Here is a 230,686-nt window from a genome sequence, read left to right as displayed (position 1 = left end):
CATCGATTGCGTAACGAACATCATGTCCTGGGCGGTCCGTTACAAACGTAATTAAATCACGATAGTGTTCAACGCCTTCCGGCGTCTGAGGCAAAAGCTCTTGCAACAGGTCGCAAATAGTTTCGACCACTGTTAGGTTGGCTTTTTCGTTATGACCACCAATATTATACGTTTCACCCGCTGCACCTTGCTGTGCCGCACATATTAGTGCGCGTGCGTGGTCCTCAACGAAGAGCCAGTCGCGTATTTGCTGCCCATCACCGTACACGGGTAGTGGTTTGCCTTTTAGCGCGTTTAAAATCATTAACGGAATCAGCTTTTCCGGAAAATGATAGGGACCGTAGTTATTTGAACAATTAGTGACGAGTGTCGGTAAACCAAATGTACGATACCAAGCGCGCACCAAATGATCTGAGCTCGCTTTACTCGCCGAGTAAGGTGAGCTAGGTTGGTAACGTGTGGTCTCTGTGAACAGATCGTCGGTGCCCTCTAAATCGCCATACACTTCATCGGTCGAGATATGATGGAATTTAAAATCCGATGCCTTCTCTGGCGCAACCGACTTGAGCTCACTCCAATAGGCTCGACAACACTCAAGCAGTGTATAGGTCCCCATAATATTGGTATTGATAAACTCTGCGGGACCATCAATCGAGCGATCGACATGGCTCTCGGCAGCCAGGTGCATAACATAATCGGGTTGGTATTTATTTAATACACGCTCTATTTCCACCGCATCGCAAATATCCACTTGCTCAAAGTAGTAACGCTCACTCGAAGAAACCTCTGCGAGCGACTCTAAGTTGCCCGCATAGGTGAGTTTGTCGACATTCACAACCGTGTGACTGGTGCACGAGATAAGTTCTCGTATAACGGCTGAACCTATAAAGCCGGCGCCGCCTGTTATTAAAAAAGTTTTATTATCCATCTTGGCTCACTCACTTATAGTTCGAGTACTTCGAGCATGCGCTCATTGACTTCAATTACATTAAATTTCTTTTCGGCTAGCTGCCGACTCGCTCGTCCCATACTGACAATCAACTCGGGATTACTTATTAACTTTTCCATCGCATCTATCAAGCTCTGCTTATCATGCGGCTTGACCAAATAACCATTGATCTCATGATCTACGGTTTCTCTACAACCCGGCGCATCGGTGGTAATAATTGGTCGACCGATTGCCAATGCCTCTTGGCTACTACGTGGTAACCCCTCTCGGTAGTAACTGGGAAGCACGAAGACACTGCTTTGATGCAAATAGTGGGTGACATTATCAACATGTCCAAAATATTTAACGACACCTTGATTTATAAATACACTCAATTCCTGTTCACTGATTCCATGAAGTGAGTCAGGTAGGCCAATCAACCAAAACTCCACTAGAGGATACCTGTGTTTTACTTCCTCAGCTGCCTGCAGGTAATAACGAATGCCTTTTTCGTTAAGCAACCGACCACTAAAAATAAACCGAATGGGCGATATAGGAGGTTCGGAAACAGCGAACTTATCCAAGCAAACACCTATTCCACCGAGTAACGTTGTCTTTGGTTGTTTAGCCCCACAAATTTGCGCAATCTCTCGTTCGTCGTCGTGGTTGAGCAGAACCAACATGGTCGCCTTAGGCAATATCCATTTAAACAATCGCTTCTGAAACCATTTTGCGAGTACCAGTCGGCGGCTTTTCTTACCCTCGGTTTCGGTAAACGGTCTGCCGAGCCCCTCGAGTTTTGCAACACGGTGAGGTACTTTGGCTAGCCACGCAGCATAAGTCCCGTAGAGCGCCGGCTTAGCAAAGTAGCAATAGCTCACTGTAATTTCGAGACGTTTAAATGCGCGGTACAACGCCCACACCACTTTTAATTCGTGCAGTGGATTCAACGTGTAGCCGTCTAGTTGATAACGCACCGGGATAAAACCTAAGCCACGCACGTAGGCTTCTGACTCTTCGGTATAGTCTATCGCAAATGCGTATACACGGTGACCGCGCGCCACCATTTGCTTCATCAGCTCCCCACGGAAACCCAGCATCACATGTACTTCTTTGCCCACGACAGCGATACGTTGCATGTTACTTCCTCCCGCTTATGCGGGTCTGTATTTTGCGTAATAACAATTTTAATTTTGCGCTAAGACGCGTTGGTTGAGTTCGACGCTCTGCAAGTAATTGAACCGTTTGTTCGGGGGTAACTTTTGATCCCGACTCTGGATCCACGTAACGCGCATATAAAACCAGTGTGCAGTAGATAAGCGTAGACAAATCCACTCGCTTTGTACGTCGTTCATTAGGACTCTTATCAGACGTTAAGCCCCAGCCGCTATAAAACGGCTGTCCATAGCAGGTCACGCGTTTGCCTCGCAGCAGCCCCTCGAACCCACACAATGACGTCATAGTGTGCACTTCATCTACACATTCCAGCACGGTTGATATATTGATATCGGTGATATAAGCATCGCAATATGCCAGTGCATCACTCGCTATGTTCTGACTCTTTCTCAAGCCTGCGACGACATCGGGGTGTGGCTTGTAGATAATATACGCATTAGGGTTGTTTGCTTTAACTTGCTTGAGCAAATCCAAATTGGTTTTTATATTCGGTGAGCCCTTTTTGATACTGGCATCGGTTTCTACTTGACCTGGCACTAAAATCGCTTTTTTATTCTCGGGTAACTCAATGGCTTTGTTACTGCCCGTATTGTACTTACTGATATTGTTTTCGATCAGCAACTGTTTTAAAGCCTCGGCGCGCGCGCGCTCGGTTTCGGTAAGTTCAGTCGTATTCAATAATACTTCGAGATCGGATGCCCGTGTGGCATCAAAATAGATGCCTCGGGTATCACAGACCCAAGAGCACGGTCGCTCCAATGCTGCACCTAAACCTATAGAGCGAATAAACCCGTCTTCGACGTGGACCACGTTAACGTCTTTATTAAACCGCGCTGAGTCGTAATCGATACCCCAAATATACGCGGTCTCGCCGCCTGGCACTTGTTCTGGCTGGTCAACAAAAACAGGCTCCAGTTCGTTAAAAAACTGAAGCCACGATTTGCGCCAATACGGGCGGGTGCCAACAATATAAACCATAGGATTAGTGCTTGTGATCGCGCACGATGGCTCTACCTAAGTGAACAATAGCCGCGATGAACAAGGTAAACACCAGCAACACCACAAAATTATAGAGTCTATCGGGTTTGGTTGAATATTCAGGTAACAACGGGAACTCCAGTATAGACACCTGCTTAAGTTTACGTGCGGCTTCAATTCGAGTACTTTCGAGCGCAATCATTGCGTTTGAATACAGCTCCAAAGCAAATTCAGCACGTAATTGAAGGGTTTGGAACTCCGCAGACGTTTTGTTCAACGCATCACCACTTTCACGGGTTAACTTGGCTTGCTCCTCAGTTATTTGCTCGTCTAATGAACGAATTTCACGAGTTATTTCCATCACTTGTGGTGACGTGCGACTTTGGTAGTCAAGCAGTGCCGTTTTACGTGCGGCGAGGGCTGCACGCTGTGCTTGTAGTTGCGATACCGTGGCAAAAATAGCTTGTACGGTTTGCGAGGGTGACACGAGGCCGTTCTCATTTTGAAACTGCAGTAAATTATCACGCGCTTTAAACAGGCGAGACTCAAGTTTTGCAACCTGCTTTTCGATAAACTTAACTTGCTCCTCGGCGAGTCGTTGCCCCATGCTATTCATGTGACTCTCACCCTCTTTTAGCAGGGTTTGAACGATAGCCTGCGCCATTTCTGGATCAAACGCTTCCACCTGAATCTGAAGTACCCCGGCATATTCATCGAATTCTATCGACATATGCTCAAGCATATATTGATGAAACACTTCGATAGGAGCATCTTTCTCTGACAGCGCTGACCATGAGTCGATAAAGTCTTGCGAATAGTGGCTTCTTAGGTCGAGATCTTTTTGTAGCGTCTTCAACATGGTCACCGACAGCAAATGCTGACGAAGCAAAAGTAAATCGCCAGAGCCTTGTGTCCCTGATAGTAACGAGCTGATGTTCATTGAGGACATACTGACCTCAGGGCTCTCGAGTACGATTTGCGCGCGCGATACATATCGGTCCGTTGCCATGACCCCCCAATAAATTGCGCCAACAATGATAATGATTGCTGCGATAGCCCAATGCGGTTGGTTTTTAAAAAAGTCTTTCATTTAGTTTGCTTCGCTTTTTTCTTTTTTGGTTTATGCCCTACGCTATCGTAATAAGCATCGATAGCATCTTTGAGGTCATCGAACCAAATGGCTTTACCTTCATGCAGCCAAATACCTGACTGGCACAAGTCTTCGAGAATTTTTGTCGAGTGAGAAACCATAATGAGACTTGATTGCCCGACTCGCTGCTTGAACGCCTTCTTAGCTTTTTGCTTAAAGGTCACATCACCCACGGCTGTCGCTTCATCGGATAGGTAAATATCGAAATTAAACGCTAAAGACAACCCAAACGCCAAACGCGAGCGCATACCGCTCGAATAGGTCCTTATGGGCTGGTCGAATGCCGGTCCGATTTCGGCAAATTCTTGAACCTCATCAATAATGCGATCAATGTCGGCATTACCACCGTGAATGCGAGCGACAAACTTTACGTTTTGACGCCCGGTCATGGAACCCTGAAAACCGCCACCTAAACCAATTGGCCAAGAAACGCGACAGCGCTCGATAATCTCACCTTTGTCGGGCGAGTCCATTCCACCAATAAGCCGTAACAGCGTTGACTTGCCCGCACCATTTTTACCGACTAAGCCGACGGATACACCGCGGGGAATTTTAAAGTCAACGCCCTTAAGTACCCAGCCACCACCAAACGGGCCGTGGTAACGCTTCCAGACGTCTTTGGCTTCGATCATGGCGGGTTCTTGCTGTTTATCCATATTAGCGCGCCACCATTCTTATCTTAAACTTCACATGCAGTGCCAAGCCAAACAATATCGTGCAAATGGCCCACTGATAGACGTACCAGAGACTCACGCCTCGCACCGGATGATACGTGCTAAAAAATTCTGCTCGGATAAGCTCAACCGCATGAAGTAGTGGGTTGTATAATAGAAATTCCTGAATACCGTGAGGCATAAATTGTATCGGTAAAATAACGCCTGATAAAAAGTACAACGGCAATGAGATCAAATTCACAATTTTCGCTGACTCAGGAAAAAAGGTCACCATGACCGATGTCATTAACCCCATTCCTAAGCCTAGTAGGGTCATCGCTAGTAGCACTTCGACCGCTTCTAGTGGCGCATCGGGTATCATCTCATGGCCCAGCCCAGTGAACATAAACACCATAATCATTAAAACAAAAGCTTGTAGCTTTGCTTCCATGGCGCAGCGCACCAACACGGTGTCGGCTGGGTGTACCTGACGATAAGCGAACAATGCCTTATTTGATTGGATCGCGTTCATACCCTGTATCCAGAGGGTTCGAAACATAATGTATGTCGTTATTCCAATAACCAACCAAGGAATAAATTCAGCGCCCGGTATCAGTCTGCCTCGGCCAATGAAGTCTCGCACTGCGACCAAAATAACGATATGCAAAATAGGCTGCAGAAACAACCACACCGGCGCAAAGCGGTCCGTCGTCATGCGCGAGACAAACTCACGCATAAACAACGCTGACCAAACGTGCCACGCCACTAAATAAGGGCTTCGCACCGTATTTGCTGGATTCTGGTCTTTCATTTAGAGATCCAACGCCACCTTGGTTGCCACGGCAATCTGGTAGATGATTTGTGTAATTGACTGCGCGACTTGTAAGTTCTTCGAGCTGACCGCAGGCAGCACCAGCACCTCATCCCCCGGACGCAAATCGGTGTTATCTGATTCAATCACTTCACCGTTTTGGCGGACGATCAATATGCGATCTTCGTTCGCACGCTGAGTAAATCCACCCGCTCCATTGATGTACTCCTCAACCGACTTGCCATCAACATACACGGCGGATTGTGGCACATAAACCTCGCCACTCACGAGTACTGAGTCGGTTTTAGCCGGCAGTGTCACGACATCGCCATGTTGCAGTCGAATATCGACGAGTTGGTTATCGTTACTGACGACCAAACGCCCACTCGGCTTCACATTTCTTGCCTTTTGCACAAACTCACTAATTAATTTAGCTTCTTGAGCGCGCACAGAGGCTTCCTCCGCCGTTGACGAAGGCGCACCTAAATAAGTTTGCTCTAAGCGGTTTAAACTTTCTTCTAACGCTTTCTTTTGTCGTTCGGCAACGCTTTGACGTCGAATCGAGATGTTTTTGTAGTCGGTTTCTTGTGGGTCCACGGCGACTGTATTTAAGAATTCCATCAATCGCGCGTTTTTAGGCAATACAAAATACGACTGACCTAAATATTTACCCTCGACTTGCACCACGATTTGATCGGCACGCTTATCGGCAAAGAATGCAATCTCATCGCCATCGGCTAGCGACTCATCGGCGAACTGATCAATGGTGACGTAGTCTGCTACAGGGTTACCCATGCGTGTGCCCACCACGAGTGCATGCGATACGCCTGGGTTTAAGCGGGCTAATGACTCTATTCTACGACCTTTAACACCTTCGGATTTTAACTCGTAATGGTAAGCACGCCCAACATCGCCATAAACGGTGACTTGTGGACCGCGCGATTTGACTAACAGAGTGTCACCCTCTTGCAGTTGTGGCTGATTAAGCTCGCCATCAATGAGGAAATCGTACAGGTCAAAGGTTTTGATAACTTCGCCATTGCGGATTAAATCGATGTTACGAAATGAACCTAGCTTGTTATCGATACCTGACGCTTGGTCTAAAAAGTAAAGAATTGAGTCACTGGGCACGCCTGCATATTTGCCGGGACGTTCGACAAAACCCGAGACCATCACACCAACAGGTTGCACACCTTGTACATTAGTATAGACGTTCACATTCTTAGGGTAGGTCGTTTTAATCGCGGATGTTATCACTGAATTAAGCTGAGCAGCCGTGACACCTTGAACTTGTACGGGCCCGACTGAAGGAATAAAAACAAAGCCTTGCGCATCGACAGAAAGCACCGAGTCGACTTCCGTAGCTCCCCATACACGCAAGGTAATTTGATCACCGGGCAAAATGCGGTACTGTGGATTAAGGCCATCTGAGCGTTTTACACGAAAGCCCCCGTCAAATACTTCGGCCCCGAACGGACGAATTTGGTTGCGTTCTTCGGGCGACAGCATTTCTTCCATCACCGGACCGTATGTGCCCGTGCTCCAGCTACTACGCACCTGCTGTTCGGCAAATTGGGTCGAAAGCGGCGAACGCGGATCGACATCACCAAACACTTGGCTCTGCGACATATCCGAGGTAGGCGTTTGGTTTGAATCTGAAGCAGTCACACCCATACGTTGTTCAAGCTGTTCGCGTTGCTCGGGTGTCAAGTCGGAGATACTTTGAGCCGAAGCGGTTACGCTCACTAACGACAAAAGCAGCGCTGCGATGCCTTGTTTTGTTCCTTTCATTTGCTGCCCCTGTTAACCATACTATCTATCGTTTTCATTACTCACTCGTTAAACTTTTTGTAGTTTACCACTCGCACCGTGCTTTAGAAACTAGTTAAAGCGCTGCTAAAACTGCTCAAAGGCACGACTCAACCCCCATTCAGTGCGGTAGTCACACAACACCACCGTATTGGTTTGCGTCTCGGCCTCGAGGCACTCGCGTCCGCTCGCTGCGAAATATCGTTTAACGATAGTTACGTTATAGTTGCGTTGGCTGCGCGTAGTTAAACTGAGTGACTGTCCTGGCACGGCGCTAGCGATGGCATCATAGTTAGGTGATAAAATATAATCGATACTTTGGTGAGTGCCCTGCCAATCACTGTTGTTATCTTTTTCGGGTTGGCTTGCACAGCCGCTCATACCTAATACGAGCACCCCTATTAGCGCTAACTTATTCATGTGCTACCTTATTTGTCCTTACCACTCATTATAAAACCGGCTACGCGCATCGGTAATACCATATAAATGCGCTGCGCGTTGCAACATTTGTCCACCATCACGGGTGAGCGGCGTCCATCCAATGGCGCCTCGACCGGTGCTGTGGTTAATTTGTAATAGATCAAACGGGATACTGATAAAGAAGCCTTTATTGAAGCTCCCCTCACCAAACTCTTCCGCTGATACGTTTGTCTTCGCCGCAAAAGCGCCGACGATAATACCTGAATCAAATTTCTTCTCAAATTTGACGTTCACACCCCAGTCTTTTGCAAGGAAACGCCCTGCCGACACGGTCAACAGTGTGTTGTCAAAGAAATAATCCGTGCGCAGATAACCCGTTAAATGCCCGGTTAGCACGTCGTAATCTCTAAATCCGAGATGATTTTCGAAGCTACGTTGGCGCGCATAATTGATATCGACACCCACCGCCCACGGTTTATCGAGCGGGCGATAGAGCCATTCGGTCCCGATACCGCCAAACATGCGCTCAAGATACCCACCGTAAAAGGAGCTGTAAAGATTGTCTTGCCACTCTTTGACATAGGTACCCTGTGCACGTGTGAGTACAATGTCCGATTGCGTTGAATATTCACGCACATAGGTTCGCACGCGCGGCAACGGTGCTTCGCCGTCCTCAACGAGATAATTAAATTTATCGTAATTATCGACGATGGTGCCACTGATTACACCATTGACTAAGAAGTTCTCGGTAGGCACCCAATTAAAATAGCCGTCCATGCGCAGCTTGTACATGTAGAACGCCTCGGGCCCACCAAAAGACTGCTCTAAGAAGGGACGGAAACCGATATCGGGTAGCCCCAGTTCACTGGCGCGCTCAAACAACAGTTGGTCGTCATCATCTTGATTAACGTTAACCAGTTGGTAGCTATCTTTGTAGCGCGTGGTAAAGTCGGCGCGGTAAAATGCTCGTTTAAAGGTGGGCGCATCGACATTCACTTGGGCGATAGGCATGCCGAGCACATCATCGACAAATTGATACTGGGTGACCGCAGCAGGTAAATAATTAGCCAGCACCGCTGCGGCTCTATCCAGGCTCATGGTTTCATAGCGATAGCGGCTTTGGTTACCCACTAACGTGACTTTTTTACCGTTATCGCTGAGGTAAAAGCGCTTCAGGTAAAAGCCACTGGCTTTACGCAACTTGCTGCGTAACTCATCGGTGTCCAGCTGATCCATTGAGGTGAGTTTTGGCTCGGTGGGTGCCGGTATCGGATCGGTGCGCTTGTATTGCGTCATATCGTCAAAGTTGGTACGGAAGCTAAACCCGAACATCCAGGTATTGCCCCGCTCGTAACTCAACTTGAGGTTGACGTTATCATTCACCCGATAATGTAAACCATAGTTCCAGTGGGAGTCCTGAATGATGGGCGTACGCGACGACTCACGCGAGAAGTCGTTGGCATCGTATTCGACTTTGACAATGAGCGGGTCCCAGGGCGTTTGGTACTCGATCCCACCAAATAAGCCTGCGTTACCGGTAAACCAGTCGCCAATTTCGAATTCACCGCCTTGCCCGCTAAGCTCGTTGGCACGATCACAAAAACGATCCGCTATATCGCACAACGGGTTATCGATATTGCCTGAGCGTCCTAAGTAGCCCCAACCGATACCTAAAGTGACATCGACAGGGCCAAAGCGCTTGCTTGCCGCAATGTACTCGGATGCAAATTGCCCGGTTCCGGCGATATCGCGTAAGCCTAAACTGGTTTCGGGTAGCCAACGGCTTTCTTCTAACAGTCTAAACTTTACATCAAGCCCCCGGTCTTTGTAGGTTTGGTCGCCACTAAAACCTTCTGAGTCGCTGTATAAGCGCGTTCTTACGTCGGTATAGCGAATGGTTGACTCCAGCCACGGGAACAACTGGAGACTCAACGCCATGCGACGGTATTCATCGTTATCGTAGTAAAGTACCGAGAACTCACCATCGCGGTTCATTCGTCCGGTCGGGGTTTGCATCAAACCCGCACCACCGATATCGGATTGCGTAGGCTGATAGATACGATCGGCACTGATATCTTGCGCAGACAAGTTGGGTAAATAACCTAACGCAGCCATGGTCAGTGTATAAACACTCAATTTTTTCATGACTGACCTCCGTTAGGCAGAATAAATTTTGCCAATAACATGAGTTCGAGATCCAACTGCTCGGTTTCGTCGGTAAGCCAATACTCTGAAAGTAAGCGCACGCTATGAATTAGGTTGCCCTTAATGGCGCATCGCTGAGCTTGGTCAGCGTTGACGCTTTGTATCGGGCTGCGTTCGTCGTGTTGATAACAAGCAGCGGGCAAACGCTTGTTGTAATAAGCAACGGGCTGTTTTGCCACGGTGCCATTGGGTAGCACACGCCATAAGAAATCATTATCGACACCCGCTAAATCCTCAGGTAAACCGAATGTCAGCGCTTTATGAGGAAAGCTGTAGAGATGCCAGTTAAACACACGACCATCAGCACGTGTTAACAGTGGGTTTTGCTGCAGAATTAGACGCGTTTGGTCCGGTGTTAAATTAAAGCTGTAGGTGGCTTGCAGTGGCCAACGGCTCACCTGCGCTGCCAGACGCTTAATGCTATCGGCAACCTGTTGTTCATCTTGGCGACTCCAGTGACGCGCCAGCTGATCGAGCTGTTCAACCATGCGCTCGCGGTGACGCTCCAGCCTAGCTTGTAAAAAGTCGCTGGATAGGCGGCTCGCTGACCAGTTAATTTGCGCGAGATCGTCGGCATTGAGATCGCTTAAAATACGCTCATAGACTTGCGAAATACGCTCGGGTTGGCTCAGTTCATAACTCTTTTGCCATGTGACATCGCCCGGCTGTTCGGCGCTCTGATGCAAGTAAACGTTTACTTTAACTTGCGCTGCAGCAGTCTGACTCACACTCATTAATACAACAAGAAGCAATCCAACGAATACGCGCATTAGTTGGCCCCTCTGTTCGAATTACTCGGTTTTTGTAAATCTTTTTTGTAGGGTTTGAGCTCTTCGGTCACCACTCGTGGTAATGCGTCGGTCAGTTGTTGCGACGACTTCACCACCCGCCCGGTTTCGGTGGATAACCAATAATCATTAGTCCACGTGGTACCGTTATCTTGGGTTATTTGTTCGCGCCAATGCACCGTATTAATTGAACGATTAATGGGGAGCTCTAGCGTTTCTGAGCCGATACGTGAAAATTGCGAGGTAATCGCTTGGATTGATGCCTCTTGTGCAACGCCTGACTGCACTTGAGCTTGCCATGTAAGTGAGCACTGACTATTTAGTTGCGTGAGACATTTAAGCGGATCATTGCTAAGATTGCTGACCCATGCCAGTTCATTTAAATTACCCGATACGCCCTGCGTTTGTATCACGCGACCATGGCGCGTGACGACCACTTCTTGATCGCCTGACAACCATTTGTATTGGTCGTTATCATCAAAGCCAAGCCCTAACGCAATGCGCCGCTGTTGATTAAAGCGTGCATACATCATAGGGTAATTAATTTCGTCCAATCGCTCTTGCGTGACCGTCACATCCTGATTGCCTGACCATGCAAACGCCAATGTCTCTTTCATCGACTCAACGCGGTTCATACATCCTGACAGCAGGACGACTGCTGCAAGACTGGGCAGAAATAAGCGGCTGTGGTGCATTGTTTTTGTTGTCATTCGACGCCGAGGAATTATCTATGGGTAAACAACTATAAACGAAAAAGCCGCCCGTGTTGAGGGCGGCTTTGTAAACACTTAGTTAAGTGTTAACCAATTACTGGCCAGTACCTGTCGTAGTACCAGTGCCAGTACCTGTACCAGTCGCGGTTTCAGTACCAGTGCCTGGAGGATTGGTTGTACCTGGATCTTCATCATCGCCACCGTCAGCAGCGACAGCAATTGCGATACCCGCTGCAACAGCGCCCACACCGATAGTGGTTGCGCTTACGCCACCAATACCTGATGACTCAGAGCCTGCTGGCTCTGCGTCTTGTGCAGAAGCCAAGCCTGGGGCCGCTGCTAAAGCAGCTGCAGCAAACAAAGCTGAAAGTTTTTTCATAATTACACCTCTGTGTACACGTTCTACAAAATTCAATCGATTGGCCAATCAATCTTGCGTTGTTAAAAAACGCATTCATGATTGGGTAATACGTTATCAGGTTTCTTATGGTTTGCAAATTATTTTACTGTTTTAACACGATTTTTTCACAACATTGATCATAAGCCTGAGTTAGGCGACACTAACATAATCTAAACGTTTAGAGTTGATTATATGAAAATACTATCTTTGACATCCGCTATTGTTGCGTCATTGGCGTTAAACAGTGCTCTGGCGCAAACCGTTGAACCTCAGCCTACACTACATAACCAACTACAAACACAGCAGTTTTCGCTGGGTCAATCGGTCGCTCTACCTTTTGGTAGTGGCTCAGATAACATATCGGCTGAATATGTTATTGCTGAAGGCAGTAAACCAACGCAAGGCTTTTACGTACTGGACAGGCCGCTCAGTAATGGCAAGGTACAGCGCTTTGCGGGCAGTATTTACCATACGCCTGAACACACTATCTATACTCTACAAAATGCCGAGGGTAACTGGGTTAAGGTGTATCAGACAGGCAATCGCACGAAAACTGTGTTAGTCAATAACAAGTACCCAGAACCATTACGTATGCCGGCGACTGCAAAGTCAGCCGATATGACGCAAGCGATTCAGTGGCGCGGCGCGCAGTCGACACCATCCATGCAAGCCGATGCGATTACTACTGATACCGCTTCCGATTCTAGTATTGATACGTTGATTCTGTTTGATCCTCGCTTGCCCGCGTATATGGCTGAGAACGATGCGGTATTTGATGAGGATATTGAGTACGCTGATGCCGTTACCAACTTTGTCTACGAGCAGTCAGAATTATCACTCGCCCATCGTATTGTCGGCGCTCACCCTATTGTATTGCCAAGCACTGAAAATGATTTTGTGGGTGCCCCTTCGACCGATATCTTAGATGAACTCGTTAATAGTGGTATGGCGAGTCGCTTACGCGATCAATATAACGCCGATGTGATTCACTACATTGGGGTGAGCGATGATGTCTGCGGACAAGCGTATGTTGCTTCGGATATCGCTGCCGATAACACCTTTTTTGGCATTTCGCCCGACTTCCACGTCGCGTTTACCACGTACCAATGTTTGGGGACCGGGACTTTCCCCCACGAGTTAGGTCATAACATTGGTTTGCTGCACGACCGCTATACGTTGGACAATAATGAGCAAGGTTCTGGCTCACAAATCGATAACCACATCCCTTACGGCTATGTTGACCCCGATGGTGAGTTTTACACCATTATGGCGTATGGCTCGAGCTGTCGCGAGGTGGCACCGAACGGTACCTGTAGTCGCGAGGCGCTCTATTCAAGTCCCGATTTAGATATTAATGGCACGCCTGCCGGTAAATCCGAAGCGGAGGTTGATGCGGCTAATGCGGCTAAAGCGACGACCTTAACCACCCCATGGACGCGCCGCTTCCAACGTTGGAATGATTATTTAAATGTCGGTGTTGCACTGGACGGCGGTAGCGTTCAATTGCAACTACCGGACGACTCTGTTAGTGAGTATCTTGTTGTTAATCGTAATTGTCATAGTAACCGCTATTTTACTCAGCAACAGATCGAGAACGGCGAGACCATCACCGGCTCGACACTCACGGGCGCTATTGAGCCGGGCAATTTGGGTATTTGTGTATTGGTCCCTTCAGACGATAACGGTTACCAGCTCATTGGTGAGTTTTCTGCTTCTGTCTCATCAAGCGGTGGCAACGACGCGTTTATCTTTACCGATAACAACGTGTTAACCGCAGGTGTGGGTGATGCACAGTCGTTCACCGTCTTGCTCAGCGACGATAGCATTCTTAATTCGAATATTGAGTTAGCGACGTACTTTGATGAATCGATGGGTCGCCCAAGCATCAGTGAGGGTATTGCTCAGGCGGGTGAATGGTTTGATGTCTCGGTATCGGGCAGTGGTGCTGAACGTACGCTGACTATTACGCCGAAGCGTTCTCAGGCGGCGATTGCGGCAGAATTGGCGGATACCGACCAACGCAATGTATTTCAGCTGCCACTGCGCGTAGTAAACACTAACTTCTCCGAATACAGCGTATCGAGCATGATTTGGTGGGAAGGTCCTGCGAATAATGATATCCCTGTCACAGGTTACCTCACGCAAGGCTATGAGATCGTATCGGACGAGGCGGTTAGTTTATCTGCTGAGTTAGTCAATGTACCTACGAATGTTACACCGACCTATTCGATTGGTGGTGATGTCAGCATTGATAACCTAGCGGTGACGCAAACCAACCGCACTACGACGCCGCAAGGTGACGTCATTACTCTCAGTGTTGAAGGTGATGCGACGAGTATCGCCGATACGGGTACAGTGGTTATTGTTGCTGACTTGGGTGTTCAAGGTGCACCGGATGTGACGATTCCGATTCGTGCGTACAGTAACAACCAGCCTGCAATTTTGAGTTTTACCGCAAGTAGCGACACCATTCTTGAGGATGAGCCGTTTACTTTGACCGTCACGCTGAATGAGCCGAGCGATACGTCGTTCTACGATACCCTGACCGTTGAGCAACGTTTACCGGGCCGTGACAACGCGGTGTTTGATCCGACTCGTAGCGATGGCAACGTGTTTGAGTTTGATATTCCGGGGCAAGCCTCGGGCGCTTATGACTTTGTTGCCAGTGTAAACGATGGCAACGGTAACTCGGTCATGGATACCATCAGCATTTCAGTTGAAGCGATTGAACCGGTTGCTGTTGATGCGATGAGTTTCTCGCCTTCAAGCGTGCGCGCAGGTGGTGCAACAACGGCCACGATTACGACATCGGGCAACTTGGATTTAGATACCACCGAATGGTCTGTTGATGACAGCTCCGTCACTATTAGTAACGAGGATCTGACCTCTGCGCGCTTAAGCTTTAGTGAGCAAGGCACTTATACCGTGTCGGTCACCGTCACTGATACTGCCGGTAATACGGATACCTTTGAGGAAACTATCGATGTTGCGGCGGCACCAACGACCACAACGGGTGGTAGTTCAGGTGGCGGCAGTAGTGGTGGTAGTACAGGTTGGTTGATGCTGCTGTTACTGGCAGGCTTGGGTGGAGTCAAGCAAGGTTGGATAAAAAAGCGGGGCCGTTAAGCCCCGCAAACCACCTTGCTCGGAGTGGAAACCTTAGAATTTGTAGGTGATACCCACGCGGAATTCGTTGTCGATATCGTCGAAATTGCCCCGGAAACCGATATCGGCAGCGAAACGCTGATCAAAGTTGTAACGCACTTTGGCGCCCACTGACGCATAACCGTCTAGTGCTGAGTCGTAGGTTGCATCAAACATGGCTGTTGCTTGCGTGCTTAAGCCGATTTCAGTACCGATACCCACGTAGCCACCCGTATCATCGGTATTACCAAAATCGTAATGGCTCATGCCGCCTTTCAAGAACAACGGGCTGTTGCTCAACAAATATTGGCCGCCTAAACGCGTACCAAAATCACCAATATCAAACGCCTCACCTTCAATCACCCAATGTGAATCGATTTGACGTGATGCTTTGATGTAAAAGTCTGAATCACCAAAATCGTTGTAACCACCGCTAACATAGTTACGATCTTCTGCGTGTGCAGTGAGCGCGACCGATGCGGCTAGGATACCTGTGAGTGCTATAATACGTTTCATCATACTGCCTCCTGTTGAGTCTTAATTCTATTATGCGGTTCCTCAGATATTTGGCTAGGCTCACCGGCGTAAAGGTTTTGAAAAGGCAAAAAAAAAGAGCAAGCTCAATGGCTTGCTCTTTTCTATCAACGCGCTCGTTAGAAGCGTGTGCGTGCGTTACGAAACATGCGCATCCATGGGCTATCCTCGCCCCACTCATCGGGATGCCAGCTGTTCGCAACAGTGCGGAATACACGCTCGGGGTGCGGCATCATTGCCGTCACGCGGCCATCGCGACTGCTGACCGCGGTAATACCACTCGGTGAGCCGTTCGGATTGGCAGGGTACTGCTCTGCCACGTCGCCCCAGTTGTCGATATAGCGCAATGCTACCTGACCCGCTTGCTCAAGTTGTGCTTGTTGGTCAGCTGCGGCAAATTCGGCACGCCCTTCTCCATGCGATACGGCAATCGGCATTTTCGAGCCTTGCATACCGTCAAAGAACGCCGAATTTGTCGCTTGTACTTCGACCAAACTAAAGCGCGCTTCAAAACGTTCGCTGCGGTTGGTGACAAAACGCGGCCAATGTTCAGTACCCGGAATCAGGCTTTTCAGTGTTGAAAGCATCTGGCAACCGTTACACACGCCTAACGCTAGCGTATTGTCGCGGTTAAAGAACGCTTCGAACTGATCACGTGCGCGTTGATTAAATAGGATGGATTTAGCCCAACCTTCACCGGCACCCAGTACATCGCCGTAGGAGAAGCCACCGCAGGCAGCCAGCGCTTGCATCTCATCAAGGGTGACACGCCCTGTTAAAATATCACTCATGTGCACGTCTACGGCTTCAAAACCAGCACGGTCAAAAGCCGCAGCCATTTCGTAATGCGAGTTCACACCTTGCTCACGCAAGATAGCCACTTTCGGGGCGCTGCCTTTAGCTATATAGGGTGCTGCGATATCTTCATGCACATCAAAGCTTAAATCGGCTTGCAAGCCTGGATCGTCAACCCGTTGTTTAAGCTGGAATTCCTCATCGGCACACACTGGGTTATCACGTAAACGCTGCATTTGATGCGTGGTCTCGGCCCACAACGTACGGTAATGCGTGCGCGATGAGTCAATAACGGTGTCACCGTTAAAGGTCAGTTTAATCTCATCTCGCTCGGTGGGCTGACCGATGACATGGATAGCGTTCTCGAGCCCTGCTTTGTGGAATGCTGAGAGTACGTGTTCACGCTGATCGGCCGTCACTTGTATGACGGCACCGAGTTCCTCGCTGAACAGTGCTGCTAAGGCTTCATCACCTAAATCGCTCAAATCGGCATGGACACCACAGTGACCGGCAAACGCCATCTCAGCCAAGGTCGTCATTAAACCACCGTCAGAGCGGTCGTGATACGCAAGAATACGCCCTTCAGCTATCAGCTGTTGCAAGGTTTCGAAAAATGCTTTGAACTGCGCTGCGTCGTCTAAGTCGGGGGTTTGTTCACCCAGTTGCTTGTACACTTGTGCCAACGCTGAACCGCCTAAACGGTTCTTACCTTGACCTAAGTCGATGGCAATAAGGTGGGTATCACCTTTATCCAGACGCAGTTGTGGCGTCAAGGTGTTGCGTACATCATTGACCCGCGCAAAGGCGGTAATCACCAGTGACAGTGGCGCGGTTACGGCTTTGTCTTCGCCCTCATCTTGCCACTGGGTTTTCATCGACATGGAATCTTTACCCACCGGAATGGTAATTTCCAATGCAGGGCAAAGTTCTTCACCGATGGCTTTTACCGCCTCGTATAAGCCAGCATCCTCACCGGGGTGACCAGCGGCGGCCATCCAGTTAGCTGACAATTTAACGCGTTTTAATTCACCGACATCGGCGGCTGCAAGGTTAGTCAGCGCCTCAGCAACTGCCATGCGCGCAGAAGCGCCATAGTTTAGCAAGGCTAATGGCGTACGTTCGCCCATCGCCATGGCCTCACCATGATAAGTATCGTAAGAAGCGGCAGTAACCGCCACATCGGCAACCGGTACCTGCCACGGACCAACCATTTGATCGCGTGCAACCAAGCCGGTGACCGAGCGATCACCAATAGTAATCAAGAAGGTTTTCTCGGCGATGCTTGGTAAGCGCATCAGGCGCTCGGCGGCTTCATTGGCATCGATGCTGTCGAGTTTGAGCGTTTCGCCAGCCGCTTGTTGACGTTTGACGTCACGGTGCATTTTCGGTGGTTTACCGAGTAGCACGTCAAGCGGTAGATCAATCGGCTGGTTATTGAATTTAGCATCATTCAACAAGATGGTGAGTTCTTCGGTCGCTTCACCAATTACAGCGTACTCGGCACGCTCGCGTTCACAGATTTGCTCGAAACGCGCCATGTTTTCTGGCGCGATGGCAATCACGTAGCGCTCTTGTGATTCGTTACACCAGATTTCAAGCGGTGTCATACCGGGTTCGTCGTTGGGTATGTCACGTAGTTCGAAGCGGCCGCCCCGACCACCGTCGCTGACGAGTTCTGGCATGGCATTGGATAAACCACCCGCGCCTACGTCGTGAATAAAGGCAATGGGGTTATCTGAACCGAGCTGCCAACAGCGATCGATGACCTCTTGGCAACGACGTTCCATTTCAGGGTTATCGCGCTGTACTGAAGCAAAATCAAGGTCTTCTGCTGACTCGCCCGATGCCATCGACGACGCAGCACCGCCCCCCAGACCGATGTTCATCGCAGGGCCGCCCAACACGACCAGTTTTGCGCCGACGGGGATATCATCTTTTTGCACGTGCGCTTCGCGGATATTACCTAAACCGCCGGCGATCATGATCGGTTTATGGTAACCACGTACTTCGCGACCGTTATGACTATTCACCGTTTGCTCATAAGTACGGAAGTAGCCGGTTAGCGCTGGGCGACCAAATTCATTATTAAATGCGGCACCACCGAGCGGCCCCTCGAGCATGATATCGAGTGCGCTCACGATGCGTGCAGGCTTACCGTAGTTTTCTTCCCACGGTTGTTTGAAGCCCGGAATGTTTAAGTTAGAGACGCTAAAGCCCACCAAACCTGCTTTGGGCTTTGAGCCGATACCGGTGGCGCCTTCATCACGAATTTCTCCACCCGAACCGGTCGCTGCGCCGGCATAAGGGGCAATCGCTGTCGGGTGATTGTGCGTCTCGACCTTCATCAAAATATGGATCGGTTCGTGGTTGTAGCTATACGTGGTCGATTCGGGCGCTGGATAAAAGCGCCCTGCTTCGTGCCCTTCCATCACCGCGGCGTTGTCTTTGTATGCCGACAACACATAGTCTGGCGTGACTTCGAAGGTATTTTTGATCATTTTAAATAGCGATTTAGGCTGTGCCTCGCCATCAATGGTCCAATCCGCGTTAAAAATTTTGTGACGACAGTGTTCAGAGTTTGCCTGCGCAAACATGTACAGCTCGATGTCGTTTGGATTGCGCCCCAACTTCTTGAAGTTTTCTAATAGATAGTCGATTTCGTCATCAGCGAGCGCCAGACCGAGCGATACGTTGGCGTCTTCTAAAGCTGAGCGGCCCTCGGCCAGAATATCGACGTTGGACAATGGTGCTGGCTCGGCTTGTTGAAACAGCTTTTCAGCATCACTCATGTGATACAACACGCTCTCGGTCATGCGATCATGCAAAAGCAGTGCAGCTTGTTTTTGCTCTTCGGCTGATAAGTCACCTTCGAGATAATACGCGACACCGCGTTCAATACGATGGACTTCTTTAATATCGCAGTTATGGGCAATGTTGGTTGCTTTTGATGCCCAAGGCGAAATAGTACCAAGACGTGGGACGACTAGAATAAGCGTGCTGGATTCGCTGGGTGATTGTTGTTGAGCGGTGGGGCCGTAGGTTAGCAGTTGCTTGAGAATGTCGTGATGCGCGTCGGAGAGTGTGTTGCGAAGGTGAATAAAGTGCTGATACTCCGCATATAAACTCTTTATGGGGATCCCCGCATGTTTGAGTTGTTCAAGCTTTTTTGTAATTTTGAACGCCGATAAGGCAGGTGAACCACGAAAGATTTCCACGACAACAGTCTCCAACGCTTGTGTAAAATTTGCGCGGCGATTATATCGAAAAATCCCTCTGCCTGCCATGTTTGACTTTGGCTTTTTAAGTGACAGCTTAGGAAGTGATCTGCTAGGATCAAGTTCCACCTGCAAAGGAGTCTTTTATGTCACAACGCCGAATTAATAAGACCGCCAATGATGCTCGTCGCCGCGCTGTTGTTCGTGCACGCCGTAAACGAATTATCGAGCGCCGAGAAAAATGGTTCCGCTTGGTGAAAAAGGAAGGCTCACCCAAGATAGAAAGCTAAGCTTCGGCTTAGCTTTTTACGTTTTTATATGCAGAAAGTTATAGCTTTTTAAGCTTTTCACGTCGTAAAGCGCCCTTACTAGAATTTATACTACATTCAAAATGTATTTTTTACGGTCTTTGACGTCAATTTCTCACGTTAAAGAATATTGACTCTAAATTTTTGTAAATCCGTTTGTTACAGCGATAAACTTCCTCTCGTCAGATTAAGCAACCGGGGCGTCTCGTATGGACACGCAGACATTCGGTGGTTGGTATGTGCTTAAAACGAAACCGCGTCAGGAAGACCGGGCACTGGAAAATCTCAACCGCCAAGGCTTTAAATGTTTCGGACCTAAGTTAAATGTCGAACGCATTGTTCGTGGTAAGCGCAGCTTGCGCACGGAGCCACTCTTCCCTGGATATGTTTTTGTGCAATCTGACGAGCTGGCTGAACAGTTTTATAAACTGCGCAGTACGTATGGGGTACATTCGCTCGTGCGGTTTGGCGACAGAATCCCAAAGCTTCCGCAGTCATGGATAGACACTTTTAAGGGCAAGGATGCCTTGGCGGAAACTCGAGCACCTAAAATCGGCGATCAGGTTGAGATCAACGAAGGTCCGTTTAAAGGTTTTATGGCGAAAGTCATTGGCCTCGATGGCGAATCACGCTGCTTTGTCTTACTCGAGTGGATGCAAAAGGAAGTGAAAGCCTCGTTATCCTACAATGAACTGCAACTGCATTAATGCCGTTATAAACGTCCTTGCTCGTCTAACCATTTCAATGTGTCGTAAAAACGGCGTATATTTCCCACGTATGTGACCGGTTCATCACCCCGTGCGAAGCCAAATTTGGTTTGGCGATAAAACTGCTTTTGTCGTAATAATGGCAAGCGCTGTTTCACATCCAACCATCGGTCGGGGTTACCGCCTTGTCGCTCTGTTAATACTCGCGCGTCCTCGAGATGACCAAAACCAATGTTATAAGCTGCTAAGGCAAACCAAGTTCTGTCGGGCTCTGGAATGCGTGCGGGAATACGTTGCAACATACGCTCGAAATAACGCGCTCCACCGCGGATGCTTTGTTCTGCATTGAGCCGACTCTTAACCCCCATGGCTTTAGCAGTTGGTAGTGTCAACATCATCATGCCGCGCACGCCGGTTGGCGATACCGCGCGAGGATTCCACAGTGACTCTTGATACGAAATCGCCGCTAACAAACGCCAGTCGAGCTCTCCCGAATGTTGTTTAAACAGATCGATGTATTTTGGAAGCTGCTGCTCGACCGCATCAATAAACAAGCTGGTAGTGACGTAATTAAACTGCTTTACATGACCAAAGTGTTTTTCTTTCAGGTACGCTAAGCGCCCGCTATCACGTACTTCACCGAAATACTCAATGACTGCGGCATACAGTGAATCGTCCGATGTACTTTTCAATGCCCAAGCAACTTGTAGCTCACGTTGGGTAGTGAATGCCACGCTCAGACCCGGATGCGCGCGTCGTTGCACCTCGAGTTGGTTGCTATCGGCGATGGTGTAGTCAATTTCCTCGCGATCGACCATGCGCATCAGTTCAACGGCATCATGGTCACTGGTTGAGCGCCATTTTAAATCCGGGAATTCGTCTTCAAGGGCGCGTAAAAACTCTTCATGGGAGCTGCCCTGTACCACCACAATCTCGCCATCATCGACTTGCGCCCAGTCGCGTGGACGTTGCCTTGAGCCTTGCTTAAATATGAGTTTATGACTAATTTCATCATAGGGCGGCCCGAATCTAAATAACTCGCGACGGTTAGCGGTTTCATCTAAGCCCGCGGCGACAATATCCACCTCTCCGCGTTGCAACAGCGCAAACAGATCAGCGACATCAAACCGAGGCACCATGCGCACTTCAACGCCCATGCGACGGGCAAAACGTTGTGCGAGTTCATACTCGAACCCCTGCTCGACTTCATGATCGTAATAGAAGCTGGTGGGATTCATTAGTGTCCCCACCCGCAACACTTGCCGTTCTTTAACGATTTGTAGTTGGTTGGGCGTGGGCTGCGGCGTACAGCCTTGCAACCCGAGTAAAAAGGTTACTAACAGCGCCGCTCCACACCACTTTACTACCACTGACTTCATCTACAGTGACTCAAGTGTCCAGTTAACGTATAGATTAACGCCAGTTTTTAGTGCATCTTCGTCGGCATAAAAGTACGGCGAGTGATTACTCGGCTCTGAGGCCATATCACGATCTTCGGGCGTTACGCCTAAGAATACGAACATCCCCGGTACTTCTAACGCATAGTATGAGAAATCCTCAGCACCTGTCACCAATGGCACTTCTTTCACGTTGTCTGCGCCAGCGATTTCACGGGTAATAGGCAGCATTTCCTCAACGAGGTCAGGGTTATTAACCGTGACAGGATAGCCTAAATCGATTTCAACATCGGCTTCTGCGCCATTGGCCTCGGCAATGGTTTCCGCTGTGTGCGTCAGACGTTTATGAATATCCGAACGAATATCCATATCGAAATTACGGATGGTACCTATTAAGGTGACATCATCAGGAATGATGTTGTTGCGCACGCCGCCTTCGACAATACCAAATGATACGACAGCAGGTGCTTTAGTGATATCCGTTTGGCGGCTGATAATCGTTTGCGCGCTATTAATAATCTGCGCTGATGTCACAATCGGATCAACGCCCGCCCAAGGACGTGAACCATGGGTCTGTTTACCTTTGACGGTAATCTCAAATTTATCCGATGACGCCATTAATGGGCCTTTACGATAACCAATATGCCCGGTCGGGAAGCCCGCCCAAACATGAATACCGAATACGCGCTCAGGTTTATAGTTCGGGAACACATCACTAAACAGGCCCTGTTTTAGCATCAACTCGGCTCCGCCTTCCTCACCTTCAGGCGCACCCTCTTCTGCAGGCTGGAAGATGAACAGTACGTTGCCGTTGAGTTCATCACGCATACTGGCGAGCTTTTCAGCTGCTCCCATCAACATAGCGACATGGGTATCGTGTCCACACGCGTGCATGACACCGACTTCCTTACCGCGATAGGTTGACTTCACAGTTGATTTAAATGGCACATCGGTTTTTTCAGTGACCGGTAAGGCATCCATATCGGCGCGTAGCGCCACCGTTGGGCCATCACCACGGCCTTTTAACAGTCCCACCACACCGGTGTGAGCGATATCCGTTTTTACTTCTAATCCAAGTTCGCGTAGATGGTTAGCCACCATCTTGGCCGTTTCGTATTCACGGTTACTCAGTTCAGGGTTCGCGTGAATATGACGACGCCAATCAATCACTTGTTGTTCCAGGTTACTATCAATCATCACCGGTGATTGCTGTTGTGCGTGCGTTGGTAGCGCCCAAGCGCTTATTACCGCTGCCGTTGTCAGTGCAAATGCCCAGTTCTTCATTGTTGTTCTCCCTGTGATGGGGGTTGGCCGCAAAATTTGGATGTCTTTAACCTTAGTCTGCGCTAAAATCGCTGCCATGACAACTGATGAAATCTACATGCAACGCGCCCTTGAATTGGCGCAAAAAGCCGCTGACGAGGATGAGGTGCCGGTCGGTGCCGTACTGGTGCTTGATGACACGATTATTGGCGAGGGCTACAACCAGGTCATCACGTTATCGGATCCCAGTGCCCATGCCGAGGCACAAGCGATTCGTGCGGCGGGTAAACAGGTGGACAACTACCGTCTGGTCGACTCGACGTTGTACGTCACTTTGGAGCCGTGCGCGATGTGTGCTGGGCTGATTACCCATGCGCGTGTCAAACGCTTGGTATTTGGTGCCCCCGATCCGCGAACCGGTGCGACAGGCACGGCGATTGAAGTCCTTAATCATGCCTCAATGAACCACCGCGTTGAAATAACGTCTGGCGTGTTAGCGGAGCCCTGCGGCGATATTCTGCGCCAATTTTTCAGGGCTCGCCGAAACAAGGCTTCAGCCGATAGCCGCACCGGTGATGGCAAAGGCAACGATTGACGCACCGCCCGCCAGCAACGCATAAGGTAGTTGCGTGCGTACGTGGTCGATGTGCTCGGTACCGGATGCCATGGATGCAATGATGGTGGTGTCAGAAATCGGCGACGCATGATCACCGAAGATACCGCCCGATATCGCTGCCGCGATAAACGGTGCCAACGGCAAATTGAGCGACATTGCGATAGGAATCGCCAGTGGTAGCATGATGGCGAAGGTACCCCAGCTTGAACCAATAGAAAAGCCCGTTAATGCTGCCAGCACGAATATCAGCGGTAACAACATCCAAACCTGTATGCTGCCATCCAGAATCGAGGCTAAAAACTCGCCCGTTCCCATATCACGCGTTAGACCACCTAAGGTAATGGACAGCCACAAAATAACGGCGAGTGGTAAAATGTTCCATGCCCCCTGCAAGGCTGCTTTGATAATGGTGAGTAGCGACGTTTTACGTACCCATTTTGTACCCACGATGGCAATCGCCAGCGCAGTATAGATAGCAGTAAATACGCTTAGGGTGCCATCGCCTTTAACCAGCACACCGTTGCCCGTAATTAATAACATCACCGGTACCATCACCACGAGGCTCAACAGCGACGTTAATACGACAGCCGTGCCCTTGCCATAACTCGGTTTACTTTTACCTTCTTCACCCCAATTATGTTTAGATACGCGATCGGGCTGTGCGTTACGCTCAAACGCTTTCATCGGACCGATGTTCCAGTCAAACCACGCCACTAAAAGCGCCAGCAGAACTGCAAAGATAGCGTAGAAGCTAAAGCCTAACGACTGAATAAAGACCCATAAGGGTTCTTCAACGCCTTGTTTAGCAATCAATGTGAGGTTAAACGCACCCCAGGCGTTGAGTGGAATTAAAATACAAATCGCAGCACAGGTGGAATCCACGATGTAGGCGAGTTTTTCGCGCGAAATGCCCAAGCGATCGTAGAGTGGACGCGAGGTTGTGCCGGCAATCATAATAGTGACATTGGATTCGATAAACACCACGACGCCCAGTACCCACGTCATCATCCGTGCGCGCCGTTTATTTTCGACCCACTGACGCTGTTCCAGTTTTTGCACGAACTGCTTAAAGGTCCCGCCCTTTTCTAGCACGCCAAATAAGGCGCCAATGCCCAATGTAAAGAACCATACTAGCATGTTGCTGCTATCAGTCAGCGTACTCCAACTCGACCACCAAGTACCTTGCGCCATACCTTGGATGGACGGCCAAAATAGAATGATATTAGCGAGTAAGATACCGCCAATCAGTGCCAGTAGAACGCGTCGCGTCACTATGGCAAAAATGATGGCAAGTAGTGAAGGTAGTAAACTGGTCCAGCTCAGTTCCATAGTGGCTTTTATCTAATAAGTGATTGAGCGAGGTTAGCGGAATTAGCGGTGGGCGGCAAGATATGAAAATAAAAAGGCCGCTCAAATGAGCGGCCCTTGTCGCTGTTTTATGACGTGTGCTTAGAATTTGTATTCGAAGCCTACACGTACTGACCACAATGAAGGCGCACCTGCACGTGATTGAACACGTGGGTCACGGAAGCTTTCAAATACGTACTGGCCTTGGTCGTTGATGCTCACATCAGCCACCGTCACAGCACGTGGGAAGCTCGCTTCATACAATACACCCCAGTCGTCGTTCAACAAGTTACCGAGGTTTTCAACAACGAAGAAGGCTGACGCTTCGTGGTCGCTGCTGAATGCAGGTAATTGTTGTTCCATACGGAAATCAACTTTGGTCCACCACTTCGAGTTGAACTCGTTACGCGGTGCGATACCGCCTGCGTACTCACCTAATCCTTGTGAATTGATGAAGTCAAAGAACGCTTGCGTATCAAACGGGTTACCGTCGTCATCCATACCTGCTACGAAGTTAGGATCATCAGCACCGGTTGGTACGTACAGTAACTGGCGACCTTGGTAAGCAACATCACCAAATGCGCCGTCAGACATCGTGAACGAGTATGGACGACCTTCGTTACGCGTAGCGAATAAGGTCATGGTGTTCTCGTAACCCATGATTTCTGATGTGTACGTTGCACGGAACGTGAAGCGGTGTGGGATCTCGTAGTTAGAGGTCGACACGCCTGGGTTCTGCGGGTTCGCGGTTGCTAAGTTAGTGTAGTTAGAGAACGCCACTGAGCTGGTCATTGGGTTCACATCTTCTGCACGGTTGTAAGCGTATGCGAAGCTCCAGTCTAAACCGAAGTCATATGACTTGTTCAATGCCAATGACACAGTCGTTTGTGAACCAGAATCGCCTTTAACATTGGTCAACAAGAAGTCATCGCCTTGGTCACGACCGTCAGTAGACAGTTCGCTGAAGATAGGACGACCATCTGGTGCTGTACCCGTTTGCTCTAAACCAAGGTTGTAGATAACCGCGGCGTCTTTCTTCTCAGTGTGTAAGAAGTCAACCAATAACACGTAGTCGTTATCGAACGTGTAAGTTGCACCCAACGCGTATTTCCACTCGTTTGGCAATTCGAAGTTTGGATCCATGGTGTTGATTGGACCTTCACCGTTCGCATTAGCGACTTCGTCAAACAGGTTTTGTGGAATGTCGTAGATTGGACGACCTTCACCTGTGTGAGGAATGTTGAATAAGGTGTTACCGCCTGCGAAGAAATCATCAAATAGGTTCGCTTCGTACTGAGTGACACCGTTGTTTGAGTAATTGTTAGAGATCCATACGTTCGGGTTGCCGCCTGAATACAAGCCAACGCCACCACGTACTTCTAACTGTGGGCTCACAAACCAGTTGAAGCCAAAACGTGGTTGCAGTAAGTCCTGGCCGTCCATGTTTTGCTGGTTAGAGAAACCATAAAGGTCTTCTACCAATGGGTTGTTTACTGGGTTATCGCTGCTGGTGTACCAGTCATAACGCAAACCGTAAGTAAAGGTGATGTCCATTGGTGCGTAGTAGTACTCATCCTGCACGTACGCCGTGTTTACAGCGTAAGAGAATTCTGCTGCCGCGTCCGTTGGGTTATTCGTACCTGCTGCGCTTTCATAGATTACGCGGCTTGGTGTGCCGGCTTCAAACGCATCGATAGAACCGAAGCGGTATTCACCTTGAGCTTCTTGTACGAACAAGTTGTAAACGTCGTATTTCTCTTGCTCAATACCAGCAGAGATGATGTGGTCGCCCGCAAGGTAAGTACCTTTTAATTTGAAGAACGTCGTGTCGTACTTCAATTTGTTTGCGTGACGCGAGTCATCTGCACCCAAGTATACGGTTGCATCGTTAACGCCGATTTGAACTTCACCAAACTCGGTGCCGCCTAATGGGTTAACACGTGCGTCTAACTCTGAGTAACCGACACGTACTTCGGTTGAGAAGTTATCCGTCCAGTCAGAGAAGAACTCACCAACATATGAAGTGAACTTAGAACCACGCTCATAGAAGTGGTTTGAGAACTCAAGCTCGTCTGCATCGCCGTCTGATTCGGCAATTGAGAAGCCGTCGTTGTAGTTGTACGTGAATGATGCACGGTGCGCGTCATTGATGTACCAATCTAACTTAGCAAGAAACTTCTCGTCTTCGACTGGCAAGCTCGCAGGGAACGTGCCTGGGTCGTAGTTGTAGTTGTTGATCGCGATTTGACGAATACGTTCTGCGTCTGCTGCAGACACACCCAATACAGGTGATGCTACGCCGGTGCCTTCTGGGCCGCGGTCAAAGGTGTCAGAACCTTCAAGTTTTTCGTATGAGGTAAAGAAGAACAATTTGTCTTCTAAGATAGCGCCGCCGACATTAAAGCCGTAACGTTTTTCGTTGAATGCGCCTACGTTAATAGTATCGCCTTCAAGCTCACTACCTTGTAATGAATCGTTGGTGTAATCAAAGAACACACCACCGAACATTTCGTTGTCACCTGATTTGGTAACAGCGTTGATGTTACATGCGGTGAAACCACCGTATTGCACATCAAACGGTGCGAATTCTACTGCAACCTGTTCGATCGCATCATAAGAGAAAGGCATACGCTCTGTTGGATAACCGCTTGAGTTCAAGCCGAAGTTATCGTTCATACGCACACCATCAACAGTCAAGCTGTTGAAACGCGGGTTTGCGCCACCACACTGGATGTCGCCTGCGTTGGTTTCGTTGATGTAGATGCGTGGGTCGATACGTACTACGTCTTTTAGGTCACGGTTAGCGGCCGGGGCGTCTTGCAAATCTTCGAGGTTGAAGTTTGCCGCAGGGCTGTTGCTACCGTACAACGCGTTAGTCGGTGCTGTACCAGTAACGCTGATTGTTTCGATATCTTGCGGTTCGAGTACCACATTTACGGTCTCTGAGTCACCCAACGTGAGGTAAACGTTTTCGATGACTTGGCTTTGGCCGTTAGGACCTTTAACCATCAAAGTGTATGGACCACCCACAGGCAAACCACGTGATGAGAACGTGCCTTGTGCGTTAGTCGTTAAGGTTTTGACTGAGCCAGTGCGTTCATCACGCAACTGAATAGTTGCACCGCTAATGATGGTACCTGATTCTGCAGTGACAACACCACGAATGCTCGATGAGGTGTCTTGTGCAAGCGCGGCACCTGATACAGTCATTGCAATGGCGGCTGCCAATGCGGTGCGCTTAAAAGTTGAATTAAACATGTGTGTTCATCCCCGTTTGTTCAACACTGTTGTTATGTGATTCAGTCCGTGAAGTGTAAATCTCGATCATGTCAGTTCTGTGACATGACTAAAAAAAAGCCCCTCAACAAAATTGAGGGGCTCTGAGCCTTAGAACTCGTAGCGTACGCCGAGTTTGACAGACCATGATGATGCACCAATATCGTACTCATCGTAGTTTTGTGGCGCGTAACCATTGTGCAAACGCTCAATCTGGTAACGACCATCATCCGATAGGCCGCCGAAGTCATACAGGTTGACCTGCGGATAACCTAAACGCTCTTCAACACCCCAATCGCTGTTAAGCAAGTTAGCGAAGTTGTCGATGGTGAAGTACAAGGTACCACGGTGACCTTCAGCAAAACCTGGGATCTGTTGCTTGATGCTCAAGTCGATATCAGTAATCCATGGCTGAGTACCGCTGTTACGGTCCATGATGTAACCGCCTGGTGCGATACCGGCACGTTCAAGTACTGCGCTCAACTCGTCCCAAGATACTGAGTTCGCCCAATCTACATTTGGATCGTTTGGACCTGATGGGATGTAAGCGAGGTAAGCTGACTGCGAGTAGAAGTCAACGGTATCGCCGAAGTCGCCATCTTGGTACATGCTCATAGTGTAGCTGAACGGACGACCTGAACGACGCTCATAGAATAAGTTGATGTTGGTTTTATAACCATCAAAGAATTCTTTCTCGTAACCTAAGGTAACTTTGAAGCTGTGCTCGATTTCGTAGTCACCACGTGCAGAGAACGGTTGATTACGTGTTTTAACTACGTAGTGCTTGTAGTTACTTTCTGCTTGTGAAGAAGAACCAGGTGATACTTCTTCAACGTCTTGGTGCGTGTAGCTCATGGTCAAGTTAAGACCGTTATCCCACTGCTTAGCCAAAGACTGAGTGAAGATATAGCTGCGACCATGCTCTTCTGCGTTGGTCATCATGATATCGAAGTTATCTGAGCGGTTGCCGCTGTAGATGCTTTCGTAGATAACACGCTCACCGTCTGCTGTTGTATCAACAGGCGTCAACGCAGTGTTCAACCATACCGACTCGTCTTGCTTACGCACGTACAAGAATGACGTTGTTGCGCGGAAGTCGTCACCCACCATTGGGATATCGAAGCTGTAATCAGCTGCTAACTGTGCACGCCAGTCGCTTGGCAATTCAAAGTTAGGGTCGATGTAGTTGGTGCTACCAGCGCCTTGCTGCAGTGAATCTTGGATCGCTTGTGGTACTTGTGTGAAGTCCGCAGGATCTGAGCTGTTAGCAAAGTAATCGTTGATGAAATCGCTGTTTGCAGCTACCAACGTGATACCGTCTTTAGTGAACGGGTTACTGTACCAAACGTTCGGTACACCGCCGTAGAAACGACCTAAACCACCACGTAACGTGACGTCGTCGTTCAAGTAATACTTGAAGCTCACGCGTGGCAATACGATGTCCATACCGTCAAGGTTTTCTTGGTTAGAGAAACCGTAGGTATCAACAAAGTTTTGGTTCAAGGTTGGCTTGTCATCTGATGACAAACGCTCGTAACGAACACCGGCTGTCAACTCGAAGTCAGTTGTTGGGTAGAAAGTATCTTCTACATACAGCGCTGTGGTGTAACGCACTGCATCATAAGCTGCGTCTTCTGGGTTACCTGTAAACGCGTTTTGGTACGAGAAGTCATACGTACCGTTGTAGTTACCCACTTCACGGTTTTCGAAACCTTCAAGGCTATCGAATTCCCATGCACCTAAGCTCTCTGGTACAAACTTATTATATAAGCGAAGACGCTCATACTCTGCACCAAACGCGAGCTCGTGTTCGCCGAACAAATACGTTGCATCAAAGTTGAAGGTTAAGTTCTGGTTCTCAACTTTATTAGCGTGGCGGTATTCGTCAGCACCAAATGCGTAAGACGGACCACGGAAGTATTCCTCTACTGTTACCGCACCAAAGTCAGCGTTGGTGATTGAATCACTAACAACATCTTTATAGGTAATACCCATCTCGGTGATAAAGTTTGCCGACCAGTCACTGTATAAGCGTGCACTGATGTTGCTCATGCGCGTGTGGTAGTCATATACACGAGAGTTTAATACAACTGTATTACCACCGCTTGAGTGACCGCGCATATCTGAGTTGTCTTGCCACTGGTAGGTTAAATCAAGACGATGATCTTGGTTTACGTTCCAGCTTAATTTTGTCAACCACTTACGGTCTTTATCTTCTGGCGCGCCAGGCAATGAATCTTGGATACCATAAGTGCTATCCAAAATGCGCAAGAATTCATCGAAGTTTTCACGTGAGGTGTAGAACTCGTTGCTTGCACCGCTACCTTGGAAACCGTATTGATAATCTAACTCACTGTTCCACTCTTCATAGTTAGTGAAGAAGAACAAGGTGTCTTCGATGATAGGACCACTGAGTGCCATACCAAAGGTTGAAGTTTTTTGAATCGGCTCAACGTCAACGGTTTCATACTCACGGAAACCTTGGTCGTTACCGTCTGATCCGGTAATACGGTTTAAGCGCTTAGAATCGCCTTTCATGTCAGGTGAAGAGTATTCGTAGAAGAACTCGCCTTCAAACTCGTTAGTACCTGATTTTGTTACCGCGTTGATGGTACCGCCAGAGAAGTCGCCTTTCTTACTTGAGAAAGGTGCAACGTCTACTGAGATTTGTTCAATTGAACTCAATGAAACGGGTGGTTGCTCCGTTGGGTAGCCGCCGTAGTTTAGACCGAAGTCATCGTTCTGGCCGATACCGTCAACAGTGATGCTGTTTGAGCGCGGGTTACCACCTGCAATCGACATTTCGCCATTACCACGGATAGATACCAATGGGTTGATGCGCGCGATGTCTTTAAGGTCACGGCTTAGGCTTGGCATGTTGTCGATGGTTTCTTCACCGAAGTTACTGCTCGCGCCGCCGCTCTCTGTCATGATGACTGAGCCAGATACTGAAATACGCTCCATGTCGTTGTTTTTCAGTTGGCTTGTCACACGTAATGTTTCACCCAAAGCAAGATACAGGTTATCGAGCTCTGCATCTTGGAATTTTTCTGAATCGATTACGACTGTGTAAGGGCCACCGACACGCAGACCTTTTGCAGTAAAGGTACCGTCAGCGCTTGTGACAAACTCGTTTACTGTCCCTGTCGGTTCGTGAGTAACGACAATTTTAGTGTTCGCTACTGGGTTTCCTTGTGGGCCTGTGATCATACCGCGCATTGACGATGAAGTCTCTTGGGCCATGACACTCGTCGACATTCCTACTGCTAACGCGATGGCAGCAGAAATACGACTCACCTTGGAGTTGAATTTCATTGAGTTATCCCTGAGGTTGTAATTAAACGTACTAATGGTTTTGGTAAAGCAAGCTCACTAGCAGATGAGCTAAATTTTGAGTGCGCATTTATAACGCTGGAATATGACAACTTGATGACACGAAGGGGCGTGCAGAAAAAACGAGGAGAGGATGCTGGATGTTCTACTTTACAGAAAAACGATTTAGCAACACTTAATGAACCACGATACAACCGTCGATTCAAAACGGGAAAGCTAACTGCGTGAAAAATTTCACGGCAGCGGCTCAACGTGGGCTGTTTGTGAAGAACATTTAAATTCATTAAGCTTCTGCGACATTTTCGTGTCAGATATGTGACATATTTTAATCAATTTTTATCCACTTGCCTAGTGTTTAGGGAACCTTTATTCTTTTGCATTGTCGTAGCGTCCCATTCTGTAGGCTTTCACATGAACTTTATGCGTAGTATCTTTGCATTTTCATTGCTTTTAATAATGACTTATTCAACATCATCCTTAGCTCAAGACACCGTGCGTATCGCCACTTTTAACGTCAGTATGGACTCGAGCAACCACTTGCCAAACGATGCTTTACCGAACACTTACGAATCGGTTTTGCCCAAGGTTTTACAAGAAAATAATCCACAAATTCGTGGTATTGCTGAAATCATTCAGCGTGTGCGCCCCGATATTATTTTGCTCAACGAGTTTGATTATGTCCCTCGTGAGCAAGGTATCGATGTCTTTTTAAACAACTATTTGGGCCAATCACAAGCTCATCTTGACCCAATCGCGTACCCTTATGTTTACACTGCCCCCGTCAATACAGGTTCGCCCTCTGCGTTTGACCTCAACCGTGATGGTAAAGCGACGGGTCGAGGCAACGATGCGTGGGGCTTTGGCTGGTATCCTGGCCAATATGGCATGGTGATTTTGTCCAAATATCCAATACTTGAAGATGACGTGCGTACGTTCCAACACTTCTTGTGGAAAGACATGCCAGGCCACCATGCGCCTTATGTACACGATGAAGACGGCAAACCAACAGATGAGCCGTGGTACAGCGATGAGGCCATGGCGCAATACCCGTTGAGCTCGAAATCACATTGGGATGTTCCCGTTCAAGTAGGGGGTAAAGTTATACATGTCTTAGCTCAGCACCCAACCCCGCCGGCTTTTGACGGCCCAGAGAACCGTAATGGTATGAAGAACTACGACGAAATTCGTTTCGTGCGTGATTACTTGACCCCTGGCGCTGATAACTACATTTATGATGACCAAGGTCAGCGTGGTGGTATCGCTGCCAACGGTTCTTTTGTGGTATTGGGCGATCTGAACGCACAAGCCGGTGCGAGCGGTGTTAAGGGTGCCATGACACAGTTGTTAGAACATCCACGTGTTAACGATGTGATGCCGATGAGCCAAGGCGGCGCGAATCATTCTCCAGATGTTGAGGGATCGCAATATCACACTGCGGCGTGGCGTAAACGGGTAGACTATGTGCTGCCTTCTGATGACTTAATTGTCAAAGACGCAGGCGTTTTTTGGCCGGTTCAGGGTGAACCCGGTTATGACTTGATGAAAAAACGCGATGCGTCTTCAGATCATCGTTTGGTATGGCTCGACATCGAGTTGCCGCAGTAGCTTAGTAAACGGCCAAGCCTTTTGGGGCTTGGCCTATAAGCGTTCATCCAAATCCCGCAGCATGCGCTCTATAATTTCATATCTGAACGGCTTACTGATAAAACCTTCCATGCCTGCTTCACGGGCTTTCACTCGCAACTCAGAGTCATCAATCGCACTCACCATAAACGTCGCAGGGATCGACGGCATGGATTGTTTTAGTTCAGCATACAAAGCTAAGCCCGACATCTGCGGCATATTCTGATCAATTAATACACAATCAACCGGCGTCTTCTTTAAAATATTCAGTGCATACACAGGGTTCGTTTCGGCAATCACCTGTGGCACACCAATCATCTCAATCAGCTCTTTGAGCACCATTAGGTTGGTTTTGTTGTCATCAACGATCAATGCGCGTTTAAGACGTTTCATTTATAATTACCTCACGGGAAACGATAAAATAAATAAACTTCCCTTTTCTTGAGGTTGATAGCTGACCTCGCCTCCCATCAGGTTCATCAACTCACGACATATTGCTAGTCCGATTCCGGTCCCCTCGACTGCGGTTTGTTCTCGCCCAAATCGATTGAACGATTCAAATAGGCGTTCGCGGTAGAGCGGCGGAATTCCCCATCCTTCGTCTTTAACAGTTATTGTGTACACCTGTTCTGTTTGTGCTTCAATCACTTTTACTTTCGAATTGTTAGGACTGTACTTAATTGCATTAGACAATAGATTAGTTAGTACTTGCTTAAACCGAATTGGATCTATATCAAGTTCTGGCGGATTATCTAATAATTCACATTGAATAACGGTTTCCGATGTTTCTAGTATTTCACTAAACCAATCGATAGTTTCAGCAATTAAGCGATGCGGAGTCACCCGTTCAGCGCTCACTTGGAGCGCTCGCGATTCAAGTTTAGACAATGTGAGAATATCATCCACTAAATGGTTGAGATGTTCGGCGGCGCTAATGAGTCGACGTAGCGATGTTCTATGCTCAACGTTAGCTAGCTTGTACCGTAGGATATCTGCAATCCCGAGTATGGTGGTCAGTGGGGTTTTGATCTCGTGAGTAATTGAGGACAGCAGTTTCGATTTGGCTCGATTCGCCTCGTTAGCGGCATCTTTAGCGGCTCGTAAGTTCTGCTCGATTGCTTTGCGCTCACTAATATCGGTTAATGTGCCGATGATCAGTTCTTGACCCGAGGCTTCATCATGCAATACTTGCCCGCGACTTTGCACCCACACAAAGGAGCCGTCTTTGCGTTGCAAGCGGTAGTCCGCACTTAACGGTTGTTTACTCTGTTGGGCGTGTAAACGCAATGCCTGTACTTTTTCGCGATCATCGGGATGAATCCAACTCGAGTATTCGTCCAGGTTGAATACCTTCTCTGCGCGCTGGGATATCACTCTAAAGTTATCGGTTACCTCAACGCGGTTATATTCCATCGATTGCGTGATTAGTGATTCACCGCTACTTTCTAATGCAAACCTTAGCCGTGCTTCGTTCTTTCGGAGGCTGAATAAGTTACTACGCAACTGCTCGGCGACTTGGGTAATTTGTAAGGCGAGTCTATTAAGCTCCGGCGCTTCGAGGTCAGGAATCGTGAGTTCGAATTCCTGGCGCCCCGTTTTTGCGAGTGCATCGGATAGTTTTTTGAGGTTGCGGTTTAATCGTTGACTGAAGCGCTGTGTGCGACTTTTGACAAACTGGAAATACAGCAGATAAAAAATCACCAAACCGGCAAGCAGAATCAAGCTAAGTAACTCGGTTTGTCGATAAATGTTATTGGTTCGTGCGAGTAGCTTTGCCTCTTCGACCAGCACCAATACCTGCCAGTCGGTTTCAGCGACAGGATGCCAAGCGGCAATATAAGACATCCCACCGAGCGCTATGGTTTGCAAACTATCGGGATTACTCTGCCAATGCGACAGAAGCGCTTGAGCTCCGTTTATATCGGCTAAATTGGTACTTTGATAGTCCGTTTCATCGCGCTTTGCATGTTTTACCGCATAGCTTTGGGGGACAGTAATGTCCAGACGCTGCTGAGCTCGCTCGGGTAGCGCAAGAATTTTTCCTGATTGGCTCGCGAGTACCACAAAGCCGTCCCACGGCACTTGAGTGTGAGTCAGGTAATTAATAAGTTTTTCAATGGTGACATCGGCGCCCGCGACCCCTACCAGGGAGTCATTTTTATATACCGGTGCAATCACTGATAGCATCCAGCCTTGTCCCGCTGGATCAAGATAAACAGGCGTCCAAACAGGGTTACGTGCTGGGTTATGTTGTTCATCGGCGAGGTAGAAAAAGTTAAACTTAGGAATATCAACATCGGCTGCGTATTGTGAACCGACATCAATAAACGGGTAAATAACATTAAGGCTGTCGTGTGTATTAAAGTACACCTGCTGTACCCAGCTATCGTCAGCAACCATTTGCCGCATCACTGGCGTGAGCATACGTAACTGCTCTATACGGTCTAGGTTTTGCTGAGGTGACGGTGTCAACGCAGAATAAAAAGCGGCGATACCGTCTTGACCCAGTGCTTTGCGGGTAAAGAACTGACCGCTCGCTCCCTGCGTCCACTGTTCGTGACCTTGCCAGGTAATGCGCGGATCATCGAGCACGGCGGCTACGGATTCACGATAAAGAGCCAGTTGTTTCTCGACTGAGACCAACTGAGCATCGACCACCGTTGCTTGACGTTTGGCAATTTGCGTTGATTCGGATAAGGCCGTTTCGACGAGTTCTTGTTTGGTTTGCTGTGTTACCCACTGGTTGGTCACTACATAAATAGTTATCAGCGCCAGCTCCACCATAATCATGGGTAGCAGTGCATAGCGCCTAAATGCCTGCCAAAGACTCTGACTTAACGAACGGTTTCGATCCATCTTATACCGCTTAACAAATGACTACGAATAAGCGCTACTATGCCGACTTTTCACCCGTTCGGCAATGGCATAAAAAAGCCCGCGAGTCGCGGGCTTCGGTGTTGGTGTTATTCCCACTCTATCGTGGCAGGCGGTTTGCCCGAAATATCGTAGGTGACTCGCGAAATACCGTCGACTTCGTTGATGATACGATTCGACACTTTTTCCAATAATTCGTAAGGTAAGTGCGCCCAACGTGCGGTCATGAAGTCGATGGTTTCGACTGCGCGCAGTGAAACCACCCAATCATACTTGCGTTGGTCGCCCATAACACCGACCGAGCGTACGGGTAAAAACACCGCAAATGCTTGGCTAACTTTGTGATACCAATCCGCTTTGTGCAGCTCATCAATAAAGATCGCATCGGCGCGACGCAATAAGTCACAGTACTCTTTCTTAATCTCGCCCAATACGCGCACACCCAGACCCGGCCCTGGGAACGGATGACGATAAAGCATGTTATAAGGCAGACCGAGTTCTAGACCAATTTTGCGTACTTCGTCTTTAAACAGCTCGCGCAATGGTTCAACTAAACCGAGTTTCATATCCTCGGGCAAGCCACCTACGTTGTGATGCGATTTAATGACGTGTGCTTTACCGGTTTTTGAGCCTGCTGACTCAATGACATCGGGGTAGATGGTACCTTGCGCCAGCCAGTCCACTTCGGTCAACTGAGACGCTTGCTCGTCGAAGATCTCAATAAAGGTATTACCGATAATTTTGCGTTTCTTCTCTGGATCCGCTTCGCCTTTCAGCGCGTCTAAGAAGCGTTGCTCCGCAGCGACGGGAATAATGTTTAAACCAAAGTGGTCACCAAACATTTCCATCACTTGCTCGGCTTCATTTAAACGCAATAAGCCATTATCAACAAACACGCAGGTGAGCTGGGAGCCAATTGCACGATGTAACAACATCGCTGTTACCGATGAATCGACGCCACCGCTTAAGCCCAAAATCACTTTATCGCTACCGACTTGCTCACGAATACGCTCGATCGCGTCTTCGATAATCTGTGCGGGCGTCCATTGTTTTTCACAACCACAAATCCCGCTGACGAAATGCTCTAGCATACGCATGCCTTGACGCGTATGGGTGACCTCTGGGTGGAACTGAACACCGTAAAAACGACGTGATTCATCCGCCATTGCCGCATATGGGCAGTACGAGGTGGTTGCAACGGTGTGGAAACCTTCTGGAATGGCTTCGACTTTATCACCGTGGCTCATCCACACGTCTAATAATGGCTTACCGTCTTCGCTGACCGCATCTTCGATGGCTTCAAATAACGGGCTTTCTGTTACGAGTTCGATTTGTGCATAACCAAATTCACGTTCGAGAGAGCCTTGCACTGAACCACCCAATTGATGCGCCATGGTTTGCATGCCATAGCACACGCCCAAGACAGGGACGCCCGCCTTAAATACATAGTCTGGCGCGCGCGGAGAACCGGCTTCGGTGACGCTTTCTGGCCCACCTGAAAGGATGATGCCTTTAGGATCGAAGTCTTTAATGTCTTGCTCGTCGACATCCCATGCCCACAGCTCACAGTAAACGCCAATTTCACGGATACGGCGCGCAATTAATTGGGTATATTGAGAACCGAAGTCTAAAATCAAAATTCGGTGGTCGTGGATATCTCTGCTCATTGTTGGGTCCCAGTAACAGATAAAACTAAAAGTAAAAGAGCCGCCTTAGCGGCGGCTCACAAATCGGCATTAAGAACTGCGGTAGTTTGGCGCTTCTTTGGTAATTTGCACATCGTGTACGTGTGACTCACCCATGCCTGCCGCAGTGACTTTGACAAACTGTGGCTTAGTGCGCATCTCTTCTAAGTTGGCGCAACCGGTCAAGCCCATCGCTGAGCGTACGCCGCCCATCTGCTGATGAATAATCGCCGAAATGGGGCCTTTATAGGCGATGCGGCCTTCGATACCTTCGGGTACGAGCTTCTCAGCCTCGTTACTATTTTGGAAATAGCGATCCGATGAGCCGTTACGCTGATTCATCGCGCCTAAGCTGCCCATGCCACGGTATGATTTGTAGTAACGACCTTGGTATAGCTCGACTTCGCCTGGCGACTCTTCGGTACCGGCTAACATGCTACCCACCATCACACAGTGTGCGCCAGCAACTAAGGCTTTCGCAATATCGCCAGAGAAACGAATGCCGCCGTCTGCAATCACAGGTACGCCGGTACCTTTCAGCGCATCTGCCGCATCGCTAATCGCAGTGATTTGTGGCACACCACAACCGGTGACGATGCGTGTCGTACAAATAGAACCTGGACCGATACCGACTTTAACAGCGTCTACGCCGGCATCCACCAAGGCTTTTGCACCTGCCGCTGTCGCTACGTTACCGGCAATGATTTGTAAGTTCGGATAGGCTTTACGCGTTTCCTGAACACGTTTTAACACACCTTCTGAATGGCCGTGCGAGGTATCAATCAGCAGTACGTCAACGCCCGCTTCAACTAGCAGTTTGATGCGCTCTTCGGTACCTGGACCTACGCCGACCGCTGCACCTACGCGCAACGAGCCGAGTTCATCTTTACAGGCATTCGGTTTGTTTTCGGCTTTTTCAAAGTCTTTGAGGGTGATCATGCCTTTTAATTTGTAGGCATCATCGACCACGAGAATTTTTTCGATGCGGTGCTTATGCATTAACTGCAAGATCTCATCGCTTTGCGCGGTTTCGTGTACAGTCACTAAGCGTGACTTGTCACTCATGACTTCTTTGATGGGTTTAGAGTCATCGTCTTCAAAGCGTGTATCACGGCCGGTCACGATACCCACTAAGTCACCGTTTTTCTCGATAACAGGGAAGCCTTGGAAGCCGTGTTCAGCGGTCAATGCCTTGATTTCACCAATGGTGGTATCAGGGTTTACTGTGACGGGGTCATTGACCATGCCACTCTCGTACTTTTTCACTTTACGTACGTGTGCCGCTTGCTCTTCAGGCGTCATATTCTTGTGAATAAAGCCAATGCCGCCTTCTTGCGCCAACGCGATAGCGAGTGGTGCTTCAGTAACGGTATCCATCGCTGCTGAAACCAACGGGATATTGAGCGTGATGCCACGCGTTAATTGGGTTTTGAGATCCGCTTGATGCGGTAAGACATTTGAGTGCCCCGGGACTAGTAGGACGTCGTCGAAAGTAAGGGCTTCTTGGGCGATTCGCAGCATTTGCAACACTCCGTGACTGGATTCATGTTGCGCGTGGATTTTACTCGATAATGGTTATTTTAGCAACTTATTCTGAGCACTTTCTAACGTTAAATTCGCCACCCGCGACTTTAACGTTGAGTTTTTGCTCAGCTTGGGTCTGCTCCGGCTGGGTGATCACGCGTCCCGCATCGTCTCGGACAATGGCGTATCCCCTATCAAGCGTATTCAGTGGACTCACCAAGTTTAATGCATGCAGCAATGCGCGTTGGCGTTGGTGCTGTTGTTTGAGCCATGCTTCAGCGACTAGCGGTATACGTTGCTGAATCTGCGAGAGTTTTTGTTGAGCGCGCGACAATTCACGTTGCGGGTGGACCTGCTGCAAGCGTTGGATAACATGCTGACGTCGTTGTTGCTGATTAACCAAGGTTCGCTGCTGGGCGCGATACACACGCGCTAATAATTCATCTAAACGCTGGCTTTGTTGTTGCAGCTGTCGTTGCGGATGCTGTTGATTCAGTCGAATTTGTAGTTGTTGTAGTAAACTGTGTTGACGCTCTATGCGGCGCTTTTGGCCGGTCGCCAAACGCTGTTGCAACTGCTGTAAACGGTTGATTTGAGCGCTACGATCTTGGGTCACCTGCTCGGCGGCTGCCGACGGTGTCGGCGCTCGCAAATCCGCGATAAAATCACAGATGGTAAAATCAACCTCGTGGCCAACCGCACTGATAACAGGCATCGGGGCGTCTAATAACAAACGACCGACCTGCTCATCATTAAAACACCACAAGTCTTCTAACGAGCCACCGCCTCGGGTCACTAGCAGCACATCGACTTCATTACGCTGAAACGCGGTACGTAATGCACTTTTAATTTGCGGTATAGCCGCATCGCCTTGCACTGCGGTCGGATAAATAATGACTTCGACGCTCGGGTCGCGGCGTTTCATCACCGCTAACACATCTTGAATAGCTGCACCTGTCGACGACGTGACAACACCAACACGGCGAATATGTTCGGGCAGTGGCCGCTTGCGCTCTTGCGCAAATAAGCCCTCGGCGGCAAGTTTTACTTTGAGCTGTTCAAACTGCTGCTGTAGCAAGCCGATACCGGCTTCTTCCATATGCTCAACAATGAGTTGGTAGTCGCCGCGCGGCTCGTACACGGTCACCCGGCCACGCACCAACACTTGTAAGCCATTTTGCGGGCGTACTTTGGCGCGCTGATTATTACCACGAAACATGGCACAACGTATCTGGGCGCGTTCATCCTTTAAGGTGAGGTACCAATGACCCGAGTTTGGTGCAGCAAAATTGGAGATTTCGCCCATCAACCATACGTGTCCAAAGCCCTGCTCTATTGCCTTGCGGATATCGCTGTTGAGTTGTGTGACGGTATATATCGACATGGGCAAATCATAGCACAACCGAAGTGCGTGCCACCATATCGCATTTAGACGTCTAAACATCTTGACGGTTAAACGTAAGTATTGCTAAATTAAACTCATCCATTAATCGGCGTTGAGGTCATCATGGTTTTTCCGGTAGGACGCTCCTTTTATACAGAAACACCTTATGGACGGGTGAAAGGCTTTCGTTTTGGCAATATTGACGCAAAGCCCGAACATACGATTATTGTGCAAGGCGGTATCAGCGCCAGCGGTCAACTCTGGCGTTTAGACGGTCATGGGTGGTGGCAATCGTTGCATCCGCTGTTTGCACCGCACCCTGAGCTGCAAGTGATCAGTTTAGATTACCTCGGTGGTGTGGGCGGCTCTGATACACCTGACGAACCTATTTCTCTGGGCCAGCACGCTGAGGCTTATGCCAGCGTATTGCGTTCACTCGGTTTAACACAACCAGGTGCCTGGTTGGGCGGCTCGTTTGGCGGCGTACTCGGTTTGCAGTTGGTTCAGGATGGGCTGATTAAACCCGATGCACTGGTCGTTATTGGCGCGGCTCATCAACCTTCGGTGCAGTCGGCGGCACTGCGCTTATTTCAGCAAGCGTTACTGCAACAAGCCGACTGTAGCCAGCAAGGCGTCGTGTTGGCGCGGGCACTTGCCATGTTGACTTACCGCAGTGCGGACGAATTTGAACAGCGTTTTAATGACGGCGACGAAGCCTTTAGCTATTTACTGGCGCAAGGTGAAAAGTTACTTAAGCGCCATGGTCAGCATGCGCAGAGCTTGTTTACCCATTTGACGCCTATTTTAAACGAGTACCGAATCGACCCATCACGCATCACCGTACCGGTACAACTGGTTGGCTTTGAATCCGATATTATTGCGCCGCCTCGCTTGATGCATCAGCTAGAAGAAGCATTACCTGATTGCCGTGGGCTCGCCCTGATTGATACACCTTTTGGTCACGACGGCTTTATTAAGAACGTAGCCGACTACGCCGCTGTTGTGCGCCATTTTTTGCCCCAACTTAAGACGACACGGGGTACTCAATCGCCCCTGACCGAGGATATTTTATGAAAGACGAAACGTTAGCAATTCATCACGGATATATCACCGATGCAACCACCAAGGCGGTTGCTACACCGATTTATCAGTCGGTCGCTTTTGAGTTTGATAACGCTCAACACGGTGCCGATTTATTTGATTTAACGGTACCGGGTAATATTTATTCACGTATTATGAACCCGACTCATGATGTGCTTGAACAGCGCGTTGCCGAACTCGAACACGGGATCGCGGCGCTGGCTGTTGCATCGGGGATGGCCGCGATTGAATACGCGCTGATCACGCTCGCCAGTCAGGGCGATAACATCGTCACTACGCCGCAGCTCTATGGGGGCACCTATACGTTGTTCCGCCATATGCTGCCCTCGTTTGGCATTGAAGTACGATTTGCTGAAAATGATACGGCAGAAGCGGTTGCTGCACTGATTGATGACAACACCAAAGCCGTTTATTGCGAAACCATTGGCAACCCGGCAGGTAATGTGGCGGATTTAGAAGGCCTCGCTGAAGTCGCTCATGCCCAAGGCGTGCCGTTAGTGGTTGATAACACAGTGGCTTCACCAGTGCTCTGTAAACCCATCGATTTTGGCGCCGACATTGTCGTGCACTCGTTAACCAAATATATCGGTGGCCATGGTACCTCGGTCGGTGGTTTGATTGTTGACTCGGGTCGTTTTAACTGGGTCAAACATAAGAACCGTTTCCCTCAGTTTAGTCAGCCGGAGCCGGCTTATCATGGCATTGTCTATACCGAGGCATTTGAAGCCGCTGCTTTTATTGCGCGTGTACGAACCGTCGCACTGCGCAATACCGGTGCGGCGATTTCACCGTTTAATGCGTTTTTAATCCTGCAAGGGCTCGAGACGTTACCGCTGCGGATCGAGCGTCATTGCGAAAACGCACTAAAAGTGGCTGAATATTTGCGTGAGCATCCACAGGTTGAGTGGGTTCGTTTTGCCGGCTTTGAAGATGACGCCTATTACCAACGGGTGCAGAAATACATTAATGGCGGTGTGCCTGCTTCGCTACTGACCTTTGGTATCAAAGGTGGCTTTGAGGCGGGCGTGCACTTTTACGACGCATTGGCGTTGTTCAAACGTTTGGTCAACATTGGTGATGCGAAAAGTTTAGCGTGCCATCCTGCCTCAACCACTCATCGTCAGCTCAATGAACAAGAACAAGCGGCGGTTGGTGTGACACCTGAGGCGATACGCCTTTGCGTGGGGATCGAACATATTGATGATATCCTTGCGGATATCGAGCAGGCCTTACAGCAAGCATAAAAAAACGGGGCTGACGCCCCGTTTAACCATCTTATTCTTTGTCTTCTTTTTTGATATGGACATCCATTTGTGGGAACGGAATACCAATACCTTCTTCATCTAACCGATCTTTAATCTTCTCGAGTAAGTCCCAACGCGTTGGCCAGTGATCTTCGGTTTTAGTCCACGGGCGCACATTAAAGTCCACTGAAGAACTATTGAGTGCTGTAACGGTCACGACCGGCTCTGGATCTTGCAAAATGCGCTCATCATTTTTCAGCACGTCCATTAATACCTTTTTGGTTTTTTGCAAGTTAGCGCTGTAACTGACACCAATCACCAAATCGATACGACGGATCGGTTCGCGGTTGTAGTTAGTAATGGCGCTACCAATCACTTGTGAGTTCGGCAGATAGACCACTTTACGATCCGGCGTTTTTAAGATGGTCTGGAAGATATTAATTTCTTCAACCGTACCCGCTGTCCCTGCGGCTTCCACGTACTCACCTGAACGAATGGGACGGAACATGATTAATAATACCCCCGACGCGATGTTCGAGAGTGAACCTTGCAATGCTAAACCGATGGCAAGACCCGCGGCACCTAATATGGCAATAAACGATGTGGTTTCAACACCGATTTGATTCAATGCGACCATCAATGCGGCGATGAAAATCAGTGATTTAACAATGGCTGTTAAAAAGCTGATAACAGCATTGTCGACCTGACGTTTTTGCATCCCTTTGCGCATGATTGAGGCGAGGATACGCGTCACTATTGAAGCGGCAAACAGAATAACAATCGCGACAATCACTTTGATCGAATATTCGATCAGCATGTCTTGGTTATTATTAATCCAATCAATTATAGCTTGCATCAAAATGTCCTTTTGTTGGCAACGATACGATTATATATAGCATCTGATTTCTTGAAGATGCGTTCAGATTAACGATTTATTTTGATCTCGGCAAGTTGGCGATCATTAAATTGAGAAACGATAACGCCCCTGATTATCCGGTCGTCCTAAATAACTCAGCATTTTTGCCAAGCCCTCGGGCGTTCTTGGATTGGGTTGCACCGTACCATTCACACGTATTGAACTGGGGCTCACCGTGCCCTCGAAATTAAGACCTAAGCTGTTCTCTCCCGCCATCGACAGCGCTACTGCCCCAGCTTGTGCACAGCCAAGGTTCAGCGGAAAATCACCCAGAGATTCCCAGCGATGGTTCACCAGTACCCGAATGTTTGAACCCGACGCATTTCCTTTTAATGCACTACAAAGCTTGGCGCCCGACAGATCATTCAGTGCATAATTTTCTAATGCGATGCGCCATTGTCCTTCTGTCTTTAATGGCATATTAAAATTAACCAGTTGCATCAGCGGTGCCAACTCGCCTGTCGCACGCAGTTGAGTCAATTCAATCGAATTCAATGATGCACTGCCTGATGCTTGCGCGGCCAGTGGATTATTTTTACTCGGTACCGTCACCGAAAAGCCGAGTTGACCGGTAATCAGCTGACTCGGTGCCAGTGACCAGCTGACGTTATGAAAGGCGGTATGATTAACCACCGCATAACCAATCCGGCCTTGCCATAACGTACCCGATACTTGCTCAACATAAATACCGGCTGGCATTGGCAACCAATACACCACCGCCGCCGGAATGTAGGCAATCAGTGCAATGAGATAGACTGGAATTAACCACAACCACTTCTTCATGATTTCTCCGTTACCAACACTTGTCGCACACGTACTTTGCCGGGTTCGTCTAATCGAGCTAAATCGAGTGTCGTCACTTGCAATTGATAGGTTTGTTCAAGCGCATATAACCAGCTCATGGCTTGTTGATACGAGGTTTCATCGACACTGACGATGAGGCCATTGTTCTGCGGCTGCATCCGTGCAATTTGGATCTTATTGCTGGCAGCCGCTTCGTTAACGCGCTGCGACAACGACCCACTGACCTCGGATTGTGCTTGGGTTGCAGACAATGACTGATAGCGTGCAACTTGTTCACGCAACCAGAATAACTGTTGCTGTTGCCCCTCTAAGCGCCGTTCAGCTAATTGCTGGGCGTTATAGGTGGGTTGCCAGATGGCAAAGTAGATTATGGCAACGATGATAACGGCACCGAGTCCTTTCACGAGGTTTTGCTCACGTACCGCAAGTTGCGCCCAGCGCTGTTGCGCACTTTGTACTAGGGGCGTTTGCGTGAGTTTTTGTAGTAATGGTGTAAGAAGACTCATGAACGACCTCCTTGATAGGCAATAGTCAAGGTGCCTGCGACACCATCACCACGATTATTCAGCGCGCCCTGTTGTACCTCAAAACCGAGTTGTTGAGCTTGGTTCTGGAAGGCCTCGAATTGTGAGAAGTTTTGTGCCACTGCTTGCATCCGCAGTGCGCCATCTTGATAGCGCAGCAACTCCAGGCTCAGTTGTGGTTGTTGTAAAAATGCCGGCGCCAATTGGTCGAGCATTGCTAACGCCGATGGCATGGCTTGATCATCGATACCTAAAGATTGTAATTGCTGACGCATTTGCGCGCGTAGGTTAACGATGCGTGTTTGATTCGGAAACGTCTCTTTGTATAGCGTTTCGGCTTGCTGCTGTAGCTGCTCTGCTTGGTGGTTTAAATAAGCCGTTTTGACCCAGCTACTCGCCAGTGTCACTGCGAGCGCAATACCCGCCGCCCACGCCAGCGGCTGCCAACGTATTTCAAGGGTTCGTTTGGCTCGCTTGGGAGCATACCGTTGACCACGAATATCAAGGCTCACCCGCTGTTTGGCAAACGCTACCATCGGCAGTTCACTGTTAGCAAATTCGAGCGCTAGCGCACTGCCGTTGAGCGCGATATCGGAATAAGCGACCACTTGGTTGGTTTGTGGGTATTCACTCTGTTTTAACCCGACCACGGCGTCCGCCAATGTTTGTTCAACGGCTAAACCATCCCAACGTCCCATACGAATGAGTACGTCATCAGCAATTTGCACACCTGTCCACTGTTGCTCACTCTCAGGCTCTGGAAGCATCAGGTAGTCAACCGCCCACTCATCGGCTTCAAGATGTGCTGCGGCCAGCCATTGCTGCCACTGCTGCATTTCACTATGACGGACAACCGCAACGGGGATCTGGCCTTCTTTAATGCCGTTTTCCGCCCAAGCAAAATGCAGGCTATCAATGTCATCCGCGAGTTCATCTTCCAACGCGTAAGGGATTAGCTTATCGAGGTGACGTTTACCACTGTTAGGAATGGTGACTTTACGCATCGAAATCGCTTGCCCCGGACACAACAGGGTCACCTGACAGCGCTTTGCCTGCTCGGTCAGCTGCGTCAGTTCAGCTGGATCATTGAGCTCACCACTAGCAATCACTTCGGCACCTGAGGGCTGCCAAATCAGCCAGCTTATTCTTGGCTCGGCATCGGAGGCCGGTAACCTGATGAGTAAGCGTTCTTGCATATCAATCTTCTCCCATGGCTCGGTACACAACACGCGCTTGACCTGATGTCACATGTAGCACTGAGCGAGCGGTGGTCTCTAACGACCCCCATTGTATATAAGCTTGTAGTAAAAAGTACTCACTGCTAACAGCGAGTTCATCGAGCGAGCCGGTTTCACCGTCCTGTGCCCCCGTTAATAAACTATCTTGCAGCAATTCTTCGCGGCTTTCATAGCCCTGTTCAGGGCGTGCTTGAACCAATTGTTTTGCACCATCCAAGGTTAGCTTACCTTGAGTCACCGCCACCAGCAAAACCGCGCGCTCCTCATCGAGCGTATTGACGTTAATGCGTAGCTCTGCGTTACCGGGAATGGCGCATACATAGGGCTTAATACGTTGCACAACTTCAGCCGTAAAGCCTTTAATCATACGCAACTCACTGACATCAAATAACAACCCATTGGCGGTTTGATAAGGGTGTGGTAACGCTTCGTAATCGGGGTCTTCAGCACCACTTTGCGACAGTTCACTGTCGCTGTCGAGCCAGTCGGTCAGTGCGCCTGCCAAACTCTCGGCTTGGAAGGCATCAAGCTCTAAGCTCACGAGTAGTTGTTGAAACTGCTTGCGGCGTTTTTCAAGGCTGAGGCCTTGCTGCTCAGTGCCAGCTAAACTATTGAGGTTGAAACAACTACGTAGATCCTTTACTTGCGCAGCTATCTGTCCGCCTTCCACCGGGAACGGCCCGGCGCGTTGTGCCCAGTTCTGATTGGCATGAACGATGCCGTCATCGCGTTCGATTTCCTGTTGCAGCACTTCCTTGAGAACGGCTTCGCCGCTTAGCCACATCCAATAGCTTTGTTCTGATTGCTCAAAGCTCGCTGTACGCGTCACTTGACGTTGTAATTGAGTACCCAAGTTCGTTGCAATGACAGCGATGATAGCCATCACCAACAACACGGTAATAAGAGCGACACCTTGCTGCTTACGCATTGTTGTCATCCTCTTTCTTAACCGTTTGTGCAGGCTCAACGCCGGTTAAAAAGCGCCGTCTAATTTCGCCGTAGTCTTCACTGTTAATCGTTAACTCGATGGCGGCCGGGAAGTCATCCGGTGTTTCCCAGCTAGTGCGCCAGCCGGCTTCAATGCCTTGATTCGATTGCGACTGTTGAGACGAACGATAAAAGCGTACTTGAAAGGACTTTACGCCCTCCAGCAGATCTTGCACCACAGGCTCACCACTGCGGTCGTTCACATACGGATAGGTCATACGCTGTAAAACATTATCTTGCACGCGGTAGACCACCGGCTGAAGTTCACTGCGTGACAACATTAAGCCAGGGTTATCGTAGCCGCTGCGCACAAACCCTAAGACGCCACTTTGTGATTCAATAATGCGTTCGTCGTTAGTAATCAGCTGTTGTGCGACTTCTAAACCATTGGGACGCGTCGGCTTAGGCACCGCTTGGCGCATGTCTTGTTGGATAAGCAGCCAAGTGAATTGCAGTTGTTCGATACGTTCGGAGGATTCTTCCGATAAGCTTTTGGTACGCGACATTTGGTCAAGCACGGTGTAACTTGCGAGCCCTATCAAGGTAAAAATAACCATGGTGACCATGATCTCAACTAAGGTGAAACCGCGTTCAGAGCGCATTATCGCCTCCGTCGGTATCGGCTAATTGAGGTTTACGAACATATTGGGTCAGTCGCGCCCATTGGTAATCCTGCTCCCCCTGTGTGACTTCAATAGTCACCGCCACCACATTGGGTGTGACCGTTTCAACCACTTGTTGCCGCCACTGCCACTCAACGCCGCCTTGGCGCTCACTGCCACGCTGATTATCTTTAATTGGCCAAGTGGTTGCTAGGTTCAATTCGGTCAGTCGGTTAGCCGCTACGTACTGGGCAAAGGTGCGCTGTTGGATGGTGCTTAAACTATTAAGGTGACCGCTTGCAGCCGACACAGCCGCCAATGCCGCCATCGCAAAGATGGCGATGGCAACCATGACCTCGATTAATGTAAAACCACGATTATTGCGTTTCATCACTATCTGCTATGCGAGTGGTCCAAGCGCTATCAGCAATTAACCAGTAGCTCGGTTCGGTATCAAAAGGCGCGGCAAACTGAATCGAAAATTGTGTCAACTCGCCTGTCGGCAGTATCAGCAACTGGGGCATCGGCTGATCTTCGTCGTCATTATCATCAGACGGCGAAAACAGGGTGTTTTCTAACTGCTTTTCTTGCGCAATAAAGGGCGGTTCATCGATGCGCCATTCGAGTGTAAGATTATCTTGGTAATCCTGAGCGGCTAAGCCCTTTTCATTCACCGCTTGCCAACGCCAGTCTTCTTCGGTTTGCTGCCACCTTAAAAACTCATACCCTTCGGTGTTAAGTAACAACCCGAGCGGACGTTGCTCTATCATGGCGCGTTCCCGCGCCCACTGGAGCTGTGCTTTCAGTGTGGCGGCGGCGGTTTGTGGCGTGGTTTCATCGCGGGTCATGCTCGGCACAGTAAATACCACCGATGCAGCAATCAAACCCACGATCGCCATGACCACTAGAATCTCAACAAGGGTAAACCCTGATGGCTTGCACGCCGATGAGCGCATTACTTAGTTGGATTCGTTGTCTTGTCCGATCATCCAGTTACCAAAATCATCATCAGTGCCTGGCTGTTGATCGGGACCGGGTGAGAAAATATCGATATCGTCGTACTCACCGGGGTTAAGTAACATATAGTCGTTACCATACGGGTCTTGCGGCAGACGTTGAATATAGCCGCCATTGCGGTAGTTGCGTGGCTGTGGATCAACATTAGGCCGCTCCACCAAGGCTTCTAGACCTTGCTCTGTGGTTGGAAACATGCCGTTATCTAAGTGATATTGCGCTAACGCGTTCTCAAGCGAGACTAAGTCTGCTGTCACTTTCTGTTTATTCGCCTGCTCTTGGCTGCCCAACACATTGGGTAGAATCATGGTAGCTAGAATACCGATGATGGCGATAACCACCATAATTTCGACCAATGAAAAACCTTGATTTTTACGCATCATATTTAAAACCCTATACTCTGGTTCAACTGCAAAATTGGCTGAATAATTGACAATACAATAAAGAATACAATCCCGGCCATCGAAACGATAAGCACCGGCTCAAAGACTTTGAGTGATATTTGCACCAATGATTCAAATTCTCTGTCTTGGTTATCTGCGGTGCGTCGCAACATTTGCTGTAACTCACCGGATTTCTCACCTGCGGCGATCATATGAAGCATCATTGGTGGAAACAAACCGGTTTCTTGCAATGCCGCACGCAGTGATGCACCCTCACGTACCCGCGTTGCCGCTTCGTCCACGGCTTCTCTGATCGCACGGTTACCAATCACCGTGGCGGTAATTTTAAGCCCATCGAGTAACGGCACTGCCGATGATGTGAGGATACTCAGGGTACGCGCGAAGCGCGCCGTACTGACGCCGCGAATCACTCGACCCAGCAACGGCAGCTTCAACAGCCGTTTGTGATATTTAAGTTCGTGTTCGGGTTTCTTTAACCATTGTTTAAACGCAAACACCAACACCACAATTCCGGCTAAGATAAACAAGCCCCAGTTCTGCAAAAACTCCGATAAACCAATCATAAATTGAGTGGTGGGTGGTAACGTCTGTCCGAGGGTAGAAAAGTTGTGCACGATTTGCGGCACAATAGACACCAGCAGAAAGATCACAATACTGATCGCTACCAATGTCAGCATGACCGGATACACCAAGGCTTGCGTCAACTGGCTCTTCATATGCTGGCGTTGTTCGGTGTAATCGGCTAACTCATCCAGGACTTGGTCCAAGTGGCCTGACTTTTCACCGGCAGCGACCATCGCTGTGTAGAGCGAATCGAACACCCCCGGATATTCCGCCATCGCCTCTGCTAGACCATAGCCTTCTACCACTTTACTGCGCACCGCCATGAGTAGTTGTTTCATGCGTGGCTTTTCACTTTGATCAGCCACGGCGAGCAAACACTGTTCGATCGGTAAAGCCGAGTTGACCAAGGTCGATAACTGACGGGTAATCAGCGCTAGATCTTGCGCTTTGACGCGGCGTACACGACGCCAGCGGTTTTGCTGTTGCCCTTTTTTCTGCTCTTGTTCTGCAGCGGGCATAACATCCATAGGGATGAGCCCTTGGTCGCGTAATTGCTGACGCACCTGGCGAATGGTGTCCGCTTCAATGATACCTTTCTTCTTACGCCCATCTGCCGCCAGCGCATGATACTCAAAAGCCGCCACAGATTACTCCTCGCGCGTCACGCGCAAAACTTCCTCAAGGGTGGTTACGCCATTGCGTACTTTCGCCAAACCATCGCTGCGAATGCTCGGGGTATTCTTACGCACATAGCGTTCAATGGATTGCTCGCCGTGGCCGTTATGAATTAGCTCACGTACGTGCTCATCCACTTCGATGAGTTCGTGTATGCCCGTACGTCCGCGATAACCGGTCTGGTTGCACTTTTCGCAACCTTGCGCTCGGTAAATTGTCAACGCTGAGTCGGTCACACCGAGTAACGCCCGTTCCTTTTCATCTGCCTGATGCGGCTGCTTACAGTCTGGGCACAAGGTGCGTACCAAACGCTGTGACAACACGGCGAGTAGGCTTGACGACAACAAGAATGGCTCTACGCCCATGTCTTCTAAGCGTGTTATCGCACCCGCTGCGGTATTGGTATGCAACGTCGACAAAACCAAGTGACCGGTTAACGACGCCTGTACAGCAATTTGTGCGGTTTCGATATCGCGGATCTCACCGACCATGACAACATCCGGATCCTGACGCAAAATCGCGCGTAAGCCTCGTGCAAAGGTCATATCAACACGCGGATTAACTTGCGTCTGCCCGATACCATCAATTGCGTATTCTATCGGGTCTTCGACTGTCAAAATGTTGCGGTCTTTCGAGTTAATTTCGGTCAGTCCGGCATAGAGCGTGGTCGATTTACCCGAGCCGGTAGGACCGGTAACCAAGATAATACCGTGAGGTTTATGGATCAGCTCGGCGAATACTTCGCGGTTGGCTTCTGTCATACCGAGTTGCTCGAGATTAAGACGGGCATTGTTTTTATCTAACAAGCGCAGCACCACGCGCTCACCGTGATTCGATGGCATAGTCGAAACCCGCACATCGACAGCGCGTCCGGCAATCAGTAAAGAGATACGTCCGTCTTGTGGCACTCGCTTTTCGGCAATATCCAGCTGCGCCATAACTTTAATACGCGAAACCAACAATGAAGACAGCTTGCGATTAGGTGTCAGCACCTCACGCAGAACACCATCGATACGAAAGCGAATGGTTAACTGCTTCTCGTAAGTTTCGATGTGAATATCTGACGCACCTTCTTTAATCGCCTCGCTCAACATCGCGTTGATCAGTTTGATAATAGGCGCGTCGTCTTCACTTTCTAATAAGTCTTCGGTTTGCGGCAGCTCATCGGCTAATGAGAATAAATCGGACTCATTGCCGATATCTTCCATCAGTTGTTTCGCCTCGGATGAGTCGCGCTGATAGGCTTGGGTCAACAAACGCTCAAATGCTTCGGTATCGTGCCGTTGCAAGGTAAATACCTCGCCTAAACGACGCCGTACCTCAAGTAGTGTTTCCGCTGACGTGCCGTCGCGATGATGCACGACGGGCGGCTCGCCATCTTCAACCACAACGCCAAAACGCTTAGCAAAGCTAAAAGGTAAGCGCTTTGTGGCAATATTGCTGGCATCAGTCATCTTGCTGCTCTTTTAACTCTTCTTTAATCGCGCCCTTTTCGTTGAGGTACTCCTCAAAGCTCGGCGGCAAGGTTAAATCGCTGTTCCAGTCGTTCATCACTGGTGTTTCTTTATCCGGCATCAGCGCAACGCCCCGTGAACGGCGATCCAGCTGCAGTGCACGCATGTAATTGTATTTTTGCTTACTGATATCAGAGAGCTTGCTACCGTCGCGTACGATGGTGGGACGAATAAACACCATCAAATTACGTTTTTGTGTTGAGGTCGAGGTCGAGCTAAACAAGCGACCTAAAAACGGAATATCGCCGAGCAAAGGAATTTTAGAGACCGACTCTTGCACATCCTCATCAATAAGACCACCCAGTACGATAGTCTCGCCGTCTTCTGCCATCACGGTGGTTTTGAGTTCGCGTTTGTTCACGATCACGTCGACCGAAGTCGCACCACTCAGACTCGATACTTCCTGTTCAATAACCATTTGTACCGCGTTGCCTTCGTTAATTTGCGGGGTAACCTTGAGCTTAATACCTATCTCTTGGCGGTCGACGGTTTGGAATGGACTGTCGTTATCATTACCTAAGGTCGACCCGGTAATGGTCGGCACTTCCTGACCCACTAAGAAGCTTGCTTCTTCATTGTCGACGGTGACAATGCTCGGTGTTGCCAAGATGTTTGAGTTGGTATCTTGCGAGATAGCTTGAACAACCGCGGCCCAATCATCTTTGATGGTGCCGAACATCATGCCGTTAACACTCCCCAATAGATTAGCAAGTAAATCTAGGTTACCGCGCTCTTCTGGGTTGGTGGTTGTCACGGTTTGACCGTTATCATTGACTGTGGTGACTGATGTGCCTTCACGTGGGCGTGCTTGGTATGCCGCTGCGGCTAAACTACCGATAGGCACTTGGTTACCCGTATTGTATTGAACTAAACCACCGTCTTCACTAATCCACTGAATACCAAAATCGACGTTATCGCCTTCGAGTACTTCGACGATGATAGCTTCGACTTGTACTTGCGCACGACGAATATCGAGGTCGCGGATGACATTCTCAAGTGCCGACAACATATCGGGTTCAGCTGTGATAACGACAGTATTCGTCGACTCGTGCGCGCTAATACTAATGCTGTTATCCGAGCGGTTACGAATCGAGTTTTGACCCGTTTGTTTCGCTTCTTCCGCTTTGATCGACTGACTGACGTTTTGTAACACCTCAACCATCTCTTCAGCGCGAGCATACTTGAGGTAGTACACGCGGGTATTGCCCTCAGTTTTAAGATCTTGGTCGAGTTGTTTTATCAATTTCACAACTCGCGAACGCGCGCGTGGTTCACCACTGACAATCACGCTATTACTGCGCTCGTCAGCGACAATTTTCGGGATCAATAATGCGGGTGTGCCATCCGCGTTGGCTTTTTCGAACAGGTTTTGAGCAATGCCAACGAGTTCACGTGCCGAAGCATACTGCAGTTCGACGATGTCGACATCTTGGTCACCGGCTTTATCAACACGTTCAATAATTTGTACTAAACGTGAGATCGTTTCGGCACGGCCTGTCATCATAATGACGTTAGACGGGTCATAGCTCACCACCATGCCGCCGCCCGTTTGGTCGTTTAACTGACGTAATAACGGAGCCAACTCGCGCACTGAGACGTTTTCTACCGGCACCACGCGAGTGATCATGGTGTCACCCTGTTCCTTTTGGTCACCTGCGACGACCGGTAAAGGCGCGTGTTGAGCGTCTTTATCACGGATGACTTTAATCACGCCGGAATCCATTTGCACGGCGGCAAAGCCGTAGACTTCTAAGACGTTCAAAAAGAATTGGTAGTACTGCTCTTGATTCATCACGTCGTAGCTACGCACATCAATGGTGCCACGTACATTGGGATCGATGATGATAGTTTTGCCCAAGTTACGCCCGACAACTTGGATAAACTCGGTGATATCCGTATTTTTAAAACTAGCGGCGTACTCTTGCGCAATTGACGGCGCGGGCATTGTCATTGATACCGAACCAATAGCGATAGCCAGCGCGCTCAACCATGTTTTTGGACCAAAACGAGTAACTGTCATAATTATTATTCCTGCTGGTTAGGAAGCTGCAAACTCAGCTCAATACGCTCGCCGTTACGTAGCACCGTCACTGTCGCTTCGGTCGCACCCTGTAACTGGCTGCTCAGCTCTGAGGCTTGTTGCATATCGGTCAAGTCGTAGCCGTTAATCGCGACGGCTAGGTCACCTTCCTGAAAGCCTGCTTGGTAAAAAATATCGGCCTGATTCCCAGGCGAGAGACGGTAGCCTTGCAGACTACCTTGTTCTAAAACGGGTGCGATAGACACATAATCGAGTAACTGATCGGGGTCACGTTTGACCCGCTGTAACGCATCCGAGGTGTTATTTGCTTTATTCGCTTCGGCTTCACTGCTCTCTACCACCAATGACAGGGCGGGACGATCTTCGCCAATGTCTTCTAATTGCAGTGTCTCTAAGCGTCCACCGTTATCTAAAATGACACGGTCAGCGAGAATTTGCTCCACCGTGACACGACTGCGACCAATAGCGTCGCCAACTATATAAGTCGACTGCTTGCCTGCTTGTTCGATTATAGCGGCTGAGCGCTCCGGGCGTGAACTTGCGGAAACGCCTACGAGACGGACATTTAAAGACGTTTTAGGGGCGTTGGCGTAATCATTACCGCGCGACTGCGTACCCGCCTGCTGACGACCAAAAATCGGTAATTGCTGTAGTTTAGCGAGGTCGACACTTTGGTTATCGCGGTTTTGCGCACGCACATCAACGTTAGGGCGCTGTTGTGTTTCAGGTGAGGGCGTCATAAACCACCAAGTCGCTTGCGCCGCAACAATGACGACCCATATCCACAAAAGCACCGTAACTACAGTTACGGAACGGGATATCCACTGATTCGCGTTCTGGGTTGATGGCATTAGGCTTATCAATTTAATTCACTTTTATCGTTGTTGTTTTACCGAAGCAATGCGCTACATCCGTATAGGAATTTGATACAATATACGCAACTTGGTGGCTAGCGCTAGTGTCGCATCGTCGAATTATACAATTTTGATGTTTTGGCATTGTAGCGTAGGCACGAGTAGTCAACAATCGATTAACACTAATTTTATAATATTTTCGTGACGATTTTATGACACAAGACAGCGGTGTAAGGCTCGACAAATGGCTCTGGGCAGCTCGATTTTATAAGACTCGGGCGCTTGCGCGTCAGATGGTGCAGTCGGGCAAGGTCCATGTTGCGGGTAAACGCAGTAAGCCCTCTAAACTCGTGCAGGTAGGTGATCGAATTACCTTACGACAAGGCTTTGATAGCAAAGAAGTCGAAGTGTTGGCGCTGAGCGAGCAACGACGGGGAGCGCCCGAGGCACAATTACTGTACCAAGAATCTGAAGCGAGTATAGAAAAACGCGAGCAGAATGCTGAGGCGCGTAAACTGAATGCGCTTTACAATCCACACCCCGACAAGCGGCCGGACAAAAAACAACGTCGGCAACTGATTAAAATGAAAGATGGTGGTAATACATGACAACCCAGCTTGACTATCCAACCGATCAACTCGCGCGCTACAGCTTTGCTGAGCAAGATGTGCGCGGTGAGATGGTGCAACTAACCAGTAGTTACCAAAGCCTAATTAAAGGACACCAGTATCATCCCGCGGTACAACAGCTGCTCGGTGAAATGATGGCGGCCGTTTCGTTGCTGACTGCGACACTCAAATTTGAAGGTCATATTGCGGTGCAACTGCAAGGTGATGGGCCGGTCAACTTTGTTGCCGTTAATGGTAACCATGCGTTAGAACTACGCGGTATTGCCCGGGTACGCGCTGATATTGGTGAAACGGACTTACGCAGCCTGATAGGTAAAGGGCAACTGATTATTACCTTGACCCCGCAGGATGGCGAGCGCTATCAGGGCGTTGTCAGTGCTGATGCAGATTCATTGGCCGAAGTGATTCAAGACTACTTCGAACAGTCTGAACAGTTGTCGACGCGCGTTTGGTTATTTGCCGATGGTGAGCATGCTGCGGGTATGTTTTTGCAGCGCATGCCGGCCTCTGGTAAAGACATGGTAGGCTTTGAGCACCTGGCCACCTTGACGGATACCGTGACCGCACAAGAGTTGTTTACGCTTCCGGCTGAACAACTGCTGCACCGACTGTATCACGAAGAAACCGTACATATGTATCCATCGCAACCGGTCCGTTTTGTTTGCGGCTGTTCAAAAGAGCGTACTCTAGAGGCTTTGGCTTCGGTACCTGTCGACGAGCTTAAACAGATCCTTGAGCAGGATGGCGAGATTGTCATGACGTGTGACTATTGTCTGACGGAATATGTCTTTAAAGACGAAGATTTCGCGTAACCGTTCGCTAGGTGTTGATAAAAAAAGAGGTCTTGAGGACCTCTTTTTTTGTGCTATTTGCTCTTTTTAACAAACTTCATCAAGCGACGACGTTTGCGTTGCTGCGATAGCGTCAGGTTGTTCTTCTTACCTGCATACGGGTTTTTAGGTTCACGGAACTCGACTTTGATGGGTGTTCCCATGACGCCGAGCGCCTTACGAAAATAGTTCGTTAAATAACGCTGATAAGAACCCGGCAAGCGAGTGACCTGATTACCGTGGATCACGATACGCGGTGGGTTATAGCCCCCTGCGTGCGCATATTTCAATTTCACTCGGCGACCGCCCACTAACGGTGGTTGGTGCTCTTCTTGCGCCATCTCCATGATCTTGGTCAACTTAGAAGTCGACACACGTTGGGTCGCACTCTTATAGGCTTCCTCAACGGACTCAAATAAGTGACCCACGCCGGTGCCATGCAACGCTGAGATGAAATGCAAACGGGCAAAGTCGACAAAGCCCAAGCGACGATCGAGTTCTCGTTTGATCTCATCTTTATGGTCTTGCTGCAAACCGTCCCACTTGTTTACCGCAATCACGATAGAACGACCTGCATTTAGTGCAAAACCTATCAAGTTCAGATCTTGATCGCTGATGGTTTCGCGCGCATCAATGACAGCTAACACTACGTTAGCATCTTCGATTGCCTGCAAGGTTTTTACCACTGAGTATTTTTCTATCGCTTCATCGATACGCCCGCGGCGTCTCACACCTGCGGTATCGATCAAGACATACTCACGTCCATCTCGCTCCATGGGGATGTACACGGAGTCGCGCGTGGTACCCGGCATGTCGAACACGACCACCCGGTCTTCACCGAGAATACGGTTGGTCAACGTTGACTTACCGACGTTCGGACGACCGACTATAGCCAGCTTTAGCGGCAATGCTTCATAATCAATTTCATCGTGCTCAAGATCTTCGCTGTCAGGCGCATCTGGAACGATAACGTCTGGGTAATCATCGGCTAGCGGCTTGAAACACGAATCTAATAAATACTCGACACCGCGACCATGCGCTGCAGCGATACCATAGAGATTACCTAGCGCAAGCGAATAAAAGTCAGCCATCGCTGAGTCAGCGTCGATGCCATCGATTTTGTTGGCAACCAGATAGACTTTTTTCTTTTGTTTGCGTAGATGGGTTGCGATCGCTTGGTCACCCACGGTGACGCCATCACGCGCATCCACTAAGAACAAGACAACATCAGCCTCTTCAATCGCTTGCAGCGACTGTTTGGCCATCACCTCGTCGATGCCCTCTTCGTCACCGTGAATACCGCCGGTATCGACAACTATAAACTGATAACCGTCATAATTGGCTTGGCCATACTTACGATCACGGGTCAAACCCGGGAAGTCTGCTACGAGCGCATCCCGAGTTCGAGTTAAACGATTAAATAATGTAGATTTGCCTACATTGGGTCGGCCTACTAAGGCCACGACAGGTAACATGTATGAGTACTTCCTAATTAACCTCGATGGCGTATAAGTCACCATCGCGGGTTTGTACGTAAATCGTATTGCCGTCAACGACTGGTTGAGCGTAGATCCCGTCTCCACCTAAGTCCATACGGCCGATAATTTCGCCTGAACTCGGCGATAACCAGTGCAGGTAACCTTCAAAATCACCGAGTGCTAAATGATTGTTAACGATCGTTGGTCCTGTTAATGCACGACCGAACAATTCGTTGTTGCTCCATTGCTCGATACCGCCGCGCAAATCCAGACCAAACACATGGCTATTTGAATCGGTTAGATAGATATTTCCGCCATTGATGTGCAGGTTTTCATAGGCGCTGTAGTCACGCTTCCAGCGAACTTCGCCCGAACGTAGCTCAAGTGCGGCAAGTTCACCGTTGTAGGCAATCATGTAAATAACGCCACCGACAACAACAGGGTTTGAGTCGATATCTGCAAGGGCTTCTAACTCGGTTGCGCCGGTTGGGTCACCAACCGCTTGGGTCCACGCTTGCTGGCCATTGGTACCAATCAATACGGATGCACGACCAGAAGAATCTCCCAGAATCACGCCACCACTGACAATGCTGGGCGCTGATGCACCGCGCAATGTTAGCGTGGGTGTTTGATATTCGTGAACCCAGTTTTGCTCACCGGTATCTGCCGATAAGCTAATCACTTTACCACCGGTGGTGTGAACTACGACCATACCTTCACCGACAGCTGGGTCAGACGTCACTTCATTACCCACTTCAGCGTGCCATGCGAGCTCACCTGTTTCGGTGTCGATCGCGACAACATCGCCGTTTTCGGTGCCTAAAAACAGCTTATTGTACTGGGCAACGAGGCCACCTGAGATGCGCGCAGGAAATGGTGATGAGAACAAGCCGCTAAACCATCCGTCATCAACACCTTCGTTGATCTCGATAAGATCATGTAACTCAACTTCCCATAGCGTTTTACCGGTTTCTTTATCAAACGCTTTCACCACACCTTGCCGGTCTGCGGCAAACACCTTACCGTAGGCGACGGTCGGATTCAGGCGAGAAAAGTATTCACCAACACCGTCACCAACTGAACGCTCCCATTTGATACGCGTATCCACCTGCTGACTCACGGGTTGTAACGGAGCCACAGTGATTTTTTCGTCGTCATCACCGAAAAGAGAACACGCCGACAGTGAAAGCCCTGCTAAGGCAATCAGACTGGTACGAAATAGAGATTTCATCGCTGTTTTAGACTGCATTATGACTTCGCCAAGCTGTTGAGTTTAAGTTCTACTGCCGGAGACAGTGTTGAACCATCGCTGTTCAGTGCGCTTTCATAGGCTTCACGCGCTTTAGCTATATCGCCTTGAGCGGCATAAACATCGCCTTTAATTTCGTTAGCGAATGCTAAATAAGCTTTGGGTAACTCTGCGTTGAGTACATCCAATGCTGGTTGAAACTGCTCTTGTGCGGTTAATACACGAGCAAGACGCACACGGGCAATCGCAGATAAGTTATCATCTGCACCACCATCAATCACCGATTGGAATGACGTAACCGCGGTTGCGAGGTCGCCCTCTTGTGCCGCAAAGCGACCCAATTGCAACGCAGCTAAATACCCGTACTGTGAATCCTGATGCGATTTAATAAAGCTCTGTGCGTTAGTGATTGCACCTTCTTCGCCGGCATTGAGCTGGCTCACCACGGCTTCATAGCCACGTGACGCTGTGTTCTGCGCCTCGATGGTCGCTTTATCGTAATAGCGCCAACCAAAGAACAGACCTAAGCCAATAATCGCGCCTGCGATGATGCCTTTACCGTGTTCGGCCCAAAACTCTTTAATTCGTTCTACTTGTTGTTCTTCTGTTTGATCCACAGGACACCCCTATTCTTGTGTCAATGGCTTGAGCGCGACAATCAACTCGCTCCAACCGAATGTTTGTTGGTCATCAGTCGTCCGCAAGGGTTTGACAGTCAACTGATTATTTTCTAATTCATTCTCGCCTAAAATCAGCGCCACTTCAGCACCGGATTTATCGGCTTTCTTAATTTGCTTTTTCATTGCGCCACCACCGCTATGCACGACGATGCGCAGGTCCGGCAGTTCATTTCTCAGCTTTTCGGCAACAGCTTGGGCGTTAAGTTCCGCAGCTTCACCTAAAGGCATTAGGTAGGCATCGACAGCGCGGCGCGGCGCAAGCTTTTCTTGCTCTTGTAACAGCAATACTAAACGTTCCATGCCCATCGCGAAGCCAACAGCCGGTGTTGCCTTGCCACCCAGTTGCTCAACCAAACCATCGTAACGGCCACCGGCACAAACGGTACCTTGAGCACCTAACGCGGTAGTGACCCATTCGAACACGGTGCGGTTATAGTAATCAAGACCACGCACGAGGCGCTCGTTGAGTACATATTCAATGCCTGCGGCATCAAGGCGGGCCTTTAACTCATCGAAGTGCTGTTTAGACTCTTCATCCCAATAGTCCGATAGCTTCGGGGCGTGTTCTAACAATTGCTGCGTATTGGCGTCTTTCGAATCCAAAATACGCAAAGGATTAGAGTCTAGTCGGCGTTGACTATCTTCGTCTAACTCGCTCTTGTACTGTTCTAAATAGTCCCGTAATGCATCACGATAGCGTGCACGCGCTTCATTTGAGCCAAGCGAGTTAAGCTGTAACTCAACTTGGTCGGCCATACCCAGCGCCTTCCAGAGTCGGGCTGACAATAAAATGACTTCAGCGTCCGCATCCGCGCCCGCGAGGCCAAAAGTCTCGATACCAAATTGATGGAATTGACGATAGCGACCTTTTTGCGGGCGCTCGTAGCGGAACATGGGACCCATGTACCACAAACGCTGAATCTGATTATACAGCAAGCCATGTTGATTACCGGCACGCACGCAACTGGCGGTGCCCTCTGGGCGCAAGGTCACACTCTCGCCGTTACGATCGTCAAAGGTGTACATTTCCTTTTCGACGATATCGGTCACTTCACCAATAGAACGTTTAAACAATGCCGTGCTCTCGAGCACGGGCATGCGTATTTCCTGGTAGCCATAGCTTGCGGCAACTTGACGGATAATTGCCTCGACCTGTTGCCAAGCAGCTGTTTGCTCAGGTAACAGGTCGTTCATTCCTCGAATTGCTTGGATGGTCTTTGCCACGGTCACTCTTCCGTTTAGCCTACAAAATAAGCGCGTATTATAGAGTCTTTACGACGGCGGGTAAAATCAGTTGTCGATTTCTTTTACGTCAATGCGATGCTTTTTGACATATTCAACGCGTTCACGGATCTGAGCTTCTAATTGATCCACCAGATCATTGTTATCAAGTCGCAGTTTTTGGCGCTCACCGCCAATATACAGGCCACTCTTGCTTTTTGCACCAGCAAGACCGACTTCTGAAATCAATGCTTCACCGGGACCATTGACCACACAGCCAATAACAGAAACATCCATTGGCTCGGTGATGTCCTCAAGTCGTTGCTCCAACGCATTCACCGTAGAAATCACGTCGAATTCTTGTCGCGAACAGCTGGGGCAAGCAATAAAGTTAATACCGCGCGAGCGAATACGCAGCGATTTAAGCATATCAAAGCCCACTTTGATCTCTTCAACAGGATCCGCGGCAAGTGACACACGTAATGTATCACCGATGCCTTCTGCTAATAACATGCCTAAGCCAATGGACGATTTAACCGAACCACTGCGAAGGCCACCGGCTTCGGTAATACCTAAGTGCAACGGCTGTTCGATTTGCTTAGCTAAAAGACGGTACGATTCTACCGCTAAGAACACGTCGGATGCTTTAACGCTGACTTTAAAATCTTGAAAGTCTAAACGGTCCAAGATATCGACGTGTCGCAAGGCAGATTCAACGAGCGCTTCCGGCGTCGGTTCACCATACTTCTCTTGCAATTCACGCTCTAACGAACCGCCGTTCACACCAATGCGAATTGGAATATTCTTATCTCGTGCCGCATCGACTACGGCGCGAATGCGGTCTTCGCGACCGATATTACCTGGGTTAATTCGCAAACAATCGACACCGTATTCAGCCACTTTGAGTGCAATACGATAATCGAAGTGAATATCTGCGACTAAAGGAACAGGGCTTTGTTGCTTAATCAGCTTAAACGCTTCTGCCGCATCCATGGTCGGCACCGAGACGCGAACAATATCGGCCCCCGCTGCTGCAATACGGTTAATTTGCTCAACAGTGGCTTGTACGTCGGTTGTTTCAGTGTTGGTCATCGACTGAACGGCAATGGGCGCATTGTCTCCAATCGGCACATTACCTACATAAATCCGACGGGAAGGTCTGCGCTTAATTGGATTTTCGTGCATCATAACGGCTTACACTCAGTCTCTTAATTGCTTGAAGGAATCGTTAATCGTGCCACACGATCTTGGCGATATTGTGACAAGTCTAGCGTATTACCCGCGTAGGTTATAGTTACCGCGGCAGGCTTACAGATGGTTGCCGAAAACGGTGCTGAGCCTGGTACCGGCATACGATAGCCCTGTGCCTTGGTACCAATCGCCTGTACTTCGCCATCGGCGTCTTCAACTTTTACCCAGCATTCTTCACTAAATTCCATCACCAAAGTAGCGGTTGGTGCGGTATCTGCGGTATTTTCTGTATTCTCTGTATTCTCTGTATTCTCTGTATTCTCTGCATTCTCTGTATTATCTGCATTCTCTGACACAGCTGGATCGGTTTCGACCACTGGCTCTTGAGCGCCTGTGTCACCCGAATCGTTGACGACGTTATCGCCCGACTCTTGCTCTGTCACTTCTGGACTTGCTTGCTGGCTCGAGGACGTTTCTGGCACCTCTGAAACGGGCTGCTCGATAGCGTCTGGATTCAGCTCATCCTGTTGGGCAGGGTCATTGATACTTAATGAGGTACTTGCATCCGCCGCGCTGACTTCAGATTCAAGCACAGGCTGCTCACCCGATGTGGGCGCTTGAGATTCGTTTGATTGACGTAAGGTCGGCGTATCGTCGATGTTTTCTGGTTGCGTTGATTCGCTTTGCTCAGTGACTGCTTGTTCAACGTCATTGCTCAGCTTCGAGAAGCTCAAATCGCTGTCTTGCCACCACCAAATCACTAACGCGATAACGACTACAACCACCAACCAAGTAATCATCATCAATCGGTTATCGCTTTCTTGATGTTTAACACGACGCGAAAAGCTTTGCATCGGCGTGCTTTCAGGTTCTTGGATATTGAGTGACTTATACGCCTCATCGATATGGCTTTGGTCAACACCCAGTAGTTTGGCATAGGCGCGCAAATAGCCTTTGACAAAGGTCGTGGTTGAGAAAGTGGTATAATCATCTGCTTCGATGAGTTCAATCACTTGCAGTCGCAAGCGTAAGCGATCGGCAGCCTCACGCGGCGTCATCGATTTTGCTTCGCGCGCCTGTTTGAGTATATGCCCTGGGCCTGCTGTTGGGCGACTCGGTTGCTCTGGCGACGACATGAGTTGTTCGTTATTTTGGTCCGCGCTTGAGCTGTTATTTGCAGATGAGTTATCGGCAGTCATGATCTTTGGGTCGTTCCCTAGTTTAACTAAAGTTAAGCGAATTGCATTCTAGCGACGTTGTGCACAGTTATTTTGCTGACCTGATTGCGCGCCTAAGCGTTTGGCTTGGGCAAATGCGCGCTCAGCCGCTTGGTGCTGACCTGATAAACACAGCGCTACCGCATAATTGTTGTGCAGAACTCCGCTCATAGGTTGCCATGATAATGCTTCTTGGTAAAGTAGCAACGCGGAATTGACACGTTCTTTACTTAAATACCAGTGACCGAGCGCTAACACGGTGTCGATGCGTCGTGGAGCGGTGAGAAATGCTTGCTTTAAATGACGTTCAGCATGATCCAATTGATTTTGCTTCAGATACGCCATCCCTGCGCGTAAATGAGCATCGGCGGCCGCGCTACGTCCTGTCGCAGCACACGCGCTTAACCCCCAACTCATCAAGATAATTAGCAACCAACGCACTGAGACACTCCTTCATTAGTGACTCGAGTGCGCCGCTTCTGATTAGCTCGACTTCACCTCAATCGAGCTGCCGCCACGCTGTGCTTGTTGGCGCTTTAGAATACGTTTAGTTCTATCAATGACATCACCGACCAACTGACCGCATGCGGCATCGATATCGTCGCCTCGAGTTTTACGAACCATGACGGTAAAACCATAGTCCATTAATACTTTAGCGAAACGGTCAATACGCGAATTACTCGAACGACCATAGTCAGAACCTGGGAATGGATTAAACGGAATCAGGTTGATTTTGCTCGGTGTATCTTTAAGCGTACGAGCGAGCTCATGCGCTTGATCCATCGAGTCGTTTACGTGATCAAGCATGACATACTCAACTGTCACTTTATGCTGAGCTTTTGACTGCTCCACGTATTTACGACTCGACTCTAAAAACTGTTCGATGTTGTACTTTTTATTAATCGGTACGATTTCATTGCGCAGTTCGTCGTTAGGCGCATGCAACGAAATAGCGAGCATTACATCGATTTGCTCGCGTAGCTTGTCCAATGCCGGTACCACACCTGAGGTACTCAAGGTGACTCGACGTTTCGACAAACCAAAACCGTAATCATCCATCATGAGGTCCATCGCTGGCACCACATTGTTGAGGTTGAGCAGCGGTTCGCCCATCCCCATCATAACTACGTTAGTCACAGGTTTGATACCTGTTTTACCATAGGCTCCGAGTAGCTGATTCACACGCCACACTTGGCCAATGATTTCCGCTACGTTGAGGTTACGGTTGAAACCTTGTTGACCGGTTGAGCAGAAAGTGCACTCAAGGGCACAGCCTACCTGTGACGAGACGCACAATGTGGCGCGGTCACGCTCTGGGATCCAAACAGTTTCAACGTCTTGACCATCAAACAATGTCATCACGAATTTAATGGTGCCATCGCTCGATTGCTGTTGTTCACGAATTTCTGGTGCGCGAATTTCAGCACATTGTTTGAGCTTCTCGCGTAGTCCTTTGTTGAGATTGGTCATCTCATCAAAGTCGTCGACACAAAAGTGATAGAGCCATTTCATGACCTGATCGGCACGGAATGGTTTTTCGCCCATATCTTTGAAAAAGGCTTTCATCCCATCGCGGTTCAGGTTTAGAAGATTCACTTTTTTATCGATAGCGTTGGTCATAAATTTCCTGTATCTAAAAAGTACCGTGCGCCAGAGGGCGCACGATTTCATTCGTTAAACGATCAGTCTTGCTCATGAAGCGAGACTTATCGAGTACGTGGGCAGATCTCTTCATCGCTGAAGAAGTACGCGATTTCACGTGCTGCTGTTTCAGCTGCGTCAGAACCGTGTACTGCATTCTCGTCGATAGTTTCAGCATAGTCTGCGCGAAGCGTACCCGCCAATGCGTCGGCAGGGTTGGTTGCACCCATGATTTCACGGTTTTTCAGGATAGCTTCTTCGCCTTCCAATACTTGTACTACGATTGGACCTGAAGTCATGAATTCAACCAATGCGCCAAAGAAAGGACGCTCGCTGTGCTCGGCATAGAAGCCTTCAGCTTGCTCTTTGCTCAAGTGCATCATTTTTGACGCTACGATACGCAGACCTGCGCTTTCGAAACGATTGTAGATTGCGCCGATTAAGTTTTTCGCAACCGCGTCGGGCTTAATAATTGATAAAGTGCGCTCTAAAGCCATCTTTTTTACTCCAAAATGGGTATTTAACCAGAGGTGAAAATTTCCGCGCGAATTATACGTTAGATCTCGGAAAAAATCGAATATCTATTGATTGTTTTTTAACTCGTTCTCAGCTAGTATCGAAAAACGTTTAGCCTTGTAGACGTCCAAAAGGAGTCCGTCATATGTCGAATACGACCCAGTTCCAAAAAGCTACCTTAGGCGGTGGATGTTTTTGGTGTATTGAATCAGCATTTAACCAACTTAAAGGCATTGAATCGGCGCAGTCAGGTTACACTGGCGGCACAACCGAGAATCCAACGTACAAACAGGTCTGCAATGGCGATACCGGTCATGCAGAGGTTGTACAGTTAACGTTTGATCCGTCGATTATCAGTTATCGTCAAATTTTAGAAATCTTTTTTACCTTACACGATCCCACCCAAGTGAATCGTCAAGGTAACGATGTGGGTACACAATATCGCACTTCTATCTTTTATCATGATGACGAGCAGCAACAGATCGCGCTTGAACTCATTGATGAACTCGAAAACGATGCAGTGTTTGAAGATCCGATTGTGACTGAAGTCGCACCGCTCGACACCTTTTACAGTGCCGAGGATTACCATGATGATTACTTTAATCGCAACCCGGAGAACCCGTATTGCCAAGCGGTTATTTCACCTAAGCTGGCAAAATTCCGTAAAACCTTCGCTGAATTACTGCGCAGCTAACACGCGGTAAGTATTCAACACATGATCCGCGGCATATTCCATCTCTTCCATGGTGGTGTCGCGGCCTACGCTAAAGCGTAATGATGCATGCGCCAATTCATCCGCTAAGCCAATCGCGCGCAACACATAAGACGGTTCAACACTCGCCGAAGTGCAGGCTGATCCCGATGAGATCGCTAAGTCTTTCAGCGACATTAACAGCAGTTCACCCTCGACGTTGGCGAAGCTGATATTCATGATGTTGGGAACGCGCTGGGACGGATGACCATTGAGTTTGATGCCTGGTTCAGCTAGTAACTTTTCGAGAAACCGCTGACTTAACGCGCTGTAATGTTCACGATCATCGTCTAAGCGTTGACGGGCAAGCTGCGCCGCTTCGCCTAAACCAACAATCTGATGGGTCGCCAAGGTACCCGAACGCATACCGCGTTCATGCCCGCCCCCGTGCATTTCAGCCTCAAGTTGTACTTTAGGTTTACGACGCACATAGAGCGCACCTATTCCTTTTGGCCCATACATTTTGTGTGCCGATATAGAAAGCAAGTCTACACCGAGTTGTTCTACATCAAGTGGCAGCTTGCCTGCACTTTGCGCGGCATCGACATGCAGCAGTACGTTGTTTTCCCGACAGCATGCACTGATGGCTGGGATATCTTGAATAACACCCAGCTCATTGTTTACGTGCATCACACTGACTAACACGGTGTCCTCGCGGAACGCTTGTTGCAATGCTTGGCTATCTATCAAGCCGTCTTTATCGACTGATAAAAACGTCACATCAAAACCTTCACGCTCAAGCTGCAATGCCGGATCAATAACAGCTTTGTGCTCTGTCGCTACAGTAATAAGGTGTTTTCCCTTATTACGCGCCTGATGCATGACACCCTTGAGTGCTAAATTATCCGATTCTGTCGCACCTGAGGTGAAAACGATTTCACGCGGATCCGCGTTGATTAAATCCGCGACTTGATTGCGTGCAATGTCCACCGCCTCTTCCGCCTGCCAACCGAGACGGTGTGAGCGCGATGCTGGATTAGCAAAAATGCCATCCGCTGTTAAGTACTTCATCATGGCATCTGCGACGGATTTATCCACGGGCGTGGTTGCCGCGTAATCTAAGTAGATCGGCTGTTTCAAAACAACTCTCCGATATTACAGCACATTAAGCTCTATTTTCTGACTATGCTCGCCTGCTTGACGGTTACCAATTTGCGCCACTTCCTTGGTCGCCATTAATTCCGCGAGGGTAATTCCATCCAGAAACTGTGCGATACGATCACTGAGGCCCTCCCAGAGCGAATGGGTCAAGCACTGTTCACCATTGTGACAGTTGCCTTTGCCTTGGCATTTGGTCGCGTCTATTGACTCGTCTACAGCATCAATGACTGCACCTACAGAAATTGAATCGGCATCGCGACCCAAGCGGTAGCCACCGCCCGGCCCCCGCACGCTCAGTACCAGCCCGCGTTTACGCAAACGAGCAAAGAGTTGCTCGAGATAAGACAAAGAAATACCTTGGCGCTCTGAGATATCAGCCAGGGGTACAGGTGCTTGCTTTGCAAACATCGCAACGTCGAGCATCGCTGTCACAGCATAGCGACCTTTTGAAGTCAGACGCATCAATCTCCCCCTTTAATAGCTCAGTATGATCTTTCTCCTAATTAGTGTACTTTTCCGACTAAATTAGTCAAGTATTCTACGAGTCCGAATTTTTCGTCTGTTTATCCACTGAAGCAAGAATGCCGCGTAAAATATTAAGCTCATTTTCTTCTGGTCGCGCGCGATTAAATAAGCGTCGCAACTTGGTCATCACCTGCCCTGGATGTTGGCGAATAATGAAGCCCGTATCTGTCAACGTCGACTCTAAATGTTGGTAAAACTGCTCTAGTGCCTCAACGCGAGGGTACGCTTGAGTGACTTCGGGCGTTTCGTCCTGTTCAAGGAACTGCATGCGCACTTCGTAGCAGACGGTTTGAACGGCCATCGCCAAGTTCAGCGAACCATAGTCAGGGTTGGTCGGAATATGTAAATGAAAATGACTCTGCTGTAACTCTTCGTTCGTTAGACCACTGTTTTCGCGACCAAATACAATGGCAACAGGATATTTTGGCGCTTCACTTAACACTTGCCCTGCCGCTTGACGTGGGCCAAGCAAAGGCCAGTCGAGCGTGCGATTACGTGCGCTTGTCGCAAGCACTAATCCACAGTCATCTATCGCTTGGTCAAGTCGTTCAACAATACGTGCGTTAGCTAGAATATCGGTGGCGCCAGCAGCGAGCGCCGATGCATGGCTGTCCGGCTCCGAAACCGGGTCGACTAATACTAGATCGCTAAAACCCATGGTTTTCATCGCCCGCGCGACGGAACCAATGTTGCCGGTATGTGAGGTATTCACCAGTACAATTCGAACGTTATCGAGCATGACAGTGCCTTTATCTAAGTTTACCCAGTGTAGAAAAGTTGCGCATTCTACCTCAACACTGGTAATATGCGCGACCTTAAAATTCGTTCTTTCACAGCACAGGTAATTTGAAAATGCATCCGATGTTAAACATTGCGGTGCGCGCAGCGCGTGCAGCCGGTAAAATTTTGCTTAAAGAGTTCGATCAGGGTCAACCTATCGATGCTACCGCCAAAGGCCCTAATGATTGGGTATCTGAAATGGATCAGGCGGCAGAGCAAGCGATCATCAATACCATTAAAAAAGCGTATCCTGAACACGGTATTATCGCTGAAGAAAGCGGCACGCAAACAGGAAAAGATAACGACTTTCAGTGGGTTATCGATCCGTTGGATGGCACAACAAATTACTTGCGCGGTGTTCCACACTTCTGTATCTCTATTGCTGTTGTTCACAAAGGCACGGTGCAACAAGGCGTCGTTTACGACCCTGTACGCGAAGAACTATTCACCGCATCACGTGGCGCGGGCGCTCAGCTCAACGGACGTCGTCTCCGTCTGTCGCCATTGACCGAACTCAATGGTGCGTTACTCGCAACTGGTTTCCCTTTTAAAGCGAAACACCGCTACGATGAATATCAAGCGATGTTTGGTCGCTTATTCGAGCGTTGTGCAGATATGCGTCGCGCCGGTGCAGCAGCCCTTGACCTCGCCTATGTTGCAGCGGGTCGTTACGATGGCTTCTTCGAGTTGGGCTTGAAGCCTTGGGATTTGATGGCCGGCGATCTTCTTGTGCGAGAAGCAGGCGGCATCGTGACCGATTTTGACGGCGGTCACAATTATGTTCAAAGCGGCCATATCGTGGCCGGCGCGCCTAAGGTGCTCAAGCAGATGCTCGCACAATTGCGTAAGAAGCCAGAAAGCAACGACTAAACGCGATGATAAGAACGACAAAGGCCGGCAAATTTGCCGGCCTTTTTGTTTTAGCGGAGCTCGATTTCTTCTAAGTCGATATCGAATGAAGAATCGATATCAGTCAGCTCTTCGCGTAGACGATACTTTTCTTTGAGTTGTTCTATCTCACGCCATTTACGCTTCGTTGTGCGTCCTTTCGATGATTTCTCACTTACTTTTTGAAGCTCTTCTGAATGGTCCATGACTACCTCTCAGTATCATTATAATTATGGATTAGCGCACAAAACAAACTGTTCAACAATTTGTTCACATATGATTAATTACCACACTCCGAGCGAGAATAAAAGGAATTTGTTTCAAAAATGTTAACCGGTGATGAAGCTTGCGTGACATGGATCATGATATAGCCATTTGTAATCAAGGAGTTATGCAAAGTTGCTTGAGCTTAAGCTAAATTTAAGCTTTTCCGCATAGGCTTTAGTAAACAAATGAAAGAGTCTGAGATTATGAATACTTCCACACACTATTCTGCACTTGCTCAACTGATGCATTGGCTGACCGTGATTGCCTTGTCGATTATGTTAACGCTTGGATTTATGATGCTATTTGCCGACGAGCGCGCTTTTAAACACGCAGTTGAGGGCATTCATGTCACCACAGGTTTCTACTTAGGTCTATTTTTGTTGATACGAATCGGTTTTAGAACGATTGCGGGATTCCGTCAGCCCGACGCTGATGAGCAGGCCACCTTTAAGTTTGCCAAGTGGCTACAAAGTTTAATGTTACTGACTTTGTTGGTGGTATTAATCACCGGTCCGCTTTATCTATTTACCGAGGGTGAATCTATCGCACTGACATCGCAGACGACTTGGCTTATCGACCTGTCGAGTTGGTCAGTGCTTCACGAACCGGCCGAAGAGATACATAAGTTACTCGCCACTTATGTCCTACCTGGCTTAATTACGCTTCATATGTTGGCAGCCATCAAGCAGTTCCACCGTCAGGCTAAGCACCGTTAACACCTGGCGCCCATTGAATCGGTGCGCGCCCATGAGCCGTTAAATAGTCATTGGCTTGTACGAAGTGGCGCGCCTCGAAAAAACCGCGATGTGCGGATAACGGTGATGGGTGAGGCGCTTTTAAAATGCAATGCTTATCGTTTGGAATAAGCGCTGCTTTTTTCTGTGCATGAGCCCCCCACAACATAAAGACAATGTTTTCGTACTCGTTAGCTAAGCGCTCGATCACCGTGTCTGTGAAGGTTTCCCAACCCCAGTTGGCATGACTATGTGCCTGACCCTGTGCCACGGTAAGTACCGTGTTAAGTAGCAGCACACCTTGTTGCGCCCAAGCCGTTAAATCACCATGAGTCGGTGCTTGTGCTTCGGGGTAATCTTGCATAATTGCCTTGAGAATATTCCGCAATGAGGGTGGCAATTTAACGCCCTCAGGTACCGAAAAGCTCAAGCCATGCGCTTGTCCCGGCCCATGGTAAGGGTCTTGCCCCAAAATAACGACTTTAACCTGCTCAGGCGCAGTCAGTTTAAGCGCGTTAAACACCTCCGATTCGGGTGGAAAGATGACCTCGGTTTCTCGCGCTTGTTCGACCCGTTGCATGAGTTGTACGAAGTAGTCCTTTTGCTTTTCCTCGGCGAGCAGTGGCTGCCATGCTTTTGCCATGATACGACCTTACTTGATGATTAACTTTGCCCTATAATGCCACTCAATAGCTGGGTTTTAAAAGGTACATCGTTTTTGCGAGTCATTCATTTTGTTACGGGTGGTTTTTCCGGCGGCGCTACACAGGTCGCTCTATCCTTGGTGCGTGCGACGCAACACGAGCCCGACGTAGAGAGCATTTTAGTGCTTCGAAAGAAAAGTCACATGCCGAAACAGCGGGTCGAAGCACTCAGGCAGGAAGGCATACGCGTGTATGTCGTTAATAACTGGCTACACCTCACAACCGTCGTTGCGCTCGTACGCCTGTGTCACCAGTTAAAACCTGATGTTTTTGTTGCCCATGGTTTTAGCGAACATTTATGGGGCCGTCTGGCCGCTTACTTGGCGGGTGTGCCACATATTATTCAAGTGGAACACAACACTCGAGAGCGTTACACCCGATTTCGCTATTGGCTGTCGCGCAAATTGAATACTGTCACGGATGCCATTGTTGGCTGTTCGGAAGGTGTCCGCCAAGTACTCCTTAAGCGAGGTTATGACGCTGACAAATGCACAGCGATTAGCAATGGCATTAAGCCCGATGCATTTTCAGAGTTACCCAAACCTGCCTCGGAACGCGCGGGTGACGTTATCATGGTGGCGCGCATCGCCAAACAGAAGGATCACCGCACGCTAATCGCCTCAATCGGTATTTTGCAACAGCGCGGGGTCAGGGTTAAGCTACAACTGATTGGTAAGGGTAAAGCGCGTGTTGTTGAGCCATTAAAGCAACAGGTGCAAGCGTTAGGGCTGGACGCTCAGATCGAGTTTGCGGGCTATCGTTCGGATGTACCTGAATTGCTTAAAAACACGCGTATTTTTGTCCAGTGTACCCATTATGAAGGTATGCCGTTGACCTTGATAGAGGCTATGGCAGCGGGTTGCGCGGTGATAGGCAGTCAAGTACCTGGCGTACAAGAAGTCATCGCTGAGGAGTGCAATGGCCTGACTCATCGTCACCAAGACGCCGAGCACTTGGCGGATCAAATTGAACGACTACTAAGCGATGATGCGTTCTGTAACCAACTCGGTGCAAAGGCACGTCAAGATGCATTATCACAGTATACCCAAGCACATATGAGCCAGCATTATCTGGCGCTGTTTAAGCGTTTACAGCAAGGATCGAGCCGCTGATGAATTACAAAGTTTTCCTCATTAACTTAGATCGCTCCACTGAGCGTTTAGAAAAAGCGGCGCAGCAATTGAATCGGCTGAATGTGCCTTTTGAGCGTATTGCCGCGGTTGATGGCTCTCAACTCACTAAGGCAGAGATTGATACAGCCTTTGACATTGAGCAAGCCGAGCGCCGTACGGCTTATAATCTGACCATTGGTGAAATGGGTTGTTATCTCAGTCATGTTAATTGTTGGCGACGCATCATCGCTGAAGCGCTTGATTTCGCCATTGTGTTAGAGGACGACTTGGTACTCGACGACGACTTTCCCAAGGCGATCGCTGAGATCGAACAGTTAACCCAAACACAGGCTTGGGATTACATTAAATTAGCTAATCCGTTTAAAAAGCGCCCGTATCAAACACGTCTCTTGATTAACAACTTTACGCTGGTGGACTACCCTAAAGCACCTACAGGTACAGTCGCACAGGCTGTCAGTTTAAAAGGGGCACATGCCTTACTGGCTCATCGCCCACCGTTTTTCCGTGCTATCGATGTGGATCTGCAGTGGGAATGGGAGCTTGGTATCCAAGTGCAGGGATTGGTACCCTACGTTGCCAATGTCAGTGATGCGGAAAGCGAAATTCAGCAAATGGCACAACGCAAAGACCTGAAGCAGCGCCGTTGGACAAAGCTAAAGGAATCTATCAAATTTAAATTAAAAAAAGCGAGCCACCGATGACAACGATAGTTACCGTGATACCGACCTTAACAGGCGGTGGCGCCGAAAAAGTCTGTCTACGCTTACATGAACAGTTTCTCAAGCGTGGAATCGATCACCATATTGTTGTGTTGTGCACTAAGGGCGTTTACGACATCGAAAAGCTCAACAACATTCATATGCTGCCATTTGAGAACACCAAGAATATCGATTTACTGGGTAAATCAAAGCAAATGGTTGCGTCCCTTGAGCGCTGCTTAAAAACAATCGAGGGAGACAGCGACACCCGCATTGACGCGTTGTTTGCCCATTTAGATGAAGCGCATTGGGTGGTGCGTCGCTTACCGCGTGATATTCCCAAGCGCTATGTGGTGCATACCTCGCTCGAGGGTGAGATGACTACCGCACGCCGTATGAGTTGGTTAAAACACTGGCGACTAAAGCGCAAAAAGTTGTCACTCAAAGATCAACACGTTATCGCGGTATCTGATGAATTGGCACGGGAATATTCGGCTGCTCATGATTGGTTACCACTCGGTACAGTCGAATCGATCCACAATCCGATTGACTGGGAAGATATCCAGCAACAAGCTGCGCAGAGTAATGATGCGATTCCTGATACGCCCTATGTTATTCATATCGGTCGTTGCGCAAAGGCAAAACGCCATGATGTACTATTAGCTGCGTTTAAGCAGGTTCGCCAACACCGTCCCGACGTTAAATTAGTGCTGTTAACTCGCAAAGATAAAAAGCTTAAGCGCTTACTCGATCGGTTTGATGCACACGACGATGTGATTGTGCCCGGATTTCAAAACAATCCGTTCCCATGGATTAAACAAGCGCAATGTTTGGCGTTAAGCTCAGATTTTGAGGGTCTACCTAACGTACTTGTCGAGTCTGTTGTATGTGGCACACCGTTTGTTTCGACACGGTGTCAGTGTGGTCCGACAGAAATCGCTGAGGGTATTTTGGAAGATTGGCTGGTACCGATGAATGACCCGAATGCGTTGGCTGAACGTTTGGTGGCTATGCTAAACGAACCAGTGACCATTGACTATGATCAGTGGGCATTGCGCGATAAAGTGACGCCAGAGTACGCGGTAAACCGGTACTTAGAGAGTATCCAATAAGGCACGTTGAAGTATGAAAAAGCCGGCGCTGAGGCCGGCTCCGATGTGATCAGATAGCTTTAATCGGCTGACTTGTGTTTTTCAAACCAATATAAGATATAAGCAACTTTGCTCATCAAGTTACTGGGGCGTGCATAAATGCTGTGACCCGAGTTTTGAATCCGCACCATCGCTGTTTCTACACCCGCTAATTTCAACGCTTGATAGTACTGCTCTGTTTCAGACATCGGTGTGCGATAGTCTTGCTCACCGGTCAATAACATAGTGGGCGTTGTGACGTTACCGACGTAGCTGATAGGCGAATGTTTCATATAATGTTCGAGGTTTTCCCACGGTAAACCTGGGAACCAATACTGATAGAAGTAATTATACATGTCGGCCGTTAATACGAAGCTGTACCAGTTAATAACCGGCTTCGCGACTACTGCCGCACGGAAGCGATCGGTATGACCAACAATCCAAGCGGTCAATACGCCGCCGCCACTGCCGCCGGTGACATACAACTGGTCTTCATCGATAAAGCCTTTATCGATAACGGCATCCACACCATCCATCAAGTCATCATAGTCATGGCTTGGATAATTCTGGTGAATTTCATTGGCAAAATCATCACCGTAACTCGTTGAACCCCGAGGGTTGGTGTAGAGCACCACATAGCCTGCCGCTGCGTACAGCTGTACTTCAGCCGAAAAGCGTGGACCGTAGTTAGTGTGAGGGCCGCCATGTATTTCTAGAATTAACGGATAGTCTTTATCTTTATCAAAGTTGGGTGGGTAGGCGATCCAGCCTTGCAAATCTCGGTCATCCACTGACGACTTATAAGTGATCTCCTCAACCTGAGCGAGCTGCTTATGACCGAGCGCATCTTCGTTAAGTTGCGTGACCTGTTGGCTATCGCCGTCATCCCACCATGCTAGATCAGCAGGGCGCAGTGGGTTTGATAAGGTATATAGCACTTGATCATCGCCGGCCACTGAAAAGTCACCGCCACCGTATGGACGACCATAGGATAAACCGCCGACGCGATCGGTTAACTGCTCGTAATCACCGTCAAGATCGGTACGAGCTAATTGGCCAACGCCCTTATCATCGTATGTAAAGTAGATACCCTCGCCGTCGGTATCCCATGCAAAGCCTTTCACACTGCGATCTAAGTTCGAGGTCAATACACGTGATTGGGTACCGTCCACGGACATCACGTAAAGGCGTGAGATCTGTGAGCTCATACCGTTGTCGTCATTCCCGGTAAACGCGAGCCAGTCGCCGTTAGGCGAGCGTTTAGGCGCACCGTCAGGGCCGTTGCGGTCAGTCAAAGTACGCACTTCGCCCGTGTCGACTTGAACCGCATAAATTTCACTGTTCATCGGTTGGCGGAACGCATCACTACGACGGTTTGCCGAGAAGTAAATTTGTTTTCCGTCCGCAGACCACTCAAGCGCACCACCGTTATTGTATTCGTCGTCGGTGATTTGACGCGCTGTGCCACCTTCGGCACTGAGTACGTAAATTTGTTGATAACCATCGCTAACGTAACCGCCGCCATCATAGCGGTAGTTGTCTTTGTCAACGAACTGAGGTGGCGCAGTCCAGTCAGCGCCTTCCGGCTTACCTGGCAACGACACAGGGGCTGCCGATTTAACCGGCGTAAACTGGCTAAACGCAATATATTCACCGTTGGGCGACCAACTCAACGAGCTCGGTGTTTGGGTCAATTCACTAATAACCGCATGCTTGCCGGTATCGGTCCAATAAACTGCAATTTGTGGGCTACCCGAAGCATCCGAGATAAAAGCGAGCCGTTTACCGTCGGGTGACCAGACAGGACTCCACTCATGAGCCGAATCACCGGTAAGCGGTCGAATATCACCGTTCGGTTTGACCGTCCATAAACGCCCTGTCTTTTGGTCGTGTTTAATGTCCATCGATTGACGTACAAATACGCCGTAATCACCGCTTGGATGCAAGGTAGGTGACGCGGCATATTCTAGGTCAAATACATTCTCTAACTGCAACGTGCGGTCCGTCTGAGCGACGGCACTGGTCGATAACGTCACCGCTATCGCACCCATTAGCCACTTTTTCATTCTCGTTCTCTCCGTGTTGCCTGCAAATAAAAAAACCGCCTCATAAGAGACGGTTTTATCGTTAGCGACTCAAACATGCAAGCTAAATAAGCATGTTTATTGTACGGTCTGTCGCAGTCATTAGAATGCGTATGAGAAACTTACTGACGCATAATCGCGGTCAGTCGTTGCATCAAAGTCACCGCCTGAGTATTGGGTATAGCCTAACGTCACTTTGTAGGTAGACAGGTAATCAGCCGTTAAGTTAACGCCCACTGATTTACGGTCTTCGATAAAGTTGCTGTTAGGTGAGTAGCCATCGACGTCGTGGTTAAACTGCAACACCGGTGTTAAGCTCCAGCCATTCCAAACGCTGAGGTATTCCCATTGTAGACGCGTCCGGTAACCCCAAGAGTTCTCAGTGACGAAACCTTCACAGTTACCTGCAGCCGCTGGACCTACTTCGCTCGGTAATAAACACTTCCCGAACAGCGGTAAACGACCGTAGCGTTGCTCTTCTAGGCCAGGCAAATCGTGTACTTTGTTCATCGCCACTTCGCCCACGAAGGTCATACGGTCAGCGCCCATGAAGCGGTCGAAGAAACGAACGAAACTCGCTTGCGCCTGACTCACGTCTAAACGGTCATAACCGTGAGCTAAACCACCCAGCTCGGTGCTTTGTACACGGTCACCGAAGGTGCTCGGTACATTAGGACGCAATCCTGCCGTTAAGATTTCTGTGGTGTTAATTTGTACAGGCATGTCTTTACGATAGCTATACTCACCACCGATTGACCAAAGACCGAGGTTGGTGCTGAAGCTTGCGCCATACAATTCTGTGTCTTCAGGATATTCGATAACTAAACGAGGACCGTCGATAGGATAACCGTTCGGTGTTGCATAGGTGTAGTTCGGATTCTGGCGATCCGCGGCATCCATAAATTGCTCAGGATCAACAGTCCAGTTATACGCTGAAATAATTGGCGTATTATTATGCAAGTTCATGAAATACAAACCGAACTCGGTATCGAGGTCGATTGAGTAGTAACGCAGGTTCATACCCCACTGACCACTGTCAGACGCTTCAAGACGCGGATTGCTACCAATGTACGCACCCGCTTCTACCGATTCGCGGTCACTTAAGTAACTGTCTGGGTCACCCGGGACTAATTGTGGGTTAAGCGTCACCTTACCGCAGCCTGGGCCGCCGATAATATCTACGCTTGAGAAGAATGTGCCACAACCATCAAGTTTGGTGTTGTCCCACTCGTATTGATAGAACGCTGCGAGACTCAAACTGTCGGTGAGGCCTACGTTAAGACTGACCATACCCACAGGTAATAGCGCTTCTTTAATTTCGGCACCCGGACGGCGTGCTGCGTTAACGTCAAGCGGGTTGATATCGTTGATACCGTTAAAGACAAAAGTACTTTCACCCCAGCTCAATACTTGGCGACCCACGCGTAAACTGGTTGGCATATCGCCAATATCAAAGTTTGCGAAAACGAACGCATCGAGTAACTCAATACCACTCCCTTGCGAGTAGTCATCAAACACATCATCGTTCAGTTTGGTGTTGGGATAGTAATTATTGCCTGGGTGACCATGCGGCATGTTTTCGTCAGAAATCACGAAATCATACCAATAGTTAAAACGAATAAACGCACCGTAGTCGCCGCCGTCGATACTTAAATCGTGTACGCCTTTGAATACAGAACTAACCAAGTCACCTTTATCGAAGTTAAGGTTACCGTCATCGCCTACACTTGACCCGGCCATGCCGCCTTCGCGGTTACCTGGGTGGATCAAACGCAGCGATGGATCTTCCATGCGCCATGCAGCACCGTAAGAAAGAATCGAGGTAAAGCTAACGTCGAAATCGCCAACTTCAAAGTCCGCGGCTTGCGCAGGCAAAGCAAATGCCAGCGCGATGGCTGACGCGAGAGGTAATTTTTTTAACATAGTTGTTCTTCTTTTCATTGTGATCCACCTAATGTTTTTGACTTTTACGGCGGTGATGATTGAATCATGTCCGATGAGTTAAAAATATGCAAGTACATCAGGTCGAAAAGTATCGAAATTGACACGGTCGATTGTTAAAAAGCGGTAATCGACCGTGTCATTAGAGGCGAGAATAGCTACAGTTTTTCGTTTAACTCAGGTAAGACTTCAAATAAATCAGCGACCAAACCGTAATCTGCCACTTGGAAGATAGGCGCTTCTTCATCTTTGTTGATAGCTACAATCACTTTTGAGTCTTTCATACCTGCTAAGTGCTGGATTGCACCACTAATACCGACAGCGATATACAATTGTGGCGCGACGATTTTACCGGTCTGACCCACCTGCATATCGTTCGGGACGAAGCCAGCGTCTACAGCGGCGCGCGATGCACCGACAGCTGCACCTAGTTTGTCAGCGATATCTTCGATTAACTTAAAGTTTTCGCCATTTTGCATACCACGACCACCCGAAATAACGATTTCGGCAGCGGTTAACTCGGGGCGCTCTGATTCGGCTAACTGTTCGCCGACAAATTCAGACTTGTCATTATCAAATACCGCATCAATCGCTTCAACTGAACCAGAACCGCCCTCACTTGCCACCGCATCAAACGCAGTCGCACGCACAGTGATGACCTTAATGGCATCTTCGGCTTGCACGGTCGCAATCGCGTTACCTGCATAGATCGGACGCTTAAAGGTGTCGGCTGACTCAACCGCAATAATGTCAGAGATTTGTGCGACGTCGAGTAATGCGGCAACACGCGGCATAAAGTTCTTGCCCGTTGTCGTTGCCGGTGCAAGCACGTGACTGTAGTCTTTACCCAAATCGGCGACTAACTTGCTTACATTTTCTGCGAGCTGATGTTCATACACGGCATTGTCGGCCAACACTACTTTGTTGACGCCTTCAGCTTTTGCGAGCTCATCAGCGACCGTTGCGCAGTCTTTACCTGCGACTAATACATCAATATCACCGCCAATGGCTTTCGCCGCCGCCAAGGTTTTCAGCGTGGCAGGATTTACGGCGTTATTGTCGTGTTCTGCAACCACTAAAATGCTCATAGGACTTTGGCCTCATTCTTCAGTTTATCGACAAGCTCATCTACGTCTGCCACTTTAACGCCCGCACTGCGTTCTGCTGGCGATTCAACCTTGAGTAGCTTCACAGTACGTTTCACCGAAACGCCCAAGTCGTCGGTTGAAACAGTTTCAAGCGGCTTACGCTTTGCCTTCATGATGTTAGGTAACGAGGCGTAGCGCGGTTCGTTCAAGCGTAAGTCCGTCGTTACGACCGCAGGCAACGCGAGTTTTACGGTTTGCAAACCGCCATCCACTTCACGCGTTACTGAGACATGACCGTCGGCCACTTCTACTTTCGATGCGAAGGTCCCTTGAGGCATATCGGTTAGTGCCGCTAACATTTGTCCGGTTTGGTTATTGTCTGAGTCAATCGACTGCTTACCTAAAATAACCATGTCCGGCTCTTCACGCTCAACAACACCTTTGAGGATTTTAGCGGCTGAAAGCGAATCCGGCATATCGTCGGTTTCAACTTGAATAGCGCGGTCAGCACCTAACGCCAGCGCGGTACGCAATTGCTCTTGCACTGCTTTAGGCCCAATAGATACCACCACAACCTCATCCGCCGTGCCTGCTTCTTTTAAGCGAACAGCTTCTTCGACTGCGATCTCACAGAACGGGTTAAGCGCCATTTTGACGTTAGCCAAATCGACGTCTGACTGATCTGGCTTCACGCGTACTTTGACGTTGTAGTCAATGACGCGCTTCACCGCGACAAGTATTTTCATGTCACTTTCCTTTTGTTGGAACTGATCTAAGTTACCTGGATTTAAAATTTGTTAACTTCGCTATTATCCTAGACTGGAGGCTATCTCACAAGTTATGAGACAATAACAGAAATTTGTTGTAATCAGGAGTTTACACAGTGATACAGCCTTCACGCAAACCTGTAGGTTGGGAAAGACGCTATCGTGAGCTTATCGAACTTGCCAAAACGATGCCAGCCTTACCTGAACACTATCGGGACAAAGCCCATGAAGTTGCGGGCTGTGAAGCAACAGTCTGGCTCTATTTGGATTGCCAAGACAAGCAGCGTATTACCGTGCGCTTTGATAGTGTCTCACGCATTGTTAAGGGGTTATTAGCATTGATTCAAGCGGAGCTCGACGGCCGTAGCGCAGCGGATATTGCACAATTCGATATTGATGAATTATTCGCCAGCTACGGCCTTACGCAACAACTGACGCCGTCTCGGACCAATGGTTTATACAACGTGAGTAAAGTACTTAAACAGCGCGTCGCTCAATGCGCTTGAGCAAGGTCGATACAGCAAACATTGCGAAGCTGCAGGTCACTACCATGGCTGCGCCAAAGCCAGAACTGCAGTTCATTTGCATAGTGCCACTGCCGGGCTTCTGTAACGTCACTTCACCCTCATGCTCGCCCGCGACCCACGGATAACGCAGCTGTTCCTCGGAATAAATGCAGTCGACGCCCCATTTGCGCTTGGGGTTTTTAGAGAAGTTATAGTCACGGCGCAATTTCGATCGTACTTTAGCCAATAGAGGGTCTTGTTTTGCTTTTGCCAGATCCGCCACCCGAATTTGGGTTGGATCTATTTGTCCTCCCGCACCGCCACAGACCACCAATGGCAATTTATTACGCTTGCAGTGCGCCACTAACGCCGCCTTGGTGTTAACGCTATCAATAGCATCCAATACCGCGGTGACGCCGCTTAAGTGAGTCGCAAAATTTTCTTCTAATAAAAAATCGTCAACAATATTGACCTTGCATGCAGGGTTTATCGCGCGTATCCGTGCGGCCAATACTTCGGTCTTAAGTTGTCCTATCGTGTTGAAATCGGCGGGAAGTTGACGGTTAATATTGGTCACACAAACATCATCAAGATCGATCAATGTCAGCTCACCGATACCGCTGCGTGCGAGCGCTTCAACAGCCCACGAGCCGACGCCACCGAGTCCGGCAATAGCAATGTGTTGGTTACGAAATGTCTTCAGTGCTTTGCGTCCGTAGACGCGTTCAACGCCACCTTGGGCTTGGTCATTCGGTGCGGGTTGCTTGCTCGCTGACGTCATAAAGTATCAGTCCTACCTGAAATATCTCGCCACGCGTATCATGCAGTGGCATAAGGGTAATATTCTGTTGCATCCACTGCTGCTGACCGCTCAGCGGGCGACTGTGTCGGAACCGAAACACATAGGGACGCTGTTCCCAAGTAATGAACACCCGGGCATCGAGGTTCCAAACGCGCTCTACTTTCTGGCGAAACCAATGCTCATCGATCTCAGGGCAACATTCAAATAGGATTTTATCACGAACTTGACTGGGGCGCAGACCGCTGTGGTTGGTCATAAACTCATTCCACATTTGTACGCGATAATCACGATCAAGCACTACGATACCGATATCAATAGCACCTAGCAGGCTTAGTTTAGCGTGTAACTCATCCATTTCACTCATGGCTGCCTCCTTATTCCGCGTACCAGTGGGCGACCTGTTGGTCTAAACGTTGCACCGCATCTTCCGGTAGCAAAATAAGTAAATCGAAACCAATGCGATGTTTGGGGAGCTGATAACCAATTTCTATCGCCAACACCTTTTGCCAACGCTGTTGTGGCTGACTCAGCAAATCCGCTAGGGATTTATGCTGTCCTAGCAACACCGGTTGCGACGCGGTAAATTCGACATGCAGCTGATGACCTAAGCCGTTGAGACACGCAGAGGTAATAATCGACGCAATATCCATCAGTGCTTCAATGCGTTGCTGCTGTTCAGTACCCGAAAGCTGTTCGCCCAGTAACTGGCGCACGTCCTCAACTGAGGTGTCGGTTAGTAGCGTGAGCGCCTCACCTAGAATACCCGAGCCGGCAAATCCTTGGCTGACCGCGGATACACGTTCCGCTTGGTCTATGGATTGCAACGCCATATGCAATTCAGATGGCGCTATCCAATTAACATTGGGCACCGGCAGTTCAATAAATTGATTTAATACGCGAGCAATATGGTCACCTGCCTGACCCATGGCGACATTCGCTACTTCGCGATATACGTCCAGTGCGCTGGCTGCCACTTCGACTTCGCTGGCCTCTTGTAAGTGGCCGCTGCCGGGCTGATAAAGTCCAAACTGCTGAAGATGCTGAGCTATCTCAGCCTGTTTGAATGGCTTTTTTACGAACGCGAGTGCGCCGAGTTTTATCACGCGTTGATAGGCTTCGGGTTGAATATCGCCTGAAATCACGATGACAACGCAGTCGCGTTCATGTTGGGCTAGATGCTCGAGCACCTCATAGCCGTCCATCACCGGCATATTAAGATCGAGCAGTAGCAATTGCGCTTCACCATTCTCGATCCGCTGCAGTGCTTGTTCGCCATGTTCTGCTTGATATACCGTTGCATCCCAATCCTTGGGCAAACTTTTTATCAGCTGTTTGCGCGCCATCCGTGAGTCATCACACAGAGTCACCTTCAACGTCATTTGTTTAGCCTTTGGTTATTAGACTGCAAATGGATATTTTATCGGCGGGTGATGCTGATACCCCTCAATCGAGAAGTCATCTTTGGTCACCCAAGTTTCAACATCCTGCAGCGTTTTAATATCGGGGTTTATGTGCAATTGTGGCGATGGATACGGTTCCCGCTTTAGTTGCACATCGCGCATCAGCTCAAGTTGATTTTCATAAATGTGCGCGTTGACGATTTTGTGAAACACTTTACCGGGTTTATGCCCCGTAATGCGCGCCATCAGCGCCAGCAAAACAAAGCATTGAATCTGATTAAAATTAAGTCCCAAAGGAACGTCGCAACTGCGTTGATAAGAGGTTAAGTAAAGCTTACCCCCGAGCAGCGAAAAGGTATGCGTATGCATGCACGGTCGCAAGCAACCCATCTCCAATTCACCAGGGTTATAGAAAGTGACAATCTCACCCCTATCATCAACGCCTTGTGTTAAATCATCGACTACCTTTTGCAATTGGTCAAACTGGCTACCGTCGGGACGCTGCCAAGCGCGTCCTTGCACACCATAGACTCGTCCCATATGGTCTGTGCCTTGGCGATGCGGGTTAGCAAGCCAGCTCGGGTTTTCATTGGCGTTAGCATTCCATGTATTACAGCCGATATCACGAAATTGTGCGGCGCTGTCATAGCCGCGCAAATACCCTAATAGCTCAGCGATAGCCGCTTTATAGTAGCTTTTACGTGTTGTGATAATGGGGAATTGATTATGTTCAACATCGTACTCTAGATCAGCATTAATGACGGTCAAACAGTTGATACCTGTGCGCTCATTATGAACCCACTCACCCTCATCGATGATGCGTTGGCACAGTTGAAGATATTGTTTCATTATCGGCCTATGTTTTGCTGCTATTTTTGTGCGCGTAAATAAGTAACCCCACACCCAAGACGATCATCGGAATCGTAAGCCATTGTCCCATGGACATACCGAGCGAGAGCAAGCCTAGGTGCGCATCGGGTTCGCGGAAAAACTCAACGGTGAAGCGCGCCACGCCATACCCTAGTAAGAATAAGCCACTGACAGCGCCGGTTCCACGCGGCTTGCGCTGAAACCACCACAATAATGCGAACAATAATAATCCTTCTAAAACCGCTTCGTAAAGCTGTGATGGATGCCGCGGCACGGGCCCACCCGATGGAAAAATCATTGCCCAGGGTACGTCAGTCGCACGCCCCCACAACTCGCCATTAATAAAGTTACCCATACGCCCGAAAAACAAGCCCATGGGTACGAGCGGCGCAATCATATCGCCCACCGCTAAAAACTGACGATGCGTAATACGGGCGTACAAGTACATCGCCGCAATCACCCCGAGCAATCCGCCATGGAACGACATACCGCCTTCCCAAACTCGGAATAAATACAATGGATCCGCGACAAACAGATCGAAGTGATAGAAGATCACATAACCAATACGACCGCCTATCAATACGCCTAGAAAACACCAAAAGATAAGGTCAGAAAACTTATCGCGGGTCCAGTCAGGTGAACGTTCTGCTTGCCGACCGCCCCACCATAACGCAAAAACAAAGCCGAGAAGGTACATTACGCCATACCAATGTATAGCTAGTGGACCAATACTAAATAACACAGGATCGATATTGGGAAACTGCATGTATTCGTTCAGTGGCACTGCCAACTCCTTAGAAAAATATCAGTTTTATAGCCACCACAATCAAGAAGATTGCAAATATACGGCGTAATAATTTAACTGGCAGACTGTGTGCTAACTTGGCGCCTACCGGTGCACAGAGTACCGACGCAATAGAAATTGTGAGCCAAGCGGGTACATGAATAATACCTAAAGCGCCGTGCGCCACGCCGGAAATATAGCCTTTGATAACAAAGATAAACACGGCGCTACAGCCGATAATAAAGCTTCCTAGCGATGATATGGCGATAGCTTGCCGAACCGAAAGCCCGCAACGCTGTAAAAAAGGTACTGTCAGCGCGCCGCCGCCAATCCCCACTAAGCCTGAAATAACGCCAATGATCGTTGAGCCTAAGCTAAGCCAGCGCTGCTTGATTCGCCCGACCTGTGCTTTTTGAGCGGCGGGCGGCATTGCCATTCGGATAGCCAGTACGACCAGTACCGTCGAAAAGAATACTTTTAACCAATGAGGATCGATAGCTGTGACTAAGAACGCGCCGACCATGGCGCCAATCGACAGCCCGGGCAATACTCTGACAACCCAGAAGCGCTCTTGTAATCCTGAGCGATAATGACTGTACGCGGCGCTAGCAGTGGTCATACAAATAGTCGCCAGACTTGTCGCAATCGCCGTTGGCATCACTAACGCGGGATCGATTCCCAGTTTAGGTGCTAAGTAAACGATCAGCGGAACAATCACCAAACCGCCACCGATACCGAGTAAACCCGCGAGTGTTCCTGCGAACACACCGCCGACTAAACACCATAAAATGACTGTTAGATCCATCGACTACTTCCCTGCACGCACGAAGCCACCTAGGCCCATGCTTTCCATTTTCTCGGAGATCATGCTTCTTACTTGTTCGGGCCGGCGCGCTTGGAGCGCTTTAGCCAGCATGACCTGTAATGTGCTCGAACGCACATTGCGTAAAATCCAGCGTACGCGATCAATGTTGTAGCTGTTCATACTCAATTGGCGATAGCCCATCGCAACGAGCAGCAACGCCCCCCCGGGATCGCCGGCAAGCTCGCCGCAAACACTGACTGGTTTACCAAGCTCTTCACAACGTCTTGCAATTTCATCCAAGCTAGCAAGCACCGCTGGGTGGTAGGCATCATAGAGGCTAGCCACACGACGATTATTACGGTCGACAGCCAATAAATATTGCGTTAAATCGTTACTACCCACCGAAAAGAAGTCCACTTTACTGGCCAGCATTGGGAGTTGATAGATCGCAGCGGGCACTTCAATCATGACGCCCAATTGTGGCTGAAATAGATTGACTCCCACTGCGCAGCCTTGCTCTTCGGCCACCTCAAAATAGGCCTGCTTGAGGAGACGCGACGCCTCTTCAACCTCACTCACACTCGTTATCATTGGTAGCAAAATACGTAAGTTACTGCGTCCAATACTGGCGCGCAGCATAGCGCGCACTTGCACGAGAAATATCTCAGGATGGTCTAATGTGAGCCGAATACCGCGCCAGCCGAGAAACGGGTTATCCTCTTGTAACTGCAAGTAGGGTAAAGGCTTATCGCCACCTACATCTAAGGTGCGCATGATCACCGGCTGATCGGGGAAGTAATCTAATACCTCCTTGTACATCTCGACTTGTTCATCTTCCGTCGGCAACTGGTCGCGCATCATGAAGGGGATTTCAGAACGGTATAAACCCACCCCATCAATATTCAAGTGACGCAGGTACTCCTGGTGGATATCGAGTCCTAAATTGAGATGCAGACTCACCCGCTGCCCATCTTGGGTCTGTGCTGGCAGATGGGCGTGTTCGGCAACAATCGACTTGAGTTCTTCTTCCTCATCAGCGAGATGTTGATATTGCTCGCGTACTTGTGGAGGCGGGTTGATATACACTTCACCCGTGTACCCATCCACGATGAGTACTTTCTCAGAAAAATAATGCAGCTCAATATCATCGACGCCTAAGACAGCGGGAATACCCATACTGCGCGCCATAATGGCGGCATGCGAGTTACTTGAGCCACGTAACGAAATGATGCCTGCAATCTTAGCTCGGGGAAGTTCCGCCAACATCGAGGCCGTCACCTCATCGGCAACCAGTATGCCTTGCTCGGGAAATTCACGCCGCTTACGTTGACGCTGCTGCAGATGCATCAAAACGCGTTGACCGATATCGCGAACGTCTGTCGCTCGTTCGCGCAGATACGAGTCCTCCAGCGCTTCGAACTGATCAACGAACTCTTCGACCACGTGTTTTAAAGCTGTTTGTGCGCGCCAGCCTTGACCAATCATCTCCTCCACCGCGCTACCCAAACTCGCTGCGTCGAGCATACCTTGGTACACATCGAATATTGCCAAAGTATCGTCCGGCACTTGACCATACATGCGCTCAGCCAGCTGCTTTAGTTCTGCGCGCGTGCGCGCCACCGCTTGTCGGAACTTACGCACTTCATGTCGCGGACGATCGGTTTTCTGCGGGGATACTTCTTTTAGGCTGACCTCTGGGCGCGCGACAAACGCATCACCGATCGCCACACCGGGTGAGCCGGGCAATGCTTGAATACTATGCACCCAAGGCGAGTGATCGTGGGTCAATAACCCCTTGGTATTCGCGTGCGCAATGACCACCGACAACTGCGCAGCCAGTGTGACAACAAATGCTTCTTCCTCACGCGTAAAGTGCCGTGCTTGGCTTTGGTGCACGACAATAATACCTAACACCTTACGGCGATGAATGATCGGCGCAGCTAACAGTGCGCGGTACTGAGATTCGTTGCTGTCTAACAGTTCTTTGTTAGCTGGGTGGTTTCTGATATCAGCAATATTCAGTGGCTCTTCACGCTGCGCGGCGAGCGAGATAATACCATCACCAAAATCAACCCGAATCGGATCGCCTGAGGCATCAGCAAGACCATCACTGGCTGCCATCACATACTGATGAGCCTGCGCATCCGCTAAAAACACACTGCAACTATCGGTCCCGAGTGCGGCACGCACTTGAGACACCATGGTGCGAAGCGCTAGCTGAAAATCAGCCGCTTTATTCACACTTTCGACGATTCGCTGCAGAGTGACCAGCATCATTAACGCTTCCGTCTATTAGAACGGCCATGGCGACCATGGCGGCTCGAGGTCTTGGTGTTGTTCAAGCTGGGCATAGCATACGCAGCGAACTCTCTCATTACGCGACGGTAAACGTCACGCTTAAACGATACGACCTGACGCACGGGATACCAAAAACTGACCCATCGCCAACCATCAAATTCCGGGTGTCCGGACTGTAGAACGTCGACATCTTCTTCGCGACACTTAAGCTTCAACAGAAACCACTTTTGTTTCTGTCCAACACACATGGGCCGTTGTTCCCGCCTAATCAACCGTTTGGGTAAACGGTAGCGGAACCAGTGACGGCTGGTGTACAGAATTTCTACCTGCTCTGGCTTAAGACCGACTTCTTCCCAAAGTTCTCGGTACATTGCCTGTTCAGGGGTCTCACCATCATCAATACCGCCCTGCGGAAATTGCCAGCTATGCTGATTAATGCGGCGAGCCCAAAATACCTGCCCATGCCCGTTACAGATGACGATTCCTACGTTTGCCCGGAATCCTTCAGCATCTATCACGCGAGCATCCTCAATTATTCTTTGATAAAGTGATTCTTCCATAAAGGGCGACTTGGAGCAAATCAAATGCGTTTCCCTGTATCGGCACCGCAGTCGATTGAAGAGCTATTACAGCGCGCACATCAGCTTACCGGGCAATCATTCGCTCAATTAGCGGATGATGCGGGTTTAGCGATGCCGAATGACCTCAAACGAGACAAGGGTTGGGTCGGCATGATGTTGGAGCAACATTTAGGAGCAAGTGCCGGTTCGAAACCTTTACAAGACTTTCCAGAGCTTGGCGTAGAACTCAAAACACTGCCCGTGGACGCGTACGGTCAGCCGTTAGAAACTACCTTTGTCTGTGTCGCCCCGTTGGTTAATACCTCTGGGTTGAACTGGTTGAATAGCAATGTACGTAATAAGTTAAGCTGTGTGTTGTGGTTACCCATAGATGGGCGTCGCGCGGTACCGCTCGCTCAGCGTGTGGTCGGCCAGCCGTTCTTGTGGCGCCCCACCGCAGAACAGGAGCTTGCCTTACAACGTGACTGGGAAGAACATATGGATCGTATTGCACTCGGCGAAGTGGAAGCTATCACCGCACGCCAAGGCGAGTTTTTACAGATCCGACCGAAAGCAGCGGATGGGCGCGCACTAACCGACGCGGTGGGCCCTGATGGACAAATAATCCAAGTGCGTCCGCGTGGTTTTTATCTCAAGAAAACATTCACGCGAACCATACTAGAGCAGGTGTTTAATGCAGTTTAATGTCACTCCACAAGCAAAACGAAATGCCATCAGTTTTTGTGCCATAGCCGTTGGTCTTATCGCACTGTTGGTGTTTATGCATCTAATTCGCGATGATATCCCTGTTGGTATTTCCGTGGTTCTCGGCGCCGCGGCGGGGATCCTGTTGTTGCTGGGTATTGGGAAGCTCATTGAGCCCCCTGTTTCACTAGTGATTACGCCCGATACGATTCGCTACATTCATCGCAAGGGCGAATGGCAGTTGGACTGGGATAACGTGGTACGATTTGATATTCCGCGAGTACATCGACTGATGGACTTAGAGGACGCGCCTTTCCTCGGCTTTCGGGTATATAACAATGACGCCATATTACAGTCGATTTCACCCCGTTTGGCCTCTGCCATCTTATTCGAACAGCGCCAATTAATGACGATGGCGCTGCGCCATGAACGGCCCGATCAAGCCGATTACAGTGAATACTTTGATATCCCTGAACGGTTTGTCAGTTCGGAAGGTCGGGTTTACAAAGGTCTTATCGCTGTTTTTGGCCGACGTATGGAGCAAATGCGCGAATTACTTGGCTATGATCTCTACGTTAGCGCAAACGCACTCGATAGAGACATCTACGAATTCAAAGGCCATTTACAGCGGCTACAAGCGTCGCGCCAAGAAGCCAAGCAAAGTGATGATAGTTAGCGCTTCAAACGTTCGAAATCGGGGATTGTGTAAGCTTCCACTTCGGGTTTTTGAAACAAATAACCTTGCATCAATTCAACACCGTTGTATTTCAGGTAGTAGTATTCATCGATGGTCTCAATACCTTCTGCTACTAGCGTAATACCGAGCTCTTCGGCGGCACGCTGAACGGCAGCGAATAACGCTTTTTTAATTCGATCTTCGTGGATATTGCGGATCAGCTTCATATCGATTTTCAACAAATCCGGCTGAAAGTCAGCCAACAAGTTGAGTCCCGCATATCCTTCGCCAAAATCATCAATCGCGGTTAAAAAGCCGTGCTCGCGGTAGGTCTTAAATACATCGACCAACAAACTGTGATTTTCGACTTTCTCGTGCTCAGTCACTTCGAAAATAATATTCTCGCGTGGCAGGCCTGTCTTTCGCGCTGTTTTAAGCGTTTGTGCTAAGCAAGTTTCTGGCTCGTAAATGGCGTTCGGCATGAAGTTGATACTGACCTTTGACGGCAGTTGTATACGCGCTGCAGTTTCGATTGCCGTCATGCGGCAGGTTTGATCAAACGTATATTTATTTGAATCGTTCACACGCGACAGTACTTCACCCGCGCCTTCGCCGTTCGCGCCGCGCACCAGCGCTTCGAAAGCAAAGACGTCGCTGTTATGCACGTTAACGATTGGCTGAAAAGCCATTTTGATGTCAAAGCCTAATTCAGACTGACAATCACATGATGGGCAAGCCGCCATGATTATATTCCTCGTATCAATTGTTTGTCGCGTGATCTAAGGTAACGCAAATGAAGCTAATTTTGATCAACTTGTAAATGATGATTTAGAAACAAAATTTTCTTGCCTTTATTTATATTTAGTGTAATTAAGCGCTGCGAATATCGAATGGAGAAATGAATGGAAATTTTAGGTTGGAAGGAATGGGGTCGGTTACCTGATATTGGTATTGATGCGATTCATATGAAAGTCGATACAGGTGCCAAAACATCGTGCCTACATGCGTTTAAATTAGAGCCGTTTGAAAAGGATGGTAAACCATGGCTACGTGTGTTTGTGCATCCCCATCAAGACAGTCTAGAAGAACATATTTTTGAAGCCCCTATTCATGACCAGCGCGAAGTCACTGACTCTGGCGGTCACACAGAGGTGCGTTATGTTATTCGCACTCGACTCTGTTTGGGCGAGTTTGAGGGCCCGATTGAACTGACCCTGACTAATCGTGACACAATGAAGTTTCGTATGTTACTTGGTCGACAAGCCATGCGTAAGCGTTTTATGGTAAACCCTGAACTAGCTCATCAACTAGGAGAGCGCACATGAGAATCGCCATTCTATCCCGTAATTCAAAACTCTACTCTACACGCCGTTTAGTCGAAGCCGCAAAAGCACGGGGTCATGAGGTCGATGTGCTAAATCCATTGAGCTGTTACATGAACATTAATGCGCGTGAGTCATCGATCCATAAACACGGTGTTGAGCTGCCCTACTACGATTGTGTGATTCCGCGAATCGGTGCTTCTGTTACCTTTTATGGGACCGCCGTATTGCGTCAGTTTGAGATGATGGGCACCTATCCTCTGAATGAGTCTGTTGCCATTTCTCGTAGTCGCGACAAACTGCGTTCGTTGCAATTGCTATCACGCAAGGGGATCGGTCTACCCACGACCGGTTTCGCAAGTCAGCCGCAGGATATTCCAGATCTCATCGATATGGTCGGTGGTGCACCTTTGGTGATCAAATTACTCGAGGGTACGCAAGGTATCGGTGTCGTATTAGCAGAAACCCGCCAAGCCGCTGAAAGTGTTATTGAAGCATTCATGGGTTTGCAGTCCAATATCATGGTGCAGGAATACATTCGTGAAGCAGGTGGTGCGGATATTCGCTGCTTTGTTATTGGCGATAAAGTGATCGCGGCAATGAAGCGCCAAGCCAAGGAAGGTGAATTTCGTTCGAACTTACACCGTGGTGGCAGCGCATCACTGATTAAACTCACTCCGGCCGAACGCGCTACCGCTGTAAAGGCAGCGAAGACCATGGGGCTCAATGTGGCGGGCGTCGACCTGTTACGTTCGAACCATGGGCCCTTGGTGATGGAAGTTAACTCGTCACCCGGTTTAGAAGGTATTGAGGCAGCAACCGAAAAGGATGTTGCGAGTCAGATCATTGCCTTTATGGAGAAGAATGCTAAAGCTCATAAAACACGCACGAAGGGTCGCGGCTAATGGCAGCAAGAAAGCCGCGTATGGCGGTATTTGAATTAGCAGGTTGCCGCGTTGAGCCAGGCAGTCACCAACATGTGCGGCTACCCGCTGCACGGCTATATAATGACGCACCTCTTGACCTGCGAGTCGACGTATTCCATGGCGTAAAGCCGGGTCCGGTGCTATTACTGAGTGCTGCTATCCACGGTGATGAACTTAATGGCATCGAAATTTGCCGACAGATCATACAACGTATAAATCCACTCGAGCTTGCGGGCACCCTGATCGTCGTGCCCATCGTCAACCTGTTTGGCTTTATTCAGCAATCGCGCTACCTGCCCGACCGCCGTGATTTAAACCGTTGCTTCCCGGGCTCCGAGCGAGGCGCTCTGGGTTCGCGTATTGCCCACCTGTTTAATGAAGAATTAGTGCAGAAGGCCTCGCATATTGTCGATCTGCACACCGGTGCCATCCATCGTAGCAACTTGCCACAAATTCGAGTGGATATCGATAACGCGCAAGCGCTCGCCATGGCAAAAGCCTTTGGCTCACCGGTAATTCTTAACTCAAAAGAACGCGATGGGTCATTGCGTGCGCTGGCAAATAGTTTAGATATTCCGCTTATTTTATATGAAGCCGGTGAGGCATTGCGGTTTGATGATGCCTCAATTAATTCAGGTGTGGTTGGCGTGATTAACGTCCTTAAACATCTCAAAATGCTTAGAGGACGCCGCCAGGGTCGCCGTATATCGCCGGTCATTTCGAGCCGCTCGACTTGGGTTCGTGCCGAGAAAGATGGTTTAGTGCTTAGGAAAGTTGAGCTGGGGCAAACCGTACAACCTGACCAAGTGTTGGCGCACATTGCCAGCCCTCATGGTGACGATGTGGACGTGATCACTTCACCAGTTCCGGGCATTATCATTGGCTGTACCAACATCCCAGTGGCAAATGAAGGGGAAGCTTTATTCAATATCGCACAATTTGAGTCAGATAGTTTAGAAGAGGCGACCGATATCATCGATTCGTTCACTGAAACGTATGAGTAATAGCAACACGACTTTAATCGACTTTGCACAGGGTTTGCGTCACTGCGATCAGCAAACGGCTACCTACCGCGCCGTTTTACAGGCGTTCTGTGAGCAATACGCGCAGGCTGCAGTGTTTGATGCAACGGCCTCTGACGAGTTGATATATCACGAACTACACTCATTAAAAGGGTTGAGCGCCACGATTGGTGCTCAACCCCTCAGCGACTCTGCAGCCGACCTATTTAAAAACTGGACAACTATTGAAAAATCGAAAAAAAATAATGGATTAGCCGATTTACAAGTGCAGTTGGACGCAGTGCTTGTAGCCATTAACCAACACTTAAAGCAAAATATCTGATCAAATTTCGGGCAATCTTTCTTATTTTTCGTTATTATCTGCCGATATAACAATAACAATAGACATTCGAATAAAGTGTTATGGCAGAGTCCGACAAAGCGATACAGTTCGAACGCTCCGGCGACGATGTTTACGTCAGTATTTTAAAATCGACTGACGGTATCGACGCGGGCAAGATTAAGACGGCCTTTGAGATGAGTCGTTTTGCTGATGCTTTGCTGGTAAATGACAACGCCTTTAACCAAGTCACCAATAATTTCTTACAATGGCAAGGCAAAGAACATTCCTCCTCCAGTCATTACAATGAACGCGTAGCCACGCTCGAAGATGCCCAGTTGTATGTTGTTATCAGTGATGACCACATGACAGCAACTATTAGTTGCGACGCAGCCCGAGGTGGCGAGCCCATCAAACGACAAGATATTTTAGAGGCATTAAAAGCCGCAGGTGTTGTCGCGGGTATTAAACGTAAAATGGTCGATAAGGTCATTAGTCACTCACTCAAAGTTGAGCCAGGAAGTAACTTCGAAGCCACCATTGCACGCGGTGTAACCGCTAAAAATGGCGAGAATGCTTGGTTTGAACGGCTTGTTGATGATGCTCGGCAACGTGTTTTACAGCCTCAAGAACGTGAAGATGGCACGGTCGATATGCGTGATTTGGGCGAACAAATTACCGTTCTTGAAGGTGACCCTCTACTTAGAAAACATCCACCGACCCGAGGCCGTCAAGGCACGACTGTAAAGGGCGATGTGATTGAGGCCATCGACGGTGAAGATGCTGAAATGGTGCCCGGCGAAGGCGCTCGCATCGCCGATAATGACCCGATGCTAATTGTAGCTGATCGAACAGGCATGCCCTGGTTTACTCATAATTCGGCCAATGTTGACGATGTGCTAACGTTGAAAACCGTGGATGTCTCGACGGGTCACGTAAAGTTTAAAGGCAGCGTGATCGTGACAGGTAATGTCACTGAAGGTATGCGTGTCGAATGCACCGGCGATATCACGGTCGCAGGCTACGTTGATTCTGCACAACTTTATGCAGGTGGAAGTATCACTGTGCGTAAGGGCTGTATTGGTCATATATCCTCTGAAGATGAAGAGCGCCTGCAAGCCGACGAAGCCTACATCCCGCACTTATCTTCAAAAATGGATGCGGGTGCTTCGATTTGGTGCGCCTATGCTCAATATGCTTTTTTAGAATGTAAGCAATCACTAACCATCGATCGCCAACTCACGCACTGTCACGTTAAATGTGCGGGAGAAGCCTTCATTGGCGGTCAAGATACCAGTGCCCGCGGTAAAGTGATTGGAGGTACCTTTGAAACCTGTGCTAATGTCTCGGCGGGTCAACTGGGTGCTCGTGCGGGTACACTTACACGGTTCTTGCTTTCGGTGCCGCCGCCAACGCCCAGTGATGTGCAAGCCTTAACAGATTTATACCGTCAGTTACGCGTGACCACCCACAGTTTGAAGCGCATTAAATTGGGCTTACAGCGCTGCAATTCACTGGCCAATAATGAACAGCAAAAGTCACTCAAACAATCCTTACGCACGGCGGCGCACAATGAGCTCAATCGCATGCGTGGCGTACAAAATGATCTTAAAGTGATGCGCGCTTCATTAAAGAACCACCCTACGTTGAGAATTGTCGCCGCAAAAGAGGTGTTTCCCGGTGTTCAATTAGAGCATGAGCGCAAAAAACTCCGCATGAAAGAGCATCGGGGTGGTACACTGTTACTATTGAAAGATCACGAACTAAGAATGGATATCCTACGATAGCTTATGGCCGTTCAATCGACCTCTGATGCTGTTGCGCGCTTACTCAGTCGACATAGTGATGCCAGTTGGCTCGCTACGCCGCGCAACAAACGCCTTGTAATACATCCCGATGGTAGTCAGCTCGCGCCCTTTTTCGAACATGCGTGGTGTCTGCATGTTGGACACGTGCAACACTATAGTCACGGACTCTGCCAAGCCAAAGCGCCGGTGCTTGCGCACTACGAACTCATTTTGTTAGTCGTTGCGAAAGAGCAAGCACTTAATCAGTGGTTGCTACAACAAATCGCTCAACAAGCCCCCCATGCCGCTATTCTTATCGTTGGCGAGAAGCGCGGTGGTGTGACGAGCTTGGTAAAGAAATTACCTGTCGGCTACGTAAAAGCGAAAAAACTAGCATCAGGTAACCACTGCCAATTATTCGAAACACGGGTACTGGAATCACAAGCGGCGCAAGACTATCCCATGGTAGCTCCCTCGTTTGAAGTTAACTGGCGTGGTGTCCAAGCGCATTTCAACACACTGCCCGGGGTATTCAGTCAAGGTCGACTAGACCCAGGCACCGCATTATTGCTTGAACACATACCCGACGAGTGTCAAGGCAAGGTGCTCGACTTTGCCTGCGGCAGTGGTGTGATCGGTGGTCTAGTGAAACTTAAGTATGATGTCGAGATCATTGCTTCGGATGTTAACCCAATGGCCATTGCCAGTACCCAGATGAACTGGCAAGCGCTCGGTATTGAAGGTCAGGTGATGCTAGCAGACGGTCTACCGCAACTAGACGCTGGCGGACTCGACTGGATTCTCAGCAATCCCCCCTTTCATACTGGCTTACGCACTGATTACGACATTGGCGAGCACTTTATCCGACATGCGTATCAACAATTGCGTCAAGGCGGTCAGTTAATGATTGTTGCTAACCGCTTTTTACCCTGGCCTGAGCATATCCAACGCGTTTTTGGTCATTGCCTCGAGGTCGCCGACGATGGAAAATTTAAAGTCTTAAGAAGCAAGCGTTTAAGTTGAATATACAATTCTTCACGTTGAATTTGCATAGATTTGGATGCACACTCATTAACCATTTGATAACATAGACTAAACAAGATAACAAAGTCGTCCACGCGTCATAATAATGCAGACCATTTCGCTCAAAAGAGGCCTCATTTACATTGTACTGTTGATCACCGTTGTCGCCTTGGCAATCGGTTTCAGTATCAATCTATTTAGTCAGGTCAGTCAGTACCGCCAAGCACTTTTAGACCGCAGTGAATCAGATGCCCGTATGATAGCGGTGCACGCGGTTCAAAACTTGGCGTTTAGCGACAATACAGCCGAACAGCGGCGACTGGCGACACTGAGTAACAATCAATTTATTCAACATGTCCATATTTATAAAATCGACACCGTCAGTGGTGATCTAAGCTTTTTCTCAAGTTATAACAAAGAAGGGCTAGCACCTATTCCAGCCAAGTTTGCGCAAATAGAGCGTCTTTCTGAACCTCGTTTACAAGCTGATTACATTGAGGTTGCGCAGGCTATTCAACTCGATGGTCAGGTTGTCGGCTATGTTTATTTACGCGCCAGCAGCGACGAGTTGCGGTTGTTTAAGCTTCGTTCGTTGGCCGTCGCCTGCACTGTGTTCGTGCTCACCTTGTTAATATGCGCGCTACTGACTTTGCGCCTACGCCGTATACTGAGTCAGCCGCTGGATCGCATTGTTGATATCGTTTCACAGATTTCGCGCAATAAGGACTATGGCCTGCGGCTACCCGAGTCTCGCGTGAACGAATTTAATGAGCTCGGCAATGCACTCAACATCATGCTTGAGCGTGTACAGCATCATATTCTGCGTCAACAAAAGGCAGAGCGCGAAGCCAGCCAACTGAATGCGGAACTCGAACAGCAAGTGACGCAACGGACTAAGGCGTTGCGCGAATCGAACCAAGAGCTACTCACCACCCTTGAACAGCTACATAAATATCAAGGCCAGTTAGTTGAGTCAGAAAAAATGGCTTCACTCGGCGATATGGTTGCTGGCGTTGCGCATGAGGTAAATACTCCCATCGGACTTTCAGTAACTGCATCAACACTGCTACAAGATAAACTAGCGGTGATGCGTGAGAAATTCGATGAGAAGCGCATTTCTACAAATGAATTTGCACGCTTTTTAGAGGATTGTGATGAGAACTTATCGATTATCTATCGCAACTTAAATCGTGCTGCGGACTTGGTAACCAGCTTTAAGCAAGTCGCGGTTGACCAGTCTTCTGAGGTTGATCGAGCCATTGATATTGAGCAATTCACGCGTGACATGCTGATTTCCGTGAAGCCACGGCGTCTAAATGCCGAGCAGTTCCCAATTAACATTGAGTATGCACCCGGGCTTTGTGTAGTGACTAAACCGGGCCCCCTCAATCAGATCTTGATTAACTTGGTGACTAACTCAATGATGCATGGCTTTGATAATCGCGATGCAGGTCAAGTGGATATTTTATTTGAGCGTCGCGAAGATGAACTAGAAATAACCTACCGAGACGATGGTCGAGGTGTTCCTCATGATATTGGTAAGAAAATTTTTGACCCCTTTGTTACCACAAAGCGAGGTTCGGGTGGCAGTGGCTTAGGCTTGCATCTGGTCTATAACTTGGTTACTCAAGTATTAGGGGGACAAATACACTTTTTCAGCGAGCTTAATCACGGAGTCGAATTTATTGTTCGTTTTCCTGTTAAATCGTGCGAAAATCAAACTTAATCTGGGTTTTTGTTGAAAATTTTTGAACAAAAGTCATAATGTGGCATCAATAGGACTGTATTCAGTACTTTTCAATTCGTCACTCGAACTAATTGCTAGGAACGCACTGCTTTATGAACGCCAGACTTTTAATTGTTGAAGATGAGGTGGTTACTCGCCAAACATTAACGCGACTCTTTCAGCAAGAAGGCTATGAAGTATTTGACGCTGCTGACGGCTTGCAGATGGAAAATATCATGCGCCAAGAGCGTATTGACGTCGTTATTATGGACGTTAACTTACCGGGTAAAAACGGTTTAGAGCTCGCAGAGTCTTTACGCGAACGAGATAATATTGGCCTTATCTTCTTAACCGGAAGAGACAGTGAAGATGATCGTTTACTTGCCCTAGAACTCGGCGCAGATGATTATCTGATCAAACCTTACAATCCGAAAGAGCTTACAATTCGTGTGCGCAACTTATGCCGCCGCATTGAGTCCTCACGTTCGAGCAGCCCCGTGGATAACGACAGTGTTCAGTTCAACTTTCACGGTTGGCGTCTAAACAGTGATAGCCGGTGTCTCTACTCACCTGATAATCAGATGTTCAGATTACCTAAGAGCGAATATCGCGCATTGGAACTGTTTCTGACGAACCCAGGTCGCATTCTTGACCGCGAAACTTTAGTAAAGCGTATGTTGGATCGTGAGTTACGTCCAAATGACCGTACGGTTGACGTTGCGATTCGTCGTATTCGTCGTCACTTTGAATCGCACCCTGAAACGCCTAATCTAATCACGACTATTCACGGTGAAGGCTACCGCTTTATTGGTGAGGTTGAGCAAGAGTCTCAGTGAGACTGTTGCTCTAGCCAAGCTTGAATTTGCTGGCGGTGTGGGATCACGCTGTCAGCCCAATTTACCAACCACTGTTCGGCTTTAGGCCAGTCCCATTGCTTTTTCTCTAAATCTTCCATGTAAACCGCAAGTGACTTGAGTCCCACAGAACGGCAGGCACCCTTCACCTTGTGCGCTTGCGAACGCAAAGCGGCCTCGTCTTTATTCTTAGCAGCCTCATGGAGTAAACTCGCATACCCTTGAATAACCTTGTCAAAGGTTTGCAGGCTTAGCTCTAAGCCCTCTTTGCCCAGCGACTGATAATATTGCTGCAGCAATTCGGTATCGAGTACATCAGAATTTGTCATATCTTATCCATTCTAAATCTAAAACCTTATCCTGTGCGTAATCGTACATTGAGTCAACCGATACCTTTAATCGGTTTTATTTGATTAATTTTTAGCTTCGGGAATGAAATGATCCCCCTATCTAAGATATACTACTGGACTTGAAGTTTATGCTTGATAAATTGAAGAAAGAGCGGAGTTCCAAACGAATGCCGAACAGTATGCCCGATGTAGCTAACCAAACGCAGGCCCAGACTGAAGGGACCTTGGATTGGGTTGGCATGAGCAATATCGAAGTACCTATTATGGTTGCAGCGTCTGATGCTTCCGAGCGTCCTGTTGCAGCTCACGTTGAAGCTTTTGTTAACCTAAAAGATCCAAAAGCTAAAGGCATTCACATGTCTCGCCTTTATCTTCTTTTAGATCAGCTATCGACTGAGGGTGAATTAAGTCATGCGTCCCTGAAGCAATTGTTGCGCGACTTTATTGAGAGCCATCAAGACATCAGCGACCGTGCATTTATAAAATTCGATTTTGACTATCATTTACGCCGTGAGTCATTGATTAGTCGCAAAAAAGGTTGGAAGGCTTATCCAGTCAGTTTAACCGGCCGTTACGACGAAGGTCATTTAAACCTAGAGCTAGCCGTCGATGTACCTTATTCATCAACCTGCCCTTGTTCAGCCGCTTTGGCTCGTCAGCTTATTCAGGAAGCGTTTGACGAAAAGTTTGCTGGTCAGGATAGCGTTGATAAAGCGACCATTCATCAATGGTTAGGTAGTACAGAGGGTATCGTTGCAACGCCGCATAGCCAGCGCTCAACAGCGCAAGTTAAGGTTGCTCTAAGCGATAGCGTCGAAGAGTTCCCCATTGTGGCGCTCGTGGATGCCATCGAAGATGCGCTTAAAACACCGGTTCAAGCCGCGGTTAAACGCGAAGATGAACAAGAGTTTGCTCGCCTTAATGGACAAAACTTGATGTTCTGTGAGGACGCATCTCGCCGTCTACAACACAAGCTCAACCAGATGCCTATTTTTGAAGACTTCTGGGTTCGCGTAAATCATTACGAGTCGCTGCATGCGCACGACGCTGTCAGTGTCACCACGAAAGGCATTAAAGGTGGTTACAGCTCGTAATTTCAGTACCAACTGAGATGTTTTAGAAAGCTTGGCAAATCGCCAAGCTTTTTTATTTTTGGCACACTAGTTGCAACACATACCTCAACAAATCATCCGTCAAACTTTTGTTGAGGTGTCACGATGGAAATTATTCTTTTATTGTTCGTTGGTGTATTAATCGCTGTGGCTGTTATTGCTAGCCGTATGTCGGAAAGCTACGTGCCTTATCCATATAAGATGAAAGATGTCACGTTTTGTTCGGCTCAAGAAGCACAGTTCCTTACCTTACTTGATAAAGCCGTCAGTGACGATTTTAGAATCTTCACCAAAGTGCGTCTAAGCGATATCGTAGCGGTCAAAAGCGGCCTATCTCGCGCCGCTCAAAAGGATGCGCAAACTAAAGCGAGCCATCGTATTCTTGACTATGTACTGTGTGACATTGAGACGATGGAAATTAAGGCGGTTATTGAACTTGAACCTGCATCGCCACAACTGAACCAACAAAAGCGTAACCTGTTTTTAAAGAATGCGTTAGCGGCCGCGGGCCTTCCATTTCTGCGCTTTAAAGCGCAGCCAGGTTACCGAGTTGCTGAGCTAAATCAGTACATTCACGCCAAGATCCAGCAAGCAGAGCATATTAAGGCGGCCGTCCCGGGCGGCAACAAAGCGCAGCCGCAAACGGCCACTCACAACGGAAAACAAAGCGAAGAATCGCCTATTGCAGCTTAAGGTAGACTCTGTAAAACTGCGGTAATGGACACTCAATACCTGCAGTGGTTTTACCACCCCATCGTACTTGCAACATTAGCGCTCATTCTCGAGCGCTTTTTTTCGTTACCGGAACACTGGCACCCGTTAGCCGTATTTCGTCTATTTGCCAAATTTCTGACAGACAAAGTATGCCATCCAGAGCACGGCGCGACACAGCAAACAATTGCCGGCACCTTATTATTGGGCTTATTGTTAGTCATCTGTCTGACACCTGTAATCGTTATTCAAATGAGCGCCGAGTTACATCAACTCACTGCGGCGATATGGCTATGGTTTGCGTTAAAATATAAACGGACCTTTGACCTTACAAAGCTCGCCGCTCGCGCACTCAACAAGGGGCAAAAACGTGCCGCACGCGCTATTGTCAGTCGCTTTGTTGCCTATGATTGCGAGCAGTTAAGTCCACTTGGTTTAGCTAAGGCGATTTTAGAAGTTCGACTACGCATACTTCTGGTTAACGTGCTGGCACCGCTTATCACTTGGTATGTAGCCGGTTCAGCCGCCGCGCTGGGCGTTCGCTTAATTATTGAGTGTTATCATTTATGGCCACAAACGGCGCCTCGGTATCGCTTCTTTGGTGTGTCTTCACAGTGGTTGTATAGCACTATCGAGACCCTCACTTTGTTTGTTCCAGCGCTCCTATTAATGCCTCTGGCGTGGTTTGCAAGATCGCGCCCAGCAACGCCGGTCCGCCAAGGTCATGGTATGTCGATCGGGGCGTTTCTCTGGCTCGATGTGCTGAGTCGACTGCATCGTGTTAGTTTAGGGGGCCCGCAGAAATACCAACAAAAGCGCATAGCTCGGACCCGCTTTGATGGCCCCTCCGCCACCCAAAAACTACTGCAAAAACGCGATTTAACAGGGATTTGGCTCGACATCGTGGTTATCGTGCAGGTTTTTCTGTGTTTGCTATTGTTCATTTATCGACCCTGAGGTCGAGTTCGTATATACTGTGCGCCCTAATAAGCAACCGAAAGTAATTATGAAAACCATTGATGTAATTGGCATCGGCAACGCACTCGTCGATCAGGAATTTGAAGTCAGTGAAGACTTCCTAGCCAAACACCATTTGGAAAAAGGCATGATGGCACTCATTGAGGAAGACGATCAGAACAAACTGATCGCCGAACTCAGCACAATGGGTGAACTTAAAAAGCAATGTGGCGGTGGTTCTGCGGCTAACTCACTGGTCGCCTTCGCACAGTTTGGTGGCTCTGCTTTTTATTGCTGTAAAGTCGCTAACGACGAAGCGGGCGATTTTTACCAGCGTGACCTTGAGCATGTCGGCATTCAGACTAACCTCACCAGCCAAGATAATGATGGCACTACAGGTCGGTGTTTGGTGATGGTAACTCCCGATGCAGAACGCACCATGCGCACACACCTGGGTATTACAGCTGATTTATCTACCAATGAGCTCCATCCGGACGCAATTGCGGCAGCGAAATACCTCTACATCGAAGGTTACTTAATTACTTCTGAAATCGCACGTAAGGCTATCGCTGAAGCAAAACGCATTGCGCGCGAAAATGACACAAAGATTGTCATGACCTGTTCCGATCCCGCGATGGTTAAATACTTCCGCGATGGTATTGATGAAATCCTTGATGGCGGTGTCGACTTGATGTTCTGTAACAAAGAAGAAGCAGAACTTTTAACCGGTGAAACGGATCCACACGCCGCTGCACAACGTTTATTAAACTGCGCATCGACCGTTGCTATCACACTCGGTAAAGAAGGTGCGTTAATTGCTGATGCTGAACGTCAGATCCACATTCCAGGCGTTCCTGTTCAAGCGGTCGACACTAACGGCGCAGGCGATATGTTCGCAGGTGCGATGCTGTACGGTATTACTCAAGATATGCAGCTTGAGCAAGCCGGTCGACTCGCCAGTTTGGCTGCGGCGGAGCTTGTGACTGAATTCGGCGCGCGCTTGAGCAAAGAGCGTCAACAGCAACTTTTGGAAAAGCTGCTAAGCTACGCTTAACACCCATTTTTTATGCAAAGGATAACGGTAGCATTATGAGTTTAAACGATCCTAAGTTCACCGACTTTAAAGTGGCAGATATTAGCCTCGCCGACTGGGGCCGCAAGGAAATTGCGATTGCCGAATCTGAAATGCCTGCATTGATGACTATTCGTCGTAAATATGCGGATGAGAAGCCGCTTAAAGGCGCCCGTATTATTGGTTGTATCCACATGACCATTCAGACGGCTGTACTTATCGAAACTTTGGTTGAACTCGGTGCGGACGTGCGCTGGTCTTCTTGCAATATCTTCTCAACTCAAGACCACGCAGCCGCGGCCATTGCTGCAGCCGGCGTTCCAGTCTTTGCTTGGAAAGGCGAGACAGAAGAAGAATACGAGTGGTGCCTAGAACAAACCTGCAAGAAAGATGGCGAGCTTTGGGATGCAAATATGATTTTGGATGATGGCGGCGACTTGACGCTGATGATCCACGAGCAATTCCCAGAAATGTTGGAGAAGATCCACGGTATTACCGAGGAAACCACAACGGGCGTTCACCGCTTACTCGATATGCTCAAGCAAGGCACTCTGCGTGTACCCGCTATTAATGTTAACGACTCAGTAACTAAGTCGAAAAACGACAACAAATACGGCTGCCGTCATTCATTGAATGATGCCATTAAGCGTTCTACCGACCACTTAATGTCGGGCAAAAAAGCCTTGGTCATTGGCTATGGTGACGTGGGTAAAGGTTCGGCCGCGAGCTTACGCCAAGAAGGCATGATTGTTAAAGTCACAGAAATTGATCCAATTTGTGCGATGCAGGCGTGTATGGACGGTTATGAAGTTGTCTCGCCATACATTGACGGCGTCAATAGTGACGACGGTAGCACCATCAATAAAGCGTTGTTGGGTAACATCGACTTATTGGTTACCACGACAGGTAACGTGAACGTTTGTGACCGCCACATGTTAGCAGCGATTAAGTCAACCGCCGTGGTATGTAACATTGGCCACTTCGATAACGAAATCGATACCGCGTTCATGCGGAAAAACTGGCGCTGGGAAGAAATTAAGCCACAGGTTCACAAGATCTATCGCTCTGACGATGACAATGATTACTTATTGTTGCTGGCTGAAGGTCGCTTAGTGAACTTGGGTAATGCAACGGGCCACCCTAGCCGTATTATGGATGGCTCTTTTGCCAACCAGGTGCTCGCACAAATGCACTTGTTCCAGCAGAAATTTGCCGACATGTCGATTGAGCAGCAAAAAGAATACTTGCGTGTTGAAGTCTTGCCTAAACAGCTTGACGAAGAGGTTGCACGCTACATGGTGCAAGGCTTCGGTGGTGTGATCACGCGCTTGACTCAACAGCAAGCTGATTACATCCACGTTGAGGTCGAAGGTCCATTCAAAACTGATGAGTATCGTTACTAATGATGCAAGACGAATTAACTATTCGCCCGATAACGGCCGCTGATTCAGCGGCCGTTATTAGTTTGGCAAACGAAGTTCACGGCGATAACTATCTGAATGAGGAATCTCTCGCGGCGCTACTCAATGCCGGCATAGCGGATGATATCAACCTTTCGTTTTTGGCCGAAAAGGCGGGCGAAGTGCTCGGCGTTCGGCTTACGGTAGCGCCGGGACAGTGGCCTATCGATGATGCATGCACGCCAGCCGCATGGCAGGTATCACCAGAGCATATTTGCTATTTCAAATGTGCTGCTGTTGCCGAGAGTGCCCGTGGCTTGGGCGTCGGTAAAAAGCTGCTGTCAGCCAGTATTGAAGCTGCCAAAAAGCTAGGTTGTGAAGCGGGGCTCGCACATATATGGATGCAAAGCCCGAACAACAGCGCTTATGGCTACTTCAGTGCGTGTGGTGGTGAACTAATAACCACGCATGCTAAACGTTGGTATCAAGCCTCTATTGAGGATGGCTATTATTGCCCCGTATGCGATGGTACTTGCTACTGTAAAGCAGGTGAAATGATACTCTATTTTTCATCTGAGCGGCTGTAGTCCATGTACGATCCGCTTAATGACACCGAACTACCCAAGGCAGCACCACGTGCAGGTTACTGGGCAGGTCATTCAGTCGAGTGGCCAGCGAGTTTAAATCAGCTGCCTAAAACGACTGATGCACTCGTCATTGGTGGCGGCTATACAGGGTTAAATGCAGCGATTGAACTTCGTGCACAGGGACGTGATGTCACTGTCATCGATGCTGAGCAATTAGCTTGGGGGTGTTCAAGCCGTAATGCTGGCTTTGTCATGAAAAGTACCGGTCGGCTCGGCTTGAAGCACTGGCACGATAGTTTAGGTAAGGATGTCGGCTACGCAGTGGCGAACGAACATCAACTCGCTCTGGAGCGGATCAGAGCGCATGTCCAGCACTGCCCCGATCAATGTGACCTGCGCGAAGGTGGCTACGTCAAGTTGGCACATAATAAAGGGGCGGTTAAAGCCCTGAGCGCGCAGTACCAATTCCTGCGTTCGATTCAACAGCCGGTGACGTGGCTCGATAGACAGCAGGTTGCCGATACCATCAAGACACAACATGGCTTTGCGGGTCTGAAGTTCGATGATTGCTTTGCTATCAATCCAGTAAAGCTAGCCGCTAGCGTCGCTCGCCAAGCTCATCAAGCAGGCGCACAGCTAGTAGAGCACTGTGCGGCGATCGCTATGCAGCGTTCGGATGAGGGCTGGCGGGTACACACAGCACGAGGCGAAATCGTCGCGCGTGATGTACTCTTTGCCACTAATGCCTACACTACACAAAAGCTGTTCCCTGGACTTGCACGACGTAATCTGCCCGTCGTTTCTAGCGTCATTGTTACGCCACCACTCAGTCGCGCTCAACTCGCTGCGACGGGGCTCAAAGACGACTACGCTTACATGGACACGCGCGTACTTAAATATTACTTTCGCTTACTGCCAGACGGTCGACTATTATTCGGTGGTCGTGGTGCGATTCGAGGCGCCCATGCCGAGAGTCCTCGCTACGCTAAACGTCTACTCGCCGCCCTTCACGCCAGTTTCCCGGCATTAAAGGACATCACCCATTGGGATGACTTTTGGAGCGGTTGGGTCAGTGTGTCTTTGGATGATTATCCGCGCGTCATGCAACTCGACAACAATGTTTTTGCCAGCATGGGATACTGTGGCGCGGGCGTTAGTTTTAGCGCTTTAGCGGGTAAAAGGCTAGCGGAAAAGGCCTGCGGTGTGCCGTTACCAGCACTGCCGTATTATCAGTCGAACCTTAAACCGTTTCCCTTTGCCGGCTTTCGTCGTATTGGACAGTGGGCGTTTTATCATTACGGACGGCTACGCGATATGTGGGGCTAACACCCCACAATGCTTATAGTCCAAACACGGTTTTTTCGCTCTTTAGCATACGTCCGATTAAATAGGTTAATAGTACTGCAACTAGCAATGTGAATACCGCACTCACTCCTGTACCCAACCAATTCACTGCCTCACCACGGATTAATGATAAGAAAGTTTGGTGCTGCCCCGTTAACGGCAAATAGTAAAGCAATGGCGTTTTTAGACGAGCAAACTCGACACCGAACGACGCCGCCATCGGGATTATCAGCAGAAAACTAATATACGTTTGCGCTTCTTTAAAGCTCTTCGCTCGAAAAGACACAAATAGTTGCAGACTCGTTGCTAGCAATGCCAATGGCACTAATGCCAAAAACATGATTAACAACATCTCTAAACTGAAATCAACACTCATGCCAATTTGATGGAGCGGCACAAAACTAAATATCACAGGAATAAGGATCAGCGACAGCATGGCTCCAAATAACGCGAAGCAGGAGGCGGCAAGCACCTTACCAATGACGATCGCCTGCGAACTCACTGGCTGGGATAATAAAAACTCAAGCGAATTACGTTCGCGCTCTCCAGCACTAATATCGATCGCCACATTCATACCCGACCAGAATACCGAAAGTAAGATAAACACCAGCACACTGCCCATAATGATTGCAGCTTTAGAGCCCCGCGTCGCCATGTCTTGCTTTGCTACTTGAACAGGTTGTATAACGCGCGGGTCAATGCCCCTTAAAATTAGTCGGTAATTAGCTATCTGAGCGGAGTACGCTTGCAGTGCCTGCTCGACACGCTTAACATCGGTTTGCTGTTTCTGTGCCGACCAGTCAGCGCGCAATGTCACCGCTATGGGCGTGGCGGAGGCAATGGCTTCAGCCCAATTTTCTGGAATCGAGAGTTCGATGGGTGTCACTTCAGCCGGCCAATCGGTTTCGCGTTCCACGATACCGTTCTCACGCAGGTGTTCGACGAGCTCAGGTGCGTACTGCTTACCCTCAATGCTTATTTTGACGTCGCTCGGATCGGTCAATTGGCTAATCAAAAAGAAAAATGCAACAGCCATCAGCATCGGGCCAAAGAAAGCATACGACATTGCCGCAAGTACTGAACGCTTATCGCGGAGCGCATCCTTGAACTCTTTTTTCCATATCGTTTTGTAAGCGCTCATTAGGCTGCTATCCCCTCGTCACTGCCAATAATCTTAACGAACGCATCTTCAAGGGCGGTTTCACCGGTTAACTGGCACAATTCATCCGGCGTCCCCTCAGCTGCAACTTTTCCACCGGCCATAACCACCACTCGGTCGCACAATGCAGCCACCTCTTGCATGACGTGACTCGAGAATAAAATGCAGGTGCCTGCTGCCCGTTGCTCTCGTAAAATATCACGTAGAATCCGCGTACTCATGACATCAAGACCGCGACTGGGCTCATCTAAAATCAGATGTTTAGGGTCATGCACCAACGCTTGAGCCAAGGCAACCTTCATGCGTTGCCCCTGAGAAAAGCCCGCTGATTTTCGGTCGGCAAGTGTAGCAATGTCGAGCCGCTCGATGACCGATTGCACGTTCTTCTCCAGCGTACCGCCTTTCAACCCATGCAGCTCACCAAAATAACGTATTTGTTCGCGGACCGTTAAACGTTCATAAAGACCGAATTTATCAGGAAAGATCCCTAAGTTGCTGCGTGCCTTTAAAGGATATTTATTAGCATCAACGCGTTCGATCAATGCTTCACCCGAATCGGCACGAAGGAGTCCATAAATAATACGGAGGCAGGTCGTCTTGCCGGCGCCATTGGGTCCTAACAATCCCGTTATCTCGCCATCGCGCGCAGCAAACGTCAGCTCGCTCAGCGCGTTCACTGTCTTAAAAGACTTACTTATCGACTTTACTTCAATCATGTCAAAGGCCCTCTCCGTTGGCATTCAGCACAAAAGGTGCCAGCTTCCTTTGCTTTACACATTGAGTATCTAATGCTTCGACACTCCCCTTGCGGACAAATTGTGCAACGATTTTGTTGGCACAAGTGTGTCCCGCAATGGTATGCCCTGCGTATGGTGCCACCACGTGTACGCTATTCGGCAAGGTCCGTGCAGCGATATCCGCCCAGCGTGGTGGTGTGACCGGATCTTGCGTGCCGGATAGGAGTAAGACGGGCTTTTCGCTTTCAACCGGTTGCGCAAAAGCGCTCGGCGCCGGGGTTGTTTGCCAGCCCTGGCATAAGTCGACGAAAGCTTGGCCTGTTTTACCACCAATAAACTCGTTGTTGGCGTCCTGCTGTAACAAGCTCTCAGTCGCGCGTGGTAAGTCTTCACGACATACCACCGACAGCATCAGCCCTAAGTAAATAGAATTTTGTACTGCTGTAGTGGTGCCGCCCATCAACCCTAAAATAGGTTTATAGTTGGTAGCGCGTGCCTCACTAATGGCATACGGTAATAGCTGACGTGTGGCGGGGTTATAGAGCGCAAGACGGACCACGGAACTAAACCTTCCTGGTGTCAGACGAATTTGAATCGCTTCTGCTGATAGCGGATCCTGTGTGTCGAGCAGTACGCTTTGCTGCCCAAGCGATTGCATTACCTGCTCATAATCCTGTTTAAGGTTGGGAAACCGTTGTGCGCACGATTGCTGTTGTTGGCAGTCTTGTAGCATATTCTCAAATGCTAAACTGCCATTAAACCCAAATGGGCCGATGACCACTTGCGGTGGAGCAACCGCGTCAAGGGTTGCCGTACGAACCGCGTTAGGCGCTTGCTGCAAATACTTGAGGCCAACTCGGCTGCCATACGACCCACCATAAAGGTTCCATTGCTCGACATTTAATGCTTCACGAACACGTTCAAAATCGCGAATTGCATTTGGCGTATTGTACTGTGCAACATCAACATCGGGATACTGTGCAAGACACTCTGCTGCAACTTCATCAAGTGCCTGCTCATCGTCTGAGCGAACTAATTCATCGGGGCGATTAACGTCGCAAGATAGCGGGTTACTTTTACCTGTACCGCGTTGGTCAATTAACACGATGTCGCGCTGCTTTCTAACATCGGCAAATATGCGGGCAATCATCGGCGCAAGCTCGGTAGCGGCCTGACCTGGTCCGCCTGCTAAAATCAATAGCGGATCGGGTTGTGCGTTCTCTTGAATCGAAGGAATGATTGCGTAATGAATACTGATTTGCTTCGCATCGGGTCGCTCATAGTTTTCGGGGACCGCAATAAAGCCGCACGCTAAGCGTTCAGAGAACCCTTTAATGAAACAGCCTTGGTCTTTATCAGCCGGCTCTGCTTTATCCTGTGCGTTGGTCATTGCGCTGAATACGCTCAAACCAGCAGCCAAAAGCACCCCTACTAAACGCGACCCCAATTGAGTACTCGGCCGACTTTCATTACCTAAGTTCATGAAAATGTCCTAAAAAAAGCGATAAGCAGTTATTTTCGTCCCATCACCATGTTTTAGCAACAGAAGAATGGAAACAGTTTGTTAACAAAAACAAAAAAGGCCCCCAATGTGGAGGCCCTTTGCAATCTATTTACAGCTGCGTTTATAAACCGGCACGCTCTTTAATCGCAGCGGCGATAGGCGAACCGCCGTGACCATTTTGCTGTGCCCACTGGTAATCTCCAGAGCTTGCTAAATCGTCAACAGAAAGACGACCAACCATGAAGGTACCAATTTCGTTTGAGCCATTTGTCATTGCAAATTGCAGAAGCGACTGACCGTTACACTGGATGCCCGAGTATACGTCACGCATGCGAACACGTGAATCACGTAATTTCTTGCGTAGGCGCATGGTGTCATCGCCTTGTACGTATGTGCATAGGCTCAACGCGAGTTCGTTTTGTGCTTTAGCTGGCTGACTGAAAGATACGCCAGCAACTGCTGTTGCCGCGATCAAAGAACCTAAGATAAATGATTTCATTGTGTGACCCCCATCACTTACAACTGTTCAATTTTTCGCCGCGAATAATACTATGAAATTAACGTTCATTCAATCACGCATGTTAAGGTAATTTATTGATTGAACAACAGTTTATTAACTTTTACGGTCGAGAATACGGGTAGTATATGCAGGTGTTTTGGCATTGGGCGCGGCAACATATTGCCGCTCAAGTTCTTGCCAGTTCTGATTTTTTTGATAATCAGGAAAGTGGGTATCGCCCTCAACATCAAGTTCGATATCGGTAACATATAGCCGATCACTGTAAGGAAAAAAAAGTTTATAAATTTTTCCACCACCAATGACCATGAGCTCTTCAACATCACCGGCAGCGGCGATTGCTTGCTCGACATTACTCACCCAAACCACGCCATCATCGGGGCTTTGATGCTGACGAGGTTGGGTAGAAAGTACAATATTTTTGCGTCCCGGCAAGGGCCGTCCCAAGGACTCAAAAGTTCTGCGACCCATAACAATTGGCTTACCCAATGTAATCTTTTTGAAATATTTCAGCTCGCTCGGAATATGCCAAGGCATCGCATTATCTTTTCCAATCACACGATTATTTGCCATGGCCGCTACCAGTGAAATTTTCATTGCGTCGCCCTTGTACACGGTTTTATTTTTGGTAAACGACTTCGACACCGTGGTCGTCGTCATCATCATCATCGAGATCGTCGTCTTGATACTCTTCAAGGACTTCATCGTGGTATGTGTCCCACTTAAAGTCGACGGTTTCTTCCTCTTGCGCTTTTTGGGCCTCCTCATGAGGCGACGGCAAGGTGTCGATATACTCAACCACATCATGACATAACTGCTGCGTGTTGCGGCCTTCTAATGCAGCTATTTGATACACCGGACCTTCCCATCCGAGTCGCTCAACTAAATCATCGACTAATTCTTGACGCTCTTCTTCAAGCACTAAATCAACTTTATTGATAACCAACCAACGTGGTTTATCGGCTAATTTGGGACTGTATTTTTCGAGCTCCTCAATGATGATGCGTGCTTGTTCAACAGGATCGCTTTCATCAAACGGTGCCAAGTCGACAAGGTGCAATAGTAGACGGCAACGTTCTAGGTGCTTCAAGAACTGAATACCTAAGCCAGCACCTTCAGCCGCTCCTTCAATCAAGCCAGGAATGTCAGCAATGACAAAGCTGTGATGGGCGGCTGGTCGCACCACACCTAAATTAGGTACTAATGTGGTGAATGGGTAGTCGGCAACTTTAGGTTTTGCGGCAGATACCGAACGGATAAAGGTCGATTTACCTGCATTAGGCATGCCTAATAGACCTACATCAGCCAACAACATCAGTTCCAGTTGTAGTTGTCTCACTTCACCCGGGGTGCCATTGGTCTTTTGTCGTGGCGCACGGTTAACACTGCTTTTAAAACGCGTGTTACCTAGCCCATGAAAGCCACCTTTCGCCACGATGATGCGCTGACCGTGGCGTGTTAAATCCCCGATCACCTCACCCGTATCAATATCTTTCGCACGCGTACCAGGGGGCACTTTTAAGGTAATATCTTCACCCCGCTTACCCGTACAATTTTTACTCATTCCGTTTTGACCACGTTCAGCACGGTGAAAGCGCTCAAAACGATAATCAATAAGGGTGTTGAGGTTTTCGTCGGCTTCTAAATAGACATCGCCGCCATCTCCGCCGTCGCCACCATCGGGGCCACCTTTGGGAATGTATTTTTCACGGCGAAAGCTGATACAGCCATTACCACCATCACCGGCTTCCACACGGATTTCTACTTCATCTACGAATTTCATGAGCGACTTCTTTTAGAACAATTCTTGAGGATACTAAGGTTAGCACATATGAAAAAGCCCTGCCGTAAAGGCAGGGCTTTTCAAATCTTTTAGGACAGCTGTAATTAGTCAGTGATTACACTGATAAATTTACGGTTTTTGCTGCCTTTAGTTTCGAAAGAAACTTTACCTTCCGCGGTCGCGAATAAGGTGTGATCTTTACCCATGCCTACGTTGCTACCAGCGTGGAATTTAGTACCACGTTGACGAACTAGGATGTTGCCTGCCAATACAGACTCACCACCGAAACGCTTAACACCCAGACGTTTACTCTCTGAGTCACGACCGTTTTTAGTAGAACCACCAGCCTTTTTGTGTGCCATGTGTCGTTACTCCTTAAATTAGCTGTTGATACCAGTGATTTTCACTTCTGTGAACCACTGACGGTGACCTTGTTGCTTACGTGAATGCTTACGACGACGGAATTTAACGATCTTCACTTTGTCGCCACGACCGTGATCAACGATCTCAGCTGTCACTTTGCCACCTGATACTAACGGCGCACCGATTTTTACATCGTTACCGTCAGAAACCATAAGAACCTGGTCGAACTCAACTACGTCTCCGGTAGCTGCTTCCAGTTTTTCCAGGCGGACGATTTGGCCTTCAGTCACACGGTGCTGCTTACCGCCACTTTGGAATACTGCGTACATAGTAATCTCCACTGCCCATTAGGCACTCGAATTTAAAATAGGTCGCGAATTCTACTGAATAAACAAAAGGATCGCAAGTCATTTCTGGCTTTCTTTATCAACTTCGCATGACCTTTGTTTAGCTTGTCCATCTCCACCGCCAATGGCTAGTAACACGCGCTCATATATTGTAACATCCAATCTCCGTTAAATTTACGTAAAGCATTTCATATTATGATGGATCTGAAGTCCATTAACGATCTCGCACATAACGACATGCAAGGCGTTAACGCGCTCATTGGCGAACAGTTGAGCTCTGATGTCGCGCTGATTAACCAACTCGGCATGTATATCGTGAATAGTGGCGGCAAGCGTTTACGTCCCCTACTTGCTGTTCTTTCGTGTCGTGCACTCGGCTATGAAGGCCGCGCTCACCTCTCGCTTGCGACTATTATCGAATTCATTCACACCGCAACATTGTTGCATGACGATGTCGTTGATGAGTCGGAATTGCGGCGTGGTCGCAAGACCGCTAACGCGGTATTTGGTAATGAAGCCTCGGTACTCGTCGGTGATTTTCTATATACCCGTGCGTTCCAAATGATGGTTCAGCTCGACTCGATGACGATTTTAAGCATTTTGGCGGATGCCACGAACGTGATCGCAGAGGGTGAGGTTTTGCAGTTAATGAACTGTAATGACCCGGATACCACCGAGGCACGCTATTTTGACGTTATTTATGGGAAAACTGCGAAGTTGTTCGAGGCAGCGACACAACTGGCCGGCATACTCACGGAACAAGACAGCACAGTGACCGAACAATTGGCTGACTATGGTCGCTATTTAGGCACCGCGTTCCAATTGGTCGACGATCTGATGGATTATACGTCTGATAGCGAAACAATGGGCAAAAACGCGGGCGATGATCTCGCGGAGGGTAAACCAACACTGCCACTGTTATACGCTATGTGGCATGGTGATGAAGCTGCTCGCAAGTTGATTCGAGAAGCCATCGAACAAGGTGATGGGCGCGAACACTTAGAAACCGTGCTTGCGGCTATGCACGCCACGGGCGCACTCGAATACACTCGTCAAAAAGCGCTTGAGGCGGCGCAACAGGCGCGCGAGAGTTTAGTCTTTTTGCCTGAATCAGAATACAAGCAAGCGTTGATCGCGCTGACTCATCTCGCGGTTGATCGCGTCGCATAAATAGGCTTAGCACGTAAGCCAGACATAAAAAAACCGCATGCCAGCATGCGGTTTTTTTGTTCGCCTCCGCGTTTACGATGCGAAGTCGATACCTTTCTGGATGTCGCCTTTCAAACCGTCGAGCATGTCGTCCATGCACTTCTGTTCGAATGCGCTTAACTTACCATAAGATAAGATTTCTTCTGCACCGTTCTTGCCTAAGCGAACTGGCTGTGCGAAGAATTTCGCGTTATCACCTGGACCTTCAACGTAAGTGCACTCGATAGTGTCTTGACCTTGCAAGCCGTTAACCAGTGATAGACAGAAACGAGCGGCTGCTTGACCCATAGACAACGTTGCAGACCCGCCGCCCGCTTTTGCTTCAACCACTTCGGTACCCGCGTTCTGGATACGGTGAGTCAAATCTTTGATCTCTTGTTCGGTAAACTCAACACCCTCAACTTGTGACAACAGTGGCAGAATCGTCGTACCGCTGTGACCGCCAATCACTGGAACAGTAACATTGGCAGGGTTCAAACCGCGCAGTTCAGCAACAAATGCTTCAGAGCGGATTACGTCGAGTGTGGTTACACCGAAAAGCTTCTGTTTATTGTAGACGCCCTTTTGCTTCAACACTTCAGCAGCAATCGGAACGGTGGTGTTCACTGGGTTAGTGATGATACCTACGCACGCGTCTGGACAGTTATCTGCTACACCTTCGACAAGATTCTTAACGATGCCTGCGTTCATATTGAACAGGTCAGAGCGATCCATACCTGGCTTACGAGGAACACCTGCTGGAATCAAAACGATATCGCTACCGACAAGTGCTGACGCTAAATCATCTTTACCATAACCGGTAACTTTTACGTCAGTTGGGATATGGCTCAGATCAACGGCTACACCTGGAACAACTGGGGCAACGTCATATAAAGACAGCTCAGAACCCGCAGGTAGTTGAGTTTTTAACAACAAAGATAACGCCTGGCCGATACCACCGGCCGCCCCTAATACGGCTACTTTCATCTCAGACTCCGTTTTTATGTTGGATTAGTGACTGCATAAGCATAGAATAGTTATGCGGATATGGCGCAAAACTGTACTCCAATAGGGCTTAAAATACAAATAAACTGATCTAGGCGAAGGGCATGACACAAGCAAAATTACTGGCAGCATTTAAAGCATTATTGAAAGAAGAACGCTACGGTTCACAAGGTGAAATCGTTGAGGCACTTAAGCAGCAAGGCTTTAGTAATGTCAGTCAATCCAAGGTCTCGCGCATGCTCAGTAAACATGGAGCGGTACGCACTCGTAATGCCAAACAAGAGATGGTTTATTGTTTGCCGGCCGAAATCTCAGTGCCCTCGGCCAAAGCACCATTAAACCAGCTTGTTTTGGATATTCAGCACAATGATGTCATGGTCATCATCCGCACTAGTCCCGGTGCAGCACAACTGATAGCACGGCTGCTCGACTCGGTCGGTAAAAAGGAAGGCGTACTCGGTACCATTGCCGGTGATGACACCATTTTTATCGCACCGTTAAAGGTCTCTGAGATTGATTTTACCTTAGAAAAAGTAAAATCATTATTCGAAGCACACTCGGTTGTCCCCGATAACGCAGAGTAAAAGCTAAGCTGTCTGTGGTTGCACAGAGGTCTTTAAAAAAGCACGGCTCGGTACAAAAAATGCCGAATTAACAATGGCTTGTGTGTAATCGAGTAAAGGATCGTATTGGCTTGAGTCGTCTTCGTGATAGCGTTGCTTGAGCCAATTCACTACCGCCTTCGGCTGGCACGTAAAATACATCGCTAACATACCTTGCTCTCGCGTATCACCCCACGCCATATTTTGCCGTAGCAATGGAATGGGTTGTTCATTTTTATCCAACAAACGCGCCTTGCTGGCATGGGTGACGCCGACAATATCGGCTTCAGGCAACTTTTCAGCCGTGACTTTGTCACGCCCGACGATTTGCTCTTGCCGCTGTGCGCCTAAGTAATCCCAACGCTTAAGGTCGTGCTTAAATTTTTGCACGAATAGATAGCTACTATGTTCGAATTGCTCGCTTTGTTGTTTTTCGACCAGTGCTACGCTGCGACGGCGCAAGCCACGAGGATTATCGGGCGCATCGATAAATCCCATCAGATCACGACCATCTAGATAACGAAAGCTATGAACATGTTCGGCTATTTCAATATCGTAACCGAGCCATTCGTTAAGCGTACGAGCCGCCAAATAATTAGCGTCGTAGCGATCAGAACGGATGCTGATAAGTAAATCATACACTTGTTCGGGCGCTTCACGGTGGCCCTCACGTAAATCGGGAAAACCATTAAAGCCCTCAGGTCGTCGGTCGGGATACAGAATATCCCAATACTCACTCCCTACCGCGATAAAGCCATTGAGCATCGCCTCAGAGAAACGGTCACTGAGTTCATCGATAATCGATGGAATACGAGCAATTTTGCGACGCATGACATCCACATCATCGGTCATAACATGGCAAAACAGACTCAGCCCATGTAGATTAGGCTCGTCACAAATTCCGGATTGCGCTTTTAACAAAGTGTATCTCCGTTCCAGTTAAACGTTATTTTAGTTATTTTTACATTCATCGGAACTGCAGGCATTATAGAATGCCTGTAAATTACACAGAATCGCAAGGACAAAATCATGCGCCAGTTGATTTTAGCCGCCAGCATCATGTCGCTGGTATCATGTGCAACTCAACCGCACACGTCACCTAATGCCGAAACGAATGCGGTCAGTCAGCAAACTTCGGTTACACAATCATTTCATTCGCTCGCTAATACGATATGGGACGATTTGTCCGCCAGTCATAAAACAGCACTACCCGACATGTCGCCGGATGCGTTGCAAGCGCGTTACAAAAAGCACGCCGACTGGTTAGCACAGTTGAACGCTATTGATGTAAGCCAACTCAGTACACAAGACCGCATTAACCACGCCATGATCAAGTACTCGTTAAAGAATAGCGTAGACGAGTATCGCTTTAATGCCCACTATATGCCACTCACAGCAGAGGGCTCGTTTCATTCGTCACTCGCATTTATGCCGGGCTATACGCGCTTTGAATCGACTCAGGACTACCGCGACTATCTCAGTAAGTTGGCTACTGTCCAGCGTTATATGACGCAGCAAACTGACTGGCTACGTAAGGCAATAGAGGAAGGCTACACGCAACCTAAAGCCGCGATGGAAGGATTTGAAGAAAGTATCCTTGCTTATATTGTGCAAGATCCTGAGCAAAGCGTTTATTTTGACCCGTTCAAACAACAACCGCGCTTTATCGATGATGCCACTTGGACTGAGTTGCAACAACAAGCGCGTACCGTCATCGATAACCAGATTATGCCCGCTTACGATGACTACTTTACTTTTATGGTCACCGAGTACTTGCCGAACTCACGTGATTCTATCGGCGCATACGACTTACCTAACGGCAAGGCGTTTTATAAGAATCGCATCGAGCATTACACCACAACCGATATGAGCGCCGAAGAAATCCACCAAATTGGGTTGAGCGAAGTTAAGCGTATTCGTGCGGAAATGGACGAAGTGATCGCTGAATCAGGCTTTGACGGTGATTTCGATGAGTTCGTTGAATTCTTGCGTACCGATGACCAGTTTTATGCGGACACACCGGAAGAGCTGCTGCAAACGGCTGCGTTAGTTGCGAAGCAGATGGATGGAAAGTTACCTGGCTTATTCAAAACGTTACCGCGTAAACCTTATGGTATTGCACCGGTACCGGACGAGATCGCTCCGAAATACACAACCGGTCGTTATAAAGGCTCAAACCGGGCTGACCAAGCGGGCTATTATTGGGTTAATACTTATGCACTGGACCGTCGTCCCTTGTACCAAATTCCCGCATTGACCTTACATGAGGCCGTGCCAGGTCACCATTTGCAGAATGCTATCGCCGGCGAGATGGAAAATGTACCGGAGTATCGTCAGCAAACCTATATTTCCGCCTTTGGTGAAGGCTGGGGCTTGTACTCTGAATATTTAGGTTTAGAAGCTGGTTTTTATCAAGACCCATACAGCAACTTTGGTCGCTTAAGCTATGAAATGTGGCGTGCAGCTCGTTTAGTAGTGGATACGGGTATGCATGCCATGGGCTGGAGCCGTGAGCGTGCGATTGACTTTATGGCGAGCAACACAGCGCTATCGTTACATAACGTGAAAACTGAAATTGATCGCTATATCACTTGGCCCGCTCAGGCACTGTCTTATAAGCTAGGCGAATTAAAAATTAAAGCACTGCGCAAACAAGCAGAAGACGAGCTTGGTAGTGACTTTGATCTACGCGAGTTCCACGATGCGATACTCGAGAACGGCAGTGTGCCACTGGATGTATTAGAACAGCATATTAATCAATGGATTGCAGAACAAAAGTCGGCATAACCAAGACGACTGGTAGATAAAAAAGGCTTGCCGTATTGGCAAGCCTTTTTTTATGAACCGATGTTATCGACTACGACGACTTAGGCGTTTTGACTCGCTGCACAACCGCGTACATCACCGGGACAACAAACAATGTCAGTACCGTGGCAAAGCCTAAACCAAACATGATGACCGTCGCCATACTCGCAAAGAAGTCATCCAATAATAGCGGTAACATGCCTAATATCGTGGTTGCAGCCGCCATAAATACCGGTCTTACACGACTGACCGAAGCATCCACTAAAGCTTGATACGCAGGCTTACCTTCTTCGAGCTCAACGTTCACTTGTTCGAGTAATACGACACCGTTTTTGATTAACATGCCTGAAAGACTGAGAAAGCCCAGTAATGCCATAAAGCCGAAAGGCATATTCAGCACTAACAAGCCTAAGGTGACCCCCACAATCGATAACGGTACTGTGGTCCACAATACGGTCGCTAAACGGATTGAGTTAAACAGCAATACGGTAATAATAAACATCGCCAGAAAGCCCAGTGGTAGAGACCCAAATAGTGCTTTCTGTGCTTTATTCGACGCTTCGTGCTCTCCACCCCACTCGATAGAGTAACCAAGCGGTAGCTTCATTTGTTCAACTTTGGGTTTTACCCGTGCAAATACCGCCGCCGCGGTTTCATCGCCTAAGACATCGTGATCGGCCATCACTGTCAGCGTGCGTTTTCTATCACGACGCATAATTAGGGCGTTTTCCCAGACCACATTAATATCTTGAACCACCTGTCCTAGCGGCAAGTAGCGATCGAGTACGGGGCTGTATATTTGCAGTTCACGCCAGTTATCTAAATCAACTCGCTCTTGAGCCGGCGCGCGAGAAACGATAGGCAGCAAATCGGTTCCGTCACGATAAATGCCAACGGTTCGGCCCTCAAAGTTGGTTTTGAGTAAATGGTCGACATCCTGTTTAGTAATGCCGAGTCGGCGCGCCGCCGCTTCGTCAAATTGCGGTCGAAGTAATTTGGTCTTTTGGCGCCAATCGTGGCGAATATTCATTGCCCCTGGATCGTTGCGTAAAATTGATTCGGCTTGCTGAGCCAGTTGACGTAAGACTTCTGGATCCGGACCACTGATGCGCGCTTCTATCTTCGCGGGCGTTGCTGGGCCGATATTGACACGTATAAGTTTATCTTCGACTTGAGGGTGGTGCTGTCTTATATACTGACGCGTGTCTGCCATCACCTTCAACATGGTGTCTTTATCAGCAACCCGCACTATCAATTGCGCGTAACTTTCGTAAGACTTCTCTACTAAGTAGGTCAAGGTAAAACGGGGGGCGCCCTGACCAATGGTGGTGGCAACCGACGCAACCTCAGGTTGTGCCAACAAGTATTGCTCGGCGCGTCTTGCATCCTGAGCGGTAAAACGAATGTCCGTACCCTCCGGATACCAGAGATCAACGTAAAACATCGGCGTCGTGGACGGCGGAAAAAATGCCTGCTTTACTTGTTTGAAGCCCACAGCCGAAGTCACCAATAGCGCTAGCATGGCTAACATAGTGAGTAAACGATGCTGCAAGCACCATGATAAAACACGTTGATACCCTTTAAATACGGGGTGACCATATACGTCATCGCCATCTGCCGCCGATTTATCCCCCTCTTTATACATTCGGTCTGCTAAAAAGGGGATGAGTGTTAGCGCGGTTACCCAACTGAGTAGTAGCGAAATCAACAACACCCAAAACAGGCTTCCTGCAAATTCCCCCGTCGCATCAGAAGATAACCCGATAGGCGCAAAGGCGATTATGCCAATCACGGTAGCACCGAGTAGTGGCCATTGATTCTGACGCACTACCGTCACCGCGGCTTTAAGTTTGGTTTGTCCGCGTTGCATGCCGACAATCATTCCATCGGCAATAACAATCGCGTTATCCACCAGCATGCCTAGCGCAATAATGAGCGCCCCTAGCGACACGCGCTGGAGGTTGATATCAAAAATATTCATGAAGATGAACGTGCCCAATACGGTCAGTAGCAGCACACCACCAATCAGAACCCCGCTGCGAAAACCCATACTCAGCAACAGTGCAATAATAACGATGACGACTGCCTCGACTAAGTTCATCAAGAAATTATCGACGGAGTTTTCAACCTCATGCGGTTGGTCGTAAATGCGCTCGACACTCATACCGACCGGCTGCGCGTAACTGAGTTCATCGAGACGCTGATTAATGCGCTTACCGACATCGACGACATTAACGTTGTCAGCAAACGATACGCCCAACCAAATAGAAGGCTGCCCATTAAAACGCACGATATGACTCGGGATTTCTTTGGTATCACGGTAAATCTGTGCAACGTCACGTAAATAAATGCGTTGTTGGGCTCCCGGATTACTAATGACCAAATTGGCGAGCTCCTCGACGGATTCAAACTCGCCCGTTGTGGCAATCCGAAAGCGTTCCTCATCTACGGTGACTCGCCCGGCATCAGCCACGGTATTTTGCGTAGTCAACAGATTGGCAATCCGGCTGGTTGGAATACCCATATTAGAGAGCTTAGAGCGGGATACTTCAACGATCACCTCTTCCTGTTGCTCGCCACTGGCAATCACCTTACCAACGCCTTCGACCAAAACCAGTTCACGACGCAAGAAATCCGCGTAGTACTCAATATCTTGATAATCATAACCTTCACCAGTAATAGCGAGCAGCACACCATAAACATCAGCGAAGTCGTCACGAATGATCGGTTGCTGTGTACCCGGTGGTAAATTTCGTGCACTGTCATTGATTTTACGGCGCAATTCATCCCAAATTTGCTCGAGGTCATCGGCACGATAAGTAGACTTCATCTCAACCGTTATTTGCGACAGACCGGGCTTCGAAATCGAGCGGATATTGTCGACATAACTGAGTGACTGAATGGCATTCTCAAGTGGATAGGTGACCTCTTCTTCGACTTGTTGTGCTGAAGAGCCCGGATAAGCGGTAATCACCATCGCCTGCTTAATGGTAAACTTTGGGTCTTCAAGTCGCCCAAGCTGCAACAAGCTCACGATGCCGCCGACCAGCAGAACAATAAGTAATAGCCAACTGCTGGTTTTTCGTTCCATACTGTATTGAGCAATATTCATTACAGCCCCCGCTCACGGTGCCATTCACGCACTTGCTGTTGCGGCTGTAACTGATAAACACCCGCGCTGACAATACGCTCACCGGCTTCGAGCCCGTCGGTGACGAGTAGACCCTCATTGGTCATGTTTCCCACTTCGACGCTTCGCTTTTCGACTTGCATTTGCGCATTGACTACCCAGACATAGTGTTGGTTATCTTGCTCATCAAACACGGCCGTTGAGGGCACCAAAACGCCTTCAAGAGTGCCACGCATAACTTGTCGTAAATCAACAATAACCGTTGCTGTCATGCCCGGCAGAATATTTAACTGATCCGGTCGTGGTAAGGTAAACACCACCTCATAGGTGTTGGTAGCGGGGTCTGCCTGCGAATCCCACTCTTTCAAGTGACCGACAAAACGTTTCTGCGGTGCGGCATCAAATACCACCGTCGGCTCATAGTTGAGGTTTTTGTTCACTTGTGCAAAAAGGTTTTCTGGTACTTGAATTGAAACATCCACTGCGTTGGCTATTTGCAACGTCGCAATCGGTTGCTTTGCTTGAACGTTTTCGTAGCGTTCAACGGGGCGCTGAGCTATTACACCATCGAAAGGTGCGCGTAGTTCGGTATAGCCTAAGTTGGCCTTGGTGGTTTCATAATTTGCGCGGGCCACAGCAAGTTCTGATTCGATTTGATCGAACTGTGCCTCAGACATCAGCCCCTGTTCAACCAGTTGCTTATTACGTTGATACTGTGACGACGCCAAGTCGAATTGCGCTTTTGCTTGTTCCATCGCCAGACGGTAGTCGGTCGGGTCAAGGCGAGCAATGAGGTCGCCCTTTTGCACTTCGGCGCCTGAGCGCACCGGGAGCTCGGTGATTTCACCCGCAACGCGAAACGTTAGCTGTGCCACCTCGGCTGCCTCAACAACGGCTGGAAATTGGCGTAGTTGCTCACCTCCTGCATCCTGCACTGTGACGATCCGCACTGGACGGGGTGGTTTCTCTGTCGAGGCGTTACTGGACGCCGGCTCGGAGCATGCTGTTAACAAAAACACCGTGCATAGTGTGATGCAGCCAATCATTCGATTCATTTTGGAACTCCCATTGAGCGCAAATTAATAGGAAAAGCTTTGCTTATTGAATAGTTTAGCGCTAAGTTAAATTTAGTTATATTGAAAAAATCTTTTCAACTACTTCAGTTTTTATGAATATATTACATCTCAAAATGATGGCCAGCGTCGCCGCTTCCGGCTCGCTTCAAAAGAGTGCTCAGCAACTACACCGTAGCCAGTCAGCTATTAGTATGGCACTCAAGAAACTCGAACAAGATGCTGGCTTTGCGCTGTTTAATCGCGACGGCTATCGCCTGCAATTAACAGCGCACGGTCAACAGTTTTTACGGCAAGCTGAAGAAGTACTGCGTCAGCATGAACGCCTGGATACGTTGTCCGGTCGTTTGCGCACCGGTGCTGAACCTCATTTGACGCTGTGTTTTGACCACACCTGTGATGCGCGTTATTGGTTCGATGCCATAACCTTAGTACAAAGCGAATTTCCCGCCACCGAATTACGCTTTGAGGGCGAATCCCAGCTACGCGCCCTACGACGCATTAATCAGGGGGAAGCGGATCTCGCGATTTGTCCCTGGCTGCCGTTGTTTCGGCAGTACGGCGAGTTTGAGACACTCAAAGTGAGTCCCTTTCAACTTGTCGTTGTGATGCATAGTCAACTTGCCAAAGAAAATGGCGGTGTGCCTGATAATCGACAACAACTGCTGGGGTTGCCGATGTTAGTGCCGCAAGTACTCGAAGTTGGCATCAATGTCGACGCTATCCTAAAACTCCCGAGTCAGCGACGTATTCAAACCAGTGACGTGGCGACACAACGAGATATGCTCGTTGCTGGCCTAGGTTGGGGGGCGATTCCAATGCACATGGCCGCACCTTATTTGGCCAGTGGCGAGTTGGTACAAATCGAAATTCCGGGGTTCGTGCAACGGGTCAATTTAGAAGTACACATTATACGTTCGGCAATACGGAGTCCGGGCCCTGCGGCTGAGGCCATTTGGCAAGCATTTGCCGAATAGGCCGCCGATATTTCAAGCCTCCTGTTATTCATAGTATTTATACCCTACATTGTCTGATTTATAGCCGCCTGCCGTGTGAATTTGCAGGAAAATGCGTATAATGCCCGCCACTAGTGAAGTCATTATTTCTCATGCAAACACACAAGAGGTAACTGGAGTGCTAAAAGAATATCGTCAGCACGTTGAAGAGCGTGCCGCTGAGGGCATCCCTCCGAAGCCATTAACGGCTGAACAAGTTGCAGATTTAGTTGAGCTGCTAAAAAACCCACCCGCTGGTGAAGAAGCATTTTTAGTCGAGCTCCTTTCAGAGCGCGTACCTCCAGGCGTCGATGAAGCAGCTTATGTGAAAGCAGGCTTCTTGAGCGCAGTTGTTAAAGGCGACGTCGAAAGCCCTGTTATTAGTAAAGAACAAGCCGTTAAGTTGCTAGGTAACATGCACGGTGGCTATAACATCGAAACCTTAGTTGCCTTGTTAGATGACGCTGAATTAGGTCGTCTTGCGGCTGAAGAGCTTAAGCACACCATTTTGATGTTCGACGCCTTCCACGACGTTGAAGAAAAAATGAAAGCGGGCAACGCGCTTGCAAAAGAAGTCGTTGAATCATGGGCTGAAGGTGAGTGGTTCACTAGCCGTGACAAGATGGCGGACGAAATTAAAGCGACTGTATTCAAAGTGACCGGTGAGACCAACACCGATGACTTGTCACCTGCGCCGGATGCATGGTCACGCCCTGATATTCCTTTGCACGCTAAGGCGATGTACAAAATGCCGCGTGAAGGCATCACCAATGCTGGCGAGCAAATTGAAGAACTTAAAAAGAAAGGTCATCCCGTTGCATTCGTAGGCGATGTTGTGGGTACTGGCTCTTCACGTAAGTCAGCGACTAACTCTGTACTTTGGAACATCGGTGAAGATATGCCAGGTACGCCAAACAAGCGTGCAGGCGGTATCTGTATCGGTGGTAAAGTCGCTCCTATCTTCTTCAACACGATGAAGGACGCGGGCGCATTAGTATTTGAAGCCGACGTTGAGAAAATGAACATGGGCGATGTGATCAGCATCTTCCCATACGAAGGCAAAATCAAAAACGAAGCGGGCGAAGTCATCGCTGAATATGATTACGCATCGCGCGTCATCCTAGACGAAGTGCGTGCAGGTGGCCGTATCAACTTGATCATCGGCCGTGGTTTGACTGCAAAAGCGCGTGAATCATTGGGCTTAGGCGCAAGCGATTTATTCTTAACGCCTGAGCAACCACAAGACAGTGGTAAGGGCTACAGCCTTGCTCAGAAACTGGTCGGTAAAGCATGCGGTATGGAGGGCGTACGCCCAGGTACTTATTGTGAGCCGCAAATGGCAACCGTAGGTTCACAGGACACCACCGGTCCAATGACCCGTGACGAACTCAAAGACTTAGCGTGCCTTGGCTTTAACTCTGACTTGGTCATGCAGTCATTCTGTCACACCTCTGCGTATCCAAAACCAGTTGATGTTGAGACTCAGCACACGTTGCCAGACTTCATCATGAACCGTGGCGGTGTATCACTGCGCCCAGGCGACGGTATCATCCACAGCTGGTTAAACCGTATGTTGTTACCAGACACGGTAGGTACTGGCGGTGACTCTCATACTCGTTTCCCACTGGGGATTTCTTTCCCTGCGGGTTCTGGTTTGGTCGCTTTTGCTGCAGCAACAGGCGTTATGCCGCTGGATATGCCTGAGTCGGTATTGGTGCGTTTTAAAGGTAAGATGCAGCCAGGTATCACATTACGTGACCTTGTTCATGCCATCCCAGCGTTTGCGATTAAAGACGGTTTGTTAACAGTCGAGAAACGCGGTAAGAAAAACGCATTCTCGGGTCGTATCTTAGAAATTGAAGGCCTCGAGCATCTAACTGTTGAGCAAGCGTTCGAATTGTCAGACGCTTCTGCAGAGCGTTCAGCGGCAGGTTGTACTATCAACCTTTCAGAAGAGTCAGTGGGTGAGTACTTACGCTCAAACATCACTATGTTGCGTTGGATGATCAACGAAGGCTATGGTGATGCACGTACACTTGAACGCCGTGCGCGTAAGATGGAAGAATGGCTTGAGAACCCGTCATTGATGCGTGCAGATAAAGACGCTGAATACGCAGAAGTGATTGAAATCGACCTTGATGAAATCAAAGAGCCTATCGTTTGTTGTCCGAACGACCCTGACGACGCTAAATTCTTGAGTGAAGTCGCTGGCGATAAAGTTGACGAAGTCTTCATCGGTTCTTGTATGACCAATATCGGTCACTTCCGTGCAGCCGGTAAGTTGCTTGAGAAGAACTCTGATCCGTTGAACACTCGCTTATGGATTGCGCCGCCAACGAAAATGGATAAGGCTCAGCTTGAGACTGAAGGTTACTACGACATCTACGAACGTAATGGCGTTCGGACTGAGATGCCGGGTTGTTCACTGTGCATGGGTAACCAAGCACGTGTGGAGCCAAACTCAACGGTGTTATCGACCTCAACGCGTAACTTCCCTAACCGTTTAGGTGATGGCGCAAACGTTTACCTTACTTCTGCAGAACTTGCAGCAGTCGGTGCTATCGTTGGTCGTTTACCGACACCAGAAGAGTACCTTGAGTACGCGCAGGACATTAATGCGATGGCTGGCGAAGTTTATAAGTATCTAAACTTTGACCAAATGGATGCGTTCCGTGACGCTGAAAAAGCAGCGAAAGAGAACATTATTCCGACTATCAACGTTGCTTAATCGCAGCGCCTGATTAAGTCAAAGTAAAAAGCCCTGCAGTTTTGCTGCGGGGCTTTTTTAATGGTTGATTAACAGCCGTCAGTTCTGTGTGCGACAAACGTGCCGCGTGAATTAATCGGTTGGGTAAAATAAACGCGACAATTGTCATCGGCTATCTCACCGTCATCATCACGATCAAAACCAATATAGGTTTGATGACGCTCACCGACTTCAATAATGACATCCTCTGAGAAACTTACCATTTTTGCCACTTCGAAGTTATCAGGCCCCAATTGACCCAGGTCATTCTTTATTAGCTTGATGTCACGGCTGACATTGTTACGCGGATTCTCTTGGTCTGAGATGGTATCGGCTTCGATAATGCCGTCACCATTGACGTCTAACCAAAGGCTTCCATTCACGTCAATAACTCGGTTAGGTAGCTGCAATGCAGCATCAATATGCTTGGAGGCTTCCGTCAAGGTACCCGACATCGACTTAACCGCATTGGTCCGTGCTGCGGTACCAAAGTCAAAAAACTTAGGCGCCGCCGTCACCGCTAAGACACCAATGACCACAATAACAATAATCAACTCAATCAGGGTAAAACCTGCATTTAACTTCTGTTTACTCAAAACAACTCCTATCTTGCTGTCACTGTCACGTAAACGGTGTCTTGGTAACGACCCGCACGTTGATACTTCACGTCATCCACGATGACACCCATATCAAAACGTCGCTTGCCTGAGTAACTTTGCTGGTAGCTGCGTTGGTAGGTAGTGGTCGCGGGAAAACGGTTGCCATCAAAAAGGATCTCATACGCAATACGACTGCTACTGTCTTGCTGATGTACTAACGCACGGTCCTCCGAATAAATCGATACGTCGTAAAGACTGTTACTAAATACTTTTAATCGCCAATCGGCACGCGCTCCGTCATTAAGGCTGCCTAAATCTACTTGGTAGTGGCCGCCATGACCGCGCACCGAATCACTGTGTGAGCGAGCGACTTCAATACTGACAACGGCAGGCATGTAAAACCCAAGATCGACCACTTTATCCACCAATGTATTGCGACCATCCTTAGATTGAATAACTAGAGCAGCCGAGTACGCGCCAGCCGTAATCACTCGATGTGCGTCAATACGTAACCATAGATTAAGATGCTGATGACCGTTGTAATCAACGACCCAAGAGCGACGTCCATCGACCGTGCGCACCGGCAAAGGCTTGCGATTGGTATTAAGTAAAGTCGCATCGAGTTGGGCGCCGCCGTCACCGATGAGTTTGAAAGGTCCGTTATCCACAGCACTAAAAATCAAACTATCGATGCAAGGACGTCCCTCTCGAAATGCCTGCACTTTTATCGGCAATAAAATTTCATCGTCAAACCGCACCGAATTGTATTGGTTGACTTGCACATCAAAGTCACCCGTGCACTGGTGTGGGTAACGACCATCAGCTTGTGCCACAGCTGACACCAGAAAAATAAACACGATTATGAACCTTTTCATGGTTGCACCTCGCTTACGGTAATAATCCCCGCATCAATTAAATTTTCTTCCGCTGCTTTAAAGTTCACTTTTGCTTGATACTTACCTATCACTAACTTGTAAGTACCTGGCGCAATGCCCTCGACCGCAAAACGGCCCCTGCGATTGGTAAATACATCTAACACCAATCCATTTCCAACCAGTTCGCCACGCTCTAAGCTCAACGGCTGACCTGATTCGTCTTGGATATAGCCCAAGACTAAATAAGCGGCATCAGAACCCACGGTAATGACGCGTCCAGTCACACTGCCACCGCTCGAATCATATAAACCTGGACCCCAGTTATAACCGAGCGGCGCATCAGGCACATTGACAATAACGCTGGTTTCACTAAAGGGTGCTCCGAGGGCGACAAGTCCTGCTAGGGTGTCGCCTGCCCGCGCTTCGATCTCACCCAAATAGTCGGGGTTAACCTCAACGTGGCTATCTGCTAGCGTTTCATGCTTATTAATCAATGCGAACGGTGCATCAACAATACTCGACATGCCAAGGCTTCCGTCTGCAAAACCGAGCGTCGTACTCAGCGATGTGCGATAGATGTCAAAACTAGCGCCCGACTCGAGTTCAAGTTTTGATGCCGTCAGTTCGCCGCGCATACGGTTACCGGTGTAACTGCCGCTGGCACGAATATCCCGAAGTTGTGGGTTATCGATACCATAGATTTCGTAGCCATAGTTGCCTACACGGTTGCGGTTAATACGACCAAAGCTCGCTTGCGCCTGTTCCCTGCGGTCATCGTATTCAACCCTTGTACGCAACTGGCTACGTGAATCATAGCTGTTCCACGAAACACTCAAAAACACGCCGTCTTGTTGCTGAGTTAACGGATCGACAAAGTTACTGCGATAATATTCGGCACTTAACAGCCAACCGCGACTGCGCCAGCTGAGTCGTAACGAATCGGTATTGATGGTTGTGCCATCCACCGCTTCGTAACGCGACACACTGGCTGTTAAATCCAACTCGTCATTGAAAAAGTAGGTGTAGTCTGCCGTCACCCGTCGATCATCAAACAGTGCAAGAGGTTGGGTGGCTACTGTGGGGGCAAACTCAACTCTTTTCTCAAAACTAAAGCGCAAGTTAGGCGAGCTGTTGTAGCCACTTCCCCAAACCGAGAACCCCATATCGATAGATGCTGCATAGCCGTTAAATTCATCTAATTTAGATTGGGAGCCTCGCAATGTAATGACACCAATGTCAAAACCATAGGATACCGTAGTGCCGACAATATGGCCCAAACTACTGAGCTCGAGGTTCATGCCGGCAGTGAAACTATCTGAGAAACCGTAATCGTAATAGCCAGAAAATGTCAGCTCATCCGCGTAGTTATAAGAAAACTCTTCAAATTCCGATGCATAACCTAGCTGAAAAGAGAAATCCGAAAGACCTTTACGCAACAATGCGCCGCTATAGAAATTATCAAAGCGAAATGTCTGAGTTGTGCCATCTTCGAACGTGGCGACGACCAACACCTCATTGGCGCCAGCAGTGAACGGTAAATCATTTAACTCATAACGACCCGGGTTAAATTGCTGACGTAAGACCGTAAAACCGTTCACTTGGATCTCAACATCTGCGCTCGAAGGGAGATAGAATTGCTGACTGTTACCTGGACTAATTTCACGACGCGGTTGCAACTCTCGATAAGCCCGCGAAATACCAATGCCACCCATATTGAGTCCACTCACATGCCCACTCGTAAAGGTAGTTAAATCGCCTAACTCATAGCGCAATGGCAATTGAGGGTTATCGTGAAATAGTGTGACCTCGCCGCGGTAAAACTCGTTATTGCCCTCATCATCGCGATCGGCAAAGGCAGACCAGCGCGCATTCACACCATCATATCCTCCGACGTTGGCTGATCCGAGCCACTCTAATGCAAAGCGCGTGTCCGATTCGACGGTCTCCGTCAACAGGTTAAAACGATTTAGGCTTGCAATCGTTGCCGTACTATCAGGAATCACCACGTAATCGGCAGCGCCATAATTCAACTCGGTCGGACGCAGAGCACTACCGGCTAGCTTTGCCGTTAGACTCATATTTTGCGGTGAAAAATCGATGAAAATACCGCGATCTTGTAATGCAGTAATGGGTATTAAGCTGTCAGAATAAGCCTCTAACCATTGAATAGTGTCATCATTCAGCATACGGCCCATTGAGCTCAGTAATGACTGTTTCACGACAGCAACGACTTGACCCGCTTGAATGGTCGCTGCAATATCCTTGATATCACGTTCGTTGTAACTGACCGGCAGGTCAATGGCATACTGTTGAGATTGAGCAGGTAATGCGTAAGCCGAAGCAGACGCACTAACGATCATCAGCCAATTCAATGCGCGCATCTTGGACTCGTCCTTGCTCATTTAGAGACGCCAAAGCTAATCGGATGGTATGCGATGGCATCAAATAGGAAACCGGCAATAATTCGCGGTACATGGTCCAATCAACAGCACGCTCACCATCAGAATTTATGATCAGTTGACTGCCATTGAGATTAACGACTTGGTTTCCGTTGTTAGTGAGTACCAACTCACATTCTTTATTCGTATTGTCGCAATCCAGTTGCTGTTGCAAATCTTCGATACCTTGTTGTGGGTTAACAAACAACAAAGTGGCAAAATTAAATACCATATTGATCTCTGGCTCACCGTTCGGCTCACTCTTCAGTGGCAATTGTTTGAATACAATCCGATAGGACTGCGTTTCAGCTAGGCGGGGGTCACCAATAAATTGCGCACGAAACACTTGATACGATTGAGCCGCCACCTCGATTTGCGGTGGCAAGACAATGATGTCATCAGTTTCTACAAGCTGTTCGACTTGGTTGTCATCGAAGCTTCGTTTATACACTTCCACTTCGAGTGGCAGGGTGGTTTCGCTCGGGTTTGCGACACGATACGTCACACGGTTATTACCGCTGGTCGCCTGGATTTCAGCGATCATCGGCTCCACTTCGTAGGCATCTACCAGCACAGCAACGAGTACTAGCAGCCACAACATCGTTTTCTTTAACATGGCTGAACTCTTGAGATTATTCGGGAAAGTTAAGCCATCGCCCAAGGGCGATGGCTTAGAATGAAAAACTCAATTAGTTAGGTGTAACAGTGACAGTGATTGTGTCGCTGTAGTCACCTGCACGCTCATAACCCGTTGGTGCTGGAGATACTTTCAATGTACGGCGGTGGAGGTCACCATTGGTATTGTTACCCACCATGTTACCGTTACCAGTCATTGAATAAGGAGAGGTTAGAGATACGCCCACTGCGGCGCCGTGATCCATGGTATATGGAATGAAGCCTGCTTGTGGATCGTTATTAAGTGCCAATACACCACCGTTTTGTGAGCTATAAGTGATGGTTGGCATTGCGGCTGTATTACACCAAAAACCAACACCAAAGCCTGCTGTTGCAACGCCGTCTAACGCGATGGTTTTTGAAGGACCACTGCTGTTATCGACTTTACACACTTTCTCAACGGTACCGTTAACAGTGAATGAAGTAGTATCGGTATTGCTTAAGTCCATTTGCTCAGCAACTGCTGCGGTGGTGGTGAATAAACTAGCAACTAAGAGGGTTTTTACTGAAGTTTTCATTTTGCGAAATCCTAATTTTCGCAACCCGGCTATCTGAGATACATCTCAACAAACTCTGAGACCCGTGGCTTTCCGTCCTCATTTCACAATGAGTTTGGCAGTTAAACAAAGTTAATTATTTAGCTGCAACCCGGCTATCTTCGTTTTTATTTTTAGAAGACCCGAAGCTTTCCGTCCCCACCTCGCGATGGGTTTGGCCGACTTGATTTCACCGTAGTGTTGTCAAGTTGAGATGTATTCTAGAAGAGCCGTTATGTATTCGCCAGATCGATTAATCAATTTTTTTTCAATCGTCTAGTAAATTATTGAATCATAAATAAATATTATGTAAGTTTTTTGTTAAGACGGCGACCCGAATGGGTCGCAGCCTCATGTCAGACATCATTTTTGACGTCGATTTAGCAACATAAATACCACAGGTATCAGCACCATTGAAACTAAGGGGGCCAACACCATTCCGCCCACCATAGGAGCCGCGATGCGTTGCATTACATCGTTACCAATACCCGAACCCAACATAATTGGCAGCAACCCGACAATAATGGTAGCGACAGTCATTGCTTTGGGTCGAACCCGCTTTAACGCCCCCTCCTCTATCGCAGACATTAATTGAGCTACGTCTGTGTCGCGTGCTTTCCATGCCTGATTAAGGTAGAGCAGCATAACGACCCCAAATTCAGCAGCCACGCCAGCCAACGCGATCATGCCAACGATAACCGCAAGCGACAGTTGGTAATCCAATAGATAAATGAACCATAGGCTACCGGCCAAAGCTAATGGCAGCGTCGCAATCACTAAAAGTGACTGGGAAATCGAGTTAAATGCGGCATACAGCAAGCACAGGATAACCACCAATGTGATAGGAATAATCAGCTGAAGATCGCGCTCCACTTGTTGCATGGCCTCAAACTGCCCAGTCCAGCTCCAGTTGTAGCCTTCGGGTAAATCAAGAGCCTGTAACTGTGGCGTCAGTTCGGCAATAAATTCTGAACTCGTGACACCTGCAGCAGGTTCAATAAATATCCAACTACTGAGCCGCGCATCTTCACTTTTAAGTACTGCTGGGCCTTCTGTCAGACGGATATCGGCAATATCACTGAGCACTAACCAACGACCCGATTCACTGTAGATCTTGAGCTCCCTCAGCTTATCAACATGATCACGCAATGCACGTGGATAGCGCACGTTGATAGGAAAACGTTGTTCCCCTTGAATCGACGTGGCGACCTGTTGTCCACCTACCGCATGGGTAATGAGCTGTTGCAGTTCAGCCTGCGAAACACCGTATCGGGCCGCTTCGTCGAGCTTAGGCGCGATCTCAATATAGCGACCCGATTGTGCACGCTCAGCTATAGCAGATGCTGTTGCAGAACTTGCTTTGACTTGCTTTTCGATTTGCATAGCCATGGTTTGTAGCTGCTCAGGTTCAGAGCCACTGACTTTTATTGCTAACGGCGTTTTTACCCCTGTTGCAAGCATTTCAATACGCGTTCGTATGGGCATGACCCACGCATTAGTCAAGCCAGGCACTTGCACATATCGGTCTAACTCGGATTTAATGTCGTTAATCGTTTTGCCCTCAGGCCAGCTCGACTCAGGCGTCAATGTGATGCTGGTTTCGATCATGGTGAGGGGCGCTGGGTCGGTTGCCGTATCAGCGCGACCCACTTTACCAAACACTCGCGCTACTTGTGGATGTTGGGCGATTAACTGATCGGTTTGCTGTAGCAGCTGAGAAGCTTCCTCAACGCTAATGCCTGGCAGCGTTGTTGGCATATACATCAGATCGCCCTCGTACAACGGCGGCATCAATTCATAACCAAGCTTTTGCCACGGGTAGGCGGCACTGGCTGTAATTACGATAGCCAGCACGATAGTGAGCTTTGGCCATTGCAGCGCACTGTCGAGCAGTGGCCGATATAACCACACAAGTAGGCGCGTGATAGGGTTTGTTTCCTCTTTGGGGATTTTGCCACGGATAAAAAACCCAATAAGCACTGGAATCAGCGTGATAGCGAGCAGCGCAGCACACGCCATGGCGAGCGTCTTTGTATACGCTAAAGGTTCAAACAAGCGCCCTTGTTGACCTTGTAAAGCAAAGATAGGCAAAAAACTAACAGTAATAATTAGCAGCGAAAAGAATAACGAGCCTCCGACTTCAGTGCAGGCAGCTAAAAGCACCCGCTGCCTTTCGGCCCCCTGAGGTTGTCGTTGATGGGCATGCTCGTATGACTGCAAATGCTTATGGGCATTTTCGATCATCACAATAGCCGCATCCACCAATGCGCCGATGGCAATGGCAATCCCCCCGAGGCTCATGATATTTGCCGTGATGCCCATCAGGTTCATGATCCATAACGCAATCAAAACAGACAGGGGCAAGCTAATCACTGCCACTAATGTTGAGCGAGCGTGTAGCAAAAAGATGAAACAAATCACCGCTACAAACACCATTTCTTCAACCAGTTTACTGCTGAGGTTATCGACCGAGGCATTAATCAACTCGGAGCGATCGTAAGTCGAAACGATTTCGATCCCCTCGGGTAAGCCCTGAGCAAGCTCTGCTAATTTAGCTTTAACGCCGTTGATCGTCTTGAGTGCATTACTATCGTAACGCATGACAATAATCCCACCGACCACTTCACCTTGCCCATTAAGGTCCGCAACCCCTCGGCGCAACTCAGGACCTATCCGTATGTGAGCCACATCACCTAAGGTGATAATACCGTCGTGAGCAGATGGCTTACCGATAGGTAGACTTCGAAAGTCATCTATCGATTGTAGATAACCCAAACCGCGCACCATGTACTCGGCCTCGGCCATTTCAACGACGGAACCACCGACTTCAGCATTGGCATTTTGAATCGCCGAAGTCACGTCACTTAAACTTAATTGGTAGCGTCGCAGCTGACTCGGCTCAACCACGACCTGATAAGTCTCTACCATGCCACCTACGCGTGCTACTTCGGCGACACCTTTAACGCTCTGCAATCCTTGCTTTAAGTACCAGTTCTGAATACGCGTTAACTCGCCTAAGTTATGCTTTCCTGTACGATCCACCAGCGCGTACTGATAAATCCAACCGACACCGGACGCATCCGGACCCAACCTTGGTTGTACGCCGTCTGGGATTTGTCCTTGGGCTTGATTCAGATATTCAAGCACTCGGCTGCGAGCCCAGTAAGGATCCGTACCTTCCTCAAAAACAATGTAAATATACGAATCGCCAAAAAACGAGAAACCGCGAACCGATTTTGTCTTAGGTACCGAAAGTAACGTACTCGATAGTGGATAAGTCACTTGTTCTTCGACTACTGCCGGTGCTTGACCTGGATAGCTGGTTTTAACCACCACTTGCACGTCGGATAAGTCGGGGATCGCATCGAGTTGCGTGTCTTTCAATGAGTGAAGGCACACTAAGGTCACGGCTATCGATAGCAACAAGACCAACCAACGGTGCTTTAAACTCAGTTCAATAAGACGATTAATCATGCATCCCCCCGTGTGAGTGCTGCATCATTGGCATCGTTGCATCTTGCGCTGGCAGTAAGCCCTGCATTGAGGCTTCCGAATCAAGCATAAATTGACCATTAGTGACCACTTTTTCACCGGCGGCTAAGCCGCTCAAAATTTGCACTTGGTCGCCCACTCGCATGCCGACTTTTACTGACTTGACAGTAAACTCGTTATCGCTCGCCTTCACCACAACACGATTTTGCTGTCCCACTTGGATTAGACTTGATACGGGTATGACCACGGCAGGTTCCAGCGTTGCTACTTCAACCTGCGCGTTGAGCCAGCTCCCCACCGCTAATGTCGCGCTCCCTACTTGCAAAGGAACGCGAGCACGTAACGTTTGTGTGGCATTGTCGATATCAGGGTATATGTAGTCGATCATACCCATCCAGTGCCCCTGCACCGAATTCGATGCAATATGAACTGTCTGTCCGGCTTCAACCTGGTTCCGATATCGTTGTGGTATATCAAGCATGAGCCAGAGTGCCTGCTGCCCGCTAATCGTCATCACCGACTGTTCTGGCATGATATACATACCCTCTTGAATGTTGAGCGCGGTGACATAACCTGACTGTGGCGCAAAATAGTCGACCGTATAACGGGTTTCTTTGGTGCGTTCCAAACGCGCTATTTGTTCATCGGACATGCCTAAAAGCTTTAGCCGAGTGCGGCCGCGTTGCTTGAAACTGGCTTGCTTTTCGGCACTTCCGACTTGTTGCAGTGAATTCAGCAGCTGTAAGTAATCGTCTTGTGCGACCACCAATTCAGGCGCGTAGACCTGATACAACGGTTCACCTTTTGTTACTTGTGCACCTTCGACATCTACGTAAAGTTTCTCAGTCCATCCTTTAGCGCGAGGGTGGACATGGATTTGCTCGTTTTCAGCCCACTGCACTTCGCCTTGAACCATTAACTTAGGTTTGAGCGCTTGCCGTGTTGCCGTTGTGGTCGACAGCTTAATCGCCTGTTGTTGTTGCTGACTCACTTCAAACAATGGCGTCATCGCAGAACTGTGCTGCGCATGCTCCATCGTCATTTTTTGTGATGACTTTAAAACCAAATCCATGCCACAAATAGGACACTGACCTGGCTCGTGCTGAGTGACTTCACTGTGCATTGGGCACACATATACAGGCTCTTGTGCAGAGACAAACGGAATAACTAGGATCATTAAGATCCAAAAAATACGACTTTTCATGACGTTCACCTAAATTGAAAAAAACCAACGCTATTTTGTTTGTGTTGGTTAAGCCTTAGGTGGGCGCAGAATACCTTCGGAGGCATCAAGTAACTGGGCGATGGGTGCTGCAAAAACACCTTGATAAGCGCTTACTTGAATATTGGGAGAGATAGAAATAAGTCCCGCATGCGCGAAACAATGCTGTGTGCAATTATCGCAGGCGTGTGTGTCCTGCTCACAGTTGGAAGAAGATGCGTGACGCTCAGCGCTAGGCTGAGCGTCACCAGAGTCGCAGCAATCATGATGCGTCATCGTTGTTGTCATCGGCATGGCTTGAGCGTGAGTAGCGGGTAATACCCCACTCACGATTGTCAGCGCCATACATAGCAACAATACGATAGTTCTCATAAATGTATACGACTACCTATCCTCAAGTTATTACCAAATGGTAACACGGTTCTCTGGTGCCACGTAAAGCTCATCACCGGGCTTCACATCAAAGGCTTCATAGAACGCAGGTACGTTGACGACCGTTCCGTTTACACGGTATTCGGCTGGCGAATGCGGGTCGCTCAACACCTGTTGACGAATCGCATCTTCACGATACTTGCCACGCCATACTTGTGCCCAGCCGATGAATACACGCTGAGGACCTGTAAAGCCATCCATCACAGGCGCTTGTTCGCCGTCGAGTGATTTCATGTAAGCTTCATACGCGATAGTTAAACCTGCAAGGTCACCAATGTTCTCACCCAGCGTCAGATCACCGTTAATGTTCACACCTTCGATAGGCTCGTAAGCGCTGTACTGCGCTGACAATGCTTTACCCCGTTTATCAAAGGCTTCACGGTCGGCATCAGTCCACCAGCTGTTCAGGTTACCCTCACCATCATATTTAGAACCTTGGTCATCAAAACCGTGGCCCATCTCATGACCGATAACAGCACCGATGCCGCCATAGTTAACAGCCATCTCAGCATTCATATCAAAGAATGGAGGCTGCAAGATACCTGCTGGGAAAACGATCTCGTTACGCACAGGGCTGTAATAAGCGTTGACCGTTTGTGGTGTCATGCCCCAGTCTTCTTCATCGACTGGACCGCCGATCTTCTCGATTTCTTCGTTGTAATTGAACTCAGCGTACGCTTTGTAGTTACCAACGAGGTCAGTCGAAGAAATATCTAAATCTGAGTAGTCACGCCACTCGTTTGGATAGCCTACTTTTGGATCGAACTTGGCGAGCTTTTGCAACGCTTTTTCTTTAGTTTCGTCGGTCATCCAATCTAAGCCTTGGATTGAATCTGCGTAAGCAGCACGCAAGTTTTCAATCAAGCCTTCCATCTTCTCTTTAGCTTCTGGTGGGAAGTATTCTTTGACGTATACCTGCCCTAACACTTCGCCTAACACGCTGTTAGTCGCATCTACGCCACGCTTCCAGCGCGGCTCTTGCTCTGGAATGCCACGAAGCGTAGTGCCGTAGAATGCAAAACGGCGGTCAGAGAAGTCTTCACTTAAGATTGAAGCGGCGTCGTTGATCACTTTAAACGATAAATAGTCTTTCCACGTCTGTAGGTCGACATCCGTGAACATCTCACCGAGTTTTTCGAAGTAAGACGGTTGACGGATAACCATGTTGTCAACGTCGCTCAAGTTTGCCGCACTCAAGTAACGCGTAAAATCAAAGCTACCAAACAGTTCATCAACTTCGCTTGCTGTCATTTTGTTGTAGGTTTTGTCCGCGTTACGGCTTTCAACACGTGTCCACTGCGCCTCAGCTAATTTTGTCTCAAGCTCTAACACACGCTCCGCTGCAGCTTCTGCATTGTCGACGCCGGCCATTTCCATTACATCGCTGATGTACTCAACATACGCGGTGCGGAATTCTTTAAATTTGTCTTCATCGCTTAAATAGTACTCGCGATCCGGCAAGCCAAGACCACTTTGCGATACATACATCGCGTTGGTTTGTGGGTCTTTTGCATCAGGATAAACGTAGAAGCCGAACGGAATTGACGTGCTCATGCGGCTCATGTGTGCGAAGTATTCAGCAACGGACTCGTAGCTATCAAGCGCGTTGATCGACTCAAGATCCGACTGGATTGGCTTGGCACCGAGTTCATTTAACGTCTCAACGTCCATATACGCATTGAAGAAATCACCTACTTTACGTTCGTTGGTGCCAGCAGCTGCTTGCATATTCGCTGACTTTTCGATGATTTTATGTAAACGCTCTTGATTACGCTCACGCAAATCAAAGAATGAGCCGACCGAAGAACGATCATCTGGAATCTCAGTTTTTTCCATCCACGCGCCATTCACGTACTGATTTAGGTCATCTTGAGGACGCGCACTTTTATCAAAGTTTTCCAGCACGATGCCCGAGGTAAGCTGTTTTTCTTGTTGTTTCTCGGCTGCGGGCTTCTGTTGGCTAGACTGTTCCGATTGCGCTTCTTGTTGCGGCGAACATGCGCCTAAAGCAAGTGCCATAGAGACACTCAGAGCAACGGTAGTTAATTTATTCATTGGTTGTCACCTGTTATTTAGTTTTTGTCGACTCATATCTACAAGTTCGAACAAATTAGCGCAAAATTAGGCGACAAGTAAAGAAAAACGGCAACATTCGCGATGAATGTTGCCGTTTTGCTGATAATTTACCGTAAACGAAAAGTTACTTTTTCTTTTTCGCTTTCGGGTTAGGCATATCAGTGATTGAACCTTCTTGAATTTCAGCAGCTAAGCCAACTGATTCATGTAATGTTGGGTGAGCATGAACGGTTAATGCGATATCTTCTGCATCACAACCCATCTCGATCGCTAAGCAAACTTCACCTAACAACTCACCGGCGTTCGAACCACACATTGCACCACCGATGATACGGTTGTTCTTATCAAAGATAAGCTTAGTCATGCCTTGCTGTGCGTTCGATGCGATAGCACGACCTGATGCAGACCATGGGAAAGTCACTGCTTCGTACTCGATTCCTTTTTCTTTTGCTTCTTTCTCGGTCACGCCGGCCCATGCTACTTCTGGATCGGTATACATGATCGAAGGAATTACTTTCGGCTCGAAGAAGTGTTTCTTGCCTGCAATCACTTCGGCCGCTACGTGCGACTCGTGAACGGCTTTGTGGGCTAACATCGGCTGACCAACGATATCGCCGATCGCGAAGATGTTGTCCACGTTAGTACGCATTTGGCTGTCCACTTCGATGAAGCCTTGCTCGGTGACTTTAACGCCCGCTTTATCAGCGTCGATCTTCTTACCATTTGGCGCACGGCCGACTGCGGTCAATACCACGTCATATTTAACTGGTTTCTCTGGTGCACCTTTGCCCTCAAAGGTCACGTAGATACCGTCTTTCTTCGCTTCAACTTTAGTCGCTTTAGTGCTTAGCATGACGTTTTCAAAACGTCCTTTCACTTGCTTGTTGAAGCTCTTCATGATGTCTGCATCAGCAGGCGGTACCAATTGGTCCGTCATTTCAACAACATCAACTTTAGAACCCAGCGAGCTGTATACCTGGCCCATTTCTAGAGCGATGATACCACCACCTAGAAGAAGCATTTTTTCAGGGATTTCTTTCAGCTCAAGTGCGTCGGTAGAGTCCCAAATACGCTCATCATCATGTGGGATGAAAGGCAATTTGATAGGTTGTGAACCGGCTGCGATGATTGCGTTTTCAAACTCAATCTCGGTGTTGCCGTCTTCACCTTCTACGTTCAACGTGTTGCTGCTCGTGAATTTGCCGTAACCGTTGACGACTTTCACTTTACGCATTTTAGACATTTGACCTAAACCGCCAGTCAATTGACCCACGACTTTTTCTTTGTGCTTACGGATCTTGTCTAAATCAATTTTAGGCTCGCCAAATTCGACGCCTTCGTTCGCCAATACTTTGGCATCTTCAATGTGCTTTGCTAAATGCAACAAAGCTTTTGAAGGGATACAGCCTACGTTCAAACAAACACCACCTAAGGTGCTGTAACGTTCAACTAGAACCGTTTCTAAACCAAGGTCAGCTGCACGGAATGCTGCTGAATAGCCACCTGGGCCAGAACCTAACACTACTACCTGTGCTTTAATTTTGTCGCTCATGATAACCCCTTGTTATTCACGGCGGGTTGAGCTACCCACCGAGGTCCGTCAACGCTAAATGTGCGGTTATTGTAACGCCATTTAGATCGTATTTCTCGGTAAAATTGGTGCTTAAAGCACCAATTTACGAATATCACCTAAAACTTGGCTCAAATACGCTGTGAAACGCGCCGCATCTGCACCATCGATCACGCGGTGATCGTAAGACAGACACAATGGCAACATGAGTTTAGGTTCAAACTCTTTACCGTTCCACTTCGGCTTCATCTCATTACGGGATACGCCTAAGATAGCCACTTCTGGTGCATTAACGATCGGTGTAAATGCTGTGCCACCAATACCGCCCAAGCTTGAGATTGAGAAACATCCGCCTTGCATATCGGCTGCCTTCAACTTGCCGTCACGTGCACGCGCACTGACATCAACAAGCTCTTCTGACAGCTCATAAATGCCTTTCTTATCGACATCACGGATGACCGGTACAACGAGACCGTTCGGCGTATCCACCGCAATACCAATGTGCACATACTTCTTCATGATTAAGGCTTCACCCGACTCTGACAACGATGAGTTGAAATTCGGGAATTCACGCAATGCTTTCGCACACGCTTTCATGATGAACACCAATGGTGTGATCTTGAAGCCAAGGTCTTGTTTCTTAGCGACTTCGTTTTCCGATTTACGGAACCGCTCAAGTTCGGTGATGTCCGCTTCATCAAACTGCGTGACGTGTGGGATAGTCACCCAGTTACGATGCAGGTTGGGACCTGACTTCCGCTGAATGCGCGATAACTGAACTTCTTCCACTTCACCGAATTTGCTGAAGTCGACTTTAGGTCCATCAATTACTTGCAGACCACCACCGCCTTGGGACGTTTGTCCAGCGACTGCTTTCGGACGTGACAACTCGTACTTGACGTACTCTTGCACGTCTTCTTTGAGGATACGGTTCTTAGGCCCAGTCCCTTTGACTTGTGATAGGTCGACGCCGAATTCACGTGCCACACGACGAACGGCCGGTGATGCATGAATCGGTGAACCATCTTTACGCTCGGTCGGATGATCCGGCACAGGCGGCTGACGTTCGCTGGTCGGCGTCGAGTTCGACTTAGCGGACGCTTTGTCGTCGCTCTCAGACTTCGAAGGTGCTTGCTCAGCCTTATCTTCGGATTTCGATGCTGATTTAGACTCGTCGTTGGTTGAGCTCGAACTACCGCCACTGCGCGTGACTTTCAACTTCGCGATTTTAGAGCCTTGCGATACTTTATCGCCAACTTTGACCAGCATTTCTTCCACTTCACCATCTTCAGGGCATGGCACATCCATGGTGGCTTTGTCAGTTTCTAAGGTAATCAAGCCATCTTCTTTTTCGACCGAATCACCTTTGTTGACCAAGATCTCGATAATTTCGACATCTTCTTCATCGCCAATATCAGGGACTTCTACGTCAATCACTTCGCTCTCACCACCACTTGCTGCTTCCTGCTGCTGGTCATCCTGTGCATCGTCATCGTCTTCCGATGCGTCTGATGATTCGTCAGGCGAGGATTCTTCCGTAGTGTCTTCGGCTTTGTCATCATCGCTGTCGTCGTCATCATCGGTGCTGTCATCACTCGCTGCTTCGATAATAGCGAGTACGTCACCTTCTTTAATGGTATCGCCTTCTTTTACTTTCAACTCGACGATTTTCCCGCCCTCAGAGGCAGGAATATCCATAGAAGCTTTGTCACTCTCGACTGTGACAACACCATCTTCTTTTTCGATGGTGTCGCCTGCACTGACGAGGATCTCAATGACTTCGACTTCTTCTCCGCCCACGTCGGGGACTTTGAGTTCAATCTTATCCGCCATATCAATACTCCTTATGCGTTACGTGGGTTAAGTTTGTCGACGTCAATACCGTAGTCTTTGATCGCTTTGCTCAACACTTTCGCGTCAATGTCGCCGGCATCAACAAGCTCTTTAAGTGCAGCAACCACCACGTGGTTAGCGTCCACTTCAAAGTGCTTACGCAGATTTGCACGGCTGTCCGAACGACCAAATCCATCGGTACCCAAGACACGATACGAAGTCGGCACCCACTGACGCACTTGGTCAGCGTATAACTTCATGTAATCCGTCGCTGCAACCGCTGGACCTTTCGCATCTTTCATTGCCTTAGTGATAAAGGCTTCTTTCGGCTCTTTATCAGCATTGAGCATATTGTGACGCTCAACATCCAGACCATCACGCGCCAGCTCGTTAAATGAGGTTACGCTGTAAACAGTCGAGTTGATATCGAAGTCCTCTGCCAAGATGTCAGCGGCTTTGCGCACCTGCTCTAAGATCGTACCGCTACCTAACAGCTGAACATCGGCTTTAGCTTTCTTCTTAGCTTTCACCTCGTCGAGCTTATAAATACCACCTAAGATACCCTCTTCGACACCTTCTGGCATTTCTGGCTGATGATAGTTTTCGTTCATTACAGTCAAGTAATAGAACACGTTCTCTTGGTCTTCATACATGCGCTTCAGACCGTCATGTACGATCACTGCAATCTCATAACCGTAGGTTGGGTCATAAGTAATACAGTTAGGCACCGTACCGAACAAGATATGGCTGTGTCCGTCTTGGTGCTGCAACCCTTCGCCGTTGAGCGTTGTACGACCGGCTGTACCGCCAATCAAGAAACCGCGTGTTTGGCTGTCGCCAGCGGCCCACACTAAGTCGCCCACACGTTGGAAACCAAACATCGAGTAATAGATGTAGAACGGAATCATCGGCTCATTGTTAAGTGAGTAGCTTGTACCTGCCGCTACCCAAGACGCCATTGCGCCTAGCTCGTTGATACCTTCTTGAATAACCTGACCTTTCTTATCTTCACGATAGTAGGCCACTTGATCGGCATCTTGCGGGGTATATTTCTGGCCATGGTGCGCATAAATACCCACTTGACGGAACAAGCCTTCCATACCGAAAGTACGTGCTTCGTCCGGAATGATAGGTACGACACGCTTACCGATTTTCTTATCTTTCAATAATGCCGTCAGTACGCGGACGAACGCCATCGTTGATGAAATTTCGCGGTCGCCTGAACCTTTCAGCACCGCATCAAACGCTTTCAACGACGGTAGTTCAAGCTCAACATCGCTCTCGGCACGGCGAGTCGGCATGTAACCGCCCAATGCCTCGCGACGCTCGTTCATGTACTTCAGCTCTTCACTGTCTTCCTCAAACTTGTAGTAAGGCAGATCTTGCAGCTCTTCATCTTTGAACGGGATGTTAAAACGATCACGTAGATGCTTGATGGCATCCATGTCCATTTTCTTAACTTGGTGGGCGATGTTTTTACCTTCGCCTGCCGCTCCCATGCCGTAACCTTTCACGGTCTTCGCTAAGATAACTTGCGGACGCCCTTTGGTGTTCACCGCTTTGTGATAGGCCGAGTAAACCTTAACTGGATCGTGACCGCCGCGGTTTAGGCGCCAAATATCTTCATCCGATAAGTTAGCAACCATTTCTTCGGTTTCTGGATATTTACCGAAGAAGTGTTCACGCGTATATGCGCCACCTTTTGCTTTAAAGTTCTGGTAGTCACCATCCACGGTTTCTTCCATCAACTCACGCAACTTACCTTCGGTATCGCGATACAATAACGGATCCCAGTAGCGACCCCAGATCACCTTGATAACTTCCCAACCAGCACCGCGGAAGGTGCCTTCCAACTCTTGGATAATTTTACCGTTACCACGCACCGGACCATCTAAGCGTTGCAAGTTACAGTTGATAACAAAGGTCAAGTTATCGAGGCCTTCGCGTGATGCCAAGCTAATCGCACCCAAGCTTTCTGGCTCGTCGGTCTCACCGTCACCCATGAAGCAGTATACGCGTTGATTTGAGCAGTCTTTGATGCCACGGTCAGTCAAATACTTCAAGAAACGGGCGAGGTAGATCGCCTGAATTGGACCCAAGCCCATTGATACCGTTGGGAATTGCCAGAAATCAGGCATCAAGTTCGGGTGCGGATACGAAGGCAAGCCTTTACCGTCGACTTCTTGGCGGAAGTTATCCAGTTGCTCTTGGGTTAAGCGGCCTTCAATAAACGCGCGGCCATAAATACCCGGCGATGCGTGACCTTGAATAAATAAGAAGTCACCACCATCACCGTCACTCGGTGCGCGGAAGAAGTGGTTAAAGCCCACATCATACAGCATCGCTGAAGACGCAAAACTCGCAATGTGACCACCGAGTTCTTCACCTTTCTGTGACGCACGCAAAACCATCATCGCCGCGTTCCAACGAATGGCTGAACGAATGCGTGCTTCCATGGTTTGATTGCCCGGCATGGTCGGTTCCTGACTCGCCGGAATAGTATTTAAGTAGGAAGTGGTTGGGCGATAAGGCAAATACGCACCGTTACGACGCGCTTTGTCAATCAGTTGCTCCAACAAGAAATGCGCACGGTCGGGACCTTCGGCATCTAAAACGCCTTCAAGCGCGTCGAGCCACTCCTGCGTTTCTTGCTGGTCAACATCTTGTTTGTTTTCTTCACTCATAGCTATTCCTTTCATTCAATGTTTCAATCAGGAACGACGAAGCGAGCGCCGAATGCGAGATTGTTCTTTCGTCATCTCCATCAATGCCTGTTCAATATAGGACAAATGTTGATGACACGCATCTCGTGCCTGCTCCGGTTGACCGTTGATAATTGCTTTGGCAATTTGAAAACGGTGTTGGTTTAATTGCTCCACTACTGAGGGATTGTTAGCTAACACCTCTAAGTTTTGCTTTATGTTTTCTGCAAGGAGCTCGCGCATGCCCTGCACCACATGCAAAAGCACCACGTTATGTGATGCTTCGGCAATGCGTAAATAGAAATTAACGAGCGACTGCACTTGCTCGTCGATAGCCCGCGTTTGTGAATCCATTATGCTATTGATACTGAATTCAATACGATCTAGATCGGCTTTTGTACCTCGTAAAGCGGCATAAAACGATGAAATGCCCTCTAACGCGTGACGAAATTCAAGTAGGTCAAATTGTGACTCAGGGTGCTTTGCCAGCAATTCAAACAGCGGCGTCGTTACCGATTCATTCACGCTGTCGGTGACAAAGGTGCCACCACCGTGGCGACGTTCTAGCAGTCCTTTCGCTTCGAGCTTTTGAATCGCTTCCCGCAGCGATTGCCGCGAAACGCTAAACTGTTGCGCAAGCTCTCGCTCGGCGGGCAACTTTTGACCGGCTTCAAAACGGCCATCAACGATCATCGCCTCGATTTGTGAAACGATTTGATCGGAAATTTTTGCCACTTTTATACGTTCAAAAGGCAATGTGCTGTCCACCCTCGGTAAATTGGTCTGACCAACGTTGCCCGATATTCTAAATCATTCAGCGGTAAACCCCAAATTAATTTAGCTGGTCAGACCTTTACTTACTGGCATTAAAGCTAAACGATGGTCCCTGTAAGGGTTAATACTGCGATGACGACAAACCAAAATAAGTGCTGTCGCTTCATAAGATTAAGCTGATGAGTAACGGCATCGGATCGGTCATCCGGGTGATGTGATCGCCCTTCTGCTTTCTCCACCACATGATGTAATAGTTCAGGGTTGTCATCTTGCGTGTTGGTAGCCATCGCCATGACGGCGGGTAATGCATGACTGAAGTGGCCCACCAAGGCGGCGCCAAGCGCCGCAAAGCGAGCCGGAATGAAGTTGAGCGCCCACAGTGTCCGTTCGACCTGAGCACGTGCAGCTTGTTCGAAACCCTGTTGGGCTGTACCGCGGTAGACACTTAGCAAACAACCGTAAGCTAAAACCCCCGCAACCCCGAAGGTGACAAAGAAAAATATCGGTGCCAAAAAGTGAACAAAGTTAAGCCATACCACGGCGCGCTCGACCGAGCTATCCTCGGGTAAATGGGCATAGTGACGCAATTGCTCGGCAGCCTCTTGATAACCGGCGCGATCCGCGCGCATCGCCGTTTTCAGTAGCTGTTTGTAAGCAAGTCGCTCTGGTCCCGCATTCATCACCAATAACAACACAATAATACCGCCAATAAACTGGACTAAACCACTATCCAGCCAATTGAATAATAACCAAGCTAAAACAGCGGGTAATAAAATTTGAAGCAGTAACGCCCAAGCCGACGGTTCCCGGAAGTAACGGACTTTAGTTTGGCTCCAATTCATCCAGCGCTGCATGTAAAAGTCGATCGACCATACCGCAGGTAATGGGTAAAGCCTTTCGATACTAAGTGCTATGAGCAAAGCAATGAGTGTCATAGAGAGTCCTTGCGCGACAATGCGTTCAAATAATACGACCAGTCAAAACAGCGTCCGGGATCCGTCTTTCGACCGGGCGCAATATGTTGATGGCCTGTGATTCTGTCTAATGTCAGTTTAGGGTAATAGTCTAATATTGTCTGGCTAACATCAACCAAGCTCTGATACTGGCGTTTGCTATAGGGGGAATGATCGGTGCCTTCAAGCTCAATACCGATGCTAAAGTCATTACACCGTTCACGCCCGTCGTAACTGGACACGCCGGCATGCCAAGCGCGCTTGTCAAAAGGCACGTATTGCTCGATAGTACCATCACGCCTAATCAACAAATGGCTTGATACGCGTAAGCCCGTCAAAGGCGCGAAATAATCACCCTCTTGCTGGCTCACACCCTGGGTAAATAGTTTCTCAATATAGGGCGTCCCATAACAACCTTCGGGTAAGCTGATACAATGGATAACCAAAAGCGAAATGTCCTGTTCATCGGGGCGCTCATCATAGTGCGGTGAAGCACAGTGCTTTACGTCTCGAATCCAGTGATTTTTTATTGTGTGTCTTTTCACGGGCTCAGCAAAACGGTAAAGTTTGTGCCCTAGTATCGTCATTGTCAGTCAAAAGGTAAAGTATCCCATGCAGCTCACCGAAGCCGAACGCCATGCTATTGCGTCGCAAGTCACTCATAGCCTAGAGGAAGATTTGTCAGCGGCGGATCCCACACTGGATATTACGGCACAGTTGATTCCGGCTCATCATGTGAGCGAAGCGACTATTATTACCCGTGAAGATATGGTGGTTTGCGGCACAGCTTGGGTCGAAGAGGTGTTTCGTCAGGTGGATGCCGATGTGGCTATTGAGTGGTGTGTCACCGACGGCGACAAGGTGCAAGCTAACACTACCTTGTGCCGCTTATCAGGCAACAGCCGCAGCTTACTAACAGGCGAACGTTGTGCACTTAACTTTTTGCAAACACTGTCAGCGACAGCCTCACAAACGGCTTTTTATGTCAGTAAATTGGCAGGGTTCAATACGCGTCTATTAGACACGCGCAAAACAATTCCAGGTCTTCGTATGGCGCAAAAGTATGCGGTTCGCTGTGGCGGCGGTACTAACCACCGCATCGGTTTATTTGATGCCTACCTGATAAAGGAAAATCATATCGCCGCCTGTGGTGGCATTGTGCCTGCCGTCAAAACGGCGCGTGAATTAAATCCAGGCAAGCCCGTCGAAGTCGAAGTCGAATCTCTGGCGGAGTTTAAACAAGCACTGGATGCCGGTGCCGATATTGTCATGTTAGATAATTTTACTATCAGTGATATCGAAGCGGCTGTGACACAAAACAAAGCCGCAGGTTCACCGCTCAAGTTAGAAGTGTCGGGTAATATTACTGATGAAGCATTGCAAGCACTCGGCGCAACAGGCGTCGATTTTATCTCCAGCGGTGCCCTGACTAAACACGTCACAGCTATCGACTTGTCGATGCGAATAGGGCAACCTCGCACAAACTAATCCGTTTGCCAAACTGCGCGGGCGATACCATAGTTTTGGCTTTACGCGAAAGCCACTATGAAAAAGTACTCGTCCGCCTTTAGTCTTATAGAGTTAATGGTCGTTGTTGCCATTATTGCTATTCTCTCATCGCTCGCGGTACCCGCTTATCAACGGTATGTGCAGCAAGCGCGTGTCACTGAAGCGTTAAACCACACGCAAAGTTTGCAGCTTGCCATGGCTTTGTGCTGGCAAACCGAGGGCGATATGCGCCGCTGTTCACAACCCGGTCAACGTGGTATTCCAGCTATCCCCGACCCTCTGCCAAACGCCCTGCGCGCCCTTGAAGTCAGCTCGGCCGGCGTGATCCAACTTACATTAGCAGACGTCTTAGTTGACCAAAGTCCTTTACGTCTCAGTCTGTCTCCCGATATCACGGGCCTAGTCTTTAACTGGCGTTTAGGCTGTGCTGACTTTTCCTCGGGCGAGCCCTTAGCGACGCGCTGCGTGGAGGAGGTAGCCCAATGAAGGACGTACACCACCTCCAGCAATATTGGCACACGCAACTCCCGTCTCCATCGACCACTTGCGCACACTTAACGCAACAATTAGATCTACCACGAGATTCAGTAGTGGAGCTACTTAATGCTGAGCAAGGTCGTATCCTTATCATCACTGAACCCGCTTGGTCACAGCGCGACGCTATCCTGTTTCAGCTACAAGCGTTAGACGCGAAGCCCGTTCACTTGGTCTATGCAGCTAAACGCCCACTGACACGTTCGGCAGTACCGCACGCGCAAGCGCTACTCGCTAACGCCTATCAACTCAACGCATCCGACATTCACATCGAATCGGTCCGCAGTGGCGGTCGTATTCGAGTGCGTATTCAGGGCCGGCTGATCGAACAGCAGCGCTTGTCGCAGTCGGACTTAGAGACCTTGATAGCGCAACTGAAAGTGTTAGCAGAGGTCGATGTAACAGAAACTAAGCAGCCGCAGGATGGGCGCATCGATCTCACTGTCGCGGATCGAGTGGCTCGCTTTCGCCTCAATGCATGTCCTGGGAGTCGCGGTGAAAGTGTCGTCGTGCGTTGTCTACATGGTGCGGATCAGCTGCCCTCTATACATCAGTTGGGTCTGACACCACGGCAATTTTATTACCTCGCGATGCAACTTGCCTCGGGCGTGGGTTTGATACTGGTTTCTGGACCTACGGGTAGCGGTAAGAGCACCACCATTTACAGCATTATTAAACAGCTAAGCGAGTTGGGTCTACGCGTGTGTAGTGTTGAGGACCCCGTGGAGGTAGAGCTTGATGGCGTGCTACAGACGCCCGTTCGACCTCAACTTGACTTAACCTTTGCCAGAGTGCTTCGGGCGTTTCTACGTCAGGATCCTGATGTCATTATGATCGGAGAAATCCGCGATGCAGAAACCGCCAAAATTGCGGTGCAGGCCGCGCTAACTGGTCACTTAGTTATTGCTTCGATCCATGCCGAAACAGCGATTGATGTGATTCGACGGTTAGTGCAACTCGGTGCTCAGCAAGCCGATGTCACCGCCGCGCTTAAGTTAGTAATCAGCCAGCGTTTATTGGCACGACAGTTCGGCGGCGTACGTATCGTGTTCGAACTGCTACCGTGGCCAGAGCGGCTGCGCGGCTACACGTCCGCGTTGGCACATGAACTGCTGGATAACATCTTGGCGCAATATCAGCTACCCAGTTTGCAATCACGTATCCAACTCACTTATCAAGACCGCGACCATGAATCCGTTTCGAGTCCGTAGACGTTACTCCCCTGCCCAATGGTATATTGCGCTAGCACGGCTTGAGCAATTGCTATCGGGAGGCTTACCACTTGCATTAGCCCTCAGTGTCGTGGCTCAGCAGATTAGACAGCCGGCGCTTAAAGCGCATTTTCAATATTTGCATGGTCAGGTAAATGCGGGAGTCAGCCTTTCTAAAGCGCTGAGCGTGGAAAGAAACAGAACGCTATTAACCGCGCAAGCGGGGATCGCTGTCGCCGAGCAAACAGGTCAACTCACCCGTGTCATGCGCAGTTTGGTGGTCAGTTGGCAACGACAACGGCAGATTCAATCGCTCATTAAAGACGCGACTCGATATCCGCTTGCACTATTGTGCATGGGCATACTCATTGTTGCCATCTTTCTCATTTGGGTGCTCCCCACCATCCAACAACTCTTTGCTGACCAATCATTGCCCTCATTGACACAGTACTTGGTTGATAGCGTGGCGTGGTTCACTCACCATGCGTACCGCTTAGTCATGTTCGTATGCATCATCGTGGTGTTGGGCATGTTATTCTACCGACTACAGAAGCGACGTTGTCAGGCGCTGATGCAGCGTTTACCTATTTGGGGTACACTGCAACGACTTAGAATATATCAGTCAACTTTTGAGTATCTCGCACTGGGTTTGCGCAGTGGTATGTCTGCTGTTAGTGCAACGCGCATGGTCGCCGAACATTCAACATGGCTTCCCATGCAACACAAATTAACGCTGATAGCCCATGCATTGAACGACGGTAATAGCTGGTCACACGCGTTCGCCCAAGTCGCGTTAACCGATCCAACCATTCAGGCATATTTACACACGGCGGAGCATGTAGGTCGTATCGATGAGGCGGTGGCACGGTTAAGTGAAGATTTTCGACAACGGGTCGAGAGTTACTGTGAACAATTAGGAATTTGGTTAAATCCTTTACTGATGGTTATTCTAACGGGCATCATAGGATTCATGTTGTTAGCGATGTACCTTCCTATTTTCTCGCTGACACAACAATTGGCTTAGGACGTAAAAAATGGATGCATTACTTGTCGCCGCCTCTTGGCAAGCACTTTTAATCGCAGGACTGCTCGGTGCTTCTGTCGGCAGCTTTCTCAATGTTGTGATTGTGCGCCTCCCCAAACAACTGCAGTTACAATGGAAGTATGAATGCGCGGAGCTCGCCGGTGAGCCGATACGCGAGAAAACCCAATTTAATATTGCGGTACCCGGATCGCACTGTCCTAAATGCCAAAGCGCGGTAGCTTGGTATGACAATATTCCTATCTTGAGCTATTTGATATTGCGGGCTCAATGTCGTCACTGCAAGGCGCCGATTCCTATTTATTACTGGCTTGTTGAGATAGCCACAACAGCCATTTTTATAGCGCTCGCTTGGCAGTTTGGCCTAACGCTCAGCTTTTGGGTATTCGGTACCGCTTTAAGCTTACTGATTGCTATGACACTGATTGATTACCAACATCAATTGCTGCCTGATAACCTCACTTACCCATTGCTATGGCTTGCTTTGCTTTGGTCAATCAGCCCACTCAGTACCGTCACACCGAGTCAGGCTATCATCGGTGCTGTGGTCGGCTACTTGAGTCTTTGGAGCCTCTACTGGCTATTCAAACTACTCACTGGCAAAGAAGGTATGGGTTATGGCGACTTTAAATTATTAGCCGGCCTGAGTGCTTTCACAGGGGTGACGCTATTGCCTGTCACTGTTATCTTCAGCGCGGTTGCAGGCATTGTCATCGGTCTTGCGGTTGCGGTTAAACGTAAACAATCGGTACCTATTCCGTTTGGTCCGTTTTTAGCGATAGGCGGTGTTATCAGTTACCTATGGGGTGAGACGCTGCTACAATCGTATTGGCAGTGGCTTGGAGTGATGTAATGAGTCGTTTCGTTTTAGGGCTTACGGGCGGTATTGGTAGCGGCAAAAGCGCAGCTTCAGACTATATCGCAGAACAAGGTATTGCGATTGTCGATGCAGATGTTATTGCACGCGAAGTCGTCGCTCCCGGCACTGAAGGTCTGGAGAAAATTAAGGCTCACTTCGGCACCGAGGTGATTGATGACTCGGGAGCACTCATCCGTGCTCAATTGCGTCAGCGCGTATTCGAAAACCCAGAAGAGAAGGCGTGGATTAACCAGTTATTGCACCCGTTGATTCGTCAACAAATTCTCATTCAGCTGGAACAGGCGCAGTCTGCTTACGTGGTGTTAGTTGCACCATTATTGCTAGAAAACGGATTAGATGCGCTCTGTGATCGAGTACTTGTGATTGATGTTGATGAGCAGACTCAATTAGCTCGTACACAGAAACGCGATCAAGCCTCTGAGGAACAAGTCGCCGCTATCATTGCCTCGCAAATTGATCGTGAGACTCGACTTAGCAAAGCGGACGATATTGTCAGTAATCAAGGCGACCTACGCGCCCTTTATAAGCAGTTAGACGCTTTGCACGCGCACTATCTAGAATTAGCGGCACAAAAGTGAATCTGTTTGCACCCAGCGTTTAAATCATTATCATGGGCAATCAGATTAATAAGACGAGAGACCCATGTCGGAACCAGTGCCTTACGTGATTTTCGAATACCCGTTGCAAGAACGGTTTCGCACTTACTTGCGACTTGAGCAAGGGTTTCAGCAAATTCAAACGCCACTTGATGGTACCGACCAACAAGCTTTGCCGTTTTTTAATGCACTGTTTGGTTTACTGGAATTGTTTGAGCGCTTTGACCTCAAAACTGAACTGAACCGTGATCTCGATGCGCAAAAACAGTTTGTGCAACAGTGGGCACGCCACCCTCAGGTTGATAAAGATATGGTGGCGCTGTTATTGGAGCGCTTAGCACAGGCGCAAGATCAATTAACTGAAGGCGCGATTTCGATTCGAACATTAAAAGATGAGCCCTTTCTTGCAGGTATGAAGCAACGTTTTTCGCAGCCTGGTTGCCAAGCCTTGTTCGACTTGCCGCAGCTGCAGACTTGGTTGAGTCAGTCGTCCGCAAGCCAACTAGCGCATCAACAACAATGGCTTGCGCAAGTTTCTAGTTACCAGCAAGCGCTGTCACAATTACTCAGTTTATTAAGGGAACGGGCTCCGTTTGAAACCGTGCAAACCAAAAAAGGCTTTTGGCAAGAAAGTACTGACCCTCTGGCTATATTGCGGATGAGAATACCTACGTCGGACTCGGTTTATCCTGTTGTTTCAGGCCATCGCCAACGGTTTACGATACGCTTAATGAGCCTGACTCAGGGTCAGAGTAACGCTTATTCTCACGATTTAGAATTTCAACTGGCTCGTTGTTATGAGCAGTAAAGGAGAGCACCACATGCCAACGCAAGTCGACTGCCCAACCTGTGGAAGCAAAGTCGAATGGTCGCCTAGAGCCACCTACCGCCCATTTTGCAGCGAGCGCTGCAAGTTGATAGACCTTGGCGAATGGGCGAATGAAGAGAAAGCAATTCCGGGTGAGCCCGCTCAGATTCCTGAGCAGTCTGCTAATGACGACTTTTAGTTGGACTGCGCGTCCATAAGACAGTCAACGATGGGCTGATTAGCATCCGGAAACTGATAGGCGTCTAGCTGAGCAATATCAGCCCAAACAAATTCTTGACCTTCCATTTGACGTGCTGTGCCTGTATATGACAATACCCACCACACATCGAGTAGAACGCGCTTATCGCTGTATTGGTGTTCGACCACTGTCAGTGGTGCGCAGTCCGTCACAGCGATATTGCACTCCTCTTTTAACTCGCGAATAAGGGCTTCAGTCACTGATTCACCCTGTTCGACTTTGCCACCTGGGAATTCCCATTTACCGCCTTGGTGCTGATGATTCAGGCGCTTAGCGATAAAAATTTCACCTTGCTCGTTTTTGATTACGCCCACGGCAACATGCACCGTGGGCGTCGTACTATCAGCCTTCATTATAATTTACCGTGGCAGTGTTTATACTTCTTACCCGAACCACATGGACACGGTTCATTTCGTCCGACCTTAGCACCGCGTTGTGCAGGCTGTTGTTGTTCATCAGACTGTCCATTGGATTCGGCATTAGCTGTTGCACTTGCTTGTTCATGTTTAAACTCACGCGGCGCGCTATCGGCCGCCTTACGCTGTTGGTCAACTGCATCAACATCTTCTGGCGCGCGAACGCGAACTCGACTCAATAGCGTGACTACATCAAGTTTCAAGTTTTCTAGCATCTCGCTAAACAGCTCAAACGCCTCACGCTTATATTCTTGTTTTGGATTTTTCTGTGCATAACCACGTAGGTGGATACCCTGTCGCAGATGATCCATCGCTGCCAAGTGCTCTTTCCAATGTTGATCAAGGCTTTGTAGCATCACCGATTTTTCGAAGCGACGCAGCACCTCAGGGCCAACCAGATCTTCTTTCTCTTTATAGGCATCGACTAATGCCTGCAACACGCGCTCACGAAGTACTTCTTCGTGGAAGTGCTCATCTTCATCCAACGCCTTTTGCAGCTCTAATTCAATATCAAAGTCTGCGCGCAAACGCTCTTCGAGACTTGGCAAATCCCATAATTCCGCGAGTGATTGAGGCGGCACATATTCACTGATGACCGCATTAATGACATCTTCACGAATCACACCGATTGTTTCTGAAATATCACCTTCATCCAGCAACTCATTACGCTGTTCATAGACGACGCGACGCTGATCATTAGCAACGTCATCGTATTCGAGCAGTTGCTTACGTACGTCAAAGTTACGACCTTCGACTTTACGCTGGGCGTTCTCAATCGCTCGGGTGACCCATGGATGTTCAATCGCTTCACCCTCTTTCATGCCCAAACGCTTCATCATTGTTGCCATGCGTTCAGAAGCAAAAATGCGCATTAACGGATCTTCTAAGGACAAGTAAAAGCGCGATGAGCCTGGGTCACCTTGGCGACCTGAACGACCACGTAGCTGGTTATCAATACGGCGTGATTCATGACGTTCAGTACCGATAATATGTAAGCCACCTGACTCGATAACCTTATCGTGCAGTACTTGCCACTCTTGTTTGATTTTCTCGATCTTGTCGTTATCTGGCTCTTCGAGCTTCTCAACATCTGATTTCCAGTTTCCGCCTAACACGATGTCTGTACCACGTCCCGCCATGTTGGTCGCGATGGTGACTGCACCCGGACGACCTGCCTGCGCAACGATGTCAGCTTCTTGTTGGTGGAACTTCGCGTTAAGTACCGCGTGAGGAATCTTTTTCTTCTTCAGCAAACTTGAAAGCAGCTCTGAGTTTTCGATAGACACGGTACCGACCAACACGGGACGGCCTTGTTTACGACACTCTTCAATATCCTCAGCGATGGCTTCGTATTTCTCACGGGTGGTCAGGTATATCAAATCAGCGCGATCATCACGTACCATTGGACGGTTGGTTGGGATAACCACGGTCTCAAGACCATAAATAGATTGAAACTCGAAGGCTTCGGTATCTGCCGTACCGGTCATACCGGCAAGCTTGTCATACAATCGGAAATAGTTCTGGAAGGTAATCGATGCCAACGTTTGGTTTTCGTTTTGGATTTCGACGCCTTCTTTGGCTTCCATCGCTTGGTGCAAGCCTTCAGACCAACGACGGCCTTCCATCGTACGACCGGTGTGTTCATCAACGATGATGATTTTTCCATCTTTGACGATGTAATCGACATCGCGGCTGAATAAGTGATGCGCTCGCAAGGCAGCGTTAATATGGTGCAGTAAAGTAATATTAGCGGCTGAATACAGCGAGTCGTCCTCACCCAACATGCCACGCTCTTTCAGTAATGACTCAATATGCTCTTGGCCATTCTCAGTGAGATGCAGCTGCTTTGCCTTTTCATCGATAGTAAAGTCACCGTCGCCACGTTCTTCTTCGGTGTCTTCCTTTTCTTGGCGCACCAATAATGGCACCAGTTCATTCATTTTCTTGTACATTTCAGAGCTGTCTTCGGCAGGCCCTGAAATGATCAGTGGTGTACGCGCCTCATCAATAAGGATCGAGTCAACCTCATCCACCAACGCATAATGCAACTCACGCTGCACGCGTTCTTCTGGCGAAAACGCCATATTGTCACGCAGGTAATCAAAACCGAATTCATTGTTGGTACCGTAGGTAATATCGGCTTGATAGGCTGCCTTTTTATCTTGTGGCTGCATACCCGGAATATTAAAAGCAACTGACATACCGAGGAATTCAAATAACGGACGATTAAACTCCGCGTCACGCTTAGCTAGGTAGTCGTTGACGGTGATGATATGCACGCCTTTACCTGTCAACCCATTAAGATAGGCTGGCAAAGTCGCCGTTAGGGTCTTACCTTCACCCGTCTTCATCTCTGCGATACGGTTCTCATCAAGTACCATACCACCGACCATTTGCACGTCGAAGTGGCGCATTTTAAACACACGCTTACTGGCTTCGCGTACCGTTGCGAACGCTTCCTCTAAAAGACTATCTAGCTTCTCACCTTCATTAAGACGCTTTCTAAACTCTGTCGTTTTTTCTTTTAGTTGTTCGTCTGATAACGCCTCAAACTCAGGTTCGAGTTGATTGATTCGGTTCACGCGCTTCTGAAGCGTTTTTAAAATACGGTCGTTACGACTCCCAAATACTTTTCTGAACAAACTGCCTAGCATGAGAACGAGTTATCCTGTTTTATTCAAAATTAAAAAATTCGGTGACCCTTGGTCACCGCATCTAATGATCCGAGCTGAACCGTTATTCCGCTGAGCGATAAACGAAACGGTTCGGGTCTATCTGTTTGCCATTACGCAATACTTCGTAATGAACATGAGGCCCTGTGGAGCGACCTGTATTGCCCATTTCAGCAATGACCTGTCCTCGAGTGACGACATCGCCTACTTGCACATTGATTTTTTCATTATGGCCGTAACGGGTCTTTAAGCCACCACCGTGGTCAATTTCGACAAGATTACCGTAGCCCCAACGCTCCCCTGCCCAAGTAACAACACCTGCACCTGTCGCTACGACTTTCACTTCCTCGTCGTAGCTCGCAAAGTCCAGCCCTTTATGCATGGCTGGTTTGCCGGAGAATGGATCTTTACGCACACCATACTGTGATGATAGCCAACCGCTGGTGATTGGACTGCCGGCGATGAAGCTTTCATTGTTAACATTGTGATTCATCATGACAGATTCAAGTAGCGACAGTTGTTTTTGCTTGTCAGCAATTTTTGACAGCATCTGTTCAATATCAGACAGAACTTCTGTGCTTGTCGACTTGGGTAATGCAACGGCTTCAGTTTCTGGGCCGCCTAGTGGTATTTCGGAATTAAAACTAAACTCTCCATTACTGAGGTTGGCTTTATCCGCTAACCGCTCACCTAATGCATCGAGTCGACGCATATGGGCACGTAACTCGCCTAAATAGACTGTCATCGCCCCAAGACGTTTCTCGGTTTCGTTATACAGCTCAGCAACTGCCTTTGACTGTAATGCCAAGTTTTTTTGCTCTTCGCTAATTTTGGTTTGCGCCAATGCGGGATCAACACCTTGATAACTCCAAGGCTTGAAATAAGCAATACTCAGTAGCGCGACTAATCCTAAATAGGAAAATAGTCGGCGCCGCGTCAAACGAAAACTAAAACGAATTTTGGAGCCTTTATAAAAGACTGATAAACTCATTATTACTCTCTTATTATGGGTTTACAGCAACGACCTAGCGCACATGAACTCTAAACCTAAAACCACTAAACAATGGCTGAAAAACCAGCGTGATCATAACACGTTGAGCCAGTACGCACAGTTTGCCGCTCAACTACGCGATTGGCAACTACTCTTTGCACGAAGCCTGCCCGCCAACCTCGCTGCTCAGTGTGAATTGCTGAATGTGCGCGATGGCCAACTCATTGTTCGCGCACGTTCTGCTTCAGCGGCGAGTCAATTACGCTCGCTGACGGCACCATTGATCAACGCATTTGACCATGCGGGTATCAAGCTCAACCAAGTGACAATCGACATAGACCCCGCACAAAAAGCATCAACTGACGCATCACAGCCGTCGGCGGTTAGCCGCCGGCAACGTCTGTTAAATCTTGCCGAACAAAGCAGCGAACCACTTAAAACACAATTATTAAAGCTTGCTGATCAGGTGGCTAACAGCACTAAGTTAACCCCCGACGAATAAAAAAAGGTGCATAGTTTTCACTAAGCACCTTTTATTTCATTCGTCGTTTATGTCATCACATTACGCCAGCGAAGGTGACCAATATTTAATAGGCGCCTCTGCGGCTTTGTCCTCAAATGTGACAAATTCCCAAGCCGACTGCTGCTCCAACAATGCTTGTAGCAACTGATTATTAAGTGCGTGACCTGATTTATATGCACGCAAATGGCCCAGAATACTGTGTCCGCCCATGTACAAGTCACCAATCGCGTCGAGCATTTTGTGTTTCACGAACTCATCGTCATACCGCAAACCGTCGGTGTTCAGCACCCGGAATTCATCTAGCACGACGGCGTTATCAAAGCTGCCGCCTAACGCCAAATTGTTTGCGCGCAAATATTCAATGTCTTTCATGAAGCCAAAGGTGCGCGCGCGGCTGATTTCTTTGATGAAAGCCGAACTACTGAAATCCATGCTCACCGTTTGTCCCGTATCAGAGATCGCCGGGTGGTCGAAGTCGATAGCAAAGTCGATGCGGAATCCGTCATGGGGTAGCAGCTCCGCCCACTTTCCATCGTCTTCGACACGGATAGGTTGTTTTATTCGAATAAATTTCTTCGCACTGGACTGTTCCTCAATGCCCGCACTTTGTAGCAGGTAAACAAAGGGGTGAGAACTTCCGTCCATAATAGGGATTTCGTGCGAGTCGACTTCGATAATCAAGTTGTCGATGCCCACGCCCGCGAGTGCCGCGAGTAAGTGCTCGACCGTTGATACTCGAACGTCGTCTTCATTAATCAAACACGTACACAGCTGCGTGTCCCGCACCCAATCGGCGCGTGCAGGGATATCCACCACCGGGTCCAAATCGACGCGGCGAAACACCAACCCTGTGTTGGCCGGCGCCGGGCGCAAAGTTAAGTTAACCTTGTTGCCGCGGTGTAAGCCCACACCTGTGGTTGAAATCGCTTTTTTAAGTGTACGTTGTGTAATCATTAATCGAATTCACCTATCCAATCAAATCTGCTCCGCGAAAATGCGGCCTGACATTATACGACAAATGTCATGGTTGACGCAAATTTTGCTTAATTTTTACGCATCAATCCACTTGTTTGCGTAAAAATGCTGGAATATCTAAATAATCCAATTCCTTGTCAGCACTTTGCTTCGGTGCAGGCTTACGCGCTGGCTCCGCTTTTTGCTCAGTAGCTGGCTCTGGCTCCTCATCATATTGAGGCGCTGCAGAACTGCGGTCCAAGTCGCGGCGATACTGCGGCGCTTGCTCACGCTTAGGTGCTTGACCTGCGTTGTTAACCAACGAGATATCAGGCTTGCGCTCTGCACCAATACCGGTCGCAACAACAGTGACACGTAATTCATCAGACATCTCAGTATCGATAACGGTTCCCACAATGACGGTTGCATTATCAGAAGCAAACGCCTTGACGGTATTACCAACCGTTTCAAACTCATCGATACTCATATCCATGCCTGCAGTCACGTTGACGAGAACGCCACGTGCACCTGAAAGATCGATGTCTTCCAGTAGCGGACTATTGATGGCCATCTCAGCCGCCTCTTGAGCACGGTCTTCGCCACTCGCCACGCCAGTGCCCATCATTGCGGTGCCCATTTCTTTCATGACCGCACGTACGTCGGCAAAGTCGACGTTAATCAGGCCTGGACGAGTAATCAGTTCAGCAATGCCTTGCACCGCGCCAAGCAACACATTGTTAGCCGCGCTAAACGCATCAAGCAAGGTGGTACCGCGTCCCATCACTTTTAACAGCTTCTCGTTAGGGATGGTAATCAGTGAGTCGACACTCTGTGCCAACGCATTGATACCTTCTTCAGCTACCGCCATACGTTTTTTACCCTCGAACGGGAACGGCTTAGTGACGACAGCAACGGTTAAGATGCCGAGCTCTTTTGCTACTTCAGCAACCACCGGTGCAGCACCCGTGCCTGTACCGCCGCCCATGCCCGCAGCAATGAAGACCATATCAGCGCCTTCAAGCTGAGCGCGAATATTGTCACGATCTTCTTCCGCCGATTGGCGACCGACTTCTGGATTCGCGCCAGCACCCAGACCCTTAGTAATATCCGAGCCTAGCTGAATCGTAACATCGGCACTATGGTTACGGAGTGCTTGCGCATCGGTGTTTGCAGCGATGAACTGGACACCTTCGATTGACTCTTTAACCATGTGTTGGACAGCGTTACCGCCGCCACCACCGACACCAATCACTTTGATGACGGCTTCACTTTCGTAATTATCCATCAGTTCAAACATTTTTCTTCTCCCTACCTGCTTTTACTTGCTACCCCAGCGATTAAAACTCACCTTTAAACCAGTTCTGTAGCTTTTGCCACATACCGATTACGTCAGTTTTACTGCTTTCTTGTTGCGATGCCGTCGAGTTTTCCTGACCGTACTTTAACAGTCCAACCGCGGTCGCATAAACCGGATCTTCTACGTAATCCTTTAAACCTTTCACATGCAAGGGCTTACCAATGCGCACTGGCATTTGAAATATCTCTTCGGCAAACTCGAGACAGCCTTGCATTTTTGCGCTGCCACCGGTCAACACGACACCGGCAGCGATTTGTTCATCTAAACCACTTTGTACGATCTCATCGCGTACTAATTCAAACAGTTCTTGATAACGTGGCTCAACGACTTCGGCCAAAGTATGGCGCGACATCATACGGGCAGGACGACCGCCCACTGAGGGCACTTCAATAGTGTCTTCCATGCTAACCAAACCGCGCAGTGCACACGCATGCTCGGTTTTAATCTGCTCCGCATGATTGGTTGGCGTGCGGAATATCTTAGCGATATCACTGGTCACTTGGTTACCGGCTGCGGGAATCACAGCTGTATGGCGCAATACACCACCTGCGTATATACAAATATCAATGGTGCCGCCGCCCATATCGACTAATGCAACACCTAAATCCTTTTCATCATCCGTGAGTACCGAGATACTTGATGCCAACGCCGAAAAAATTAATTTGTCGACTTGCAGGGCACACCGCTCAACCGCTTTAGTGATGTTTTTTGCCATATCATTGGCGCAGGTGATGATATGGACTTTTGATTCCATACGAACGCCTGACATGCCAATCGGGCTGCGAATACTCTCTTGTGAGTCAATCACATACTCCTGTGGAAGCACATGCAAAATGCGACGTTCTTTTGCGATAGGCACCGACTGCGCAGCATGAATGACATTGTCGACGTCATCTTGAGTCACTTCGGCCTCATTAATTGGTACCATGCCACTCTCGTTTTGGCATGAGATATGGCGGCCCGAAATATTCAAATACACAGAAGCAATGCGGCAGTCAGCCATTAATTCAGCCTCGTCGACTGCGCGCTGAATTGATTGCACCACCAAATTAAGATCGTTAACGCCGCCTTTATCCATACCGCGCGCTGTTGTTACGCCTACGCCGATGACGCTAATATCATCATCAGGTAACAGCTCACCCACCAAGGCGGTGACCTTGCTGGTTCCGATATCTAATCCAACGACCATTTGTCGTTCTGTGGTCTTCGACATACTCGTTTAACTCTCTTTGGCTTCTTTTGGCTGCCAACTCACGGCAACCCCCGTATCATACCGCAAATCAACGACTTCGATGCGCTGCTTTTCGTTATTTGGGTGCGATTTAATTTTTGGTAATAAATCGATAAATCGTTTCACCCGTTCAGCGGTCGCTTCGCGTCCTAGTTTTAGTTCAATACCCGACTTCAATACCAAGCTCACCGAGAATCTATCAGTCAGTCGTAGCGCCGAAATACCGAGATCGTTTAACGCTAGTAACCCCTGTAAATCACGATACGCTGTCAACGTCTGTTCAACTTCTCGCTCAGGACCAAATAGCTGAGGCAACGGCTGCTTTAGCTTGCTTTCATTGAGATCAGCGCTAAACACCTCTCCCTCTGCATTCAGCAATCGATCGCCATTCCAGCGTGCCAACGGCTTTTGCTCGGTAACGTGAACCGAGAGCCTGTCGGGCCATACTTTGCGCAGTGAAGCCTGCTTAACCCAAGGCAACGCCTCAATACGTGCTCTAATTTTATCGACATCCGCGGTAAAAAAGCTGCCTAACGGCTCCGCCAGAATCGCTTGTCTTATCGCTGTAACGTCAGTCTGCAACAGTTCACCTTGCACATTGAACCGTGCTAACGGTACTTGTTGCTCATCTTCAAGCACGTCCATTAAATACCACGTGCCAAATACAAAGCCGCCCACGGTGATGATGCAAACCACCACCCCTAACCAAAAGTTCCACTGCGCTATGGGCGGTAACTTGGACTTTCGGCTCATTTACTGCTCCAGCGTCTGTGCCAGAATATTCCAAACCAATTGTTCAAATGACAGTCCACGTTGCTTAGCTGCCATCGGGACTAAACTCTTCTCAGTCATTCCGGGTACAGCGTTCGCCTCTAACAAAAACCATTGACCTTGTTCATCCCGCATCGCATCAATGCGCCCCCAACCCTTGCCATCGACTGCTGCAAACGCAGCAAGTGCCAGCTGGCGTAGGCTCTGTTCATCGTCATCCGATAACCCGGCCGGACAATGATACTGCGTATCGTTGGCTTGATACTTAGCGGAGAAATCATAAAACTGGTGCGGCGTTTGTAAGCGAATGACAGGCAATGCTTCGCCGTTTAATAATGCCACCGTATATTCATTACCGTTAATCCAGCGCTCCACCAACACATCACTGTTGTACTGCAATGCTTCACGAATCGCCGTATCTAACTCGCTGGCTTCGGCTGCCACGCTCATGCCAATTGATGAGCCTTCTAACGCAGGCTTCACAATCACTTTGCCGCCAAGCTGCTTCAGTATTTGCGCAGCATCCCACTGCGCATGACCCACGCGAATGACAATTGAGGGCGCAACAGGTAGTTGCATACTCTGCCAAATCTGTTTAGTGCGCACTTTATCCATCGATAACGCACAACCCAACACTGAACTGCCGGTGTAAGGCACACCCAGGGTCTGCAATGCGCCCTGCATTGCACCATCCTCACCACCGCGACCATGTAACACGACAAAGGCGCGATCGACGCCGAGGTCAAGCAGGTCAGTCAATGGCCGTTCAGCAGGATCAAACGAAAATGCATCGATTTGTTGTGCACATAGCGCATTCAATACCGCTTGCCCCGATTTAAGTGAGACCTCGCGTTCCGCTGAAGAGCCGCCCATCATGACAGCCACTTTTCCAAAGGCAGATGACTTCACACTGCCTCCTTATTGCAATCAAAGACATCCTGGGTCAGTCGTTTAGCTAACTGACCTACGTTGCCGGCACCTTGAGTCAGTAGTAAGTCGCCGGGCTGTAATACATCGCCAATGATATCCACCAAAGCATCTGCATCGGCAACATAAATCGGGTCGATTTGTCCTCGTTGGCGAATAGAGCGACACAGAGAACGACTGTCGGCACCTGCAATAGGGGCTTCTCCAGCACCATACACTTCTAACAACAAGAGCGTATCGACTTGCGATAACACGTTAACAAAGTCTTCGTAAAGATCGCGTGTACGTGAGTACCGATGGGGCTGAAACGCCATCACCAAGCGTTTATCCGGCCAACCTTGTCGTGCCGCTTTTATCGTGGCATCGACTTCCGATGGGTGGTGCCCGTAGTCGTCGACCACCATCACGCCCTCAGAAGTGTGTGCCGGCCATTCGGCTACGCGACATTCACCATGATACTCAAAGCGTCGGCCGATACCTTCAAACCTGTTTAACGCAGTTTGGATAGCGTCGTCTTCGATGCCCTCGTCGGATGCCACAGCGACCGCAGCCAATGCATTAAGCACGTTGTGGCGACCAGGCAGATTAAGCGAGACGCTTAATGGTTCGCGCCCTTCTCGCAACACTTTAAAATGGCTTTGCCCCATATGCTGATGGTAATCCACCGCGCGTACGTCGGCATCTTCGCTAAAGCCATACGTTACGGCTTGACGACCGACACGCGGAATCAGGTCACGCACCGCTTGGTCATCAATACACATCACCGCAAGACCATAAAACGGTAAGTTGTGGAGGAAGTCGACATAGGTATCAAGGAGGCGATTGAAATCACCACCGTAGGTATCCATGTGGTCTGCCTCGATATTAGTCACCACAGCGACCATCGGCTGTAAGTGTAAAAACGACGCATCACTTTCATCGGCTTCGGCAATCAGGTATTTGCTGGAGCCAAGCCGCGCATTACTGCCTGCTGAATTGAGCAGACCGCCAATGACAAAGGTTGGGTCACGCTCCGCTTGTGCGAAGATGCTCGCAACCAATGAGGTGGTGGTTGTTTTACCATGCGTGCCCGCTACTGCGATACCATGTCTAAAACGCATTAATTCCGCGAGCATTTCGGCGCGCCGTACGATTGGAATTCGATGCTGTTGCGCCGCTTCGAGCTCAACGTTATCCGCTTTTATCGCGCTGCTGACGACCACTACATCAGCACCATCAACATTGCCAGCTTGATGACCGATAAAAAGTTCAGCGCCAATGGCTTGTAGCCGTCGTGTGTTGGCATTATCTGCAACATCTGAACCGACAACACAATAGCCCTGATTTAATAAAACTTCGGCAATACCCGCCATCCCTGCGCCACCGATACCTATAAAATGGATACGCTTGACACGACGCATTTCGGGGACATTCACAATGGTAAAGGGTTGTTGTGTCGTTTGGCTCATAACGTTCTCTCTACTGCGGGTTGCGGGTGGGATTCGCCCGCCAGAATCTGGCGACATAGCTGGACAATATGGTCTGTTGCTTGCAATTCACCAACCGAGCGTGAAAAGCTCGCCATTTTCCACAGTTGCGAAGGCGCTTGCAATAAACTTTGCAAGGACTTTGCAAGGCCATCAGCGGTAAAGTCACTTTGCGCTATCACTACTGCGCCACCCGCCTCAGCCACCGCTCGCGCATTCGCGGTCTGATGGTCATCAACAGCATGAGGCAGAGGAACAAACACAGCAGCGCGCCCAACGCCGCAAATTTCTGACACCGACAATGCGCCAGCACGACTAATAATAATGTCAGCGGCGGCATAAGCACTCGCCATGTCATCAATAAACTCGACCACTTGAACCTGTTTGTCTTTCAACGTGACCGCTTGATAACTTTGCTCTGCGGCAACCTTGTTGCCAGCGCCTACTTGATGGGTCACGTTCACAGTTCCATTTATCCGCGCCAGCGCTTCGGGCAGCGTTTGATTAAATACGCGTGCACCTAGGCTCCCCCCTACGATCAGTAGGTTGATTGAATCGTGGTGTGACTCCGCAGGACGGGCGTCTGCCGCTGCAATAATTTCTTGACGCAATGGATTACCAACACGGTATACGTTGCTTTGTCGCATAAGACGCTGGCTCTTAGGTCGTGACTTATCCAGTGGTAAACCGAGCAACACTAATTGGGCCCATCGCGCCAACAACAAAGTTGTCATACCGGGAACAGCATTCTGTTCATGAGTTAACAAAGGAACACCGCGTTGATGCGCTACCCAGCCGACAGGTGCACACACGTAACCACCGAACGTTAGCACTAAGTCCGGCTGAAATGTCTGAAATAGTTTACGAACCTGGCGCCATGCAGAGAGTAACGTTTTCGGCATGGTTAGCAGCCGTTTTACACCATGACCGCGCAGCCCAGTCATGGCAATACGGTGTAAAGGAATGTCGTGTTGCGGTACGACTTTCGCCTCGATACGTTGCTCTTGCGTGCCCACCCACTCAACTTGGTGGCCTTCTGCGCGCAATTCCTGGGCGACTGCCAATGCTGGAAACACGTGCCCACCGGTACCTGCCGCTGCGATTAGGATGCGACTCATTCGGCACCTCCGCGCGGCGTTACTTTCCGGCCAGTCATACGTCGTTCATGATCGATTCGAAGTAATAGCCCGACGGCTAAACTCGAAACTAACAAACTAGTGCCGCCGTAACTCACCAGCGGTAAGGTCAAGCCTTTGGTCGGCAGCGCGCCGGAAGCCACACCGATATTCACAAACGCTTGAATACTGAACCACACGCCAATACCGTAAGCGAGGTAGCCACCGTAACGTTTTTGCACCATTAAACAGCGACGACCAATAATCAGCGCCCGCACGACCATCATCAATACCAGCGCAATCACCGCCATTACACCTAAGAAGCCGAGTTCCTCTGCAACAACCGACATAATAAAGTCAGTATGCGCCTCAGGTAAGTATTGTAATTTTTGAATACTATTACCTAAACCAACACCGGACAGGTGACCCTGACCAAATGCGATCAGTGATTGCATTAGTTGATAGCCGGCCCCAAAGGGATCTTTCTCAGGCTCCAAAAAAGTCAACAGACGTTGCATCCGGTAGGGCTCGATAACAATGAGGAGAATCAGCGCCAATACACAGGTGATAAAGACACTGAAGAACTGCCATAATTTAGCGCCAGCCAAAAACAGCATGGCAATTGTCGTCGCTGACAGGACAGCGACAGTACCAAAGTCCGGCTGCATGAGTAGCAAAACAGACGCTAAAAACAGCAAAGCCATTGGCTTAATAAACCCTTTGGTCGCTTCACGCAATTCGACCTCACGACGATCAAGATAACTCGCCATGTAGATATAAAAGAATAATTTCGCTAATTCCGCCACTTGTATAGTGATGGGTCCTACTTTAATCCAACGTTGTGCCCCGTTCACCGAGTGACCGACCACCAATACAACTAACAGCAGCGCCAAGCCGATTAGCAACAGCTTACCGCTGTGCTTTTGCCAAAGTTGGGTGGGTACTGCAAGGCTGACTAGCAAAACAACCAGTCCCGCACAGACATAGATGGTGTGACGAATGGCAAAATAGAACGGCTGCCCGGTGAGCTTATCCGCGGTTGGTAAGGAAGCCGATGTGACCATCACAAAACCGAACACCAGCAGCGTGATGGCGAGCGTAAACAAGGTGCGATCATAAAGGCACTGCGATGCTGCAGGTCGCAACCACGCCCACAGCGCAACACCCAAGTGCTTCCCGCGCTCGGTCATATTGAGTTGCAACTGTTGCTCACGCGCTGCGCTCATATAACCTCGCTATATGCTGTTGGAACGCCTTACCGCGCTCTACAAAATTGCTAAATTGATCAAGGCTAGCGCACGCTGGGGATAAAACCACCCAGTCTTCAGGCTCAGCGATTTGCTGCGCTGTTCTCACCGCCTCAGATAGCTGTTCACAGTAACGCGCCCCTTTACGTAACTCACCGATTTTTTTGCCATCGCGACCGATGGTCAGCAAGACATCGACACGACTCAATACCGGCAGTAACTGAGAAAACTGAGCGCCTTTACCATCGCCACCCGCGATCAGGATCAGGCGTCCTTTAATCATCGGGCGTAAGCCATTGATTGCCGCTTCTGTGGCGCCGATATTGGTTGCTTTTGAGTCATCAACCCAGCGTATACCATTGGCTTCATAAACAACCTGACATCGGTGCGGTAAACCACTGAACTGCTCGATAGCTTGCACACCCTGCTTGGGTGTCAGCCCGAGGGTTTCGGCTAACGCAAGTGCGGCTTGGATGTTAACTAGGTTGTGAGTTCCCGCTAGCGAAAACTGATGAGCACTTGCTAACGGTTTTCCGTGCCGAGTGATGGCGATACCTTCAGGATTTTTGATAAGCCCGTAACCATTAGCGCTTTCATCGGTGCCAACGGTAACTAATGACTGAGGCACTTTACTGGGCCAATGCTGCGAATCCTGACGGTTTAGGACGCTCACTGCCGCATGGTTAAAGATATTTAATTTAGCCTCAAAATAGGCTTGTTCAGAATCATAACGATCAAGGTGGTCAGCGCTGACATTTAATAACGCAGCACCCGCAAGCTTGAGACTGCGCGTAGTCTCAAGTTGAAAGCTCGAAAGCTCTAACACATAGGCATCGGCGTCCTGTTGCAGTGCATCCAACACGGCGACACCAATATTACCTGCCGCAACCCAGCGATGGCCGTGATATTGGCCCATTTGTTCTACTAACGTAGTCACGGTCGATTTGCCGTTTGATCCCGTTACTGCCACAACGGGTCGTTGATTAAGTTGTGCAAAAATCTCAACGTCCCCGATAATCGGAACGCCGGCATCACGCGCCATCTGAATCTTCGCGTCGCGCGTGTCTAAGCCTGGGCTTACAACAATAAGATCGGCCGCAAGTAAATCTTCAAGCTGCCAGCCACCCGTAGTCACTCGTTCTTCGCCAAGCAACTGCTTCACCTCGTCAAGGCCCGGCGGCTGTTCGCGGCTATCACACGTGTGGATCTCACAATCAGCATGTAACGGGCTGTTTTCACCGACCAAAAAGCGCACTACCGAGCGGCCCGACTGCCCAAGGCCGAGTATCACAACAGTGTCTAGTTTTTGCCAATGAATTCGCTGTTCCATAACCCGTTAGTTACCTTAACTTCAGTGTTGCTAGACCAATAAGTACAAACATCAAAGAGAGAATCCAGAAACGCACAATAACGCGTGGCTCAGGCCATCCTTTTAACTCATAATGGTGATGAATAGGTGCCATGCGGAAGACACGTTTGCCACGTAGCTTATATGAACCGACCTGTAGCATGACCGATAAGGTTTCCATGACAAACACGCCGCCCATTATAAATAGTACCAGTTCTTGTCTGACTAAAATGGCGATAACTCCGAGCGTTGCGCCGAGCGCCAATGAGCCGACATCGCCCATAAATACCATGGCGGGGTAGGTGTTAAACCATAAAAAGCCGAGTCCAGCGCCAACGATGGCAGCGCATACCACGAGTAATTCGCCCGATAACGGTAAATAAGGGATTTGCAGGTATTCGGCAAAATTGACGTTACCTGACACGTAGGCAAATACACCCAAGGCGCCAGCAACCATAACCGTGGGCATGATGGCCAAACCATCAAGGCCATCGGTAAGATTCACAGCATTACTAGTGCCGACAATGACGAAGTAGCCTAAAAATAGATATAGCAGCCCCAGTTGAGGCATGACTTCTTTGAAGAACGGAACCAACAATGCCGTCTCGGCCGACAGTTGGCTGCTCCAATAAAGAAACCCAATGGCACAACTGGCAATTACCGATTGCCAAAAGTACTTCCACTTGGCGATCAATCCTTTCGGATCTTTGCGGATGACTTTGCGATAGTCATCAACAAACCCAATAATACCGAAACCAACAACGACAAATAGCGTTACGAGCACGTATTTATTTTCAAGGTTGGCCCACAGTAACGACGACGCCACAATCGCGGCCAAAATCAGTACACCGCCCATGGTCGGCGTCCCTGATTTACTGAGGTGACTTTCTGGTCCGTCATCGCGCACTGTTTGGCCGATTTGTAAACGTTGTAGGCGACGTATCAGCCACGGCCCTAACCAAACCGAGAGCATGAGCGCGCTCAGTACGCTGAGAATAGCCCTCAGAGTAAGGTAAGAAAAAACGTTAAACCCGCTTTCAAACTGAGTCAGATACTCAGCCAACCAAACTAACATGCGTGTTGATCTCCCTGTAATTCTGCGTTTTTGTAGTGTTCTTGTAACGCGTTAACGACACGCTCCATATGCGACGAGCGTGATCCTTTGACCAACACTGTGACGCGATCATTTATCGATTGTTGTGTAATGGTTTGTAAAACTTCATTCACAAGTCCATCAATGGATGAGAAGTGTTTACCCCCCCGTCCATTGAATACTTCACTGGCACTTTGGCTCAACACACCTAAAGTAAAGAACTTACCGATACCTGCATGAATCGCGTGTTCACCTATTTCTTCGTGATAAGCACGCGCCTCCGCACCTAGCTCGGCCATATCACCCAGTACCATGATGGTTGTGCCTTGATAACTGCCCAACAGATCGAGTGCCGCCTTGGTTGAGGCTACACTCGCATTGTAAGTATCGTCGATGACAGTTAAGTTGTTGGATAATTGAATTGGCGTGAGTCGCCCTTTAACAGGTGATAATGCTGCCAACCCAGCGATAATTTCATCAGCGGACATGCCTATTTCAAGCGCAGCAGCACTGGCTGCTAGCGCGTTCTTCACGTTATGTAATCCACTCAGCTGCAAAGCAACGGTCCAACTTTGGTCATTAATGCTCAACTTAAATGTGGGTTGCCCCAAGCTATTCAGCTCGATCTCACTCGCTCTAACATCAGCTTGCTCGCTCAAGCCGAACGTTTGCAGACGCTTGCCAGAACGGACTTTCTGCCAACAGGGTAAGTACTCACTCTCATACGGTGTGATAGCAAGCCCACTGTCTGGTAAACCTTGGAAAATTTCAGTTTTTGCTTTGGCGACACCCTGTACCGAACCAAAACCCTCGACGTGTGCCGCACTCACATTGTTTAAAATAGCAACGTCAGGGCGCGTTAATGAGGTGGTATAGGCTATCTCGCCGGTGTGATTAGCGCCGAGTTCAATAACTGCATATTGGTGCTGAGCCTCTAACCGCAACAGAGTTAAGGGCACGCCAATATCGTTGTTAAAATTACCAGCGGTAGCTAGCACCTTATGGTGTTGTCCAATAATTGCTGCCAGCATCTCTTTAACCGTGGTTTTTCCGTTACTTCCAGTGATTGCTATGGTTTTTGGTGCCACTTCAGCTTTTACCGCAGCGCCTAATTGGCCTAACGCATAACGCGTGTCCTCAACTAAGATATGAGGAATATCGTCAGCAAGCGGCTGTTGGGTGACGATAGCCGCGGCACCTTTTTCCAGCGCTTGTGGAATAAAATCGTGCGCATCAAACTGGTCTCCTTTGAGGGCAATAAACAATGCCGACTCTAGCGGTGCACGCGTATCTGTGCTCACCTGTTTGATCACCCGTTGCTTGTCCTTGACACCGTGAAGCTCACCATGCACGGCGCTAGCGACCCATTCTAAAGATACATCAATCATGGCTCACCCCGCTTATCCAGTCCTGCACGATCTGACGCTCGTTATAATCAATACGCTCTCGACCAATGACTTGGTAGTCCTCGTGACCTTTGCCTGCGAGCAATACCACGTCATCTTTGGCTGCACGCTCGATAGTATCGAGTACCGCTTGGCGACGACCTTCCATACTATGCACCTTACGTTTATCAGCAATACCTGCCATGATGTCAGCAATAATTTGTTGCGGCGCCTCAGTACGCGGATTGTCATCGGTCACTACGACACGATCAGCATATTCTGCCGCTACTTGACCCATTTGCGGTCGTTTACCGCGATCGCGATCGCCCCCACAACCAAATACACACCACAACTTACCCTTGCAATGTAAACGCAAAGCTTGCAAAACTTGCTGCAACGCATCAGGTGTATGCGCGTAATCGACGACAACTAAAGGAGAGTCGCCTGCTTGAAACGCTTCCATACGACCAGGCACCGGCACTAAGGCCCGGCAATGCTCGGCGATAGCCGCTAATGACTGCTGTTGTGCTAGCATAATTGCGACCGCGCTGACCACGTTATAGACATTGAAGCGACCCAGCAGCGGTGTGGTAAATTGAGCGGAACGTCCCTGGTAACTGAGCGTAAAAGTCGTGCCATGCTCTGCAAAGGCTAACTCACTGACTTGGATTTGCGCTCGCTCGTTGCCTAGCAGTGAGATTGACAGCACGTCTGCTGTACCATCGAGCCAACCTGCTAAATAGCTGTCATCGATATTGATAATGCGATGGTTCAGTTCAAAGTCTTCAAATAAGCGACGTTTAGCATCCACGTAATGGGTCATGCTGCCGTGGTAATCCAAATGATCACGACTGATATTCGTTGCTACTGCCGCTTCAAAATGCAAAGCCTCGACACGACGCTGGACCAATGCATGCGATGAGACTTCCATGGCGATAAAATCAGCACCCTCGGCGACTAACGTCGACAAACGCTGTTGCACGGTAACCGCATCCGGTGTCGTATGCTTCTCGGGCAATAGTTGCCCAATCAGACCGCTTCCCGTAGTACCAATAACGGCTGCCCTGTAACCCAGCTTTTCTGCTAACTGAGCCGCAAGGTGTGTTACCGACGTTTTGCCATTGGTCCCAGTAACACCTACCACTGTTGCCTTTTTCGATGGGTGATTAAAAAAGCGCCCGGCAATTTCCGATAGCTGCTCTTTAACACCCGGCATATAGAGGCATACCACGCCATTTGTAGTTTCACTTCGTAAACTAGGCCCCTCAGCCAAAATTGCACGAGCGCCTGCGGTGACGGCCTTGCCAATGTAATCGCGACCATCGGTGACATACCCAGGCACAGCGACAAATAAGTCGCCGTTGGCGACTTGTCGGCTATCCAATTTAATGCCACTGACCTCAACACGGGGAACAGGAATCGGCAATGGCGGGAGTAAATCACGGAGTTGCATCTGCACCTCCTACAAAACCTGCGGCTTTCATTGGCTGCGCCGTCATGTCATCGGGTGGAACATTAAGTAGTCGCATGGTCTGCGACACAATGCTCGAGAATACCGGTGCCGCTGCAGTACCGCCGTAATAGTCGTCGGTTCCGGGCTCATTAATGGTGACAACGACCACAATTTCAGGATTGGACGCCGGTGCGATTCCGGCAAATAACGCAACATATTCGTCACCATAGCCACCGGTGGCACGGGCTTTGCGGCTGGTACCTGTTTTGCCGGCAATACGATAGCCTGGTACTTGCGCTGCGGTGGCTGTGCCGTCAGAAACGACGCGTTCCATCATGTGCATAACAGCGCGAGTATTATCAGGATTGAATACTTGTTCAGATTCAGGTTTAGATTCGCGACGAAATACCGTTAATGGCATGTCGCGCCCGCCGTTAGCAATCATCGTATACGCTTTTGCTAGCTGGAGTGTGGTCGCGGACAAGCCGTAACCATAAGACAATGTTGCCAATTCAAAATCTGACCACCGACGACGCGTCGTTAGTAGTCCATAGCTCTCACCTAACAGTGACACGCCGGTATCGGAACCAAACCCAGCATCAAAGTAGGTTTCGAGCAGTCTATCAACACCCAGCTCAAGCGCCATAGTGGTAACACCCACGTTAGACGAGTGCTCCAGTACCTCCGTCAGAGACAATTTGCCTAGGTTACGGTGATCACTCACGCGACGACCACCGATACGCAACCAACCTGGGTTGGTATCAATAATATCGCCGACTTTATGCGTGCCGTGTTCCAACGCGCTCAATACCACTAAAGGCTTGACAGTAGAACCGGGTTCGTAGGCATCGGTAATCGTCCGGTTACGCATCTTAAAGCTTTGTAAGTCCGCACGATTATTAGGGTTGTAGGACGGGCTATTGACCATAGCCAACAGTTCACCTGTTTTGACATTGACCACAACAGCCGAACCCGACGTTGCCTGATTGTAGCGCACGGCCTTTTTCAGCTCGGTATAGGCAGTCGCTTGGATCCGCTGGTCAATGCTGAGTGTTAATTGTTTAGGTGGTTGCGCATCTGTTTGGCTAATTTCCTCAATAACCCGCCCTTGCGCGTCCTTGCGATAAACTCGCTTACCGGGAGTACCGGTTAAGTGGTCATCATATAATAGTTCAAGGCCTTCCTGACCTTGACCATCGATATTGGTAATACCCACGACATGTGCACTAATTTCACCGGTTGGATAATACCTACGCGATTCTGTTTTTAGGTAAACGCCCGGAATACCAAGTTGGCGCACGTAGTCCGCTTCACTGGGTGATACTTTACGCTGTAAGTAGACGAAACGACGTTCGGGGTCATCGACTTTGGCCATTAATTCATCTCGATTCATCCGAAACGTTTCCGCAAGCGCTTGCCAGCGGCGCTGATCAGCGAGCGCGCCGCTTTCTGCAATACGCTTCGGATCGGCCCAAACCGTTTCTACCGGAACACTCACCGCGAGCTCGCGCCCATTGCGGTCGACGATCATGCCCCGTTGCACGCCTAAACTATCGGAACGCAGACTACGCAGGTCACCTTGTAAGGAGTACTGCTCTGGATTGATCACCTGAATATAGGCGGCTCGAGCGACCAAGATGCTGAACACGAAAAACAGCACGCCCAACGCGGTGACAAAGCGCCAGCGCGTACCCGCTGGATTCAGCTTCTTAGCATTACGTTGGTTTTTCTTAGGTGCGCGCTTTATTGCCATGGCACTAGCACCTCGTGTTTAGCATCAACATCGATCATGCCGAGTTGTTCTTGAGCAATCCGTTCGACACGACTATGTTCAGTCAGTGCGGTTTGTTCGAGCACCAAGTGGCGCCACTCACGATCGATTCTGTCTTGTGTCGACAACAACTCATCTCGCTCACTGGTCAGCAAGCGATTCTGATGGGCGGTGTATATCACGGTTAATGCTGACCCAATCACCGCGATCGCGAGTGCAATCACCCATTTGAAGCGCGTTAAGTCTTGTAGCAGCATGACCGGCAACGAAGGATAGCGTGTCTTAACCATGTGCTAGCCTCCGTGCGATACGTAACACCGAGCTACGTGCGCGTGGATTCAATTCAAGTTCTGCCGCACTGGGTTTAATCGCTTTACTTTCCAGTGCTAAACGACGATCTTTATTCAGTTCGGCCTCAGTAATCGGCAATCCAGCTGGAACCTGTTTGGGTTGGCTGTGAGTACGCATAAAGCGCTTCACGATGCGATCTTCCAAACTATGAAAACTGATGACGACTAAGCGACCGTCCTCTTTTAACGCAGTCAAAGAAGCTTCTAGTGCGTCCTCGATTTGCTCCAACTCACGGTTCACATGTATACGAATCGCTTGAAAGCTGCGTGTCGCGGGATGCTTATGCTTTTCTTTCGATGGCACTAAACGACCAATCAGCTCAGCCAACTGGCGAGTTCGAGTAAACGGCTTTTGCTCCCGATCATGAACAATTGCTCGAGCAATTTTGCGCGCAAAACGTTCTTCGCCGTAGGTTTTCAATACATAGGTAATATCATCTTCTTCGGCATAACTAAGCCAGTCTGCGGCGGTTTCGCCACGACTGCTATCCATACGCATATCTAATGGTCCGTCGCGCATGAAACTAAAGCCACGCTCAGCATCATCAAGTTGTGGGGATGAGACGCCAAGATCGAATAAAATACCTGTGACTTGGTGAGCAAGCTGCTGTTGTTCAATGATGTGCGCGAGATCGCTAAAGGGAGTGTGGATAATACTGAAGCGCTCATCATCTGCCAGCGCTTGGGCTGACGCTATTGCCTGTGGGTCTTGGTCGAGGGCAATGACGCGCCCTTTGGGGGATAGTTTGTTCAGTAACGCACGCGTATGCCCGCCACGACCGAAGGTGGCGTCTATGTAGATCCCATCAGGGTCCGTCACGAGTGCGCGAATGGACTCCTCGAGGAGAACTGAAATATGCGGTGCGTTTTGTTCAGTCATTAAAGTGAAAAATCTTCTAGTCGTTCATTTAACTCAAAGTCACCTTCTTGCTCGACCTTGAGATCCTCTGCAATCTGTTGCTGCCAAGCCTCTTCTGACCAAATTTCAAATTTATTCAGTTGCCCAACTAGCATCAGTTTTTTCTCTAACCCTGCATGCAAACGCAGCGGCGAGGAAATCAGCAAGCGACCATTTTTATCCATGTCACAATCATCAGCGTGGCCCAGTAAAAGCCGCTGCAAGCGTCGCTCGGTGGGGTTCATGCTGGATAACTGTGTCAATTTTTTCTCGATGACTTGCCATTCTGGCAATGGATACAACAACAGGCACGGCTGTTTGATATCAATGGTGCAGACCATCTTACCGTCACAGTCGATCGACAGCGCATGACGATACTTGGCGGGTATAGCCAAGCGTCCTTTACTGTCCAAGTTTATTGTTGTTGCACCACGAAACATGATGTCACCTGATCGTTGCGATCCACAATTATCCACAAATCCCCACAATGTTACAGTCTAGGTAGATAAGATTCCCACTGTCAAGTTTTATCACGCGCCTAAACACGCTTTTACAAAGGCTTTGTTAGTATCGAAGAGTCGCTTGAGTGCTAGTAGGAAAAGCAGCGATCTTGAGAAGCACAATAATGGGATCAGTTAAGTGAATGATAATTATAAATTAATTAGACGTTATGACGGGACGGTCAATAAAGAAAGGACGTGAAGAAGCCCGCCGATAAGCCGGGTTTTGTCGTGGACAATCATTCATCTAGTAATACGGTTGCCCGTATTCTCAAGCAGTCTACCCGGGTTCAACGCGGGCCGCGCCAACGAACCCCTATTTGACCTTGCTCCGAGTGGAGTTTACCGTGCCACGTACTGTTACCAGACGCGCGGTGCGCTCTTACCGCACCCTTTCACCCTTACCTGAGCCGCGAGCGGCCATCGGCGGTTTGCTCTCTGTTGCACTAGTCGTCAGCTTTCACTGCCCAGGCGTTACCTGGCACTCTGCCCTATGGAGCCCGGACTTTCCTCCCCTTACCGAAAACGATAAGCAGCGATTGTCTGGCAGGCTTCTTCAGGCGGCGATTCTACGCATTTAGGCAACGCTATACAAATGTTTTAGTCGTCTGACTGAGCAATCGCCCATTGGTAAAGTGCATTTTTGCGGCCGCCATAAAGCTCAGCTGTCACCGCGGCTGCTTTTTTCAGTGGCAGGTGCTGCATTAATAAGGTAACCGCGCGTTGCTGCTCAGCGTTGGGTTGATCTTCCTGCGCGGTTTCCTTCTCGACACCACCGATCATCAACACCATCTCACCGCGCTTTTGGTTGCTATCTTCATGCATTTGGACAAGCAATTCAGCCGCGGTTCCGCTCAAATAGGTTTCATATTGCTTTGATAATTCGCGGGCTAATACCACATCACGTGTTGGCAAGATCTCGGCGATATCTTCAAGGCATGATTCAATCCGGTGTGGACTTTCATAAAACACAACAGAACGGGTTTGCTCGGCTAGGTTTGCAAACGCCTTTTTACGCGCCGCAGATTTGGCGGGCAGGAAGCCCTCAAACATAAATTTATCCGTTGCCAGGCCAGAACCAGCGAGTGCCGTTACAAAAGCACAGGCACCTGGTAACGCAACCACGGGTATCTGCTTTGCGCGACATTCGCGCACAATCACATAGCCGGGGTCACTGATGAGCGGCATGCCAGCGTCACTGATCAATGCGATATTTAGGCCCTGCTTCAGCTTTTCAATCAGTTGTCCCGCTCGACTACTCTCGTTGTGCTCGTGCACTGACAACACCTGCGTACTGACATTATATTGTTGTAATAACGGTCTACTATGACGTGTGTCTTCCGCAGCAATAAGATCAACCTGCTGTAAAGTAGTCACCGCTCGCTCCGTCATATCCGCCAAGTTACCGATTGGGGTTGGCACAATGTATAGCGTTCCTAAGCTTTGCGATGACTTTTCACTTTGTTGCTGTGACATGGTGATTCCGTTGTGTTGTAATTCGAGTAGCGACTTATAGTATCATTTAACTTTAAACACGTGATAATTTTGCTAGGCGGTGAGTGTGAACGTATTGATTCAATCTAAAGGTTTATCATTAGCGACCTACGCTAAACTGAGTATCATTTGTTTGGGGACCGCCTTGCTTATCAGCTGTGCGCAATCACCTCAGCGCAATACTCAACCAAGCACCTCACCGGTCGATGAAAATGTTGTTACACCTGCAAATAAAGGCGATACGTTGACCGCCGAGCAGTGGGTCGAAAGAGCGCGTAATGAAGGCAACGCAGCGAGCCAGCAAATGGCGTTAGTCGAGGCCTCTTTCGCTTTTCAGAATCAAGGCGATTATCAACGCAGCGCAGCTATCCTGTCGCAGCTTGATCCAACGACAATGCGACCGTCAGATAAGCGGTTGTACGCGCTGTCGTTGGCGCGCTGGCATCATCATAGTGGTGAGTGGCAACGAGTGATTGAACAGCTTGCACCGACTATGAATCAATTCACCGATCGCCAATTAAAACGTACCTCCCTGCTGTTAGTCGCCGACGCTTATCAGCAGCAAAAACACTATTGGCAAGCCTTGAGTTACTTAGATGAGGCTTATCAAACCGATAATGATATGAGCCTCGATACGCTGTGGTCGGTCGCGCGCCAAGTGAGCAGCGAGCAACTACCTTCGCAACGCCCTAACCGCACGAGCTTGGCGGGTTGGTGGCGGCTTATTGAGTCCACTCACCGGGCGCAATCCGCCGATAATCTAAAACAGGCGTTGGAGCAATGGCTAACCGCCTACAATCAACACTACGCCCGTTCAATCGTTGAGCGTTTCATAACTCATAACGACTTTCAGGTTATTAAAGAAGTTTCAGTACTGCTGCCATTGTCGGGAAGTTATCGACTACAAGGCGAAGCCGTGCGCGATGGTATTATCGCTTCAGCGGCGCAACTCGCTGATGTGCACGTGCGCTTTTATGATACTGAAGCAGAAGACTTAGCCACACTGCAAGCCCGTCTACTTGAACAAGATCAGCAATTCGTCATCGGGCCGCTATTGAAAAAACATGTCAATGCTTGGGTTCAACAACCGATGCTCGGCGTTACACAAGTTTACTTAAACCAACCTGAGTTATCCGATGATGTCATCATACCGAGTGGTCATGTGACCTTTGCATTAGATAGTGAAACAGAAGCGGCACAAGCAGCTGACTACATCGCGGGAACAGCGAAACTAAGTAGTATCATTTTTGCGGCCAAAAGCGGTGCCGGGACTAAAATGGTCAATGCCTATAAACGCAGTTGGCCGACAAATAGTGAACGGACGGTTGAAAGTAGTTGGTATAGTAGCACCGAAGAAATGCAATCCGCCGTTGAACATGCGTTAGGCGTCGCAGCGAGCGCGGACCGTATTAGAAATGTAAAAATTGCGGCGGGTAAGATTATCGTTGATGCGCAAGAGCGCAGTCGTAGCGACGTCGATGCAATATACATTGCAGGTAACCTAGAGCAAGCCCGACTGCTTAAGCCCTTTATTGACGTGAACCTGTCGCCTTTTGCGCCGCCGGCCGATGTGTTTGCCAGTTCGGCGATTCACCGTGTGACCAATCAAAAAGGAGACAACGACTTACGGGGTATTGTATTCACCGAAGCGCCTATTTTACTGCCAAACCAGCAGCCATTTGCCATCAATACGTGGTTGCAGCTGCACACGAATGCGGATTTAAACGATGCACGGTTAGTGGCTATGGGACACGATAGTCTCACGGTATTGGAGCAAATCGACTCGTTACGTTGGATGCGAGGAAAATCTATCAGTGGCATGACAGGCCGACTTTCCATACACTTAAATAATATTCATCGGCAGATGAGTTGGGCTAAATTAACGCCATCAGAGGTCAACGTTATCAAGCCCTAATGTCTACCAGAAAACGTGGAATTGAAGGTGAGTCGCAAGCGAGTCGGTTCTTGCGCAACCATGGACTCACGATTGTGCAACACAATTACCGTGTACCCTGCGGTGAAATCGATATCATTTGTCGCGAGCACGACACCTGGATATTTGTCGAAGTTAAGCGACGCAAAAATAGCGAGTTTGCCTCAATTTTAGAGCAAATTACGACGCGTCAGTGTCAACGCATCAGACGCGCGGCGCAGTACTTTTTAGTCGAACAACAAGTAAATGAGTACCTCGCAAAGGTGCGCTTTGATATTATTACAATAAACGATAGCCAGGTTACGATTGAATGGTACAAGGACGCTTTTTAGTATGAACGAAGAACGTATTAAGGCGCTATTTACTGAAAGTATTCAAACGCAGATTTCTGCAATTGAAAGCCTTTCAGAACATATTGAAGATTGTGTCGATCTGTTGGTCAACAGTTTGCTCGCCGGACAACGTTTGTTCGTTTGTGGCAGCGGTGCCAGCCATATGCTGGCTGAACACTTCGCACGTGTGATGAATATCGGCTATAAGATTGAACGCCCCGCGTTTCCCGTCATCGCACTAAATCAGTATGCCCAAGCGCAGGTTGCCTCTCTTGCTCAAGCGGGCGACTTGCTATTAGTGTTTGCGACACGTGAGAGTGATGACTCAGCGCTTATCGAAACCATGGAAACTGCGCTCAGTCGCAACATGATTATGGTAGCGATTACGGGTCAACAGAATGATATGGTTTCAGGATTACTCGGTGCCAATGATTTAGAGTTGCAGATTCCGTCATTAAACGAATCCCGCGTACTCGAGCAACAACTGTTAATCAGTCAATGTATAAGTGAATTGGTTGAGAATACAATTTTCCCTCAGGAGCACGATTGATATGAGTCGTCATACACATACTATTCGTTGGTTACTCATTGCCGGGCTTTCAGTCCCGTTGCTACAAGGGTGTGCAGCTGTAGCCGTCGGCGCGGCCGCGGTCGGTGTATCATCCGCAACAGACCCGCGCACGTTAGGTACGCAACTGGATGACCAAGCAATAGAGATGAAAGCGAACGCCAAACTAGGTAATGATAAGCAATTGGAAGATTATCGCATCCGAGTGGTGAGCTACGGTAAGCAGGTACTGCTGGTGGGCCAAGTCGACACCGATGCACAACGGGCTCGTGCAGAGGAAGTGATTTCGGATACCAATGGTATTGAGCGTATTTTCAATCAGATCCGTTTGGCAAGCAAAGCAGGCATAGCCACTCAGGCGAGTGATACATGGATATCAAGCCGTGTCCGCATGAAACTCATTGCCGACGATCAAGTAGACGCGACCGACGTAAAAGTAGTTACCGAGAATGGTGAAGTATTCTTACTCGGTATCGTTAATGATTCTGCAGCTGACAGAGCGGTTGAAATTGCGCGGAATATTGATGGTGTGCAAAAAGTGGTGAAAGCATTTAGTAGAGCGCGTTAGGCGCTCTACTACTGACAATAGCTATTTGATAACTTTTAAATTCGGCTTCTTCTTGCTCGAACTCTTACTCGAAGGTTGCTCAGATTTATTGCCTTCCACTGTATCCAAGGACACCGAAGGTGTCTCCTCAGACTCTTCAGCTTGTGGCATTTTATCCAACTGAGGTTCGGCTTCAAACATTGCCCCTGCGCCGTTTTCACGAGCATATATCGCTAATGCAGCGGTCATTGGCACGACAACTTCCATTGGTTGACCACCAAAACGTGCATTGAAGCGTACTTCCGTATCCATGAGTTGCAGACCGACCACTGCAGTCGGTGAAATATTCAACACGATTTGTCCATCTTGAACAAACTGCTGCGGTACTTTGGTGCCAACGATAGTCGCATCAACCACCAAATGAGGCGTCAGTTGGTTGTCGACGATCCAGTCGTAAAGCGCCCTCATTAGGTAGGGACGCTTTGCTGTCATATCACTTAATTCCATAACCGCTCCAATCGAAGGTTAAAAGAATTACAGACGCGCGATTTCTCGCTCAACATCGGTCAGTGATTCTTGAAACGTCTTGCGTTCAAAAACTCGGACCATGTAAGCTTTTACATCTTTTGCGCCTTGCCCTGTCAGTTCAATACCGTAGCTTGGTAGGCGCCATAATAGCGGTGCTAAATAACAATCGACTAAACTGAACTCTTCACTCATGAAGTAAGGGGTATCAGCAAAGATCGGTGCTAAAGATAAAATCCCTTCACGCAGTTCTTGGCGTGCTTGGTTATCTCCTGCCATAATCTTATCCGCTAAAGTGTACCAATCACGTTCGATGCGGTGCATCATTAAGCGGCTTGTACCGCGTGCTACGGGGTAAACAGGCATCAATGGCGGATGCGGAAAACGCTCATCGAGATATTCCATAATGATGTGAGCGTTATAAAGAACAAGCTCACGATCCACCAAAGTGGGTGTCGCATCAGGATAAGGATTTAACTGCATTAAATCTTCAGGGCGCTCATCGCCACTGACAAAACTAATTTCTACCCCGACACCTTTCTCTGCTAGTACCAAGCGAACTTGGTGGCTCTTCAGATCGTTCTTGCTGGAATATAACGTCATCACTGAACGCTTATTTGCTGCAACCGCCATGTATTTCTCCAGATAATTTCAACAGCAAAAGGGTGGCAAGCCACCCTTTTCTACTGAGCTCGAATACTGCTTACTTAAGATCTTTCCAGAACTCTTTCTTCAGCAACCAAGCTAAAATGGTGAACACCAATAAGAAACCAAATACGAACCAACCCATACGGCGTTGTTCAAGTTTCATTGGTTCACCCATATAGACCAAGAACGAAGTCAGGTCGAGCATCGCTTGATCATATTCACTTTCAGTTAAACGGCCTTTGCCATCGGTTTTCAGTCCGACATAAACCTTTTGCATTTCGCCATCAATGCGGCGCTCTTCATAGGTTTTTTCTGGCAAGCCTTGTAACTCTTGCAGTACATGTGGCATGCCCACATTCGGAAAGACCGAGTTATTGACACCAAACGGACGACTATCATCGCGATAGAACGAACGTAAGTACGTGTAAATCCAGTCAGGACCGCGCACACGCGCTACGTTGGTTAAGTCAGGTGGTGGATTACCAAACCATGCACCGGCTTTTTCAGGAGACATGTTATTGGTGATGAGATCACCGGCTTTGTCACCTGTAAACTGCAAATTTTTCTGACCAACTTCCTCAGGAATACCCAAGTCTTCGAACATGCGGTTGTAACGCGCGTACTCGAGTGAGTGACAGCCTAAGCAGTAGTTCATGAACAACTGTGCACCACGCTGCAACGACGCTTTGTCATGCAAATCAACTTTTGCCTCGTCAAGCGGCACAGTTGGTCCCGCCGCAAATACGAGCGACGGGATAAGTGTAGCAAGAGCGATTAGTAATTTTTTCATTATGACGTCACCCTTTCTGGTACCGGCTTGGTCTTCTCACGCTTACTGTAGAAGAACAGCAATACGAAGAAGGCGAAGTATAAGAACGTAAATATCTGTGCAAACACTGTTGCTGTTGGCGTAGCCGGTTGCGTGCCCAAGTAGCCCAGTACTAAGAAGCTGACCGAGAATACCGCCAAGTTTAACTTATGCAGCACCGAGCGATAGCGAATCGAACGTACGCGACCACGGTCTAGCCAAGGCAACAATGCCAATAGCACAATCGATGCGAACATCAGAATTACGCCGAATAGCTTGTCAGGAACCGCCCGCAAAATAGCGTAGAACGGTGTGAAATACCAAACCGGTGCAATGTGTTCTGGTGTCTTCAGTGGGTTTGCCGGCTCAAAGTTCGGTGGCTCAAGGAAGAAGCCGCCCATCTCAGGCATAAAGAAGATCACATAACAGAACAAGAATAAGAAAATACCGATACCGACTAAATCTTTAACGATGTAGTACGGGTAGAACGGAATCGCATCCACAATGTCGTATTTCTTAGTGAAACGCTCGTGGAACTTGAATTTCGGTTTTTCTTCATCAGGCACTGAGCCTTTCGGCTTTTTAATCGGCACACCGTCTGGGTTATTAGAGCCCACTTCGTGCAATGCGATGATGTGCAAGAACACGAGGATTACAAGCACTAACGGCAACGCGATAACATGAAGCGCGAAGAAACGGTTCAGGGTTGCGCCCGAAATCACGTAGTCACCGCGGATCCACAGTGTTAAATCATCACCGATGACTGGAATCGCACCAAACAAGGAGATGATTACCTGAGCACCCCAGTACGACATCTGACCCCAAGGTAGCAAGTAGCCCATGAAGGCTTCAGCCATTAGTACTAGGAAGATAAACATACCGAACAACCACAGTAATTCACGTGGTTTTTGGTAGGAGCCGTAAAGCATGCCGCGGAACATGTGCAGATAAACTACGATGAAAAACGCGGACGCTCCGGTCGAATGCATGTATCGGAGCAGCCAGCCGTATTCGACATCACGCATGATGTATTCGACTGATGCGAACGCACCCTCAGCACTCGGCACGTAGTTCATGGTTAACCAAACGCCCGTTAGGATTTGGTTGACCAATACCAACATCGCTAGAACGCCGAATAGGTACCAGAAGTTAAAGTTTTTCGGAGCAGGATACTGTGCAAGGTGGATATTCCAAGTTTTGGTCATTGGAATACGTGCATCGATCCACTCAACGAATTTATTAGCCATTATGCTTGCCCCTTATCTTCGCCGACCAAGATCGTGTTGTCGTCAACGTAATAATGTGGCGGCACAACCAAGTTTAATGGTGCCGGAACACCCTGGAAAACACGTCCAGCGATATCATAGGTCGAACCGTGACACGGACAGAAGAATCCTGACTCAACACCTTCTACGTGCTCTTCCATTTCTTTAGGTAAGTAGCTCGGAGAACAACCTAGGTGGGTACAGATACCTACAGCAACGAAAAATTCTTTTTTAATTGAACGATATTCGTTCGCTGCATATGAAGGTTGTTGTGGCTCTTCAGAATTAGGGTCGCGCAGACGATCTTCATGAGTCTTAAGACCATCGAGCATCTCAGTTGAACGGCGAACAACCCAGACGGGCTTACCTCGCCATTTAACACGAATCATTTGACCCGGTTCTGCTTTCGCGATGTTAACTTCGACCGGTGCCCCGGCGTTCTTTGCCCTCGCGCTCGGATTCCATGATGCGATAAAAGGAACGGCGACACCCACCGCTCCGGCACCACCAACGACTCCGGTCGCGACCGTCAAAAAACGACGGCGGCCTTTATCTACAGGCGCATTGCTCATCCATTTACTCTCCAGTTGGACGCTCCGCGATCCATGGCCGCGAAGTCGGGAATTAGCTGCTGCGTTATCCGCCTATACGGATTACAAAAAATGCTCAGAAATGATAAAGAAAACCCACATGTTTTACAAGTGATTCGCGGTGTATGGCGCGCGTTGCTCTCATAACAGGCGTTTACATTCGTAAACAGAGGCTCACTGGCAAGTAAAAATAAAAAAGCCCAGCGAATGCTGGGCTTTTCGTAAAAACGTAAAATTAACGTTTTGAGAACTGTGGACGCTTACGTGCTTTGTGTAAGCCCACTTTCTTACGTTCAACTTGACGAGCGTCACGCGTAACGTAGCCTTCTTTACGCAAGGTAGAGCGTAGGCCTTCGTCATATTGCATCAGTGCACGGGTAATACCGTGACGGATTGCGCCCGCTTGACCCGTTGTACCACCACCGCTCACGGTGATGTAAAGGTCGAATTTCTCAGTCATTTCTACTGCTTCAAGCGGTTGACGAACAACCATTTGTGCAGTTTTACGACCAAAGTAATCTTCCAACGCACGTTGGTTGATTTGGATGTTGCCGCTGCCCGGACGCAAGAATACGCGAGCAGTTGAGTTTTTGCGGCGACCTGTACCGTAGTATTGATTATCTGCCATAGTATGCTTGCTCCGTTATAGATCCAGTTGTTTAGGTTGTTGAGCAACGTGGTTGTGCTCAGCACCTGCGTACACTTTCAGTTTACGGAACATGGCACGGCCTAGAGGTCCACGAGGCAACATACCTTTTACCGCTTTCTGAATTACCATTTCAGGTTTCTTAGCAATCAGTTTTTCAAAGCTGATTGATTTGATACCACCCGGGAATCCAGTGTGCGAGTAGTACATTTTGTCCTGAGCTTTGTTACCAGTTACAGCAACTTTCTCAGCGTTTACGATGACGATGTAGTCACCTGTATCAACGTGAGGCGTATACTCAGGCTTATGCTTACCACGCAAACGGCGTGCTACTTCAGTAGCCAAACGACCTAACGTTTTACCTTCTGCGTCAATTACATACCAGTCGCGTTTTACCGTTTCTGGCTTTGCTACAAATGTTTTCATTTTGAAAAAACCTAATTTTAAATGTTCACGGACAGTAATTCCGGGCTTCCCCGCGAATCACAACAATAAAAAAATGATAAAAATCATTAGTTTATTTGCTGCAACCATGGGCTAACGAGATGTTAACGCCATGGACTGTAACGTGGGCTGCGCGGATTATAGGAAAAATGCGCTCAAAGATCACGCATTTTTTGAAATTTCTTATAGGTTTCGAGCGCCATTTATGCGCGGTGCGCCAGTGCTAAATATTCTTCACTTTGCATTTCCTGCAAACGACTCACGCATCGACGAAACTCAAAACTTAATTGCCCCTCGCTATACAATGAGTCAATGGGCTGTTGTGCGGATAAAATCAATTTAACTCGGCGCTCATAAAATTCGTCAACCAACGCAATAAAGCGACGCGCAACATCATCATTATGGCGTCCCATTTGTTCAACATTTGAGATAATCACGGCATGATAGAGTTGAGCAATCTCCATGTAGTCCGTCTGACTGCGTGCTGTTTTACAGATATCGGCAAAATCGAAGAAAACCACATCGTCACACTCCCCCCTGACCTGAATCGCCCGACCTTCAATCTCGACAGAGTGAGATTCAAACGCGCACCCTTTTTCTGGCGCTAAGTTATGAAACGATTCGACCAATAATTGGTCAGCTTGGTCATCATTGGGCACATGAAATAGCTTTGCTTGCGTCAACGTGCGTAAGCGATAGTCGATACCGCTATCAACATTAACCACAGCACAGTGCTGCTTAATTAATTTTATTGCCGGAATAAATCGTGCGCGCTGTAACCCGTTTTTATACAGGTCGTCGGGTACGATGTTGGATGTTGCAACGAGCACTACTTGGCGTTCAAACAAGTACTCAAACAATTTACCGAGTAACATCGCGTCAGTAATATCTTGTACAAAAAACTCATCAAAACAAATCACATCCGTTTCAGCCGCAATGCGATCGGCTACCGTAATCAAGGGATCCGATTTCTGCTGTAACTGTTTAAGTTCACTATGTACACGCTGCATGAATCGGTGAAAATGCAGACGCCACTTGTTTTTGATAGGCAGGGTTTCATAAAAGGTATCCACCAGATACGTTTTACCCCGGCCTACGCCGCCCCAAAAATATAAACCTTTCGGTGGCGTCGGAGGCTTGCTAAACAAACGCTTTAAGACAGAACGTTGTTTATTTTCTTGCCACTTAAGTAAATCATCGTAGAGGCGCTGTAACTGCTTGACCGCGTGCTCTTGCGCTTCGTCATAGCTGAAGTCCTCGCGTTCTAAATCATTTTTATAACGCTCAATTGGCGTAAAGCACGGGTTCGACACTACCACTTCACCTCAGTTACTATTATCCTATAGGGCATCTATTTTATCACGATGCCCTGAATCAGCAATGAGTAGGGTCAGCCTAGGAGTTCGGCATGGATTGGTTAATTGGCATTTTATTGGTCGCAGTGGGCGCGGTTATTGGTTTTTTTGTAGCGCGCTACTGGTTTGGCTTACGTAGTGGCGGCGATCTCGAAGAGCAAGTAGAGAAGAGTCAAAAGCAATTGGCAGACTATCAACGCGAAGTAGCCGAGCATTTTGCTACGGCCAATGCACTGGTTGAGCAACTCGAGGAAACACAAGATAAACTCAAAAACTATCTTGCCCACAGTGCTGATTTATTGCAAAAGAACGACGCACAAAGCGACTTACCGTTCTTTTCAGAAGATACCATGCGACAGTTACGGGTCGCGAGTAGCATGAATAAAGATTATCGTTCGACGCACGGTGCCGAAGAAACCGAACAAGTGCCTAAAGATTATACCGATCAGCGTAGCGGATTATTTACTGAAACCGAGTCGGCAAAACGCGATTAAATATCTTGAAACATTTTTGTTTTGAACTCATTTAGTAGCATAGCGGTCATATTGGCTGCACACGGTTGTAAAGTTACTACTAGGAGTTCGTAACACGATGAATAAATTAATTGTAGGTCTCACTTTAGCCGCTTTAACCGTTGGCGGCTTTTCTCAGCCTGCACAAGCAGGTATACCTTTCTTTGGTGCCGACGATGAAAAACCAACCTTGGCACCGATGCTTGAAGAAGTCACGCCAGCAGTTGTTAATATTGCGGTGAAAGGAAAACGCGAAGTACGACAGCGGGTTCCCGATGCATTGCGCTTTTTCTTTGGGCCTAATGCGCCGAGTGAACGTGTTCAAGAACGTCCATTCCGTGGATTAGGTTCGGGCGTCATTATTGATGCTGAAAAGGGCTACGTAGTTACTAATAACCACGTTATCGACGATGCTTCAGAAATCGTTGTGACGCTGAAGAATGGTCGTGAGTACGATGCTAAACTCGTCGGTCGTGATGAACAAAGCGACATCGCTTTACTTCAGATTGAAGACGCCGAGAACCTGACTGACATCGAGATAGGGAAATCATCAGATTTACGTGTTGGTGACTTCGTGGTTGCTATTGGTAATCCCTTTGGCCTCGGACAAACGGTTACATCGGGTATTGTCAGCGCGCTCAGTCGAGCCAACCTCGGTATTGAGGAGCTAGAAAACTTTATCCAGACCGACGCGGCCATCAATAGTGGTAACAGCGGTGGCGCACTGGTGACACTGGATGGCAAATTGATCGGTATCAATACGGCTATTCTTGGTCCGAACGGCGGTAATATTGGCATCGGTTTTGCCATTCCGTCTGATATGATGCGTAACCTTGTACAACAATTAATCGAGTTCGGTGAAGTTCGCCGCGGTGTGCTCGGTGTGCGGGGTAACGATCTCAACTCGGATATTGCTGATGCGCTCGATATTAGTGTGTCAGAGGGGGCCTTTGTCGCCGAGGTTGTACCGGACAGTGCAGCCGATCAAGCGGGCATTCAGTCCGGTGATGTCATCGTTGCCGTCAATGGCGATGATATCGCGAGTTTCCAAGAGTTGGGGGCTTTAATCAGCACCTTAGGTTCGGGAACCGAAGTTGACCTGGAGTTGATCCGTGACGGTGAACGCCAAGACGTGAAGGTTACGCTTGATGCGCAAGATACCGAAACGTCAGCTCAATCTATCCACCCGGCACTAGCGGGTGCAACGCTTGAAGCGGATGGTTCGCAGGATGGTATCCGTATCACTGAAGTTGAGCCCGGCTCTCCCGCTGCGCGAATTGGGCTTGAAAAGGACGACGTCATTAAGGGCGCGAACCGTCAGCCTATCGGTACTTTGGGCGATTTACGCGAAGCGATCGATAACGCAGGCGATGTCGTAGCACTCAGCATTCAACGCGGAAATAGCGTACGTTACTTGATGCTGCGCAACCCTGCCTCTTAGTCACGCGTTTTAGTTTCAAGAACTTACATCAAAGTGACTTCAGTGGTAAGCTGAAGTCACTTTTTTAATTAGCGGACCGTTTAGTTTATGAGCACCATCAAGTCACTCGTTCGATTCCTTTATCAATCGGTAGGTTTAGGCTTGGTTGTTGCTGCCATCATTTTTCTCATCCAACCCTATCTGCAAAGCGGTGGTCCAAGTCAGTTTAATTTAAGCAAAAGCGATGAAGTAGCTAGCTTTAATCAGGCGATAAGCCGCGCCGCACCCGCGGTCGTTAATATATACAGTTTAGGCGAAAGTGAGCGCTCACGTTATTCTTCCCAAGCCAACTCACGTTTGTGGCGCTTAGGCTCTGGCGTCATCATGAGTGAACGCGGCTATATCATCACCGCTAATCATGTCGTTGAAAATTACGATGAAATTCAAGTGGCTCTGCAAGATGGTCGTCGCTACGAAGCGCAACTGATCGGTAACGATACCTATACCGATTTGGCAGTGCTGAAGGTTGAAGCCGATAACCTACCGGTGATCCCGACGATGGGTGAACGACCTATTAAAGTCGGTGATATCGTCTTTGCGATTGGCAATCCTTACAATATTGGACAAACCATTACCCAAGGCATCATTAGCGCCACAGGCGGCCGGGTGGGGATTACAGGTTCAGCCTATTCTGACTTGATTCAAATGGATGCGGTAATTAATCAAGGCGCATCAGGCGGTGCACTCATTAACAGTAAAGGCGAGTTGATAGGTATTAACAATGCGCGTTTTAATTCAGCCTTTGGCGATACGGTCGAGGGAATTTATTTTGCGACGCCTTACAATACGGTTAACGAAATTATGCAAACACTGATCGCTGAGGGCCGCGTGGTACGAGGGTATATTGGGATTCAGGTTAATCCAAACTTTAATCTACAAAACGCTGCAAACGGCATTTTGGTGACGTTGGTAGAGCCTAATAGCCCGGCTGACCGTGCCGGTTTACAGGTCAATGACCTAATCACGCAAATTGGTGGCGCCCCGATCTATTCAGCTACCGAAGGAATGGAGCGAGTAGTTAAGAGTCGTCCAGGTACACAGCTCGAAATTGAGTACATGCGAGGCGATGAAACGCGAACCACAACCTTAACGGTTGGATCCGCGCGTCAGCTTCAATGAATGCGTTGAATGTCGGCACCTAAGCCTTGCAACTTAAGCTCGATTCCTTCATAGCCTCGATCAATATGATAAATGCGTTCAACAAGGGTTTCACCCTTAGCTACTAATCCCGCAATAACCAACGACGCCGATGCGCGCAAATCGGTGCACATGACTTCAGCACCCGTCAGCGTTTCAACACCATTGCAAATGGCGGTGTTGCCTTCAAGCTCTACGTGAGCCCCCATACGACGCAGTTCTGGAATATGCATAAAACGGTTTTCGAAAATCGTTTCGCGCACCCAGCCACTACCCGAAGCAATAGCATTGAGCGCACAAAATTGTGCCTGCATATCGGTTGGGAAAGCCGGATGCGGTGCAGTAATGATAGTCACCGGTTTTGGACGACCTTGGCTACGGATTCGGATCCAATCACTGCCTTTCTCCACTAAGCCCCCCGCCTCTGAGAGCTTTTTAAGTACGGCATCTAAAGCGCTAGGATCCGTATTACGGCACGTCACATCACCACCCGTGGCGAGTCCTGCGACCAAAAAAGTGCCGGTTTCAATACGATCAGGCATCACTGAATACTGGCCACCACCTAAACGCTCGACACCTTCTATGGTGAGCGTATCCGTGCCTTCACCGGTCACTTTAGCACCTAGATGATTCAAGAAATGAGCAAGGTCGATAATCTCAGGTTCGCGCGCGGCATTTTCAATACGCGTTGTGCCTTCTGCCAATGCAGCAGCCATCATGAGGTTTTCAGTTCCCGTCACACTTACAGTATCCATTAAGATATCAGCGCCTTTTAAGCGTCCATCAACGGATGCTTTAATGTAGCCATTTTCGACCACAATTTGTGCGCCCATTTGTCGCAAACCTTCGATGTGAAGATTGACAGGACGCGCGCCAATGGCGCAGCCGCCCGGCAATGAGACCTCGGCTTTACCGACTTTCGCCAACAACGGACCCAACACGAGAATCGAGGCACGCATGGTTTTGACTAACTCATACGGAGCAACATGCTGCGACATTTGTGCGGGTTCAATCACGACCTTTCCATCAACCAATTCGGAGTGGCCTAAGCCGAGCTTTGAGAGCAGTTTTAATGACGTTTTAACGTCTTGCAGCAAGGGTACATTAGCAATAGTAATGGGTTCGCTGCCGAGCACGGTTGCAAGTAGAATCGGTAACGCCGCATTTTTAGCGCCCGAGATGGTGACTTCACCGTTAAGCGGGCGGCCGCCCTTGATTAGAAATTTATCCATGATGCCTCCTGATGACATTAAGGCATCATTAATTTTTTATCACGTTCCCAGGCTTCAGGCGTATACGTTTTAATTGAAACAGCATGAAGCGTACCATCGGCGATTAACGGCTTGAGTGGTTGATACACCATTTGTTGGCTTTTAACACGGCTGAGCGATGCAAACACTTCGCCCACAGCAATGATGTTAACATTGGCGCCATCGAGCTTTACATGCGCCTCGTCGAGTTCAAGTTCATCTTTTAATAACGCGGTCAATTGTTCGGCGTTCATATTTTATCCACACCAGTTAGCTGAAAAATGAAAGTCGTTAGCTTAACGAAAGTAGATGGTCTACGCCACTCACAGTGACGATTTGCCGCAATTGTTCTGACGCGCCTTCACATGGCAAGGGAACTGCATCCCGATTGTGTTTTATGACTTCGAGGAGTACAGCAACACCTGCGGTATCAATTAACTTTACCTTTGCAACATCCACCTGCTTAACGGACTTTTCCTTCAGCAACTGATTTAATGAATTCCATTGCGCAGGAATTGCACTTCGCGTTAGCGAACCTGCTAATGACAGCGTACCGTCATCAGCGAGCTTAAAGTTCATCTGAGCCTGACTCATGCGGCATCCTTAAGACGGAACGTCGACTTTATCGTCCAATTTAATGGGTTGGTTGGCTTTATCTTCGAGTAACGCAATGGTTCCTTCGATGCCGCGTGAACGAATTACGGCAGCGATCTCGCTTTGCTTACTATTCAACAAGCTCACACCTTCAACGACGAGGTCGTAGGCTTTCCAAACATCGGCATTACTGTCGTAACGCACTTTAAAATCGAGACGAATCGGCGGGCGACCTGCTTCTTTAACGCGCGTTTCGACCACCACTACTTTGTCTTCAGGACCTACTTTAGGATGCTGTAGAAATTCTACTTCGTGCTTTGACTCATCATATTGTGTAAAAGCACGGGCATAGGTTGCAACGATGTAATCTGTAAATGCTTTGTAAAATGCCTGACGTTGCTTTTCATCGGTATCTTTAAAATAGCGACCTAAGACCTTTTTGCTGGCGTAAATATTATCAACGTAAGGCATCAACTCATCTTTAACGATGGTTTTTAGATAGTTCGGGTCTTCGCTAATTTTATTACGATCTTCTCCAATACGATCAAACGTCTGGTCCGCTACTTTCTTCAACAGCGTGTATGGGTTCTCTTCCTTGATAATTTCCGCCGAGGCACTACTAACGGCCAGAAAAGCGCTCATTACAAGCGTTAAAAAAACTTTCATAATACCACTCCTAGGTTAATTTTCGCCTTGGCTAAACAAGAATTGACCAATCAACTGTTCCAACACCAACGCCGACTTAGTATCCGAAATCGTGTCGCCATCTTCTAAAGTGCCCACTGTATCGTCGATAAAGCCCGGTTGCAGACCCAGGTATTGTTCGCCGAGAAGCCCCGCCGTCAACACCGACAAACTACTGGTCTCAGAGAACTTATCGTAATCTTTACTGATCTCCATCTCGACTAACGGCTCATAATATTCACCTGCGAGCGAGATTTCAGTAACACGACCAACAACAACCCCGCCGACCTTCACTGGTGAACGCACTTTGAGACTGCCGATATTGTCGAATTTGGCATACAGTGTATATGTCTCGCCTGCGGTCACAGTGCTGCCGCTTGCTGCGCGTAACGCAATAAACAACAGTGCTAAAACCCCTACAACAACAAACAAGCCAACAAAAATATGTGATTTCCGTGATTCCATGGTTTTTACCCGCCAAACATCAATGCTGTAAGAATAAAATCGAGTCCTAAAATAGCGAGCGAAGCGGTGACCACGGTCGACGTGGTTGCTTTGCTAATACCCGCTGAAGTCGGTTCACACCGATAACCTTTGTAGAGCGCGATCCACGTCACCACAAAAGCAAATACGAGTGATTTAATGATCCCGTTCATTAAATCGTCGCGCCAATCAACCGCTGATTGCATCACCGACCAAAATGCGCCTTCATCAACACCTAACCAACCCGAGCCAACTAAGTAACCACCGTAAATACCTACAGCAGAAAAAATCAGTGCTAACAATGGCATACTGACAAAACCTGCCCAAAAACGCGGGGCCACAACGCGGCGTAACGGATCAACCGCCATCATTTCGAGACTCGATAACTGCTCAGTTGCTTTCATTAAGCCAATTTCCGCAGTTAATGCCGAACCCGCACGACCTGCGAATAGTAATGCGGTTACCACGGGCCCTAACTCGCGCAACAACGACAGCGCCACCATCGGTCCCAAGCTCTGTTCTGCACCGTAGTCAACCAATATGGTGTAACCCTGCAAGCCCAGCACCATACCGATAAACAAGCCACTAACAACGATAATTATGAGTGATAAGACACCGACCACATACATCTGCTGCACAAACAGTGGCCATGACTTACGCGGTGTCGGCTTGCCTATAATCGCGCCGAGTAACATAGCAAGCGCCCGCCCAATACCGGCAACCGCATCCGTTACTGTCGCACCTAAGCGCGCTAAACTATCCATGCGCTTCTCCCATCAAATCCATAGCGAAGTCGTCCTCGGTGTAATGGAATTTAACTGGACCATCGGCTTCGCCTTGTAAGAACTGACGTACAATGGCTTTGTCGTTATTCTCAAGTTCAGCCGGTGTACCTTCAGCAACCACTTTCTTATCGGCAATAATATAAGCGTAGTCGGCAATAGAGAGCACTTCACCCACGTCGTGCGAGACAACGATAGACGTCAGCCCTAGCGATTCATTGAGCGAGCGAATTAACTTAACAATAACGCCCATTGAAATCGGATCTTGGCCGGCGAACGGTTCGTCGTACATAATCAAGTCGGGATCAAGCGCGATTGCCCGTGCGAGTGCCGCACGTCGCGCCATGCCACCCGATAATTCCGCTGGCATTAAGTCACGCGCACCACGCAAGCCCACGGCTTCGAGTTTCATCAATACGATACTGCGAATCACTTCTTCGGTGAGCTCGGTGTGCTCACGCAGTGGAAACGCAACATTGTCAAAAACACTCATATCGGTAAATAGCGCACCGCTTTGAAACAACATACTCATTCGCTTACGCAACTCATAAAGCGCCTTGCGCGAAAGCTGAGTGACCTCTTCATCAGCCACCTTGATTGAGCCCGATGACGGTCGAAGTTGCCCGCCTATTAAGCGCAATAATGTTGTTTTACCAATGCCACTGGGCCCCATAACCGCGACGATCTTGCCCTTCGGTACAGTCAGTGAAAGGCCGTCATAAATGGTGCGTTGGCCGTGCGAAAAATGCACATCTTTTAAAGCAACAAAGTTATCCACTTATCTGTCCCTAACGCGCTATTTGTTTCAGAATACCCATTCTAGAGGGCGTTGGTCTAAAACGTAACTGTAAAAATGTTGCAAAACATATCAGTTTTGTTGATCGATCATCGCCAACAACTTGTCCGCAAAGGCTTTGCGGTCACCTTGGCAATGCTCACACAATTGTAATTGCTCGAATAATCGAGCCCCATGCACCGCGAAAAACAGTACCTTGGCTAGCATCGGATCGCGGCTAAATTGTTCAAGAGATTGAAAGGTCTGTTGTACATGAGCCGTCATCGGCGCCAGCAATTCTGGGTTATTCGCAGCGGCTGCCAGCAAACCAGAACTCAACTGTGCGCATTCCGCATCACTATTTAACGACGCCAGCAAAATACTTTTTAGTTCTTGGTTAGGATCACCCTCGAACTCCACCATAAAAGCATCTTTTAAATCACTATTTCGCGCCACCATGCGCTCAAGCATCGCTTCGAGTAATTTGTCTTTACTGGCAAAGTGATATAGCAGTCCACCCTTACTGATACTGGTTGCTTGACCCAATGCATCAAACGTAAGACGAGCCGCCCCTTCAGACGCGACTAATTGCTCAGCAGCATCTAAAATAACGTCTCTGTTGCTCGGACGACCTGCACATTTTTTTGCGCACATAACAACTCACTCAATGACATAAATTTGGTTTATTACTAAACCGTCTAGTTGGTATAGTAATTCAAATTTGTGACATTCGCAATCTTACAGAGACAAATACGGTAGGCAGCCACCGTCATATTGACGTATCATTAGGCGCAGGTTTTCAGTTTTTTAGGTGAGTAATGAAGCAAATCACCCACGACTTTTGTACGCTTGCTCGTGATGTAATCGATATCGAGCGCGATGCTATCGAAGGTTTAAAGGCCTTTCTCGACGATAATTTTAATCGCGCGTGTCAGGCGATGTTCGATTGCAAAGGACGCATTATAGTGACCGGTATGGGAAAATCGGGTCACATTGGTGGAAAAATTGCAGCAACACTTGCTTCAACGGGTTCACCGGCATTTTTCGTACACCCTGGGGAAGCCAGTCACGGCGACCTTGGCATGGTCACCGACAGCGATATCGTCATCGCCATATCGAATAGTGGCGAAACAGGCGAAATTTTAAATATCGTGCCCGTCATGAAGCGATTAGGTGTCACCATCATTGGGATGACTGGCAATCCGGACTCAACGCTCGCGACCTTAGCCGATATTCACGTCTGTATTCGGGTCGAACAAGAAGCCTGTCCACTCGGCTTAGCACCGACAGCATCGACCACAGCGAGTCTGGTCATGGGTGATGCGCTTGCCGTCGCGCTACTGAACGCGCGTGGATTCACCGCCGACGACTTTGCCTTATCGCATCCTGGCGGCTCACTGGGTAAACGGTTGCTGCTCAGACTAAGCGATGTCATGCACACCGGCGATCGCGTCCCAAAAGTCGAGCAAACAGCATTAATTCGCGATGCTTTATTAGAAATCTCGCGCAAAGGCCTGGGCATGACCTCTATTATTGATGACCAAGGTCGCTTAGCGGGGATTTTTACCGACGGTGACTTGCGCCGTATTCTCGATAGCCGCGTTGATGTGCACGAGAGTAAAATTGCCGACTTTATGACACGCACCTGCGTCACCGCGCATGAAGACATGTTAGCTGCGCAAGCGCTCAAGTTAATGCAAGATCGTAAAATTAACGGCTTAATTATTGTTGACCATGATGGCAAGCCGCACGGTGCCATGAATATGCATGACCTCTTACAAGCAGGAGTGGTTTAATGATTCATAACCGTACTGCGAAAACCGTAAATACTTGGTATGGCGATATTAGCGAGGATTTGTTTCAACAGTTCGCGCAAACCCAATTATTGGTTTTAGATGTGGACGGCGTATTTTCAGACGGTCGCATTTATTTAGGTAATAGCGGTGAAGAACTGAAAGCTTTCCACACCCGCGATGGCTTTGGCTTAAAAGCATGGACCGATGCCGGTTATCCAGCGGCTGTTATCACTGGCCGCGAGTCGACGATTGTTGAACGTCGTATGAAGCACTTAGGCGTCACTCATATCTTCCAAGGTGTAAAAGATAAAGTCGAAGTCTACGAGCGCCTGCTTGAAACATTAGCGTTAAGTGATTCACAAGTCGCGTATGTTGGCGATGATGTACCCGATCTCAAACTCATTAACCGTGTAAATTTAGGCGTTGCGGTTCACGATGCTCACCCCTCCGTACAGCTGGCTGCGCAATATATCACCCGCTGTCATGGTGGCTTTGGTGCGGTGCGTGAAGTCTGCGATTTACTGTTGTTAAGCCGCGGCGAACTCGCCAGTGTTGAAGGAGTGAGTTTGTGAGTCGTCGCGTAGCACTACTGCTGCTCATCTTATTTGGCGCAGTCATACTATTGCTATGGCGCCCCTTTGATCGCTCCGACGCGGGCGATACCAACGTGCAATCACGAAAAATGACGCCTGACTTCACTGCATCGGGACTGAAAACGCGTTTGTATGAGTCGGGCGGTCGCTTGGCACATCAGGTCACTGCCGAGCACATGTCGCATTATATTCAAATTGGTCTCACCGAATTGACCAACCCTGTGTACTCAGTCTATACCGATGAGCGCGAAGCTACATGGCAAGTCAGTGCAGAGCAAGGCACGCTATATGACGATCAAACACTTATTTTAGAGCGCAACGTTGAAATATTGGCCTTACAGCCTGATACTTCAATTAAGCGTGTTAATACCGACTACTTGGTCATCGATATACCGGCAGAAACCATGAATACCGATTATCCTGTCACTATTTCGGGACCCCAAATTGCTGTGCAAGGTCATGGTCTGAGCGCCGACCTGTACGCAGAAACTATGGAGCTAAAACGTCATGTTAAAACGGTTTTTAATCCTCGCTAGTTTAGCGGCTGTGAGCCAAATGGCTGCCGCTCAAGGCGAGGCAGATTTTAAAAAGCCGATCGAGGTCAATGCTGGACATGAACACTTTGATATCAAGAACAATAAATTGTTGTTGACCGATAATGTCATTGTAACTCAGGGCTCAATGCGTATTGAGGCGGACCGCCTGGAAGCGACCGGTGGTGAAGCCAAAGACCAAGCAGATACATTTATTGCGCACGGTCGTCCTGCAGTCTATACGCAGTTGCTAGAGGATGGCTCTGAAATCAGCGCACAAGCCGATCAAATCACCTACTTCCAGAGTCAAGGACGTATTGAGTTACAAGGTAACGCGCAGATCACTCAAGGCAGCAGTTTGTCGCGTGGCGATACCATTGTGTATGACTTGGCTAACCAACATGTCTCGGCAAGGGGCTCAAAAGAGTCAGGCGAACGGGTTACCACGATTTTTAATCCCAATAAGCAACCCGAGAAAGAGCAACCGAAAGACGACCAACAGCAACAAGAGCAATAATGCATGGCTAAATTATCTGTTCAGCATCTCGCTAAATCTTATAACCGACGCCAAGTCGTCAAAGACGTCAGTTTAGAGGTAAGCCAAGGACAAATTATTGGTCTGCTCGGTCCTAATGGTGCGGGTAAAACAACGACCTTTTATATGATCGTTGGCTTAGTGAATTCTGATAAAGGCAGTATTAAGCTGGACGATCAGGATTTAACGCTTTTACCGATGCATGAACGTGCACGTCGAGGTATCGGATATTTGCCACAGGAGTCATCTATTTTTCGAAAAATGACGGTCCGCGATAACTTGATGGCGATTCTTGAAACTCGGCGCTCACTTACCGCTATTGAGCGCGAAGAAAAGCTCGATTCACTGCTCGAAGAGTTTAATATCGGTCATATAGTGAATAGCTTGGGTATGAGTCTGTCGGGTGGTGAGCGTCGTCGTGTTGAAATCGCTCGGGCGCTCGCTGCGGACCCCACGTTTATTTTATTAGACGAGCCTTTCGCAGGTGTTGACCCAATTTCGGTACTCGACATCAAAAAAATAATCGAACATCTTAAGCACCGAGGCATCGGTGTGTTGATTACTGACCACAACGTGCGTGAAACGTTGTCCGTATGCGAGCATGCGTATATCGTTAGTCATGGTGAGCTGATTGCCAGCGGGGATGCAAATAGCGTATTGTCAAATCAACAAGTAAAAGATGTCTACCTCGGTGAGCAGTTCACCTTGTAACACAGCACAAGTGAGGCCGGGATAATCAGATGAAACAAAGTTTGCAACTGAAAATGGGTCAACAACTTACGATGACCCCTCAATTACAACAAGCCATTCGGTTGTTGCAACTCTCATCACTCGATCTACAAGCTGAAATACAGGAAGCCTTAGATAATAACCCGTTACTTGAGGTAGAGGGTGAAGCTGATCAAGATGCCCAGAGCGATGCCGAGCAAACGCAAAAAGACGATAGTCAGAAGGAGACCGTCGATGCGCTGCAAGATCAATCGCTACCCGATGACCTCCCACTGGATAGCACTTGGGACGACACCTACACATCAACAACTCCGTCAAGTGGCACTAGCTCAAGCCAATCATTTGACGGCGAGCACGATGTCTATCAAGGTGAAACTAGCGACTCTCTTTACGATCATTTGATTTGGCAAATGCAGATGTCGCATTTCTCAGACGAAGATGCGGCTATCGCCACCACCATCATCGAATCCATTGATGAGCGCGGCTACCTGACTTCAGACTTAAATGAGCTCGTTGAAGCTATCAACTTACCCGAAGTCGATGTTGAAGAGGTCGCGATGGTACTTAAGCGTATTCAACATTTTGATCCTCTGGGTGTCGGTGCACGCTCTATCCAAGAATGTTTGAGTATTCAACTACAGCAACTATGCGACGAAACCCCCTGCAAAAAGCTTGCATTAACGCTTATAAATGATTACATGGAGTTGATGGGCGCGCGCGATTATAAAGGGTTGCAGCGTAAACTGAAGATTGATGAAGCAGCGTTAAAAGATACACTGCGACTGATTCAAACCTTAAACCCTTATCCTGGCGACGCTATTGATCAAAAGCCCGTTGAATACGTCATACCGGATATTTCGGTGGTGAAAAAAAATGGTCGCTGGGTGGTCGAATTAAATCCTGATAGCGTACCTAAATTAAGAGTGAACGAACAATATGCAGCGCTGAGTCGGCAGGCTAAATCAAGCGCTGATTCTCAGTATATAAAGCTGCATACTCAAGAGGCGCGTTGGTTCATCAAGAGTCTCGAAAGTCGAAACGAGACTTTACTGAAAGTCGCGCACTGTATTGTTCAACGTCAGCAAGGCTTTTTTGAACATGGTGAGGAGGCGATGAAGCCGATGGTTCTCAATGATGTCGCGGAAGCCGTTGATATGCACGAAAGCACAATCTCTCGTGTAACGACTCAAAAATACCTCCACTGCCCGCGCGGCATCTTCGAGCTTAAATACTTCTTCTCCAGTCATGTAAGTACAGAAACAGGAGGTGAGTGTTCAAGTACTGCTATAAGAGCGCTAATCAAAAAATTGGTTGCCGCGGAGAACCGCGCCAAACCATTAAGTGATAACAAAATTGCTGAACTCATTGCGGATCAGGGAATCCAAGTAGCTAGAAGAACGATTGCGAAATATCGTGAATCGCTCAACATTCCCTCTTCAAGCCAAAGGAAGAGTCTGCTTTAATATTGTTCAACCGTAGAAGGAAGACGTTATGCAAATCAACCTAACAGGTCACCACATTGATATTACTGACGCGTTGCGTGATTACGTGGATACAAAATTTGCCAAGTTAGAGCGCCACTTTGACCACATAAACAACGTTCACGTCATCCTAAATGTTGAAAAAACGGTTCAAAAAGCGGAAGCTACGCTTCATGTCAACGGTGGAGAGATTTTCGCCGATGCAGAGCACGACGATATGTACGCGGCGATTGATGGACTTATCAATAAGCTCGATCGCCAAGTGATTAAACACAAAGAAAAGTTGAAAAAACACTAAATCATGCAATTGTCTGATCTTTTGAGCCCCGACTGCACCAAGTGTGCAGTCGAGGGTGCAAGCAAGAAACGCCTGTTAGAAACTATCAGCGCTATCGCGGCTCCAAAACTTGTCGGAATCACTAAACACGACATCTTTGAGAGCTTAATTAATCGTGAGCGCCTGGGTAGCACAGGCATTGGTCTAGGCATCGCTATTCCGCATGGTCGGCTAGCGAATGCGACTCAGCCGGTGGCAGTACTAATGACGCTTGAACAGCCCATTGAGTTTGATGCAATTGATAATCAGCCGGTGGATATCGTATTCGCCTTGCTTGTTCCTGAATCAGAGCATGAAAACCACTTAAACACCCTTGCAACCGTCGCCAAACGCATGAATAACAAAGAATGCACGCGTTCGCTGCGAGAAGCTGACAGTGACCAAGCGCTCTATTCTATTTTTGTCAGCGAAGATCAGGCTCCTGAATGCAACTTATCATAGTCAGTGGACGTTCGGGCTCCGGCAAAACCATTGCCCTAAGAGTACTTGAAGATCTCGGTTTCTATTGTGTCGATAACCTTCCTATCGCTTTGCTCGCAACATTGGTTCATTCAGTCATTGAGCAATATGACCGCGTTGCTATCAGCATTGATGTACGCAATTTACCTGAAGATCCTCATGAACTGTTAGAATCAATTGAGTTTTTGCCCGATGATGTCGATATTGAGGTACTCTTTATCGACGCCGATGACCAAACGCTGCTACAACGTTTTGGCGAAACGCGCCGCTTGCATCCACTCTCGCAAAAACAGTTACCTTTACTTGAAGCGCTACAGTTAGAAAACCGACTACTCGACCCTATTGCTGAACGCGCCACTTGGCGAATCGATAGTAGTAACCTATCTTTACATCAACTCAGTGAAGAGGTGAGCGCGCGCGTCTTGGGTAAAGCCTCGAAACATGTCGTGATTGTGTTCCAGTCGTTCGGATTTAAACACGGTGTACCTAAGGACGCAGATTTCGTATTTGATGCACGGATTTTACCGAATCCTCATTGGAATCCAGAGCTCAAGCTTCTCACCGGACAAGACGAAGACGTTAAGCAGTTTTTCCGCAAAGAGGGTTTAGTAACCAAGTATTTACTGCAAGTCGAAAACTTTCTTGCCACATGGTTACCTTATTTTCAACGCAGTAACCGCAGCTACCTAACCATTGCGGTGGGTTGTACGGGGGGTCAGCATCGCTCTGTTTATTTGACCGAAGCCTTAGCCGATCAGTTTCGAACAGATGAAACACATGTTCAAGTTCGCCACCGGGAATTGTCAAAATGACGCAAAAAGTCTGTAAATCTTTGATCATTCGCAATAAACTAGGCTTACATGCGCGCGCAGCGACCAAATTGGCACGCTTGACGCAAGAGTTTGCTGCCAAAATCACCATCAGCCAAGATGGTCAAGAGGTGGATGCAGGCAGTGTGATGTGTTTGATGCTTCTCGCCAGCCGACAGGGCCGCGAGGTTAATGTCTGTGCCCAAGGTGACGATGCCGAGGCGGCGCTTGAAGCAATTACCACCCTATTTGAAGATAAGTTTGAGGAAGCTGAATAACCATGATGGCTGAGTTGTCCGATAAAGAATACGCAATGCAGCGTATTCAGGAGGTAAATACTGCCCTATCGGACGGTATGTATGTGGCTGCACGCCGCATGCTACATAATATGCCCGCATGTGATATTGCGTTATTGCTTGAATCATCGCCGCCGAAAAGTCGAGCTATCGTTTGGAAGCTCGTCGATGCCGACGAACACGGTGATATCCTCGAAGAACTTTCAGAAGAAGTTCAAAAATCCATTATTCGCCAGATGGCACCTGAAAAACTCGCGGCTGCCACCGAAGGAATGGATACCGATGACTTGGCCTACGTACTGCGTGGCTTGCCCGACCAAGTTTATCAAGAAGTGCTCAAGTCAATGGACGAGCGCGACCGAGAGCGCGCGGAAACGGCATTGTCATACGATGAGGACTCTGCCGGCGGTATCATGAATACCGATACCATTACCGTGCGTGCTGATGTCACCGTAGATGTGGTATTACGTTACCTTCGCCTAAAAGGCGAATTGCCAGAAGCCACCGATAAACTCTATGTCGCCGATCGTAACGATAAACTCATCGGTGAAATCGCCCTATCGCGCTTAGTCACCGTCGACCCATCAAAAGTGGTCAGCGATATTATGTCACCGGATATCGTCAGTATTCCTGTCGACATGGATGAAACCGAAGTCGCTAAATTATTTGAACGCCATGACTGGGTTTCAGCGCCCGTTGTCGACGGAGAGCAGCAACTTGTTGGTCGAATCACCATCGATGACGTGGTTGATATCATTCGCGAGGATGCTCAACACTCGATGTTGAGCATGGCGGGTTTAGAAGATGACGAGGATACTTTTGCACCGGTACTCAAAAGTACTCGCCGCCGCACGGTATGGTTAGCTATTAACTTGGTCACGGCGTTACTCGCCGCCATGGTGAGCTCGTTATTCGAAGATGTGTTAGCGCAAATGGCAGTGCTCGCCATCCTGAATACTATTGTGCCAAGTATGGGTGGAATAGCAGGTAGTCAAACCCTGACCTTGGTAATTCGAGGTATGGCACTTGGACATATCGGTAGTAGTAACTCGAGATGGCTGATCGGCAAAGAGCTCGCCATTGGTGCGCTGAACGGTATTATTTGGTCAATCCTTATTGCCGCAGTTGTGGCGCTCTGGATGCAAAGTTGGTTGGTCGGTGGCATTATCGCTTTCGCGATGATGATGAACCTCCTAGCGGCGGCGCTTGCCGGCGTGACTGTACCAATGATACTGAAGCGTTTTGATATTGACCCGGCACTCGCGGGTGGCGTGATTTTGACCACCGTCACCGATGTGGTCGGTATCTTTGCATTCTTGGGTACTGCGACATTGCTGCTGTCATAAACAGCAATGTCGCCGATTGACTTACTGACCTGCTATCCGCATTTCTTCTAACAACACCGATCCCGTATGCAAGGCATGGCGTTCGTCAACATCGTTACCAATAGCGACGATATTTGCCAGCATGTCTTTTAAGTTACCGGCAATCGTCACTTCCTCAACAGGATACTGAATTTCGCCATTCTCAACCCAGAATCCAGCCGCGCCGCGCGAATAATCACCGTTGACCAAGTTAACGCCTTGCCCCATCAGTTCGGTGACTAATAAGCCGGTGCCCATCTGTTTGCACAGCTCAGTCAAACTCTTATCACCATGAGTCAAACGCCAGTTATGGATGCCTCCCGCGTGACCGGTGGGCTGCATATCCATCTTACGAGCGGCATAGCTGGTTAGCAGGTAGGTCTGTAACTCACCGGCCGTGACGATATCACGCTCAATTGTTGCTAAGCCTTCATGGTCAAAAGGACTGCTTGCTAAACCACCCACGATGTGGGGACATTCTTTAATGTTTAACCACGATGGCAACACCGGCTGACCCAATGCATCTAGCAAGAAACTCGATTTTCGGTAAAGGTTGCCGCCGCTGATCGCACTCACGAAATGACCGAACAAACTGCCAGCCACGTCGGCACGGAAAATTACCGGGACTTTTGCTGTATCAATCTTACGGCCACCTAAACGTGATAGCGTCTCCTGAGCGGCTTCCTCAGCAACTTTTTCGGGTGCAGCTAAGTCCTGCGTGCGACGAGCGACCGAGTAGCTCATATCGCGTTGCATACGCTCGCCCTCTTTCGCTATCAACACACAACTTAAATTATGACGTGACTGCAAATAGCCGCCCAAAAAACCGTGGCTATTACCGTACACGCGAAAGCCCGTATGCGAACCATAATGAGCGCCGTCTGAGTTAATAATGCGATCATCTAAAGCTAAGCCATGACGTTCACATGCAAGTGCTTGTTCTATCGCATATTCTGCGCTTTGATCGCCTGGATGGCACAAGTCCAACTCAGGATAGTCCTTGGTCATCAGTTCTTTCGGTGCTAAGCCATTAAATGGATCAGCGGATGTATAACGGGCAATTTCCGCCGCTTTTTTTACCGCCGCCGCAATGGCTTCACGCGATAAATCGGTAGTCGATGCCGAGCCTTTTTGATGATCACGATATACACTAATGCCCAGGGCACCGTCTTGATTAAATTCGACGGTCTCTACATCGCCCATACGCGTACCGACGGAAATGCCGGCACTTTTGCTGATCGAGCACTCGGCCGCTGAAGTCCCCTCTTTAGCCGCTAACTCCAACGCATATTGGACCGCTAATTCAACATCATCAAGTTGTTGCTGTAACTCGCTAAGTTGAGGTTTCAATGTACACTCCTCTAAATGATTAACGCGTCTTGCGTAAAACTGGTAAACTGCTCGCTATTATTAGCAATTAAAACTGAATGGATTATGGCTCGTAAACCAACCCACTCGACATCGCCAGACGAAACTGAATTTGCAGATGTCCCCAGCAAAAGTGAACGCAAACGCCAAGTTGAAGCCCTACAAAAAATGGGCACTGAGCTCGTTGACTTAACCGATGCGCAACTCAAAAGCATTCCACTCGATGATGAGCTGCGCAATGCGGTCTTACTCGCTCGTAAAATTAAAAATAAACACGAAGGCTATCGCCGCCAACTCCAGTTTATTGGCAAGTTAATGCGCCAAAGAGACGTTGCACCTATTGAACAAGCAATGGAGCGCCTCAACGCCTTTCATCAACAAACTGTGAATCAATTTCATGCTGTTGAGCAACAACGCGACCTGCTGTTATCAGGTGACGAGGAAGCGCTCACAGACTTTTTTAACCGTTACCCTGATGCCGATATTCAGCGTATTCGCCAATGGCTTCGACAAGCGAAAAAGCAAGCCGAGGAAAACAAGCCACCTACAGCAGCGCGGCAACTTTTTGTTTACCTACGCGAACTGATGACTGAGGCCTAAGCCTCAGTCAGTGCCTCCAACTGTCATAGCGTCTAGTTTCAGCGTTGGCTGACCGACACCCACCGGCACGCTCTGACCATCTTTACCGCACACACCAACACCTTGGTCGAGTGCTAAATCATTACCCACCATTGAGACCTTACTCATCGCTTCTGGTCCATTACCAATTAACGTCGCGCCTTTTATAGGTTGAGTAATTTTGCCGTCCTCAATCAAGTATGCTTCTGATGCCGAAAACACGAACTGACCCGACGTGATATCGACCTGACCACCGGCAAAATGTGGTGCGTAAATGCCACGCTTCACAGACGCGATAATGTCCTCGGGTTGGTGCTCACCGGGCAGCATGTAGGTATTTGTCATACGCGGCATGGGCAAGTGCGCGTAGCTCTCGCGACGACCGTTACCCGTCACCGCGTGGCCCATTAAACGCGCATTCATTTTATCCTGCATATAGCCTTTCAAGATGCCATTTTCGATCAGCACGTTGCGCCCTGCAGGTGTGCCTTCGTCGTCAATACTCAGCGAGCCGCGGCGATCGGCTAAGGTACCATCGTCAACGATAGTACAAAGTTCCGAAGCCACTTTTTCACCTATTTTACCCGCGTACGCCGAAGAACCTTTACGGTTAAAGTCACCTTCAAGTCCGTGTCCAACCGCTTCATGCAACAAAACACCCGGCCAGCCAGCGCCAAGTACGACCGGCATTGTTCCTGCCGGAGCGGCAATGGCTTCCAAATTGACTAATGCTTGGCGAACCGCTTCTTCAGCAAACGCCTGCCAACGCGGCTTTCCGTCTTCATCCTTAAAGAAATACTCATAGCTGACGCGCGCGCCACCTCCTGCTGAACCCCGCTCTCGTCGACCCTCTTGTTCCACGATTACAGAGCAGTTTAATCGAACCAGAGGTCTATGGTCCTCAGCGAGCGTGCCATCAGTCGCTGCAACAAGCACGTCGTCGTAGCTACCCGATAAACTGACAACCACCTGAGATACGCGCTTATCTTGCGCACGTGCATGGGCATCTACTTGCTTTAACAGCGCAATTTTCTCCGCCTCTTCGAGTGACTGCAGTGGGTTCTTAGCCGCATACTGCGCCGCTACCGACTGCTTATTCCACGCCTTGACCTGTTTACTTTGCCCTTGCCGGACAATACCGCGTGCCGCATTACAGGTTTGTGTGAGCGCGTGCTGAGTAATCTCGTCAGCATAGGCGAAACCTGTCTTTTCGCCTTGAATGGCACGGACACCCATACCCGTTTCATTATGGTATGCACCATCCTTAATGATGCCGTCTTCCAGTACCCATGACTCGTTGACACTGCCTTGAAAATAAATGTCAGCAAAGTCGATATCACCGTTGTATAAGGTACCGAGCGCTCTAGCGAGATCCGACTCAGTCACGGGTAATTCATTAATCCAACTTAATTTATCGCTCATACATCCTCATTTACATTAGCACTCACCGTTAAGCGAGTTTGCTTCGCGACGGGCATTTGCGCGCGAATGTTCTCTAATTTTTCACGATCAAAATAGGCACTGACAACACCCTCACCGTCGCCTTGCTCGGCTACGACTTCACCCCACGGGTCAACGATCATCGAGTGTCCATAGGTACGGCGTCCGTTGGCGGCCTCGCCGTATTGATTGGGTGCCAACATATACACTTGCTGCTCAATCGCCCGCGCTCTCACCAGCGGATGCCAGTGTGCCGCACCTGTTACCTCAGTAAATGCTGAAGGTAATAAAATAATATCGGCGCCCTTGGCACGCAGGGCTTTGAATAATTCTGGGAAACGTAGATCATAACATACCGCCATTCCGACCACAGCGAAGCCCAAATCGATAGTGACAATCGAACTTCCAGCACGGGTCCAACGGGATTCACGGTATTGTCGTGTGTTATCGGCGACGTCGACATCGAATAAGTGAACTTTATCATAACGCGCTAAGCATTCACCGTTGGGTCCGTAACATAAGCTAGCTGCAGCAAAACGGTCACCGGCTTGAAGCGGAATCGTGCCACCGACAAGGTATATTTCGTGCTGTTTAGCTAATTCAGACAAACGCTGTTGTACGGGGCCATCACCAACAGGCTCGGCCATTTCCAGCTGAGCTCGGTCGCCGGCACCAAAGCAGCTAAACGCTTCAGGAACGACTACCAGTTGCGGACGTTGCTCTGGCAACTGGGTTAACAAGCGTTCAAGCAGAGCTAGGTTTTCAGTGGGCGTCTTGAAGCTACTGAGTTGGATTGCGCTGAGTAGAGGTTGCGTCATTGTTTACCTCCTTTTCTTTTTCCAGTTCTGGAATATCAACGGGACGGCTGTCGCGCTCAACTTCCTCGACAACAGGGTTGTCTATCGTACCAGTGACACGATAACGCAACAATGAAATGACTTTCGCGTCTTGCAAGACCTTATCAATTAACAACGCCGCAAGGCCGCTAGGTGGATTAACCATCCAAGCCAATATGACGGGCAGACTTGAGGTCACCTTAGGTGCATAGGTCAATTCATAATCGAGCGATTGCTTTTCTAAGTCGGTGGTGCCGCGAATGGCCATGTCCCCCGCCGAACCAAAAAGCTGGGTATCATTTGTGGTTAATACGCCTTGGGCAATTTGCACGCTACCATTGAGGTCGGTGTAGAACATACCTTGCGAAAATACATCACGAAAATCCAGCGTCAGCTTACGTAATATACCGTCTAAGCTGAGTAGCGAGAACAAGCGCGCTCCACCATCACTCACCTCGGCCAAATAACCTTGCCCAAAGTCCCACTGCAGTGCCCCTGACAAAGTGTCAAAATCAACTTGATGAGGGTGATCATTCCAACGCACACCAAAAGCAATGGTGGCGGAGCTATCGCGGATCGCTGTCTCTAAACCGTACTCTCGCAGCAGTTCGCCAATATCACTGGTAGTGAGCTCGCCACTCAACTGAGTAAACGGTTGGCCCTCACTGACCATCCAGAAACCTGATGCATCCAGTTGCTCCGTCTCATTCGCCATTTTCAGTTGATTCAACGCGATACCGCCCTCGATGGGGACCAACTTGGCACTGACTCGGCCTAGATGATGATTATCGAGCCGACACACATTACAGGTAATATCGAGCGGCGGTACTCGGCTCACCCACTCGTAGTCGGTGGTTTCTGAATCACTTGCCGTGTCTTGTTTTAGATTATCGGTATTCAGCTGTGCAAAATCGGCGCTGACTTGAATCGGCTCAGATAAAAAATCCTCCGGCAATTGCGCTCGTACTGACAGCTGATCGGCTAGGATCCGTGCCTGCCATAGCCTATCTTGAGGGAAGATATCGATATCCGCATTGCTGAAGCTCTGCTGTCCCCAAGACAACTCATCGGTCTTTATGCGAATCGAGTCCGGCAGATACCAAGCGCTTAACGACTGCTCACTGTCAGCATCGGAAGCACCGCTGTTAGCGAACGAGTCACTGATAAAGTAGAGCAAGTCATACCATTGCCCAATCGCGAGCTCAGGTAGGTAGGCGCGAATGTCAAAAGTCGCTTGAGTGTTCATCTCTGGGAGTGCACTGGGCTGCCCAATCGACAAACTGGCATGTTGCCACTGCTGTACTCCTGGCTGCCAAGCGCTGCGCCAACGCAGACGCTCGCCCGAGCGGACGTCGAGTGCTAAGTCATTACCATTTCCCTTTAAACTGACATCCAATTGCCAGTTCTCACCGAACTCTTTATTCAATGGTTGTGGCAAGCGAGATTCTAAACCGGTTAAATCCAACTGAGAATTAGCCGTGACTTTTACTTGCTCAGCGATGTCCAAGTCGATATTGACGATGCCGTTAACCGCACCGTAAAAGTAGCGCGACCAACCTTGCTTAGGCAGCGCCTTGAACAAGGGTTCCAACTGCCAGTCTAACTCGTTTTCGATGCTCAGTTGATAACTATCTTGCTTAGGCGCGCCAACAACTTTGCTAGAAAATGGTCGACCAAACCAAGCCAATACCAAGTCCTTAGTAGTGACCTGCTGGTCATCAATTATGAGCTGACCAGAGCGCACGTCGAACCATTGATCAATGGCATCAATATAAATTCGATTATTACCGAGATCCGCTTTCACATTGACGCCCACTTCACGCGAGCCGTCAAAAGGAATATCCAAGTTAAACTGACCACTGATACGGTTTTCAGGCATCACTTGATTGAATACTTCGGCAACACTGGTCAACGGCGATTGCTGAAAAACAGACCGCACAGATTGCGCCGGCCCAGCCACTTTAGATGCGACCTGTAACCCCCTACTCGCATCAAGCAAATCCGGTATCTGCGCATTCACCTCCTCGATGGTGACGCCATTGATTCGGCCCTGAGTGGCATGCATAGCAAGGCCATGCTGGAAAAAGTCTAGGCTCAGCGGCAATTCTTGGATGGCTGGCCAGTTAGGTTGGAATTGATAGGTCAGCGTATCAAAGTGAATACCGGCGCTAAAAATGCCTTCCTGCACCTGACTCGGTAGCATCACCTGTTGTGCTCGCCAAGCGAGGGTTAATTGCTCTACCGTGCCTGCCGTTAGCGCATTGGATAAATAACGCTTAAGATCTTCACCCATCACATCCGGCAGTGCCGACTTCAACGTATCAACCGCAAATGGCTGACGACTTGCGACGACGAGCTCGAAAGCCGGCTGCAGCACCGACACTGAACGCCATGCGCCTCGCCCTGTGAGCTGCATATCGTTTATCGCAAGCTGGCTTTCACGCCACTTCACTTGCCATCCGTCACCGATTTGTTCCACTGTGCCATTGAGTTTGACGTCTTTTAATTGCCAAGCCCGTTGCTCTGATAAACGATCGCTGGTGACAGTCAATTGCGGCGCTTGTAGCGCCCACTGCAGTTGCTTTAGGTTGCCTTCAAGTGTCACCGACAGCGGCGAAAACGCGGGTATATCGGCTGAACCTGAAGCACTGACGTCAATCAGTTCAGCGCGCCATTGCCAAGGAAACTGGGCGCTATCCTGCATAAATAAGTTAGCGCGGGCGTCTAACCCAGCAGACTGCAGATAATTGTATAGCCGCCCCCCGTCATCCACTAATTGCAGCACAGGAATCAGCTTACTCGCAGGCACCCCCTCTACACTCGCTCGCAGCGTATCAGCCACGTTTTGTACTCGCATTGCGGGCCACTCGAGCGTATTATTTTCTACCTCAACCGTCATCGGTGCACTATTGATCAACCAGCCTTGGCCTTGCCGCTGCATCTGCACTTCTCCAGAGGGAATGTGCAGATCCACAACACGATTATCTCGTTGCATGGTGAGTCGATTATCAAGGATACGCAGCAACGCTTGTGAAACTTGGCCCTGGTAGATGTCGAGCCACGCCGTAAAATTCACATTGGAGTCCGTGATATCAATACCAGGGACTTGCTTTTCAAGCCATGGACTGACATCAATACCACGCGAATCGACGTAAAATTGACCGACCATATCGCGCCAACGACGCCCCTCAAGTTGCAGCACGAAGTTAAGTCTGTTGGGCGTAAAGTTCTTCACCCTGAACTGACCGACGCCTTGGTGAGTGCGGCCACGGTTACTCCACGTCAAACGTTCAATATCAATGGTACGCGGATTGCCGCTCAGCGGGGTGACTTGAAGCGTGCTTTGCTGGAACGAGAAACTCTCTAACTGGCTAAGAAAAAGTTGTTCCACTTGATCGAGCTGTACGTTACTGCCATCACCTTGAGTAAGACGACGCAAATCTAACTGAATATCCGCTTGCTCGAGAATAAATTGCTGTAGCACCCATTGGCGCTCAGTCAACGACTCCCAAAAATCAATAACGACCCAGAGACGGTCGACATCGACAGTGAGCGCATCACCTGCTGCATCGCCGAGTTTAAAGTCGGACAGTTCGATCGCAGGGCCTTGCTGACGCCACGATAACGCTAACTGGTTAATATTTACCTGTTGACCCAAACTTGCACTGACTTGTCGCTCTAACGGTTTAGTCAGGTCAGGAAAGTAGGGCAAACCATAGCGTAATAGACTCAACAGTACGGCAGCCATTACTAGTAGTATGGCCGAGAACCAGATCAGCTTGTGGAAAGTCCAGCTTACCGCACGTTTTAAAGTCACTACATCATCACCACATCAAATTGCTCTTGATTATAGAGCGGCTCGGTCTGTATTGTGATTTGACGCGAAACAAAGAGTTCAAGTTCAGCCAATGCATGAGACTCTTCGTTAAGTAAAGCCTCACTGACGGGTGCCGAGGCATAAACCACGAATTTATCCGCTTCGTACGCCTTATGCACACGAACAATTTCACGCATAATTTCATAGCACACGGTCTCAACGGTTTTCATTGAGCCTCGCCCGCGACACACTGGACACTCACCACATAACACGTGCTCAAGGCTTTCGCGAGTACGTTTGCGGGTCATCTCGACCAAACCCAATGTAGTAAAGCCATTAATCGAGGTCTTAGCGCGGTCTTTGTTTAGCGCTTGTTCAAGACTATGTAAAACACGTCGTTTGTGCTCTTCGTCTTGCATATCGATAAAATCAATAATGATGATACCGCCTAAGTTACGCAAGCGTAATTGCCGAGCTATCGCCTGAGTGGCCTCAATATTTGTGTTAAATATGGTCTCTTCGAGGTTTCGATGACCAACAAAGGCCCCCGTATTGATATCGATGGTGGTCATTGCTTCGGTTTGGTCGATAATTAGCGAGCCACCGGATTTGAGATCGACGCGCCGATCGAGCGCACGCTGGATTTCATTCTCGATATCGAACAAATCAAAAATGGGTCGGTCACCACGATAGTATTCCAAAACCTGTGTCAGTTCTGGAATGAAGTCTTTGGTAAATAATTTTAGCTGATCCAGGGTCGTGCGAGAATCAACACGAATACGTTCAATCGCTTCTCCGACAAAGTCACGCAACACGCGACAACACAGGTTCAGGTCCTCGTATAAGATGCCCACACGACGCTGTGACTTTTTACGTTTCTTAATTTGCGACCAAAGCCGCGTTAAAAACTCCGCATCATTTGTCAATGAACCTTCATCCACACCTTCGCCCGCGGTTCGAACAATAAACTTGCCTTCGTCATGGCTAAGTGACTCAGCAATCGAACGCAGCCGTTCGCGTTCGTCATTATCATCGATTCGTTGTGATACGCCGACATGGTTACTTTGCGGCATAAATACCAAATAACGCGAAGGCAGCGTAATATCGGTGGTCAGTCTTGCGCCTTTGGTACCGAGTGGATCCTTTACGACCTGCACCATGATGGGCTGGCCTTGATGCACTAGTTGAGTAATATTCAGTTGGGATTTCTCTTCGCGCTCGATAGTCTCGCCACCGTCAAGCGTGGTGACAATATCCGATGCGTGAAGAAACGCCGCTTTATCTAGGCCGATATCAACAAAAGCCGCCTGCATTCCAGGCAGCACGCGCGACACCTTGCCCATATAGATGTTACCGACAAGACCACGCTTGACCTGACGCTCGATGTGCACTTCTTGCAAAATGCCGTTCTCGACCAAAACCACGCGACTTTCGGTGGGGGTCACATTCATTAATACTTCTACGCTCATGGTCTTATCCTAGTTTGGCTTCGACGGCGTGTAAAAGCTGATCTGTTTCGTACAGAGGTAAGCCGACCACCGCGGTATAGCTACCGTTAATACGCTTTACCCAGCGGGCTGCTCCGCCCTGTATCGCATAGCCGGCGGCTTTATCGTGCGGCTCACCCGTTTGCCAATAAGTGCTCGCTGCAGCTTCACTAATTTCGCCCATCAAAACTTCAGTAACAATTTCGTCTACCTGTGTAGTAGTCACGCTTTTACCATCATAGTACATCACACAAACGGCGGTGCGTACCTTGTGTTCACGCTGCGCTAACGAAAGTAACATCGCCACGCCATGGGTTTGATCGCGTGGTTTTTCCATCACTTCGCCGTCCCGGTCAATCAGCGTATCTGAACCCACCACCAAACAGGGCTTGTCATGCAAATGTGCCGAAGCTAAGGCTTTCTCATAGGCTAAGCGACGCACATAAGCCGATGCAGTTTCGTCAGCGCCTTGTTGTTCAGGGATATCGCTCGCAAGACAGATAAAATCGGAACGAATTTGCTGTAACAGCTCACGTCGACGCGGTGAACCCGAAGCGAGTACTAACTGCATTACACCACTCCAAAACGACGGCGGATTTTACGTAATAGCGGGAATAACCAAAACCAGAACAGGGCTGATGTCAGCGCGGGCCAGAAATAGGTCGATGTGAACTGTGCATCGTGAATGAACACATTGGCTTGAAACACAATCAAACGCTTAATCAGCACTAAAAACGCGATTAAAATCACCTGTTGTGGCAAAGAGAAGTTGCGAATGCGTTGAAAATGTCGAGCTGCGAAATAACTGACCACAACCATGCCCAAAGCATGCACGCCTAACACCGAACCTAACAAAATGTCGGTTAACACGCCTAACACTAACGCGGTACCAATACTGACACGATGTGGGAGTGCAATAATCCAATAGAGTAACACCAGCGTTACCCAGTCTGGACGGTATACGTCGATGCTTGCGGGCATCGGCATCACCATTAATATCATAGCGACTAAATAGGTGAGTACTAGTGGCAGTAATCCGTGCTTAAACATGGTTACTTGTCATCCTCGAAAATGGGTGCTTGTTCTGCACTTTGTGGCCACAGCAATAATACCGTCCTTACGCGGTCAAGCGCACTAATCGAGTCTGCAGTCACCTCGGCAAACGGTAGCGATTCATCGCGGTTAATACGCTGGATACGCGCCACGGGGTAACCTTCTGGATAGACACCACCCAGCCCCGAAGTCATCAGCAAATCACCTTCGGCAAGTTCAGAACTGTGTGGTACAAACATTAACTGTAGCTTACCTATTTCACCGGTACCCTGTGCCAATATGCGAATATCATTACGTTCAGCGCGCAAAGCAATACCATGACTTTGGTCAGAGATCAGCAATACGCGTGCAGTGTTACTTCCAACGTCTTGGATCTGCCCCACTACACCCTTGCTATCGATTACCGGTTGTCCCTCGTACACACCATTGAGCGTACCCTTGTTGACAACCAGTTGCTGACTAAACGGCTCCGATGCAACCGCTACGACTTCGGCGACCATACGACGGCTCGGCTGTCGCTGCTCTGAGCCCAATAAAGCACGCAAGCGCTTATTCTCATTACTAATAAACTGCAATTGCTGTAACTGGCCACGCAGCTCCAACATCTGCTTCTTCAAAGCTTGGTTTTCTTCGGCGAGCTGTTCTTGGTTTTTGACGCTTTCGGAGAAGTTATTCAGGATTTGCTCGGGTAAGATTGCCAAGTATTGCACTGGCGTCACTAGCGAGTTAAGAAACATGCGTACCGGCTGCATCGCCTGCAGTCGATGATCGACAAAAATCAATAGAAACGAACAGGCTAGTGCGAGCACTAGCCTGGATAGTAATGAGGGTCCGCGAGTAAATAAGGTTTTCATCTGTGCGCTAACTACACCTCACTCAAGTCGACTTACTCGTAACTAAATAAGTCACCACCATGCATGGCGATCATTTCTAGCGCTTTACCGCCTCCGCGTGCCACGCATGTGAGTGGATCATCGGCAATCACAACTGGAATGCCGGTTTCTTCCATCAACAAACGGTCGAGATCTTTTAATAAAGCCCCACCGCCCGTTAAAACCATTCCTCGCTCAGAGATATCTGACGCTAGTTCAGGCGGAGACTGCTCAAGTGCAACCATGACTGCACTCACAATACCCATTAACGGCTCTTGTAGCGCTTCCAAAATTTCGTTGCTATTCAAGGTGAACGAACGTGGCACACCCTCAGCAAGGTTTCGTCCGCGCACTTCGATTTCTTTTAATTCTTCACCTGGGAACGCAGAACCAATCTCGTGCTTAATGCGCTCTGCTGTCGCATCACCAATCAGCGCACCAAAGTTGCGACGCACATAATTAATAATAGCTTCATCAAATTTGTCACCACCGATACGAACCGACGATGAGTACACCACACCATTTAATGAAATAATCGCGACTTCTGTCGTACCGCCACCAATATCAACAACCATTGAGCCAGTCGCTTCTGATACTGGCAAACCTGCACCAATCGCCGCAGCCATCGGCTCATCGATAAGGTGAACTTCGCGTGCGCCAGCACCTAAGGCTGATTCGCGAATTGCACGGCGCTCAACTTGGGTCGAACCACAAGGCACACACACCAATACGCGCGGGCTTGGCTTAAAGTAGTGGCTGTCATGCACTTGCTTGATAAAGAACTGAAGCATTTTTTCGCACACGTAAAAGTCGGCAATAACACCGTCTTTCATTGGGCGAATCGCCTTGATGTTGCCAGGGGTACGACCCAACATCTGCTTCGCTGCTGCACCCACGGCTGCAATTGCTTTAGGTCCACCTGAGCGTTCCTGTCGAATAGCCACGACAGATGGCTCATTGAGCACGATGCCCTCGTCCTTTACATAAATCAACGTATTGGCGGTACCCAAGTCAATGGATAAGTCATTTGAAAACAAGCCGCGAATTTTCTTAAACATGAAGCGGTAAATCCCTAAAAAAAGTGCTAAAAACTGCAATCAAGCGCAAGCTACTGCGCTCGTACTACCCGAAACCCAATATAGTTAGAGCTAAAATCAGCCGGAAGTTCCATACGTGTTGAAACGCGCGCTAGACTCGGTGCAAAGTTCCAAGCACCGCCACGCACTACTTGGCCGTCTTCGGCACGCGCCCATTCCCATACGTTGCCCACGGTATCAAACAGACCCCACGGGTTGCGCTCAAATTGAGCGACGGGCGCTGAGCGTTCGTTTGACCACTCAGAGCCACAGTGACGGCAATTTGCGTTTTTCACGCCTACATCATTGCCCCACCAAAAATCTGATTCTGTTCCAGCACGTGAAGCATATTCCCACTGCTGCTCAGAAGGGATATCGTAATCGAAACCGCTTTTGTCTGACAACCAGTCTGTGTACGCCTTTACATCTTCATAACTAATACAGACCACAGGCGAGTTCTCAGTTTGCTGGAACCCCGGATTACGCCAGTTTAACGTGCCATCCATTTTTGGCATACCGTTCACTAAATGCGCGCAGTTACCATTTTTCTCGGCCTGAGTCACATACGCGGTGTCATTGACGAAGTCACGAAACTTTCCCACCGTCACCTCGGTATCACTAATACCAAACGGTGCTTCAATACTGACCGTCTGCACTGGACGCTCGTTCGGCAAACCATTACCGGTTAAGTCACCCATTTTGTAATTGCCCGCAGGGACAACAACAAGCTCAGGTCCGCGGACATCACGAAATAGGATATCTTGCACTTTCTCGCCACGGGTAAACGAGTAATCCGATTTTTCCAACTCAGCGCGAATCGATTGGGCGTCATTTAGACGAATCACATCACTGTATGAACTGTACCCATATTTACGCACCTCGACACGATGTTCACCACGCGGCAACATAATTTCTATCGGCGTCGAGCCGTAGCTCACACCGTCAATCAATACCTCATCATCGTATACGTTGGAACGTAACGTCAGTGGGTGCATCACCGCGTCATTACCCGCACTCGCGCTGGTTTGTGAAGTACTACGCTGGTCAGCGTTTTCGACGACACAATAGCGTGCATCCACCTCGAGTAAGCGACATGCTTGCGTGCGTGGTAATTGGCCACGTAGCTCGACTGCGATTTTTACGCCGTAATTACCTTGCCCACTAAATCCATTGCTCACGGTTTTTGAACCAAGGATCTGCACGTTAGGGCTGACTTGTTCCAAGTTGCTGCGTGCTTGCTCAGCTTCACTCAAATTACTTACGATTTGATCAAGGTACTGCTTTGATGCTTTCTGTTTCGCCAACAACTTACCGCGCGTTTCACACTGGCTCAGCGTTTCTTCACGGTCACACACAATTGACTGACTGACTTCCAGTTCGCCGGTTTGATTAAACTCACGTTCGAGGCGCTCGACACGCGCAACATTGCGCTGGTCTTTAAGCGATTCGATTTCGTTTAACAGAGCATGACGGCTTACACGCGCTTCCTCAACTTCCTGCTGCTTTTCTTCAACCAGTTGAATCTGCGTGCCAATATCTTTTTTGTTTTGTTGATGCGCCATCACCGCTTCTTTGTACGCCTGTTGCGCACCCGCGATGTCAATCGTTGGATCATCCACCAACTGCTGATAGCGGTTGTTCATTTCCTGCAGCGCTGCCTGACGTTGCTTTTCTAACGTCTGATTGCGTTCTCGCAAAGAAGCCAGCTTTTGCTCCAGCTGATCAGCTTCGTCTTTAAGACGTTGCACAGTTTGCGTGTAGTTATCGTACTCATTTTGCAAACTCGTGATTTGATCAGAGATCTGCTCCACCGTCATTGATTGTTGTTGCTCTTGCAGAGCGTATGCCGGCGAAGCGATTGTCAAAGTCGAGGCCATCACTAAGGCCAATTGAGCCAGTCGCATCATGTTCCCATTCCAAGCTTGAAAATAATAAAGCGGTAGAGGCCTTGCAGCCTTACCAGCGCTCTTTATTCGAATATTTATTGGTAAACGTCGTTAACGTCGCGCATGTATAACAACTCTGCCTTATGCTATTTGCTTGTCAACAAAAGCGCAAGGAAGAATCACTGAGAAACCGCCACAAATATGTGAGTAATTACTTACCAGCCAACCTCTTGCCAGTAAATTTGCCGATCACTGCCTCGATAGATACCAAATACACCAAGGGCTGTGGGGTTATCGTCATAACTATTATCACCGTCCCAATCATATTTTAAAAATGAGGGAACGTTCAGTTCGAAAGTAAATTGTAACGGGTTTGGCCGCGCTAACCAACGCAAACGCTCGTTTATACCCGTTTCGTCACGCGCGAGCCGCCCTTCAAACAATCGTTGCTGTGAAGGCGACGCCGCTAATTCAAGATCGGCTAAGCTATCGCCGCCTTCAATAATCTCGGTCGCATTGATATCAGCACCCACTACATCATAGCAACTATTACTCGTGTGCAACTGGTAGCCAAACCCGTCCCAATACTCGATGCCACCATCAATTAATAAATCTTCGTTTTGAGGTGCAATGCTATTGGTAAGGTTGAACCGTGCAAACAGCAGGCGCGCCGTATCGTAACTGGCATAGTTCGGACCGCTATTCGGCGATATCAAATCCGTTGTTTCAGCAAGTAACGAGTAGTAATTGTCGTCTTCTCCGTCATTCACCCGCAAACCGAGCGTGTACTCTTCGTAGGGTCCTTCTTCGCTTTGTCGTTGATAGATAATGGACGGGTCAACCAACGTGCCAACTCCCGTGTCCCAATCAATGACCAGTTCGGTCTTATTCAATCGATCAAGTTGAATCGTATCCTCCGGGTCAGTAGCTTTATCAAACGCGCCCACTTCGAATACCGCTTTTGCGTAAGCGTCTTGATAGTTCTCTGTCACCTCACCCAGCGTGTTTACCGCCTCAAGCCGCAACGCTGGGTCTAACTGCTGCACATCACCAATATAAAGAAACGGCTCCGTGCTACTGCACACATTAGTAAAGCCGTTGCCTGTATTTAGCTCAAAAGCCGCAGGAATAAATCGACCCACGTCATGAGCTTGCACAACATTGCCCGAATTAGGCTGATGATACTGCGCCAAGTATGATTGTCCTGCGATCTCTGCGGTCACGGTGGCAAAGCCTACTTCTGAATAGGTCAATGTATCATTGCTGAAGGTGGCTGGTGCGCTCATGGTAAAGGCTGTGTAGTCAGAAAGCTCACCATTCTTATTGGTGACAAGTCCTGATGCTGTCGCGTTGCTATCGAGCACCAAGCCAGCAGCTTGGATCTCATTACCAAAATTAGGGGTAATATCACCGTTACTGTTGCGTGCTTGCAGTTCCATTTTAAAAGGCTCACCGGCTTTGGCGATAATATCGCCTGTATAGCTATTGCTATCCAACTGTGTATGACTGGCCTCAATGCTTGCCGGCGTCCAAACAAAGGGATCCGAAGTGCCCTGTAATACCACGCCATTGTCTAACTGTGCGCGTGCTGAAACACTGGTTGCACCTGCATCACCATAATTCAATTCAACGGCGGCTTCGCCATCGACAAAGTCAACAGGCACCAAGCCCCAGTCGTCTCGAGTCGGCACTGCCGTATCGTTAATGTTGAACTGCGCTTGGGAATAGGTTGATACATCCTGGCATACTTGTGGATCAATGCACTGTGCACGCATCTCGATGGTGTTGATGGACTCAAGCACTGCCTCACACGCAAGTGTCTGGTCATTAGTCTGCACCGCACGCAATTTTATGCCCGAGGTCGTTGTGCCGGAGGTTTGACGCGCAATACTGTTAATAGCGCTTGCGTTATCATCGACAAACACAAAGCCCGCGTCATTGACTTGCAGTGTACAGTCATCGCTCGCTTCACCGTTGACAAAACACTGCACCGGGTTAGCGGCGACGGGTGACGCTGAGTTATCGGTGATACCCAAACGATAGCTACCTGCGCTATTGGGCTGTAAACCCAACACAGTACTTCCTGTAAAGGTGGGTGTCGCGTTACTCCAAGTACCATTAATGTCGCTGAGTGTGACAGTAGCCGGTTCGTTGTAAAGTGAACTGCATTCGCTGTCCTGACACGCGCTTAGCTGAACCTGTGCGCCATTACAAAGCACAGTCGGACTCGAAAAAGCGAGTCGATAGTGATCGACTTGTTCATCGACACCGCTGCCAGGCAACGAGCACACACTAAAATAGTTAAACTCGTGGATGTTCGTCGAACCACCGGTACTGCCGGTAAAACTGATCGTAAAGCGCTGTGGCAGTTGGGGTTGGATAGCCGAAATATCGCTATTATCGTAAATCGTAGTATAAGCATTGCCGGTACCGGTAAGATCGCGCTCGACAGAGACGGCCACATTTTGTTGGTCGCGGTTGTCGATGCGCACGCGATACAAATGACCCGGAGCGGGTATAAAGCTATTACTTTCATCAATGCCGGGAACCAGCTGCTCCGACGCCCCGATGAATTGATACTGGGTATTGACGTTACCGGTCTCCGCGCCTCTCAACACTACGCGATCACGGGTTTGCGAAAGCGCGAGCGAGCCATCACCTAAGCCCCCCACTCGGCCTTCGGTCGCACGCGAAAAGTTACCATATTCGTCAAAACCGACACCGAGCCAACCACCGTTGAAGCCATCATTGTTATTGCCGTTTGCGTAGCCCAGTGAACCGCCATAGTTGCCCGGCTGTGCCACTTGATTGCTATCTGAAAATACCAATGCAATCCCGTCAGCACCGCTACCTGCGTAGGCATACATGCGGAACACCACTTCGGTTAAATGTCCGCGTGCAGGCACTGATTGATTTAATGATAGCGCTGTGGATTGATTATTTTGATTGCTGGTCAGTCTGATTCGGCCGTTGACAATACTCGGCGACGTGCTGTTATTAAACGTCGTTGCGGTCCAATCTTGAGCAAACGAACTACTATTAAGTTCAGGCACCACACAAACTTGCTCTTGTCCGCCACACAGTGTGCGCTGTTGTTGCAGGTCGCGGATCTGTCGTTCAGAGAGTGCTTGGTCAAACACACTCAACTCATCGAGAAAACCACTGAAATAACGTCCTGCGGTGCCTTGATCGGCACCTACCTGCAATGGATCGTTATTATTTGCGACACCACCGGTAAAATTAGCTGTGCCTGCGACTTCACCATTGATAAAAATCGTTTGCGCGCCATTTTGATACCGTATCGCAACATAGCTCCATTGGTTTAACGGTACCGCCGATTGACTATTAAACTCTTGTATTTCTCCTGTCGGCGTATTCCACCACCAATTAATGGTTCCATCACTGCGCAGGTGAAACTCATAGTTCTCATCTTTTGACACTAATGTCATCAACCCAGACGGCGGGTAGCGCTGCGGCTTTACCCATAAACCGATCGTAAAGGCATTACTCAGATCGAGCATGGGCGCGTCGGCGACTTCAAGGTATTGTTGTTGAATATTGTCAAAGTAGCCATAACCACAGGTGCCGAAGCCATTATCGTTAGTCACCAATGCTGAGCCTGAGTCTGCGCTATAACGTTGCGCTCCGTTGCGTGCCACGCCATTCAAGTTGTTGATAGAGCTATCAATAACCTCGCCAGCGTTACCTTGCCAATCATTACTATTCATCTGCCAGCGCAGCACGGCGTCTGGCAATTCGGCCGGTTGCGCTGCACAGAATTGCCCACCCGCGAGTGGTACCGCTGGCGCTTGATAATTCACCTCGATATCGTAGCGGTCGTTGTAATAATACGAACTACCTGCCACGCTAATGGCACCATTGACTCGAACCCGCTCGCTCTCGCGACTCGATTCATAATAGGTAAAGTCTCCAGCCACATAGATGTAGCCATTAATCTGAACGTCCTGAGCAATGGTCAAATCGCCGTTCACGATAAGCATAAAGGCGTTTGGGTCGCCACCGACATTAATGCGACGTCCAGCTTGAATGGTTAAGTCGCCATCAATGTAAACCCGCGAAGTCGGTCCATTGGTCTGGTAGTTCTGTCCGATATCGTTAAAGTTGCCAACGCGTAAATAATCAATGGGGTCGAGCTGCTGAGGTAGGTTGGTGCCATAGTCTTGGTCGGGTAAGGTAATGGTATCAACTTCGTCGTTACCGCGATAATCAAAACCGTCAGCCCACACGGCACTACATTGGGGTAATGCACCGCTACTGGTACAGGGGCGCGTACGGGTATACAGTTCGCTGACACGTTGACTGGAATACACGCCGCTTGCGACAGTGACTTCATCGAGCGAGCCGTTAAAACCAAAGCCTTGAAATTGCTGACCGCCAATATAAAGCTCTGGGCTAGCGCCGATATAATTCAGTGTAATCGATGCAGGTAAGCTTTGCGTAGCTACCAAACTATTATCAATATATAACGATAAACGTCGGTTACTATTATCAAACGTCGCTGCTAAGTGGTGCCAGTTGCCGTCAAATACCTGATTGCCGTCAACACTGACATTGTAGATTTGACCAAATATCGACCGCACTTCAAAGTACAAGCGTCCGTCACGCGTGCGGCGATAGACCTCAAACCGTCCAGCACCGCCTTCCGTCGGTCCCTCACCATACACAATGAGCGTTTGATAGTTATCTTGGGCGTTTTGTGCGTTGGCTGAGCCATTAAACCACATCGATAAACTCACACTGTTTTGATTGGCCAATGGCGTAACATTGGGAATTTCGACGTAGTTATTACCATTAAATCGACCGTAACGACAGGTACCTTCACTGCCCGGACGCGCAGGGTTAAATGCACTGGTATACGCATCTTGTTGAGCGAAGCCTGCGTAATTATTTCCAACACTGTTCACTACCTCGCCGGCACTGCCACGCCAACGGTCTTCATCAAAATGCCAGTCACCCACAGGCGTATGGTTATTATTAGAACTCGGCACGCATGGGCCTTCGTTATCATTGATATTGCATTGCCGATCGACATTAAACTGCCCGTTGCCACAGGCTCGCGGATTGGGTGAGTCGGTGCAAGGCGCATTGATGTATTGCCCATTGATACGGCCATTATTACTTAGCGCCCCATCGACATTCACATTACCGTTGATTTCGGCATTAGAATTATTAACCAGCGCCCCTTCGACATCAGTGCTACCGTTAATCAATCCGTTATTGGTCAATGAGCCGCCCGCTGTTACAGGCCCGTTGATACGCGCATTGCTGTTGTTGGTCACAGCGCCAGCAGCGACGACTTCCCCGCCAATGCGGCTATTGTTGGTCACGCTACCACCACTTGCTACACGCCCACTCACGCTGCCATTGCTATTTACGGACACATCGCCATTAGTTTGGATGCTGCCCTGTAAGTCACTGTTTAGCGTGACACCGCCGGTGGTCTCAACATTGCCCACTAATTCAGCGTTGCTGTTTAGGGTTAGTCGCCCCGAGACAACCACGAGTAGCTCAACGGATGAGCGAGCATTAACTTCGGTATTGACCGAGACATCACCTGTTAGTTCTAAACGTATGGGGGAGGTTTCGAATACTACGCGGTCACGACTGTATACCTGGTTAAATACATTGCTTGGACAACGTATGACCGTCACGCTGCTCTCATTCTGGACACGGCACTGGTTAAAGACGTTATTATTTTTGCTTACATCATCGGGCAGCTGATATTGCTTTGCGAGCGCCGATACTGACATCAGCGCAGCAGTGAGCAGTAAGGTTAACCATACTAGCCAACCTCTCATTCAATCGTCCTCGCTTCCATCGCGAGCAGACGCTCGGTGGTTTGACCCCCTGCCTCACATTGACCCAATGCTTCAATGCGGTAGTGGGTATCGTCTGCGGTGTAATCAAACGCTTGGCAGCTCAGGGTGACTGAGCAGTTTGCTAAGGATGGAATGCCGCTTAAGTCCACCGGAGTTCCGGTTACGGCAGCGCAATTGGCCATCGGTTGGTTAAGTGGAAATAATTCGTACATTCCCTGCTGCAAGCCACTTTGTGCAGCGGTGTAGGCGCGCGTACCATAGACTTCAACGACGACACTGTCACTACTGGTGGTCACTAACCGTGATAAGGTCGCGACCAGCAATCCTGTCACCACAATCACAAAAATCGCGACAACCAGCGCACTGCCTCGTTGTGAATGATAGCTAAGGGGCATTGGGAATATGAACCTCTTGACTGAAGAATAAACGTTCATCATCTATACTAGTAAATTGAATGAACAGATGCACAATATTATTTTGTAGCAGCGTGGCTTGGTCGACTTGAAAAGCGGGCTCCCCCAGTGCGATATTGGCGACTTGCTCTGCCATTACACTGCGCTCGGCGCTCGGAAAGCTACCCGGTATAGGTTGACTCACCTGCCAACCATAATTGCTATAGCGCACTATTTGATTGCTCTCTACACAATAGCTCACTGGCGGTTGCCCGATAAACAAACGTTGCCGAGGCGAGCGTTGACTAAACACTGAGCCAGCGTCTAAATCGAGCAGTTGTTGGTACGTGCTATCATCGTTGGCGGTCGTCGTCGCCAGGGTCGCCGAACGACCGGCATCAGCATCATAAATGTGTGAGCTGAGCGTAGCGAAGATAAACAAACGATCCGTTTCAGTTATCGTCTCCCATACTTCTGATAGTGAGACAAAGGTCAGTTGCTCTGGATCGCTGTTACGAAATGGCGCATTGTAATAGGTGCCTGCCGCACGGATCGGCACAAACTCTAAACACTGGCCACTAGCGGCGACACGTGCACTATTGGGCACAGAGTTACGTACCTCGCGTGTTAAGCGTTCAATTACAAAGCGACTCTGGTCAAGGATCCGCACTCGCTCAGCACCACTGGCGTACATTCGTGAGCCAAAGCCAACAAACTGAAAGGAAAATATCGCCACAATCGCTAACAATACAATGACGATAACCAGTTCCACTAGGGTAAAGCCGCGATTACGCATCACCAGTTCCCCCTCAGCGCAGCAAATTCAATGATTTGTTGCTGCGGCGTGCTCACACTGACGACGATACGTTTGAGCGTGTCGGGTTGTTGGTAACTGACTCTGACCTGCAACGCGAATCCGCGATAGTCATCCGTTAAGCTCTGCGCCAAGGTGTCGGCAACCTCAGGACCGCTGAGCTCGAGGCAATGATAGTCGTCTACGTCATCGAACTCGGTACGATCGGCTTCTTCCCTAAAGGTCATCGCACTCGGATCGGTTGGACAGTTGGCAGGTAGTGTCGTACAGCTTACTCCCGGCTCTCCGCAGCGGGCTTCGCCAATGGCGCTGGAGCCATTTTCATCAAATCGGCGGGAGAGGATTTCGTTAATCAGACTCTGGCCCAGCTCGGCGGCGCGCACTTGTTGCCACGGGTCTACACTTTGCCTAAACAGCGGACCCATGCCTGCCGTTACAACCAAAGTGATAATACCCACAACGATTATGCCGGCAATAATTTCGATGAGCGTGAAGCCGCGTTGATGCTTGCTAACAGCCATAAATGTAACCTTCGCGGTTGATACACACCGACTGGTTTGCGCCGTTCGCTTCTGTAAAGGTTAGACGGCAGGCTTGGCTACCGCTACAAATCAGCCCTGAGGCATCATTCGGTCGTCCAAGTGGACCAAACTCAATGTCTATCGGCAAACTCACCGAGTCACCGTTACTGTCGGTAACCGTCAAGTTCTTGCCTCCAAAGTCGGCCATTTGGTTGGCACTGTCTTCTGACGCTGCTAGGGTTGAGCTGCCTGCACCACATGAGGGAGTGGTCGCTAAACCGAGTGCGTTGTTTTGAAGTACCGCAACGTAGCAGTCTGCTTGCGTATTTTGCATCGCATTGAGTTGTACATTGCGTAAAATAGATAGGGCGCGTTCGCGCAAAACTAAACTTTCGGTGCCACCGGAGCCAATAAACAAAGGCGCTGCGCCAACCGCGAGAATAGCCACCACTACTAAAACAATAATCAGTTCTACTAGGGTGAAGCCTTTCATAGGAGAGACCTTAGATATTCGGCCCGCCGAGACGGCGAGCCGAGATTCGACCATTAAAAAATGGTTGGATTAGTTGTCACAGCCGTCAACGTCGATTGAGACTTTTGGTGGTGTATCTGTACTATCAGCAGCCACATAAGATACGTAGCAAGATGCATCAAAAATTTCATCTGCAGTTGATGTATCACTCAAAGAGCCAAATCCAGCAGGCGCAATATAGAACGTGTCCGCTGCCGCCGTTCCAGAACCATCGCCTGAAGCAAATACCCAATCATCACCATTTGTACCCAAGTTAGCAGCTTCGACAATCCCACTAGCATCAGCGGTGGGATAGCCGTTAGCAATAGTTACATCACCAACTTTTGTAGAAAAGTCACCCTCAACCGCTGCTTTCGCATAAACAGTTTGGTAAGCGCCTTGGATATTACCTTTCAAACCTTTAACAGCAGACTCACGAGCGTCACCCGAGAAGTTAAAGAACTGAGGCGCTGCTGTCACGGCAAGAATACCGAGAACAACAATAACAATAATAAGCTCGATGAGCGTGAAACCTTTTTGGTTGCGCATGATTACATTCTCCATTGAAATAAAATAAGTTCTGGTGCTGCGTTAGTTATTGTTACTAAACACGTTTACACCACCGTTCCTTGGGTTGTAGACAAACGAGTTACCGGTTGTCTGATAGTCATTACCCGAGGGTAAAGGACTAATTCCTTTAATGGTGTTCACTAGATAGTAAACACACACTTGATTGGTACCTTGCCCTTGCGCCGCAGAGGCGTTTGGATCGTCCGTTGCGTAAGTATAATAACGGTACTCATCAATCGCACCGCCATCACCTTCCGCCATCACCGTGGGTGAACCTTGCAAAATAGCCGTCATTACAGTGCGGCAATCTTCATTACTGAGCGTGACGTCGGTCGCCGTGTCGTTGTTGCCACTGACGGGATAGCCTGTATCGCCATCCACATAGACCGGCACGCCATCCATCTGCAACTCAGCGCCTGCCCCGTCCGTGCCACCTTTAGGTCGTCCGCGCAGTTCCCACTCACCGCGCACAATGCCCACCGCGCTGGCAAAGCCACCGGCAACACCTTCAATAGCTGAGTCCTCTGCATCTGCGGTGACATCGGTAAAGCGAGGTAAAGCAGAGGCTGCTAACAAGCCTAGAATCACCACCACGATGATCAACTCAATGATTGTGAAACCTTGTTGCCGTTTATCCATAGTCAGCGTCCTTTATCATTTCTCGTGATATTGTATAACGACATTTTTACAATTCATAGGTCGAATTTAGCGTTTTTTGCCCGGATTTGACCTGTTTCAGCGTTGTATTCCTGCCATAGCTTTTGTTCAATTCTAAATGAGCACGTTTGACCCTCAACCGAGCCCGTTAATTGGCTTGGCGCATCAGCGAGGCGTTGCCAAAGTTCAACGCATCCTTGTTCAACCGCCGGCCAACCTTTGCTGTTCATTTGGATGCTTTGCTCACTACCACTTATGTTAAGTGAGACCTGTTTAGGTTTACCTTCGCGCATCCACTCTGCGCGTGCCAGTAACAACGAATCATTAAAGCGTCGTAACTCCATATCGCGCTTGGTTTCTTGCCAACCGCTATCGTCCCCGGGTGCAAACCAGATCCATAACGCTACCCCCGAAAGCACGAGCACGCTGATGACGACAACAACATTTTGCAATAAACTCCGAAAACTCTGTTCGCTTTGCGCTTGGTTTTTCATTACCGTCCCTGATAGGCATTCATCATGTCCCACATTGGGGTGAAAATACCCAATGCTAAAATAAGCACTAAAATTGCGACGAAGCCGATCATGACAGGCTCAATACGCGCGGTCAGTGTTTTCAGATCGTAGTCAGTCTCACGCTCATAGTAATCGGCAACTTCCTTTAACAACGTATCACTGCGACCCGTCTCTTCGCCGACCACGATCATTTGTAATACCAGGGGTGTAAACAGCTTTGATTGACGTGCGGCACGCGAGAGATTCTCACCCCGCTCAATGGTGCGGCGAATATCTAAAATCTTACTTTCCATGTAAGCATTATCGACGGCTTCGGCTACCAAGGATAACGCCTGCGTCAAGGGCACCCCTGCCGATAACATAACGGAAAAACTGCGCGCGAAACGCGATAAAATTGAGCGCTCTAAAATCGACCCGATGATCGGCATGCGCAGTTTCCACCTATCCCATAACAGGCGCCCACTGTCGCTGTTTACATAAGCTCGAATACCAAAAAAAGCACCGACCATGGCAACCAACATGAGTGGCCAATAGGCAACGAAAAATTCCGAGGTGCCCAGCAGCGCTCGAGTTGCCCAAGGAAGCTCGACCTTAAAGCGGCTGAACATATTGGCAAAAGTCGGTATCACAAAAATGTTTAGCACGAAGAGCGCCACCACCAAAGCAATCATCACAAAGGTCGGATATCGCGTCGCCGCTTTAATGCGTTTTCGGGTATCTTGCTCTTTTTCTAGATACAGTGCCAACTGCTCGAACGACTCTTCTAATTGACCCGTGTTTTCACCTACGTGGACAATCGCGACTATCAGGCGCGAGAATACTTTTGGGTGCTGTGACATTCCTGCCGACAAGGTTCGACCTCGTTCAAGCTGCCCATGGACATCGCGTAGCGCGCGTTCTAAACGTTTGTTCTGCGTGGTATCGGCGAGTCCCTCAATGGCGCGCAAAATGGGAATACCCGCATTCGTTAATGAGTACATTTGGCGACAAAAGATAATCAATTGGTCAAGCTCAACACTTGGCTCTGTCATCGCCTTCAGTTGTTGCCACAGCGTGCCGCTTGATTTATTGATTTTTGTGTTACTGACTTTACCCTTACTTGCCGCTACATCGACCGGGATCAAACCTCGCTGCATCAGCGCCTGAGCGGCTGCTTTGGCATCGTTTGCCTCAACCGTTCCCTGCTGCATGCCGCCGGATTTGTCACGCGCTTTGTAGCTAAACTGCATGGTTAGTCATCACTCTCATCACTTTGCGCCAGCTCACTAATATTGGTCGCAGCGACGTTTTCTTCGACGCTCTCGGCGAGGAACAACACTTCATCAATGCTGGTTACACCTTGTTTAGCAAAGTCGAGTGCAACGTTGGCCATTGAGCGATAGCCTTTAGCGTTCTTAGCCGCCTCAGCAAAGCGTTGAGTATCCTCTTGCCGTAATGCCTCCATCATGGCGCTGTTCATTTCAAGTAGTTCAAACACACCGATACGGCCTCGGTATCCAGTGTGGTTACAATTTTGACAACCTACACCCTTTTTAAAAGGCTGGTCGCAACTACCTTTCTCCAAGTGTTCAAGTATCGCGCGTTGCGCTTCGTCCGGTGTGTCATCGTGGGCACAGCGCTCACAGACACGCCGTACCAACCGCTGCGCAATAACGCCGCGTAATGCCGCCGCAACGAGGTAAGAAGGCGCGCCCATATCAATCAAACGCATGGCGCTGGTAATCGCGTCGTTAGTGTGTAACGTTGATAGCACCATGTGACCCGTGATCGCACCGCGTAGGCCGATTTCGACCGTTTCGTGGTCACGCATCTCACCCACCATGATAATGTCCGGATCCTGACGCAACGTGGTGCGCAACACGCGGGCAAAGTCGAGTCCAATTTTGTTGCTCACTTGCACCTGTGAGATTCGCGGTAAACGGTATTCCACAGGGTCTTCTACGGTAATGACTTTCTTTTCTTCGGTATTGAGTTCACTCAACGCGCCATAGAGCGTAGTTGTTTTACCCGAACCGGTTGGACCCGTTACCAGTAACATACCGTGCGGGCGATGAATTAAGTGACGCACGCGCTTGAGGATATCCGGCGGCATACCGACTTGATCCAACGATAAAATACCGCTGGACTGATCAAGTAAACGCATGACACAGGCTTCGCCGTACTGCACCGGCATGGTGGATACACGCACATCAATACTGTGTTTTTTCACCTTGATGTTGAAGCGTCCGTCCTGAGGTAAGCGGCGCTCGGAAATATCCAGTCCTGCCATCAGTTTCAGGCGTAAAACCAGCGCATTGGCGATATTGGTCTCATCAAGAATATTTTCTTGCAACACGCCATCTACCCGTTGGCGAATGCGCAACATATTTTGATCGGGTTCGATATGAATATCCGAGGCGCGTACTTGTACGGCGTCTTCGAAAATCGACTTTAAAAGCTTAGCGACCGTTGCATCATCATCGTCGTCATCTAAGCTATCCGCACCGAGCGTG

Annotated in this window: 214 protein-coding genes, 1 other RNA gene and 2 riboswitches (2 of these 217 running past the window's edge); of the genes, 66 read left to right on the top strand and 149 right to left on the bottom strand. The window is 48.9% G+C overall.

Features of this window, described 5'->3' with window-relative positions:
• From rfbB to BFR57_RS06495, 12 genes are all read right to left on the bottom strand, one after another.
• A protein-coding gene (gene rfbB, locus BFR57_RS06550) for a dTDP-glucose 4,6-dehydratase (protein WP_071463201.1) crosses the window boundary here: on the bottom strand, positions 1-928 show its 5' portion. 155 nt of this gene lie to the left of the window's left edge; 928 of the gene's 1,083 nt are visible here — the first part of the coding sequence; it begins with the start codon at positions 926-928; the stop codon falls past the left edge of the window.
• 14 nt (positions 929-942) lie between these two features.
• Positions 943-2,067, bottom strand: coding sequence for a glycosyltransferase family 4 protein (locus BFR57_RS06545; RefSeq protein ID WP_083405066.1), 1,125 nt, complete (start codon positions 2,065-2,067; stop codon positions 943-945).
• Between the two features lies 1 nt (position 2,068).
• Positions 2,069-3,082, bottom strand: coding sequence for a hypothetical protein (locus BFR57_RS06540; RefSeq protein ID WP_071463200.1), 1,014 nt, complete (start codon positions 3,080-3,082; stop codon positions 2,069-2,071).
• A gap of 4 nt (positions 3,083-3,086) precedes the next feature.
• Complete coding sequence (locus tag BFR57_RS06535; protein ID WP_071463199.1) at positions 3,087-4,172, bottom strand: chain-length determining protein; 1,086 nt, start codon at positions 4,170-4,172, stop codon at positions 3,087-3,089.
• A complete protein-coding gene (locus tag BFR57_RS06530) occupies positions 4,169-4,888 on the bottom strand; it encodes an ABC transporter ATP-binding protein (RefSeq protein WP_253183611.1) in 720 nt (239 codons plus the stop codon). The genes BFR57_RS06535 and BFR57_RS06530 overlap by 4 nt, the downstream gene beginning before the upstream one ends.
• 1 nt (position 4,889) lies before the next feature.
• Positions 4,890-5,696, bottom strand: a complete 807-nt coding sequence (locus tag BFR57_RS06525; RefSeq protein ID WP_083405065.1) for an ABC transporter permease — start codon at positions 5,694-5,696, stop codon at positions 4,890-4,892.
• Entirely contained in the window at positions 5,697-7,487 is a 1,791-nt protein-coding gene (locus BFR57_RS06520; protein WP_071463198.1) for a polysaccharide biosynthesis/export family protein, read from the bottom strand.
• A 105-nt stretch (positions 7,488-7,592) separates the two neighbouring features.
• Complete coding sequence (locus BFR57_RS06515) at positions 7,593-7,925, bottom strand: hypothetical protein (protein ID WP_071463197.1); 333 nt, start codon at positions 7,923-7,925, stop codon at positions 7,593-7,595.
• Between the two features lie 18 nt (positions 7,926-7,943).
• Positions 7,944-10,070 (bottom strand): YjbH domain-containing protein, encoded by a 2,127-nt coding sequence (locus BFR57_RS06510; protein WP_071463196.1) that lies wholly within the window; start codon positions 10,068-10,070, stop codon positions 7,944-7,946.
• Positions 10,067-10,900, bottom strand: coding sequence for a capsule biosynthesis GfcC D2 domain-containing protein (locus BFR57_RS06505; RefSeq protein WP_071463195.1), 834 nt, complete (start codon positions 10,898-10,900; stop codon positions 10,067-10,069). The genes BFR57_RS06510 and BFR57_RS06505 overlap by 4 nt, the downstream gene beginning before the upstream one ends.
• Entirely contained in the window at positions 10,900-11,628 is a 729-nt protein-coding gene (locus BFR57_RS06500; RefSeq protein WP_083405064.1) for a YjbF family lipoprotein, read from the bottom strand. Before BFR57_RS06500 ends, BFR57_RS06505 begins: the two co-directional genes overlap by 1 nt.
• Positions 11,629-11,725: 97 nt before the next feature.
• Positions 11,726-12,010, bottom strand: a complete 285-nt coding sequence (locus BFR57_RS06495) for a hypothetical protein (RefSeq protein ID WP_071463193.1) — start codon at positions 12,008-12,010, stop codon at positions 11,726-11,728.
• A gap of 213 nt (positions 12,011-12,223) precedes the next feature.
• Here BFR57_RS06495 and BFR57_RS06490 point away from each other — a divergent pair, with 213 nt between their 5' ends.
• Positions 12,224-15,157, top strand: a complete 2,934-nt coding sequence (locus tag BFR57_RS06490; protein WP_071463192.1) for a zinc-dependent metalloprotease family protein — start codon at positions 12,224-12,226, stop codon at positions 15,155-15,157.
• A gap of 33 nt (positions 15,158-15,190) precedes the next feature.
• Here the strand turns inward: BFR57_RS06490 and BFR57_RS06485 are convergent, their stop codons facing one another.
• Both BFR57_RS06485 and purL read right to left on the bottom strand, forming a co-directional pair.
• The gene (locus BFR57_RS06485) at positions 15,191-15,694 is read right to left on the bottom strand and encodes a hypothetical protein (protein WP_242603679.1); all 504 of its coding nucleotides are present in this window, start codon (positions 15,692-15,694) and stop codon (positions 15,191-15,193) included.
• Between the two features lie 134 nt (positions 15,695-15,828).
• A complete protein-coding gene (purL, locus tag BFR57_RS06480; RefSeq protein WP_071463191.1) occupies positions 15,829-19,719 on the bottom strand; it encodes a phosphoribosylformylglycinamidine synthase in 3,891 nt (1,296 codons plus the stop codon).
• A 146-nt stretch (positions 19,720-19,865) separates the two neighbouring features.
• Here purL and BFR57_RS12855 point away from each other — a divergent pair, with 146 nt between their 5' ends.
• Both BFR57_RS12855 and rfaH read left to right on the top strand, forming a co-directional pair.
• A complete protein-coding gene (locus BFR57_RS12855; RefSeq protein ID WP_171903946.1) occupies positions 19,866-20,009 on the top strand; it encodes a hypothetical protein in 144 nt (47 codons plus the stop codon).
• 227 nt (positions 20,010-20,236) lie between these two features.
• A complete protein-coding gene (gene rfaH / locus BFR57_RS06475) occupies positions 20,237-20,734 on the top strand; it encodes a transcription/translation regulatory transformer protein RfaH (protein WP_071463190.1) in 498 nt (165 codons plus the stop codon).
• A gap of 5 nt (positions 20,735-20,739) precedes the next feature.
• Here rfaH and mltF read toward each other — a convergent pair whose 3' ends face one another.
• On the bottom strand, positions 20,740-22,113 hold the full coding sequence (gene mltF / locus BFR57_RS06470) for a membrane-bound lytic murein transglycosylase MltF (protein ID WP_143441052.1): 1,374 nt from the start codon (positions 22,111-22,113) through the stop codon (positions 20,740-20,742).
• Positions 22,114-23,415, bottom strand: coding sequence for an amidohydrolase (locus BFR57_RS06465; RefSeq protein WP_143441051.1), 1,302 nt, complete (start codon positions 23,413-23,415; stop codon positions 22,114-22,116). It lies immediately after the preceding gene.
• A gap of 76 nt (positions 23,416-23,491) precedes the next feature.
• Between BFR57_RS06465 and tadA the strand changes: the two genes are divergently transcribed.
• Positions 23,492-23,989 carry a tRNA adenosine(34) deaminase TadA gene (gene tadA, locus BFR57_RS06460; protein WP_216096900.1) on the top strand — a complete coding sequence of 166 codons (498 nt, stop codon included), beginning with the start codon at positions 23,492-23,494 and terminating at the stop codon, positions 23,987-23,989.
• Here the strand turns inward: tadA and BFR57_RS06455 are convergent.
• The 3 genes from BFR57_RS06455 to BFR57_RS06445 all read right to left on the bottom strand — a co-directional run bounded on the left by BFR57_RS06455 (position 23,948) and on the right by BFR57_RS06445 (position 31,948).
• The gene (locus BFR57_RS06455) at positions 23,948-25,339 is read right to left on the bottom strand and encodes a Na+/H+ antiporter NhaC family protein (RefSeq protein WP_071463189.1); all 1,392 of its coding nucleotides are present in this window, start codon (positions 25,337-25,339) and stop codon (positions 23,948-23,950) included. The two genes, tadA and BFR57_RS06455, sit on opposite strands and share 42 nt — an antisense overlap.
• Positions 25,340-25,459: 120 nt before the next feature.
• On the bottom strand, positions 25,460-28,615 hold the full coding sequence (locus BFR57_RS06450; protein ID WP_071463188.1) for a TonB-dependent receptor: 3,156 nt from the start codon (positions 28,613-28,615) through the stop codon (positions 25,460-25,462).
• 129 nt (positions 28,616-28,744) lie between these two features.
• The gene (locus BFR57_RS06445; RefSeq protein WP_071463187.1) at positions 28,745-31,948 is read right to left on the bottom strand and encodes a TonB-dependent receptor; all 3,204 of its coding nucleotides are present in this window, start codon (positions 31,946-31,948) and stop codon (positions 28,745-28,747) included.
• A gap of 429 nt (positions 31,949-32,377) precedes the next feature.
• On the opposite strand from BFR57_RS06445, the gene BFR57_RS06440 reads away from it, so the two are divergent.
• On the top strand, positions 32,378-33,571 hold the full coding sequence (locus BFR57_RS06440) for an endonuclease/exonuclease/phosphatase family protein (protein ID WP_071463186.1): 1,194 nt from the start codon (positions 32,378-32,380) through the stop codon (positions 33,569-33,571).
• Between the two features lie 33 nt (positions 33,572-33,604).
• Here the strand turns inward: BFR57_RS06440 and BFR57_RS06435 are convergent, their stop codons facing one another.
• The 5 genes from BFR57_RS06435 to xseA all read right to left on the bottom strand — a co-directional run bounded on the left by BFR57_RS06435 (position 33,605) and on the right by xseA (position 41,056).
• Positions 33,605-33,982 (bottom strand): response regulator, encoded by a 378-nt coding sequence (locus BFR57_RS06435; RefSeq protein WP_071463185.1) that lies wholly within the window; start codon positions 33,980-33,982, stop codon positions 33,605-33,607.
• A 6-nt stretch (positions 33,983-33,988) separates the two neighbouring features.
• On the bottom strand, positions 33,989-36,445 hold the full coding sequence (locus BFR57_RS06430) for an ATP-binding protein (RefSeq protein ID WP_071463184.1): 2,457 nt from the start codon (positions 36,443-36,445) through the stop codon (positions 33,989-33,991).
• Between the two features lie 107 nt (positions 36,446-36,552).
• Positions 36,553-38,130, bottom strand: a complete 1,578-nt coding sequence (guaA, locus tag BFR57_RS06425) for a glutamine-hydrolyzing GMP synthase (protein WP_006956909.1) — start codon at positions 38,128-38,130, stop codon at positions 36,553-36,555.
• 69 nt (positions 38,131-38,199) lie between these two features.
• Positions 38,200-39,669, bottom strand: coding sequence for an IMP dehydrogenase (gene guaB / locus BFR57_RS06420; RefSeq protein ID WP_071463183.1), 1,470 nt, complete (start codon positions 39,667-39,669; stop codon positions 38,200-38,202).
• A gap of 67 nt (positions 39,670-39,736) precedes the next feature.
• Entirely contained in the window at positions 39,737-41,056 is a 1,320-nt protein-coding gene (xseA, locus tag BFR57_RS06415; RefSeq protein ID WP_071463182.1) for an exodeoxyribonuclease VII large subunit, read from the bottom strand.
• Positions 41,057-41,179: 123 nt separating this feature from the next.
• On the opposite strand from xseA, the gene BFR57_RS06410 reads away from it, so the two are divergent.
• Together BFR57_RS06410 and BFR57_RS06405 are read left to right on the top strand one after the other, a co-directional pair.
• Positions 41,180-42,130: an alpha/beta fold hydrolase gene (locus BFR57_RS06410; protein WP_071463181.1), complete on the top strand. Its 951-nt coding sequence runs from the start codon at positions 41,180-41,182 to the stop codon at positions 42,128-42,130.
• The gene (locus BFR57_RS06405; RefSeq protein ID WP_071463180.1) at positions 42,127-43,401 is read left to right on the top strand and encodes an O-acetylhomoserine aminocarboxypropyltransferase/cysteine synthase family protein; all 1,275 of its coding nucleotides are present in this window, start codon (positions 42,127-42,129) and stop codon (positions 43,399-43,401) included. The genes BFR57_RS06410 and BFR57_RS06405 overlap by 4 nt, the downstream gene beginning before the upstream one ends.
• A 31-nt stretch (positions 43,402-43,432) precedes the next feature.
• Here the strand turns inward: BFR57_RS06405 and BFR57_RS06400 are convergent, their stop codons facing one another.
• From BFR57_RS06400 to gspC, 13 genes are all read right to left on the bottom strand, one after another.
• Entirely contained in the window at positions 43,433-44,257 is an 825-nt protein-coding gene (locus BFR57_RS06400; protein ID WP_071463179.1) for a mechanosensitive ion channel domain-containing protein, read from the bottom strand.
• Positions 44,258-44,362: 105 nt separating this feature from the next.
• Positions 44,363-45,100: a type II secretion system protein N gene (locus tag BFR57_RS06395; RefSeq protein ID WP_071463178.1), complete on the bottom strand. Its 738-nt coding sequence runs from the start codon at positions 45,098-45,100 to the stop codon at positions 44,363-44,365.
• On the bottom strand, positions 45,097-45,627 hold the full coding sequence (gspM, locus tag BFR57_RS06390; RefSeq protein WP_071463177.1) for a type II secretion system protein GspM: 531 nt from the start codon (positions 45,625-45,627) through the stop codon (positions 45,097-45,099). Before gspM ends, BFR57_RS06395 begins: the two co-directional genes overlap by 4 nt.
• Positions 45,624-46,841 (bottom strand): type II secretion system protein GspL, encoded by a 1,218-nt coding sequence (gspL, locus tag BFR57_RS06385; RefSeq protein ID WP_071463176.1) that lies wholly within the window; start codon positions 46,839-46,841, stop codon positions 45,624-45,626. The genes gspM and gspL overlap by 4 nt, the downstream gene beginning before the upstream one ends.
• Before the next feature lies 1 nt (position 46,842).
• A complete protein-coding gene (gspK, locus tag BFR57_RS06380; RefSeq protein ID WP_083405062.1) occupies positions 46,843-47,811 on the bottom strand; it encodes a type II secretion system minor pseudopilin GspK in 969 nt (322 codons plus the stop codon).
• The gene (gspJ, locus tag BFR57_RS06375) at positions 47,804-48,472 is read right to left on the bottom strand and encodes a type II secretion system minor pseudopilin GspJ (protein ID WP_071463174.1); all 669 of its coding nucleotides are present in this window, start codon (positions 48,470-48,472) and stop codon (positions 47,804-47,806) included. The genes gspK and gspJ overlap by 8 nt, the downstream gene beginning before the upstream one ends.
• Positions 48,462-48,863: a type II secretion system minor pseudopilin GspI gene (gene gspI / locus BFR57_RS06370; RefSeq protein ID WP_071463173.1), complete on the bottom strand. Its 402-nt coding sequence runs from the start codon at positions 48,861-48,863 to the stop codon at positions 48,462-48,464. Before gspI ends, gspJ begins: the two co-directional genes overlap by 11 nt.
• Complete coding sequence (gene gspH, locus BFR57_RS06365) at positions 48,850-49,428, bottom strand: type II secretion system minor pseudopilin GspH (protein WP_071463172.1); 579 nt, start codon at positions 49,426-49,428, stop codon at positions 48,850-48,852. The genes gspI and gspH overlap by 14 nt, the downstream gene beginning before the upstream one ends.
• A gap of 3 nt (positions 49,429-49,431) precedes the next feature.
• The gene (gene gspG, locus BFR57_RS06360; RefSeq protein WP_006956922.1) at positions 49,432-49,869 is read right to left on the bottom strand and encodes a type II secretion system major pseudopilin GspG; all 438 of its coding nucleotides are present in this window, start codon (positions 49,867-49,869) and stop codon (positions 49,432-49,434) included.
• A gap of 2 nt (positions 49,870-49,871) precedes the next feature.
• Entirely contained in the window at positions 49,872-51,098 is a 1,227-nt protein-coding gene (gene gspF, locus BFR57_RS06355) for a type II secretion system inner membrane protein GspF (RefSeq protein WP_071463171.1), read from the bottom strand.
• Positions 51,099-51,101: 3 nt separating this feature from the next.
• On the bottom strand, positions 51,102-52,583 hold the full coding sequence (gene gspE / locus BFR57_RS06350; protein ID WP_071463170.1) for a type II secretion system ATPase GspE: 1,482 nt from the start codon (positions 52,581-52,583) through the stop codon (positions 51,102-51,104).
• Positions 52,576-54,663: a type II secretion system secretin GspD gene (gene gspD, locus BFR57_RS06345; protein ID WP_071463169.1), complete on the bottom strand. Its 2,088-nt coding sequence runs from the start codon at positions 54,661-54,663 to the stop codon at positions 52,576-52,578. The genes gspE and gspD overlap by 8 nt, the downstream gene beginning before the upstream one ends.
• 5 nt (positions 54,664-54,668) lie before the next feature.
• Entirely contained in the window at positions 54,669-55,535 is an 867-nt protein-coding gene (gene gspC / locus BFR57_RS06340) for a type II secretion system protein GspC (protein ID WP_083405061.1), read from the bottom strand.
• Positions 55,536-55,750: 215 nt separating this feature from the next.
• On the opposite strand from gspC, the gene hslR reads away from it, so the two are divergent.
• Complete coding sequence (gene hslR / locus BFR57_RS06335) at positions 55,751-56,146, top strand: ribosome-associated heat shock protein Hsp15 (RefSeq protein WP_071463167.1); 396 nt, start codon at positions 55,751-55,753, stop codon at positions 56,144-56,146.
• Positions 56,143-56,979 (top strand): Hsp33 family molecular chaperone HslO, encoded by an 837-nt coding sequence (gene hslO, locus BFR57_RS06330; RefSeq protein ID WP_071463166.1) that lies wholly within the window; start codon positions 56,143-56,145, stop codon positions 56,977-56,979. Before hslR ends, hslO begins: the two co-directional genes overlap by 4 nt.
• Positions 56,980-57,032: 53 nt before the next feature.
• Here hslO and der read toward each other — a convergent pair whose 3' ends face one another.
• From der to ndk, 9 genes are all read right to left on the bottom strand, one after another.
• On the bottom strand, positions 57,033-58,472 hold the full coding sequence (gene der, locus BFR57_RS06325) for a ribosome biogenesis GTPase Der (protein WP_071463165.1): 1,440 nt from the start codon (positions 58,470-58,472) through the stop codon (positions 57,033-57,035).
• 13 nt (positions 58,473-58,485) lie between these two features.
• Complete coding sequence (gene bamB, locus BFR57_RS06320) at positions 58,486-59,724, bottom strand: outer membrane protein assembly factor BamB (RefSeq protein ID WP_083405060.1); 1,239 nt, start codon at positions 59,722-59,724, stop codon at positions 58,486-58,488.
• Positions 59,724-60,341, bottom strand: coding sequence for a tetratricopeptide repeat protein (locus tag BFR57_RS06315; protein ID WP_071463164.1), 618 nt, complete (start codon positions 60,339-60,341; stop codon positions 59,724-59,726). The genes bamB and BFR57_RS06315 overlap by 1 nt, the downstream gene beginning before the upstream one ends.
• 9 nt (positions 60,342-60,350) lie before the next feature.
• Positions 60,351-61,628: a histidine--tRNA ligase gene (hisS, locus tag BFR57_RS06310; RefSeq protein ID WP_071463163.1), complete on the bottom strand. Its 1,278-nt coding sequence runs from the start codon at positions 61,626-61,628 to the stop codon at positions 60,351-60,353.
• 66 nt (positions 61,629-61,694) lie between these two features.
• Positions 61,695-62,813 carry a flavodoxin-dependent (E)-4-hydroxy-3-methylbut-2-enyl-diphosphate synthase gene (gene ispG / locus BFR57_RS06305; RefSeq protein ID WP_071463162.1) on the bottom strand — a complete coding sequence of 373 codons (1,119 nt, stop codon included), beginning with the start codon at positions 62,811-62,813 and terminating at the stop codon, positions 61,695-61,697.
• Between the two features lie 20 nt (positions 62,814-62,833).
• Positions 62,834-64,015 (bottom strand): RodZ domain-containing protein, encoded by a 1,182-nt coding sequence (locus BFR57_RS06300; protein WP_071463161.1) that lies wholly within the window; start codon positions 64,013-64,015, stop codon positions 62,834-62,836.
• A 48-nt stretch (positions 64,016-64,063) separates the two neighbouring features.
• On the bottom strand, positions 64,064-64,474 hold the full coding sequence (locus BFR57_RS06295) for a hypothetical protein (RefSeq protein ID WP_071463160.1): 411 nt from the start codon (positions 64,472-64,474) through the stop codon (positions 64,064-64,066).
• A gap of 42 nt (positions 64,475-64,516) precedes the next feature.
• Entirely contained in the window at positions 64,517-65,653 is a 1,137-nt protein-coding gene (locus BFR57_RS06290; RefSeq protein ID WP_071463159.1) for a bifunctional tRNA (adenosine(37)-C2)-methyltransferase TrmG/ribosomal RNA large subunit methyltransferase RlmN, read from the bottom strand.
• Between the two features lie 86 nt (positions 65,654-65,739).
• Complete coding sequence (gene ndk, locus BFR57_RS06285; protein ID WP_006956949.1) at positions 65,740-66,171, bottom strand: nucleoside-diphosphate kinase; 432 nt, start codon at positions 66,169-66,171, stop codon at positions 65,740-65,742.
• A gap of 164 nt (positions 66,172-66,335) precedes the next feature.
• On the opposite strand from ndk, the gene msrA reads away from it, so the two are divergent.
• The gene (gene msrA / locus BFR57_RS06280; protein ID WP_071463158.1) at positions 66,336-66,884 is read left to right on the top strand and encodes a peptide-methionine (S)-S-oxide reductase MsrA; all 549 of its coding nucleotides are present in this window, start codon (positions 66,336-66,338) and stop codon (positions 66,882-66,884) included.
• On the opposite strand, the gene BFR57_RS06275 is transcribed toward msrA, so the two are convergent.
• The 3 genes from BFR57_RS06275 to trmJ form a co-directional block, all read right to left on the bottom strand.
• Complete coding sequence (locus tag BFR57_RS06275) at positions 66,870-68,021, bottom strand: IscS subfamily cysteine desulfurase (protein ID WP_071463157.1); 1,152 nt, start codon at positions 68,019-68,021, stop codon at positions 66,870-66,872. The two genes, msrA and BFR57_RS06275, sit on opposite strands and share 15 nt — an antisense overlap.
• A 15-nt stretch (positions 68,022-68,036) precedes the next feature.
• On the bottom strand, positions 68,037-68,504 hold the full coding sequence (gene iscR, locus BFR57_RS06270) for a Fe-S cluster assembly transcriptional regulator IscR (RefSeq protein WP_071463156.1): 468 nt from the start codon (positions 68,502-68,504) through the stop codon (positions 68,037-68,039).
• A gap of 76 nt (positions 68,505-68,580) precedes the next feature.
• Positions 68,581-69,306: a tRNA (cytosine(32)/uridine(32)-2'-O)-methyltransferase TrmJ gene (gene trmJ, locus BFR57_RS06265; protein ID WP_071463155.1), complete on the bottom strand. Its 726-nt coding sequence runs from the start codon at positions 69,304-69,306 to the stop codon at positions 68,581-68,583.
• Positions 69,307-69,419: 113 nt separating this feature from the next.
• Here trmJ and suhB point away from each other — a divergent pair, with 113 nt between their 5' ends.
• Positions 69,420-70,217 (top strand): inositol-1-monophosphatase, encoded by a 798-nt coding sequence (gene suhB / locus BFR57_RS06260; RefSeq protein WP_071463154.1) that lies wholly within the window; start codon positions 69,420-69,422, stop codon positions 70,215-70,217.
• A gap of 50 nt (positions 70,218-70,267) precedes the next feature.
• Here suhB and BFR57_RS12720 read toward each other — a convergent pair whose 3' ends face one another.
• Positions 70,268-70,441: a DUF3545 family protein gene (locus BFR57_RS12720; RefSeq protein ID WP_083405059.1), complete on the bottom strand. Its 174-nt coding sequence runs from the start codon at positions 70,439-70,441 to the stop codon at positions 70,268-70,270.
• 264 nt (positions 70,442-70,705) lie between these two features.
• Between BFR57_RS12720 and BFR57_RS06255 the strand changes: the two genes are divergently transcribed.
• Complete coding sequence (locus BFR57_RS06255) at positions 70,706-71,218, top strand: cytochrome b/b6 domain-containing protein (protein WP_071463863.1); 513 nt, start codon at positions 70,706-70,708, stop codon at positions 71,216-71,218.
• Here BFR57_RS06255 and ung read toward each other — a convergent pair.
• Positions 71,205-71,879: a uracil-DNA glycosylase gene (gene ung / locus BFR57_RS06250; protein WP_071463153.1), complete on the bottom strand. Its 675-nt coding sequence runs from the start codon at positions 71,877-71,879 to the stop codon at positions 71,205-71,207. The two genes, BFR57_RS06255 and ung, sit on opposite strands and share 14 nt — an antisense overlap.
• 75 nt (positions 71,880-71,954) lie before the next feature.
• On the opposite strand from ung, the gene BFR57_RS06245 reads away from it, so the two are divergent.
• The 3 genes from BFR57_RS06245 to BFR57_RS06235 are packed head-to-tail and all read left to right on the top strand — an operon-like array spanning position 71,955 to position 74,883.
• On the top strand, positions 71,955-73,052 hold the full coding sequence (locus BFR57_RS06245) for a glycosyltransferase (protein WP_216096898.1): 1,098 nt from the start codon (positions 71,955-71,957) through the stop codon (positions 73,050-73,052).
• A complete protein-coding gene (locus tag BFR57_RS06240) occupies positions 73,052-73,774 on the top strand; it encodes a glycosyltransferase family 25 protein (RefSeq protein WP_071463151.1) in 723 nt (240 codons plus the stop codon). Before BFR57_RS06245 ends, BFR57_RS06240 begins: the two co-directional genes overlap by 1 nt.
• A complete protein-coding gene (locus BFR57_RS06235; protein ID WP_071463150.1) occupies positions 73,771-74,883 on the top strand; it encodes a glycosyltransferase in 1,113 nt (370 codons plus the stop codon). The genes BFR57_RS06240 and BFR57_RS06235 overlap by 4 nt, the downstream gene beginning before the upstream one ends.
• A gap of 59 nt (positions 74,884-74,942) precedes the next feature.
• Here the strand turns inward: BFR57_RS06235 and BFR57_RS06230 are convergent, their stop codons facing one another.
• The 4 genes from BFR57_RS06230 to BFR57_RS06215 form a co-directional block, all read right to left on the bottom strand.
• Complete coding sequence (locus BFR57_RS06230; protein ID WP_071463149.1) at positions 74,943-76,967, bottom strand: S9 family peptidase; 2,025 nt, start codon at positions 76,965-76,967, stop codon at positions 74,943-74,945.
• A gap of 120 nt (positions 76,968-77,087) precedes the next feature.
• Positions 77,088-78,908: a DUF1302 domain-containing protein gene (locus tag BFR57_RS06225; protein ID WP_071463148.1), complete on the bottom strand. Its 1,821-nt coding sequence runs from the start codon at positions 78,906-78,908 to the stop codon at positions 77,088-77,090.
• Positions 78,909-79,084: 176 nt separating this feature from the next.
• Positions 79,085-80,014, bottom strand: a complete 930-nt coding sequence (locus BFR57_RS06220) for an FAD-binding protein (protein ID WP_006957032.1) — start codon at positions 80,012-80,014, stop codon at positions 79,085-79,087.
• Positions 80,011-80,760, bottom strand: a complete 750-nt coding sequence (locus tag BFR57_RS06215; protein WP_071463147.1) for an electron transfer flavoprotein subunit beta/FixA family protein — start codon at positions 80,758-80,760, stop codon at positions 80,011-80,013. Before BFR57_RS06215 ends, BFR57_RS06220 begins: the two co-directional genes overlap by 4 nt.
• A 137-nt stretch (positions 80,761-80,897) precedes the next feature.
• On the opposite strand from BFR57_RS06215, the gene BFR57_RS06210 reads away from it, so the two are divergent.
• Positions 80,898-81,287 (top strand): SufE family protein, encoded by a 390-nt coding sequence (locus BFR57_RS06210; protein ID WP_083405057.1) that lies wholly within the window; start codon positions 80,898-80,900, stop codon positions 81,285-81,287.
• On the opposite strand, the gene tcdA is transcribed toward BFR57_RS06210, so the two are convergent.
• The 8 genes from tcdA to rppH are packed head-to-tail and all read right to left on the bottom strand — an operon-like array spanning position 81,259 to position 88,764.
• Complete coding sequence (gene tcdA, locus BFR57_RS06205) at positions 81,259-82,068, bottom strand: tRNA cyclic N6-threonylcarbamoyladenosine(37) synthase TcdA (protein WP_071463146.1); 810 nt, start codon at positions 82,066-82,068, stop codon at positions 81,259-81,261. The two genes, BFR57_RS06210 and tcdA, sit on opposite strands and share 29 nt — an antisense overlap.
• Positions 82,034-82,453, bottom strand: coding sequence for a PAS domain-containing protein (locus BFR57_RS06200; RefSeq protein WP_071463145.1), 420 nt, complete (start codon positions 82,451-82,453; stop codon positions 82,034-82,036). The genes tcdA and BFR57_RS06200 overlap by 35 nt, the downstream gene beginning before the upstream one ends.
• A 10-nt stretch (positions 82,454-82,463) precedes the next feature.
• Entirely contained in the window at positions 82,464-83,468 is a 1,005-nt protein-coding gene (locus tag BFR57_RS06195; protein ID WP_071463144.1) for a response regulator, read from the bottom strand.
• An 18-nt stretch (positions 83,469-83,486) separates the two neighbouring features.
• Complete coding sequence (locus BFR57_RS06190) at positions 83,487-84,338, bottom strand: thymidylate synthase (RefSeq protein ID WP_071463143.1); 852 nt, start codon at positions 84,336-84,338, stop codon at positions 83,487-83,489.
• Positions 84,339-84,345: 7 nt separating this feature from the next.
• Positions 84,346-85,143: a prolipoprotein diacylglyceryl transferase gene (gene lgt / locus BFR57_RS06185; protein WP_083405056.1), complete on the bottom strand. Its 798-nt coding sequence runs from the start codon at positions 85,141-85,143 to the stop codon at positions 84,346-84,348.
• A gap of 10 nt (positions 85,144-85,153) precedes the next feature.
• Positions 85,154-85,948 carry a sulfite exporter TauE/SafE family protein gene (locus BFR57_RS06180; protein WP_071463142.1) on the bottom strand — a complete coding sequence of 265 codons (795 nt, stop codon included), beginning with the start codon at positions 85,946-85,948 and terminating at the stop codon, positions 85,154-85,156.
• A gap of 3 nt (positions 85,949-85,951) precedes the next feature.
• Positions 85,952-88,222 carry a phosphoenolpyruvate--protein phosphotransferase gene (gene ptsP, locus BFR57_RS06175; RefSeq protein WP_071463860.1) on the bottom strand — a complete coding sequence of 757 codons (2,271 nt, stop codon included), beginning with the start codon at positions 88,220-88,222 and terminating at the stop codon, positions 85,952-85,954.
• Positions 88,223-88,224: 2 nt separating this feature from the next.
• Positions 88,225-88,764, bottom strand: a complete 540-nt coding sequence (gene rppH, locus BFR57_RS06170; RefSeq protein ID WP_071463859.1) for an RNA pyrophosphohydrolase — start codon at positions 88,762-88,764, stop codon at positions 88,225-88,227.
• 66 nt (positions 88,765-88,830) lie between these two features.
• Between rppH and mutH the strand changes: the two genes are divergently transcribed.
• Positions 88,831-89,511: a DNA mismatch repair endonuclease MutH gene (mutH, locus tag BFR57_RS06165; RefSeq protein ID WP_071463141.1), complete on the top strand. Its 681-nt coding sequence runs from the start codon at positions 88,831-88,833 to the stop codon at positions 89,509-89,511.
• A complete protein-coding gene (locus BFR57_RS06160; RefSeq protein WP_071463140.1) occupies positions 89,501-90,187 on the top strand; it encodes a DUF2982 domain-containing protein in 687 nt (228 codons plus the stop codon). Before mutH ends, BFR57_RS06160 begins: the two co-directional genes overlap by 11 nt.
• Here the strand turns inward: BFR57_RS06160 and BFR57_RS06155 are convergent.
• Entirely contained in the window at positions 90,184-90,930 is a 747-nt protein-coding gene (locus tag BFR57_RS06155) for an EAL domain-containing protein (protein ID WP_071463139.1), read from the bottom strand. The two genes, BFR57_RS06160 and BFR57_RS06155, sit on opposite strands and share 4 nt — an antisense overlap.
• Before the next feature lie 159 nt (positions 90,931-91,089).
• Here BFR57_RS06155 and BFR57_RS06150 point away from each other — a divergent pair, with 159 nt between their 5' ends.
• The 8 genes from BFR57_RS06150 (at position 91,090) to arcA (ending at position 99,148) form a co-directional block, all read left to right on the top strand.
• Complete coding sequence (locus BFR57_RS06150; protein WP_071463138.1) at positions 91,090-91,512, top strand: RimK/LysX family protein; 423 nt, start codon at positions 91,090-91,092, stop codon at positions 91,510-91,512.
• Entirely contained in the window at positions 91,509-92,414 is a 906-nt protein-coding gene (gene rimK, locus BFR57_RS06145; protein WP_071463137.1) for a 30S ribosomal protein S6--L-glutamate ligase, read from the top strand. The genes BFR57_RS06150 and rimK overlap by 4 nt, the downstream gene beginning before the upstream one ends.
• Positions 92,414-93,439, top strand: coding sequence for a succinylglutamate desuccinylase/aspartoacylase family protein (locus tag BFR57_RS06140; protein ID WP_253183610.1), 1,026 nt, complete (start codon positions 92,414-92,416; stop codon positions 93,437-93,439). Before rimK ends, BFR57_RS06140 begins: the two co-directional genes overlap by 1 nt.
• Positions 93,432-93,779 (top strand): Hpt domain-containing protein, encoded by a 348-nt coding sequence (locus BFR57_RS06135; protein ID WP_071463136.1) that lies wholly within the window; start codon positions 93,432-93,434, stop codon positions 93,777-93,779. Before BFR57_RS06140 ends, BFR57_RS06135 begins: the two co-directional genes overlap by 8 nt.
• Positions 93,780-93,859: 80 nt before the next feature.
• Entirely contained in the window at positions 93,860-95,563 is a 1,704-nt protein-coding gene (locus BFR57_RS06130; RefSeq protein ID WP_071463135.1) for a DUF342 domain-containing protein, read from the top strand.
• Positions 95,564-95,566: 3 nt separating this feature from the next.
• Positions 95,567-96,586 carry a methyltransferase gene (locus BFR57_RS06125; RefSeq protein WP_071463134.1) on the top strand — a complete coding sequence of 340 codons (1,020 nt, stop codon included), beginning with the start codon at positions 95,567-95,569 and terminating at the stop codon, positions 96,584-96,586.
• A 106-nt stretch (positions 96,587-96,692) separates the two neighbouring features.
• On the top strand, positions 96,693-98,312 hold the full coding sequence (locus BFR57_RS06120; protein ID WP_071463133.1) for a HAMP domain-containing histidine kinase: 1,620 nt from the start codon (positions 96,693-96,695) through the stop codon (positions 98,310-98,312).
• A gap of 113 nt (positions 98,313-98,425) precedes the next feature.
• The gene (gene arcA, locus BFR57_RS06115; protein WP_071463132.1) at positions 98,426-99,148 is read left to right on the top strand and encodes a two-component system response regulator ArcA; all 723 of its coding nucleotides are present in this window, start codon (positions 98,426-98,428) and stop codon (positions 99,146-99,148) included.
• On the opposite strand, the gene BFR57_RS06110 is transcribed toward arcA, so the two are convergent.
• Complete coding sequence (locus BFR57_RS06110) at positions 99,142-99,495, bottom strand: Hpt domain-containing protein (protein ID WP_071463131.1); 354 nt, start codon at positions 99,493-99,495, stop codon at positions 99,142-99,144. The two genes, arcA and BFR57_RS06110, sit on opposite strands and share 7 nt — an antisense overlap.
• A gap of 188 nt (positions 99,496-99,683) precedes the next feature.
• On the opposite strand from BFR57_RS06110, the gene folE2 reads away from it, so the two are divergent.
• From folE2 to BFR57_RS06075, 7 genes are all read left to right on the top strand, one after another.
• Positions 99,684-100,610, top strand: a complete 927-nt coding sequence (gene folE2, locus BFR57_RS06105; protein WP_071463130.1) for a GTP cyclohydrolase FolE2 — start codon at positions 99,684-99,686, stop codon at positions 100,608-100,610.
• Positions 100,611-100,733: 123 nt separating this feature from the next.
• Positions 100,734-101,321 (top strand): DUF2726 domain-containing protein, encoded by a 588-nt coding sequence (locus BFR57_RS06100; RefSeq protein WP_083405054.1) that lies wholly within the window; start codon positions 100,734-100,736, stop codon positions 101,319-101,321.
• A gap of 24 nt (positions 101,322-101,345) precedes the next feature.
• Positions 101,346-102,296 (top strand): cobalamin biosynthesis protein, encoded by a 951-nt coding sequence (locus tag BFR57_RS06095; RefSeq protein ID WP_071463129.1) that lies wholly within the window; start codon positions 101,346-101,348, stop codon positions 102,294-102,296.
• A 49-nt stretch (positions 102,297-102,345) separates the two neighbouring features.
• The gene (locus tag BFR57_RS06090) at positions 102,346-103,350 is read left to right on the top strand and encodes an adenosine kinase (RefSeq protein ID WP_071463128.1); all 1,005 of its coding nucleotides are present in this window, start codon (positions 102,346-102,348) and stop codon (positions 103,348-103,350) included.
• A 35-nt stretch (positions 103,351-103,385) separates the two neighbouring features.
• On the top strand, positions 103,386-104,771 hold the full coding sequence (ahcY, locus tag BFR57_RS06085; protein ID WP_071463127.1) for an adenosylhomocysteinase: 1,386 nt from the start codon (positions 103,386-103,388) through the stop codon (positions 104,769-104,771).
• Positions 104,771-105,355, top strand: a complete 585-nt coding sequence (locus BFR57_RS06080) for a GNAT family N-acetyltransferase (RefSeq protein WP_253183609.1) — start codon at positions 104,771-104,773, stop codon at positions 105,353-105,355. The genes ahcY and BFR57_RS06080 overlap by 1 nt, the downstream gene beginning before the upstream one ends.
• Before the next feature lie 3 nt (positions 105,356-105,358).
• Complete coding sequence (locus BFR57_RS06075; RefSeq protein ID WP_071463126.1) at positions 105,359-106,681, top strand: FAD-binding oxidoreductase; 1,323 nt, start codon at positions 105,359-105,361, stop codon at positions 106,679-106,681.
• A 13-nt stretch (positions 106,682-106,694) separates the two neighbouring features.
• On the opposite strand, the gene BFR57_RS06070 is transcribed toward BFR57_RS06075, so the two are convergent.
• The 8 genes from BFR57_RS06070 to rplU all read right to left on the bottom strand — a co-directional run bounded on the left by BFR57_RS06070 (position 106,695) and on the right by rplU (position 113,091).
• Positions 106,695-107,840, bottom strand: coding sequence for an ABC transporter permease subunit (locus BFR57_RS06070; RefSeq protein ID WP_071463125.1), 1,146 nt, complete (start codon positions 107,838-107,840; stop codon positions 106,695-106,697).
• Positions 107,840-108,574, bottom strand: a complete 735-nt coding sequence (locus tag BFR57_RS06065) for an ATP-binding cassette domain-containing protein (protein WP_071463124.1) — start codon at positions 108,572-108,574, stop codon at positions 107,840-107,842. The genes BFR57_RS06070 and BFR57_RS06065 overlap by 1 nt, the downstream gene beginning before the upstream one ends.
• A gap of 1 nt (position 108,575) precedes the next feature.
• Entirely contained in the window at positions 108,576-110,078 is a 1,503-nt protein-coding gene (locus BFR57_RS06060; protein ID WP_071463123.1) for an alpha/beta hydrolase, read from the bottom strand.
• A gap of 142 nt (positions 110,079-110,220) precedes the next feature.
• Entirely contained in the window at positions 110,221-110,598 is a 378-nt protein-coding gene (locus BFR57_RS06055; RefSeq protein ID WP_071463122.1) for a DUF3718 domain-containing protein, read from the bottom strand.
• A gap of 114 nt (positions 110,599-110,712) precedes the next feature.
• Positions 110,713-111,213, bottom strand: coding sequence for a type 3 dihydrofolate reductase (folA, locus tag BFR57_RS06050; protein WP_071463121.1), 501 nt, complete (start codon positions 111,211-111,213; stop codon positions 110,713-110,715).
• A gap of 22 nt (positions 111,214-111,235) precedes the next feature.
• Positions 111,236-112,399, bottom strand: coding sequence for an Obg family GTPase CgtA (gene cgtA / locus BFR57_RS06045; protein ID WP_071463120.1), 1,164 nt, complete (start codon positions 112,397-112,399; stop codon positions 111,236-111,238).
• 104 nt (positions 112,400-112,503) lie between these two features.
• Positions 112,504-112,761, bottom strand: coding sequence for a 50S ribosomal protein L27 (gene rpmA, locus BFR57_RS06040; protein ID WP_006956701.1), 258 nt, complete (start codon positions 112,759-112,761; stop codon positions 112,504-112,506).
• 18 nt (positions 112,762-112,779) lie between these two features.
• Positions 112,780-113,091: a 50S ribosomal protein L21 gene (gene rplU, locus BFR57_RS06035; RefSeq protein WP_006956702.1), complete on the bottom strand. Its 312-nt coding sequence runs from the start codon at positions 113,089-113,091 to the stop codon at positions 112,780-112,782.
• A gap of 216 nt (positions 113,092-113,307) precedes the next feature.
• Here rplU and ispB point away from each other — a divergent pair, with 216 nt between their 5' ends.
• A complete protein-coding gene (ispB, locus tag BFR57_RS06030) occupies positions 113,308-114,279 on the top strand; it encodes an octaprenyl diphosphate synthase (RefSeq protein WP_071463856.1) in 972 nt (323 codons plus the stop codon).
• Between the two features lie 72 nt (positions 114,280-114,351).
• Here the strand turns inward: ispB and mdh are convergent, their stop codons facing one another.
• Positions 114,352-115,284 (bottom strand): malate dehydrogenase, encoded by a 933-nt coding sequence (gene mdh / locus BFR57_RS06025; RefSeq protein WP_071463119.1) that lies wholly within the window; start codon positions 115,282-115,284, stop codon positions 114,352-114,354.
• A 122-nt stretch (positions 115,285-115,406) separates the two neighbouring features.
• Here mdh and argR point away from each other — a divergent pair, with 122 nt between their 5' ends.
• Entirely contained in the window at positions 115,407-115,886 is a 480-nt protein-coding gene (gene argR, locus BFR57_RS06020; RefSeq protein WP_071463118.1) for a transcriptional regulator ArgR, read from the top strand.
• A 3-nt stretch (positions 115,887-115,889) separates the two neighbouring features.
• Here argR and BFR57_RS06015 read toward each other — a convergent pair whose 3' ends face one another.
• Positions 115,890-116,825: a Dyp-type peroxidase gene (locus BFR57_RS06015; RefSeq protein WP_071463117.1), complete on the bottom strand. Its 936-nt coding sequence runs from the start codon at positions 116,823-116,825 to the stop codon at positions 115,890-115,892.
• 108 nt (positions 116,826-116,933) lie between these two features.
• On the opposite strand from BFR57_RS06015, the gene BFR57_RS06010 reads away from it, so the two are divergent.
• Positions 116,934-118,691, top strand: a complete 1,758-nt coding sequence (locus tag BFR57_RS06010) for a DUF885 family protein (protein ID WP_071463116.1) — start codon at positions 116,934-116,936, stop codon at positions 118,689-118,691.
• 70 nt (positions 118,692-118,761) lie between these two features.
• On the opposite strand, the gene BFR57_RS06005 is transcribed toward BFR57_RS06010, so the two are convergent.
• A complete protein-coding gene (locus BFR57_RS06005; protein WP_071463115.1) occupies positions 118,762-121,821 on the bottom strand; it encodes an efflux RND transporter permease subunit in 3,060 nt (1,019 codons plus the stop codon).
• Entirely contained in the window at positions 121,821-122,894 is a 1,074-nt protein-coding gene (locus BFR57_RS06000; RefSeq protein ID WP_071463114.1) for an efflux RND transporter periplasmic adaptor subunit, read from the bottom strand. The genes BFR57_RS06005 and BFR57_RS06000 overlap by 1 nt, the downstream gene beginning before the upstream one ends.
• 113 nt (positions 122,895-123,007) lie before the next feature.
• Here BFR57_RS06000 and BFR57_RS05995 point away from each other — a divergent pair, with 113 nt between their 5' ends.
• Together BFR57_RS05995 and BFR57_RS05990 are read left to right on the top strand one after the other, a co-directional pair.
• A complete protein-coding gene (locus BFR57_RS05995; RefSeq protein ID WP_071463113.1) occupies positions 123,008-123,889 on the top strand; it encodes a LysR family transcriptional regulator in 882 nt (293 codons plus the stop codon).
• 157 nt (positions 123,890-124,046) lie between these two features.
• Positions 124,047-126,635 (top strand): bifunctional aconitate hydratase 2/2-methylisocitrate dehydratase, encoded by a 2,589-nt coding sequence (locus tag BFR57_RS05990; RefSeq protein WP_040488192.1) that lies wholly within the window; start codon positions 124,047-124,049, stop codon positions 126,633-126,635.
• A gap of 68 nt (positions 126,636-126,703) precedes the next feature.
• Here BFR57_RS05990 and BFR57_RS05985 read toward each other — a convergent pair whose 3' ends face one another.
• The 15 genes from BFR57_RS05985 to ampD all read right to left on the bottom strand — a co-directional run bounded on the left by BFR57_RS05985 (position 126,704) and on the right by ampD (position 147,417).
• Positions 126,704-127,249: a prepilin-type N-terminal cleavage/methylation domain-containing protein gene (locus BFR57_RS05985; protein WP_071463112.1), complete on the bottom strand. Its 546-nt coding sequence runs from the start codon at positions 127,247-127,249 to the stop codon at positions 126,704-126,706.
• Positions 127,250-127,257: 8 nt separating this feature from the next.
• Positions 127,258-128,127 carry a hypothetical protein gene (locus BFR57_RS05980; RefSeq protein WP_071463111.1) on the bottom strand — a complete coding sequence of 290 codons (870 nt, stop codon included), beginning with the start codon at positions 128,125-128,127 and terminating at the stop codon, positions 127,258-127,260.
• Positions 128,124-130,508: a fimbria/pilus outer membrane usher protein gene (locus BFR57_RS05975; protein WP_071463110.1), complete on the bottom strand. Its 2,385-nt coding sequence runs from the start codon at positions 130,506-130,508 to the stop codon at positions 128,124-128,126. The genes BFR57_RS05980 and BFR57_RS05975 overlap by 4 nt, the downstream gene beginning before the upstream one ends.
• On the bottom strand, positions 130,477-131,181 hold the full coding sequence (locus BFR57_RS05970) for a fimbria/pilus periplasmic chaperone (RefSeq protein ID WP_071463109.1): 705 nt from the start codon (positions 131,179-131,181) through the stop codon (positions 130,477-130,479). The genes BFR57_RS05975 and BFR57_RS05970 overlap by 32 nt, the downstream gene beginning before the upstream one ends.
• A 73-nt stretch (positions 131,182-131,254) precedes the next feature.
• A complete protein-coding gene (locus BFR57_RS05965) occupies positions 131,255-131,758 on the bottom strand; it encodes a hypothetical protein (RefSeq protein ID WP_071463108.1) in 504 nt (167 codons plus the stop codon).
• Between the two features lie 16 nt (positions 131,759-131,774).
• Positions 131,775-131,867, bottom strand: a riboswitch (cyclic di-GMP riboswitch).
• A 12-nt stretch (positions 131,868-131,879) separates the two neighbouring features.
• Positions 131,880-131,966, bottom strand: a riboswitch (cyclic di-GMP riboswitch).
• A 173-nt stretch (positions 131,967-132,139) separates the two neighbouring features.
• On the bottom strand, positions 132,140-135,250 hold the full coding sequence (locus BFR57_RS05960; protein WP_071463107.1) for a CusA/CzcA family heavy metal efflux RND transporter: 3,111 nt from the start codon (positions 135,248-135,250) through the stop codon (positions 132,140-132,142).
• Positions 135,243-136,472, bottom strand: coding sequence for an efflux RND transporter periplasmic adaptor subunit (locus BFR57_RS05955; RefSeq protein ID WP_071463106.1), 1,230 nt, complete (start codon positions 136,470-136,472; stop codon positions 135,243-135,245). The genes BFR57_RS05960 and BFR57_RS05955 overlap by 8 nt, the downstream gene beginning before the upstream one ends.
• 48 nt (positions 136,473-136,520) lie before the next feature.
• Positions 136,521-136,862: a hypothetical protein gene (locus BFR57_RS05950; protein ID WP_143441049.1), complete on the bottom strand. Its 342-nt coding sequence runs from the start codon at positions 136,860-136,862 to the stop codon at positions 136,521-136,523.
• 30 nt (positions 136,863-136,892) lie between these two features.
• Complete coding sequence (locus BFR57_RS05945; protein WP_071463104.1) at positions 136,893-138,977, bottom strand: M13 family metallopeptidase; 2,085 nt, start codon at positions 138,975-138,977, stop codon at positions 136,893-136,895.
• A 145-nt stretch (positions 138,978-139,122) separates the two neighbouring features.
• A complete protein-coding gene (lpdA, locus tag BFR57_RS05940) occupies positions 139,123-140,550 on the bottom strand; it encodes a dihydrolipoyl dehydrogenase (protein ID WP_071463103.1) in 1,428 nt (475 codons plus the stop codon).
• A 111-nt stretch (positions 140,551-140,661) separates the two neighbouring features.
• Positions 140,662-142,401: a dihydrolipoyllysine-residue acetyltransferase gene (gene aceF / locus BFR57_RS05935; RefSeq protein WP_071463102.1), complete on the bottom strand. Its 1,740-nt coding sequence runs from the start codon at positions 142,399-142,401 to the stop codon at positions 140,662-140,664.
• A gap of 11 nt (positions 142,402-142,412) precedes the next feature.
• The gene (aceE, locus tag BFR57_RS05930; RefSeq protein WP_071463101.1) at positions 142,413-145,085 is read right to left on the bottom strand and encodes a pyruvate dehydrogenase (acetyl-transferring), homodimeric type; all 2,673 of its coding nucleotides are present in this window, start codon (positions 145,083-145,085) and stop codon (positions 142,413-142,415) included.
• Between the two features lie 27 nt (positions 145,086-145,112).
• Positions 145,113-145,859: a pyruvate dehydrogenase complex transcriptional repressor PdhR gene (pdhR, locus tag BFR57_RS05925; RefSeq protein WP_071463100.1), complete on the bottom strand. Its 747-nt coding sequence runs from the start codon at positions 145,857-145,859 to the stop codon at positions 145,113-145,115.
• Positions 145,860-145,975: 116 nt separating this feature from the next.
• On the bottom strand, positions 145,976-146,812 hold the full coding sequence (ampE, locus tag BFR57_RS05920) for a regulatory signaling modulator protein AmpE (protein ID WP_071463099.1): 837 nt from the start codon (positions 146,810-146,812) through the stop codon (positions 145,976-145,978).
• A complete protein-coding gene (ampD, locus tag BFR57_RS05915) occupies positions 146,809-147,417 on the bottom strand; it encodes a 1,6-anhydro-N-acetylmuramyl-L-alanine amidase AmpD (protein ID WP_171903945.1) in 609 nt (202 codons plus the stop codon). Before ampD ends, ampE begins: the two co-directional genes overlap by 4 nt.
• A 25-nt stretch (positions 147,418-147,442) precedes the next feature.
• On the opposite strand from ampD, the gene nadC reads away from it, so the two are divergent.
• The 8 genes from nadC to yacG all read left to right on the top strand — a co-directional run bounded on the left by nadC (position 147,443) and on the right by yacG (position 153,609).
• Positions 147,443-148,318, top strand: coding sequence for a carboxylating nicotinate-nucleotide diphosphorylase (nadC, locus tag BFR57_RS05910; protein WP_071463098.1), 876 nt, complete (start codon positions 147,443-147,445; stop codon positions 148,316-148,318).
• 57 nt (positions 148,319-148,375) lie between these two features.
• Positions 148,376-148,825, top strand: coding sequence for a prepilin-type N-terminal cleavage/methylation domain-containing protein (locus BFR57_RS12955; protein WP_071463097.1), 450 nt, complete (start codon positions 148,376-148,378; stop codon positions 148,823-148,825).
• Positions 148,822-150,084 carry an ATPase, T2SS/T4P/T4SS family gene (locus BFR57_RS05900; RefSeq protein ID WP_071463096.1) on the top strand — a complete coding sequence of 421 codons (1,263 nt, stop codon included), beginning with the start codon at positions 148,822-148,824 and terminating at the stop codon, positions 150,082-150,084. Before BFR57_RS12955 ends, BFR57_RS05900 begins: the two co-directional genes overlap by 4 nt.
• Positions 150,062-151,108 carry a type II secretion system F family protein gene (locus BFR57_RS05895; protein ID WP_071463095.1) on the top strand — a complete coding sequence of 349 codons (1,047 nt, stop codon included), beginning with the start codon at positions 150,062-150,064 and terminating at the stop codon, positions 151,106-151,108. Before BFR57_RS05900 ends, BFR57_RS05895 begins: the two co-directional genes overlap by 23 nt.
• Positions 151,109-151,118: 10 nt before the next feature.
• A complete protein-coding gene (locus BFR57_RS05890; RefSeq protein ID WP_071463094.1) occupies positions 151,119-151,979 on the top strand; it encodes an A24 family peptidase in 861 nt (286 codons plus the stop codon).
• Positions 151,979-152,584, top strand: coding sequence for a dephospho-CoA kinase (coaE, locus tag BFR57_RS05885; protein WP_071463093.1), 606 nt, complete (start codon positions 151,979-151,981; stop codon positions 152,582-152,584). Before BFR57_RS05890 ends, coaE begins: the two co-directional genes overlap by 1 nt.
• Before the next feature lie 64 nt (positions 152,585-152,648).
• A complete protein-coding gene (zapD, locus tag BFR57_RS05880; RefSeq protein WP_071463092.1) occupies positions 152,649-153,410 on the top strand; it encodes a cell division protein ZapD in 762 nt (253 codons plus the stop codon).
• Between the two features lie 13 nt (positions 153,411-153,423).
• A complete protein-coding gene (gene yacG, locus BFR57_RS05875) occupies positions 153,424-153,609 on the top strand; it encodes a DNA gyrase inhibitor YacG (RefSeq protein WP_071463091.1) in 186 nt (61 codons plus the stop codon).
• Here yacG and mutT read toward each other — a convergent pair.
• The 3 genes from mutT to BFR57_RS05860 all read right to left on the bottom strand — a co-directional run bounded on the left by mutT (position 153,606) and on the right by BFR57_RS05860 (position 157,748).
• The gene (mutT, locus tag BFR57_RS05870) at positions 153,606-154,022 is read right to left on the bottom strand and encodes an 8-oxo-dGTP diphosphatase MutT (protein ID WP_071463090.1); all 417 of its coding nucleotides are present in this window, start codon (positions 154,020-154,022) and stop codon (positions 153,606-153,608) included. The genes yacG and mutT overlap by 4 nt on opposite strands.
• Positions 154,022-156,739 carry a preprotein translocase subunit SecA gene (gene secA / locus BFR57_RS05865; protein WP_071463089.1) on the bottom strand — a complete coding sequence of 906 codons (2,718 nt, stop codon included), beginning with the start codon at positions 156,737-156,739 and terminating at the stop codon, positions 154,022-154,024. Before secA ends, mutT begins: the two co-directional genes overlap by 1 nt.
• 82 nt (positions 156,740-156,821) lie before the next feature.
• Positions 156,822-157,748: a M23 family metallopeptidase gene (locus BFR57_RS05860; RefSeq protein WP_071463088.1), complete on the bottom strand. Its 927-nt coding sequence runs from the start codon at positions 157,746-157,748 to the stop codon at positions 156,822-156,824.
• 43 nt (positions 157,749-157,791) lie between these two features.
• On the opposite strand from BFR57_RS05860, the gene BFR57_RS05855 reads away from it, so the two are divergent.
• A complete protein-coding gene (locus tag BFR57_RS05855; protein WP_071463087.1) occupies positions 157,792-158,250 on the top strand; it encodes a DciA family protein in 459 nt (152 codons plus the stop codon).
• 60 nt (positions 158,251-158,310) lie between these two features.
• Here the strand turns inward: BFR57_RS05855 and lpxC are convergent, their stop codons facing one another.
• The 18 genes from lpxC to rsmI all read right to left on the bottom strand — a co-directional run bounded on the left by lpxC (position 158,311) and on the right by rsmI (position 177,613).
• Positions 158,311-159,225 (bottom strand): UDP-3-O-acyl-N-acetylglucosamine deacetylase, encoded by a 915-nt coding sequence (gene lpxC, locus BFR57_RS05850; protein WP_071463086.1) that lies wholly within the window; start codon positions 159,223-159,225, stop codon positions 158,311-158,313.
• Positions 159,226-159,328: 103 nt separating this feature from the next.
• Positions 159,329-160,522 (bottom strand): cell division protein FtsZ, encoded by a 1,194-nt coding sequence (gene ftsZ, locus BFR57_RS05845; RefSeq protein ID WP_071463085.1) that lies wholly within the window; start codon positions 160,520-160,522, stop codon positions 159,329-159,331.
• A gap of 40 nt (positions 160,523-160,562) precedes the next feature.
• Positions 160,563-161,795: a cell division protein FtsA gene (gene ftsA, locus BFR57_RS05840; protein WP_071463084.1), complete on the bottom strand. Its 1,233-nt coding sequence runs from the start codon at positions 161,793-161,795 to the stop codon at positions 160,563-160,565.
• 6 nt (positions 161,796-161,801) lie between these two features.
• Positions 161,802-162,566: a cell division protein FtsQ/DivIB gene (locus tag BFR57_RS05835; RefSeq protein ID WP_071463083.1), complete on the bottom strand. Its 765-nt coding sequence runs from the start codon at positions 162,564-162,566 to the stop codon at positions 161,802-161,804.
• The gene (locus BFR57_RS05830) at positions 162,567-163,493 is read right to left on the bottom strand and encodes a D-alanine--D-alanine ligase (RefSeq protein ID WP_071463082.1); all 927 of its coding nucleotides are present in this window, start codon (positions 163,491-163,493) and stop codon (positions 162,567-162,569) included. It lies immediately after the preceding gene.
• Positions 163,490-164,959: a UDP-N-acetylmuramate--L-alanine ligase gene (murC, locus tag BFR57_RS05825; RefSeq protein ID WP_071463081.1), complete on the bottom strand. Its 1,470-nt coding sequence runs from the start codon at positions 164,957-164,959 to the stop codon at positions 163,490-163,492. Before murC ends, BFR57_RS05830 begins: the two co-directional genes overlap by 4 nt.
• Complete coding sequence (murG, locus tag BFR57_RS05820) at positions 164,956-166,095, bottom strand: undecaprenyldiphospho-muramoylpentapeptide beta-N-acetylglucosaminyltransferase (protein ID WP_071463080.1); 1,140 nt, start codon at positions 166,093-166,095, stop codon at positions 164,956-164,958. Before murG ends, murC begins: the two co-directional genes overlap by 4 nt.
• Positions 166,092-167,318, bottom strand: a complete 1,227-nt coding sequence (gene ftsW, locus BFR57_RS05815) for a putative lipid II flippase FtsW (RefSeq protein ID WP_071463079.1) — start codon at positions 167,316-167,318, stop codon at positions 166,092-166,094. The genes murG and ftsW overlap by 4 nt, the downstream gene beginning before the upstream one ends.
• Positions 167,302-168,669, bottom strand: a complete 1,368-nt coding sequence (murD, locus tag BFR57_RS05810; RefSeq protein ID WP_071463078.1) for a UDP-N-acetylmuramoyl-L-alanine--D-glutamate ligase — start codon at positions 168,667-168,669, stop codon at positions 167,302-167,304. The genes ftsW and murD overlap by 17 nt, the downstream gene beginning before the upstream one ends.
• 10 nt (positions 168,670-168,679) lie before the next feature.
• Positions 168,680-169,762 carry a phospho-N-acetylmuramoyl-pentapeptide-transferase gene (mraY, locus tag BFR57_RS05805; protein ID WP_071463077.1) on the bottom strand — a complete coding sequence of 361 codons (1,083 nt, stop codon included), beginning with the start codon at positions 169,760-169,762 and terminating at the stop codon, positions 168,680-168,682.
• Complete coding sequence (gene murF / locus BFR57_RS05800) at positions 169,756-171,168, bottom strand: UDP-N-acetylmuramoyl-tripeptide--D-alanyl-D-alanine ligase (protein WP_071463076.1); 1,413 nt, start codon at positions 171,166-171,168, stop codon at positions 169,756-169,758. The genes mraY and murF overlap by 7 nt, the downstream gene beginning before the upstream one ends.
• Positions 171,161-172,618 (bottom strand): UDP-N-acetylmuramoyl-L-alanyl-D-glutamate--2,6-diaminopimelate ligase, encoded by a 1,458-nt coding sequence (gene murE, locus BFR57_RS05795; protein ID WP_071463075.1) that lies wholly within the window; start codon positions 172,616-172,618, stop codon positions 171,161-171,163. Before murE ends, murF begins: the two co-directional genes overlap by 8 nt.
• On the bottom strand, positions 172,605-174,371 hold the full coding sequence (locus tag BFR57_RS05790; protein WP_071463074.1) for a penicillin-binding protein 2: 1,767 nt from the start codon (positions 174,369-174,371) through the stop codon (positions 172,605-172,607). Before BFR57_RS05790 ends, murE begins: the two co-directional genes overlap by 14 nt.
• The gene (gene ftsL, locus BFR57_RS05785; RefSeq protein ID WP_071463073.1) at positions 174,362-174,679 is read right to left on the bottom strand and encodes a cell division protein FtsL; all 318 of its coding nucleotides are present in this window, start codon (positions 174,677-174,679) and stop codon (positions 174,362-174,364) included. The genes BFR57_RS05790 and ftsL overlap by 10 nt, the downstream gene beginning before the upstream one ends.
• Positions 174,672-175,619: a 16S rRNA (cytosine(1402)-N(4))-methyltransferase RsmH gene (gene rsmH, locus BFR57_RS05780; protein ID WP_071463072.1), complete on the bottom strand. Its 948-nt coding sequence runs from the start codon at positions 175,617-175,619 to the stop codon at positions 174,672-174,674. Before rsmH ends, ftsL begins: the two co-directional genes overlap by 8 nt.
• Positions 175,619-176,077: a division/cell wall cluster transcriptional repressor MraZ gene (gene mraZ, locus BFR57_RS05775; protein WP_071463071.1), complete on the bottom strand. Its 459-nt coding sequence runs from the start codon at positions 176,075-176,077 to the stop codon at positions 175,619-175,621. Before mraZ ends, rsmH begins: the two co-directional genes overlap by 1 nt.
• 259 nt (positions 176,078-176,336) lie before the next feature.
• An RNA gene (rnpB, locus tag BFR57_RS05770) (RNase P RNA component class A) lies at positions 176,337-176,692 on the bottom strand.
• Between the two features lie 45 nt (positions 176,693-176,737).
• The gene (gene rsmI / locus BFR57_RS05765; RefSeq protein ID WP_071463070.1) at positions 176,738-177,613 is read right to left on the bottom strand and encodes a 16S rRNA (cytidine(1402)-2'-O)-methyltransferase; all 876 of its coding nucleotides are present in this window, start codon (positions 177,611-177,613) and stop codon (positions 176,738-176,740) included.
• An 85-nt stretch (positions 177,614-177,698) separates the two neighbouring features.
• On the opposite strand from rsmI, the gene BFR57_RS05760 reads away from it, so the two are divergent.
• From BFR57_RS05760 to dolP, 4 genes are read left to right on the top strand one after another with little or no spacing between them, the layout of a single operon-like run.
• Positions 177,699-179,546 (top strand): penicillin-binding protein activator, encoded by a 1,848-nt coding sequence (locus BFR57_RS05760; protein ID WP_071463069.1) that lies wholly within the window; start codon positions 177,699-177,701, stop codon positions 179,544-179,546.
• Positions 179,546-179,896 (top strand): YraN family protein, encoded by a 351-nt coding sequence (locus BFR57_RS05755; protein ID WP_071463068.1) that lies wholly within the window; start codon positions 179,546-179,548, stop codon positions 179,894-179,896. The genes BFR57_RS05760 and BFR57_RS05755 overlap by 1 nt, the downstream gene beginning before the upstream one ends.
• Before the next feature lies 1 nt (position 179,897).
• The gene (locus BFR57_RS05750) at positions 179,898-180,446 is read left to right on the top strand and encodes an SIS domain-containing protein (protein WP_071463067.1); all 549 of its coding nucleotides are present in this window, start codon (positions 179,898-179,900) and stop codon (positions 180,444-180,446) included.
• A 1-nt stretch (position 180,447) separates the two neighbouring features.
• Positions 180,448-181,032, top strand: a complete 585-nt coding sequence (gene dolP / locus BFR57_RS05745) for a division/outer membrane stress-associated lipid-binding lipoprotein (protein ID WP_071463066.1) — start codon at positions 180,448-180,450, stop codon at positions 181,030-181,032.
• A 21-nt stretch (positions 181,033-181,053) separates the two neighbouring features.
• Here the strand turns inward: dolP and BFR57_RS05740 are convergent, their stop codons facing one another.
• From BFR57_RS05740 to zapE, 8 genes are all read right to left on the bottom strand, one after another.
• Complete coding sequence (locus tag BFR57_RS05740) at positions 181,054-181,503, bottom strand: ClpXP protease specificity-enhancing factor (RefSeq protein ID WP_071463854.1); 450 nt, start codon at positions 181,501-181,503, stop codon at positions 181,054-181,056.
• Between the two features lie 42 nt (positions 181,504-181,545).
• Positions 181,546-182,169, bottom strand: coding sequence for a stringent starvation protein SspA (gene sspA, locus BFR57_RS05735; protein ID WP_071463065.1), 624 nt, complete (start codon positions 182,167-182,169; stop codon positions 181,546-181,548).
• A 70-nt stretch (positions 182,170-182,239) separates the two neighbouring features.
• Positions 182,240-182,974, bottom strand: a complete 735-nt coding sequence (locus BFR57_RS05730; protein WP_071463064.1) for a cytochrome c1 — start codon at positions 182,972-182,974, stop codon at positions 182,240-182,242.
• Entirely contained in the window at positions 182,974-184,239 is a 1,266-nt protein-coding gene (locus tag BFR57_RS05725; RefSeq protein ID WP_071463063.1) for a cytochrome bc complex cytochrome b subunit, read from the bottom strand. The genes BFR57_RS05730 and BFR57_RS05725 overlap by 1 nt, the downstream gene beginning before the upstream one ends.
• On the bottom strand, positions 184,239-184,829 hold the full coding sequence (petA, locus tag BFR57_RS05720; protein WP_006956791.1) for a ubiquinol-cytochrome c reductase iron-sulfur subunit: 591 nt from the start codon (positions 184,827-184,829) through the stop codon (positions 184,239-184,241). The genes BFR57_RS05725 and petA overlap by 1 nt, the downstream gene beginning before the upstream one ends.
• 253 nt (positions 184,830-185,082) lie before the next feature.
• Positions 185,083-185,475 carry a 30S ribosomal protein S9 gene (rpsI, locus tag BFR57_RS05715; RefSeq protein WP_071463062.1) on the bottom strand — a complete coding sequence of 131 codons (393 nt, stop codon included), beginning with the start codon at positions 185,473-185,475 and terminating at the stop codon, positions 185,083-185,085.
• 15 nt (positions 185,476-185,490) lie between these two features.
• Positions 185,491-185,919 (bottom strand): 50S ribosomal protein L13, encoded by a 429-nt coding sequence (gene rplM / locus BFR57_RS05710; protein WP_071463061.1) that lies wholly within the window; start codon positions 185,917-185,919, stop codon positions 185,491-185,493.
• Between the two features lie 221 nt (positions 185,920-186,140).
• Entirely contained in the window at positions 186,141-187,250 is a 1,110-nt protein-coding gene (gene zapE, locus BFR57_RS05705; RefSeq protein WP_071463060.1) for a cell division protein ZapE, read from the bottom strand.
• A gap of 95 nt (positions 187,251-187,345) precedes the next feature.
• Between zapE and BFR57_RS05700 the strand changes: the two genes are divergently transcribed.
• The 3 genes from BFR57_RS05700 (at position 187,346) to BFR57_RS05690 (ending at position 190,403) form a co-directional block, all read left to right on the top strand.
• The gene (locus BFR57_RS05700; protein ID WP_071463059.1) at positions 187,346-187,786 is read left to right on the top strand and encodes a YhcB family protein; all 441 of its coding nucleotides are present in this window, start codon (positions 187,346-187,348) and stop codon (positions 187,784-187,786) included.
• A 97-nt stretch (positions 187,787-187,883) separates the two neighbouring features.
• Positions 187,884-189,245: a DegQ family serine endoprotease gene (locus BFR57_RS05695; RefSeq protein WP_071463058.1), complete on the top strand. Its 1,362-nt coding sequence runs from the start codon at positions 187,884-187,886 to the stop codon at positions 189,243-189,245.
• Positions 189,246-189,332: 87 nt separating this feature from the next.
• Entirely contained in the window at positions 189,333-190,403 is a 1,071-nt protein-coding gene (locus BFR57_RS05690; RefSeq protein WP_071463057.1) for a trypsin-like peptidase domain-containing protein, read from the top strand.
• Here the strand turns inward: BFR57_RS05690 and murA are convergent.
• The 8 genes from murA to BFR57_RS05650 form a co-directional block, all read right to left on the bottom strand.
• A complete protein-coding gene (gene murA, locus BFR57_RS05685; RefSeq protein WP_071463056.1) occupies positions 190,397-191,653 on the bottom strand; it encodes a UDP-N-acetylglucosamine 1-carboxyvinyltransferase in 1,257 nt (418 codons plus the stop codon). The two genes, BFR57_RS05690 and murA, sit on opposite strands and share 7 nt — an antisense overlap.
• 17 nt (positions 191,654-191,670) lie before the next feature.
• Positions 191,671-191,925 (bottom strand): BolA family protein, encoded by a 255-nt coding sequence (locus BFR57_RS05680; RefSeq protein WP_071463055.1) that lies wholly within the window; start codon positions 191,923-191,925, stop codon positions 191,671-191,673.
• Positions 191,926-191,962: 37 nt separating this feature from the next.
• Complete coding sequence (locus BFR57_RS05675; protein ID WP_253183608.1) at positions 191,963-192,265, bottom strand: STAS domain-containing protein; 303 nt, start codon at positions 192,263-192,265, stop codon at positions 191,963-191,965.
• Between the two features lie 9 nt (positions 192,266-192,274).
• Positions 192,275-192,931 carry an ABC transporter substrate-binding protein gene (locus BFR57_RS05670; RefSeq protein ID WP_071463054.1) on the bottom strand — a complete coding sequence of 219 codons (657 nt, stop codon included), beginning with the start codon at positions 192,929-192,931 and terminating at the stop codon, positions 192,275-192,277.
• A gap of 15 nt (positions 192,932-192,946) precedes the next feature.
• A complete protein-coding gene (gene mlaD / locus BFR57_RS05665; protein WP_071463053.1) occupies positions 192,947-193,414 on the bottom strand; it encodes an outer membrane lipid asymmetry maintenance protein MlaD in 468 nt (155 codons plus the stop codon).
• Positions 193,415-193,419: 5 nt separating this feature from the next.
• Complete coding sequence (gene mlaE / locus BFR57_RS05660) at positions 193,420-194,196, bottom strand: lipid asymmetry maintenance ABC transporter permease subunit MlaE (protein ID WP_071463052.1); 777 nt, start codon at positions 194,194-194,196, stop codon at positions 193,420-193,422.
• Positions 194,189-194,992, bottom strand: coding sequence for a phospholipid ABC transporter ATP-binding protein MlaF (gene mlaF / locus BFR57_RS05655; protein WP_071463051.1), 804 nt, complete (start codon positions 194,990-194,992; stop codon positions 194,189-194,191). Before mlaF ends, mlaE begins: the two co-directional genes overlap by 8 nt.
• Positions 194,993-195,082: 90 nt before the next feature.
• On the bottom strand, positions 195,083-195,643 hold the full coding sequence (locus tag BFR57_RS05650; protein ID WP_071463050.1) for a TetR/AcrR family transcriptional regulator: 561 nt from the start codon (positions 195,641-195,643) through the stop codon (positions 195,083-195,085).
• A gap of 164 nt (positions 195,644-195,807) precedes the next feature.
• Here BFR57_RS05650 and BFR57_RS05645 point away from each other — a divergent pair, with 164 nt between their 5' ends.
• From BFR57_RS05645 to mgtE, 11 genes are read left to right on the top strand one after another with little or no spacing between them, the layout of a single operon-like run.
• Complete coding sequence (locus BFR57_RS05645; RefSeq protein ID WP_071463049.1) at positions 195,808-196,785, top strand: KpsF/GutQ family sugar-phosphate isomerase; 978 nt, start codon at positions 195,808-195,810, stop codon at positions 196,783-196,785.
• Positions 196,785-197,357 (top strand): 3-deoxy-manno-octulosonate-8-phosphatase KdsC, encoded by a 573-nt coding sequence (gene kdsC, locus BFR57_RS05640; RefSeq protein WP_071463048.1) that lies wholly within the window; start codon positions 196,785-196,787, stop codon positions 197,355-197,357. The genes BFR57_RS05645 and kdsC overlap by 1 nt, the downstream gene beginning before the upstream one ends.
• Positions 197,354-197,914 carry an LPS export ABC transporter periplasmic protein LptC gene (lptC, locus tag BFR57_RS05635; RefSeq protein ID WP_071463047.1) on the top strand — a complete coding sequence of 187 codons (561 nt, stop codon included), beginning with the start codon at positions 197,354-197,356 and terminating at the stop codon, positions 197,912-197,914. Before kdsC ends, lptC begins: the two co-directional genes overlap by 4 nt.
• Entirely contained in the window at positions 197,886-198,428 is a 543-nt protein-coding gene (gene lptA / locus BFR57_RS05630) for a lipopolysaccharide transport periplasmic protein LptA (RefSeq protein WP_071463046.1), read from the top strand. The genes lptC and lptA overlap by 29 nt, the downstream gene beginning before the upstream one ends.
• A 3-nt stretch (positions 198,429-198,431) precedes the next feature.
• Positions 198,432-199,157, top strand: a complete 726-nt coding sequence (gene lptB, locus BFR57_RS05625; RefSeq protein ID WP_071463045.1) for an LPS export ABC transporter ATP-binding protein — start codon at positions 198,432-198,434, stop codon at positions 199,155-199,157.
• 29 nt (positions 199,158-199,186) lie between these two features.
• Positions 199,187-200,638: an RNA polymerase factor sigma-54 gene (locus tag BFR57_RS05620; RefSeq protein ID WP_071463044.1), complete on the top strand. Its 1,452-nt coding sequence runs from the start codon at positions 199,187-199,189 to the stop codon at positions 200,636-200,638.
• 28 nt (positions 200,639-200,666) lie between these two features.
• Positions 200,667-200,954, top strand: coding sequence for a ribosome hibernation promoting factor (hpf, locus tag BFR57_RS05615; protein ID WP_071463043.1), 288 nt, complete (start codon positions 200,667-200,669; stop codon positions 200,952-200,954).
• A 3-nt stretch (positions 200,955-200,957) separates the two neighbouring features.
• A complete protein-coding gene (gene ptsN / locus BFR57_RS05610; RefSeq protein WP_071463042.1) occupies positions 200,958-201,434 on the top strand; it encodes a PTS IIA-like nitrogen regulatory protein PtsN in 477 nt (158 codons plus the stop codon).
• The gene (gene rapZ, locus BFR57_RS05605; protein WP_071463041.1) at positions 201,419-202,264 is read left to right on the top strand and encodes an RNase adapter RapZ; all 846 of its coding nucleotides are present in this window, start codon (positions 201,419-201,421) and stop codon (positions 202,262-202,264) included. The genes ptsN and rapZ overlap by 16 nt, the downstream gene beginning before the upstream one ends.
• Positions 202,261-202,539, top strand: a complete 279-nt coding sequence (locus BFR57_RS05600; protein ID WP_071463040.1) for an HPr family phosphocarrier protein — start codon at positions 202,261-202,263, stop codon at positions 202,537-202,539. Before rapZ ends, BFR57_RS05600 begins: the two co-directional genes overlap by 4 nt.
• A gap of 2 nt (positions 202,540-202,541) precedes the next feature.
• Positions 202,542-203,903: a magnesium transporter gene (gene mgtE, locus BFR57_RS05595; RefSeq protein WP_006956872.1), complete on the top strand. Its 1,362-nt coding sequence runs from the start codon at positions 202,542-202,544 to the stop codon at positions 203,901-203,903.
• A 21-nt stretch (positions 203,904-203,924) separates the two neighbouring features.
• Here the strand turns inward: mgtE and pmbA are convergent, their stop codons facing one another.
• Positions 203,925-205,271, bottom strand: coding sequence for a metalloprotease PmbA (gene pmbA / locus BFR57_RS05590; RefSeq protein ID WP_071463039.1), 1,347 nt, complete (start codon positions 205,269-205,271; stop codon positions 203,925-203,927).
• Between the two features lie 84 nt (positions 205,272-205,355).
• On the opposite strand from pmbA, the gene yjgA reads away from it, so the two are divergent.
• On the top strand, positions 205,356-205,889 hold the full coding sequence (yjgA, locus tag BFR57_RS05585) for a ribosome biogenesis factor YjgA (protein WP_071463852.1): 534 nt from the start codon (positions 205,356-205,358) through the stop codon (positions 205,887-205,889).
• A 3-nt stretch (positions 205,890-205,892) separates the two neighbouring features.
• Here the strand turns inward: yjgA and tldD are convergent, their stop codons facing one another.
• The 19 genes from tldD to BFR57_RS05490 all read right to left on the bottom strand — a co-directional run.
• On the bottom strand, positions 205,893-207,329 hold the full coding sequence (gene tldD, locus BFR57_RS05580; protein WP_071463038.1) for a metalloprotease TldD: 1,437 nt from the start codon (positions 207,327-207,329) through the stop codon (positions 205,893-205,895).
• Positions 207,326-208,165 carry a carbon-nitrogen hydrolase family protein gene (locus BFR57_RS05575; protein WP_071463037.1) on the bottom strand — a complete coding sequence of 280 codons (840 nt, stop codon included), beginning with the start codon at positions 208,163-208,165 and terminating at the stop codon, positions 207,326-207,328. The genes tldD and BFR57_RS05575 overlap by 4 nt, the downstream gene beginning before the upstream one ends.
• Positions 208,128-212,000, bottom strand: coding sequence for a YhdP family protein (locus BFR57_RS05570; RefSeq protein WP_083405050.1), 3,873 nt, complete (start codon positions 211,998-212,000; stop codon positions 208,128-208,130). The genes BFR57_RS05575 and BFR57_RS05570 overlap by 38 nt, the downstream gene beginning before the upstream one ends.
• On the bottom strand, positions 212,000-213,469 hold the full coding sequence (gene rng / locus BFR57_RS05565) for a ribonuclease G (protein WP_071463036.1): 1,470 nt from the start codon (positions 213,467-213,469) through the stop codon (positions 212,000-212,002). Before rng ends, BFR57_RS05570 begins: the two co-directional genes overlap by 1 nt.
• 4 nt (positions 213,470-213,473) lie before the next feature.
• Positions 213,474-214,058: a nucleoside triphosphate pyrophosphatase gene (locus BFR57_RS05560; protein WP_071463035.1), complete on the bottom strand. Its 585-nt coding sequence runs from the start codon at positions 214,056-214,058 to the stop codon at positions 213,474-213,476.
• Complete coding sequence (mreD, locus tag BFR57_RS05555) at positions 214,058-214,537, bottom strand: rod shape-determining protein MreD (RefSeq protein ID WP_071463034.1); 480 nt, start codon at positions 214,535-214,537, stop codon at positions 214,058-214,060. Before mreD ends, BFR57_RS05560 begins: the two co-directional genes overlap by 1 nt.
• A 2-nt stretch (positions 214,538-214,539) precedes the next feature.
• Positions 214,540-215,394: a rod shape-determining protein MreC gene (mreC, locus tag BFR57_RS05550; RefSeq protein ID WP_071463033.1), complete on the bottom strand. Its 855-nt coding sequence runs from the start codon at positions 215,392-215,394 to the stop codon at positions 214,540-214,542.
• A gap of 32 nt (positions 215,395-215,426) precedes the next feature.
• Entirely contained in the window at positions 215,427-216,470 is a 1,044-nt protein-coding gene (locus BFR57_RS05545; protein WP_006956882.1) for a rod shape-determining protein, read from the bottom strand.
• Positions 216,471-216,520: 50 nt separating this feature from the next.
• Complete coding sequence (locus tag BFR57_RS05540) at positions 216,521-218,395, bottom strand: formylglycine-generating enzyme family protein (RefSeq protein ID WP_071463032.1); 1,875 nt, start codon at positions 218,393-218,395, stop codon at positions 216,521-216,523.
• A 194-nt stretch (positions 218,396-218,589) separates the two neighbouring features.
• On the bottom strand, positions 218,590-224,193 hold the full coding sequence (locus tag BFR57_RS05535; RefSeq protein WP_071463031.1) for a DUF6701 domain-containing protein: 5,604 nt from the start codon (positions 224,191-224,193) through the stop codon (positions 218,590-218,592).
• On the bottom strand, positions 224,190-224,609 hold the full coding sequence (locus tag BFR57_RS05530; RefSeq protein WP_083405049.1) for a hypothetical protein: 420 nt from the start codon (positions 224,607-224,609) through the stop codon (positions 224,190-224,192). Before BFR57_RS05530 ends, BFR57_RS05535 begins: the two co-directional genes overlap by 4 nt.
• Complete coding sequence (locus tag BFR57_RS05525) at positions 224,599-225,402, bottom strand: prepilin-type N-terminal cleavage/methylation domain-containing protein (protein WP_071463029.1); 804 nt, start codon at positions 225,400-225,402, stop codon at positions 224,599-224,601. Before BFR57_RS05525 ends, BFR57_RS05530 begins: the two co-directional genes overlap by 11 nt.
• Positions 225,402-225,941 carry a prepilin-type N-terminal cleavage/methylation domain-containing protein gene (locus BFR57_RS05520; protein WP_071463028.1) on the bottom strand — a complete coding sequence of 180 codons (540 nt, stop codon included), beginning with the start codon at positions 225,939-225,941 and terminating at the stop codon, positions 225,402-225,404. The genes BFR57_RS05525 and BFR57_RS05520 overlap by 1 nt, the downstream gene beginning before the upstream one ends.
• On the bottom strand, positions 225,931-226,434 hold the full coding sequence (locus BFR57_RS05515; RefSeq protein ID WP_071463027.1) for a prepilin-type N-terminal cleavage/methylation domain-containing protein: 504 nt from the start codon (positions 226,432-226,434) through the stop codon (positions 225,931-225,933). Before BFR57_RS05515 ends, BFR57_RS05520 begins: the two co-directional genes overlap by 11 nt.
• Positions 226,435-226,503: 69 nt before the next feature.
• Positions 226,504-227,001 (bottom strand): type II secretion system protein, encoded by a 498-nt coding sequence (locus BFR57_RS12950; protein WP_071463026.1) that lies wholly within the window; start codon positions 226,999-227,001, stop codon positions 226,504-226,506.
• A 42-nt stretch (positions 227,002-227,043) separates the two neighbouring features.
• On the bottom strand, positions 227,044-227,661 hold the full coding sequence (locus BFR57_RS05505) for a prepilin-type N-terminal cleavage/methylation domain-containing protein (RefSeq protein ID WP_071463025.1): 618 nt from the start codon (positions 227,659-227,661) through the stop codon (positions 227,044-227,046).
• A 53-nt stretch (positions 227,662-227,714) separates the two neighbouring features.
• Entirely contained in the window at positions 227,715-228,173 is a 459-nt protein-coding gene (locus BFR57_RS05500; RefSeq protein WP_071463024.1) for a hypothetical protein, read from the bottom strand.
• Complete coding sequence (locus tag BFR57_RS05495) at positions 228,173-229,423, bottom strand: type II secretion system F family protein (RefSeq protein WP_071463023.1); 1,251 nt, start codon at positions 229,421-229,423, stop codon at positions 228,173-228,175. The genes BFR57_RS05500 and BFR57_RS05495 overlap by 1 nt, the downstream gene beginning before the upstream one ends.
• Before the next feature lie 2 nt (positions 229,424-229,425).
• Positions 229,426-230,686, bottom strand: the 3' portion of a protein-coding gene (locus BFR57_RS05490) for a GspE/PulE family protein (protein ID WP_071463022.1). The gene runs 503 nt beyond the window's last position; only the last 1,261 of its 1,764 coding nucleotides appear in the window; the start codon falls outside the window, past its right edge; it ends in the stop codon at positions 229,426-229,428.

Source organism: Idiomarina sp. MD25a, from assembly GCF_001870515.1.
GTDB lineage: Bacteria > Pseudomonadota > Gammaproteobacteria > Enterobacterales > Alteromonadaceae > Idiomarina.
Note: the sequence above shows the minus strand (reverse complement) of the source record. Positions and strands in the feature narration are given on the sequence as shown.

Bases quoted from the DNA above. Each gene is read 5' to 3' on its own strand.
- BFR57_RS06545 (WP_083405066.1), bottom strand. From the start codon at position 2,067: ATGCAACGTATCGCTGTCGTGGGCAAAGAAGTACATGTGATGCTGGGT.
- BFR57_RS06540 (WP_071463200.1), bottom strand. From the start codon at position 3,082: ATGGTTTATATTGTTGGCACCCGCCCGTATTGGCGCAAATCGTGGCTT.
- BFR57_RS06535 (WP_071463199.1), bottom strand. From the start codon at position 4,172: ATGAAAGACTTTTTTAAAAACCAACCGCATTGGGCTATCGCAGCAATC.
- BFR57_RS06530 (WP_253183611.1), bottom strand. From the start codon at position 4,888: ATGGATAAACAGCAAGAACCCGCCATGATCGAAGCCAAAGACGTCTGG.
- BFR57_RS06525 (WP_083405065.1), bottom strand. From the start codon at position 5,696: ATGAAAGACCAGAATCCAGCAAATACGGTGCGAAGCCCTTATTTAGTG.
- BFR57_RS06520 (WP_071463198.1), bottom strand. From the start codon at position 7,487: ATGAAAGGAACAAAACAAGGCATCGCAGCGCTGCTTTTGTCGTTAGTG.
- BFR57_RS06515 (WP_071463197.1), bottom strand. From the start codon at position 7,925: ATGAATAAGTTAGCGCTAATAGGGGTGCTCGTATTAGGTATGAGCGGC.
- BFR57_RS06510 (WP_071463196.1), bottom strand. From the start codon at position 10,070: ATGAAAAAATTGAGTGTTTATACACTGACCATGGCTGCGTTAGGTTAT.
- BFR57_RS06505 (WP_071463195.1), bottom strand. From the start codon at position 10,900: ATGCGCGTATTCGTTGGATTGCTTCTTGTTGTATTAATGAGTGTGAGT.
- BFR57_RS06500 (WP_083405064.1), bottom strand. From the start codon at position 11,628: ATGACAACAAAAACAATGCACCACAGCCGCTTATTTCTGCCCAGTCTT.
- BFR57_RS06495 (WP_071463193.1), bottom strand. From the start codon at position 12,010: ATGAAAAAACTTTCAGCTTTGTTTGCTGCAGCTGCTTTAGCAGCGGCC.
- BFR57_RS06490 (WP_071463192.1), top strand. From the start codon at position 12,224: ATGAAAATACTATCTTTGACATCCGCTATTGTTGCGTCATTGGCGTTA.
- BFR57_RS06485 (WP_242603679.1), bottom strand. From the start codon at position 15,694: ATGATGAAACGTATTATAGCACTCACAGGTATCCTAGCCGCATCGGTC.
- BFR57_RS12855 (WP_171903946.1), top strand. From the start codon at position 19,866: ATGTCACAACGCCGAATTAATAAGACCGCCAATGATGCTCGTCGCCGC.
- rfaH (WP_071463190.1), top strand. From the start codon at position 20,237: ATGGACACGCAGACATTCGGTGGTTGGTATGTGCTTAAAACGAAACCG.
- mltF (WP_143441052.1), bottom strand. From the start codon at position 22,113: ATGAAGTCAGTGGTAGTAAAGTGGTGTGGAGCGGCGCTGTTAGTAACC.
- BFR57_RS06465 (WP_143441051.1), bottom strand. From the start codon at position 23,415: ATGAAGAACTGGGCATTTGCACTGACAACGGCAGCGGTAATAAGCGCT.
- tadA (WP_216096900.1), top strand. From the start codon at position 23,492: ATGACAACTGATGAAATCTACATGCAACGCGCCCTTGAATTGGCGCAA.
- BFR57_RS06455 (WP_071463189.1), bottom strand. From the start codon at position 25,339: ATGGAACTGAGCTGGACCAGTTTACTACCTTCACTACTTGCCATCATT.
- BFR57_RS06450 (WP_071463188.1), bottom strand. From the start codon at position 28,615: ATGTTTAATTCAACTTTTAAGCGCACCGCATTGGCAGCCGCCATTGCA.
- BFR57_RS06445 (WP_071463187.1), bottom strand. From the start codon at position 31,948: ATGAAATTCAACTCCAAGGTGAGTCGTATTTCTGCTGCCATCGCGTTA.
- BFR57_RS06440 (WP_071463186.1), top strand. From the start codon at position 32,378: ATGAACTTTATGCGTAGTATCTTTGCATTTTCATTGCTTTTAATAATG.
- BFR57_RS06435 (WP_071463185.1), bottom strand. From the start codon at position 33,982: ATGAAACGTCTTAAACGCGCATTGATCGTTGATGACAACAAAACCAAC.
- BFR57_RS06430 (WP_071463184.1), bottom strand. From the start codon at position 36,445: ATGGATCGAAACCGTTCGTTAAGTCAGAGTCTTTGGCAGGCATTTAGG.
- guaA (WP_006956909.1), bottom strand. From the start codon at position 38,130: ATGAGCAGAGATATCCACGACCACCGAATTTTGATTTTAGACTTCGGT.
- guaB (WP_071463183.1), bottom strand. From the start codon at position 39,669: ATGCTGCGAATCGCCCAAGAAGCCCTTACTTTCGACGACGTCCTACTA.
- xseA (WP_071463182.1), bottom strand. From the start codon at position 41,056: ATGTCGATATATACCGTCACACAACTCAACAGCGATATCCGCAAGGCA.
- BFR57_RS06410 (WP_071463181.1), top strand. From the start codon at position 41,180: ATGGTTTTTCCGGTAGGACGCTCCTTTTATACAGAAACACCTTATGGA.
- BFR57_RS06405 (WP_071463180.1), top strand. From the start codon at position 42,127: ATGAAAGACGAAACGTTAGCAATTCATCACGGATATATCACCGATGCA.
- BFR57_RS06400 (WP_071463179.1), bottom strand. From the start codon at position 44,257: ATGCAAGCTATAATTGATTGGATTAATAATAACCAAGACATGCTGATC.
- BFR57_RS06395 (WP_071463178.1), bottom strand. From the start codon at position 45,100: ATGAAGAAGTGGTTGTGGTTAATTCCAGTCTATCTCATTGCACTGATT.
- gspM (WP_071463177.1), bottom strand. From the start codon at position 45,627: ATGAGTCTTCTTACACCATTACTACAAAAACTCACGCAAACGCCCCTA.
- gspL (WP_071463176.1), bottom strand. From the start codon at position 46,841: ATGCAAGAACGCTTACTCATCAGGTTACCGGCCTCCGATGCCGAGCCA.
- gspK (WP_083405062.1), bottom strand. From the start codon at position 47,811: ATGCGTAAGCAGCAAGGTGTCGCTCTTATTACCGTGTTGTTGGTGATG.
- gspJ (WP_071463174.1), bottom strand. From the start codon at position 48,472: ATGCGCTCTGAACGCGGTTTCACCTTAGTTGAGATCATGGTCACCATG.
- gspI (WP_071463173.1), bottom strand. From the start codon at position 48,863: ATGAAACGCAATAATCGTGGTTTTACATTAATCGAGGTCATGGTTGCC.
- gspH (WP_071463172.1), bottom strand. From the start codon at position 49,428: ATGCGCTCATCGGCGTGCAAGCCATCAGGGTTTACCCTTGTTGAGATT.
- gspG (WP_006956922.1), bottom strand. From the start codon at position 49,869: ATGATGCGTAAAAATCAAGGTTTTTCATTGGTCGAAATTATGGTGGTT.
- gspE (WP_071463170.1), bottom strand. From the start codon at position 52,583: ATGACTGATGCCAGCAATATTGCCACAAAGCGCTTACCTTTTAGCTTT.
- gspD (WP_071463169.1), bottom strand. From the start codon at position 54,663: ATGACAGTTACTCGTTTTGGTCCAAAAACATGGTTGAGCGCGCTGGCT.
- gspC (WP_083405061.1), bottom strand. From the start codon at position 55,535: ATGCCATCAACCCAGAACGCGAATCAGTGGATATCCCGTTCCGTAACT.
- hslR (WP_071463167.1), top strand. From the start codon at position 55,751: ATGACACAAGACAGCGGTGTAAGGCTCGACAAATGGCTCTGGGCAGCT.
- hslO (WP_071463166.1), top strand. From the start codon at position 56,143: ATGACAACCCAGCTTGACTATCCAACCGATCAACTCGCGCGCTACAGC.
- der (WP_071463165.1), bottom strand. From the start codon at position 58,472: ATGTTACCTGTCGTGGCCTTAGTAGGCCGACCCAATGTAGGCAAATCT.
- bamB (WP_083405060.1), bottom strand. From the start codon at position 59,724: ATGCAGTCTAAAACAGCGATGAAATCTCTATTTCGTACCAGTCTGATT.
- ispG (WP_071463162.1), bottom strand. From the start codon at position 62,813: ATGATGCACGAAAATCCAATTAAGCGCAGACCTTCCCGTCGGATTTAT.
- BFR57_RS06300 (WP_071463161.1), bottom strand. From the start codon at position 64,015: ATGACTGCCGATAACTCATCTGCAAATAACAGCTCAAGCGCGGACCAA.
- BFR57_RS06290 (WP_071463159.1), bottom strand. From the start codon at position 65,653: ATGACCAACGCTATCGATAAAAAAGTGAATCTTCTAAACCTGAACCGC.
- ndk (WP_006956949.1), bottom strand. From the start codon at position 66,171: ATGGCTTTAGAGCGCACTTTATCAATTATTAAGCCCGACGCGGTTGCG.
- msrA (WP_071463158.1), top strand. From the start codon at position 66,336: ATGTCGAATACGACCCAGTTCCAAAAAGCTACCTTAGGCGGTGGATGT.
- iscR (WP_071463156.1), bottom strand. From the start codon at position 68,504: ATGCGTCTGACTTCAAAAGGTCGCTATGCTGTGACAGCGATGCTCGAC.
- trmJ (WP_071463155.1), bottom strand. From the start codon at position 69,306: ATGCTCGATAACGTTCGAATTGTACTGGTGAATACCTCACATACCGGC.
- suhB (WP_071463154.1), top strand. From the start codon at position 69,420: ATGCATCCGATGTTAAACATTGCGGTGCGCGCAGCGCGTGCAGCCGGT.
- BFR57_RS12720 (WP_083405059.1), bottom strand. From the start codon at position 70,441: ATGGACCATTCAGAAGAGCTTCAAAAAGTAAGTGAGAAATCATCGAAA.
- BFR57_RS06255 (WP_071463863.1), top strand. From the start codon at position 70,706: ATGAATACTTCCACACACTATTCTGCACTTGCTCAACTGATGCATTGG.
- ung (WP_071463153.1), bottom strand. From the start codon at position 71,879: ATGGCAAAAGCATGGCAGCCACTGCTCGCCGAGGAAAAGCAAAAGGAC.
- BFR57_RS06240 (WP_071463151.1), top strand. From the start codon at position 73,052: ATGAATTACAAAGTTTTCCTCATTAACTTAGATCGCTCCACTGAGCGT.
- BFR57_RS06235 (WP_071463150.1), top strand. From the start codon at position 73,771: ATGACAACGATAGTTACCGTGATACCGACCTTAACAGGCGGTGGCGCC.
- BFR57_RS06230 (WP_071463149.1), bottom strand. From the start codon at position 76,967: ATGAAAAAGTGGCTAATGGGTGCGATAGCGGTGACGTTATCGACCAGT.
- BFR57_RS06225 (WP_071463148.1), bottom strand. From the start codon at position 78,908: ATGTTAAAAAAATTACCTCTCGCGTCAGCCATCGCGCTGGCATTTGCT.
- BFR57_RS06220 (WP_006957032.1), bottom strand. From the start codon at position 80,014: ATGAGCATTTTAGTGGTTGCAGAACACGACAATAACGCCGTAAATCCT.
- BFR57_RS06215 (WP_071463147.1), bottom strand. From the start codon at position 80,760: ATGAAAATACTTGTCGCGGTGAAGCGCGTCATTGACTACAACGTCAAA.
- tcdA (WP_071463146.1), bottom strand. From the start codon at position 82,068: ATGACGTCAGCGAGCAAGCAACCCGCACCGAATGACCAAGCCCAAGGT.
- BFR57_RS06200 (WP_071463145.1), bottom strand. From the start codon at position 82,453: ATGAGTGAAATGGATGAGTTACACGCTAAACTAAGCCTGCTAGGTGCT.
- BFR57_RS06195 (WP_071463144.1), bottom strand. From the start codon at position 83,468: ATGACGTTGAAGGTGACTCTGTGTGATGACTCACGGATGGCGCGCAAA.
- BFR57_RS06190 (WP_071463143.1), bottom strand. From the start codon at position 84,338: ATGAAACAATATCTTCAACTGTGCCAACGCATCATCGATGAGGGTGAG.
- BFR57_RS06180 (WP_071463142.1), bottom strand. From the start codon at position 85,948: ATGGATCTAACAGTCATTTTATGGTGTTTAGTCGGCGGTGTGTTCGCA.
- ptsP (WP_071463860.1), bottom strand. From the start codon at position 88,222: ATGCTGGTCACTCTGCAGCGAATCGTCGAAAGTGTGAATAAAGCGGCT.
- mutH (WP_071463141.1), top strand. From the start codon at position 88,831: ATGCGTTTCCCTGTATCGGCACCGCAGTCGATTGAAGAGCTATTACAG.
- BFR57_RS06160 (WP_071463140.1), top strand. From the start codon at position 89,501: ATGCAGTTTAATGTCACTCCACAAGCAAAACGAAATGCCATCAGTTTT.
- BFR57_RS06155 (WP_071463139.1), bottom strand. From the start codon at position 90,930: ATGGCGGCTTGCCCATCATGTGATTGTCAGTCTGAATTAGGCTTTGAC.
- BFR57_RS06150 (WP_071463138.1), top strand. From the start codon at position 91,090: ATGGAAATTTTAGGTTGGAAGGAATGGGGTCGGTTACCTGATATTGGT.
- rimK (WP_071463137.1), top strand. From the start codon at position 91,509: ATGAGAATCGCCATTCTATCCCGTAATTCAAAACTCTACTCTACACGC.
- BFR57_RS06140 (WP_253183610.1), top strand. From the start codon at position 92,414: ATGGCAGCAAGAAAGCCGCGTATGGCGGTATTTGAATTAGCAGGTTGC.
- BFR57_RS06135 (WP_071463136.1), top strand. From the start codon at position 93,432: ATGAGTAATAGCAACACGACTTTAATCGACTTTGCACAGGGTTTGCGT.
- BFR57_RS06130 (WP_071463135.1), top strand. From the start codon at position 93,860: ATGGCAGAGTCCGACAAAGCGATACAGTTCGAACGCTCCGGCGACGAT.
- BFR57_RS06125 (WP_071463134.1), top strand. From the start codon at position 95,567: ATGGCCGTTCAATCGACCTCTGATGCTGTTGCGCGCTTACTCAGTCGA.
- BFR57_RS06120 (WP_071463133.1), top strand. From the start codon at position 96,693: ATGCAGACCATTTCGCTCAAAAGAGGCCTCATTTACATTGTACTGTTG.
- arcA (WP_071463132.1), top strand. From the start codon at position 98,426: ATGAACGCCAGACTTTTAATTGTTGAAGATGAGGTGGTTACTCGCCAA.
- BFR57_RS06110 (WP_071463131.1), bottom strand. From the start codon at position 99,495: ATGACAAATTCTGATGTACTCGATACCGAATTGCTGCAGCAATATTAT.
- folE2 (WP_071463130.1), top strand. From the start codon at position 99,684: ATGCCGAACAGTATGCCCGATGTAGCTAACCAAACGCAGGCCCAGACT.
- BFR57_RS06100 (WP_083405054.1), top strand. From the start codon at position 100,734: ATGGAAATTATTCTTTTATTGTTCGTTGGTGTATTAATCGCTGTGGCT.
- BFR57_RS06095 (WP_071463129.1), top strand. From the start codon at position 101,346: ATGGACACTCAATACCTGCAGTGGTTTTACCACCCCATCGTACTTGCA.
- BFR57_RS06090 (WP_071463128.1), top strand. From the start codon at position 102,346: ATGAAAACCATTGATGTAATTGGCATCGGCAACGCACTCGTCGATCAG.
- ahcY (WP_071463127.1), top strand. From the start codon at position 103,386: ATGAGTTTAAACGATCCTAAGTTCACCGACTTTAAAGTGGCAGATATT.
- BFR57_RS06080 (WP_253183609.1), top strand. From the start codon at position 104,771: ATGATGCAAGACGAATTAACTATTCGCCCGATAACGGCCGCTGATTCA.
- BFR57_RS06075 (WP_071463126.1), top strand. From the start codon at position 105,359: ATGTACGATCCGCTTAATGACACCGAACTACCCAAGGCAGCACCACGT.
- BFR57_RS06070 (WP_071463125.1), bottom strand. From the start codon at position 107,840: ATGAGCGCTTACAAAACGATATGGAAAAAAGAGTTCAAGGATGCGCTC.
- BFR57_RS06065 (WP_071463124.1), bottom strand. From the start codon at position 108,574: ATGATTGAAGTAAAGTCGATAAGTAAGTCTTTTAAGACAGTGAACGCG.
- BFR57_RS06060 (WP_071463123.1), bottom strand. From the start codon at position 110,078: ATGAACTTAGGTAATGAAAGTCGGCCGAGTACTCAATTGGGGTCGCGT.
- BFR57_RS06055 (WP_071463122.1), bottom strand. From the start codon at position 110,598: ATGAAATCATTTATCTTAGGTTCTTTGATCGCGGCAACAGCAGTTGCT.
- folA (WP_071463121.1), bottom strand. From the start codon at position 111,213: ATGAAAATTTCACTGGTAGCGGCCATGGCAAATAATCGTGTGATTGGA.
- cgtA (WP_071463120.1), bottom strand. From the start codon at position 112,399: ATGAAATTCGTAGATGAAGTAGAAATCCGTGTGGAAGCCGGTGATGGT.
- rpmA (WP_006956701.1), bottom strand. From the start codon at position 112,761: ATGGCACACAAAAAGGCTGGTGGTTCTACTAAAAACGGTCGTGACTCA.
- rplU (WP_006956702.1), bottom strand. From the start codon at position 113,091: ATGTACGCAGTATTCCAAAGTGGCGGTAAGCAGCACCGTGTGACTGAA.
- ispB (WP_071463856.1), top strand. From the start codon at position 113,308: ATGGATCTGAAGTCCATTAACGATCTCGCACATAACGACATGCAAGGC.
- mdh (WP_071463119.1), bottom strand. From the start codon at position 115,284: ATGAAAGTAGCCGTATTAGGGGCGGCCGGTGGTATCGGCCAGGCGTTA.
- argR (WP_071463118.1), top strand. From the start codon at position 115,407: ATGACACAAGCAAAATTACTGGCAGCATTTAAAGCATTATTGAAAGAA.
- BFR57_RS06010 (WP_071463116.1), top strand. From the start codon at position 116,934: ATGCGCCAGTTGATTTTAGCCGCCAGCATCATGTCGCTGGTATCATGT.
- BFR57_RS06005 (WP_071463115.1), bottom strand. From the start codon at position 121,821: ATGAATATTGCTCAATACAGTATGGAACGAAAAACCAGCAGTTGGCTA.
- BFR57_RS06000 (WP_071463114.1), bottom strand. From the start codon at position 122,894: ATGAATCGAATGATTGGCTGCATCACACTATGCACGGTGTTTTTGTTA.
- BFR57_RS05995 (WP_071463113.1), top strand. From the start codon at position 123,008: ATGAATATATTACATCTCAAAATGATGGCCAGCGTCGCCGCTTCCGGC.
- BFR57_RS05980 (WP_071463111.1), bottom strand. From the start codon at position 128,127: ATGAAAAGGTTCATAATCGTGTTTATTTTTCTGGTGTCAGCTGTGGCA.
- BFR57_RS05975 (WP_071463110.1), bottom strand. From the start codon at position 130,508: ATGCGCGCATTGAATTGGCTGATGATCGTTAGTGCGTCTGCTTCGGCT.
- BFR57_RS05970 (WP_071463109.1), bottom strand. From the start codon at position 131,181: ATGTTAAAGAAAACGATGTTGTGGCTGCTAGTACTCGTTGCTGTGCTG.
- BFR57_RS05965 (WP_071463108.1), bottom strand. From the start codon at position 131,758: ATGAAAACTTCAGTAAAAACCCTCTTAGTTGCTAGTTTATTCACCACC.
- BFR57_RS05960 (WP_071463107.1), bottom strand. From the start codon at position 135,250: ATGATTAATCGTCTTATTGAACTGAGTTTAAAGCACCGTTGGTTGGTC.
- BFR57_RS05955 (WP_071463106.1), bottom strand. From the start codon at position 136,472: ATGAAAAGTCGTATTTTTTGGATCTTAATGATCCTAGTTATTCCGTTT.
- BFR57_RS05950 (WP_143441049.1), bottom strand. From the start codon at position 136,862: ATGAGAACTATCGTATTGTTGCTATGTATGGCGCTGACAATCGTGAGT.
- BFR57_RS05945 (WP_071463104.1), bottom strand. From the start codon at position 138,977: ATGAATAAATTAACTACCGTTGCTCTGAGTGTCTCTATGGCACTTGCT.
- lpdA (WP_071463103.1), bottom strand. From the start codon at position 140,550: ATGAGCGACAAAATTAAAGCACAGGTAGTAGTGTTAGGTTCTGGCCCA.
- aceF (WP_071463102.1), bottom strand. From the start codon at position 142,401: ATGGCGGATAAGATTGAACTCAAAGTCCCCGACGTGGGCGGAGAAGAA.
- aceE (WP_071463101.1), bottom strand. From the start codon at position 145,085: ATGAGTGAAGAAAACAAACAAGATGTTGACCAGCAAGAAACGCAGGAG.
- ampE (WP_071463099.1), bottom strand. From the start codon at position 146,812: ATGACACTCATTGCTTTGCTCATAGCACTTAGTATCGAAAGGCTTTAC.
- ampD (WP_171903945.1), bottom strand. From the start codon at position 147,417: ATGACGATACTAGGGCACAAACTTTACCGTTTTGCTGAGCCCGTGAAA.
- nadC (WP_071463098.1), top strand. From the start codon at position 147,443: ATGCAGCTCACCGAAGCCGAACGCCATGCTATTGCGTCGCAAGTCACT.
- BFR57_RS12955 (WP_071463097.1), top strand. From the start codon at position 148,376: ATGAAAAAGTACTCGTCCGCCTTTAGTCTTATAGAGTTAATGGTCGTT.
- BFR57_RS05900 (WP_071463096.1), top strand. From the start codon at position 148,822: ATGAAGGACGTACACCACCTCCAGCAATATTGGCACACGCAACTCCCG.
- BFR57_RS05895 (WP_071463095.1), top strand. From the start codon at position 150,062: ATGAATCCGTTTCGAGTCCGTAGACGTTACTCCCCTGCCCAATGGTAT.
- BFR57_RS05890 (WP_071463094.1), top strand. From the start codon at position 151,119: ATGGATGCATTACTTGTCGCCGCCTCTTGGCAAGCACTTTTAATCGCA.
- coaE (WP_071463093.1), top strand. From the start codon at position 151,979: ATGAGTCGTTTCGTTTTAGGGCTTACGGGCGGTATTGGTAGCGGCAAA.
- zapD (WP_071463092.1), top strand. From the start codon at position 152,649: ATGTCGGAACCAGTGCCTTACGTGATTTTCGAATACCCGTTGCAAGAA.
- yacG (WP_071463091.1), top strand. From the start codon at position 153,424: ATGCCAACGCAAGTCGACTGCCCAACCTGTGGAAGCAAAGTCGAATGG.
- mutT (WP_071463090.1), bottom strand. From the start codon at position 154,022: ATGAAGGCTGATAGTACGACGCCCACGGTGCATGTTGCCGTGGGCGTA.
- secA (WP_071463089.1), bottom strand. From the start codon at position 156,739: ATGCTAGGCAGTTTGTTCAGAAAAGTATTTGGGAGTCGTAACGACCGT.
- BFR57_RS05860 (WP_071463088.1), bottom strand. From the start codon at position 157,748: ATGAGTTTATCAGTCTTTTATAAAGGCTCCAAAATTCGTTTTAGTTTT.
- BFR57_RS05855 (WP_071463087.1), top strand. From the start codon at position 157,792: ATGAACTCTAAACCTAAAACCACTAAACAATGGCTGAAAAACCAGCGT.
- lpxC (WP_071463086.1), bottom strand. From the start codon at position 159,225: ATGATTACACAACGTACACTTAAAAAAGCGATTTCAACCACAGGTGTG.
- ftsZ (WP_071463085.1), bottom strand. From the start codon at position 160,522: ATGTTTGAACTGATGGATAATTACGAAAGTGAAGCCGTCATCAAAGTG.
- ftsA (WP_071463084.1), bottom strand. From the start codon at position 161,795: ATGTCGAAGACCACAGAACGACAAATGGTCGTTGGATTAGATATCGGA.
- BFR57_RS05835 (WP_071463083.1), bottom strand. From the start codon at position 162,566: ATGAGCCGAAAGTCCAAGTTACCGCCCATAGCGCAGTGGAACTTTTGG.
- murC (WP_071463081.1), bottom strand. From the start codon at position 164,959: ATGAGCCAAACGACACAACAACCCTTTACCATTGTGAATGTCCCCGAA.
- murG (WP_071463080.1), bottom strand. From the start codon at position 166,095: ATGAGTCGCATCCTAATCGCAGCGGCAGGTACCGGTGGGCACGTGTTT.
- ftsW (WP_071463079.1), bottom strand. From the start codon at position 167,318: ATGAGCGCAGCGCGTGAGCAACAGTTGCAACTCAATATGACCGAGCGC.
- murD (WP_071463078.1), bottom strand. From the start codon at position 168,669: ATGGAACAGCGAATTCATTGGCAAAAACTAGACACTGTTGTGATACTC.
- mraY (WP_071463077.1), bottom strand. From the start codon at position 169,762: ATGTTAGTTTGGTTGGCTGAGTATCTGACTCAGTTTGAAAGCGGGTTT.
- murF (WP_071463076.1), bottom strand. From the start codon at position 171,168: ATGATTGATGTATCTTTAGAATGGGTCGCTAGCGCCGTGCATGGTGAG.
- murE (WP_071463075.1), bottom strand. From the start codon at position 172,618: ATGCAACTCCGTGATTTACTCCCGCCATTGCCGATTCCTGTTCCCCGT.
- BFR57_RS05790 (WP_071463074.1), bottom strand. From the start codon at position 174,371: ATGGCAATAAAGCGCGCACCTAAGAAAAACCAACGTAATGCTAAGAAG.
- ftsL (WP_071463073.1), bottom strand. From the start codon at position 174,679: ATGGTTAAGACACGCTATCCTTCGTTGCCGGTCATGCTGCTACAAGAC.
- rsmH (WP_071463072.1), bottom strand. From the start codon at position 175,619: ATGACTGAACAAAACGCACCGCATATTTCAGTTCTCCTCGAGGAGTCC.
- mraZ (WP_071463071.1), bottom strand. From the start codon at position 176,077: ATGTTTCGTGGTGCAACAACAATAAACTTGGACAGTAAAGGACGCTTG.
- rsmI (WP_071463070.1), bottom strand. From the start codon at position 177,613: ATGTCACAGCAACAAAGTGAAAAGTCATCGCAAAGCTTAGGAACGCTA.
- BFR57_RS05755 (WP_071463068.1), top strand. From the start codon at position 179,546: ATGTCTACCAGAAAACGTGGAATTGAAGGTGAGTCGCAAGCGAGTCGG.
- BFR57_RS05750 (WP_071463067.1), top strand. From the start codon at position 179,898: ATGAACGAAGAACGTATTAAGGCGCTATTTACTGAAAGTATTCAAACG.
- dolP (WP_071463066.1), top strand. From the start codon at position 180,448: ATGAGTCGTCATACACATACTATTCGTTGGTTACTCATTGCCGGGCTT.
- BFR57_RS05740 (WP_071463854.1), bottom strand. From the start codon at position 181,503: ATGACAGCAAAGCGTCCCTACCTAATGAGGGCGCTTTACGACTGGATC.
- sspA (WP_071463065.1), bottom strand. From the start codon at position 182,169: ATGGCGGTTGCAGCAAATAAGCGTTCAGTGATGACGTTATATTCCAGC.
- BFR57_RS05730 (WP_071463064.1), bottom strand. From the start codon at position 182,974: ATGAAAAAATTACTAATCGCTCTTGCTACACTTATCCCGTCGCTCGTA.
- BFR57_RS05725 (WP_071463063.1), bottom strand. From the start codon at position 184,239: ATGGCTAATAAATTCGTTGAGTGGATCGATGCACGTATTCCAATGACC.
- petA (WP_006956791.1), bottom strand. From the start codon at position 184,829: ATGAGCAATGCGCCTGTAGATAAAGGCCGCCGTCGTTTTTTGACGGTC.
- rpsI (WP_071463062.1), bottom strand. From the start codon at position 185,475: ATGGCAGATAATCAATACTACGGTACAGGTCGCCGCAAAAACTCAACT.
- rplM (WP_071463061.1), bottom strand. From the start codon at position 185,919: ATGAAAACATTTGTAGCAAAGCCAGAAACGGTAAAACGCGACTGGTAT.
- BFR57_RS05700 (WP_071463059.1), top strand. From the start codon at position 187,346: ATGGATTGGTTAATTGGCATTTTATTGGTCGCAGTGGGCGCGGTTATT.
- BFR57_RS05695 (WP_071463058.1), top strand. From the start codon at position 187,884: ATGAATAAATTAATTGTAGGTCTCACTTTAGCCGCTTTAACCGTTGGC.
- BFR57_RS05690 (WP_071463057.1), top strand. From the start codon at position 189,333: ATGAGCACCATCAAGTCACTCGTTCGATTCCTTTATCAATCGGTAGGT.
- murA (WP_071463056.1), bottom strand. From the start codon at position 191,653: ATGGATAAATTTCTAATCAAGGGCGGCCGCCCGCTTAACGGTGAAGTC.
- BFR57_RS05680 (WP_071463055.1), bottom strand. From the start codon at position 191,925: ATGAACGCCGAACAATTGACCGCGTTATTAAAAGATGAACTTGAACTC.
- BFR57_RS05675 (WP_253183608.1), bottom strand. From the start codon at position 192,265: ATGAGTCAGGCTCAGATGAACTTTAAGCTCGCTGATGACGGTACGCTG.
- BFR57_RS05670 (WP_071463054.1), bottom strand. From the start codon at position 192,931: ATGAAAGTTTTTTTAACGCTTGTAATGAGCGCTTTTCTGGCCGTTAGT.
- mlaD (WP_071463053.1), bottom strand. From the start codon at position 193,414: ATGGAATCACGGAAATCACATATTTTTGTTGGCTTGTTTGTTGTTGTA.
- mlaE (WP_071463052.1), bottom strand. From the start codon at position 194,196: ATGGATAGTTTAGCGCGCTTAGGTGCGACAGTAACGGATGCGGTTGCC.
- BFR57_RS05650 (WP_071463050.1), bottom strand. From the start codon at position 195,643: ATGTGCGCAAAAAAATGTGCAGGTCGTCCGAGCAACAGAGACGTTATT.
- BFR57_RS05645 (WP_071463049.1), top strand. From the start codon at position 195,808: ATGAAGCAAATCACCCACGACTTTTGTACGCTTGCTCGTGATGTAATC.
- kdsC (WP_071463048.1), top strand. From the start codon at position 196,785: ATGATTCATAACCGTACTGCGAAAACCGTAAATACTTGGTATGGCGAT.
- lptA (WP_071463046.1), top strand. From the start codon at position 197,886: ATGTTAAAACGGTTTTTAATCCTCGCTAGTTTAGCGGCTGTGAGCCAA.
- lptB (WP_071463045.1), top strand. From the start codon at position 198,432: ATGGCTAAATTATCTGTTCAGCATCTCGCTAAATCTTATAACCGACGC.
- BFR57_RS05620 (WP_071463044.1), top strand. From the start codon at position 199,187: ATGAAACAAAGTTTGCAACTGAAAATGGGTCAACAACTTACGATGACC.
- hpf (WP_071463043.1), top strand. From the start codon at position 200,667: ATGCAAATCAACCTAACAGGTCACCACATTGATATTACTGACGCGTTG.
- ptsN (WP_071463042.1), top strand. From the start codon at position 200,958: ATGCAATTGTCTGATCTTTTGAGCCCCGACTGCACCAAGTGTGCAGTC.
- rapZ (WP_071463041.1), top strand. From the start codon at position 201,419: ATGCAACTTATCATAGTCAGTGGACGTTCGGGCTCCGGCAAAACCATT.
- BFR57_RS05600 (WP_071463040.1), top strand. From the start codon at position 202,261: ATGACGCAAAAAGTCTGTAAATCTTTGATCATTCGCAATAAACTAGGC.
- mgtE (WP_006956872.1), top strand. From the start codon at position 202,542: ATGATGGCTGAGTTGTCCGATAAAGAATACGCAATGCAGCGTATTCAG.
- yjgA (WP_071463852.1), top strand. From the start codon at position 205,356: ATGGCTCGTAAACCAACCCACTCGACATCGCCAGACGAAACTGAATTT.
- tldD (WP_071463038.1), bottom strand. From the start codon at position 207,329: ATGAGCGATAAATTAAGTTGGATTAATGAATTACCCGTGACTGAGTCG.
- BFR57_RS05575 (WP_071463037.1), bottom strand. From the start codon at position 208,165: ATGACGCAACCTCTACTCAGCGCAATCCAACTCAGTAGCTTCAAGACG.
- rng (WP_071463036.1), bottom strand. From the start codon at position 213,469: ATGAGCGTAGAAGTATTAATGAATGTGACCCCCACCGAAAGTCGCGTG.
- BFR57_RS05560 (WP_071463035.1), bottom strand. From the start codon at position 214,058: ATGCAGTTAGTACTCGCTTCGGGTTCACCGCGTCGACGTGAGCTGTTA.
- mreD (WP_071463034.1), bottom strand. From the start codon at position 214,537: ATGTTTAAGCACGGATTACTGCCACTAGTACTCACCTATTTAGTCGCT.
- mreC (WP_071463033.1), bottom strand. From the start codon at position 215,394: ATGAAAACCTTATTTACTCGCGGACCCTCATTACTATCCAGGCTAGTG.
- BFR57_RS05545 (WP_006956882.1), bottom strand. From the start codon at position 216,470: ATGTTTAAGAAAATTCGCGGCTTGTTTTCAAATGACTTATCCATTGAC.
- BFR57_RS05540 (WP_071463032.1), bottom strand. From the start codon at position 218,395: ATGATGCGACTGGCTCAATTGGCCTTAGTGATGGCCTCGACTTTGACA.
- BFR57_RS05535 (WP_071463031.1), bottom strand. From the start codon at position 224,193: ATGAGAGGTTGGCTAGTATGGTTAACCTTACTGCTCACTGCTGCGCTG.
- BFR57_RS05530 (WP_083405049.1), bottom strand. From the start codon at position 224,609: ATGCCCCTTAGCTATCATTCACAACGAGGCAGTGCGCTGGTTGTCGCG.
- BFR57_RS05525 (WP_071463029.1), bottom strand. From the start codon at position 225,402: ATGCGTAATCGCGGCTTTACCCTAGTGGAACTGGTTATCGTCATTGTA.
- BFR57_RS05520 (WP_071463028.1), bottom strand. From the start codon at position 225,941: ATGGCTGTTAGCAAGCATCAACGCGGCTTCACGCTCATCGAAATTATT.
- BFR57_RS05515 (WP_071463027.1), bottom strand. From the start codon at position 226,434: ATGAAAGGCTTCACCCTAGTAGAACTGATTATTGTTTTAGTAGTGGTG.
- BFR57_RS12950 (WP_071463026.1), bottom strand. From the start codon at position 227,001: ATGCGCAACCAAAAAGGTTTCACGCTCATCGAGCTTATTATTGTTATT.
- BFR57_RS05505 (WP_071463025.1), bottom strand. From the start codon at position 227,661: ATGGATAAACGGCAACAAGGTTTCACAATCATTGAGTTGATCATCGTG.
- BFR57_RS05500 (WP_071463024.1), bottom strand. From the start codon at position 228,173: ATGAAAAACCAAGCGCAAAGCGAACAGAGTTTTCGGAGTTTATTGCAA.
- BFR57_RS05495 (WP_071463023.1), bottom strand. From the start codon at position 229,423: ATGCAGTTTAGCTACAAAGCGCGTGACAAATCCGGCGGCATGCAGCAG.